Annotated in this window: 149 protein-coding genes and 4 tRNA genes; 102 read left to right on the top strand and 51 right to left on the bottom strand. The window is 71.5% G+C overall.

Going from position 1 to position 171,361, the window contains the following annotated elements; all coding sequences use genetic code 11:
- Positions 1-304: 304 nt before the first annotated feature.
- A complete protein-coding gene (gene pepN / locus IF00_RS0113180) occupies positions 305-2,866 on the bottom strand; it encodes an aminopeptidase N (RefSeq protein ID WP_030317631.1) in 2,562 nt (853 codons plus the stop codon).
- Positions 2,867-3,029: 163 nt separating this feature from the next.
- On the opposite strand from pepN, the gene IF00_RS0113175 reads away from it, so the two are divergent.
- The gene (locus IF00_RS0113175) at positions 3,030-3,665 is read left to right on the top strand and encodes a mycothiol-dependent nitroreductase Rv2466c family protein (RefSeq protein ID WP_030317630.1); all 636 of its coding nucleotides are present in this window, start codon (positions 3,030-3,032) and stop codon (positions 3,663-3,665) included.
- Positions 3,666-3,804: 139 nt separating this feature from the next.
- On the opposite strand, the gene IF00_RS0113170 is transcribed toward IF00_RS0113175, so the two are convergent.
- The 3 genes from IF00_RS0113170 to IF00_RS0113160 form a co-directional block, all read right to left on the bottom strand.
- Positions 3,805-4,449 carry a superoxide dismutase gene (locus IF00_RS0113170; protein WP_030317629.1) on the bottom strand — a complete coding sequence of 215 codons (645 nt, stop codon included), beginning with the start codon at positions 4,447-4,449 and terminating at the stop codon, positions 3,805-3,807.
- Between the two features lie 225 nt (positions 4,450-4,674).
- Positions 4,675-6,093 carry an amino acid permease gene (locus IF00_RS0113165; protein WP_030317627.1) on the bottom strand — a complete coding sequence of 473 codons (1,419 nt, stop codon included), beginning with the start codon at positions 6,091-6,093 and terminating at the stop codon, positions 4,675-4,677.
- Between the two features lie 116 nt (positions 6,094-6,209).
- Positions 6,210-7,583 carry an amino acid permease gene (locus tag IF00_RS0113160; protein ID WP_030317625.1) on the bottom strand — a complete coding sequence of 458 codons (1,374 nt, stop codon included), beginning with the start codon at positions 7,581-7,583 and terminating at the stop codon, positions 6,210-6,212.
- A 254-nt stretch (positions 7,584-7,837) separates the two neighbouring features.
- Between IF00_RS0113160 and IF00_RS0113155 the strand changes: the two genes are divergently transcribed.
- Positions 7,838-8,449, top strand: coding sequence for a biotin transporter BioY (locus tag IF00_RS0113155; protein WP_030317622.1), 612 nt, complete (start codon positions 7,838-7,840; stop codon positions 8,447-8,449).
- A gap of 95 nt (positions 8,450-8,544) precedes the next feature.
- Here the strand turns inward: IF00_RS0113155 and IF00_RS0113150 are convergent, their stop codons facing one another.
- Positions 8,545-9,996, bottom strand: coding sequence for an amino acid permease (locus IF00_RS0113150; protein ID WP_030317620.1), 1,452 nt, complete (start codon positions 9,994-9,996; stop codon positions 8,545-8,547).
- Positions 9,997-10,193: 197 nt separating this feature from the next.
- On the opposite strand from IF00_RS0113150, the gene IF00_RS0113145 reads away from it, so the two are divergent.
- Positions 10,194-10,688, top strand: coding sequence for a ribose-5-phosphate isomerase (locus tag IF00_RS0113145; RefSeq protein WP_030317619.1), 495 nt, complete (start codon positions 10,194-10,196; stop codon positions 10,686-10,688).
- Positions 10,688-11,497: an Fpg/Nei family DNA glycosylase gene (locus IF00_RS0113140; protein WP_030317618.1), complete on the top strand. Its 810-nt coding sequence runs from the start codon at positions 10,688-10,690 to the stop codon at positions 11,495-11,497. Before IF00_RS0113145 ends, IF00_RS0113140 begins: the two co-directional genes overlap by 1 nt.
- A gap of 13 nt (positions 11,498-11,510) precedes the next feature.
- On the opposite strand, the gene IF00_RS0113135 is transcribed toward IF00_RS0113140, so the two are convergent.
- The gene (locus IF00_RS0113135; RefSeq protein WP_030317617.1) at positions 11,511-12,740 is read right to left on the bottom strand and encodes a GNAT family N-acetyltransferase; all 1,230 of its coding nucleotides are present in this window, start codon (positions 12,738-12,740) and stop codon (positions 11,511-11,513) included.
- 106 nt (positions 12,741-12,846) lie between these two features.
- Between IF00_RS0113135 and IF00_RS0113130 the strand changes: the two genes are divergently transcribed.
- Both IF00_RS0113130 and IF00_RS0113125 read left to right on the top strand, forming a co-directional pair.
- On the top strand, positions 12,847-13,992 hold the full coding sequence (locus tag IF00_RS0113130; RefSeq protein WP_030317615.1) for a PP2C family protein-serine/threonine phosphatase: 1,146 nt from the start codon (positions 12,847-12,849) through the stop codon (positions 13,990-13,992).
- 155 nt (positions 13,993-14,147) lie between these two features.
- Positions 14,148-14,342: a hypothetical protein gene (locus tag IF00_RS0113125; RefSeq protein ID WP_015033610.1), complete on the top strand. Its 195-nt coding sequence runs from the start codon at positions 14,148-14,150 to the stop codon at positions 14,340-14,342.
- A gap of 31 nt (positions 14,343-14,373) precedes the next feature.
- Here the strand turns inward: IF00_RS0113125 and IF00_RS0113120 are convergent, their stop codons facing one another.
- Both IF00_RS0113120 and IF00_RS0113115 read right to left on the bottom strand, forming a co-directional pair.
- A complete protein-coding gene (locus tag IF00_RS0113120; protein ID WP_030317614.1) occupies positions 14,374-14,838 on the bottom strand; it encodes an amphi-Trp domain-containing protein in 465 nt (154 codons plus the stop codon).
- A gap of 152 nt (positions 14,839-14,990) precedes the next feature.
- Positions 14,991-15,064 (bottom strand) — tRNA-Gly (locus IF00_RS0113115).
- A 132-nt stretch (positions 15,065-15,196) separates the two neighbouring features.
- Here IF00_RS0113115 and IF00_RS0113110 point away from each other — a divergent pair.
- The 5 genes from IF00_RS0113110 to clpX all read left to right on the top strand — a co-directional run bounded on the left by IF00_RS0113110 (position 15,197) and on the right by clpX (position 19,851).
- A tRNA-Pro gene (locus tag IF00_RS0113110) sits at positions 15,197-15,273 on the top strand.
- A 171-nt stretch (positions 15,274-15,444) separates the two neighbouring features.
- Positions 15,445-16,830 (top strand): trigger factor, encoded by a 1,386-nt coding sequence (gene tig, locus IF00_RS0113105; RefSeq protein WP_030317612.1) that lies wholly within the window; start codon positions 15,445-15,447, stop codon positions 16,828-16,830.
- 239 nt (positions 16,831-17,069) lie between these two features.
- Positions 17,070-17,687 carry an ATP-dependent Clp protease proteolytic subunit gene (locus IF00_RS0113095; RefSeq protein WP_030317611.1) on the top strand — a complete coding sequence of 206 codons (618 nt, stop codon included), beginning with the start codon at positions 17,070-17,072 and terminating at the stop codon, positions 17,685-17,687.
- Positions 17,688-17,748: 61 nt separating this feature from the next.
- Entirely contained in the window at positions 17,749-18,411 is a 663-nt protein-coding gene (locus IF00_RS0113090; protein WP_030317610.1) for an ATP-dependent Clp protease proteolytic subunit, read from the top strand.
- A gap of 156 nt (positions 18,412-18,567) precedes the next feature.
- Entirely contained in the window at positions 18,568-19,851 is a 1,284-nt protein-coding gene (clpX, locus tag IF00_RS0113085) for an ATP-dependent Clp protease ATP-binding subunit ClpX (protein ID WP_024755522.1), read from the top strand.
- Between the two features lie 62 nt (positions 19,852-19,913).
- On the opposite strand, the gene IF00_RS0113080 is transcribed toward clpX, so the two are convergent.
- Positions 19,914-20,873 carry a hypothetical protein gene (locus tag IF00_RS0113080; RefSeq protein WP_030317608.1) on the bottom strand — a complete coding sequence of 320 codons (960 nt, stop codon included), beginning with the start codon at positions 20,871-20,873 and terminating at the stop codon, positions 19,914-19,916.
- Positions 20,874-21,011: 138 nt separating this feature from the next.
- Between IF00_RS0113080 and IF00_RS0113075 the strand changes: the two genes are divergently transcribed.
- The 20 genes from IF00_RS0113075 (at position 21,012) to galE (ending at position 49,418) form a co-directional block, all read left to right on the top strand.
- Entirely contained in the window at positions 21,012-23,660 is a 2,649-nt protein-coding gene (locus tag IF00_RS0113075; RefSeq protein WP_030317606.1) for a valine--tRNA ligase, read from the top strand.
- A 179-nt stretch (positions 23,661-23,839) separates the two neighbouring features.
- Positions 23,840-24,979 (top strand): sensor histidine kinase, encoded by a 1,140-nt coding sequence (locus IF00_RS0113070; protein WP_037638135.1) that lies wholly within the window; start codon positions 23,840-23,842, stop codon positions 24,977-24,979.
- Positions 24,980-25,154: 175 nt separating this feature from the next.
- Positions 25,155-26,657 (top strand): bifunctional tetrahydrofolate synthase/dihydrofolate synthase, encoded by a 1,503-nt coding sequence (folC, locus tag IF00_RS0113065; RefSeq protein ID WP_030317603.1) that lies wholly within the window; start codon positions 25,155-25,157, stop codon positions 26,655-26,657.
- Between the two features lie 5 nt (positions 26,658-26,662).
- Positions 26,663-27,028: a DUF4233 domain-containing protein gene (locus tag IF00_RS0113060; protein WP_030317602.1), complete on the top strand. Its 366-nt coding sequence runs from the start codon at positions 26,663-26,665 to the stop codon at positions 27,026-27,028.
- 66 nt (positions 27,029-27,094) lie between these two features.
- A complete protein-coding gene (gene ndk / locus IF00_RS0113055) occupies positions 27,095-27,508 on the top strand; it encodes a nucleoside-diphosphate kinase (protein WP_015033594.1) in 414 nt (137 codons plus the stop codon).
- A 301-nt stretch (positions 27,509-27,809) separates the two neighbouring features.
- On the top strand, positions 27,810-28,829 hold the full coding sequence (locus IF00_RS0113050; RefSeq protein WP_030317599.1) for a rod shape-determining protein: 1,020 nt from the start codon (positions 27,810-27,812) through the stop codon (positions 28,827-28,829).
- 92 nt (positions 28,830-28,921) lie between these two features.
- A complete protein-coding gene (gene mreC / locus IF00_RS0113045) occupies positions 28,922-29,911 on the top strand; it encodes a rod shape-determining protein MreC (protein ID WP_030317597.1) in 990 nt (329 codons plus the stop codon).
- Complete coding sequence (gene mreD / locus IF00_RS0113040; protein WP_030317589.1) at positions 29,908-30,576, top strand: rod shape-determining protein MreD; 669 nt, start codon at positions 29,908-29,910, stop codon at positions 30,574-30,576. The genes mreC and mreD overlap by 4 nt, the downstream gene beginning before the upstream one ends.
- Before the next feature lie 19 nt (positions 30,577-30,595).
- Positions 30,596-32,848 (top strand): penicillin-binding protein 2, encoded by a 2,253-nt coding sequence (gene mrdA, locus IF00_RS0113035; protein WP_030317587.1) that lies wholly within the window; start codon positions 30,596-30,598, stop codon positions 32,846-32,848.
- Positions 32,849-32,852: 4 nt separating this feature from the next.
- Entirely contained in the window at positions 32,853-34,052 is a 1,200-nt protein-coding gene (gene rodA / locus IF00_RS0113030) for a rod shape-determining protein RodA (RefSeq protein ID WP_030317586.1), read from the top strand.
- 87 nt (positions 34,053-34,139) lie between these two features.
- Positions 34,140-35,666 carry a CYTH and CHAD domain-containing protein gene (locus tag IF00_RS0113025; RefSeq protein ID WP_030317584.1) on the top strand — a complete coding sequence of 509 codons (1,527 nt, stop codon included), beginning with the start codon at positions 34,140-34,142 and terminating at the stop codon, positions 35,664-35,666.
- A gap of 52 nt (positions 35,667-35,718) precedes the next feature.
- A complete protein-coding gene (locus tag IF00_RS0113020) occupies positions 35,719-37,647 on the top strand; it encodes a TIGR03960 family B12-binding radical SAM protein (RefSeq protein WP_030317582.1) in 1,929 nt (642 codons plus the stop codon).
- Positions 37,648-37,724: 77 nt separating this feature from the next.
- The gene (locus IF00_RS41170) at positions 37,725-39,179 is read left to right on the top strand and encodes a hypothetical protein (protein WP_037638116.1); all 1,455 of its coding nucleotides are present in this window, start codon (positions 37,725-37,727) and stop codon (positions 39,177-39,179) included.
- Positions 39,180-39,302: 123 nt separating this feature from the next.
- Positions 39,303-40,094 (top strand): TIGR03936 family radical SAM-associated protein, encoded by a 792-nt coding sequence (locus IF00_RS0113005; protein ID WP_030317580.1) that lies wholly within the window; start codon positions 39,303-39,305, stop codon positions 40,092-40,094.
- A gap of 233 nt (positions 40,095-40,327) precedes the next feature.
- The gene (locus tag IF00_RS0113000; RefSeq protein ID WP_030317579.1) at positions 40,328-44,218 is read left to right on the top strand and encodes an Rne/Rng family ribonuclease; all 3,891 of its coding nucleotides are present in this window, start codon (positions 40,328-40,330) and stop codon (positions 44,216-44,218) included.
- A 242-nt stretch (positions 44,219-44,460) separates the two neighbouring features.
- A complete protein-coding gene (gene rplU / locus IF00_RS0112995; protein ID WP_015033583.1) occupies positions 44,461-44,781 on the top strand; it encodes a 50S ribosomal protein L21 in 321 nt (106 codons plus the stop codon).
- Positions 44,782-44,794: 13 nt separating this feature from the next.
- Positions 44,795-45,049 (top strand): 50S ribosomal protein L27, encoded by a 255-nt coding sequence (gene rpmA / locus IF00_RS0112990; RefSeq protein ID WP_030317577.1) that lies wholly within the window; start codon positions 44,795-44,797, stop codon positions 45,047-45,049.
- A 107-nt stretch (positions 45,050-45,156) separates the two neighbouring features.
- Complete coding sequence (gene obgE / locus IF00_RS0112985) at positions 45,157-46,596, top strand: GTPase ObgE (protein WP_030317576.1); 1,440 nt, start codon at positions 45,157-45,159, stop codon at positions 46,594-46,596.
- 145 nt (positions 46,597-46,741) lie between these two features.
- A complete protein-coding gene (locus IF00_RS0112980; RefSeq protein ID WP_030317574.1) occupies positions 46,742-48,415 on the top strand; it encodes a glycosyltransferase family 2 protein in 1,674 nt (557 codons plus the stop codon).
- 16 nt (positions 48,416-48,431) lie between these two features.
- Positions 48,432-49,418, top strand: coding sequence for a UDP-glucose 4-epimerase GalE (galE, locus tag IF00_RS0112975; RefSeq protein ID WP_030317572.1), 987 nt, complete (start codon positions 48,432-48,434; stop codon positions 49,416-49,418).
- An 84-nt stretch (positions 49,419-49,502) separates the two neighbouring features.
- On the opposite strand, the gene IF00_RS0112970 is transcribed toward galE, so the two are convergent.
- From IF00_RS0112970 to IF00_RS0112960, 3 genes are all read right to left on the bottom strand, one after another.
- Positions 49,503-50,609 (bottom strand): glycosyltransferase, encoded by a 1,107-nt coding sequence (locus tag IF00_RS0112970; protein ID WP_078944660.1) that lies wholly within the window; start codon positions 50,607-50,609, stop codon positions 49,503-49,505.
- A gap of 59 nt (positions 50,610-50,668) precedes the next feature.
- Positions 50,669-53,539: a bifunctional glycosyltransferase/CDP-glycerol:glycerophosphate glycerophosphotransferase gene (locus tag IF00_RS0112965; protein ID WP_030317568.1), complete on the bottom strand. Its 2,871-nt coding sequence runs from the start codon at positions 53,537-53,539 to the stop codon at positions 50,669-50,671.
- 375 nt (positions 53,540-53,914) lie between these two features.
- The gene (locus IF00_RS0112960; protein WP_030317566.1) at positions 53,915-55,456 is read right to left on the bottom strand and encodes a DUF6056 family protein; all 1,542 of its coding nucleotides are present in this window, start codon (positions 55,454-55,456) and stop codon (positions 53,915-53,917) included.
- A gap of 238 nt (positions 55,457-55,694) precedes the next feature.
- Here IF00_RS0112960 and IF00_RS0112955 point away from each other — a divergent pair, with 238 nt between their 5' ends.
- From IF00_RS0112955 to IF00_RS0112925, 7 genes are all read left to right on the top strand, one after another.
- Positions 55,695-56,690 (top strand): glycosyltransferase family 2 protein, encoded by a 996-nt coding sequence (locus IF00_RS0112955; RefSeq protein WP_030317564.1) that lies wholly within the window; start codon positions 55,695-55,697, stop codon positions 56,688-56,690.
- Positions 56,690-57,157: a GtrA family protein gene (locus IF00_RS41165; RefSeq protein WP_030317562.1), complete on the top strand. Its 468-nt coding sequence runs from the start codon at positions 56,690-56,692 to the stop codon at positions 57,155-57,157. Before IF00_RS0112955 ends, IF00_RS41165 begins: the two co-directional genes overlap by 1 nt.
- 88 nt (positions 57,158-57,245) lie before the next feature.
- Complete coding sequence (proB, locus tag IF00_RS0112945; RefSeq protein WP_030317560.1) at positions 57,246-58,382, top strand: glutamate 5-kinase; 1,137 nt, start codon at positions 57,246-57,248, stop codon at positions 58,380-58,382.
- Positions 58,383-58,540: 158 nt separating this feature from the next.
- Positions 58,541-59,062 carry a hypothetical protein gene (locus tag IF00_RS0112940; protein ID WP_030317558.1) on the top strand — a complete coding sequence of 174 codons (522 nt, stop codon included), beginning with the start codon at positions 58,541-58,543 and terminating at the stop codon, positions 59,060-59,062.
- Positions 59,063-59,176: 114 nt separating this feature from the next.
- Positions 59,177-60,460 (top strand): glutamate-5-semialdehyde dehydrogenase, encoded by a 1,284-nt coding sequence (locus IF00_RS0112935; RefSeq protein WP_030317556.1) that lies wholly within the window; start codon positions 59,177-59,179, stop codon positions 60,458-60,460.
- 76 nt (positions 60,461-60,536) lie between these two features.
- Positions 60,537-61,097, top strand: a complete 561-nt coding sequence (locus IF00_RS0112930; RefSeq protein ID WP_030317554.1) for an SCO2584 family spore wall biosynthesis protein — start codon at positions 60,537-60,539, stop codon at positions 61,095-61,097.
- 177 nt (positions 61,098-61,274) lie between these two features.
- A complete protein-coding gene (locus IF00_RS0112925; RefSeq protein WP_030317553.1) occupies positions 61,275-62,360 on the top strand; it encodes an SCO2583 family membrane protein in 1,086 nt (361 codons plus the stop codon).
- 72 nt (positions 62,361-62,432) lie between these two features.
- Here the strand turns inward: IF00_RS0112925 and IF00_RS0112920 are convergent, their stop codons facing one another.
- A complete protein-coding gene (locus IF00_RS0112920; RefSeq protein WP_030317552.1) occupies positions 62,433-63,566 on the bottom strand; it encodes a M48 family metallopeptidase in 1,134 nt (377 codons plus the stop codon).
- A 128-nt stretch (positions 63,567-63,694) separates the two neighbouring features.
- Here IF00_RS0112920 and IF00_RS0112915 point away from each other — a divergent pair, with 128 nt between their 5' ends.
- From IF00_RS0112915 to IF00_RS0112885, 7 genes are all read left to right on the top strand, one after another.
- Positions 63,695-63,931, top strand: coding sequence for a hypothetical protein (locus tag IF00_RS0112915; protein WP_030317551.1), 237 nt, complete (start codon positions 63,695-63,697; stop codon positions 63,929-63,931).
- An 83-nt stretch (positions 63,932-64,014) separates the two neighbouring features.
- Complete coding sequence (locus IF00_RS46105) at positions 64,015-64,176, top strand: hypothetical protein (protein ID WP_015033566.1); 162 nt, start codon at positions 64,015-64,017, stop codon at positions 64,174-64,176.
- A 50-nt stretch (positions 64,177-64,226) separates the two neighbouring features.
- On the top strand, positions 64,227-64,847 hold the full coding sequence (gene nadD / locus IF00_RS0112905; RefSeq protein WP_030317550.1) for a nicotinate-nucleotide adenylyltransferase: 621 nt from the start codon (positions 64,227-64,229) through the stop codon (positions 64,845-64,847).
- A gap of 19 nt (positions 64,848-64,866) precedes the next feature.
- The gene (locus IF00_RS0112900; RefSeq protein WP_030317548.1) at positions 64,867-66,552 is read left to right on the top strand and encodes an LCP family protein; all 1,686 of its coding nucleotides are present in this window, start codon (positions 64,867-64,869) and stop codon (positions 66,550-66,552) included.
- 83 nt (positions 66,553-66,635) lie between these two features.
- Positions 66,636-67,103 (top strand): ribosome silencing factor, encoded by a 468-nt coding sequence (rsfS, locus tag IF00_RS0112895; RefSeq protein ID WP_037638129.1) that lies wholly within the window; start codon positions 66,636-66,638, stop codon positions 67,101-67,103.
- On the top strand, positions 67,100-67,753 hold the full coding sequence (locus IF00_RS0112890) for a histidine phosphatase family protein (protein ID WP_030317545.1): 654 nt from the start codon (positions 67,100-67,102) through the stop codon (positions 67,751-67,753). Before rsfS ends, IF00_RS0112890 begins: the two co-directional genes overlap by 4 nt.
- A gap of 95 nt (positions 67,754-67,848) precedes the next feature.
- Positions 67,849-67,921, top strand: a tRNA-Ala gene (locus tag IF00_RS0112885).
- 127 nt (positions 67,922-68,048) lie between these two features.
- Here IF00_RS0112885 and IF00_RS0112880 read toward each other — a convergent pair.
- Positions 68,049-68,933, bottom strand: a complete 885-nt coding sequence (locus tag IF00_RS0112880; RefSeq protein WP_030317543.1) for a helix-turn-helix transcriptional regulator — start codon at positions 68,931-68,933, stop codon at positions 68,049-68,051.
- A gap of 101 nt (positions 68,934-69,034) precedes the next feature.
- Between IF00_RS0112880 and IF00_RS0112875 the strand changes: the two genes are divergently transcribed.
- Both IF00_RS0112875 and IF00_RS0112870 read left to right on the top strand, forming a co-directional pair.
- On the top strand, positions 69,035-70,468 hold the full coding sequence (locus tag IF00_RS0112875) for an MFS transporter (RefSeq protein WP_209439753.1): 1,434 nt from the start codon (positions 69,035-69,037) through the stop codon (positions 70,466-70,468).
- Positions 70,469-70,605: 137 nt separating this feature from the next.
- Positions 70,606-70,839, top strand: coding sequence for a hypothetical protein (locus IF00_RS0112870; protein ID WP_015033559.1), 234 nt, complete (start codon positions 70,606-70,608; stop codon positions 70,837-70,839).
- Here the strand turns inward: IF00_RS0112870 and IF00_RS0112865 are convergent.
- Positions 70,818-72,038 (bottom strand): glycosyltransferase 87 family protein, encoded by a 1,221-nt coding sequence (locus IF00_RS0112865; RefSeq protein WP_030317535.1) that lies wholly within the window; start codon positions 72,036-72,038, stop codon positions 70,818-70,820. The genes IF00_RS0112870 and IF00_RS0112865 overlap by 22 nt on opposite strands.
- Before the next feature lie 121 nt (positions 72,039-72,159).
- Here IF00_RS0112865 and IF00_RS0112860 point away from each other — a divergent pair.
- The 10 genes from IF00_RS0112860 to IF00_RS0112815 all read left to right on the top strand — a co-directional run bounded on the left by IF00_RS0112860 (position 72,160) and on the right by IF00_RS0112815 (position 84,881).
- A tRNA-Ala gene (locus IF00_RS0112860) sits at positions 72,160-72,232 on the top strand.
- 290 nt (positions 72,233-72,522) lie between these two features.
- Positions 72,523-75,399 (top strand): leucine--tRNA ligase, encoded by a 2,877-nt coding sequence (leuS, locus tag IF00_RS0112855; protein WP_030317533.1) that lies wholly within the window; start codon positions 72,523-72,525, stop codon positions 75,397-75,399.
- A 122-nt stretch (positions 75,400-75,521) separates the two neighbouring features.
- Positions 75,522-76,274 (top strand): hypothetical protein, encoded by a 753-nt coding sequence (locus IF00_RS0112850; RefSeq protein WP_030317531.1) that lies wholly within the window; start codon positions 75,522-75,524, stop codon positions 76,272-76,274.
- A 120-nt stretch (positions 76,275-76,394) separates the two neighbouring features.
- On the top strand, positions 76,395-77,240 hold the full coding sequence (locus IF00_RS0112845; RefSeq protein WP_030317529.1) for a DegV family protein: 846 nt from the start codon (positions 76,395-76,397) through the stop codon (positions 77,238-77,240).
- Positions 77,241-77,356: 116 nt separating this feature from the next.
- A complete protein-coding gene (locus IF00_RS43630; RefSeq protein WP_078944659.1) occupies positions 77,357-78,442 on the top strand; it encodes a ComEA family DNA-binding protein in 1,086 nt (361 codons plus the stop codon).
- Positions 78,439-81,024, top strand: coding sequence for a ComEC/Rec2 family competence protein (locus IF00_RS0112835; RefSeq protein WP_425338308.1), 2,586 nt, complete (start codon positions 78,439-78,441; stop codon positions 81,022-81,024). Before IF00_RS43630 ends, IF00_RS0112835 begins: the two co-directional genes overlap by 4 nt.
- Before the next feature lie 55 nt (positions 81,025-81,079).
- The gene (locus IF00_RS0112830; protein WP_030317524.1) at positions 81,080-81,703 is read left to right on the top strand and encodes a winged helix-turn-helix domain-containing protein; all 624 of its coding nucleotides are present in this window, start codon (positions 81,080-81,082) and stop codon (positions 81,701-81,703) included.
- A gap of 5 nt (positions 81,704-81,708) precedes the next feature.
- Entirely contained in the window at positions 81,709-82,992 is a 1,284-nt protein-coding gene (locus tag IF00_RS0112825; RefSeq protein ID WP_030317522.1) for an MFS transporter, read from the top strand.
- Positions 82,993-83,009: 17 nt separating this feature from the next.
- The gene (locus IF00_RS0112820) at positions 83,010-83,879 is read left to right on the top strand and encodes an arylamine N-acetyltransferase family protein (protein WP_078944656.1); all 870 of its coding nucleotides are present in this window, start codon (positions 83,010-83,012) and stop codon (positions 83,877-83,879) included.
- Between the two features lie 111 nt (positions 83,880-83,990).
- On the top strand, positions 83,991-84,881 hold the full coding sequence (locus IF00_RS0112815) for a YceI family protein (RefSeq protein ID WP_030317518.1): 891 nt from the start codon (positions 83,991-83,993) through the stop codon (positions 84,879-84,881).
- Positions 84,882-84,910: 29 nt separating this feature from the next.
- On the opposite strand, the gene IF00_RS0112810 is transcribed toward IF00_RS0112815, so the two are convergent.
- The gene (locus tag IF00_RS0112810; protein ID WP_194481545.1) at positions 84,911-85,171 is read right to left on the bottom strand and encodes a hypothetical protein; all 261 of its coding nucleotides are present in this window, start codon (positions 85,169-85,171) and stop codon (positions 84,911-84,913) included.
- 38 nt (positions 85,172-85,209) lie between these two features.
- Between IF00_RS0112810 and holA the strand changes: the two genes are divergently transcribed.
- On the top strand, positions 85,210-86,202 hold the full coding sequence (holA, locus tag IF00_RS0112805) for a DNA polymerase III subunit delta (RefSeq protein ID WP_030317514.1): 993 nt from the start codon (positions 85,210-85,212) through the stop codon (positions 86,200-86,202).
- A gap of 636 nt (positions 86,203-86,838) precedes the next feature.
- Here holA and rpsT read toward each other — a convergent pair.
- Complete coding sequence (rpsT, locus tag IF00_RS0112800) at positions 86,839-87,105, bottom strand: 30S ribosomal protein S20 (RefSeq protein ID WP_030317512.1); 267 nt, start codon at positions 87,103-87,105, stop codon at positions 86,839-86,841.
- 184 nt (positions 87,106-87,289) lie between these two features.
- On the opposite strand from rpsT, the gene lepA reads away from it, so the two are divergent.
- The 3 genes from lepA to hemW all read left to right on the top strand — a co-directional run bounded on the left by lepA (position 87,290) and on the right by hemW (position 92,554).
- Positions 87,290-89,155, top strand: a complete 1,866-nt coding sequence (gene lepA / locus IF00_RS0112795) for a translation elongation factor 4 (protein WP_030317510.1) — start codon at positions 87,290-87,292, stop codon at positions 89,153-89,155.
- A 197-nt stretch (positions 89,156-89,352) separates the two neighbouring features.
- Positions 89,353-91,230, top strand: a complete 1,878-nt coding sequence (locus tag IF00_RS0112790) for an AMP-dependent synthetase/ligase (RefSeq protein WP_030317507.1) — start codon at positions 89,353-89,355, stop codon at positions 91,228-91,230.
- A gap of 82 nt (positions 91,231-91,312) precedes the next feature.
- Positions 91,313-92,554: a radical SAM family heme chaperone HemW gene (hemW, locus tag IF00_RS0112785; protein WP_030317506.1), complete on the top strand. Its 1,242-nt coding sequence runs from the start codon at positions 91,313-91,315 to the stop codon at positions 92,552-92,554.
- 48 nt (positions 92,555-92,602) lie between these two features.
- Here the strand turns inward: hemW and fxsT are convergent, their stop codons facing one another.
- The 3 genes from fxsT to IF00_RS0112765 form a co-directional block, all read right to left on the bottom strand.
- Complete coding sequence (gene fxsT, locus IF00_RS41160) at positions 92,603-96,628, bottom strand: FxSxx-COOH system tetratricopeptide repeat protein (protein ID WP_245234507.1); 4,026 nt, start codon at positions 96,626-96,628, stop codon at positions 92,603-92,605.
- 321 nt (positions 96,629-96,949) lie between these two features.
- Complete coding sequence (locus IF00_RS0112770) at positions 96,950-97,750, bottom strand: DUF3097 domain-containing protein (protein WP_030317502.1); 801 nt, start codon at positions 97,748-97,750, stop codon at positions 96,950-96,952.
- 10 nt (positions 97,751-97,760) lie between these two features.
- Complete coding sequence (locus IF00_RS0112765) at positions 97,761-98,489, bottom strand: MBL fold metallo-hydrolase (RefSeq protein WP_030317500.1); 729 nt, start codon at positions 98,487-98,489, stop codon at positions 97,761-97,763.
- A gap of 148 nt (positions 98,490-98,637) precedes the next feature.
- Between IF00_RS0112765 and hrcA the strand changes: the two genes are divergently transcribed.
- The 4 genes from hrcA to IF00_RS0112745 all read left to right on the top strand — a co-directional run bounded on the left by hrcA (position 98,638) and on the right by IF00_RS0112745 (position 102,855).
- Positions 98,638-99,657 (top strand): heat-inducible transcriptional repressor HrcA, encoded by a 1,020-nt coding sequence (hrcA, locus tag IF00_RS0112760; RefSeq protein WP_030317498.1) that lies wholly within the window; start codon positions 98,638-98,640, stop codon positions 99,655-99,657.
- Entirely contained in the window at positions 99,658-100,794 is a 1,137-nt protein-coding gene (gene dnaJ / locus IF00_RS0112755; RefSeq protein ID WP_030317496.1) for a molecular chaperone DnaJ, read from the top strand.
- A 241-nt stretch (positions 100,795-101,035) separates the two neighbouring features.
- Positions 101,036-102,115, top strand: coding sequence for a nitronate monooxygenase (locus IF00_RS0112750; protein ID WP_030317494.1), 1,080 nt, complete (start codon positions 101,036-101,038; stop codon positions 102,113-102,115).
- A complete protein-coding gene (locus IF00_RS0112745; protein WP_030317492.1) occupies positions 102,112-102,855 on the top strand; it encodes a 16S rRNA (uracil(1498)-N(3))-methyltransferase in 744 nt (247 codons plus the stop codon). The genes IF00_RS0112750 and IF00_RS0112745 overlap by 4 nt, the downstream gene beginning before the upstream one ends.
- On the opposite strand, the gene IF00_RS0112740 is transcribed toward IF00_RS0112745, so the two are convergent.
- Complete coding sequence (locus IF00_RS0112740) at positions 102,852-103,241, bottom strand: hypothetical protein (RefSeq protein WP_030317490.1); 390 nt, start codon at positions 103,239-103,241, stop codon at positions 102,852-102,854. The two genes, IF00_RS0112745 and IF00_RS0112740, sit on opposite strands and share 4 nt — an antisense overlap.
- A gap of 76 nt (positions 103,242-103,317) precedes the next feature.
- Here IF00_RS0112740 and IF00_RS0112735 point away from each other — a divergent pair, with 76 nt between their 5' ends.
- The 5 genes from IF00_RS0112735 to IF00_RS0112715 all read left to right on the top strand — a co-directional run bounded on the left by IF00_RS0112735 (position 103,318) and on the right by IF00_RS0112715 (position 108,090).
- A complete protein-coding gene (locus tag IF00_RS0112735; protein ID WP_030317488.1) occupies positions 103,318-104,628 on the top strand; it encodes a tetratricopeptide repeat protein in 1,311 nt (436 codons plus the stop codon).
- Positions 104,625-105,719: a tetratricopeptide repeat protein gene (locus tag IF00_RS0112730; protein ID WP_030317486.1), complete on the top strand. Its 1,095-nt coding sequence runs from the start codon at positions 104,625-104,627 to the stop codon at positions 105,717-105,719. The genes IF00_RS0112735 and IF00_RS0112730 overlap by 4 nt, the downstream gene beginning before the upstream one ends.
- Positions 105,720-105,794: 75 nt before the next feature.
- Complete coding sequence (locus IF00_RS0112725) at positions 105,795-106,154, top strand: histidine triad nucleotide-binding protein (RefSeq protein WP_030317484.1); 360 nt, start codon at positions 105,795-105,797, stop codon at positions 106,152-106,154.
- Positions 106,155-106,167: 13 nt separating this feature from the next.
- On the top strand, positions 106,168-107,070 hold the full coding sequence (locus IF00_RS0112720) for a ribonuclease Z (RefSeq protein WP_030317482.1): 903 nt from the start codon (positions 106,168-106,170) through the stop codon (positions 107,068-107,070).
- A 9-nt stretch (positions 107,071-107,079) separates the two neighbouring features.
- Positions 107,080-108,090: an adenosine deaminase gene (locus tag IF00_RS0112715; RefSeq protein WP_030317481.1), complete on the top strand. Its 1,011-nt coding sequence runs from the start codon at positions 107,080-107,082 to the stop codon at positions 108,088-108,090.
- Between the two features lie 42 nt (positions 108,091-108,132).
- Here IF00_RS0112715 and IF00_RS0112710 read toward each other — a convergent pair whose 3' ends face one another.
- On the bottom strand, positions 108,133-109,461 hold the full coding sequence (locus tag IF00_RS0112710) for an MFS transporter (protein WP_030317479.1): 1,329 nt from the start codon (positions 109,459-109,461) through the stop codon (positions 108,133-108,135).
- A gap of 268 nt (positions 109,462-109,729) precedes the next feature.
- Between IF00_RS0112710 and IF00_RS0112705 the strand changes: the two genes are divergently transcribed.
- From IF00_RS0112705 to IF00_RS0112685, 5 genes are all read left to right on the top strand, one after another.
- Positions 109,730-110,848: a carbohydrate kinase family protein gene (locus IF00_RS0112705; RefSeq protein WP_030317478.1), complete on the top strand. Its 1,119-nt coding sequence runs from the start codon at positions 109,730-109,732 to the stop codon at positions 110,846-110,848.
- A gap of 106 nt (positions 110,849-110,954) precedes the next feature.
- Positions 110,955-112,019 carry a PhoH family protein gene (locus tag IF00_RS0112700; RefSeq protein ID WP_030317477.1) on the top strand — a complete coding sequence of 355 codons (1,065 nt, stop codon included), beginning with the start codon at positions 110,955-110,957 and terminating at the stop codon, positions 112,017-112,019.
- Positions 112,020-112,031: 12 nt separating this feature from the next.
- Entirely contained in the window at positions 112,032-112,529 is a 498-nt protein-coding gene (ybeY, locus tag IF00_RS0112695; RefSeq protein ID WP_030317475.1) for an rRNA maturation RNase YbeY, read from the top strand.
- A 5-nt stretch (positions 112,530-112,534) separates the two neighbouring features.
- On the top strand, positions 112,535-113,830 hold the full coding sequence (locus IF00_RS0112690; RefSeq protein ID WP_030317473.1) for a hemolysin family protein: 1,296 nt from the start codon (positions 112,535-112,537) through the stop codon (positions 113,828-113,830).
- Positions 113,827-114,180 (top strand): MmcQ/YjbR family DNA-binding protein, encoded by a 354-nt coding sequence (locus IF00_RS0112685; RefSeq protein WP_030317471.1) that lies wholly within the window; start codon positions 113,827-113,829, stop codon positions 114,178-114,180. Before IF00_RS0112690 ends, IF00_RS0112685 begins: the two co-directional genes overlap by 4 nt.
- A gap of 85 nt (positions 114,181-114,265) precedes the next feature.
- Here the strand turns inward: IF00_RS0112685 and IF00_RS0112680 are convergent, their stop codons facing one another.
- Positions 114,266-115,681 carry an MFS transporter gene (locus IF00_RS0112680; protein ID WP_030317469.1) on the bottom strand — a complete coding sequence of 472 codons (1,416 nt, stop codon included), beginning with the start codon at positions 115,679-115,681 and terminating at the stop codon, positions 114,266-114,268.
- A 157-nt stretch (positions 115,682-115,838) separates the two neighbouring features.
- On the opposite strand from IF00_RS0112680, the gene IF00_RS0112675 reads away from it, so the two are divergent.
- The 7 genes from IF00_RS0112675 to IF00_RS0112645 all read left to right on the top strand — a co-directional run bounded on the left by IF00_RS0112675 (position 115,839) and on the right by IF00_RS0112645 (position 122,791).
- On the top strand, positions 115,839-116,660 hold the full coding sequence (locus tag IF00_RS0112675) for a helix-turn-helix transcriptional regulator (RefSeq protein WP_388305377.1): 822 nt from the start codon (positions 115,839-115,841) through the stop codon (positions 116,658-116,660).
- A gap of 98 nt (positions 116,661-116,758) precedes the next feature.
- Positions 116,759-117,121 (top strand): cytidine/deoxycytidylate deaminase family protein, encoded by a 363-nt coding sequence (locus tag IF00_RS0112670; RefSeq protein ID WP_030317464.1) that lies wholly within the window; start codon positions 116,759-116,761, stop codon positions 117,119-117,121.
- A gap of 243 nt (positions 117,122-117,364) precedes the next feature.
- Complete coding sequence (locus tag IF00_RS0112665; protein WP_030317461.1) at positions 117,365-117,841, top strand: hypothetical protein; 477 nt, start codon at positions 117,365-117,367, stop codon at positions 117,839-117,841.
- 217 nt (positions 117,842-118,058) lie between these two features.
- Complete coding sequence (locus IF00_RS0112660) at positions 118,059-119,390, top strand: hypothetical protein (RefSeq protein ID WP_030317460.1); 1,332 nt, start codon at positions 118,059-118,061, stop codon at positions 119,388-119,390.
- Between the two features lie 62 nt (positions 119,391-119,452).
- Positions 119,453-120,421, top strand: a complete 969-nt coding sequence (locus IF00_RS0112655) for a WxL protein peptidoglycan domain-containing protein (RefSeq protein ID WP_037638109.1) — start codon at positions 119,453-119,455, stop codon at positions 120,419-120,421.
- Between the two features lie 21 nt (positions 120,422-120,442).
- Positions 120,443-121,393, top strand: coding sequence for a GTPase Era (gene era / locus IF00_RS0112650; protein ID WP_374115426.1), 951 nt, complete (start codon positions 120,443-120,445; stop codon positions 121,391-121,393).
- A gap of 42 nt (positions 121,394-121,435) precedes the next feature.
- Positions 121,436-122,791, top strand: a complete 1,356-nt coding sequence (locus IF00_RS0112645; protein WP_078944653.1) for a TerD family protein — start codon at positions 121,436-121,438, stop codon at positions 122,789-122,791.
- A gap of 11 nt (positions 122,792-122,802) precedes the next feature.
- On the opposite strand, the gene IF00_RS0112640 is transcribed toward IF00_RS0112645, so the two are convergent.
- The gene (locus IF00_RS0112640; protein WP_030317456.1) at positions 122,803-123,054 is read right to left on the bottom strand and encodes a protealysin inhibitor emfourin; all 252 of its coding nucleotides are present in this window, start codon (positions 123,052-123,054) and stop codon (positions 122,803-122,805) included.
- A 21-nt stretch (positions 123,055-123,075) separates the two neighbouring features.
- Positions 123,076-124,128, bottom strand: coding sequence for a M4 family metallopeptidase (locus tag IF00_RS0112635; protein ID WP_030317454.1), 1,053 nt, complete (start codon positions 124,126-124,128; stop codon positions 123,076-123,078).
- 294 nt (positions 124,129-124,422) lie between these two features.
- On the opposite strand from IF00_RS0112635, the gene leuA reads away from it, so the two are divergent.
- Positions 124,423-126,195 carry a 2-isopropylmalate synthase gene (leuA, locus tag IF00_RS0112630; protein ID WP_030317452.1) on the top strand — a complete coding sequence of 591 codons (1,773 nt, stop codon included), beginning with the start codon at positions 124,423-124,425 and terminating at the stop codon, positions 126,193-126,195.
- A gap of 338 nt (positions 126,196-126,533) precedes the next feature.
- The gene (locus tag IF00_RS0112625; protein ID WP_030317451.1) at positions 126,534-127,226 is read left to right on the top strand and encodes a TerB family tellurite resistance protein; all 693 of its coding nucleotides are present in this window, start codon (positions 126,534-126,536) and stop codon (positions 127,224-127,226) included.
- 6 nt (positions 127,227-127,232) lie between these two features.
- On the opposite strand, the gene IF00_RS0112620 is transcribed toward IF00_RS0112625, so the two are convergent.
- The 4 genes from IF00_RS0112620 to IF00_RS0112605 form a co-directional block, all read right to left on the bottom strand.
- On the bottom strand, positions 127,233-128,603 hold the full coding sequence (locus tag IF00_RS0112620) for an FAD-binding oxidoreductase (protein WP_030317449.1): 1,371 nt from the start codon (positions 128,601-128,603) through the stop codon (positions 127,233-127,235).
- Positions 128,604-128,682: 79 nt separating this feature from the next.
- Positions 128,683-130,440 carry a LuxR family transcriptional regulator gene (locus IF00_RS0112615; RefSeq protein ID WP_030317448.1) on the bottom strand — a complete coding sequence of 586 codons (1,758 nt, stop codon included), beginning with the start codon at positions 130,438-130,440 and terminating at the stop codon, positions 128,683-128,685.
- A gap of 63 nt (positions 130,441-130,503) precedes the next feature.
- Positions 130,504-131,874 carry an FAD-dependent oxidoreductase gene (locus tag IF00_RS0112610; RefSeq protein WP_030317446.1) on the bottom strand — a complete coding sequence of 457 codons (1,371 nt, stop codon included), beginning with the start codon at positions 131,872-131,874 and terminating at the stop codon, positions 130,504-130,506.
- Between the two features lie 183 nt (positions 131,875-132,057).
- Positions 132,058-132,870 carry a hypothetical protein gene (locus tag IF00_RS0112605; RefSeq protein WP_030317444.1) on the bottom strand — a complete coding sequence of 271 codons (813 nt, stop codon included), beginning with the start codon at positions 132,868-132,870 and terminating at the stop codon, positions 132,058-132,060.
- A gap of 425 nt (positions 132,871-133,295) precedes the next feature.
- Between IF00_RS0112605 and IF00_RS0112600 the strand changes: the two genes are divergently transcribed.
- Together IF00_RS0112600 and IF00_RS0112595 are read left to right on the top strand one after the other, a co-directional pair.
- The gene (locus IF00_RS0112600; RefSeq protein ID WP_030317442.1) at positions 133,296-133,517 is read left to right on the top strand and encodes a hypothetical protein; all 222 of its coding nucleotides are present in this window, start codon (positions 133,296-133,298) and stop codon (positions 133,515-133,517) included.
- Positions 133,514-133,729: a hypothetical protein gene (locus IF00_RS0112595; RefSeq protein ID WP_030317441.1), complete on the top strand. Its 216-nt coding sequence runs from the start codon at positions 133,514-133,516 to the stop codon at positions 133,727-133,729. The genes IF00_RS0112600 and IF00_RS0112595 overlap by 4 nt, the downstream gene beginning before the upstream one ends.
- Before the next feature lie 71 nt (positions 133,730-133,800).
- Here IF00_RS0112595 and IF00_RS41155 read toward each other — a convergent pair whose 3' ends face one another.
- Positions 133,801-134,073, bottom strand: coding sequence for a hypothetical protein (locus IF00_RS41155; protein ID WP_037638107.1), 273 nt, complete (start codon positions 134,071-134,073; stop codon positions 133,801-133,803).
- 118 nt (positions 134,074-134,191) lie between these two features.
- Here IF00_RS41155 and recO point away from each other — a divergent pair, with 118 nt between their 5' ends.
- Both recO and IF00_RS0112580 read left to right on the top strand, forming a co-directional pair.
- Positions 134,192-134,941 carry a DNA repair protein RecO gene (gene recO / locus IF00_RS0112585; RefSeq protein WP_030317440.1) on the top strand — a complete coding sequence of 250 codons (750 nt, stop codon included), beginning with the start codon at positions 134,192-134,194 and terminating at the stop codon, positions 134,939-134,941.
- Positions 134,942-134,958: 17 nt separating this feature from the next.
- On the top strand, positions 134,959-135,783 hold the full coding sequence (locus tag IF00_RS0112580; protein ID WP_030317439.1) for an isoprenyl transferase: 825 nt from the start codon (positions 134,959-134,961) through the stop codon (positions 135,781-135,783).
- A gap of 58 nt (positions 135,784-135,841) precedes the next feature.
- On the opposite strand, the gene IF00_RS0112575 is transcribed toward IF00_RS0112580, so the two are convergent.
- Positions 135,842-136,045 (bottom strand): hypothetical protein, encoded by a 204-nt coding sequence (locus IF00_RS0112575; RefSeq protein ID WP_030317436.1) that lies wholly within the window; start codon positions 136,043-136,045, stop codon positions 135,842-135,844.
- A gap of 29 nt (positions 136,046-136,074) precedes the next feature.
- Entirely contained in the window at positions 136,075-136,293 is a 219-nt protein-coding gene (locus IF00_RS0112570; RefSeq protein ID WP_030317435.1) for a hypothetical protein, read from the bottom strand.
- A 98-nt stretch (positions 136,294-136,391) separates the two neighbouring features.
- Between IF00_RS0112570 and IF00_RS42620 the strand changes: the two genes are divergently transcribed.
- Positions 136,392-136,937, top strand: a complete 546-nt coding sequence (locus tag IF00_RS42620) for a YcxB family protein (RefSeq protein WP_051820186.1) — start codon at positions 136,392-136,394, stop codon at positions 136,935-136,937.
- A gap of 82 nt (positions 136,938-137,019) precedes the next feature.
- On the opposite strand, the gene IF00_RS0112560 is transcribed toward IF00_RS42620, so the two are convergent.
- The 4 genes from IF00_RS0112560 to IF00_RS0112545 form a co-directional block, all read right to left on the bottom strand.
- On the bottom strand, positions 137,020-137,430 hold the full coding sequence (locus tag IF00_RS0112560) for a Fur family transcriptional regulator (protein WP_030317431.1): 411 nt from the start codon (positions 137,428-137,430) through the stop codon (positions 137,020-137,022).
- Between the two features lie 71 nt (positions 137,431-137,501).
- Positions 137,502-138,395, bottom strand: a complete 894-nt coding sequence (locus tag IF00_RS0112555) for a metal ABC transporter permease (protein ID WP_030317430.1) — start codon at positions 138,393-138,395, stop codon at positions 137,502-137,504.
- Positions 138,396-138,411: 16 nt separating this feature from the next.
- Positions 138,412-139,191, bottom strand: coding sequence for a metal ABC transporter ATP-binding protein (locus tag IF00_RS0112550; RefSeq protein ID WP_030317428.1), 780 nt, complete (start codon positions 139,189-139,191; stop codon positions 138,412-138,414).
- Between the two features lie 26 nt (positions 139,192-139,217).
- Positions 139,218-140,210, bottom strand: a complete 993-nt coding sequence (locus tag IF00_RS0112545; RefSeq protein ID WP_030317427.1) for a zinc ABC transporter substrate-binding protein — start codon at positions 140,208-140,210, stop codon at positions 139,218-139,220.
- Between the two features lie 166 nt (positions 140,211-140,376).
- Between IF00_RS0112545 and IF00_RS0112540 the strand changes: the two genes are divergently transcribed.
- Positions 140,377-141,759 carry a glycine--tRNA ligase gene (locus IF00_RS0112540; RefSeq protein ID WP_030317425.1) on the top strand — a complete coding sequence of 461 codons (1,383 nt, stop codon included), beginning with the start codon at positions 140,377-140,379 and terminating at the stop codon, positions 141,757-141,759.
- 94 nt (positions 141,760-141,853) lie between these two features.
- Here the strand turns inward: IF00_RS0112540 and IF00_RS0112535 are convergent, their stop codons facing one another.
- From IF00_RS0112535 to IF00_RS0112525, 3 genes are all read right to left on the bottom strand, one after another.
- Positions 141,854-142,546 carry a VC0807 family protein gene (locus IF00_RS0112535; protein ID WP_030317423.1) on the bottom strand — a complete coding sequence of 231 codons (693 nt, stop codon included), beginning with the start codon at positions 142,544-142,546 and terminating at the stop codon, positions 141,854-141,856.
- Between the two features lie 197 nt (positions 142,547-142,743).
- Entirely contained in the window at positions 142,744-143,334 is a 591-nt protein-coding gene (locus IF00_RS0112530) for a TetR/AcrR family transcriptional regulator (protein WP_030317421.1), read from the bottom strand.
- Between the two features lie 43 nt (positions 143,335-143,377).
- Complete coding sequence (locus IF00_RS0112525) at positions 143,378-144,415, bottom strand: aldo/keto reductase (protein WP_030317420.1); 1,038 nt, start codon at positions 144,413-144,415, stop codon at positions 143,378-143,380.
- 236 nt (positions 144,416-144,651) lie between these two features.
- On the opposite strand from IF00_RS0112525, the gene IF00_RS0112520 reads away from it, so the two are divergent.
- Positions 144,652-144,879 (top strand): DUF6243 family protein, encoded by a 228-nt coding sequence (locus IF00_RS0112520; RefSeq protein WP_030317418.1) that lies wholly within the window; start codon positions 144,652-144,654, stop codon positions 144,877-144,879.
- Between the two features lie 62 nt (positions 144,880-144,941).
- Here the strand turns inward: IF00_RS0112520 and IF00_RS0112515 are convergent, their stop codons facing one another.
- A complete protein-coding gene (locus IF00_RS0112515; RefSeq protein ID WP_030317416.1) occupies positions 144,942-146,411 on the bottom strand; it encodes an MFS transporter in 1,470 nt (489 codons plus the stop codon).
- A 110-nt stretch (positions 146,412-146,521) separates the two neighbouring features.
- Here IF00_RS0112515 and IF00_RS0112510 point away from each other — a divergent pair, with 110 nt between their 5' ends.
- A complete protein-coding gene (locus tag IF00_RS0112510) occupies positions 146,522-147,400 on the top strand; it encodes an MmyB family transcriptional regulator (protein WP_030317414.1) in 879 nt (292 codons plus the stop codon).
- On the opposite strand, the gene IF00_RS0112505 is transcribed toward IF00_RS0112510, so the two are convergent.
- Complete coding sequence (locus tag IF00_RS0112505) at positions 147,387-148,838, bottom strand: MFS transporter (RefSeq protein WP_030317412.1); 1,452 nt, start codon at positions 148,836-148,838, stop codon at positions 147,387-147,389. The two genes, IF00_RS0112510 and IF00_RS0112505, sit on opposite strands and share 14 nt — an antisense overlap.
- Before the next feature lie 52 nt (positions 148,839-148,890).
- Between IF00_RS0112505 and dusB the strand changes: the two genes are divergently transcribed.
- The 3 genes from dusB (at position 148,891) to IF00_RS0112490 (ending at position 154,706) form a co-directional block, all read left to right on the top strand.
- A complete protein-coding gene (gene dusB, locus IF00_RS0112500; RefSeq protein ID WP_030317410.1) occupies positions 148,891-150,027 on the top strand; it encodes a tRNA dihydrouridine synthase DusB in 1,137 nt (378 codons plus the stop codon).
- A 366-nt stretch (positions 150,028-150,393) separates the two neighbouring features.
- The gene (ppdK, locus tag IF00_RS0112495; protein ID WP_030317408.1) at positions 150,394-153,105 is read left to right on the top strand and encodes a pyruvate, phosphate dikinase; all 2,712 of its coding nucleotides are present in this window, start codon (positions 150,394-150,396) and stop codon (positions 153,103-153,105) included.
- A gap of 578 nt (positions 153,106-153,683) precedes the next feature.
- On the top strand, positions 153,684-154,706 hold the full coding sequence (locus IF00_RS0112490; RefSeq protein ID WP_030317407.1) for an ArsR/SmtB family transcription factor: 1,023 nt from the start codon (positions 153,684-153,686) through the stop codon (positions 154,704-154,706).
- A gap of 104 nt (positions 154,707-154,810) precedes the next feature.
- On the opposite strand, the gene IF00_RS0112485 is transcribed toward IF00_RS0112490, so the two are convergent.
- The gene (locus tag IF00_RS0112485) at positions 154,811-155,971 is read right to left on the bottom strand and encodes an alkaline phosphatase PhoX (RefSeq protein ID WP_030317405.1); all 1,161 of its coding nucleotides are present in this window, start codon (positions 155,969-155,971) and stop codon (positions 154,811-154,813) included.
- 236 nt (positions 155,972-156,207) lie between these two features.
- Here IF00_RS0112485 and IF00_RS0112480 point away from each other — a divergent pair, with 236 nt between their 5' ends.
- Together IF00_RS0112480 and IF00_RS0112475 are read left to right on the top strand one after the other, a co-directional pair.
- Positions 156,208-156,657: a group III truncated hemoglobin gene (locus IF00_RS0112480; RefSeq protein ID WP_030317403.1), complete on the top strand. Its 450-nt coding sequence runs from the start codon at positions 156,208-156,210 to the stop codon at positions 156,655-156,657.
- A gap of 107 nt (positions 156,658-156,764) precedes the next feature.
- Positions 156,765-157,178, top strand: a complete 414-nt coding sequence (locus tag IF00_RS0112475) for a VOC family protein (RefSeq protein WP_030317401.1) — start codon at positions 156,765-156,767, stop codon at positions 157,176-157,178.
- A 12-nt stretch (positions 157,179-157,190) separates the two neighbouring features.
- Here the strand turns inward: IF00_RS0112475 and IF00_RS0112470 are convergent, their stop codons facing one another.
- The 6 genes from IF00_RS0112470 to IF00_RS0112445 all read right to left on the bottom strand — a co-directional run bounded on the left by IF00_RS0112470 (position 157,191) and on the right by IF00_RS0112445 (position 164,424).
- On the bottom strand, positions 157,191-157,952 hold the full coding sequence (locus IF00_RS0112470; RefSeq protein WP_030317400.1) for an SDR family NAD(P)-dependent oxidoreductase: 762 nt from the start codon (positions 157,950-157,952) through the stop codon (positions 157,191-157,193).
- A complete protein-coding gene (locus tag IF00_RS0112465) occupies positions 157,949-159,277 on the bottom strand; it encodes an MFS transporter (RefSeq protein WP_388305372.1) in 1,329 nt (442 codons plus the stop codon). The genes IF00_RS0112470 and IF00_RS0112465 overlap by 4 nt, the downstream gene beginning before the upstream one ends.
- 280 nt (positions 159,278-159,557) lie before the next feature.
- Positions 159,558-160,142, bottom strand: a complete 585-nt coding sequence (locus tag IF00_RS0112460) for a TetR/AcrR family transcriptional regulator (RefSeq protein WP_030317394.1) — start codon at positions 160,140-160,142, stop codon at positions 159,558-159,560.
- An 84-nt stretch (positions 160,143-160,226) separates the two neighbouring features.
- Positions 160,227-160,589, bottom strand: a complete 363-nt coding sequence (gene nirD, locus IF00_RS0112455; protein WP_030317393.1) for a nitrite reductase small subunit NirD — start codon at positions 160,587-160,589, stop codon at positions 160,227-160,229.
- Positions 160,586-163,120, bottom strand: coding sequence for a nitrite reductase large subunit NirB (gene nirB / locus IF00_RS0112450; RefSeq protein ID WP_030317391.1), 2,535 nt, complete (start codon positions 163,118-163,120; stop codon positions 160,586-160,588). Before nirB ends, nirD begins: the two co-directional genes overlap by 4 nt.
- A complete protein-coding gene (locus IF00_RS0112445; RefSeq protein WP_030317389.1) occupies positions 163,117-164,424 on the bottom strand; it encodes an NAD(P)/FAD-dependent oxidoreductase in 1,308 nt (435 codons plus the stop codon). Before IF00_RS0112445 ends, nirB begins: the two co-directional genes overlap by 4 nt.
- Before the next feature lie 208 nt (positions 164,425-164,632).
- Here IF00_RS0112445 and IF00_RS0112440 point away from each other — a divergent pair, with 208 nt between their 5' ends.
- Genes IF00_RS0112440 through IF00_RS0112435 form a run of 3 tightly spaced genes read left to right on the top strand, consistent with a single transcriptional unit; the run spans position 164,633 to position 167,064 of the window.
- Complete coding sequence (locus tag IF00_RS0112440) at positions 164,633-166,048, top strand: ferredoxin reductase family protein (protein WP_425338305.1); 1,416 nt, start codon at positions 164,633-164,635, stop codon at positions 166,046-166,048.
- Positions 166,041-166,241, top strand: coding sequence for a hypothetical protein (locus tag IF00_RS45600; RefSeq protein WP_158710452.1), 201 nt, complete (start codon positions 166,041-166,043; stop codon positions 166,239-166,241). The genes IF00_RS0112440 and IF00_RS45600 overlap by 8 nt, the downstream gene beginning before the upstream one ends.
- A gap of 37 nt (positions 166,242-166,278) precedes the next feature.
- Entirely contained in the window at positions 166,279-167,064 is a 786-nt protein-coding gene (locus IF00_RS0112435; protein ID WP_030317387.1) for a sulfite exporter TauE/SafE family protein, read from the top strand.
- 42 nt (positions 167,065-167,106) lie between these two features.
- Here IF00_RS0112435 and IF00_RS0112430 read toward each other — a convergent pair whose 3' ends face one another.
- The 3 genes from IF00_RS0112430 to IF00_RS0112420 form a co-directional block, all read right to left on the bottom strand.
- Positions 167,107-167,736: a class F sortase gene (locus IF00_RS0112430; protein WP_030317386.1), complete on the bottom strand. Its 630-nt coding sequence runs from the start codon at positions 167,734-167,736 to the stop codon at positions 167,107-167,109.
- 80 nt (positions 167,737-167,816) lie between these two features.
- Positions 167,817-168,323 carry a hypothetical protein gene (locus tag IF00_RS0112425; RefSeq protein WP_030317385.1) on the bottom strand — a complete coding sequence of 169 codons (507 nt, stop codon included), beginning with the start codon at positions 168,321-168,323 and terminating at the stop codon, positions 167,817-167,819.
- A 429-nt stretch (positions 168,324-168,752) separates the two neighbouring features.
- Positions 168,753-169,514 (bottom strand): aminotransferase class IV, encoded by a 762-nt coding sequence (locus IF00_RS0112420; RefSeq protein ID WP_030317384.1) that lies wholly within the window; start codon positions 169,512-169,514, stop codon positions 168,753-168,755.
- A gap of 92 nt (positions 169,515-169,606) precedes the next feature.
- Between IF00_RS0112420 and IF00_RS0112415 the strand changes: the two genes are divergently transcribed.
- Both IF00_RS0112415 and IF00_RS0112410 read left to right on the top strand, forming a co-directional pair.
- The gene (locus IF00_RS0112415) at positions 169,607-170,260 is read left to right on the top strand and encodes an NADPH-dependent FMN reductase (RefSeq protein WP_030317383.1); all 654 of its coding nucleotides are present in this window, start codon (positions 169,607-169,609) and stop codon (positions 170,258-170,260) included.
- 12 nt (positions 170,261-170,272) lie between these two features.
- On the top strand, positions 170,273-171,361 hold a 1,089-nt coding region (locus IF00_RS0112410; protein WP_030317382.1), incomplete at its 3' end, for an ABC transporter permease.

The following is a 171,361-nucleotide window of genomic DNA, read 5'->3' as shown; positions in this document are numbered from 1 at the left end:
GCGGAAGCCAGGCGTTGTGCTCGGCCGGTGTGGCGGGAGAGGGGGAGGGGGCGGGGGGTGATGGGGGTGTTGTGGTTCATGCCGGGGGTCTTCCGCTCCCGAAGGGCGCCCTAACCCCTGTTACACGCTCGTCGACAAACAGGGACAACCCCGTCCTAAAGTACGCGCGTTCGAGTGCCGATGAGGGACGCGCCCCCGGCCCGCCCCCGGCCGGCTCCCGGCCCGTCCCGGTGCGGGCCCGGAAAGCCCGGTGGGGGCCGTGGACCGAAGTCCGCGACCCCCACCCGTCATCGACCGGGGTTCGTCAGCCCGCGAGCCGGTCGCAGTCCTGAGCCCGCAGGGCCCGCGCCAGGTCGTCCCGCGATTCGAGGACCAGCCGGCGAAGGGCCGGGGCGGCCGCCTCGTGCGCCGACAGCCAGGCGTCCGTCGAGGCCAGCGTGGCCTCGTCGTCCTGGAGCCCCGGGAACAGGCCCCGGACGACGTCCATGCCGATCTGGATCGACCGCTCGGCCCACAGCCCCTCGATCACCGCGAAGTACTTCTCCGCGTAGGGGGCGATCAGTTCGCGCTGCGAGGGCTGGACGAAGCCCGCGATCGTCGCCTCGACGAGCGCGTTCGACAGGGAGTCCGACTCGACGACCTGCGCCCAGGCCTGCGCCTTGACGGCCGCCGAGGGCCGCGAGGCCAGCAGGCGGACCTGGTGGCGCTTGCCCGTCGCCGTGTCGTCCCGGGTCAGCTCCTCGCCGATCCGCGTCTCGTCCGCGCGGCCGTGCACGGCGAGCGGCGAGAGCAGCGACCAGCGCAGCTCCTGGTCGACATCGAGCCCGTCGATCTTCGCCGTACCGTCGAGCAGCCCTTCGAGGAGCTGGAAGTCGGCGTCGGACGCGGCCGTGGCGGCGAAGAAACGCGCCCAGGTCAGCTGGTGCTCGCTGCCCGGCTCGGCCACCCGCAGCTCGCGCAGGGCGCCCTCGGCGAGCAGCCGCCCGCCCTCCTCGCGCCACGCGGGGGCCGCGTAGTGGGTGACCGCCGACTTGCCCCAGGCGTGCACCATCTGGAGGACGCCGATGTCGGTCTCACGGCCCGCGAAGGCGAGGACGACGGAGACGAAGTCCCGGGCGGGCATCAGGGCGTCGCGGGTCAGGTTCCACAGCGCCGACCAGCACAGGGCGCGGGCCAGGGGGTCGGTGATGTCGCCGAGGTGTGCGCGCAGGGTGGCGAGCGAGCCCTCGTCGAAGCGGACCTTGCAGTACGTGAGGTCGTCGTCGTTGACGAGGACCAGGTCGGGCTTCTCCTCGCCCGCCAGGTCGGCGACGACGGTCCGGGTGCCGGTGATGTCGGCCTCGGCGCGCGCGTACCGGACGAGTTCCCCGCCGGAGAGCCGGTAGAGGCCGACGGCGGCGCGGTGGGGGCGAAGCTCGCCGCCCTCCTGGAGGACGGCGAGTTCGGTGATCCGGCCCTCGGCGTCGTAGGTGACGGCGGGCGTCAGGGTGTTCACGCCGGAGGTCTGGAGCCAGGACTTCGCCCAGGCCTTCATGTCACGGCCCGAGGTCTCCTCCAGGATCGTGAGGAGGTCGGCGAGCCGCGTGTTCCCGTACGCGTGGCGCTTGAAGTAGCGGCGCGCGCCCTCCAGGAACGCGTCACGGCCGGCGTACGCGACGAGCTGCTTGAGTACCGACGCGCCCTTGGCGTACGTGATGCCGTCGAAGTTGAGCTTGGCGTCCTCCAGGTCACGGATGTCGGCCGTGATCGGGTGCGTGGAGGGCAGCTGGTCGGCGCGGTACGCCCAGGCCTTGCGGTTGTTGGCGAAGGTCACCCAGCTGTTGGTGAAGCGGGTCGCCTCGGCGAGGGAGAAGGAACCCATGAAGTCGGCGAAGGACTCCTTCAGCCACAGGTCGTCCCACCACACCATGGTCACGAGGTCGCCGAACCACATGTGCGCCATCTCGTGCAGGATGACGTTCGCCCGGCGCTCGTACGCCGCCTGCGTCACCTTGCCCCGGTAGATGTACTCCTCGCGGAAGGTCACCATGCCCGGGTTCTCCATCGCGCCGAGGTTGTACTCGGGGACGAAGGCCTGGTCGTACTTCCCGAAGGGGTACGGGTAGTCGAAGTTGTCGTGGAAGAAGTCGAAGCCCTGCTTGGTGATCAGGAAGACGTCGTCCGCGTCGAAGTGCTTCGCGAGCCCCTTGCGGCACATCGCGCCGAGCGGGATCTCCAGCTCGGTCCCGTCGGCGAGCGTCCGCGTGTAGCTGTCCGTGATGTAGTGGTACGGCCCGGCCACGACACAGGTGATGTACGTGGAGATCGGCGCCGTCTCGGCGAACCGCCACACGCCCTCGGCGTCCCGCTCGCCCGCGCCGTTCGACCAGACCGTCCAGCCCTCGGGCGCGGTGACCGCGAAGCGGTACGGGGCCTTGAGGTCGGGCTGCTCGAAGGTGGCGTACACCCGGCGGGCGTCGGCCGGCTCGTACTGCGTGTAGAGGTAGACCTCGCCGTCCTCCGGGTCGACGAAGCGGTGCATGCCCTCGCCGGTCCGGCTGTAGGCGCACTGCGCGTCCACCACGAGGGTGTTCTCGTCGGCGAGCCCGTCGAGCGCGATCCGGGAGCCGTCGAAGACGACCGCCGGGTCGAGGGCGCGCCCGTTGAGGGTGACCGCCGTCACGGACGGCGCGATCAGATCCACGAACGTGCTCGTGCCCTCGCCGGTGCGACGGAAGCGGATCGTCGTCTCGGAGCGGAAGGTGCGCACGGCCTCGGCCGAGTCGCCGACCGCCGAGCGCAGGTCGAGGACGACCTCGTACCCGTCGACGGACAGCAGCGCCGCCCGCTCGTGGGCCTCGTCGCGGGACAGATTCTCACCGGGCACGGTCACTCCTTCGTGGCACGTTCGAAACAGCACCGATCTTCCCATGTGCAGCTGTCACCCGGGACACGGGAATGCCGTCGGGCGTCCGGGGGTTCCCTCCTTTCGGCGCACCACCGTCGTCTTTCCGCCTTTCTTTTTCGCCACGGCCGTACCGAGGAGTGACATGTCCGAGAGCAGGACCACCGCCGACTTCTACTTCGACCCGCTGTGCCCCTGGGCCTGGATGACCTCCCGCTGGATGCTGGAGGTGGAGCAGGTCCGCCCGGTCGACGTGCGGTGGAAGGTCATGAGCCTGGCCGTGCTCAACGAGAACCGCCTCGACGAGGTCCCCGCCGAGTACCGGGAGATGCTGGAGACCAAGGCCTGGGGCCCCGTCCGGGTCGTCGTCGCCGCCCAGCAGCTGCACGGCGACGAGGTCGTCGGCAAGCTCTACACCGCGCTCGGCACCCGCTTCCACAACAACGGCGAGGGCCCGACCCGCGAGGCGATCGTCGGCGCCCTGACCGACGTCGGCCTGCCCGAGGACCTGGTCGAGTACGCCGACAAGGACACCTACGACGCCGAGCTGCGCGCCTCCCACACCGAGGGCATAACGAAGGTCGGCCAGGACGTCGGCACCCCGGTCATCGCGGTGCCGGGCGCGGACGGCGACGAGGTCGCCTTCTTCGGCCCCGTCGTCACCCCGACCCCGCGCGGCGAGGCGGCGGCCCGGCTGTGGGACGGCACCCTGCTCGTGGCGTCGACGCCGGGCTTCTACGAGATCAAGCGCACGCGGACGGCCGAGCCCAGCTTCAAGTAGCCCCCGCGGCCTCTCCCGAGGCGTGGAAGAACCCCCGTGATTCACGTCATCACGGGGGTTCTTCTTTCATCCGCCTGCGAGTGAAGGTTGAGAAGACGATCACGAGCAGGGCGACGGGGGAGCCCTTCCGGGCACCGGTCTAGAAGGAGATCAGTGGTACGGAGGCCTTGGCGGCGTGGTAGCGCTTGCCGACGTCCTGCCAGTTGACGACCTGCCACATGGCCTCGATGAAGTCCACCTTCTGGTTCTTGTACTGCAGGTAGAAGGCGTGCTCCCAGGCGTCGAAGACCAGGATCGGGACCGAGCCCTGGCCGACGTTGCCCTGGTGGTCGTAGACCTGCTCGACGATGAGCCGGCCGCTGATCGGCTCGTACGCGAGGACGCCCCAGCCGGAGCCCTGGGTGGTCGCGGAGGCCTTGGTCAGCTGGGCCTTGAACTTGGCGAAGGAGCCGAAGGACTCGGTGATCGCGTCCGCGAGGTCACCGACGCCGTCGGCGGCCAGCGGCTCGCCGCCGCCCCCGTCCTTCGGGCTGTTCATGTTGTTCCAGTAGATGGAGTGGAGGATGTGGCCGGAGAGGTGGAAGGCCAGGTTCTTCTCCAGGCCGTTGATCGCGCCCCACTGGTCCTTGTCGCGCGCCTCCTCCAGCTGCTCCAGGGTGTCGTTCGCGCCCTTGACGTACGCGGCGTGGTGCTTGTCGTGGTGCAGCTCGATGATCTGCGGATTGATCACCGGCTCCAGCGCCGCGTAGTCGTACGGCAGCTCCGGAAGTGTGTAGATCGCCATGTGCCCGGCCCCTTCAATGGCTCCTGCTTATTGCAACCTATATGCAAGTGCAGGCTAACAGTAGGTGCGACAGAAGTTGATCAGCCCTTGGTCCTAGGCCCGTCGCCACGGACGGCCCCGACTGCGGAGCCCGACCCCGCTCCGGCCCCCTCTCTCCGGACACAGCACCGCGCCCCGTCGAGCACGAGCTGCTCGACGGGGCGCGGTCGCGGGGGAGGGGGAGGCTCAGGACTCCTCGGTCACCGGCCGCCGCATCTTCTGTCGGGCGAAGCCGACGGCGGCGAGCAGCAGCGTCAGACCACCCGTCCAGTACAGCTGCACCCGCGTTCCCTCCTCGCGGGCCATCAGGACGAAGATCGCCGCCATGCCGGCGAGCGCCACCCAGGTCAGCACCGGGAAGGCCCACATCCGCACGACCAGCTTCTCGGGCGCCTCGCGCTCGGTGCGGCGGCGCAGCACCAGCTGGGAGGCGGCGATGAAGAACCAGACGACCAGGATGATCGCGCCGATGGTGTTGAGCAGCCAGACGAAGATGTCGTCCGGACGCCAGTAGCTGAGCAGCACGCAGGCGAAGCCGAAGACGGAGGAGACGAGCACCGCCGGGCGGGGGACCCCGCCGAAGGTGCGGCCGAGCGCCTTCGGGCCCTGGCCGCGCGAGACGAGCGAGCCGGCCATGCGGGAGGCACCGTAGATGTTGGCGTTCATCGCCGACAGCAGGGCGACGAGCACGACGACGTTCATGATCTGGCCGGCCGCCGGGATGCCCAGGTGGTCGAGGGTCGCGACGTACGGGCCCTTCTCGACGACCGCCTCGTCGCCCCACGGGACGAGGGTGACGATGACCGCCATCGAGCCGATGTAGAAGAGCGCGATCCGCCACATCGCCGTACGGACCGCCTTGGCGACGCCCTGCACCGGGTGCTCCGACTCGGCCGCCGCGATGGTGACCGTCTCCAGACCGCCGTACGCGAAGACGGAGGCGAGCAGACCCACGATCAGGCCCTCGGAGCCGTGCGGGAAGAAGCCGCCCTCACCGGTGAGGTTCGTGGTGCCGGGGGCGTCCGTGCCGGGCAGGACGCCGACGATCGCGAGGACGCCGATGCCGAGGAAGAGGACGATCGCGCCCACCTTGAGCGCGGCGAACCAGAACTCGAACTCGCCGAAGTTCTTCACGGCCGCGAGGTTGGTGACGCAGAAGACCAGCATGAAGAGCGCGACCCAGGCCCACTCGGGGCTCTCCGGGAACCAGCCGGTCATGATCTTCGCGGCGCCGATGCCCTCGAGACCCACGGCGACGCAGAGCAGGAACCAGAAGGCCCAGCCGGCGGTGAAGCCGGCCCAGGGGCCGAGGGCCCGCTCGGCGTGGACGGAGAACGAACCGGAGGCCGGGTTCGCCGCGGACATCTCGCCGAGCATGCGCATCACCAGCATCACGAGGATGCCGGAGATCGCGTAGGCGATCACGATCGAGGGCCCGGCGGCTGCGATACCGGCGCCGGAGCCGACGAAGAGCCCGGCGCCGATGACGCCGCCGAGGGCGATCATCGAGAGATGGCGCTGCTTGAGGCCGTGAGTGAGGCCTTCGGCAGGTGCGGTCGCGCCGTCCTTGCGGTCGGCCGGCGCGGGCGCGGTGGTCCGAGACATGGGCGAGCCCTGTTCACTAGCTGAGACGGGGAGGGAGCCCACAGTCTGTGGGCCACCACCGCTCACAGGGAACGGATGTCCGCTATACGGGCACGACCTTCACACAAGGTGAAGATCTAACCTCGCTTCGTACGCAGTTCCCGGGCCCAGGCCACCAGCAGTACCGCCCCGGTCGCCGCCCCCGACCACAGCACCTGCGGCCGGGCCGCGTCGTCCGTCAGCATCAGGACCAGCACCGCGCCCATCGCGGCGAGCGCCACCCAGGTGAGCCACGGGAAGCCCCACATCCTCAGGGTCAGCGTCTCCGGGGCCTCGCGCTCGATCCGGCGGCGCAGCCGCAGCTGCGAGACCGCGATCAGCGCCCAGACGAAGAGCAGCACCGCGCCGACGGCGTTCAGCATGTAGAGGAAGACGGAATCCGGCCACTTCAGATTCAGCAGCACGGAGACGAAGCCGAAGGCCACCGAGGCGAGCACCGCCCGGCGCGGCACCCCTCCGCCGGAGACCCGGAGCAGCCCCTCGGGGGCCTCGCCGCGCTCGGCCAGCGAGAACACCATCCGCGAGGAGCCGTACAGGTTCGCGTTGAGCGCCGAGAGCAGCGCCACGAACACCACCACGTTCATGATCTGGCCCGCCGCCGGCACCCCGATCGAGTCCAGGACGGCGACGTACGGCGACTCGCCCGGCTTCATCGAGGTCCAGGGCAGCAGCGTCACGATGACCAGCATCGAGCCCACGTAGAAGAGGAGGATCCGCCAGACCGCGCTGCGCACCGCCCGGGCCACGTTCCGCGCCGGGTCGTCGGACTCGGCCGCCGCGATCGTGACGACCTCCAGACCGCCGAAGGCGAAGACGACGGCGAGGACTCCGGAGATCACGCCCGACCAGCCGTTGGGCAGGAAACCGCCCTGCCCGGTCAGGTTCGCCGACCCCACCGGGTCGGTGTCGGGCAGCCAGCCGACGATCGCGAGCACCCCGAGCACCAGGAAGAGGACGATCGCGCCGACCTTGAGCGCGGCGAACCAGAACTCGAACTCGCCGAAGTTCTTCACCGCGGCGAGGTTGGCGACCGTGAACACGATCATGAAGATCAGCACCCAGCCCCACTGCGGGACGTCGGGCACCCAGCCGTTCGCGATCCGCGCCGCCCCCGTCGCCTCCACGGCGAGGACGACGACGAGCAGGAACCAGTACAGCCAGCCCACCGAGAAGCCGGCCCACCGGCCGAGCGCGCGCTCGGCGTGCACCGAGAAGGCCCCCGAGGCGGGCATCGCCGCCGACATCTCACCCAGCATCCGCATGACCAGCATCGCGAGGGCGCCGGCGATCAGATACGAGACCACGATGCCGGGCCCGGCGACGGCGATGCCCGCGCCGGAGCCCACGAAGAGACCGGCACCGATCACCCCGCCGAGCCCCAGCATCGTGAGATGACGCTGCTTCAGGCCGTGGGAGAGGGGCTCCGGTTCGGGGGTGAGGGAGGCGTGCATGTGGGGGCTCGTGCTCTCTGACGTTTTATGGAGACTCCACAGTCTCTCCAGTGAACGACCCCTGGCGCAAAAGGGACCTCCACGCATGAGTTCCTAGTGACAAGCGTCACGTGGCGAGAGGTGTGATCGGCAGGGTTTGTTCGTTCTCCACGAAGCACTCGACCGTCGCTTTGTCGGCGGCTGACGGTGATCGAGCGTTCACTCCTGGCATACCGTCAAGGCGTCCCACCCACCCTCACCCCCGCGGAGTACCGATGAGCACCGCCGCCGCCCCCGTCCGTTCCCTCCGTGCGGGAACCGTCCTCGCCGACCTGCTGCCCACGAGCGGGAGCGTGAGCGCGAGCCGCGCCCGCGACATCGCCCTGGTCGTCGGCGGCGCCGCCCTCACCGGTCTCGCCGCGCAGCTCTCCGTCCCGGTCCCCGGCTCGCCGGTCCCGGTCTCCGGCCAGACCTTCGCCGCCCTGCTCGTCGGCACGGCGCTCGGCGCCCGCCGCGGCTTCCTCGCCCTGGCCCTGTACGCGGTGGCCGGCATGGCGGGCGTGCCGTGGTTCGCGCAGGCCTCCTCGGGCTACGGCATGCCGTCCTTCGGCTACGTCCTCGGCATGCTCCTCGCCTCGACCGTCGTCGGCGCCCTCGCCCGCCGCGGCGCGGACCGCTCGGCGCTCCGCACGGCCGGTGCGATGGTCCTGGGCTCCGCGATCATCTACGCGGTCGGCGTGCCGTACCTGGCGCTCGCCACCGGCATGAACCTCGGCCAGGCCGTCGCGGCGGGCCTCACCCCGTTCCTCATCGGCGACGCCCTCAAGGCGGCCCTCGCGATGGGCGTCCTGCCGGCCGCGTGGAAGCTGCTCGACCGCAAGGGCTGATCCGTCACCCCGTACCCACGGGACCTCGGCGCATACGAGGAGGGCCCGTCGTTCCCCGAGGAACGGCGGGCCCTCTCGCGTGGGTGCCCCCGGCGCTAGACGCGCTCGGGGATCTCCGTCGAGGCCTTCGTGATGAACCGCTCCTTGACCAGCGCGATCACGATCACGAGCGCGGCCACGAGCAGCGAGAGGACGACCTGCTCACGGGCGCTGCCGCCGTCGTAGATCATGTAGCCCAGGACGAAGACGATCATGCCGATCGTCGCCCAGGTCAGGTACGGGAAGAGCCACATCTTCACGACGAGCTTCTCCGGCGACTCGCGCAGGATGATGCCGCGCATCCGCAGCTGGGTCACACAGATGACCAGCCAGACGAAGAGCGCCACCGCGCCGGAGGAGTTCAGCAGGAACGCGAAGACGGTGTCCGGCCACTTGTAGTTGAAGAAGACCGCGACGAAGCCGAAGACGACCGAGCCGAGGATCGCCGCCACCGGCACGCCCCGCTTGTTGACCTTGGCGAAGGCCTTGGGCGCGTCACCGCGCCGGCCGAGCGAGAAGGCCATGCGGGAGGCGGTGTAGAGGCCCGAGTTCAGGCAGGAGAGCACGGCCGTGAGGACGATCACGTTCATGATCTGACCGGCGTGCGCGATGCCGATGGAGTCGAGGGCGGCGACGTACGAGCCCTTCTCGACGATCGACTTGTCGTTCCACGGCAGCAGGGTCAGGACGATGAAGATCGAGCCCAGGTAGAAGACGCCGATGCGCCAGATGACGCTGTTGGTCGCCTTGGTGACGGCCTTCTGCGGGTTCTCGGACTCGCCGGCGGCCAGGGTGACGATCTCGCTGCCCATGAAGGAGAAGACGACCATCAGCACACCGGTGAGGATCGCCCCCGCGCCCATCGGGAAGAAGCCCCCGCTGTCGGTGAGATGCGCGAATCCGGCGCCCGGGTTGTCCGAGCCGGGCAGCACGCCGAAGACGGCGAGCATGCCGATGACGACGAACGCGCCGATCGCGACGACCTTGATGCCGGCGAACCAGAACTCGAACTCGCCGTACGAGGCGACGGAACCGAGGTTGGTGGCGGTGAGCACCACCATCACGATGAGCGCCCAGCCCCACTGCGGCACGGCGGGGATCCAGCTCTCCAGGATCTTGGCGCCCGCGGTCGCCTCGACGGCGAGCACGACGACCCAGAAGAACCAGTAGAGCCAGCCGATGCTGAAGCCGGCCCACCGGCCGAGCGCGCGGTCGGCGTAGGCGGAGAAGGAGCCGGAGGACGGCCGGGCGGCGGCCATCTCGCCGAGCATCCGCATCACGAAGACGACCATGGCGCCGACGAGAGCGTACGAGAGCAGGATCGCGGGACCGGCGGCGGCGATGCCGGAGCCGGAACCGACGAAGAGACCGGCACCGATGACGCCACCGATGGCGATCATCGACAGGTGGCGGTTCTTGAGACCGGCCTTGAGGCCGTCGGAGGAGTGCGGTGCCCCGGGGGTACCGGTCTCCTCGCCGTCCTTCGTCAGGGTCGGTTGCGTGTTCATGAACGCTTCCTTGCGTGTGGGGGGCGCTCGGATCGCGAGCCCGAGCATTGAACCCTGTGAACAGGGATGATCGGAAGACTTCATTCCGGATTGTTGTGCGGGCCACGGTGCCAGAGGCGAAGGTCCATACCAGGTCGGGTGAAGGTCCCCGACCCCGATGCCGCCTACCCGGCCCCCGACATGCCACACTCGCCTCCATGCGCGTCTACATCGGTTCCGACCACGCCGGCTTTGAACTCAAGAACCACCTCGTCGAGTGGCTCACGGCACACGGCCACGAGCCCGTCGACTGCGGTCCCCACATCTACGACGCCCTCGACGACTACCCGCCGTTCTGCCTGCGCGCCGCCGAGAAGACGGCCGCGGACCCGGACAGCCTGGGCATCGTCATCGGCGGTTCGGGCAACGGCGAGCAGATCGCCGCGAACAAGGTGAAGGGGGTGCGCGCCGCCCTCGCCTGGAGCGAGCAGACCGCCGCCCTCGGCCGCGAGCACAACAACGCCAACGTGATCTCCGTCGGCGGCCGGATGCACACCCGGGAAGAGGCGACCAAGTTCGTCGAGATCTTCCTCAGCACCCCGTACTCCGGTGACGAGCGTCACACCCGCCGGATCGACATGCTCACCACGTACGAGAACACCGGCGAGCTCCCCCCGATCCCGGCCCACCACCCGCAGGAGCCGACCGCCTGATGCCCGAGGGGCACACGATCCACCGGCTGGCCGCCGACCACCGGGAACGGTTCGGCGGCCGGTCCGTGCGGGTGACCAGCCCGCAGGGCAAGTTCACGGACTCGGCGGCGCTGCTCGACGGCACCGTGCTCGACACCACCGAGGCCCACGGCAAGCACCTCTTCCTCGGCTTCGCCGGCATGGGCTGGATCCACATCCACCTGGGCCTCTTCGGCAAGGTGAACTTCGGTGACGCGCCGGCCCCGCCGCCCACCGACACGGTCCGGCTGCGCCTCGCGAACCCCGAGTCGTACGTCGACCTCCGCGGCCCCACCACGTGCGCGCTGATCACGGACGCCGAGAAGCGGGCGATACACGACCGCCTCGGCCCGGACCCGCTCCGCGACGGCGACGACCCCGACCGGGCCTGGCGCCGCGTCTCGAAGTCCCGCACCACGATCGCCGCGCTGCTCATGGACCAGAAGGTCATCGCCGGCGTCGGCAACGTCTACCGCGCCGAGGTCCTCTTCCGGCACGGCATCGACCCCTACCGCGCGGGCAGGGACCTGACGCGCCGGGAATGGGACGCGATCTGGGCCGACCTGGTGGAGCTCATGCGCGAGGGCGTCCGCCTGAACCGCATCGACACGGTCCGCCCCGAGCACACCCCCGAGGCCATGGGCCGCCCGCCGCGCGTGGACGACCACGGCGGCGAGGTCTACGTCTACCGGCGCGCCCACATGCCGTGCCACCTCTGCACCACGGAGATCCGCACCGCGGACCTGGCGGCCCGAAACCTCTTCTGGTGCCCGGGCTGCCAGCAGCGCTAGGGCGCGCGCCCCGCTAGAACCCGTGCGGCAGCCACGGCGCGACCGGCGACCCGAACGCGACGGACGCCTCGACCAGGGCCCCCTCGCGAAGCTCACGCACCCGCCCCGCGGCGGCCAGTGACACCAGCGAGGTCCCGCCCAGGTACGCCGCACCCAGCTCCCGCACGGACAGTTCGAGGTCCGCCGGATCCGAGGTCCGGACACAGGTCGCGCCCTTGGCGTCACCCGTCAACCGCCAACGTCCCTCGTTCCAGGGACAGAACGCGTCCTCGACCTCGAACACCACGTCCACCGGCGCCTGGTACGTCCGTGCCTCCAGGGCCGCGCTCACCTCCACCAGACGCAGGTGCAGCACGTCCCGCAGCGTCGGGGCGCAGCGCCGCACATCGCTCACCAGGTGCTGCCAGGCGTCGTCCACCGGACGACTGTGGATCTGCACCTCCCTGGTCAGGTCCACCGAGCAGAGGAACCGCCACAGCGCCGCCTCCGCCACCGCGTCGAGCCCCATCAGCTGATGGACCACGACGGCCCCGTCGGCCCCCGTCGACGCCCACTCCGGCTTGATCGCGTAGTGCGTGAACCCCACCACCTCCCCGGCCCGTTCGGCGAGCACGCACAGCCGCGGCGAGGAACCCGCCCGGTCGCCCGGCGGGTCGATCAGCGGCAGCCGCTCCCACTCCGGTTGCCGGGCGAGCATCCCCGGCCGCGTCGGCACCACGCGCGCGTACACCGCCTCGCACGCGGCGGAGGACTCCGTGAGGCCGGCCTGGCGCAGGGCCACCCCGTCCGTACCCTCCGGCACCGAGAGCCGCACCCGGGTCGTGTCGATCGTCGCCCGCGCCGCGTACGTGGCCACGCCGTACCCGAACCGCCCGTAGATCTCCGGCTCCGAGGCCGTGAGCACCGCGATCGACTCACCGGCGGCCCGCAGGTCGTCCAGCTGCCGCCGCATCATCGACGTCAGGATCCCGCGCCGCCGGTGCGTGCCGGCCACGCTCACCATCGTCACGCCGCCGGCCGGGACCGACGCCCCGCCCGGCACCGTGAGCCGGAACGTGAACGCCCCCGCCGTACCGACACACAGGTCACCGTCCCAGACCCCCAGAGAACGGTCGAACTCGGTCAGGTCGCGCCACAGCTGGCGTTCCTCCGGCGCCTCGGGCACACCCCCGAAGGCGAGTTCGAGGACTCCGTACCAGCGGTCCCACTCGGTCGGGTCGAGAACCCGCAGTTCAGTAGTCATATGCCATCGATATCAGCGGCGCCCGCCCGGGGCGACCCGATTTCACGCACATTGTCACAGGGGTACCCCTGCGCGATGTCGGACGGGATGGATAGGGTCCAGGCCAATGGGACACCGCGCCGGAGTGAAGACGTACGCGGCCCGGATGCGCCGACGCGCCCGCCGGGCCCGCATCGCGCTGCGCAGATCCGGCGTCGACTACTTCCGCGGGGACGGCTCCGACTGGCTCGCCTTCGCCGGACTCCTGCTGATGATTCCGGCCATCGCCTTCGGAACGCTCCTCGACCCGGTCTGGTGCGCACCCGCCGCCCTCGTGCTCCCGATCGTGGCCGGCGGACTCCTGCTGCGCCCCGCGAGCCTGCTCGGTCTGTACGCGGCCGCCGCCGGCGCCCTCATCGTCGAGTCCATCGTCCTCGGCCCGTACACCCAGGGCCCCGCGCGCGTGACCCCCGGCACCGTCCTCGTCGTCGCCGCCTGCGGACTCTTCGGGCTGCTCATCGCCCAGTTCCGGGCCCGGGTGGGGGTGCCCTGGCGGCGCGGCGGCACCATGCTCTTCGACCTGCGCGAGCGCATCCGCGTCCAGAGCGCCCTGCCGCGGCTCCCACAGGGATGGCACCGCGAGATGGCCCTGCGCCCGGCCGGCGGCCAGTCGTTCTCCGGCGACTTCGTCGTCGCCGCCCGCACCCACGGCGGCCGGACCCTGGAGGTCGTCCTCACCGACGTCTCCGGCAAGGGCATGGACGCGGCCTCCCGCTCCCTGCTGCTCTCCGGCGCCTTCGGCGGACTCCTCGGCTCGCTCCCGCCGCACGGCTTCCTGCCCGCGGCCAACGGCTATCTGCTCCGCCAGAACTGGGACGAGGGCTTCGCCACCTCCATCCACCTCGTCCTGGACCTGGAGTCCGGCGACTACGAGCTCTTCTCCGCCGGCCACCTGCCCGCCCTGCAGCTGCACGCGGGCAGCGGGCGCTGGGAGGAGAAGGCCGCAGACGGGCCGCTGCTCGGCGTCTACGACGGCGCCGAGTTCCACCCGGACAAGGGATCCCTCCGCCCCGGCGACGTCCTGATGCTCTTCACCGACGGCCTCGTCGAGGCCGCGGACCGGGACATCGCCGAGGGCATCGACCGCCTCACCGGCGAGGCCGACCGCTGCGTCGTCGAGGGCTTCGACGGCGTCGCCTGGGACCTGATCGAGGCCGTCGCCAAGGACGTCAACGACGACCGGGCCCTGCTGCTGATCTCCCGCCGCGCCTGACCCGCGGCCCCGCGGCGACGTGATCTTGTCCACGACGATTCGTCACCAGGCAGCGGGGGCAGGGGGGTTGGTGGCACGATGGAGGCAGCGGGGGGTGTTCCGGGACACGGGCTCCCTGGTGGGCAAGGCGGGACCGACCGAGGGTGTGATCAGTTGTGGCCATTTCACTGTCTGTGGTGTTGCTGTTGGCAATCATCCTGGTGGTGCTGATCCGCGGGGGGAACCTCAAGGGCGGCCCTGCCGTGGTCGCGGTCCTCTTCGGCTTCTTCCTCGCCTCCACCGGCATGGCCGACGACATCCAGCGCTTCCTGGACTCGATAACGCAGACGGTCGCGTCGATAAAGTTCTGAGACGGACCACGGGAAGGCGCTGAGGCGGCTCTCAGGTCGCGGGGGCCGCCGGGGTCCCGGCGGTCTCGGAGGGCTTCGCCGCCGCCCGCTTCGTCCGCCGGCCGCCACCGGAGGCCGACGCGGGCCCGGACGCCGCCTTGCGCGACGCCCGCTTCGCCGGTGCGGCCGACTTGGGCTCCGTGGTCTTCTTCGCGGCCCTCGCCGGCGTGCTCTTCGACGCCGTGGTCTTCGACGGTTCGGCAGACTTCTCGGGCCCGCTCTTCCGGGCCCGGCCCGTCGGCCATGTGAACTCGATCTCCAGCTCGACCTCCCCGCCCGACACCTCGAATTCCAGCTCGCAGCGGAGCTCGTCGGGGATGCGCAGGCTCAGGGTTCCCGCCCCCAGCTCCAGCTCGGCCTCCCCACCCTGACGCAGGGCGGCGGCGAGCGCGGTCAGCTGATCCGCCGCCTCGGCGCGGGACAGCGAGCGCTTCTGCTCGAACTTCAGGTCCTTCATGGACGGCCTCCGGTGAGGAGAAGGACGGGGCGTGACCTCAGCCCAGTCTGCGGCCGTCCGCCCGACCCGGCATCTCGCACGGTCCGGGGGCGCCTCGCGAAACGCCTCGGGGCCGGTCAGGAGAAGACAACTCCTGACCGGCCCCGAGCACATGGAGCGGGTGACGGGAATCGAACCCGCGTAGCTAGTTTGGAAGACTAGTGCTCTACCATTGAGCTACACCCGCACAGCATCGCGCCGCAGGTCACGAGGACCGCGGCACGAAGAGCATGGTAGCGGTTCGGAGGCCCTTCGCGCACACCCCGAAAACAGGGGGCGCCGCACAGTCTCCGTCCATGTACCCTACGTGTCGCACCGACGGGGTGTGGCGCAGCTTGGTAGCGCGTCCGCTTTGGGAGCGGAAGGCCGTGGGTTCAAATCCCGCCACCCCGACCATGACGATCACGCGCACAGCCCGCGCGCTCTTGATCACGTTGTGGGCGTCATCCCGCTTGCGGTTACTATGCAAGCTGCGTGCCCGTGTGTCTTTCTGACCGGGCCGACCCGCCGGAACCGCCACACGCGGAACCGGTGGATTCCAGGAATCAGCCACAAGGAGACCGAACCGTGAAGAGCGCCGTGGAGACCCTGAACCCGACTCGGGTTCGGCTCACTGTCGAGGTGCCCTTCGAGGAGCTCAAGGACAGCCTCGACGCGGCGTACAAGAAGATCAACCAGCAGGTCACGGTCAAGGGCTTCCGTAAGGGCAAGATCCCGGCTCGCGTGATCGACCAGCGGTTCGGCCGCGGCGCCGTGCTGGAAGAGGCCGTCAACGACGCGCTCCCGAAGTTCTACACCGAGGCCGTCAACGAGGCCGAGGTCAACCCGCTCGGCCAGCCCGAGGTCGACATCACCGAGCTGAAGGACGGCGAGCTGCTGGCCTTCACCGCCGAGGTCGACATCCGCCCGACGCTCGAGATCCCGGACTACTCCGGCATCGAGGTCACCGTCGACGCGGTCGAGGTCACCGACGAGGACGTCGAGAAGTCCGTGGAGCAGCTCCGCGAGCGCTTCGCCTCGACCTCCGCGGTCGAGCGCGCCGCCCAGGACGGCGACGTCGTCACCATCGACCTCGAGGCCAAGGTCGACGGCGAGGTCCTGCCCGACGGTGTCGCGAGCGACGTCTCGTACACCATCGGTTCGGGCGAGCTGCTCGACGGCATCGACGAGGCCGTCAAGGGCCTGGAGGCCGGTGGCGAGGCCACCTTCACCTCGCAGCTGAAGGGCGGCTCCGCCGAGGGCAAGGACGCGGAGGTCACCGTCAAGGTCACCACCGTCTCCGCCCGTGAGCTCCCCGAGCTCGACGACGAGTTCGCGCAGATGGCGTCGGAGTTCGACACCCTCGACGAGCTCAAGGCCGACAGCCGCAAGCGCCTCGAGAACATGAAGCAGTTCGACCAGGCCACCCAGGCCCAGGAGCGCGTCCTCGACGAGCTCCTCAAGCTGGTCGAGGTCCCGATGCCCGAGAAGCTTCTCGAGGACGAGATCAACACCCGCAAGCACAACCTGGAGCACCACCAGCTCGGCCAGATGGGCCTCGACCTCGCGAAGTACCTGGAGATCCAGGGCAAGACCGAGGAGGAGTTCCTGGCCGAGACCAAGGAGCAGGCCGAGAAGGGCATCAAGACGCAGTTCATCCTCGATGAGCTCGTCAACAAGGAGAAGCTCGACGTCTCCCGCGAGGAGCTCACCGAGCACCTGTTCCGCCGTGCCGCCTCCTCCGGCATGAGCCCCGACCAGTTCGCCCAGGCCGTGGCCGAGGGTGGCCAGGTTCCGATGCTCGTCGGCGAGGTCGCCCGCGGCAAGGCCCTCGCGGTCGTCGTGGAGGCCGCCAAGGTCCTCGACACCAACGGTGAGGTCGTCGACCTCTCCGACGACGAGGACGAGGTCGAGGCCGCCGCCGAGGCCGTCGAGGCCGTCACCGGCGAGGCCGAGGTCTCCGAGGACAAGTAAGGGGCCCTCCGCCCCGCGCGGACCCCGCTCCACGGGCCCGTACGCACTCCGGTGCGTACGGGCCCGTGGACGTACGAGGACCCCCTCACGCGCCCCAACTACCTTGCGCTCCCAGCGAACAGTTCGGGAACCGGGATGGCGTTGTCCTACCTGCGCGTTAGGGTCCATGAAGAGAGGGCAGTGCCCTCGGTACGAGACGCTGAGACGGCCCTGGCCGTCGGAGACGAGCAGGTGGATACGTGACGAATCTGAAGCCTTACGCCGCGGGTGAGCCGTCCATCGGTGGCGGCCTCGGCGACCATGTCTACAACCGGCTGCTCGGCGAGCGCATCATCTTCCTCGGCCAGCAGGTCGACGACGAGATCGCCAACAAGATCACCGCCCAGATGCTCCTCCTGGCCGCCGAGCCGGACAAGGACATCTACCTGTACATCAACAGCCCCGGCGGCTCGGTGACGGCCGGCATGGCGGTCTACGACACCATGCAGTTCATCCCGAACGACGTCGTCACCATCGGTATGGGCATGGCGGCCTCCATGGGCCAGTTCCTGCTCACCGCCGGCGCCCCCGGCAAGCGCTTCGCGCTGCCGAACACCGACATCCTGATGCACCAGGGCTCCGCCGGCATCGGCGGCACCGCCTCCGACATCAAGATCCAGGCCGAGTACCTGCTCCGCACGAAGAAGCGGATGGCCGAGATCACCGCGCAGCACTCCGGCCAGACCGTCGAGGCGATCATCCGCGACGGCGACCGTGACCGCTGGTTCACCGCGGACGAGGCCAAGCAGTACGGCCTCATCGACGACATCATCACGCACGCCGCAGGTGTTCCGGGCGGCGGCGGCACGGGCGCCTGAGCCCGTCCGCCCGCCCAAGAGCCCCAGCCCACCGAACGCCACCAGGACGGTGAACACCCAGATGCAGAACAACCTCTCCGCGAGCGGCCTCTACACCGGCGCGCCGATCGACAACCGCTACGTCGTGCCGCGCTTCGTCGAGCGCACCTCGCAGGGCATCCGCGAGTACGACCCGTACGCCAAGCTCTTCGAAGAGCGCGTGATCTTCCTCGGCGTGCAGATCGACGACGCCTCCGCCAACGACGTCATGGCGCAGCTCCTGTGCCTGGAGTCGATGGACCCGGACCGCGACATCTCCATCTACATCAACAGCCCCGGTGGCTCCTTCACCGCGCTGACGGCGATCTACGACACGATGCAGTTCGTGAAGCCGGACATCCAGACGGTCTGCATGGGCCAGGCGGCCTCCGCCGCGGCCGTGCTGCTCGCCGCCGGCACCCCCGGCAAGCGGATGGCCCTGCCGAACGCCCGCGTGCTGATCCACCAGCCGTCCGGCGGCACCGGCCGTGAGCAGCTCTCCGACCTGGAGATCGCGGCCAACGAGATCCTGCGCATGCGCAGCCAGCTCGAGGAGATGCTGGCCAAGCACTCCTCGACGCCGATCGAGAAGATCCGCGACGACATCGAGCGTGACAAGATCCTCACGGCCGAGGACGCCCTGGCGTACGGCCTCGTGGACCAGATCGTCTCGACCCGTAAGAGCACGGCCGCCGCGGCACACTGACGCCCGACCTTCCCGTGGCACGGCGCGCGTGGCCGAATCGCGACCATGTGAACCGTGCCAAGGGGGGCCCGAACGGGGGGCCCGGCAAGGTACCGTCGAATATGAGGCACCAGGAGTCGCTGAACCAAGCGCTCCCAGGCGAAGGGGAAGCACCTCGTGGCACGCATCGGTGATGGCGGCGACCTGCTCAAGTGCTCGTTCTGCGGAAAGAGCCAGAAGCAGGTGAAGAAGCTCATCGCGGGACCCGGTGTGTACATCTGCGACGAGTGCATCGACCTCTGCAACGAGATCATCGAGGAAGAACTCGCGGAGACGAGCGAGGTGCGCTGGGAGGAACTCCCCAAGCCCCGCGAGATCTACGAGTTCCTCGAGGGGTACGTCGTCGGGCAGGAGCCCGCGAAGAAGGCCCTCTCGGTCGCGGTGTACAACCACTACAAGCGCGTCCAGGCCGGCGAGAACGGCGGCGGGGCGGGGCGGGACGACGCCATCGAGCTGGCGAAGTCCAACATTCTGCTGCTGGGCCCCACGGGCTCCGGCAAGACGCTCCTGGCCCAGACGCTGGCGCGCATGCTCAACGTTCCGTTCGCCATCGCCGACGCGACGGCGCTGACGGAGGCCGGCTATGTCGGCGAGGACGTCGAGAACATCCTGCTCAAGCTGATCCAGGCGGCCGACTACGACGTCAAGAAGGCCGAGACCGGGATCATCTACATCGACGAGATCGACAAGGTCGCCCGTAAGAGCGAAAACCCGTCGATCACCCGCGATGTCTCCGGCGAGGGCGTGCAGCAGGCCCTCCTGAAGATCCTGGAGGGGACGACGGCCTCGGTGCCCCCGCAGGGCGGCCGAAAGCACCCCCACCAGGAGTTCATCCAGATCGACACGACGAACGTGCTCTTCATCGTGGGCGGCGCCTTCGCCGGCCTGGAGAAGATCATCGAGTCGCGGGCGGGCGCCAAGGGCATCGGCTTCGGGGCGACCATCCGCTCCAAGCGCGAGATCGAGGCGAGCGACCAGTTCCAGGAGGTCATGCCGGAGGACCTGGTGAAGTTCGGGATGATCCCCGAGTTCATCGGCCGCCTCCCCGTCCTGACCTCCGTCCACAACCTGGACCGCGAGGCGCTCCTCCAGATCCTGGTCGAGCCGCGGAACGCCCTGGTGAAGCAGTACCAGCGCCTCTTCGAACTCGACGGCGTGGAGCTGGACTTCGACCGCCCGGCCCTGGAGGCCATCGCCGACCAGGCGATCCTGCGCGGCACCGGCGCGCGAGGCCTGCGGGCCATCATGGAGGAGGTCCTCCAGTCGGTGATGTACGAGGTCCCGTCCCGCAAGGACGTGGCCCGCGTGGTCATCACGGCGGACGTCGTCCGCAACAACGTCAACCCGACGCTGGTCCCGCGGATCGTGAAGAACGACGGCAGGCACGAGAAGTCGGCCTGACGCCGAGAACGACGCAGTGAGGGGGTCCCACCGGACGGTGGGACCCCCTCACTCGTGTCCGGTCAGAGCTTGACGCGGATCTCCTTGCGGAGCTTCGCCGAGGTGGCGGCGACGTCCTCCATCGAGGAGCTCTTGCCGGCCATCAGGTCGGCGAGGTTCATGGGCATGACGTAGCCGAGCGTGCTGTGGTCGCTCCAGACGCAGACCGCGATGACGATCTCCTTGGGGCCGAGCCCGCCGGTTTCGGCTCCGGTGTCCGTCTTCTGCTTGATCTCCTGGCACTTCAGGAGCGCACCGTCCAGCCCCTCGGGCGTGAACTCCTTCGGGTCGCCGACCAGTTGGGTCTTGCCGTCCTTCTCCTTCGCGGCCTCGGCGCGCATGTTCTCGAAGATGCCGTCGAGGGTCTTCTCCGGGTCGTCGATCTGGCCGTACGCGCCGCCGAACTGCAGGAGCTTGGCGCCCAGCGGGTTGGCGTCGTTCTTGACCTCCCACTGCGCGTTGACGCGCTGCGGGTTCTTCATGCCGAACTTCTCGGCGTCCTTGACGAAGTCGTCGTCGTCGCTCTGGGAGCCCTTGTCGGCGGTCTTCTTGTACTCGCCGAGCACCGTCTCCGGGGTCGTCAGCTTGTGCGGGCCGTCGTTCGCGACCGAGGCGCCGCCGCCGCCCAGCATGAAGTACGCGCCCACGCCGATCGCCGCCACCACCGCGACCGCGCCGATGATCCAGCCCGCCTTGGACTTCTTCGGGGCCGGCGGGTGGGGGACGTAGCCGCCGGGGCCCTGGGGGGCGCCGTACTGGGGCTGCTGGCCGTACGGGCCGGGCTGCTGGGGCTGCTGCGGGTAGCCGTAGGGCGGCTGCTGCGGCGGGACGCCCTGCGGGGCCTGCTGGGGGTAGCCGTAACCGGGCTGCGCGCCGTACGGTCCCGGCTGCTGCGGCTGCTGCCCGTACGGTCCCGGCTGCTGGCCGTAGGGCCCGGGCTGCTGCGGCTGCTGGCCGTACGGGCCCGGCTGGTTGTAGCTCATCGACAGGTTCCCCTCACAGGATGTTTATGCCTACCGAACATCCTGGCGGAACCGCCGGGGTGTCAGTGCGGCGGGGGCCACACCGTTACCGAACCAAAGCGTTTCAGGACAGCACCGCGACACCCCTAAACTGGCCCCGTGACCGAGAACACTCAGCAGCAGACAGCGCCCACCACCGAACTGCCGACGACGTACGCGCCGGCCGAGGTAGAGGGGCCGCTGTACGAGCGCTGGGTAGAGCGCGGCTACTTCGAGGCGGACGCGAAGAGCGAGAAGCCCGCGTACACGATCGTCATCCCGCCGCCCAACGTCACCGGCTCGCTCCACCTGGGCCACGCCTTCGAGCACACGCTGATCGACGCCCTCACCCGCCGCAAGCGCATGCAGGGCTTCGAGACGCTGTGGCAGCCCGGCATGGACCACGCCGGCATCGCCACCCAGAACGTCGTCGAGCGCGAGCTCGCCAAGGAGGGCAAGTCCCGCCACGACCTGGGCCGCGAGGCCTTCGTCGAGCGCGTCTGGGAATGGAAGGCCGAGTCCGGCGGGCAGATCGCCGGCCAGATGCGGCGCCTCGGCGAGGGCCTCGCGTGGAGCCGCGACCGCTTCACCATGGACGAGGGTCTCTCCCGCGCCGTCCAGACGGTCTTCAAGAAGATGTTCGACGACGGTCTGATCTACCGCGCCGAGCGCATCATCAACTGGTGCCCGCGGTGCCTGACGGCCATCTCCGACATCGAGGTCGACTACCAGGACGACGACGGCGAGCTCGTCTCCATGAAGTACGGCGAGGGCGAGGACACCATCGTCGTCGCCACCACGCGTGCCGAGACGATGCTCGGTGACACCGCCGTCGCCGTCCACCCCGACGACGAGCGCTACGCCCACCTGATCGGCAAGCAGATCAAGCTGCCGCTGACGGACCGGACCATCCCCGTCGTCGCCGACACGCACGTCGACCCGGAGTTCGGCACCGGCGCCGTCAAGGTGACCCCGGCGCACGACCCGAACGACTTCGCCATCGGCCAGCGCCACGACCTCGAGTCCATCGAGGTCCTCGACGAGCGCGGTGTGATCACCGTGCACGGCCCCTTCCAGGGCCTGGACCGTTTCGAGGCGCGCTCCGCGATCGTCGCCGCGCTGCGGGCCGAGGGCCGGATCGTCGCCGAGAAGCGCCCGTACGTCCACTCCGTCGGCCACTGCTCGCGCTGCAAGACGACGCTGGAGCCGCGTCTGTCGCTGCAGTGGTGGGTCAAGGTCGAGACCCTCGCCAAGGCCGCGGGTGACGCGGTCCGCGACGGTCGGGTCGACATCCACCCGGCGGACATGTCGCAGCGGTACTTCGACTGGGTCGACAACCTGAACGACTGGTGCATCTCGCGTCAGCTGTGGTGGGGCCACCGCATTCCCGTCTGGCACGGCCCGAACGGCGAGCTGGTCTGTGTCGGTCCCGACGACGAGGCACCCACGGGTGAGGGCTGGACGCAGGACACCGACGTCCTCGACACGTGGTTCTCGTCCGGCCTGTGGCCGTTCTCGACGATGGGCTGGCCCGAGAAGACGCCGGACCTGGAGAAGTTCTACCCGAACTCCGTCCTGGTCACCGGCTACGACCTGATGTTCTTCTGGGTCGCCCGGATGATGATGTTCGGTCTGTACGCGATGGACGGGCAGCCGCCGTTCCGCACGATCGCCTTCCACGGCATGGTTCGTGACGAGTTCGGCAAGAAGATGTCGAAGTCGTTCGGGAACACGGTCAACCCGCTGGACTGGATGGACAAGTACGGCTCCGACGCCCTGCGCTTCACCCTGGCCAAGGGCGCCAACCCGGGCGTCGACGTCCCGATCGGCGAGGACTGGGTCCAGGCGTCCCGGAACTTCGCCAACAAGATCTGGAACGCGACCCGTTTCGCGATGATGAACGGCGCCACGATCGAGGGCCCGCTGCCGGACGCCTCCGAGATGTCGGCGACCGACCGCTGGATCCTGTCCCGGCTCAACGAGACGGTCGCGCAGGCCGACGCGTACTACGAGGACTTCCAGTTCGCCAAGCTGGCCGACACCCTCTACCACTTCGCGTGGGACGAGGTCTTCGCCTGGTACGTCGAGCTGTCGAAGACCACGTTCTTCGCGGGCGGCGAGGGCGCCAAGGTCTCCGGCCGGGTCCTCGGCGAGGTCCTGGACGTCATGCTGCGGCTGCTGCACCCGATCGTCCCGTTCGTCACCGACACCCTGTGGACCACCCTCACCGGCGGTGAGTCCCTGGTGGTCGCCGACTGGCCGAAGGCTGTGTTCGTTCCTGGGGCTGACGCCCCGGGCGGCTTCCACGACAAGGGCGCCGAGCGTGAGATCGAGCTGGTCCAGCGGGTCGTCACCGAGGTCCGCCGCTTCCGCAAGGAGCAGGGTCTCCAGGACGCCCAGAAGGTGCCGGCCCGCCTCACCGTCGACGGCACCCCGCTCGTCGCCCACGAGGCCGCCATCCGCCAGATCCTGCGCCTCCAGCCGGAGGGCGAGGGCTTCGCCGCCACCGCCTCCCTGCCGGTCGCCGGCGCCACGGTCGCGCTCGACCTGTCGGGCACGATCGACGTGGCCGCGGAGCGCAAGCGTCTCGCGAAGGACCTCGCGGCGGCGGAGAAGGAGAAGGCCCAGGCCGAGGCCAAGCTCGGGAACGAGGCCTTCCTGGCCAAGGCCCCCGACAACGTCGTGGACAAGATCAAGGGCCGCCTCGCCAAGGCGGACGAGGACATCGCCCGCATCCAGGCCCAGCTGGCGACCCTGCCGCAGGCCTAGTGCGGCACGAGGAGGGGCCCGGAACCGGTACTCGGTTCCGGGCCTCTTCCCGTATGCCCCGGGCTCCGTCGCGACCGGGGCCGACGCGAAACAGGAAATGGGACGAAGTGCCCGATGTCACATCAGACGGGACTTCAGGTCCACGTCGTCGGGACGAAAGACCTTGGATGATGGAAGGCATGCTCCGCCTCCCCACCGTCCCCGCGCTGCGCCGTTGCGTGGACCGGTGGGCGGTCTCGCCCCGTGCCCTCGACGTCGTCGCCGCGCTCAGCGCCTTCGGCCTCATGTGCCTGGACGTGCCGGGGCTCGCCCGCGCCGACAACTCGCTGACCGGCGTCACCGCCACCCTGGTCCTCGCGGCCGGCGCCGCCACCCTGGTGCTCCGGCGCCGGCTGCCCTGGGTGCCGTACCTGGTGGCGCTCGGCCTGATGGGCTGGCTGCACGAGCTGACCATGATCCAGTTCGCGCTGTACTCGATCGGCCGGTACCGGGGGCGCCGCGCCGCCGTCGTCGCCACCCTGCTGTACGTCGGCGTCGCCTACGGCCTCTTCCTGACACCCGGCTGGCCCGCTCGCCACGGCGCCACCCTGAGCGACTTCCTGAGCCTGGTCGTCCCGATCGGCGTCCTCGCGGCGGGCGTCGGCATCGCCGCGTACCGGCAGGACCTCGTCCGCGCCCTGGAGGTCCAGCGGCGCGAGGCGGCCGCCCGGCAGGCCGTCCAGGAGGAGCGGATCTCCGTCGGCCGGGACGTCCACGACCTGGTCGGCCGCGAGCTGACCGTGCTCGCGGTGCGGGCCGAGGTCCTCGCCGTACGGGCCAGGGGCGAGGGTCACCAGAGGGACTTCGAGGAGCTCGCGGACACCGCACGGCGCGCCCATCTCATGCTCAACGAGACGATCGTGCGCCGCGCCGACCGGGACGTGGCCACCCCCGGCCTCGAAGGGCTCGCCGAGCTCGCCGGGGAGAGCGAGCGGATGGGAGGCCCCGTCGAACTGACGGTCGCCGAGGAGGCGAAGGCCCTCTCGCCGCTGCGGCAGGCCGCCGTCCACCGGGTCGTGCGGGAGTGCCTGACGAACGCCGCGAAACACGCCCCCGGGCTGCCCGTCACGGTCGCGATCACGGTGGAGGGACCCGATCTGCGCATCGAGGTCCGCAACCCGCTGCCGAAGACCCCGCCGGATCCGGCCCCCGTCTCCACCGGCACCGGGCTGTTCTCGATGGAGGAGCGGGTCAGCAGCATGGGCGGCACTCTGAAGGCCCGCCGGGAGGGCGACGGCTACCAGGTGACGGCGCTGCTGCCGACGGGCCTGTCGCGCTGAGACGGGCGGCGCCCTCGTCCGTGCGGAGCGTGCCGGCCGTGTCGAGGCCGATCCCTCTGTCCAAGATCACCGACTTCGCCCGCCGACAGGGCGGACGGTGGACCGGAACGCCCGAAAGGGCCGGGTCCATGGTCCTGTCGGTCGTGGTGTCGGAACCCGTCCGTAGACTGGGCCCGTGAGTGAGCCGAGCGACCAGAGCGACGACCAGTTCGACGACATCGTCGACACCGAGACCCAGCGCGACCCCGACCTGGCGGTGATCGAGGCCGGCAGCCGTACCCTGCGCACCCAGGGCGGCCGGCCCCAGGGCGATCCGGTGCCGAGCCGCCCGGAGGACCCGGAGCTCGACAAGGCGCTGCGCGAGGTCGAGACCGAGCTGTCCACCCGCTGGGGCGAGACCAAGCTGGAGCCCTCGGTCACCCGGATCGCGGCCCTGATGGACGTCCTGGGCGAGCCGCAGCGCGCGTACCCCTCGATCCACATCACCGGCACCAACGGCAAGACGTCGACGGCCCGCATGATCGAGGCCCTGCTCGGCGCCTTCGAGCTGCGCACCGGGCGGTACACGTCGCCGCACGTGCAGAGCATCACCGAGCGCATCAGCCTGGACGGCGCCCCGATCTCCGCCGAGCGGTTCGTCGAGACGTACCGGGACATCAAGCCGTACGTGGAGCTGGTCGACGCCCGCGAGGAGTACCGGCTCTCCTTCTTCGAGGTCCTCACCGGAATGGCGTACGCGGCCTTCGCCGACGCCCCGGTCGACGTGGCCGTCGTCGAGGTCGGCATGGGCGGCACCTGGGACGCGACGAACGTCATCGACGGCTCCGTCGCCGTCGTCACCCCGATCGACCTGGACCACACGGACCGGCTCGGCGCGACGACCGCCGAGATCGCCGGCGAGAAGTCCGGGATCGTCAAGCAGGGTGCGACCGTGATCCTGGCCCAGCAGCCGGTGGACGCGGCGCAGGTCCTGCTGAAGAAGGCCGTCGAGGCGGACGCCACCGTGGCCCGCGAGGGCATGGAGTTCGGCATCGTCGCCCGCGAGGTCGCGGTCGGCGGCCAGCTCCTGACCCTGCGCGGTCTGGGCGGCGAGTACGACAACATCTTCCTGCCGCTGCACGGCGCCTACCAGGCGCACAACGCGGCGGTGGCGCTGGCGGCGGTCGAGGCCTTCTTCGGGATCGGCTCGGAGCACGCCCGGACTCTGGACCTCGACACGGTCCGGCAGGCCTTCGCCCAGGTGGCCTCGCCCGGCCGTCTGGAGATCGTCCGCTCGTCCCCGACGGTGATCCTGGACGCCGCGCACAACCCGCACGGCGCGCGGGCGACGGCGGAGGGCGTCAGCGAGGCCTTCGGTTTCTCGCGGCTGGTCGGCGTGGTCTCCACGAGCGGCGACAAGGACGCCAAGGGCCTTCTGGAGGCCTTCGAGCCCCTCTTCGCGGAGGTCGTCGTCACGGCGAACTCCAACCCCCGTGCCACGGACGTGGACGAGCTCGCCGCCATCGCGGTCGAGGTCTTCGGCGAGGACCGGGTGGTCGTGGAGCCGCGACTGCCCGACGCCCTGGAGGCGGCCATCACCCTCGCGGAGGAAGAGGCCGAGTACGGCGGCGCGGGTGTCCTCGTGACCGGTTCGATCTTCACGGTCGGCGACGCCCGGCTGCTGCTGCGAAGGGGCTGAACCCGATGCGTACGCTCTGTTCCTCGACGCTCATCGGCGAGTTCTTCGTGATCGGCTTCGCCGGTCTCGTCGCGATGAAGGACGACAGCCTCGCGATGTCCACCGTCTGGTGGGTCTGCGGTGTCGCGATGGTCATCTCGGTGCTGCTCTGTGGGATGGTCACCCGCCCCGGCGGAGTGCAGCTCGGCTGGGCCCTGCAGATCGGCCTGATCCTCAGCGGATTCGTCGTGCCGACGATGTTCTTCCTCGGGGCGGTTTTCGCCGGTCTGTGGTGGGCGTCCGTTCACTATGGGCGACGGATTGACGACATCAAGGCACGGTGGGCCGAGGCCCAGGCCGCGGGGGCCTCGGCAGGGCCTGACGCTGCGTAATCGAGGGGCGTGCGGGGCCTGTAGCCTCGGAGGTCCCGCACACCGCTTTTCCGAAGGAGTTCCCCCGTGAGCCAGCGCACGCTCGTCCTGCTCAAGCCCGACGCCGTCCGCCGTGGCCTGATCGGCGAGATCATCGGCCGTATCGAGCGCAAGGCCGGCTGGACCCTGGCGGCCCTGGAGCTGCGCGAGCTGGACCAGGAGACCCTGGAGCAGCACTACGGCGAGCACAAGGGCAAGCCGTTCTACGAGCCGCTGATGGGCTTCATGTCCTCCGGCCCCGTCGTCGCGCTCGTCGTCGAGGGCGAGCGGGTCATCGAGGGTGTTCGCCAGCTGGCCGGTCCGACCGACCCGATCGCCGCCGCGCCCGGTTCGATCCGCGGCGACTTCGGCACCATCGTCCGGGAGAACCTCATCCACGCCTCCGACTCGGAGGAGTCGGCCCTGCGCGAGCTGAAGATCTTCTTCCCCGGTCTCGTCTGAGGCGGACCCGACTTCGCTGACTCGGCGTCAGCCGAAAGCAGCAGCCTGTGGGGCGACCGAAGGAATTCGGTCGCCCCCAGGCATATGAACGCCGATCCCGGGAACGGATCGCCGCGTCCTACCGTCACCTGTACAGAGGTGGACCACCGCGCGGTATCCGGGCGGGCGGCACTACGATGGAAAACTCCACGCCGCACCACCTTCAGCCACCCATTTCAGCCACCGTTTCGCCTGCCTGAGAAGCCGTCAACGCTCGCTGGGGAAGGCCCGAAGCATCCTCATGGGAAACAAGGGGAACTCAATGTCGTTCATCGGCCGTGACATGGCTATCGACCTCGGGACTGCCAACACGCTGGTGTACGTCAGGGGGCGTGGCATCGTCCTCAACGAGCCGTCCGTCGTGGCGATCAACACCAACACCGGCGGCATCCTCGCCGTGGGAGCCGAGGCGAAGAAGATGATCGGCCGGACCCCCGGCAACATCGTCGCCGTCCGGCCACTGAAGGACGGCGTGATCGCCGACTTCGAGATCACCGAGCGGATGCTCCGCTACTTCATCCTCAAGATCCACAAGCGCCGCTACCTGGCCCGCCCCCGGGTCGTCGTCTGCGTGCCCTCCGGCATCACCGGAGTGGAGCGCCGCGCCGTCATCGAGGCCTCGACGCAGGCCGGCGCCCGCCAGGTGCACATCATCGAGGAGCCCATGGCGGCGGCCATCGGCTCGGGCCTCCCGGTCCACGAGGCCACCGGCAACATGGTCGTGGACATCGGCGGCGGCACCACCGAGGTCGCCGTCATCTCCCTCGGCGGAATCGTCACGGCACAGTCGATCCGGGTGGCCGGCGACGAACTGGACAACGCGATCATCCAGCACATCAAGAAGGAGTACTCGCTCCTCCTCGGTGAGCGCACCGCCGAGCAGATCAAGATCACCATCGGCTCCGCGTACGACCTCGACAAGGACGAGCACACCGAGATCCGCGGCCGCGACCTCGTCTCCGGTCTGCCCAAGACCGTGGTCATCTCGGCCGCCGAGGTCCGCAAGGCCATCGAGGAGCCGGTCAACGCCATCGTCGACGCGGTGAAGACCACCCTCGACAAGTGCCCGCCGGAGCTCTCCGGTGACGTCATGGACCGTGGCATCGTTCTCACGGGTGGCGGCGCCCTGCTCCGCGGCCTCGACGAGCGCCTCCGCCGCGAGACCGGCATGCCGATCCACATCGCCGAGGACCCGCTGGACTCGGTGGCGCTCGGCTCCGGCAAGTGCGTGGAGGAGTTCGAGGCCCTCCAGCAGGTCCTGGACGCCCAGCCGCGCCGCTAGCACCACCCGTACGGCCCATGTGGGCACCACCGCACAGCCGTACACCGCACAGTCGAACAACCGAACCACGAGGAAAGGCACGGCCGCCGCACGTGAGGGACACACGAGAGAGCCGGCTGCTCCTGGTGCTGCTGATCGCCATCGCGTTCGCACTGATCACGGTGGACATCCGCGGCGGTCAGGAGTCACCCGTCGACGGTGCCCGGCAGGCCGCAGCGGCGGTCTTCGGGCCGGTCGAGAACGGTGTGGCGGCCGCCGTCGATCCCATCGGCAACGCCATAGGCGCGGTCAGGGACTCCGGCGAGCGGCACACCCGGATCGCCGCCCTGGAGAAGGAGAACGCCGAACTCAAGGCGGAGCTCGGCAGCGACGACCGCAACCGCAGCCGGCTGCGCGAGCTCGACTCCATCCTCAAGACCGCCGGCGCCGGGCAGTACGGCATCAAGGGCGCGCAGGTCATCGCCATAGGAGCGGCACAGGGCTTCTCCTGGACCGTCACCGTCGACGTGGGCGCGCGCGACGGCATCAAGCGGGACATGACCGTGCTGAACGGCTCGGGGCTCGTCGGCCGCGTCACCACCGTCGGCCCGTCGACCTCCACGGTCCTGCTCGCCAACGACCCCGACTTCACCGTCGGTACGCGCATGGAGAAGTCCGACGAGCTCGGCTTCGCCACCGGCCAGGGCGACCGCCCGCTGCTCGTGCAGCTCCTCAACGGCAAGGCCAAGGTGAAGCCGGGCGACCGGCTCGTGACCTTCGGCTCGCGCGCCGACAAGCCCTTCGTGCCGGGCGTCCCGGTCGGCGAGGTCGTCCGTGTCGACCCCGCGGGCGGCGGCCTGACCCGCAACATCTACGTCCGCCCGTACGTCGGCTTCACCAAGCTCGACATCGTCGGCGTCGTCGTCCAGGCCCCCCGCGCCGACCCGCGCGACATGGTCCTTCCGCAGAAGCCCAAGCCCGCGCCGACCGTCACGGTCACGGTGACGCCACCGCCACCGGACGGGCAGCGGGCCGCCGACGGACAGCGCAACCAGCAGGGCCAGAACCAGCAGGGCCAGGACCAGGGGGACGCGACACCGTGAAGTTCAACCGGATCCTCCTCTCCGCCACCCTGATCGTGGTGGCCCTGGTCGTGCAGGTCTCCGTGCTCGCCCGGTTGCAGCTCCCCGGGGCCGTACCCGACCTGGTCCTGCTCACCGTGGTCGGCCTGGCCCTGGTGTACGGACCGGTCAGCGGCTCGCTCATCGGCTTCAGCGCCGGCCTTCTCGCCGACCTGGCCCCGCCCGCCGACCACGCCGCCGGCCGCTACGCCCTCGTGCTCTGCGTCATCGGCTACCTCGTCGGCCTGGCCCGCCCGGAGAACGGCCGGCTGACCTCGGCGACCGGCCCGATGGCCGTCGTCGTCGCGGCCGCCGTCGGCTCCACCCTGCTGTACGCGGGGGTGGGCGCCCTCGTCGGCGACACCGCCGCCCGCCATGTCGGCCTGGGGTTCCTGCTGTTCACCGCGGCCGTGTACGACCTGCTCCTCGCGCCCTTCACGGTGCCGCTCATCATGGCGCTGGCCCGCCGAGCGGAGAACGACCCGCTCGCCGACGCGGGCGGGGGCAACGGAACCGACGTCGCCTCCGGCTGGCTCTCCTCCGGCACCGGCCTGAGGATCGGGAACCAGAGAGGCGGCCTGCGGGTGAAGACCGCCCGGAGCCGCGCCTCACGGGCCGGACGCATCAAGGGAGTCAAGCGACTGTGACCGAGGGGGCCCCGGCCGTATGAGCAACATCCCCGAGACAGGGCGGACCCCTCGGGTCCAGATCCGGCTCGTCGTCATCCAGATCCTCGTCTTCTCGCTGCTGCTGACCCTGGGGGGCCGGCTCTGGTACCTCCAGATCCGCAACGGCAAGGAGTACACGGACGAGGCGAAGAACAACCACGTCCAGCAGGTCGTGCAGCCCGCCGTGCGCGGCTCCGTCCTCGACGCCCGCGGCGTCCCGCTGGCCGACAACGAGACCCGGCTCGTGGTCTCCGCGTCCCGCACCGAGATGATGAAGATGAAGGACCGCGGCAAGGCGGTCCTGACCCGGCTCGCCGACGTCCTCGACATGAAGCCCGACGACGTCATCAACAAGATCCGGCTCTGCGACTCCAAGACCCCGAAGCCCTGCTGGAACGGTTCGCCCTACCAGCCGATCCCGGTCACGGACGAGGCCACCACCCAGCAGGCCCTCCAGATCCGCGAGCGCGCCGAGGACTTCCCCGGCATCACCGCCGAACCCACCGCCGTCCGCCGCTACCCGGCACCCGGCAAGGCCCGTACCTCGCAGGTCCTCGGCTACCTCTCGCCCGTCACCGACGGCGAGATCGAGAAGGCCAAGGACTCCGACTCGCCGTTCCTCCGCTCCGACCAGATCGGCCGATCCGGCCTGGAGCGCACGTACGACAAGGAACTGCGCGGCAAGGCCGGCGTCACCCGCTACGAGGTCGACAACCTCGGCCGGGTCATCGGCCAGGCCCAGAACGACCCCGCGGTCCCCGGCTCCAACGTCGTCACCTCCATCGACGCCCGCGTGCAGGCGGTCGCCGAGTGGGAGTTGCACAACGCGATGGTCGAGGCCCGCAAGGTGCACGACAAGAACACCAGCGAGAACTACAAGGCCGACTCCGGCGCCGTCGTGGTCATGGAGAACAAGACCGGCCGGATCGTCGCCATGGCCTCCCAGCCCGACTACGACCCCAACGCCTGGGTCGGCGGCATCTCCGCCAAGGACTACGCGGCCCTCACCGGCAAGGACTCCAACTTCCCGCTCCTCAACCGGGCCATCCAGGGCCAGGCCGCCCCCGGCTCGATCTTCAAGGTCATCCCGACGACCGCCGCCGTCAACGCCGGATACGACTTCAACGGGCGCTACCCGTGCCCCTCCTCGTACTCCATCGGCAACCAGGTCTTCAAGAACTTCGAGTCCCAGGGCCACGGCTCCATCACCCTCGGCCAGGCCCTCGAAGTCTCCTGCGACACCGTCTACTACGCCCTCTCCCACCAGCAGTGGCAGAAGGACGGCGGGATGAAGCCGAAGAAGGACGCCAAGGACTGGTTCTACAAGACGGCCCACCAGTTCGGCCTCGGCGCCGAGACCGGCATCGACCTCCCCAACGAGGTCACCGGCCGTGTCCCCGACCGGAAGTGGAAGCAGGACTTCTGGGCGGACAACAAGGACTACTGGTGCCGCATCGGCAAGAGGGGCGGCACGTACGTCCAGCAGCTCTCGTACGAGAACTGCCTCGAAGGCAACCTGATGCGCGCCGGTGACTCCGTCAACTACTCCATCGGGCAGGGCGACACCCTCGTCACCCCCATCCAGATGGCCACCATCTACGCCGCCATCGCCAACGGCGGCACCCTCTGGAACCCCACCGTCGGCAAGGCGATCGTCAGCCCCGACGGCAAGAAGGTCACCGAGATCAAGCCCAAGGCGCACGGCAGGCTCCCCATGGACACCAAGACGCAGGCCTTGATAGAGGAGGCCCTCGCGGGAGTCGCCACCCGCGGTACGGCCGCCTGGCGATTCGGCGGCTGGCCGCAGGACAAGATCCCGATGCACGCCAAGACGGGTACCGCCGAGGTCTACGGCAAGCAGACGACCTCCTGGTTCGCCACGTACACCAAGGACTACGCGATCGTCATGACGATCGCCCAGGGTGGTACCGGCTCCGGCGCCTCCGGCCCCGCCGTGCGCAACATCTACGACGCGCTCTACGGACTCGACGACGCCGGCAACCAGGACCTCAAGCGCGCCCTGCTGCCGCAGCCGCAGAAGAGCCTCCCGAAGATCGAGGCCGACGGCTCCATCGATGCCCCGAAGATCAAGCCGTACGACCCGGAGGTCGGGAAGGTCGACCCCGACGCGCCCCTGAACACGCCGGACGGCACCCGGCAGCCCGACCCGGCCGACCCGGACCAGGCCGACCCCGACAAGCCCGACCAGCAGGAACTCGCGGGCCCGCCCGCCACCTGGCGGAGGGACTGAACCGATGACCGCACCCCACGGCTTCTCCATCTCCCGGTACGCCCCCGAACGCGGCACGCTCGCCAAGCTGGCCGCCCGCGACTCGGTGGTCCGCCGGCTCGACTGGCCGATACTGCTCTCCGCGCTCGCGCTCTCCTTCATCGGGGCGCTGCTCGTCTGGTCCGCCACCCGCGGCCGCACCGAGCTCAACAACGGCGACCCGTACTACTTCCTCTTCCGGCACGTGCTCAACACCGGCATCGGGGTCGCCCTGATGATCGGCACGATCTGGCTCGGCCACCGCACCCTGCGCGGCGCGGTACCGGTCCTCTACGGCCTCTCGATCGTGCTGATCCTCGCCGTCCTCACCCCGCTCGGCGCCACCATCAACGGCGCCCACGCGTGGATCGTCGTCGGCGGCGGCTTCTCGCTCCAGCCCAGCGAGTTCGTGAAGATCACGATCATCCTGGTGATGGCGATGCTGCTGGCCGCGAAGGTCGACGCCGGAGACCAGATCCACCCCGACCACCGCACCGTCGCCAAGGCCCTCACCCTGGCCGCGCTCCCCATGGGCATCGTCATGCTGATGCCGGACCTCGGCTCGGTCATGGTCATGGCGGTCATCGTGCTCGGCGTGCTGCTCGCCTCCGGCGCCTCCAACCGCTGGGTCCTCGGACTGATCGGCGCCGGCGTCGGAGGCGCGGTCCTCGTCACCGCGCTCGGCATGCTCGACGAGTACCAGATCAACCGCTTCGCGGCCTTCGCCAACCCCGACCTCGACCCGGCCGGCGTCGGCTACAACACCAACCAGGCCCGGATCGCGATCGGCTCCGGCGGCCTCCTCGGCTCCGGACTCTTCAAGGGCTCCCAGACGACCGGCCAGTTCGTGCCCGAGCAGCAGACCGACTTCGTCTTCACGGTGGCGGGGGAGGAGCTGGGCTTCGTCGGTGCCGGCCTGATCCTGCTGCTCCTCGGCGTCGTCCTCTGGCGGGCCTGCCGGATCGCCCGCGAGACCACCGAGCTCTACGGCACGGTCGTCGCGGCCGGGATCATCGCCTGGTTCGCCTTCCAGTCCTTCGAGAACATCGGCATGACGCTCGGCATCATGCCGGTCGCCGGCCTTCCGCTGCCGTTCGTCTCGTACGGCGGCTCGTCGATGTTCGCGGTGTGGGTGGCGATCGGACTGCTCCAGTCGATCAGGGTCCAGCGGCCCATGACGGCCTGAAGGACGTCCGGCGGTTCCCTCCCGGGATTTCCGGACAGGCTGAGGGGCGTACTCCCGCGGAGTTCACTTCCCGTCTAGATTCGATTCATGGCGGACACGAAGCGAGAGATCGAGCGGAAGTACGAAGCCACCTCCCGAACCGGCCTTCCGGACCTGACCCGGGCGGCCGGGGTGGCCTCGGTCACCGACGAGGGCGTCACCGAACTCGACGCCGTCTACTACGACACGGCCGACCTGCGACTCGCCGCCGACGCGCTCACCCTGCGCCGCCGCACCGGAGGCGCGGACGCCGGCTGGCACCTGAAGTTCCCCGTCGCCTCCGGCATCCGCGACGAGATCAGAGCCCCGCTCTCGGACACGCTCCCGCGGTCCCTGGCGGGGCTCCTGCGGTCCCGCGTCCGGGACGCCGAGGTCGTCCCCGTCGTCCGCCTCCGCTCCTCCCGTGACGTCCGCCACCTCCGCGACGGCGACGGCACCCTCCTCGCCGAACTCTCCGTGGACACCGTCCACGCCGAGGGCCTCACGAGCGGGGGAGAGGCCGCCTGGACCGAGATCGAGGTCGAACTCGCCGACGACACCGACCCCGCCGTCCTCGACGCCGTCGAGAAACGCCTCAGGAAGGCCGGCATCCGGCCCTCGGACTCCCCGTCGAAACTGTCGCGCGCGCTCGCCGAGACGGGCGTGGAGCCCGCGGCGCCCGCGGCCACGCCGGAGCCGCCCGGCGCGCCCGGCACCGCAGGAGCCGCCGTCCTCGCCTACGTACGGGAACAGGTCGAGGCGATCGTCGCGTACGACCCCGCCGTTCGGCGCGATCTGCCCGACGCCGTCCACCAGCTGCGCGTCGCCTGCCGCCGGCTGCGCAGCGCCTTCAAGACGTACAGGAAGGTCCTCGACCGGGAGGTCACCGACCCGATCGGCGAGGAGCTGAAATGGCTCGCCGGAGAGCTCGGCGTCGCCCGCGACCAGGAGGTCCTCGACGAACGGCTGCGCGCCCGCCTCGACGAGCTGCCGCGCACCCTGGTCCTCGGCCCGGTCAAGGCCCGGCTGCGCCGCCGCGACGCCGCCCACGCCAGGGCCGCCCGCCGCCAGGCCCTCGCCGCCCTCGACTCCGCCCGCCACCTCGCCCTCCTCGGAGCCCTCGACGCGCTCCTCGCCCACCCGCCGCTGCGCAAGGACGCCGCCGGCGACGCCCGGACGGTCCTCGCCCGCGCCGTCCGGAAGGACCACCAACGCCTCGCCGGCCGGATCGGGCACGCCCTCTCCCTCGAACCCCAGCACGAACGTGACCTCGCTCTCCACGAGGCCCGCAAGGCCGCCAAACGCGCCCGCTACGCGGCCGAGGCCGCCCGTCCCACCCTCGGCAAGCCCGCGAAGCGGCTGGCGAAACGAGTGAAGGCGGTCCAGAGCCTGCTCGGCGAGCACCAGGACGCCGTCGTCGCCCGGGGCGCCCTGCGCGAGCTCGCGATCATGGCCCACGGGGCGGGTGAAACGGCCTTCACCTGGGGACTTCTGTACGGACGCGAGGAAGCCGCCGCCGCGGCCGCCGAGCGGAAGCTGCCCGAGGTCTGGGCCAGGGCCGCGGCCCCCGAACTCACGGCGTCCCTGACCCACTGAGCACCGGGGTACGCTTGAGAGTCGCCCCCCTGCCAGCTCACGAAGGTTCGAGATGTCTGCTGCCGAGTCTGTCTTCCCGCAGCTCGAAGCTCTGCTCCCGCACGTGCAGAAGCCGATTCAGTACGTCGGTGGAGAGCTGAACTCCACGGTCAAGCCGTGGGAGTCCGCCGACGTCCGCTGGGCGCTGATGTACCCGGACGCGTACGAGGTCGGTCTGCCCAACCAGGGCGTCATGATCCTTTACGAGGTGCTCAACGAGCGCGAGGGCGTCCTCGCCGAGCGCACCTACAGCGTCTGGCCGGACCTCGAAGAGCTGATGCGGGAGCACAAGGTCCCCCAGTTCACGGTCGACAGCCACCGCCCCGTCGGCGCGTTCGACGTCTTCGGCCTGAGCTTCTCCACCGAGCTCGGCTACACGAACATGCTCACCGCCCTCGACCTGGCCGGCATCCCGCTGGAGTCGAAGGACCGGACCGTCGACCACCCGATCGTGCTCGCGGGCGGCCACGCGGCCTTCAACCCCGAGCCGATCGCGGACTTCATCGACGCGGCGATCATCGGCGACGGCGAGCAGGCCGTCCTCGACATGACCGAGATCATCCGCGCCTGGAAGGCCGAGGGCCGGCCGGGCGGCCGCGAGGAGGTCCTCTTCCGCCTCGCGAAGACCGGCTCGGTGTACATCCCGCGGTTCTACGACGTGGAGTACCTGCCGGACGGCCGCATCGGCCGTGTCGTGCCCAACAAGTCCGGTGTGCCGTGGCGCGTCTCCAAGCACACCGTCATGGACCTCGACGAGTGGCCGTACCCCAAGCAGCCCCTCGTGCCGCTCGCGGAGACCGTCCACGAGCGCATGTCCGTCGAGATCTTCCGCGGCTGCACCCGCGGCTGCCGCTTCTGCCAGGCCGGCATGATCACGCGCCCCGTGCGGGAGCGAAGCATCACCGGCATCGGCGAGATGGTCGAGAAGGGTCTCAAGGCGACGGGCTTCGAGGAGGTCGGCCTCCTCTCGCTGTCCTCCGCGGACCACTCCGAGATCGGTGAGATCGCCAAGGGCCTCGCCGACCGGTACACGGAGGACAAGGTGGGCCTGTCCCTCCCGTCCACCCGTGTCGACGCCTTCAACGTGGACCTGGCCAACGAACTGACCAGGAACGGGCGCCGCTCCGGCCTCACCTTCGCCCCCGAGGGCGGCTCCGAGCGCATGCGCAAGGTCATCAACAAGATGGTCTCGGAGGAGGACCTCATCCGGACCGTCTCCACCGCTTACGGCAACGGCTGGCGCCAGGTGAAGCTGTACTTCATGTGCGGCCTGCCGACGGAGACCGACGAGGACGTCCTCCAGATCGCCGACATGGCGATGAACGTGATCGCCGAGGGCCGCAAGGTCTCCGGCCAGAACGACATCCGCTGCACCGTCTCCATCGGCGGGTTCGTCCCCAAGCCGCACACCCCGTTCCAGTGGGCCCCGCAGCTGTCGGCCGAGGAGACGGACGAGCGGCTGCGCAAGCTCCGCGACAAGATCCGCGGCGACAAGAAGTACGGCCGCTCGATCGGCTTCCGCTACCACGACGGCAAGCCGGGCATCGTCGAGGGCCTCCTCTCCCGCGGCGACCGTCGCATCGGCGCGGTCATCCGCGCGGTGTACGAGGACGGCGGCCGCTTCGACGGCTGGCGCGAGCACTTCTCGTACGACCGCTGGATGGCCTGCGCCGAGAAGACGCTGCCGGAGATGGGCGTCGACGTCGCCTGGTACACGACCCGCGAGCGCACCTACGAGGAGGTCCTGCCCTGGGACCACCTGGACTCCGGTCTCGACAAGGACTGGCTCTGGGAGGACTGGCAGGACTCGCTCGACGAGACCGAGGTCGAGGACTGCCGCTGGACCCCGTGCTTCGACTGCGGCGTCTGCCCGCAGATGGACACACACATCCAGATCGGCCCCACCGGCAAGAAGCTTCTGCCGCTGTCGGTCGTGAAGTAGCTCCGACCGGAGAGGAATCCGGCAGACGGCCCGGCGTGAGGGAGAACCCTCCGCCGGGCCGTTGCGTCCTGTCGGGCATGAGCATGGAAAGCCCGCCGCCGCCCGCCCTGATCCGCATCCCGGTCCGGATCGTCGTGCTGGTCGCCGTCCTGCCGGTCCGCATGGTCTGGGACGTCCTCGTGGCCACGGCCCACTTCCTCGACCGCGCGGTGCTCCGCCCGGCGGGCCGGGGACTCGCGTATGTGCTCACCGGGCTGAACCAGGCCCTCACCCGGGTGCTCACCGGCGTGGGGAGGGGCCTCGGACGGCTCTTCCACCATCTGGTGGCCCGTCCGGTGCGGTGGCTGCACCGGACGGTGCTCACCCCGGTGGGCCGGGGCCTCGCGGTCGGCGGCCGGGTCCTGGGGAAGCTGCTCTTCGTGTGGCCGTGGGTGGGGCTCTGGCGGTACCTCCTCGTGCCCGTCGCCCGGTACGGGATCGCCGCGCCGGCACGATGGCTCCACCACACGGTGCTGCGCCCGACCGGCCGCGGCCTGGCCCGGGCCCTCGCGGCGGTCGGGGCGGGACTCGGGTGGTTCCTCCCCCGGCTCGGGCGGGGCCTGGGGACCGGGGCCGGGTGGCTGGCCAGGGCCGTGTTCGTCTGGCCGTGGGTCGGCCTCTGGCGGTACGTGGTCGTGCCCGTCTGCCGGTACGGGATCGCCGCACCCGCCGTCTGGCTGTACCGCCGGGGCCTCGTCCCGCTCGGCGGCGGGCTCTTCTTCCTCCTGGAGAAGGGCGTGTTCGTACCGGTCTCCGCGCTCTTCCGGTACGTCCTGGTGCCGCTGCTGCGGTACGGCGTCGTCGTGCCCGTCCTCTGGTTCGACCGGTACGTGCTGACCCCGGCCGGCAAGGGCCTCGGCCGGCTCCTCCCCCGGCTCGGGCGGGGCATCGCCGTCGCCACCGTACTGCTGGCCAAGGCCGTGTTCGTGTGGCCGTGGGTGGGGCTCTGGCGGTACGTCCTCGTCCCGCTCGTCCGGTACGGGATCGTCGTCCCCCTCGGGTGGCTCTGGAACCGGGTCCTCGTACCCGTCGCACGCGAGGTCCGGGACGCGCTGGCCGTGTGCTGGCGCGTCGCCGGGTACGTGTCGCGGGCCGTCGGACGGGCGCTGAAGTGGACGGTGAGGACCCTGGTGGGTCTGCCCCTGGTCTGGTTCTGGCGGAGCGTCTGCACACCCGTCGGACACTGGATCCGCGACCACGTCTGGGCGCCGGCCCGCCGCGCCGCCGCAGCGGCCCGTCGCCTCGCCGCCACGGCCGGGCGCGTCGCGAAGGAGACGCTCGCCGGAGCCGGACGCGCGGCCCGCGAAGCGCTCGGCTCGGCCCGCGCCGCCGTGCGGGAGGCCCGCCGGGACACCTGGCGTGCCCTGGTCGGCTCAGTCCGGTCGTCCGGGTCCGGGGAACCGGAGGTGGCCCGGGCGCGTACTCTGGGTAGTACAACGAACGTCCCCGGCGCGGCGCCCGCCCCCGAGATCTCCCTGCGAAAGCGGGGGTGAACCGGGCGGACCCCCCAGGGCCACCCGCACATCTCGTGGTCGGCGCCCCCCGCGCCCGCCCCGCACCGAGGAGAAGAACCACTGGGCAAGCGACAGCCCGAAGGCCCGCCGCCCGCACCGGCGGTGCAGCGCATCCGACTGCGCTACACCAAGCGCGGCCGCCTCCGGTTCACCAGCCACCGTGACTTCCAGCGCGCTTTCGAGCGTGCGCTGCGCCGTGCCGAGGTGCCCATGGCGTACTCGGCCGGCTTCACCCCGCACCCCAAGGTGTCGTACGCCAACGCCGCCCCCACGGGTACGGGCTCCGAGGCCGAATACCTGGAGATCGCCCTCACCGAGACGCGCGACCCGGAGACCCTGCGGGTCCTGCTCGACGAGTCCCTCCCGGCCGGCCTCGACATCACCGACGCCGTCGAGGCCCGGACCTCGGGCCTCGCCGACCGGCTCACCGCGTCCATCTGGGAGCTGCGCCTCGAAGGCGTCGCCGTCGAGGACGTCGAGAAGGCCGTCCAGGCGTTTCTCGCGGCCGAGACCGTGGAAGTACAGCGCAAGACCAAGAACGGCGTCCGCACCTTCGACGCACGCTCCGCGGTCACCGAGCTGACGGCGACGGCTCCCCAGGGCGATCCCCAGGGTGATAGGCCGCTGGACAGCGCCTGTGCGATACTGCGGCTGGTTGTTCGGCACGTGACACCTGCCGTACGACCCGACGACGTCCTGTCCGGTCTCCGAGCTGTGGCCGACCTGGCGCCGCCGGTCCCCGCTGCGGTGACCAGGCTGGCGCAGGGGCTCTTCGACGAGGAGTCCGGCACGGTGACCGACCCGCTCGCGCCCGACCGCGAGGCAGTCAAGGCCGCAACTACCACGGCCGCCGCGACCGCCTCTGCGACGGCGCCGGGTGCCGGCATCGCGTAGGGAGCGGTCGTTGTAGCGCCGCCCTGGTACTCGGGAGCCACCTGGGTCGGGCAGCGCACTGACCAGGAGACTTTCGCCAGGCCGTCCGCACAGTGCGGACGGAACCGGCGAGCCAGACATAGAGCTCCCGTGCGGCGCCCGCGCCCCGGACGGCGGCACCGCGCCACAGGCGTGACCGTGCCGCCGGACCGGACCAAGACGCGGCGCCCGGGAGCGTGACGGGAGAACCCCGCATGCTCGAGTCCAACGAAGACACCAACGCCCCCGGTGACAAGCTGCCGCCGCGCCGCAGGCGCCGCGCCGCTTCCCGCCCCGCCGGTCCGCCGGTGACGGGCGGGACCGCCGAGGCCACCGAGGCCCCGACGGCCACCGAGACCGCCGCCGTGGAGGCCGCCCCGGCCGAGACCGAGGCCGCACCCGCGCCGCGTGCCCGCCGCCGGGCCACCCGCAAGGCCACCGCACCGGCCGCCGAGACCGCGGCACCCGCCGTGGAGACCCCGGAGCCGGCCGTGGAGGCACCCGCCGCCGAGGCCGTCGCCCCCGAGGCCGTCGAGGAGGCCCCCGAGGCCGCCCCGGCCCGCCCGCGCCGCCGTGCCACCCGTAAGGCCACCTCGCCGGTGACCTCCCCGGTCGCCGCCGAGACCCCCGAAGAGACCACCGCGGTCACGCCGGCCGAGCCGGTCGCCGAGGAGGCCCCCGAGGCCGCCCCGGCCCGCCCGCGCCGCCGTGCCACCCGTAAGGCCACCGCCCCGGCCGGCGCGCCTGCCGCCGCCGAGGAGACCGCGGCCGTGGAGACCGCGGCCGTGGCGCCCGCCGAGCCGGTCGTCGAGACCGCCCCGGCCGCCGAGGTCGCGGAGGAGGCCGCCGCGCCCGCGCCGCGTACCCGCCGCCGTGCCACCCGTAAGGTCACCTCGCCCGAGGTGACCACCGAGGCGGCCGCCACCACCGAGGCCGCCGTCACCGGCGAGTCGCTGCCGACGGCCGCCGTTGCGCAGATCACCGCCGACGAGGCCGAGGTCACCGCCGCCGAGACCGCCGCGACCCGTGGCCGCGGCCGCCGCCGCGCGACCTCCCCGCAGTTCACCTCCGAGCCCGCCCCGGCCCGCGAGTCGCGCCGTGCCGCGCGCCCCTCCGTCGCCGTCTTCCAGGCGCCGGTCTTCACCGAGCCGATGTTCCAGACCCCGGAGACCGCCGCCGCGGCCGCCGCCGCCGCCCCGGTGGAGCCGGAGGACGACGAGACGGTCGAGGAGATCGAGCTCGTCGAGGCCGAGGCCGAGGTCGAGGTCGAGGAGGCCCCCGAGCCCGCCGAGCGCCCCGAGGGCTCCCGCCGTCGCCGTCGCCGCCGTGGCGAGCCCGTCGCCGTCGAGCCCGTCCCGGCCACCGTCGCCGACGAGCCCGAGGTCGAGGCCGTCGCCGACGAGGTCGAGGAGGCCGAGGCCGAGGAGACCGACGAGTACGAGGACCGCCCGTCCCGTCGTCGCCGCCGTGGCGGCCGCCGCCGTCGTCGCGGTGAGCTCACCGAGGTCGAGGAGTCCGAGGAGGGCGAGGAGCCGCGCTCCGACGACTCCGACGAGACCGAGGAGTCCGAGGACGGCGAGGAGGAGCACGACGAGGCCGAGGCCTTCGCCGGCGGCTCCAGCAGCTCCCGTCGCCGTCGTCGCCGCCGCCGTCGCAGCGGGGACGCCTCCGCCGACGTCGAGGGCACCGACGAGGAGGGCGTCCGTACGGTCGTCAAGGTCCGCGAGCCCCGCCCGGCCCGTGAGAAGGCCGAGCCCGGCACCGGCGCCGACGAGGTCCAGTCCATCAAGGGCTCGACCCGCCTCGAGGCCAAGAAGCAGCGCCGCCGCGAGGGCCGCGAGCAGGGCCGCCGCCGCGTCCCGATCATCACGGAGGCCGAGTTCCTGGCCCGCCGCGAGGCCGTCGAGCGCGTCATGGTCGTGCGCCAGAGCGGCGAGCGCACCCAGATCGGCGTCCTCGAGGACAACGTGCTCGTCGAGCACTACGTCAACAAGGAGCAGGCCACCTCGTACGTCGGCAACGTCTACCTGGGCAAGGTCCAGAACGTCCTGCCGTCCATGGAGGCCGCCTTCGTCGACATCGGCAAGGGCCGCAACGCCGTCCTGTACGCCGGTGAGGTCAACTTCGAGGCCCTCGGCATGGGCAACGGCCCGCGCCGCATCGAGACCGCCCTCAAGTCCGGCCAGTCGGTCCTCGTCCAGGTGACGAAGGACCCGATCGGCCACAAGGGCGCCCGACTGACCAGCCAGGTCTCGCTGCCCGGCCGCTACCTCGTGTACGTGCCCGAGGGCTCGATGACCGGCATCAGCCGCAAGCTCCCGGACACCGAGCGCGCCCGCCTCAAGACCATCCTCAAGAAGATCGTCCCCGAGGACGCGGGCGTCATCGTGCGCACCGCCGCGGAGGGCGCGAGCGAGGACGAGCTGCGCCGCGACGTCGAGCGACTGCAGGCGCAGTGGGAGGACATCCAGAAGAAGGCGAAGAGCGGCAACGCCCCGACGCTGCTCTACGGCGAGCCGGACATGACCGTCCGGGTCGTCCGCGACATCTTCAACGAGGACTTCTCAAAGGTCATCGTCAGCGGTGACGAGGCGTGGGAGACCATCCACGGCTACGTGCACCACGTCGCCCCGGACCTGACCGACCGCCTGTCCAAGTGGACGAGCGAGGTCGACGTCTTCGCGACGTACCGGATCGACGAGCAGCTCATGAAGGCGCTCGACCGCAAGGTCTGGCTGCCCAGCGGCGGCTCGCTGGTGATCGACAAGACCGAGGCGATGATCGTCGTCGACGTCAACACCGGCAAGTTCACCGGCCAGGGCGGCAACCTCGAAGAGACCGTGACGAGGAACAACCTCGAAGCGGCCGAGGAGATCGTGCGTCAGCTCCGGCTGCGCGACCTCGGCGGCATCGTCGTCATCGACTTCATCGACATGGTCCTGGAGTCCAACCGCGATCTGGTGCTGCGCCGCCTGCTGGAGTGCCTGGGCCGGGACCGGACCAAGCACCAGGTGGCCGAGGTCACCTCGCTCGGCCTGGTGCAGATGACCCGCAAGCGGGTCGGCCAGGGCCTCCTGGAGTCCTTCTCCGAGACCTGCGTCCACTGCAACGGCCGCGGTGTCATCGTGCACATGGAGCAGCCGAGCACCGCCGGTGGCGGCGGCGGCGGCAAGCGCTCGAAGAAGCGCGGCCGCGGCGGCGCCGAGCACGTCCACGAGCACGAGCACGAGCACGCCGAGGTCACCGAGCCCACCGAGACGGACGCCGAGACCGAGACCGAGGCCGAGGTCGCCGCCGAGCTGGCCGCACCGGTGGCCCTGCCCGAGCCGATCGCCGCGGACGAGGAGCTGTACGGCTCCATCGCCGAGGCGGAGGCGGCCGCGACGCGCGGTCGTGGCCGTCGTCGGGCGACCCGCCGGGTGTCCGCGCCGGCCGCCGCGCGGCAGGTCGTGGAGACCGAGGCCGTCGAGTTCGAGTCGAAGCCGAAGGCCGAGCCGAAGCCTGAGCCCGTGGCGGCGCCGGAGCCGGTCGCCGAGCCGGAGCCCGTCGTGGCCCCGGTCGCCGAGCCGGTCGCCGAGGAGACCGTCGCCCCGGCCCCGCGCGGCCGTCGCCGTGCCACCCGCCGGGTGACCTCCCCGGTCGTCTCGACCACGGAGCCGGCCGCCGCGCCGACCGTCGTCGAGCCGGTCGTCGAGACCGCCCCGGAGCCGGAGCCCGTCGTGGCGCCGGTCGCCGAGCCGGTCGCCGAGCCCGTCGCCGAGGAGGCCCCCGTGGCCGCCCCGCCGCGGGCCCGCCGCCGGGTGGTCCGTAAGGCCACCGCTCCCGCCGGCTCGCCCTCGGGCGCCGAGGAGGCGGCCGTCCTCGTGGTGACCACGGCTCCGGCCGAGGCCACCGAGACGGCTCCGGAGGCCGCCGAGGCCGAGACCGAGCCCGCCCCCGTCAAGAAGACGGCGGCGCGCAAGACCGCGGCGAAGAAGACCACGGCCAAGAAGGCCGCCACCAAGAAGACGGCGGCGACCAAGAAGACCGCGGCGAAGAAGACCACCACCAAGAAGGCCCCGGCCAAGAAGGCGGCGGAGAAGACCGCCGCCCCGGCCCAGGACTGACCGGTGGGTACGGGCCGCCCCCTCACCGGGGCGGCCCGTACCGAACGGGCGAATTTGACCCTCCGAGGCAGCCGCCCGTAACCTAGACCGTCGGCGTGTCTATCGACGCGTCGCGCCTCTGAGCACCTCCCTCCCGCTCGTCGGGAGAGGCCGCTCGTCCGATTCCGGAACGCCGCGGGCCCTCGGGTCCGTGTGAGTGGCTGGCTTCAGAGGTTTCGATCCCGAGTGAGAGAGAGATCCGCGTGTACGCCATCGTGCGCAGCGGTGGTCGCCAGCACAAGGTTGCTGTCGGCGACATCGTTGAGGTTGACAAGATTTCCACTGCCAAGGTTGGCGACACGGTCGAGCTCTCGACCCTGCTCGTTGTCGACGGCGACGCCGTGACCAGCGACCCGTGGGTCCTGGCCGGCATCAAGGTCACGGCCGAGGTCGTGGACCACCACAAGGGCGCCAAGATCGACATCCTGCGCTACAAGAACAAGACCGGCTACCGCCGTCGCCAGGGTCACCGCCAGCAGTACACGGCGATCAAGGTCACCGGTATCCCCGCGGCTGCGAAGTAAGAGGGACTGAGACATGGCACACAAGAAGGGCGCATCGTCCACCCGGAACGGGCGCGACTCCAATGCCCAGCGGCTCGGCGTGAAGCGCTTCGGCGGTCAGGTCGTCAACGCGGGTGAGATCCTGATCCGCCAGCGTGGCACCCACTTCCACCCGGGCTCCGGCGTCGGCCGTGGCGGCGACGACACGCTGTTCGCCCTGCAGGCCGGTTCGGTGCAGTTCGGCACCCACCGTGGCCGCAAGGTCGTGAACATCGTTCCGGTCGCCTGATCGGTTCATTCTGCGGAGGCGGACCTCACTTCCCGGTCGGGAAGCGGGTCCGCCTTTCGCGTGTTACTAGATAGACATTCCGCACGTATTCAGATGGAGGCACAACCATGACCACCTTCGTGGACCGCGTCGAGCTGCATGTCGCCGCGGGTAACGGAGGCCACGGCTGCGCCTCCGTTCACCGGGAGAAGTTCAAGCCGCTCGGCGGACCCGACGGCGGCAACGGCGGCCGTGGCGGCGACGTGATCCTGGTCGTCGACCAGGCGATCACCACGCTCCTCGACTACCACCACTCGCCGCACCGCAAGGCGACCAACGGTCAGCCCGGCGCCGGCGACAACCGCTCCGGCAAGGACGGCCAGGACCTCGTCCTGAACGTGCCCGACGGCACCGTCGTCCTCGACAAGGAGGGCAACGTGCTCGCCGACCTCGTCGGTCAGGGCACCACCTTCGTCGCGGGCCAGGGCGGCCGCGGCGGCCTCGGCAACGCGGCGCTGTCCTCCGCGCGCCGCAAGGCCCCCGGCTTCGCGCTCCTCGGCGAGCCCGGCGAGGCCCGGGACATCGTCCTGGAGCTGAAGACCGTCGCCGACGTGGCGCTCGTCGGCTACCCGAGCGCCGGCAAGTCCTCGCTCATCTCGGTCCTCTCGGCCGCCAAGCCGAAGATCGCGGACTACCCCTTCACCACGCTCGTCCCCAACCTGGGCGTCGTCACGGCCGGCTCGACGGTCTACACGATCGCCGACGTGCCGGGTCTGATCCCGGGCGCCAGCCAGGGCCGTGGCCTGGGCCTGGAGTTCCTGCGCCACGTCGAGCGCTGCTCGGTCCTGGTGCACGTGCTGGACACCGCGACCCTCGAATCGGACCGTGACCCGGTCACCGACCTCGACATCATCGAGGAGGAGCTGCGGCAGTACGGCGGCCTCGAGGACCGGCCCCGCATCGTCGTCCTCAACAAGGTCGACATCCCCGACGGCCAGGACCTCGCGGACATGATCCGCCCGGACCTGGAGGCCCGCGGCTACCAGGTGTTCGAGGCCTCCGCCGTGGCCCGGCTCGGCCTCAAGGAGCTCTCCTTCGCCCTCGCCGGCATCGTCGCCGAGGCACGCGCGTCGAAGCCGAAGGAGGAGGCGACCCGTATCGTCATCCGCCCGAAGGCCGTCGACGACGCGGGCTTCACGGTCACGTACGACGAGGCCGAGGACGTGTACCGGGTGCGCGGCGAGAAGCCGGAGCGCTGGGTCCGCCAGACCGACTTCAACAACGACGAGGCCGTCGGCTACCTGGCCGACCGCCTCAACCGCCTCGGTGTCGAGGACCAGCTGATGAAGGCGGGCGCCCGCGCGGGCGACGGCGTCGCGATCGGCTCCCTGGAGAACGCGGTCGTCTTCGACTGGGAGCCCACGATGATGGCCGGCGCCGAAATGCTCGGCCGCCGAGGCGAGGACCACCGCCTCGAAGCCCCGCGCCCGGCGGCCCAGCGCCGCCGTGACCGCGAGGCGGAGCGGGACGACGCGCAGCGCGCGTTCGACGAGTTCGACCCGTTCTAGCGGGACCCGGCGGGAAGACCGCCGCAGCGGGCCCTCGTACCCCCGAGCCGGGGAGTGCGGGGGCTCTCGTGCGTCCGGGCCGGAGGGCGCGGGGGCCCTCGTACGTCCACGCCGGGGGCACGTGGGGCTCCCGTAGGATCCTGATGTGAGTACAGCGCCCCCGCCCGAGACCGCAGGTCGGCTCAGTGTCGTCGTCATCGCCTACAACGACGAGGAGCTGGTGGGGGAGGCGATCAGGTCCGCGCTCGACCAGGGTCCCGTCGTGGCGGAGGTCGTGGCGGTCGACGACTGCTCCCAGGACAGCACGGCCCGGGTGCTCGACGAACTCGCCGCCCGGCACCCCCGGCTGCGCGTGGTGCACCGCACGGAGAACAGCGGCGGCTGCGGCTCCCCCCGCAACGACGGCATCCGGGCCGCCACGGCCCCGTACGTCATGTTCCTGGACAGCGACGACATCCTGCCGGCCGGCGCCGCCGAGGCCCTGGTCGCCGCCGCGGACCGGCACGGCACCGAGGTGGCCGTGGGTGTCTGCGTACGACGTGAGCTTCCCGAGGGCCGGGACGTCCGCTGGCAGCCCGCGCTCTACCGGGAGCCCGCCGTCCTGGAGACGCCCGACGAGCTCCGCCCCCTGGTCCACGACACCCTCTGCGTCAACAAGATCTACGACCGGGCCTTCCTCACCGAGCACGGCATCCTCTTCCCCGAGGGGCGCTTCGTCTACGAGGACTTCCTCTTCACCGCCCGGGTGTACGCGGCCGCTCCCCGCGTCGCCGTGATCCCCGAGACCGTGTACGTCTGGCACGTCCGCCGCGCCGCCGCCCAGCTGTCGATCTCGCTCGACCGGGAAGGCGTCTCCAACTGGCAGGCCCGGATCGCCGCCCACCGGGCGGCCGTCGAGACCTTCGCCCGGGCCGGTCGCGCGGAGCTCGCGGCGGCCTGCCGCACCAAGTTCCTCGAACACGACCTGCGCATGTACGCCCGGGACCTGCGGCTGCGCGACGCAGCCCACCGGGCCGAGTGGTGGGAACTCACCCGGCAGCACCTGGCCGGCTTCGCGGAGCCGGAGGTCGCCGCAGCGGTCGCCCCCGCCCGCTGGATCGCCCGCTTCCTGCTGGCGGCGAAGGAGCCGCGCGATCTGCTCCGGCTCTCCCGGCTGGCCGCCAACCCGGCCCGCCTGCTCCCTCCGTACGCGGGCGGCCGCTCCGCCGCCTTCTGGGCCGACGACCTGCCGGAGGCCCGGCTGGACGGCGTCGAGGGGCTGCCGCTGGACGAGCTGCCGCTCGTCGTGGACGCGCGGCTGCGCACCGGTGGCGGCGGCGAACTGCTGTTCACCGTCCGCGACCTGTACGGACGGCTGGCCGAGGCCGGCCCCCGGACAGCCGAACTCGCCTTCGTGCCGCGTGGCGACACCGAGCCCGCGCGGACGGAACGCGCCGAGCTGCGCCCCGTCCCCGCGACGGACCGCGCGGACGGTCGGGACGGCGCCGTCGGGGCGGAGAACGGTTGGTCCGCCCGCGTCCCCGTCCGGTTCACCGGGCTCGCCGGCAGCGGCCGGACGCGCGGCCGTGAGGGCGTCCAGCTGTGGGACATCGGCGTCACCGTGACGTGTGCGAACGGAGAGACGTTCACCACCTCACTGCGCCCGCCGGACGGATCCCAGCGGCGCTCGGTGCTTCCGAGCAGCCGGTACGGTGTACTTCTGGTGCAGCAGTACGCCACGGCGAACGGATCCCTGGCGGTACGCATCGCACCCGGAGCCCGGGACGGTTTCCGGGCGGTCAGGGCCCGGCTCCGTCGGCTTGCCCGCAGTTCACAGTGAAAGGGTTTGGGGCACTATGACTTATCTGATCACCGGTGGCGCCGGATACATCGGCTCTCACGTGGTCCGCGCCATGACGCTGGCGGGCGAGCGGGTCGTCGTCCTGGACGACCTGTCCACGGGGTACGAGGAGCGGGTGCCGGAGGGTGTCCCCCTGGTGGTCGGCTCCACGCTCGACCGCGAGGTCCTGGACCGCACGATCGCCGAGCACGGCGTGACCGGCGTCGTCCACCTCGCCGCGAAGAAGCAGGTCGGCGAGTCCGTCGAGCTGCCGCTGCACTACTACCGCGAGAACGTCATCGGTCTCACGGTCCTCCTGGAGGCCGTCGCCGCCGCCGGCGTGCGCAACTTCCTCTTCTCCTCCTCCGCCGCCGTCTACGGCATGCCGGACGTCGACCTCGTCACCGAGGAGACCCCCTGCCTGCCGCTGAGCCCGTACGGCGAGACCAAGCTGGCCGGTGAGTGGCTGGTGCGCGCCGCCGGCGCGGCGTACGGCATCTCCACGGCCTGCCTGCGTTACTTCAACGTGGCCGGCGCCGCGACCCCCGAGCTGGCCGACACCGGGGTCTTCAACCTGGTCCCGATGGTCTTCGAGCGCCTGGACGCGGGGGAGGCCCCGCGCATCTTCGGCGACGACTACGACACGCCCGACGGCACCTGCATCCGTGACTACATCCACGTCGAGGACCTGGCCGACGCGCACCTGGTCGCCGCGCGCAAGCTCGCGGAGTGGGCCGAGGCGGGCGAGCCGCGCGACCTGACGGTCAACATCGGCCGGGGCGAGGGCGTCTCCGTCACCGAGATGGTCGAGCTGATCAACGAGATCACCGGTCACACCAGCGAGCCGCTCGTCACCCCGCGCCGCGCCGGTGACCCCGCCCGGGTCGTCGCCGCCGCCGACCGCATCGAGTCGGAGCTGGGCTGGAAGGCCCGTCACGACGTGCGCGACATGATCTCCTCGGCCTGGGCCGGCTGGGTCGCGCGCCGCGGCGCGGCGGTCTGACCTCTCGGTCGGGCGAAAGCAGAGGAAGGGCCGGGGAGTTCGACTCCCCGGCCCTTCCGCTTCGCTACCGCTCTCGGTGGACCGTCAGCGCTCCAGGAAGGCGAAGAGCGCCTCCCAGCGGTCGGTGATCTCGTCGGCGGCGTACCGCTTCACGTTCTCGAAGGCCGCGTCGCCCATCCGGTCCCGCAGTTCCTTGTCGGTGATCAGCGCGCTGATGTGACCGCCGAGCTCCATCGTGTTGCCGAGACGGGCGAGCAGACCGTCCTCGCCGTCACGGATGATCTCCTGGACACCCGGTGCGCAGTCGAAAGCGGCACACGGTACGCCCGCCGCCATCGCCTCCAGCAGGGTGATCGGGAAGCCCTCGGCCCGGGAGGCCTGGGCGAACACCGAGGCCTGGGAGAGGGCCCCGAGGACATCGTTGGTGCGCCCCATCCACTCCACGGACTCGTCGAGCCCGAGGAGGGTGGTCCGCTGCCGCAGCGCGTCCTCCTCGTCACCGGCGCCGTAGATCCGCAGCTTCCAGTCGGGGTGGTGGGACGCGATCTCGGCCCAGCTGTCGAGCAGCATGTCCACCCCCTTCTCGTGCGAGAGGCGACCGATGCAGGCGACGACCTTCTCGGTGCGCGGCGCCGGAGCGTCGGGCATGAAGGGCAACGCGTTGGGCATGTGCCCGATGTTGTCCATGCCCGCTCGGATCCACTGGTCCGCGTCGCCCGGGGTGAGAACGAGGAGCCGGTCGACGTCCTTGTAGTACCGCTTCACCCGGCCGAGCCGGGAGGAGCCTGCGCTGGCGGCGTACGACTCGTGGCTCATACCGATGACGACGAGGTTCTTCGTGTCGGCGAGGGACACCCACTCCATCGCCCAGACCTGGGTCACGATCACGACGGCCCCGGGCCGGGCGGCGGCGAAGAGAGCCGTCATCCGGTCGGCGCGCTCGCGCATGCCGGCGGCGCGCGCCGCGTGGCGCCGGCGCTCGGCCGCGTTGAGCTTGCCCTTGAGTCCGCGCAGCGGGCGGACCTGCGGCGGGTGCCCGTCGTACAGCGTGGTGGTGTCGTACGGCAGCGCGTCGGGGAACTCGTGCCGGCGTCCCTCGGGGGCCGGGGTGATGCCGATGACGTGGACCCGGTGGCCCCGGGCGGTGAACTCCCTGGCCATCTGGTGGGTCCAGGTCGTGACACCGCCCATCTCGTCCACGCTGTTGGAGACGATGAAGATGTCGCGGCCTGACACGGTGGTCTGGTGGGTCACTTCCCGCTCCTGGTGAAGAACTTGGCGACGATCCGACGCGCCGCGTCGCCCCGGTCGTACTCGCTGAACTCCGTGTTGAACCGCTGGCGGGCCGCCGCGTACTTGGTGTCGGCCTCGTCCTTGAAGTTGGCGATCACTCCGAAGAGTTCCTCCTCCGTGGCCACGACAGGGCCGGGAGCGCGCTCCTTCAGGTCGAAGTAGGTGCCGCGGTTCTCCTTGGCGTACTCGTCGTAGTCGTACGTGAAGAAGATCATCGGGCGGTCGAGCAGCCCGTAGTCGAACATCACGGACGAGTAGTCGGTGATCAGCCCGTCCGCGAGGGCGAGCAGCGGAGTGATGTCGTGGTGGCGGGAGACGTCGATGACCCGTCCCCGGACCGACGGCGGCAGCGTCACACTGTTCAGGTAGTGCGTCCTGATCAGCAGCTGGTGGGTGTCGCCGAAGCGCTCCGCGAACTCCTCGACGTCGAAGGGAGCCTGGAAGGCGCGCACCTTGCCACCGGGGGCGGCGCGGAAGGTCGGCGCGTAGAGCAGGACCTTCTTCTCCGGGTCGATGCCCAGCTCGGCCGCGAGCGGACCACGGTCCCGGTGACCCGTCTCGGTCTCCTTGCGGCGCGCCTCGGCGAGGTCGTCGTTGCGCGGGTAGCCGACGGGCAGCAGCACCTCGTCGCGGAGGCGGAAGCCCCGGGCGAGGGTGCGCCGGTCGTGCTCACCACGGATCAGGAAGTGGTCGAAGCGGTCCAGGGCCTGCTGGAAGGAGGCCGCCGAGGCCAGGCCGCGCGCCTTCGTGGTGGGCTCGTCGAAGCCCATCCGCTTGAGGGCGGTGCCGTGCCACGTCTGGATGTACGTGGTCCCCGGGCGCTTGGTGAGGCGCAGCGGGAAGCCCTGGTTGTCGATCCAGAACTCGGCCTGGGCGAGCGCGCGCAGGTACTGCCAGCTCCAGCGCTCCACCAGGGTGGCGTCCTCGGGGAAGCCCGTCGGCTTGGCGCCGGCGTACGACCAGACGGCCTCGAACGGGATGCCCTGACGGCGCATCTCCTCGTAGATCGCCTTGGGGCTGTCGCTGTACTGCTTGCCGAGGTGGCTCTCGAAGACGACCAGGCCCTTGCGGATCGGCAGCTTGCTGTAGAACTCGTGGTAGACGCGCAGCTTGGTCTCGCCCGAACGCAGGTCCTTCTTCGCCTTGAGCAGGCGCTTCAGACTGGTCTTCGCGAGTCCGGCGGCGCGCCCGTGCATGGCGCCCTCGATCATCGCCGAGGTGTGCACGGCCGCCTTGCCCTCGGCACCGAGGACGTACGACAGGTTGCCCTTCTTGGTGACCTCGGGCACGAAGCGGTCGGAGACCAGCTGGGTGAGACGCGGTCGGATCCGCAGGGTGCCGGCCTCGTCGATGGGTGTCCCGCCGACGGACACCCGGGTCCTGAGCCGCTGGCCGTCGACCATGAGGATCAGACGGACGTCCCAGACGGCGTCGATGATGCCGAGGGGGCGGACGGTGCGGGCGATGTCGGCCCGGCCCTCCCACTCGATGTGCTCGCCGGCGTGGCGGATCGTGGTGACGGGGATGCGGGCGGTCTTGCCGCCGACGCTGCGGCGGGCCGAGATCTCGAGCACCGCGCTGATCTCCGCGTCGGGGCTGATCCGGCCCAGCGGGTTGACCACACGGCCCGAGAGGCTGACGACGCCGTCGGCGCTGGAGTACGAGGTCAGCCGGTTGCCCAGGACGATCGAGGTCAGCGGCCGGCTGTGGAAGTTGGACGCGGTGACGTCCAGGATCTGACGGCCCTGCTCGGTGTCCAGGTGCTCGGCGCACCAGTAGACCTGCCCGTCCTTCTCCGCGAGCGGGGAGGTGAGGCGACCGGAGTTGGTGAGCGCGTCGGTGGCCGGGAGGAGGTTGGTCCAGTCCTCCTTGCTCAGCAGGTAGGCGCAGATGGCGTGCATGCGCTGCACCTCGTCGTACGCCTGCGGGTCGATCTCGGCGAGGTAGCCGTTGGCGACCGCGGCGAACTCACGCCGGTAGTCCTCGTCGAGCAGCGCCAGGTCACGGAAGTGGAGGACCAGGTCGTGCTTGAGGAACTTGATGTCCTTGCGGTACTTGAGCTCGTCGTAGCCCTTGCTCTCCAGCAGGGCGTCCACGCGCCGGTGGATCTCCATGCGGTGCACGAAGTTGGCGATCTCGTGGCGCCTGTTGCTGATCGACTTGGCGGCGGCGCTCTCCTGCACGTTCCAGTAGTAGACCGTGTTGGGGATGAGCGTGATCCGGCTCGCGGCGACGTAGGCCTGGGCCGAGAAGAGCAGGTCCTCGTAGTGGATCCCGACCGGGAACTCCAGCCCGGACTCCAGGAGGAACTCGCGGCGGTAGCACTTGTTCGTCGACAGGGTGTCGAAGGTCAGCAGGTCCGGCAGCTCGGTGATCGACTCGATGGTCCGGGTCGCCGAGTAGAGCCAGGGGTACCAGGAGGTCCGCTTCTGGTTGCGGCTGTCGAGGTGCACGCGGACGCAGAGGCCGGAGACGATGTCGGAGCCGGTGCCCTCGGCGGCCTCCAGCATGTTGCGGCAGGCGTTGCGCTCGAGCACGTCGTCGCTGTCGAGGAACATGACGTAGGCGCCGGCGCACTGCTGGATGCCGAAGTTGCGGGGCGCACCGCAGCCGCCACTGTTCTCTGGCAGCTGGAACGCTCTGACCCGGTCAGGGTTCCCGGCGGCGAGCGCCTGGGCCACGGCGAAGGTGTCGTCCTTGCTGCAGTCGTCGACGATCACGACTTCGACGCTGTGCAGGGTCTGATCCAGCACCGACTGTACGGCCGTCGGCAGACGCTCTGCGTCGTTGTATGCGATGACGACCACGGAGACGTCAGGCACTTGCACCTCGATCCACTTGTCTTTCCTCCAGACACACCCAAGCTACCTGGTGTTCCCCACCCGGTTTGTCGCGCCTTCCGGCGGTTACGGCATGTGCCGTGTCCTGATCGTGACGGGCGGGCCGCGTTCGCGGGGGCAACCATTCTCACGCGTCAGGAGTCGCCCGTACGGGCGTTGACTGATCAGCGGCGCCCACACGGGGCCGTGAGTCCCGGGACGGTACCTCACACCCTCTTGCGGACGCCTCCCCGGAGTGACGGGGAACACACCTCTCCCCCGGGTTCCGGAGGCCGGAATCGGGGGAGAGGGGTTCGGCGTGGCGGCCGGATGTGTCCGACGCGACACGCCGGACGAGGCCGTCGAGCGGGTGTCCGCCGGGCGTCAGGGACGGTTGAGCCGGTCCACCTCGTAGTAGCGGGCCGCGCACTGGGCCGCCCAGTCGCGCTCGTACACCTTGGTGAAGAAGGGTTCCGCGAGCCAGCCGATGTGCATGGGGCGGTACGTCACCTCCGTGGCGCCGTTCGCGATGTCCGCGCGGATCTGAGCGTTCTGCCGGTCCCAGGCGATGCCCCGCGCCACCGTGCCCGTGGTCGTCGAGTACACCGGCTGCACCAGGGCGATCGCACTCGCCACGGCGAGTCCTCCCGCCGCGAGCAGCGTGACCGCACGGGCGGCGCGGACGGCGGGCCGGGGGGCCTGGAGCCGCTGACCGAGCCGGTAGCCGGCCCACGTGCCGTACGCGAAGAGGATGAGCAGCATCGGGACGAGGAAGTTCGTCCAGGTGCGGGCGTACGTCCAGCCGGTCACGCCGTACCCGCTGCGCAGGCCGTAGGCGACGCCCAGGCTCGCGAGGGCGAGCAGCGGCAGCGGCAGGAGCGCCGCCACGACCGTCACGCCCCGCGGGCGGCGCCGCCCGGCGGGGGCGGCGGCGCGGTCACGGGACGGGCCGGCGAAGACGAGGCCCAGACCCAGCAGGACGCCGACGGCCAGGGCCCCCGCGTACGCCCACTGGTCGGTGATCGTCTGCCACATGCGCCACCAGTCGTGGACGATCTCGCCCGCCTCCGAGAGCGTCAGCGGCTTCTTCGGCACCTGGGCGCGCCGCCACTGCGCACCGGGAGAGGTGTAGAGGAGGGCGAGGCCGCCCGCGAGACCGACGCAGGCGGCGGCGCACCAGGTGGAGACGTACCAGTCCTTCGCCCAGCCCAGGCGGGGCAGGCAGAGGACTCCGACGGCGGCCGCGGAGATGCCGGCCACCATGGTGAACGGCTCGCTGAGCGTTCCTATCGCCATGCCGATGAGGACCGCCGTCGCCACGGCGGCGACGCGGCCGCGCGGGCTCCGGGCCGCGAGCACGGCGACGACCACGGCCCAGAGGCCGATCACGCTCGGCAGCGTGTGGGAAATGGTCGCCGGGGCCCACAGCAGCACCTGGTAGGCGCGCGTACCGGCGAAGAACAGCAGCGCCTCGATGAGGCCCACGGCGGCCACGAGCAGCACCGCGGGGGGCTGCGGACGGCCGAGGGCGCGCAGCGCGGCGCGGGCGAGCAGGAAGAGCGCGACGCCGAGCGCCACCACCAGGAAGGCGGGCAGCAGCTTCGGGCCCAGCATGTCGTCCGCGTAGATCACGCCGCTGAGGAAGGCGTTGGTGACGCGGCCGTTCTGGGTGTTGTAGAAGTCCGAGACCAGCCCGAACGGGCCCATGTCGCGGGCCTTCCAGAGGGCGCACCAGTCGTCGGACGTGGGGCGCACATAGAGGCCCAGGAAGGCGCCGACCGCGAGGAGCGCGCCCGAACCGACGGCGACGAGGAGCCCGACGCTGCTCAGGGCCCGTCGGAACCCGTTCCCACCAGGGGTGCCGGTCTCCGCTTCGTCTTCCGGAAGCGGTATGTCACCGCGCTCTGAGGTGGTGATTCTGCTCACCGGTGGTAGCTCCCCTGGCCATCGGCCGTTATCAAGGTGGCAATTGTGTGGAAATGCCACGTATGTTCAAGGTCTTCCGCGATGCTTTATTGTATGGACGGCATGCCGACCGGGGCGGCCACGCGGGGCATGCCCGTCGGCCTTCACCCGCCTTGTACCGCACCGTGCTGTCCAAGGAAGAGTCTGCTGGTCGCCGCTCAGGGCGCGCCCTCGCTCATCCCGATGGAGTGAACGTTCCATGACCAAACTTTCCGTCGTCGTTCCCTGCTTCAACGAGGAGGACGTCGTCGAGCTGTTCGACGTGCGGATGCGTCAGGTGCTCGACGCCCTCCCGGTCGACTACGAGATCTGTTACGTGGACGACGGCAGCTCCGACGGAACGCTGGGCAAGCTGCGGGAAATAGCGGCTCTGCACCCGAGCCGGACCCAGTATGCCTCCTTCAGCCGAAACTTCGGCAAGGAGGCCGCCATGCTGGCGGGTCTGCGCAAGTCCACCGGCGACGCCGTCGTGATCATGGACGCCGACCTCCAGCACCCGCCGGAGCTCCTCGCGCGCATGCTGGACCTGCACCACCAGGGCCACGACCAGGTCATCGCGCGCCGGACCCGCGAGGGCGACAAGAAGCTCCGCTCCGCGCTCAGCCGTATGTACTACCGGGCCGTCAACCGCTGGGTCGACGTGGAGCTCACCGACGGCGTCGGCGACTTCCGTCTCCTCTCCCGCCCTGCCGTCGACGCACTGCTCTCGCTCCCCGAGTACAACCGCTTCTCCAAGGGTCTGTTCTCCTGGATCGGCTTCGACACCGTCACCTTCGACTACCAGAACGCCGCACGCGAGGGCGGTGAGACGAAGTGGAAGTTCAGCTCCCTGGTCAACTACGGCATGGACGGGCTGATCTCCTTCAACAACCGTCCGCTGCGCATCGCCCTCTGGCTCGGGATGATGCTGAGCGGCTTCGCGGCCCTCTACGTGGTCTGGGTGGCCGTCGCCGCCATCGCCCACGGCGTCACCGCTCCCGGATACGTCACCCTCGTCGCGATCATCGTCGGCCTCGGCGGTGTGCAGATGGTGATGCTGGGCCTGATCGGCGAGTACATCGGCCGCATCTACTACGAGACCAAGCGCCGCCCGCACTTCCTCGTGAAGGAGACCCACCGCTCCTTCGGTCGCGGTACCGCGGCGCACACCGCCGCCGAGCGGGTCCGCGTCGCGGCCACCGACGGAGAACACTGATGGGGGACGGCTCTCCCACGGCGAAGCGGGCACGACTCGCCGAGATCTTCCGCTTCGGACTCGTCGGCGGCGTCAACACCGGTACCTTCTTCGGCTGTTACCTGCTGCTCCACCCGTGGATGCCGTACTTCGCCGCGTACTCCCTCGCCTTCGTCCTCAGCATGATCGGCTCCTTCTTCCTCAACACGTACTTCACCTACCGCACCCGGCCGACCTGGAAGAAGTTCGCCCTCTTCCCGCTCACCAACGTCACCAACTACCTGGTGCAGAGCGTCGGTCTGTACGCGCTCGTCACCTGGGCCGGAATGGACGACCGGATCGCGCCGCTCGTCGCGGCCGTCGTCGCCATCCCCTTCACCTACCTCATCTCCCAGCGCATCCTCGTCCCCCGGAACAACGGAAAGGACTCCGACGACACCGGTCCAGGGAGCGAAACGGACGAGCGGCAGCCCTCCCGGCTCGCGTAGATTGCCTGGCAGTCGCGGCGGGGAGACACGCGGCACGTGGGACAGCCGAGTGAGGACGACGCAGGTGGCGGCACAGGTGACGACGCAGATGACCGGAGCGACGGACGACGCGAGGCGATATGTGACGGAGGCCCGCAGGATCGTCGTCAAGGTCGGATCCTCCTCCCTCACCACCGCCTCCGGGGGCCTCGACGCCGATCGCGTCGACGCCCTCGTCGACGTGCTCGCCAAGGTCCGCAGCGGCGGCGAGAAGGAGATCGTCCTCGTCTCCTCCGGCGCCATCGCCGCGGGCCTCGCGCCGCTCGGCCTCACCCGCCGCCCCAAGGACCTCGCCCGGCAGCAGGCCGCCGCCAGCGTCGGCCAGGGCCTCCTCGTCGCCCGGTACACCGCCTCCTTCGCCCGCTACGGCGTCCGCGTCGGCCAGGTCCTCCTCACCACCGACGACACCAGCCGGCGCGCGCACTACCGCAACGCCTACCGGACCCTCGACCAGCTCCTCGCGATGGGCGCGCTGCCGGTCGTCAACGAGAACGACACCGTCGCCACCGACGAGATCCGCTTCGGCGACAACGACCGGCTCGCCGCCCTCGTCGCCCATCTCGTCCGCGCCGACCTGCTCGTCCTGCTCTCCGACGTCGACGGCCTCTACGACGGCGACCCGTCCAAGCCCGGCACGTCGAGGATCGCCCAGGTCGCGGGACCCGACGACATCGCCCATGTGGAGATCGGCTCCGCCGGCAAGGCCGGCGTCGGCACCGGCGGCATGGTCACCAAGGTCGAGGCCGCCCGGATCGCCGCCGCCGCCGGCATCCCCGTGGTCCTCACCTCCGCGAGCCGCGCCGCCGACGCCCTCGCCGGGCGCGACACCGGTACGTACTTCCACCGCACCGGCCGCCGCTCCGCCGACCGGCTTCTGTGGCTGGCGCACGCTTCCACCCCGCAGGGCTCCCTCACCCTGGACGACGGAGCCGTACGAGCCGTCGTCGAGGGCAAGAAGTCCCTGCTCGCGGCCGGCGTCGCGGGCATCGAGGGCGACTTCGTGGCGGGAGACCCGGTCGAACTGCGCGACACCGCCGGCCGGGCCGTCGCCCGCGGCCTCGTCAACTTCGACGCCAAGGAGATGCCCCGGATGCTCGGGCGCTCCACCCCCGAGCTCGCCAGGGAGCTCGGCCCCGAATACGAGCGCGAGGTCGTCCACCGCGACGACCTGGTCGTCATCGGCTGACCCTCGCGCCCCTCCCGAAACGGCTGAAAGTGCGGCCATCCGGAAGGGACGTTTACCAAAACCGCCCCAAGTGCCGCCTCGGGCTGGTCAACTTTGTCTCGGGGGTAAGAGAGCAGGGGCGGGGTACAGCACCACACGCATCACACAGGAGGCCGCCGGTGAGACGAGCGCGCCCAGGGGCGCCGCCCCGAGGGACTGCCGAACGCGCCCTGACCAGTGTCGAGGCCGGAGCCGACTTCGACGAGGCACGGGACAGGTCCACGGACACCAAGACCGAGACCACCACCGAGACACGCGAGGTTCGCGAAACACGTGAGGCACGCGCCAAGGAACAGCCCGTGTCCAAACTCTGGCACATCACGCTCAGCGTGTCGGGTGTGGAGTCACCGCTGAAGGAGGTGCGGCGCGGGCTCGAACAATTGGCCCACGACCACCCCTTCCTGCTGACCAGCAGGTATGCCAACGACCACGCCGAGATCCGGTACTGGGAGGAGGCCCGCGACCTGCACGACGCCGCGGCCGTCGCCCTGCGCCTGTGGGGCGAGCACCGGCAGACCGCCAAGCTGCCGCCGTGGGAGATCGTCGGCCTCGAGGTCATCGACCGCGAGACCTACCACCAGCGGATCGCGGAGGGCTACGGCCCGCCGCCGGCCGCCCCGGTCGGCGTCCACCCGTACTGAACGGGGGCGTGTTCGAGACGCCTCCCCGCGCGGGGCGTCTCGGAACGACCTGGGCACGTCTCGGAGTGCGGGATACGTGAGGGATGTCCGCAGGGGTGCCAGTACCCTGCGGACATGACCTCGCTCACGCCCCTCGACAACCTGTCCCCGGTCACCCGGGCCGCCTACCGGGCCCGTGGCGCCGCCGCCGAAATCGCGCCACTCCCGCGTGCGGCCAAGGACGACGCCCTGCTGGCGATCGCGGACGCCCTCGAAGTGCGCACCGCCGAGATCGTCGAGGCCAACGCCGAGGACATCGCCAAGGCCCGCGAAGCCGGGACCAGCGAGGCGATCATCGACCGGCTCACCCTCACCCCCGAGCGCATCCGGGCCATCGCCGCCGACGTCCGCGACGTGGCCGCGCTGCCCGATCCCGTCGGCGAGGTCGTCCGCGGCTCGACCCTGCCCAACGGCATCGACCTGCGCCAGGTCCGCGTCCCGCTCGGCGTCGTCGGCATCATCTACGAGGCCCGCCCCAACGTCACCGTCGACGCCGCCGCCCTCTGCCTCAAGTCCGGCAACGCCGTCCTGCTCCGCGGCTCGTCCTCCGCCTACGCCTCCAACAGCGCCCTGGTGAAGGTCCTGCGCGACGCCGTCGGAGGCGCCGGACTGCCCGCGGACGCCATCCAGCTCGTCCCCGGCGAGTCCCGCGACTCGGTCCGCGAGCTGATGCGCGCCCGCGGCCTCGTCGACGTGCTCATCCCGCGCGGCGGAGCCTCCCTGATCCGGACGGTCGTCGAGGAGTCCACCGTCCCCGTCATCGAGACCGGTACCGGCAACTGCCACGTCTACGTCGACGCCCAGACCGACCTCGACATGGCCGTCGACATCCTGATCAACTCCAAGGCCCACCGGGTCAGCGTCTGCAACGCGGCCGAGACCCTCCTCGTCCACCAGGACATCGCCGCGGCCTTCCTGCCCAGGGCCCTCGACGCGCTCGCCGAGGCCGGCGTCACCGTCCACGCCGACGAGCGGGTCATCGCCCTCGCCGAGGGCTCCAAGGCCACCGTCGTGCCGGCCACGCCGGAGGACTGGGAGACCGAGTACCTCTCGTACGACATCGCCGCCGCCGTCGTCGACTCCCTCGACAAGGCCGTCGAGCACATCCGGACCTGGTCGTCCGGTCACACCGAGGCGATCGTCACCACCTCGCAGGCCGCGGCGCGCCGCTTCACCCAGCTGGTCGACTCCACCACGGTCGCCGTGAACGCCTCCACCCGGTTCACGGACGGCGGACAGTTCGGCTTCGGCGCGGAGATCGGCATCTCCACCCAGAAGCTGCACGCCCGGGGCCCCATGGGCCTGCCGGAGCTCACCTCGACCAAGTACATCGTCACCGGCGACGGTCACGTGCGGTAATCACTCCTTTCGGTACGGGCGGGGAGGGTTCGCGCTCTCCCTGCCCAAATCCACCTCGCGGGTCTACTCTGAATCCGTGCCGGACGACGTGGGGGGCACGCCGTTCCAGGACGGTGGGGACCCCGAGGACTCTGTCGACCGCGGAGGCGCCGACGAGGTCTACGCCGACGTGGTGTTCGACGAGGACTTCGTGCGGGCCGCGACCGTCCACGAACCCACCGCCGTCGAGCGGCTCCTCGCCGCCGCCCAGGCCCGCGCGGAGGCCGAGTCGGCCCGTGCCCGCGCCGGTGGCGGATCGGGCGACGACGACCTCTACGAGGACTTCCACGACTCCTCCGGCCTCACCTACGAGCCGGACGACATCGGCGACGACGCCAGCCCCTACGGCCGCCACGGCGGCGCTCTGCGCCCCTATCGGGGCAGCGCCCGCTGGCACCGACCCGTCGCCTGGGTCCTCGCCCTCCTCATGGGGATCGGCATGGTCGCCCTGGCGTTCAGCGCCGTCTACCGCGGCGCGGCCGCCAACCGCCAGGACCAGGTCCCGCAGCCGGCCACGACGGGAGTCGACACGCCCAACCCGAACCCCGCCCCGCCGGCCGCCCACGCGCCCGCGGCACGCTCGGCGGCCCCCAAGTAGGCACGCCCCGCGTCCCCCGCATCGCGGTCCGCAGCCGTCTCGGCGCGGTCCACATCCCCCATCCGGCCGCGCCGCACGGCTCCACGCCGGCGCGCACACACCCTGACGGCGGAATTCTTCCGAACTTGTCGTATACCTGGGCGTTTACCGAAGCCCCCGCGGACCTACCCTGAAGGTATGGCAGGGCGTGGCGACCCGCCTGAGGGGACACCCGAGGGTCTCCCCGGTGGTGAGGACGAGTACAGGTCCGTCGTCTTCGACGAGGCGTTCGTCCGCGCTGCCCACCTCCAGGAGTTCTCGGCCCGGGAGCGGATGGGCGAGCACACCGAGGCCGTCCGCAGCCGCCCCTCCTCCTGGGAGGGCCGGAGCGGCTCCCGTCAGGCCCTCATGCTGGTCCTGCTGATCCTCCTCGCCTTCGGTACGGCCATCTATCTGGGCGTCCGGAACCCCTACCAGCCGCCCGCAGACCAGCGGGCCGAGCCGCTGCGGACCACCGTGGTCCCGCTGGCCCCGCAGGGCCCCGTCGTCGGCGGTGTGCCCGACCGGCTCTTCGACCACAGCCCGGCCGCCGAGTACCGCACGGGCGCCGCCGGCATCAATCTCCCCGTCGCGGGGCGCACCACCCACTTCGCCGAGAGCCAGGTCGTCACCGCCCTGAGCATCGCCAAGGACTATCTGGTGGCCTCGTCCCTGGACCCCGACGTCCTGTCCGGGGTCACCGCGCGGCCCCCGCGCCTGCTGCTCGACCCCGACCAGCTGAACCAGTTCGACCGGAGCGTGGAGGCACCGGCCGACGACGGCCGGCACGCCCTCGCCGCCTGGCTGGTCCGCTTCGACCCACGCCAGGCCGTCCTCGCGGACCCCTCGGTCCGTGTCCAGGGCACCCTCCGCTTCGAGGAGACCGGACCCGACACCCTGGACGTCACCGCGGACCACACGTACACCTACGCCCTCCGCCCGGCCGCCCAGGGCGCGGGACCGGTCGGTCAGGCCTCGCTCTTCACCGTCCACCGCGAGGTGCACTTCCGCTTCGACCGCGAGGACCTGCGCATGCACCGGGCCGAGCTGGTGACCAGCGGCGTCGAGGCGGGCCCGCAGGCGTGCGGCGCGGACACCACAGGCTCCCTGAAGCCGCTCCTGGCCGGAGCGCGGGCCACCGAGGCGGGCGGCGGACCGCCGGTCACCGACCCGTACGCCACGGGCCGGCCCGCCGCCCCCTCACTGTGCGGAGCGCTGGCGCCGGGCGCTCAGCCCGCGCTCTGAGACCCGGACTGCTCGGTACTCGCCGCGGGTCACCGAGCTCGGTTCCGGCTGCGGCTCCCGCGCTCGGTCTCGCTACGAGGCGTCCCCGGTGGCGCCGGCCGGGCCGCCCTTGCCGTCCTCGGCGTTCCCGGTGGTTCCGTCGGTCCCCGCGGCGTCCGGCTTCCTCGGGCCCTGGCCGCCGCCGAAGGCGTTGCGCAGCTTCCCGCCCAGGTCGCCCGCCAGGTCACCGGCGCCACCGGCTATGTCGCCGACCAGCTTCATCAGCGGATCCTTGCTGGTCCGCACGGTGTCGGCGTAGTGCCCCGCAGACTCGCGGAAGGAGTCCGTGACCGAGGCGTCCTTGTCCTCCGAGCGCTTGGGGTAGTGGCCGTCCATGATCCGCTGGAAGTCACGGCTCTCCGACCACTTCCGCAGCTCCGCCGCCCGGACGGTGGTGAAGGGATGCGTGCGCGGCAGCACGTTGAGGATCTTGAGAACCGAGTCCCGCAGGTCCCCGGCCTTCTCGTACTCGTCGGCCTGGGCGAGGAACGCGTCGACGTTCATCTCGTGGAGGTGGTTGCCGCCGGCGATCTTCATCAGACCGCGCATCGAGGCCTGCACGTCCTGCCCGACGAGGAGCCCGGCCCGGTCGGCGGAGAGCTCCGACTTGCGGAACCACTCGCGCAGCGCCGTGACGATGGCCATGATCGCGACGTTCCCCAGCGGTATCCAGGCGATCTTGAGCGCCAGGCTGGTGAGGAAGAGCAGCACCGTGCGGTACACGGAGTGCCCGGACAGCGCGTGGCCGACCTCGTGGCCGACGACCGCACGCATCTCCTCCTCGTCGAGGAGCTCCACCAGGCCGGTCGTGACGACGATGATCGGCTCGTCCAGGCCGATGCACATCGCGTTGGGCTTCGGGTCCTGCGTCACGTACATCGGCGGGACCTTCTCCAGGTCCAGGATGTAACAGGCGTCCCGCAGCATGTCGTTGAGATGGCTGAACTGCGCGTCGCTCACCCGGACGGAGTCCGAGAGGAAGAGCAGTCGCAGACTCCGCTCCGGCAGCAGTCCGCTGAGCGCCTTGAAGACCGTGTCGAAGCCGCTGAGCTTGCGCAGCGCCACCAGCGCCGAGCGGTCGGCCGGATGCTCGTAGGCCCGCGAGGAGATACCGGGGAACCGCTTCCGCTGCCTGCTCGGCACGTTCCCCTGGTCGTTCTCGGTCATGGATGCCCCCTGTTCGTACGAGTCGGTGCTCGTCCCCCTGACGAACCCCAGCCTAGGCGCTGGCGCTACCGTGTGCCGGAGCCTGTGGATAACTCGGGCACCAAGGACGACCGAGGAGCACGACCGACATGCCGGACACCGTCGACACCGCCGCAGCCCTGCTCGCGGCCACCGCGCAGCAGGGGCCGGGTGACACGCTCCGTATCGTGCTGCTGGTCTCGATCGTGGGCGGCGCGCTGCTCGCCTGGTTCCTGCTGCGCGGCTACCGCACCGACGACTCGGGCGACGCCGGCACCGGCGACGGTGCTGCCGGCGGCACCGACGGCGGCCCGGGCGGCAACACGGACCGTGACGCGAGTGCCTGAGTCGGCGTGAGCCCTTCCGGACCGCCCGCATACGATGTGCGCGAAGTCTCCGCTCCCATCCCCGATCGATAGGTCTGCCGAAGATGAGCCTCCACAGCACCGCCGCCAACCTGGTCACTCTCGCCGAGGGCGCCGAGCACGGCGGCAACCACGACAGCCTCAGCCCCTACCTCACCGGCTTCGGCGCCTTCGGTGCCCTGCTTCTGCTGCTGTGGATCACCACGCGCTTCAACCGCGACCGCTGAACCGCGACCCTGATCAGGCGTCCGCTGCCGTGCCAGTAGGCTCTGCACGCATGGGAGAGCAGGAAATGCCTACTGGCGGGCGCGGGAAGCGCCGACTCGGCGTGATGGGCGGAACCTTCGACCCGATCCACCACGGACACCTGGTGGCGGCCAGCGAGGTCGCCGCCCTGTTCCACCTGGACGAGGTCGTGTTCGTGCCGACCGGGCAGCCGTGGCAGAAGAGCGACCGGGCCGTGTCGGCGGCCGAGGACCGTTATCTGATGACGGTCATCGCGACGGCCTCCAACCCGCAGTTCTCGGTCAGCCGGATCGACATCGACCGCGGCGGCGCGACCTACACCATCGACACCCTGCGGGATCTGAGCTCCCTCAACAGCGACTCGGACCTCTTCTTCATCACCGGGGCCGACGCGCTGTCGCAGATCCTCACCTGGCGCGACGCCGAGGAACTCTTCTCGCTCGCGCACTTCATCGGCGTCACCCGGCCGGGCCACGACCTCACCGACGACGGACTGCCCAAGGGCGGCGTCTCGCTGGTCGAGGTTCCCGCGCTCGCCATCTCCTCCACCGACTGCCGGGCGAGGGTCGCACAGGGCGATCCCGTCTGGTACCTGGTCCCGGACGGCGTGGTGCGCTACATCGACAAGCGCCAGTTGTACCGCGGCGAGTGAGCTTCGGGGAGGGCCACCGGTGAACGATCAGCAGCATCCGTACGACCCGTACTATCCGCAGCCGCAGATCATCGGCTACGACGAGTACGGGCAGCCGGTGTACCAGCAGCCGCAGCAGGGATACGGATACGACCCGTACGCCCAGCAGCAGTATCCGGAGCAGCAGCAGTACCAGGAGCAGCCCTCGCAGTACCAGGGGCAGCCCCAGCAGCCCCAGCCGTCCAACGAGCCGCAGTACGACCCGTACGGACAGCAGGGCTACGGCTACTCCTCCTACGACACCGGGCAGCAGTGGGCCGCACAGCCCGAAGCCGCCGCGCCCGTCGCCCCGGCCGCGCCCCCCGCTGCCCCGGCCGCGCCCGTCGCGGCGCCCGCCGGGGTCCCCGGGCAGCGCCCCGCCTCCGAGCGCTCCGCGCCGGCCAGGCCCGCCCCCGACGACGACCGTGAGTACCGCACCGAGCAGTTCTCGTTCATCGAGGAGCCGGACGAGGACTCCGAGGACGTCATCGACTGGCTGAAGTTCACCGAGAGCCGTTCCGAGCGGCGCGAGGAGGCCAGGCGCCGCGGCCGCAACCGGATCATCGCCCTCGTGGTCGTGCTCGTCCTCGCGGTCGTGGGCGGCGTCGGCTACCTCTGGTCCGCGGGGATGCTCCCCGGGGCGTCCGAGGAGGAGCGGAAGGGGAACACCGCGACCGGTCCGCAGAAGCGCGACACGATCGTCGTCCACCTCCACAACACCACGGGAGGCGGGACCTCCACCGTCCTGCTCGTCAACAACACCACCACCCGCCAGGGCACCTCGGTCCTGATCCCCAACTCCGTCGTCGTCGCCGACGGCGAGGGCGCCGCGACCACCCTCGGCAAGTCGGTCGAGGACGACGGGTCCAGCGGCACCCGCGAGGCGATCGGCAACCTCCTCGGCGCCCCGATCACCGGCACCTGGCGCCTGGACACGCCGTACCTGGACACCCTCGTCGACCTCGTCAGCGGTATCGAGACGGACACCGACACCGACGTGCCCGACACGAAGAAGGGCGCGGACCCGCTGGTCAGGAAGGGCGAGAAGCAGTCCCTGAACGGCCGGGCGGCCGTCGCCTACGCCACCTACCGGGGCCCGGGCGAGGCCGAGACCAAGCAGCTCCAGCGCTTCGGGCAGGTCATGTTCGCGGTGCTGCGCAAGATCTCGGACAATCCCGAGTCCGCCACGATGACCGTCGAGAGCCTCACCCAGATCTTCGACCCCTCGCTCTCCGAGAAGGACCTGGGCGCCGCCCTGGCCAAGCTCGCCGAGCACGCCAAGGTCGGCGACTACAAGACGGCGCTGCTCCCGGTGGGCCAGGACGGCGCGCTGTCCGACGGCGCGAGCGACAGTGTGGTGAAGGACATCCTGGGCGGAAAGGTCACCGCCCCCGAGGCGGGCGACGTGCCCCGGGTCTCGCTGCGGGACGGTTCCGGCAAGAAGGCGACCGAGGCGGCCCGGATCGTCCTGATCAACGGCGGCTACACCTTCGTGGGCGGCGGTGACGCCGACGTCCAGGAGAAGTCGCAGGTCGTCTACGGTGACGACCTCCAGAAGGCGACGGCGGCCGAGGTGGCCAAGACGCTGGGCCTGCCGGCCGGCTCGGTCACCAAGGGCAAGCCCTCGGGAGCGGCCGCGGTGACCGTGATTCTGGGCCAGGACTACAAGGTGCCGGGGGCCCGGTAAGGGCGCTCCGGAAAACGTTGGCGGGGCCGTCGGCGGTCCGTGAGACCCTGGAGGGGTACTGGACCGCCGACGAAAGCCTGCTTGTGACCGCCACGGATCGTTCCATCGAGCTCGTCAACGCCGCCGCTCAGGCGGCCGCCGACCGGCTCGCGCACGACATCATCGCGTACGACGTCAGCGATGTGCTGTCGATCACCGACGCCTTCCTGCTCGCCTCCGCGCCCAACGACCGCCAGGTCAAGTCGATCGTCGACGAGATCGAGGAGCGCCTCAACAAGGACCTCGGCGCCAAGCCGGTCCGCCGTGAGGGCGACCGCGACGCGCGCTGGATCCTCCTGGACTACGTCGACATCGTCGTCCACGTCCAGCACAGCGAGGAGCGCGTCTTCTACGCGCTCGAGCGCCTGTGGAAGGACTGCCCCGAGCTCGAGCTCCCCGAGGACGCGGCGAAGACCCGCGGCAAGGGTGCCGAGCACGCCGCCCTGACCGGAGTCGACCTCTCCGAGCACGCCGCCGGGCTGCCCGACGGACCGGACGGTGAGCTGAGCTGAGCACGACCAAGGGCGGCACTGGCCGCCGCATCGTTCTCTGGCGTCATGGCCAGACCTCCTGGAACCTGGAGCGCCGCTTCCAGGGCTCGACCGACATCGAGCTGACGGAGACCGGCGTCGCCCAGGCGCGCCGGTCCGCCCGGCTGCTCGCCGCGCTGAAGCCGGACGCCATCGTGGCCTCCGACCTGAAGCGGGCGGCGGCCACCGCCGCCGAGCTGGCCGTGCTCACCGGCCACGCCGTCGCCCACGACTCCGCGCTGCGCGAGACGTACGCGGGGGAGTGGCAGGGACTGACCCACGACGAGATCGTGGCGCGGTACGGCGAGCAGTACGCCGCGTGGAAGCGCGGCGAGCCCGTGCGCCGGGGCGGCGGCGAACTGGAGACCGAGGTGGCCGACCGGGCCGCCCCGGTGGTTCTGGAGCACGCCGACAAGCTGCCCGAGGACGGCACGCTCGTCGTGGTCAGCCACGGCGGCACGATCCGCACCACCATCGGCCGGCTCCTCGGTCTGGAGTCCCAGCACTGGGAGAGCCTGGGCGGCCTCTCGAACTGCTGCTGGTCGGTCCTCGGCGAGGGCGCGCGCGGCTGGCGTCTGATGGAGCACAACGCGGGCACACTGCCCGAGCCGGTCCTCGGCGACGACGACTGAGCCCCACGACCGGCCTGCCGGACCCGGATTTCACTTTCCGGCAGGTCACAGGCTAAAGTTCTTCTTGTTCGCAGCGCAGAGCGCGAAGAACACGAGGGGCTATAGCTCAGTTGGTAGAGCGCCTGCATGGCATGCAGGAGGTCAGGAGTTCAATTCTCCTTAGCTCCACAATCACCGGATCCCGTCCCCAGCAGGGGGCGGGATTCGTCCTTCCCGGGGTCCGACGGTCGGTGGGTCGGCCGTTCCACGGGGGGCCACTGCTCCACTGGCCCGCCGGTCCGTGGGGTCGGCCGATCTACGGGGTTCGTCGTTCCGTCAGCTTCCCCAGGGACCCGAGCCCCTGGCGGCTCTCCTCGTCGTTCGGCGTGTAGGCCACGATCCGGCACTCCGGCATCCCGTTCACCGAGAGGGAGACCGAGGTCAGCCGGACCTCGCCGGTCAGCGCGTGACGGAAGGTCTTCACCCGGGTCCCCGGCGGGACCACGTCGCCGCTGCGCCACAGCCGGGCGAACTCCGGGCTGGCCTCCGCCAGTGCCCGTACGAACTCCTCCCAGGCCGGCTCGCCGACATGGCGGCCGTACGCTCCCCGCAGCTGGGCCACCATCAGCGGCAGCTCCCGCTTCCGGTCGACCACCGGGCAGGTGGGGCCGGGCACGCTGAACAGCGCCCACAGCACGTTGCGTATGCCGAACGGGCCGGTGTCCAGGTCCTCGCGGCCCTCCTGGAAGAAGAGCAGCTCGTACATGGCGTTGGTCGCGAGCACGTCGTACCGCGCGTTGTAGAGCACCGCCGGGTGCGGGTCCAGGGCGTCGAGGATGCCCTGGATCTCCGGGCTGACCACCGCCACGTCCGAGGCCGACCGCTCCGGCGCGTACGGCACCTCGGCCAGGTGGTAGAGGTGCTCGCGCTCGGGCCGGTCGAGCCGGAGCGTCCTGGCCACCGCGTCGAGAACCTGCGCCGAGGCGTTGATCGGGCGCCCCTGCTCCAGCCAGGTGTACCAGGTGACGCCGACACCGGAGAGCTGGGCGACCTCCTCGCGGCGCAGCCCCGGCGTGCGGCGGCGGAGTCCCGGGGGCATCCCCACGTCCTCCGGTGTCACCCTGGCCCGGCGGCTGCGCAGGAACGCGGCCAGTTCCGGTCGTCGGCGTCGCTGTGTCGGTACCGCTGCCACGATCGTCACACCCCCATGGTCGAGTCCCCGTGCCGCCGCTGCCAGGTGGTGTCAGTACCAGCATCAGCGGGCTCTCGTTACCCGTATCCGATCGAGGTCACGCTCGGCGTATGACCTCGACCACAACACGTCCCGTACTCAGTAAAGACGGTGGGACCGACAACCGCTCCGGACTGTTGCTCGGCGTGGTTCTCGCCGCCCAGTTCATGGCGCTCCTCGACGTCTTCATCGTCAACGTCGCCGCGCCCACGATCCGTGTCGAACTGTCCGCGTCCGGAGCCGCGCTCCAGCTCGTCGTCGCCGGATACACCATCGCCTACGCGGTGTTGCTGATCACCGGTGCACGCCTGGGCGCCCTCCTCGGGCACCGCCGGATGTACCTCGGCGGGCTCGCCCTCTTCACCGCGGCCTCCCTCGCCTGCGGACTCGCCGCAGGCACCGGCCAGTTGATCGCCTTCCGGCTCGCGCAGGGAGCGGGCGCGGCCTTGATGATCCCTCAGGTCCTGAGTCTCATCCAGCGCGAGTTCGCCGGCGAGCGCCGCGCGAAGGCGCTCAGCGCCTACTCCGCGGTCCTGGCCACCGGCGCCGCCGCCGGGCAGGTCGTCGGCGGGATCCTCGTGAGCGCCGACCTCTTCGGCACCGGCTGGCGGCCCGTCTTCCTCGTCAACGTCCCCATCGGCATCGTCCTGCTCGTCCTCGGCGCCCGTGTCCTGCCGCGTGACGTCCGGACCGAGGCCACGCGTGCGCGTGCCCTCGATCTGCCGGGCCTCGTCCTGCTCGCCGGCGCCGTGTCCCTGCTGACCGTCCCCCTGGTCCTCGGCCAGGAACAGGACTGGCCCCTGTGGTCCTGGCTCTCGTTCGGCGGCTCCCTGGTGCTTCTCGCCCTTTTCGGCGCGTACGAGTCGCGGCTGGCCCGGCGCGGCGGCGCCCCGCTCATCGCCCCGCGCGTGCTGAGGCTCCCGGGCATGGGACGGGCTGTCCTCTGGATCGCGGTGTCGATGGGAGTCAACGCCGGTTTCCTGTTCACCCTCACCCTGCATCTGCAGGGCGGACTCGGCCACAGCGCGCTGCGCGCCGGGCTCACCTTCGGTCCCGCCGCGGTCGTCTTCGGCACCGTCGGACTGACCTGGCGGCGCTGGCCGGCCCGGCTCCACCGCGCGCTGATCCCGGGCGGATTCCTGCTCGCCGCCGCGGGAGCCCTCGGCGTCGGCGGGCTGCTCGCGGACGGCGGTGCGGGCGGCTGGGGGCTCTATCCGGCCCTGGGCACGCTCGGCGCCGGGATCTCGCTGGCCTTCAGCCCCGCCCTGACCGGCGCGCTGGCCACCGTACGGCCGGAGGACGCGGCCGACGCGAGCGGGCTGCTCGCCACCGTCACCCAGCTCGGCCAGCTCATCGGGGTCGCCGCGTTCGGAACCCTGTTCCTGGCCGCGGCGGACGGATCCGGAGCACAGAACTCCGCCGACGCGCTGTGGACGACCATGATCGCCCTGGCCGTCGCCGCCCTCGCCGGCGCGGCGGCCGGACCGTGGCGCCGAGCACGCTGACCCCCTTGCGGGGCCATGGCAGAATCGGACGGCCGGAGGGGGACGAGGATCCGGACGGGAGGGTGGCCCAAGTGCTCGGCGACAACGGCGGGGTGTCCTATGGGTGCACGGCCTGCGGCCACAGCTGGAGCTGACTGATGGGTGCACACAGGCGGAAGTGCGACTGGTGCGGCAGCGGCACGCCCATCGTGCGCGACATGGACCCCGTCAACCCGGGGTTCCAGTACTGGTGCGAGGAGTGCGCGCGGGCGCTGATCATAAAAGGCGACCCCATCGAGACGTACCGCGAGCTGGAGGGAGAGCCGATCTACGGCCGGCTCCTCGACGAGCACTGCACCCTCAAGCGGTTCTATTCCTTCGCCACGGCCTGACGCCGCAGCATCAGCACGTACCCCACGAGCAGGGCCGTGGTCGTCAGCGGATAGATCGCGGACAGCACCATCTGACCCGCGTTCTGGTCCAGTTCCGGCCGGCCCGGGTCGTGCGGAACCCACCACAGCGCGAACGAGGCGAAGGCCAGGGCGACCGCCCCCGTCACCGGCCACGCGCGCGTGGCGCGGTCCGCGAGCAGGATCAGCAGGGGCACGCACCAGACCCAGTGGTGGGACCAGGAGATCGGGCTGATCATCAGCGCCGTGAACGCGCAGACGATCACCGCCACCGCCTTGTCCCCGCGCACCGCGGCCCGCACCGCGAGGACCATCGCCAGGCCGCCCAGAAGGGCCGCGGTCACCGCCCACCACATGCCCGGGTCGTCGGTGTGCATCAGACGGGCCAGGACTCCGCGGATCGACTGGTTGGCGGTCTCCTCGGCGAAGCCCACCCGGCCGGTCTCGAACAGCGTCTCCGTCCAGAACCGCTTCGAGTCCGCCGGCAGCACGAGCGCCACGGCCAGCGTCGTCCCCAGGAACACCCCGGTCGCCGTCACCGCCGTGCGCAGCCAGGTGTTCCAGTTCCGGTCCCGGCGCCACAGCAGTACGCCCGCGACGAGCAGCAGGACCACGAAGAGCCCCGGTGTGAGCTTCACCGCGGTGGCCAGGCCGATACCCAGGCCGGCCCAGCGGCTGTCCCGGCGCCGGGTGAGGTCCCAGAGCACCGCCACCGCTATGAGCAGGTTGATCTGGCCGTACCGCAGAGTCGTCCACACCGGCTCGCACCAGACCACCACCGCGGCGACCCACAGTGTCGTACGCCACAGGTCCGTGCGCGACAGCGACGGGCGGACCAGCTGGAGCGACAGCTGCACCAGCGCGACCACCAGAAGCAGGTTCCCCGCGGTGGCCAGCGTGCGCATCACGGGCACGCTCACCAGGGTCAGCGGGACGAACAGCAGGGCCGCGAAGGGCGGGTAGGTCATGCCGAGGTTCGCCGAGGTCGCGCGCATCGCGTACAGATCACCGCCGGCCCGGACCGTCTCGCCCTCGGCCCGGTAGACCATCACGTCGAGCATGTTCACGTGGGCGAGGCGTTGCGCCACCCAGAAGGCCACGAACGAGAGCAGGCAGGTCGCCGCGGCGGTGGCCAGGGGCCAGGGCCGGGCGCGGGTCTTGGAGAGCACGGAGACGGACACAGTCGGCGACCCTACCCGGCAGGTCAGGAGGGCCCGGAGAATCGATTTGGAGATCTGCCGGGAAGCCGGTTAATGTTCTGTCTGTCGCCGCGAGGGAAACCGAAACGGAGACGGAAAGCAAGGGGCTATAGCTCAGTTGGTAGAGCGCCTGCATGGCATGCAGGAGGTCAGGAGTTCAATTCTCCTTAGCTCCACAGAAAAGAAGCGGGTCACCCGGATCGGGTGGCCCGCTTCTTCGTTGTTGTCCGGCTTCACTCGCTGCGGCTCCGCTCCGTGGAACGTCGGTGCGGCCCGCTCGGGCCCTGCGGTACCCTGGCGCCATGCGTGCCGTACGCCTTCTGCTTACCGAGCCGCGCTGATCAGTCCCGGCGGATGACAGACATCCGCCGGAGTCGGCGCGGCGTCCCCTCCTGTGCGAGGGGTTTTTTCATTTCACGGCAGTCCGTGGCAGTGGGCAGAGACGATCGATGGAGCTTCAAGGACCATGACCGAGATCAATACGGCCGCCGAGACGGCGGCCCCGCATCGCTACACGGCGGCCATGGCCGCCGACATCGAGGCACGCTGGCAGGACTTCTGGGACGCCGAGGGCACGTACGAGGCCCCGAACCCCACCGGTGACCTGGCGGGCGACCCCGCGATCGCCGCCCGGCCCAAGAAGTTCATCATGGACATGTTCCCGTATCCCTCGGGTGCGGGCCTGCACGTCGGCCACCCGCTCGGCTACATCGCCACGGACGTCTTCGCCCGCCACGCGCGCATGACCGGCCACAACGTGCTGCACACCCTGGGCTTCGACGCCTTCGGCCTGCCGGCCGAGCAGTACGCCGTGCAGACGGGCACGCACCCGCGTGTGTCCACCGAGGCCAACATGGAGAACATGAAGGTCCAGCTGCGCCGGCTGGGCCTGGGCCACGACAAGCGCCGGTCGTTCGCCACGATCGACCCCGAGTACTACAAGTGGACCCAGTGGATCTTCCTGCAGATCTTCAACTCCTGGTACGACGACGAGGCCGGCAAGGCCCGTCCGATCGCCGAGCTGATCGCGCAGTTCGAGAACGGCACGCGTGAGGTTCCCGGCGGCACGCGCGCGTGGAGCGAGCTGACCGCCGCCGAGCGCTCCGACGTCCTGGGCGAGTACCGCCTGGCCTACGCCTCCGACGCGCCGGTCAACTGGTGCCCCGGCCTGGGCACGGTGCTGGCCAACGAGGAGGTCACCGCCGACGGTCGCTCCGAGCGCGGCAACTTCCCCGTCTTCAAGTCCAAGCTGCGCCAGTGGAACATGCGGATCACCGCCTACGCGGACCGCCTGCTCGACGACCTGGACGCGCTGGACTGGCCCGAGGCCATCAAGCTGCAGCAGCGGAACTGGATCGGCCGCTCCGAGGGCGCCCGCGTCGACTTCCAGGTCGGCGACACCGGTGCCATCACCGTCTTCACCACCCGCCAGGACACCCTGTTCGGCGCCACCTACATGGTCCTGGCGCCCGAGCACGACCTGGTCGAGAAGATCGTCCCGGCCACCTGGCCCGAGGGCACCCACGACGTGTGGACCGGCGGACACGCCACCCCGTCCGAGGCCGTCGACGCCTACCGCAAGCAGGCCGCCTCCAAGTCCGACGTGGAGCGGCAGGCCGACGCCAAGGAGAAGACCGGTGTCTTCACCGGCGCGTACGCGACCAACCCGGTCAGCGGCGAGCAGGTCCCGGTCTTCATCGCCGACTACGTCCTGATGGGCTACGGCACCGGCGCCATCATGGCCGTCCCCGCCCACGACAGCCGCGACTTCGCCTTCGCGCGCGCCTTCGAACTGCCGATGCGCTGTGTCGTCGAGCCCAGCGACGAGCGCGGCACGGACCCGTCGACCTGGGACGACGCCTTCGCCTCGTACGAGGCCAAGCTGGTCAACTCCTCCAACGAGGACGTGGCGCTCGACGGCCTGGGCGTCGTCGACGCCAAGGCGAGGATCACCGCCTGGCTGGCCGACCGCGGCATCGGCGAGGGCACCGTCAACTTCCGGCTGCGCGACTGGCTGTTCAGCCGCCAGCGCTACTGGGGCGAGCCCTTCCCGATCGTCTACGACGAGGACGGCGTCGCCCACTCGCTGCCCGAGTCGATGCTGCCGCTGGAGCTGCCGGAGGTCGAGGACTACTCGCCGCGCACCTTCGACCCGAACGACGCGGACACCCAGCCGGAGACCCCGCTGTCCCGCAACGAGGACTGGGTCAACGTCACCCTGGACCTCGGTGACGGCGCCGGTCCGCGCCAGTACCGCCGCGAGACCAACACCATGCCCAACTGGGCCGGTTCCTGCTGGTACGAGCTGCGCTACCTGGACCCGCACAACTCCGAGCAGCTGGTCGACCCCGCCGTCGAGCAGTACTGGATGGGCCCGCGCGAGGGCATGCCCACCGGCGGCGTCGACCTGTACGTCGGCGGCGCCGAGCACGCCGTGCTGCACCTGCTGTACGCGCGCTTCTGGTCCAAGATGCTGTTCGACCTGGGCCACATCTCCTCGGCCGAGCCGTTCCACAAGCTCTACAACCAGGGCATGATCCAGGCGTTCGTCTACCGCGACGCGCGCGGGATCGCCGTTCCGGCGGCCGAGGTCGAGGAGCGCGACGGCGGCTTCTGGTACGAGGGCGAGAAGGTCAGCCGCGTCCTGGGCAAGATGGGCAAGTCCCTGAAGAACGCCGTGACGCCGGACGAGATCTGCTCCGAGTACGGCGCCGACACCCTGCGCCTGTACGAGATGGCGATGGGCCCGCTGGACGTGTCGCGTCCCTGGGACACGCGCGCGGTGATCGGCCAGTACCGGCTGCTGCAGCGGCTGTGGCGCAACATCGTCGACGAGTCGACCGGTGAGGTCACGGTCGTCGACACCGAGGCCGACGAGGACACGCTGCGCGCCCTGCACAAGGCGATCGACGGCGTCGCCCAGGACATGGTCGCGATGCGCTTCAACACCGCCATCGCCAAGATCACCGAGCTGAACAACCACCTGACGAAGTCCGGTGGCGCGCTCTCCCGGCCGGTCGCCGAGCAGCTTGTCCTGCTGGTCGCCCCGCTGGCCCCGCACATCGCGGAGGAGCTGTGGCGCAGGCTGGGCCACAGCGACTCGGTGGTCCACCAGGGCTTCCCGGTCGCCGACCCGGCGTACGTCGTCGACGAGACCGTGACCTGCGTCGTGCAGATCAAGGGCAAGGTCAAGGCCCGCCTGGAGGTCTCCCCGTCGATCACCGACGCGGAGCTCGAGACGCTGGCGCTGGCCGACCCGCACGTGGTCGCCGCGCTGGGCGGCGCCGAGATCCGCAAGGTGATCGCGCGGGCGCCGAAGCTGGTCAACATCGTCGCCGGCTGACGCACATAGGGATGTCCCCTACGGGCAGGTTGGGGGTTCCGATGGAACCCCCGGCCTGCCCGTTCCGTTTACGGTGGAGGAACCACATCCGTGGGGACCGGACGGACGCCGGAGGGGCGCACATGGAAGCCGCGATTATCACGATCATGGCGCTGCTCTTCTTGTCCTTCGTGGCGCTGGGTGTCTATGCCACGGTGAAGGCGGTCAAGGCCGCCAAGCGCGGCGTGGACCGCACGATCGACCAGGCCCGGCGCACCGTCGAGGACACCACGCTGCGGGCCAAGAGCTTCGGACAGGCCGGGACGGCGGGTGAGCTGGCCCGGCTGCGGCTCTCGCTGCGCACCTCGATGCGGGCCACCCAGGAGGCCCTGCAGGCCGGGGTCGGCGAGGACGCGTCGCTGAGGGAGTCGCTCGAGCTGTTCCACCGGCTGAGCGCGCACGGGCTCGAGCTGGACGAGGACCTCAAGCGGCTCGAGCGGGAGCCCGACCGGGCCTGGGTGGCCGGGCAGCTCGCCGACCTCACCGCACGGACCGAGCGGATCACCAGCTCGGCCGACGCACTGCGGCGCGCCGCCCGGGAGCGGGCCCTCAGGTTCGCCGAGGACGATCTGTCGTCGCTCAGCGCGCAGATCGACGTCGAGGCGGGTGCGCTGCGGCACTGGACGACGACGGGGCCGGAGACCAGCGCCGGGACGCCGGGGACCACCGACACGTCGGGGACGGCCTCAGGGAGCTCGGTGCCGGGTCGCCAGAGTGGAACCTCCGGGAGCTCGCGGCCGGCGGCCGGCGGCGAGCCGTCCGCGATCACGGCGCCCGACCCCCGTCTGACCTCCTACCCATGGGAGAAGTCGGCCCGCCCGGAGACGACCACCTGACGAACCGCGGACGCGGAAGCCCGGCCGGGCGCCGGGCGGGACGGGCGCTCGGTGGTGTCGGAGCGTTCACGGTGGGGGCCGGGCTGCCGCGCGCCGGTCTCGGCGGGTAACCTCCCGCTCATGTCCCGGCATGTCGCGATCGTCACCGATTCCACGGCCTACCTGCCACGCCAGACCAGGGAGCGGCACGCCATCACCACGGTCCCGTTGACCGTCGTCATCGGCGACCGCGCCCTCGAGGAGGGCACCGAGGTCTCGGCCAAGGCGCTCGTCGAGGCCCTGCAGAAGAGGCGGGCCGTCACCACCTCGCGGCCCAGCCCCGAGATCTTCGCCGAGGCCTACCGCGTGGCCGCGGAGGCCGGCGCGAAGGGCGTCGTCTCCCTCCATCTCTCCGCCGAGGTCTCCGGGACCTACGACGCGGCCGTGCTCGCCGCGAAGGACGCTCCCGTGCCCGTACGGGTCGTGGACACCCGCATGATGGGCATGGCCCTGGGCTTCTGCGCCCTCGCGGCGGCCCAGGTCGCCGAGGCGGGCGGATCGCTCGACGAGGCCGTCGCGGCCGCCGAGAAGCGCGCCGCGGGCACCTCCGCCTACTTCTACGTCGACACCCTGGACTATCTGCGCCGCGGCGGGCGCATCGGGGCGGCGCAGGCGCTGCTCGGCTCCGCGCTCGCGGTGAAGCCGCTCCTCGAACTCGACGGCGGACGGATCGAGCTGCGGGAGAAGGTGCGGACGGCCTCGAAGGCCATCGCCCGGCTCGAGGAGATCGCCGTGGAGCGCGCCGGTTCCGGCCCCGTCGACATCGCCGTCCACCATCTCTCCGCGCCCGAGCGGGCCACCGCGCTCGCCGAACGGCTCAAGGAGCGGGTGCCGGGCGTGGCGGAGCTGCACGTCAGCGAGGTGGGGGCGGTCATCGGCGCGCACACGGGGCCCGGGCTCCTCGCGGTCGTCGTCTCGCCGCGCTGAGTCCGCACCGGGGCCCGTCCCCCGGGGGAGTGACGGAGTTTTCCACAGCGCGGGCTCCGTCCACGGAACGTGTGTGAGTCCCGCACGGCACGGCCGTGATTCCTACCGTCATCTGCATGACTCTTCGTACACGCATCTCATCGACGACCTCCGGCGTTCTGGGCACGACGGGCGCTCCGACCAGCGGTCCCGGCAGGACGCCGGGCTCCGACGGGAGGAGCCGCCCCGGAGCGCGTGGCGCGCCTCCCGGGCGGGCCAGGAGGCGGACCCGGGTGAGGAGGGTCGGCGCGGCTTCCGAGGCTGTCGTACGGCGGCGAGGGGATGAGCTGTTCCCGGCCGCGTCCGCGGGGGAAGCGGCGGAGGGGGCTGCGGCGGCGGAGGACGCGGTTGCGGATCCGGGGGCGGACGCTTTTGCGGAGGCGGAGGAGCGGGGATCTCCGTCGGGGGTACGCGATCGGGGTTCGCCGCCAGGAGTGAGGGCGCGGTTCGCGGCGGTGCTGCGTGACCGGACCCCGGTGTGGGTGCAGACGCGGATCGGGCTCGAACCGAGGGCGTTGGCCGCGCTGACGGTGGTGCTGGTCGTGGCCGCGGGCCTCGCGGGCGGCTACTTCTGGACGGGCCGGCCGGAACCGGTGCGGGCTCCGGAGCTCGTGCGTGCCGCACCGGTCGCCGCCGCACCCGCCGCACGTGCGACGCCCGCCTCCAGGACCGGGCCGGGGGTGGTGCCGGGGCCCGGCCTGGGCGGAACGCGGGTGATCGTCGACGTCGGGGGCAAGGTGTACAGGCCCGGGGTGCTGACGCTGCCGGCCGGCTCGCGGGTGGCGGACGCCCTGCGGGCCGCGGGTGGGGCGAAGCCCGACGCCGATCTCACCGGACTCAACCGGGCCCGTGTGCTGTTCGACGGCGAGCAGGTTCTCGTCGGGCTGCCGGGGACGCCGGTCGGGGGCTCAGGTCTCGGTCCTGGCGGTGGATCGGCATCCGGCGGTGGCGCCGGTGGGGGCAGGCCAGGGGTGCCGTTGAGCCTCAACACGGCCACGGTCGAGCAACTCGACACGCTGCCGGGCGTCGGCCCGGTTCTTGCCCGGCACATCGTCGACCATCGTGCGGAGCACGGCGGCTTCCGGTCGGTCGGGGAGCTGCGGGAGGTCAACGGCATCGGTGAGCGACGGTTCGCCGAACTCGAACGGCTCGTGCGGCCGTGAAGCCGGACGAGGTGACGGCGGACGCGGTGGCGGTGGACGAGGCGACGGCGGACGGGCGGGGAGCCCGGGCGCCGTCCTGGGAGGAGGGGCCGGCCGATCTTCGGCTCGTCCCGCTCGCGGTGGCCGCGTGGGTGGCGGCGGCGATCGCGGTGGGGGTCGCCGGGTGGTGGACAGTGGCGGGAGTCCTGGTCTGTCTGGTGGGAGGCGGTCTCCTCCTGACCCCTGGGGCGGCACGCTGGTTCGGCCGGACCGCGTGGCCCGGCGAGGGGACCCTGGCGGCGGACGTGCCGCCCCGGCGGGGCACGCCCGGGTGGCGGTTACGGGCGACGGCGTTCGCCGGGGTCCTGCTCTGTGCCGCCGCAGGGGCCGCGTCGGCCGGGCTGCATACGGCGGATCTGCGGCGCGGACCCGTACCGGCCCTGGCGCGGGAGTACGCGAGGGCGCAGCTGGACGTGACGGTGACCTCGGATCCCCGGCTCACCCGGCCCCGGGTGCGGGGCAGCGAGACGGTGCCGGTCTCCGTCGTCCTGGACGGCGAGGTGACCCGCGCCGAGCGGCCGGACGGGACGGTCCACCGGACCAGGGCGCCGGTACTGCTGATCGTGCCGCCCGGGGAGGGGCGGGCGGAGTGGCTGCGTCTGCTGCCGTCCACGCGGCTGAGGGTCGGTGCCAGGCTCGCGCCGCCCTCGCGTCCCGGAGAACCTTTCGCGGCAGTGCTCAAGGTCAGCGGTGGGAGCGCGCCTCGGATCATCGGCCCGCCGAGCGCGCTGCAGCGGACGGCGGGGGAGCTGCGTGCCGGCCTGCGGCGGGCTACGGACGGCCTCGACCCGGACGCGCGGGCCCTGTTGCCCGGTCTGGTCGTCGGGGACACCTCGCGGATCGGGTCCGAGCTGCGGGACGCCTTCGTCGCCACCGACCTCACGCACCTGCTCGCCGTTTCGGGCAGCAATCTGTCCGTCGTCCTGCTTCTTCTGGTCGGACGTCCCGGGCGGGCACATCAGGTGGAGCGCGGTGGGCTCGCGCCCAGGTTGGGGATGTCGCTGCGGGGCACCGCGGTGGCCGGGGGAGCGCTGACGCTTGCCTTCGTGGTGGTCTGCAGGCCCGAACCGAGTGTGCTGCGCGCCGCGGCCTGCGGGCTTGTCGTGCTGCTCGCGATCGGTACCGGCCGACGGAGATCGCTGATCCCCGCGCTGGCCGCCGCCGTGCTGCTCCTGGTGCTCTACGACCCGTGGCTCGCGCGGAGCTACGGATTTCTGCTCTCGGTCCTCGCCACCGGGGCCCTTCTGACGGTGGCGCCACGCTGGAGCGAGGCGCTGCAGCGGCGTGGCGTGCCCGGCCGTCTGGCGGAGGCGTTGGCGGCGTCCTTGGCGGCGCAGGCGGTGTGCTCTCCCGTCGTGGTGGTCTTCGCCGGGCGGGTGAGTCTGGTGGCGATCCCGGCGAACCTGTTCGCCGAGCTCGCGGTGGCGCCGGCGACGGTGTTCGGCTTCGCCGCGCTCGCCGTGGCGGCGGTCTGGATGCCGGCCGCGGAAGGGCTGGCGTGGGTGGCGGGGTGGCCGGCCGGGTGGATCGCGCGGGTGGCCCGTACGGGCGCCGCGCTGCCGGGGGCGGAGCTGAGCTGGCCCGGCGGGTGGTGGGGCGGGTTCGCGCTCGCCCTGGTGACCATGGTGGTGGTTCTCGCGGCGCGCAGACTGCCGTACCGGGGGCCGGTCGCCGGGCTCGTCGTCGTACTGCTGCTGCTCGCGGTGGTGCGGCCGGTGCCGGTGACGCGGTGGGTCACCGGATGGCCGCCCCAGGGCTGGGTGTTCGCGATGTGTCAGGTGGGGCAGGGGGATGCGACGGTCCTCGCGGCGGGTGGGGACGCGGCCGTTGTGGTGGACGCGGGCCCCGACCCCGTACCGGTGGACCGATGTCTGCGAGAACTCGGGGTGCGCAGGGTGCCGTTGCTGGTGCTGACCCACTTCCACGCCGACCATGTGGCCGGGTTGCCGGGGGTGTTGCGGGGGCGGTCTGTGGGGGCGATCCAGACGACGTGTCTTGAGGAGCCGCCGGCGCAGGCGGCGTTCGTACGGCGGACGGCGGCGGCCGCGCGGGTGCCGCTGATCCGTGCGGATCCTGGCGAGCGGCGCAGGATCGGCGGGCTGGAGTGGACCGTGCTCTGGCCGACGGCCGAGGGCGGGGCGGCGGGGGGAGGGCGAGCGGCGGCGGGCTCCGGTGGGGCGAACGATGCCAGCGTCGCGCTGTTCGTCAGGGCCGCCGGTGGGCTGACGCTGCTGCTGCTCGGTGATCTGGAACCGCCGGGCCAGCGGGGGCTGTTGCGGGCTCATCCGGGGCTCGCGCCGGTGGACGTGCTCAAGGTCGCCCACCATGGCTCCGCGCATCAGGACCCGGGGCTGATGCGGGCGGTACGGCCGAGGCTCGCGCTGGTGTCGACGGGGCGCGACAACCTGTACGGGCATCCCTCGCCGCGGACGGTGGAGTCCTTGCGGGCCGGTGGGGCGCGGGTGCTGCGGACGGACCGCGACGGGGCGATCGCGGTCGTCGGGGCGGGGCCGGGGCTGGTGGCCGTACCGGGGGGAGGGTGACCCGCTGACGGAGAGGACCCTTGTAAAGAAGTCTTTCTAAAGATATCTTTTCATCATGCCGAAGGAGATCATCGATCCGGAGCCCGAGGGTGAGCGGCCCCGCAGTATCCGACTCACCGACCCGCGAGCGCTGCGCGCGTACGCCCACCCCCTGCGGATGTCGCTGGTGGGGCTGCTGCGCAGCAGCGGCCCCTTCACCGCCACCCGGGCCGCCGAACTGACCGGCGAGTCCGTGGCCAGCTGCTCCTACCACCTGCGGATACTCGCCAAGTACGGGCTCGTGGAGGAGGCACCGGGCGGCCGGGGGCGGGAGAAGCCCTGGCAGGCCACGGCCCAGTACACGGAGTGGCCGGAGTACAGCGAGGACGCGTCGATCGCCCAGGCGGCCGACGCGCTGAGCGCCGCCGTCGCCGAGCAGTACTTCGAGCGGGTCACCCGGGCCATGGCGAACCGGCAGCGCCTGCCGAGGGAGTGGCAGGAGGCCGAGCAGTTCGGCGACTCACTGCTCCACCTCACCCACGAGGAGCTGGCCGACCTCGGAGCGCGCATCGACGCGCTGCTCCGGCCGTACGAGGCGCGGGCCTCCGACCCGTCCCTCCGCCCGGAGGGCGCCAGGCCCGTCAGTGTCCTGCGGATCGCCTACCTGGATCTGGACGTCCCCGACAGCGAGAAGGAGTGAGCGGGATGGCTCTCGTCGAACGCGTACCGGCGCTGCTGCGCGAGCGGACCTTCCGCCGCTACTGGACCGGGCAGACCATCTCCCTCGCCGGGGACCAGATATCCCTCATGGCGATCCCGCTCGCCGCCGTGCTCGTCCTCGGCGCCGACGCCGCGGCGATGGGCTGGCTCAAGGCCGCCGAACTCCTGCCCGCGCTCCTGCTCAACCTGCCCTTCGGCGCCTGGGCCGACCGGCAGACCAGTCGCAGACGGGCGATGATCGCGGCCGACTTCGGGCGGGCGGCGCTGGTCCTGACTCTTCCCGTGGCCCATGTGCTGGACGTGCTGACACTCACCCAGCTGTACGTCGTGGCCTTCGGGATCGGCGCGCTCACCGTGCTCTTCGAGGTCTGCAACGCCACGCTCTTCGTGGCGCTCGTACCCACCGAGCGCTATGTGCAGGCGAACTCGCTGGTGAACGGCAGCCGTTCGACGGCCTGGCTCGCGGGGCCCGGGATCGGCGGACTGCTCGTGCAGTTCCTCACCGCACCCTTCGCCCTGGTGGCGGACGCCCTGACCTATCTCGTGTCGGCCGGGTACCTGGCCCGGATCAAGCCGGTCGAACCCCCGCCGGCCCCCGTGGCCAAGGGGCACTTCACCGAGGGACTGCGCTGGGTGGTCCGGGAGCACTCGATGCGGGCGCTGTTCGCCGCCTCCGGCACGGTCCAGTTCTTCAACTACATGTTCCACACCCTCTTCGTGCTCTATGCGACCACCGAACTCGGACTCGGCGCCGGGCTGCTCGGCCTGATCCTCGGAGCGGGAGCCGTGGGCGGTCTCCTCGGGGCGGTCGTCAGCGGCGCGGTCGTCCGGCGGATCGGCATCGGGGGCTCGCTCGTCGCCGGCTTCCTCGGATTCACCCTGCCGCTGGTCCTGATACCCCTGGCCGACGGTCCGCTGCCGCTGGTGGTGCTCGTGCTGTTCGTCGCCGAGTTCCTCTCCTGTGTCGGCGTGATGATCGTCGACATCGCCGCGGGATCGTTCCAGATGGCGCTGATACCCGACGCCGTGCGGGCCCGGGTCATGGGCGCCTTCCGGACGCTCAACCACGGCTTCCGCCCGCTCGGCGCACTCGTCGGCGGCTTCCTCGGTACCGCGATCGGGCTGCGCCCGACGCTGTGGATCGCCACCGTCGGGGCCGTCTTCGCCGTGCTGTGGGTGCTGCCCTCGCCGCTGCCGCGGATGCGGGAACTGCCCTCTCCGAAGGAGGAGTCGGAGCCGGTCGGACAGCCGGGTGGAGCGAAGGGCTGACCGGGCAGACTGGCGACATGACGACGCGACCGACGGCATCCGTTCCCGCCGAGACCCCCGCCCCTTACGGGTCCCTCGTTCCCTCCGATTCCTTCGTCCCCACGCCGGAGGACGTGCGGGCCTATCTACGGCGCATCGGCGCGGAGCGGCCGGACCGGGCGGACCCCGAGGCGCTGCGCGATCTCCATCTGCGTCATCTGCGCACCGTGCCGTTCGAGAACCTCTCGATCCACCTCGGCGAGGACATCGTCCTGGAGGAGAAGGCGCTGCTCGACAAGGTGATCGGCGCGCACCGGGGAGGGTTCTGCTACGAGGTCAACACGGCGTTCGCCGTTCTGCTGAAGGGACTCGGCTACCGGGTGTCGCTGCTTCAGGCGAGGGTCTTCGGGCCGGAGGGGAAGCCGGGCATCCCGTACGACCACATGGCACTGCTCGTGGAGACGGTGGACGGGGAGCGGTGGCTCGCCGATGTCGGCTTCGGTGACCACAGCCACTTCCCGCTCCGCTACGAGGACCGCGCTGACCAGGCGGATCCGGGGGGTGTCTTCCGGCTCGTGGACACCGCCGAGGGTGACGTGGACGTGTTGCGGGACGGGAAGCCGCAGTACCGGATGGAGCTCCGTCCGCGCCGGCTCGCCGACTTCACGGCCGGCGCCTGGTACCACCGGACCTCGCCCGACTCGCACTTCCCGCGCAGTCTTGTCTGCTCGCTGCTCACCGAGGAGGGCCGGATCACTCTCAGCGACCGGAAGCTGATCACACGGGCCGGGGACGAGCGCGACGAGCGGGTCCTCGACGGCGAGGACGAGGTGCGGGGCGCGTACCGGGATCTGTTCGGGATCGAGCTCGACGCGCTGCCGGTCGTTCGCGGCGGAATTTCCGAATAGAACCCTCGGTAACGCTTGTTCACCTCGTGACCGGTTTGCGTCGAACGCCCCGTCGGTGATCGAATGCGACTTCGTTGCATAGTGAACGAGTCGCACGGGGGTGCGTGAAGAATGTTCGATCGTCTCTTCGGGAAGCGTGCGGCGGGCGCCGTGCGAGGCGGCCCGCTCGCCGGCCTCAGTGTCCCCGCCTCGGCGGGGATGCTGAGCTGCCGGGTGCTCGACCCCGTGCACGAACCGGTCCGACAGGCCGAGTTCGTCCTCAGTGACGCCGCCGGGCGCAAGGTGATCGCCGGCGAGACCGACCCGTACGGCACGGCGCTCGCGACCGTGCCGGCGGGCGAGTACCGGCTCGCGGTCACCGCCGAGGGCTACACGCCGCACCACGGCAGGGCCGTGGTCACCGAGGGCGGCCACACCGGCCTCGACGACGTGCTGCTCCAGATCGCCCCGCAGCCCCAGCTCCCCGAGCCCGGCGACTGGGAGATCGACCCGACGCACTCCCAGATCGGCTTCACCGCACGCCACATCGGGCTCGCGCGGATCCACGGCCGGTTCAACGGATTCGCCGGCGCGGTCCGGATCGGTGACCGCATGGAGCGCTCCGCGATGCACGTCGTCATCGACGCGGCCTCCATCGACACCGGGGTCCAGATGCGCGACGACCATCTGCGGTCCGGTGACTTCCTCGACGTCGGCGCGTACCCGACGCTGGAGTTCTTCAGCGAGCGCTTCACGCACAAGGGCGGCAGCCGTTGGGCCGTCACCGGGGCCCTCACCCTCCACGGGGTGAGCCGCACGGTCACCCTCGACACCCAGTACCTGGGCCTCGGGAGCGGTCTGGAGGGCGAGACCCGGTGCGCCTGCCGGGCCACCACCGAACTGCACCGGGAGGACTTCACGCTCACCTGGCAGACGCTGCTGGCGCGGGGGATCGCGGCGGTGGGGTCGAGCATCAGCATCGATCTGGACGTTCAGATCGTGCCCAAGTCGGGGCGGGGCTGAGGGTTCCCCCGGCGCCGGACGCAGGGGGGTTACGGGGCTTCCAGCCAGCCCTCGTACTCCGCCGCCAGGGAGTCCAGTGCCGTCGGGTCGAGCCGGCCGTCCGGGTCCTCGACGACCACCAGCCACTGGGCGTCCTCTGCGTCGTCCTCCCCGGCCAGGGAGTCCCGTACGAGCTGCGGTTCCTCGGCGACGCCGAAGCGGTCGGGGAGCTCCCCTGCGACCTCCTCGGCGGCGTCGCGGTCGGGGAGTACCAGTACGTGTCGTTCACTCACCCCGTCATTCTCGGGCATCGCCGTCCTGTCAGTGGTCCGTGGGATGCTGGACCGCGATGGCCACCAGAAAGACTTCCCCCGACGACCTCCTCGGCCCCGTGACGCTCGCCGTGGGGCAGGAGGACCTGCTCCTCGACCGTGTCGTCCAGGCGGTGGTGGCGGCCGCGCGTGCCGCCGACGCCGACACGGACGTGCGCGACCTCACGCCCGACCAGCTTCAGCCCGGCTCGCTGGTGGAGCTCACCAGCCCCTCGCTGTTCGCCGAGCGCAAGGTGCTGATCGTGCGGAACGCCCACGATCTGTCCGCCGACACGATCAAGGACGTCAAGGCGTATCTCGACGACCCGATCGAGGACATCTCGCTCGTCCTGCTCCACGCCGGAGGCGCCAAAGGCAAGGGGCTGCTCGACGCGGCGCGCAAGGCGGGGGCGCGGGAGGTGGCCTGCCCGAAGACGACGAAGCCGGCGGAACGGCTGACGTTCGTGCGGCAGGAGTTCCGGACGCTGGGGCGTTCGGCCACGCCCGAGGCCTGCCAGGCGCTCGTCGACTCCATCGGCAGTGATCTGCGGGAACTCGCGTCCGCGGTCGCGCAGCTCACGTCCGACGTGGACGGGACGATCGACGAGGCCGTCGTCGGGCGCTACTACACGGGCCGCGCCGAGGCCTCCTCCTTCAACATCGCGGACCGCGCGGTGGAGGGGCGCGCCGCGGAGGCCCTCGAGGCCCTGCGGTGGTCGCTCTCGACCGGCGTCGCGCCGGTGCTCGTCACCAGCGCGTTGGCGCAGGGCGTACGGGCGATCGGCAAGCTGTCCTCGGCACGGGGTGGGCGGCCCGCCGATCTGGCACGGGAGCTGGGTATGCCGCCGTGGAAGATCGACCGCGTACGGCAGCAGATGAGGGGCTGGACCCCCGACGGGGTGTCGCTCGCGCTGCGGGCGATCGCGGAGGCGGACGCGGGGGTGAAGGGCGGCGGGGACGACCCGGAGTACGCCCTGGAGAAGGCGGTGGTCGCGGTGGCTCGGGCGGCGAGGATGCGGCGGGGCGGGTAGCGGTTGGGGGCGGCTTGTCCTTGGCCTGTGACGTGCGGTGACGTGCCCGTGCCTGCGTTGCGGTGACGTGCCTGTGCCTGTGCCCGTGCCCCGTGGCCGGGGTGGGCCTTGGGCGGGCCGTGCTGGGGCCCGGGATGCGGGTCGCGCGCGTGGCGGGTGGTGTGGGTGCGGGGCGGTCGGTGGCTGGTGCCGGGCGGATTCCCCCACCCCGCCCCTTCCCGAAACCCTGCCGGGGGCTGGTGGTGGGTGGGGAAGAGAGTTCCGGGGGCTGTGCCCCCGGGCCCTCCTCGGGGCTGTGCCCCGGCCCCCCCTCGGGGCTGTGCCCCGGACCCTTGTCCGTGCTGCGCCCCTGGGCCCCCGTTCGGGGGTCCGGCCAGGGCCCTGCCTGGGCGGTGGCCCTGGGTCCGCTCAGGGGCTGGGCCACGGATTCCCCCGTGGCCCGCAGCCGCCCCCGTCCCCGTCCGTGTGTACGCCAAAGGCCCCGCCCCTCCTGGGGAAGGAGGGGCGGGGCCTTTGGTGTTTGAGCTGGTGGGCTCGCACCCGCGTGGCGAACGCGTCCGCGTGCGAGTCCTGGGTGGCCGGGTGGGAGCGGGAGAGAGGGCCCGCTGGGTCCCGTGCGGCCGGTTACATCAGAGCTCAGCCCTGGAGAGCGGCAACCTTGGTGGCCAGCGCCGACTTCTTGTTGGCGGCGGCGTTCTTGTGGATGACGCCCTTCGAGACAGCCTTGTCGAGCGCGCGGGAGGCGGCGCGGGAAGCCACGGTGGCCTTCTCGACGTCACCCGCGGCGACGGCCTCGCGGGCCTTGCGGATCGCGGTCTTGAGCGAGGACTTGACGGCCTTGTTGCGCAGGCGCGCCTTCTCGTTCGTCTTGTTCCGCTTGATCTGGGACTTGATGTTCGCCACGAAAAGAGCCTTTACAGGTTCGATGTTCCTTCTGGATGCGTCTCGCAGGCTGAGAGGGCACACGAGACACAGCTGTCCACAGTATCAGCCACTCTCGTGCCCGCCCAAACCGGGCGCAGGGCGACGGGCATGGGACCATGGAGCCTACGTATCGATCCGACATCGCCCCGAGACGAGACCCTGCGTGCCCGCGACTCCTACCAACGTGCCCGAGCCGAGCCGTACCGACCCGGCTCTGATCCGCAACTTCTGCATCATCGCGCACATCGACCACGGCAAGTCCACGCTCGCCGACCGGATGCTCCAGCTGACCGGTGTGGTCGACCAGCGGCAGATGCGTGCCCAGTACCTCGACCGCATGGACATCGAGCGGGAGCGCGGCATCACGATCAAGTCCCAGGCGGTCCGGCTGCCGTGGGCGCCGACCGAGGGGCCGGGTCAGGGCGACACGCACATCCTGAACATGATCGACACCCCTGGGCACGTCGACTTCACCTATGAGGTGTCCCGGTCGCTGGCCGCCTGTGAGGGCACGGTCCTGCTGGTCGACGCGGCCCAGGGCATCGAGGCGCAGACGCTGGCCAACCTCTACCTGGCCATGGAGAACGACCTCACGATCGTTCCGGTGCTGAACAAGATCGACCTGCCGGCCGCCCAGCCGGAGAAGTTCTCCGAGGAGCTGGCCAACCTCATCGGCTGCCAGCCGGAGGACGTCCTCAAGGTCTCCGCGAAGACCGGTGTCGGTGTCGACGCGCTGCTCGACCGGGTCGTCCGGGACGTTCCCGCCCCGGTCGGTGTCGCCGACGCGCCCGCCCGCGCGATGATCTTCGACTCCGTGTACGACTCGTACCGGGGTGTCGTGACCTACGTACGAGTGGTCGACGGGCAGCTCAACAAGCGCGAGCGCATCAAGATGATGTCGACCGGCGCCACCCACGAGCTGCTCGAGATCGGCGTCTCGTCTCCGGAGATGACCCCTTCCGACGGTCTCGGCGTCGGCGAGGTGGGCTACCTCATCACCGGTGTGAAGGACGTCCGCCAGTCCAAGGTCGGTGACACGATCACCTCCCTGAACAAGGGCGCCACCGAGGCCCTCGGCGGTTACAAGGACCCGAAGCCGATGGTCTTCTCGGGCCTCTACCCGCTGGACGGCTCGGAGTACCCGGACCTCCGCGAGGCCCTCGACAAGCTGCAGCTCAACGACGCCGCGCTGGTCTACGAGCCGGAGACCTCCGCCGCGCTGGGCTTCGGCTTCCGCGTCGGCTTCCTGGGCCTCCTCCACCTCGACGTCATCCGTGAGCGGCTGGAGCGCGAGTTCGGTCTCGACCTCATCGCCACCGCCCCCAACGTGGTCTACCGCGTGGTCATGGAGGACGGCAGCGAGCACACGGTCACCAACCCGAGCGAGTTCCCCGAGGGCAAGATCGACGATGTGTACGAGCCCGTCGTACGCGCCACGATCCTCGCCCCCAGTGAGTTCATCGGCGCGATCATGGAGCTGTGCCAGACGCGTCGCGGCACCCTGATCGGCATGGACTACCTCTCCGAGGACCGGGTCGAGATCCGCTACACCCTGCCCCTCGCCGAGATCGTCTTCGACTTCTTCGACCAGCTGAAGTCCAAGACGCGCGGTTACGCCTCCCTCGACTACGAGCCCACCGGCGAGCAGGCCTCCAGCCTGGTCAAGGTCGACATCCTGCTGCACGGCGACAAGGTCGACGCCTTCTCCGCCGTCACCCACAAGGACGCCGCGTACGCCTACGGTGTGCGGCTCGTCGCCAAGCTGCGCGAGCTCATCCCGCGGCAGGCCTTCGAGGTGCCGATCCAGGCCGCGATCGGCTCCCGGGTGATCGCCCGGGAGACCATTCGCGCCATCCGCAAGGACGTCCTCGCCAAGTGCTACGGCGGTGACATCTCCCGTAAGCGGAAGCTGCTGGAGAAGCAGAAGGAAGGCAAGAAGCGCATGAAGATGGTCGGCTCGGTGGAGGTGCCTCAGGAGGCCTTCATCGCCGTTCTGTCGAGCGACGAGTCCTCCGGGAAGAAGAAGTAGACCAGGGCCCCCACACGGCTGTCCTGTGCGGACGACGGGTCCACGCGCCATGTGCGCGTGGGCCCGTTCGTTATGAAGCGGCGCCCTGTAGGCCCTTACGCGCCGGACCTCGGGCCTTTACTCTGATCCCGGCTCGAAGGTTACTCGCCAGTTAGTTACGAACCACCAGAAGGCACCGCCGCCGCCCGGAGGACGTCGTGAGCGACACACAGACCCAGATCGAGAACCGGCCGCCCTCCGTGGCGACCCTCTTCCTTGAGCGCGTCGAGCGGACTCCGGATGCGGAGGCGTACCGCTACCCGGTGCCCGCCGCCTCCGGTGCCGGCCCGGACGACTGGAAGTCGCTCAGCTGGGGGCAGGCCGCCGAGCGGGTCTACGCGATCGCCGCGGGCCTCGTCGACCTCGGTGTCGCCTCCGAGGAGCGGGTCGCCCTCGCCTCCTCCACCCGGGTCGAGTGGATCCTCGCCGACCTCGGTGTCATGTGCGCGGGCGCCGCGACCACCACGGTCTACCCGCAGACCAACGCCGAGGAGTCGGCGTTCATCCTCTCCGACTCCGAGTCGCGGGTCCTCATCGCCGAGGACGCGGCCCAGCTCGCGAAGGCCGTCGAGCGCCGGGCCGACCTGCCGAACCTCCGCCATGTCGTCGTCATCGACGCCACCGGTGTGGAGAGCGACGGCGAGTTCGTCCTCACGCTCGCCGAGCTGGAGGCGCGCGGCAAGGGCTACCTGGAGAAGCACCCCGAGGCCGTCAAGGAGCGGGTCGCGGCGATCACCGCCACGCAGCTCGCCACCCTCATCTACACCTCGGGCACCACGGGCCGCCCCAAGGGCGTCCGCCTCCCGCACGACAACTGGTCGTACATGGCCAAGGCCATCGCCGCCACCGGTCTCGTCACCCAGGCCGACGTCCAGTACCTGTGGCTGCCGCTCGCCCACGTCTTCGGCAAGGTCCTCACCTCGGGCCAGATCGAGGTCGGGCACGTCACCGCCGTCGACGGCCGCGTCGACAAGATCATCGAGAACCTCCCGGTCGTCCAGCCGACCTACATGGCGGCCGTGCCCCGCATCTTCGAGAAGGTCTACAACGGCGTCGCCGCCAAGGCCCGCGCCGCCGGCGGAGCCAAGTACAAGATCTTCCAGTGGGCGGCCGGCGTCTCCCGCGAGTACGCCAAGGCCAGCCAGGACAACTTCCGCCGCACCGGGACCGCCTCCGCGCCGTTCGGCCTCACCGCCAAGCACAAGGTCGCCGACGCCCTCGTCTACGCCAAGATCCGTGAGGCCTTCGGCGGCAACCTGCGTGCGTGCATCTCCGGATCCGCCGCGCTCGCCCCCGAGATCGGCTACTTCTTCGCCGGCGCCGGCATCCACATCCTGGAGGGCTACGGACTCACCGAGACGTCCGCCGCCTCCTTCGTCAACCCGGGCGAGGCCTACCGCACCGGCACCGTCGGCAAGCCGCTCCCCGGCACCGAGGTCCGGATCGCCGACGACGGCGAGATCCTGCTCCGCGGCCCCGGCGTCATGGAGGGCTACCACGGCCTGCCGGAGAAGACGAACGAGGTCCTGGAGTCCGACGGCTGGTTCCACACCGGGGACATCGGCGAGCTGTCCGCCGACGGCTACCTGCGGATCACCGACCGCAAGAAGGACCTGATCAAGACGTCCGGCGGCAAGTACATCGCGCCCGCCGAGGTCGAGGGCCAGTTCAAGGCCGTCTGCCCGTTCGTCTCGAACATCCTCGTCCACGGCGCCGACCGGAACTTCTGCACCGCGCTGATCGCCCTCGACGAGCCCACCCTCCTCGGCTGGGCCGCCGACCACGACCTCGCGGGCAAGTCGTACGCCGAGGTCGTCGCCGCCCCGCAGACCGTCGCGATGGTCCAGGGCTACGTCGACCGCCTCAACGAGGGCCTCCAGCGCTGGCAGACGATCAAGAAGTTCCGCCTGCTTCCGCGCGACCTCGACATCGAGCACGGCGAGCTGACCCCGTCCCTGAAGCTGAAGCGTCCGGTGGTGGAGCGCGAGTACAAGGGGCTCATCGACGAGATGTACGCGGGGTCGCGGGAGTCCTGACCCCTCTCGCCGCGGACGCGGCCCCCGCCCCTGTGGAGAGGTTGTCCACAGGCCGGGCGTTCACCTCGGGCAGTACGGGACAATGGGGCTCATGCCTTCCGTACTGCCCGATGGTGAGTCCGTTCCCGACGACGGGGCGCTGCCCCCGCACGCCCTCGAAGGGGCGGGGGAGCGACCGCTCGGGTTCTATCTGCATGTGCCGTACTGCGCGACGCGCTGCGGGTACTGCGACTTCAACACCTACACGGCCAGCGAGCTGCGGGGGACCGGGGGCGTGCTCGCCTCCCGGGACAACTACGCCGAGCAGGTCGTCGAGGAGATCCGGCTCGCCCGGAAGGTGCTCGGGGACGACCCGCGGCCGGTGCGGACCGTCTTCGTGGGCGGCGGTACGCCCACACTGCTCGCCGCCGGCGATCTCGTACGGATGCTGGGAGCCGTCCGCGAGGAGTTCGGGCTCGCCGACGACGCCGAGGTGACGACCGAGGCCAACCCCGACTCCGTGAACCCGGCCTATCTGGCGGAGCTGCGGGCCGGTGGGTTCAACCGGATCTCCTTCGGCATGCAGAGCGCCAAGCAGCACGTCCTGAAGATCCTCGACCGCACACACACCCCGGGCCGCCCCGAGGCCTGCGTCGGGGAGGCCCGGGCCGCCGGATTCGAGCACGTCAACCTCGACCTGATCTACGGCACCCCCGGCGAGACCGACGACGACTGGCGGGCCTCCCTCGACGCGGCCATCGGCGCCGGGCCCGACCACATCAGCGCCTACGCGCTGATCGTCGAGGAGGGTACGCAGCTGGCGCGGCGCATTCGGCGCGGCGAGGTCCCCATGACCGACGACGACGTCCACGCCGACCGGTACCTCATCGCCGAGGACGTCCTCTCCGGGGCCGGCTTCGACTGGTACGAGGTGTCCAACTGGGCCACCTCCGAGGCCGGGCGCTGCCTCCACAACGAGCTGTACTGGCGCGGCGCCGACTGGTGGGGCGCGGGCCCCGGCGCCCACAGCCACGTCGGCGGCGTCCGCTGGTGGAACGTGAAGCATCCCGGTGCGTACGCCGCCGCGCTGGCCGCGGGGAAGACGCCGGGGGCCGGACGGGAGCTGCTCTCCGAGGAGGACCGCCGGGTCGAGCGCGTGCTCCTGGAGCTACGGCTCAAGGAGGGCGTCGAGCTCTTCCTCCTCAAGCCGGCGGGCCTCGCCGCCTCCCGCAAGGCCCTCGCCGACGGGCTGCTCGACGCCGGGCCGTACGCCGCGGGACGGGCGGTTCTGACCCTGCGCGGACGGCTGCTCGCGGACGCGGTGGTGCGGGACCTCGTGGACTAGGCCCTGATCGGCAAGAGACCCCCCGGGGCTGCCGTGATGCGGGGGGCGTCAGTCGACGTACGGCTCGAACTCCCAGGCGGGGCGGATGCCGCTCCGGGCCGACAGGGTGAGCGGGTGCCGGGAGCCGAGGGCCCCGGTGAGGCGGTGTACGGCGTCTTCCTCCAGTTTCTCGGCCTCCTCGGACTCGCGCAGACCGAACAGGCCCGGCAGGGCGCGCAGGTCGGCGGCGAGAGCGAGCTGGCAGGAGAGGGCCAGCGGGTGCTCCGGGCCGAGGGTCTGCTGGGCGCGCCGGAGGGTGTCGCGGCTGAGTTCGGCGGCGGCGGCGACCTCTCCCTTGTCGTGACGGGCCGCGGCCGTGTTGAGGGCGCAGCCCAGGGTCCAGGGGTGGTCGGGCCCGACCGAGGATTCGAGTCCCGCGAGCGTGGACTCCAGCATGGTGAGGGCGGCCGCCTGCTCGCCGGCGGCCCGCATCACCAGCGCCGTGGTGGTGACGGCGCCCGCGGAGACGGGGTGAGCGGGGCCGAGGAGGGCCCGGTAGCCGGTTTCCGCTTCGGCGCTGAGTTTCCTGGCCTGCTCGAGATCACCGTGCTTGCGCAGGAAGTGCGCGTAGAGGGTGAGGCACTGGAGGGTGATGTGGTGCCCGGGCCCGTGGATCTCGCCGGAGCGGTCCAGCAGCTCGGCGAGTGAGGTGTCCATGCCCTGCGGGTCGCCGTGACGACGGCACAGGGCGAGCTCGACGTCGGCCTCCAGCGTCTGCGGGTGGCGCAGGCCGAAGGCCTCCGCGTGGCGGCGGACGACCGCCGTCTGGTGGGCGAGGGCCCCCGCGTGCATGCCGAGGAGCCGCTGATCGCGTGTGACGGCGTTGGCCGAGGCGAGGCCGGCCAGGTGGTCCCTGCCGAGGAGTTCCTCCCGCTGGGCCCGCGTCAACAGGTCGTTCTCGTACGCCTCCCGGTAGCGTCCGAGGGCCCGGAGGGTGGCCGCGAGGTCGTGACGAGCGGCCAGGCTGCGGGGGTCGTCCGTGCCGACGAGCCGGATGGACCGGTCGAGTATCTCCCGCTGGAAGCGGTGGGCGTCCTCGTACCGGCCCAGGTGCCGCATGCCGTTGGCCACGGCACTCTGGGTGGTCAGTTCGGCGAGTTCGCCGTGCGGGTCGAGGTCCTTCGGTTTCCGCAGCGCGCGCACGCTCTGCTCGTACGCCTCCCGGAAGCGGCCGGCGGCCCGCAGGAGGTCGGCCTCCACGGCGGTCAGGCTGTGCATCGGCACACCGGCCGGGTCCATGAAGTCGTCCCAGTGCTGCCGGATGCGCCGGGCGAGCCGAATCCCCTCTCCGTACACGCCGCTGCTGGCGCAGAACCGCAGGCAGTTGAGGACGGTGGACTGGATACGGGGCGCGGTGCTGCGGAGCGCTCCAGAGGCTTCCAGGTGGGGCAGGATCGTGGAGTAGCGGTGCCACTGGCCGCTGTCCGTGGGGTCACCGGGGTCGGCCTCGGCGAGGAGGTTGCGGACGGCCTTGCGGTGGGCGTCGTGGTGCTCGCGGTCGATGAGCCGGGTGACGATGTCGTGCACCAGGCGGTGCATGTGGACCGACTCCTGGTCAGGGCCGCTCTCCTTCCCGGCGATGGCGGGGCGGGGTATCCGGGTGAGGATCGAATAGCTGGTGAGGGTGTCGAGCGCGCGGTTCCAGGCCGCCTGGTCCGTGGCGATCCAGCGGACATCCACGGGCAGGTGCGCCGCGGGGCCGCTGCGGAGCAGACCGAGCGGCTTGGGGCCGGGGGCTAAGGCGGCGCACAGGCTGAGCACCTGCAGAGCCTGCGGGTGGGAGCGGCGGAGCCGGTTGATCAGCAGCGACCACGAGGCGAGGGAGTCGTGGGGCAGGGAGTCCCCCGAGAGGGAGTCCTCGATGGTGGAGACGCGTCCGTCGCGGAGCCTGCGAAGGTAAGCGGCGGCCTCCTCCCCGGTCTCGCCCAGCCATGCGGCGGCCTGGACGACCGGCAGGGGTACGTCTCCGACCTCGGCGGCGACCTCGTCGGCCTCGGCCGCACTGATCTGCGGGGCGCGGCGCATCAGATGGCCGGTGGACTCGCGCCGGTCGAAGCCGGGGACCTCCAGGATGTCGGTGTGCTCGCGCCAGCCGCGGTTGCGCGAGGTGATCAGCACATGGCCGGGTCCCTGGGGCAGCATGACGTCGATGTCGTCGGTGTCCTCCCAGCCGTCGAAGACGACGAGCCAGCGCCCGTGCGGGTCGCCCCGGCGCAGGGCCTCCCGGACGGCGCGGACGCGCTCACCGGGCTCCCTGCCGACGGGCAGGGAGAGCCCGACCGCGAGTTCGCCGAGAGCGTCGCGCCGGACGGTGCGGTCGGCGGAGTTCACCCACCAGACGACGTCGTAGTCCGGGCTGAAGCGGTGCGCGTACTCGGCCGCGATCTGCGTCTTCCCGATGCCCGACATACCCACGAGCGCGAAGGCCGCAGTGCCCCGTTCGGCGTCCGTCAGCCGTTCCCGAAGGGCGGTGAGGAGGTCGTCACGGCCGGTGAAACGGGGATTGCGGCGGGGGACCTCGCCCCAGACGGCGGGGGGATCGGCGGGGTAGCGGATCGGGGAACCCGGCGGAACGCGCCGGGCGGCGGGTCGGACGGTCCGCAGAGTGAGCCTGGCGAGCAGCCGGGCCCCGGCCTCCTCCTCGTCGACGCCCCACAGACTCACCGGTTCGAGCGCGGCGGCCGCCGGAAGCAGGGTGCGGTCGGTGAGGCTGACGGCGGCGAAGCGGTCGGTGTGCTCGACGGCGAAGCCGCGCAGGAGATCGTTCCATTCCCCGTCCGGCCGGGCTCCCAGTTCGAAGAACCACTCGTCGAGGACGAGGAGGACGTGGCCACGGGGGAGCAGCAGATCACGGAACGTCTGCTCCAGGGGGACGTCACGGGGCGGGTCCCAGCGCTGGAGCGTGGCGCGGTGGCCGTGCGACTCCAGCCGTCGCGCGATCCACGCGGCCCAGGGCCGGTGGTAGCCCGCGAAGACGACGGTGACGTGCGACGCGACGTCCGTGTAGGCAGACCGGGCCTGTGTCTCGGGAAGGGACGGGGGCCCGGTTGCAGATTCGGGTCGGGGCCGGGGTGCGTCGTGCTCTCCCGGGCGCGCCTCCGCCACGCGATCGACCCGGAGCGAGGCCACCTCCTCCCGCAGCCGGTCCAGTTCCTCCTGGCGCCGGGCCAGCTTCTCCTCCATCCGGAGCCGGTCCGCATCCTCCTCGGCGGCGGCGGAGGCATCGGCCGCGAGCAGGGTGTGTTCCAGGTCGGCACAGCGTTGCTCGGCGAGCGCAACACGGAGTTCGGCCGCTTCGAGCGCCGCTTCCAGCTCGGCGACGCGTCGGCGCAGGGCCTGGTGGTCGGTGAGCATGCGGTGTTGTTCCGCGCGCAACAGGTCCAGCTCGATGCCGGTGGTCCGCCGCGCGGCCACCTCCTCGGTGAGCGCCCGCCGTTCGGCCTCCAGCGTCGCGACGCGTTCCTGGTGCTCCAGCAGGGAGGTGGCCACCGCGTCTGCCATGGTCCTGGCGAGTGCCTTCTCCTGGAGGGCTCCTGCCAGCTGGTCCTCCAGCTGCTGGACCTGCCAGGCGCGGCTGTTGGTCGACTTGAGTGCCGCGCGCTGCATACGGGTCATGGCCTGCCGGGCCTGCGGGGACATCGGGCGTCCCAGCTTCTTGCCGACGTCGTCCATCAGCGCGTTGACGAAGTGGTCGGGTGCGGCGGTCTCACCGCTGAGGTAGCGGCTGAGGCTGCTCGCGCTGTAGCGGCGCAGGACGGCGTACCTGCGCATGGTGGTGTCGAGTTCGAAGAAGCACCGGCGCAGCGCCTCGGCCAGCTCGCGGCGCTCGCCCACGACCTGGTCGGGGATCGGCCGCAGGCCCATGAGCAGGGCCTTCGCCACGTCGTCCAGCGGTACGAGCTCCGCGGAGACCACGTCGTCCGCTTCGCCGTGGTCCGTCGTGGCCGGCTCGTCCGCTCCGGAGTGGTCCGCCGCCGGCCTGTCCGCTGTGGCCCGCTCGTTCCCCTCGGGGTGTTCCGCCGTGACCTCATCCACCCGTGCCGCTCCTCCGGGTCGTGCTCGGACCGTGTCCCACAGCATCCGCAACGCGTATCGCTTGGCGCAACACCGCGTGGTCATCGGAGAGTTGGAGCATCAACCGGTCACCTCCGAAAGGCGACGACGATGAAGCGGAAGATCTCCCTCAAGGTGGGGCTCGCGCTGGTGGGCGCGGCCGTCTCCGGCGCGGTCCGGGCCGTGGTGGCGTGGCTCCTGGCCGGCGGGTCGCAAGGGGCCTAGTCGTGGTGGGGGGTGTGGGTCGGTCGGGCGTACACCGCTCGCGGCCCCCCGCGGCCGACACGGCTCCCGGGAACGCCCCTACGGCGCCGTCACGAAGTCGATCAGTTCCTCCACCCGGCCCAGCAGCTCCGGTTCCAGATCCTTGTACGTCGTCACCCTCGACAGGATGTGCTGCCAGGCGGCGCCCGTGTTCGGCGGCCAGCCCAGCGCCTCGCACACGCCCGTCTTCCAGTCCTGGCCCCTGGGGACCCGCGGCCAGGCCCGGATGCCCACCGACGCCGGCTTCACCGCCTCCCAGATGTCGATGTACGGGTGGCCGACGACCAGCACGTCCGGCGAGGTCACCTGGGCGGCGATCCTCGACTCCTTAGAACCCGGGACCAGGTGGTCCACCAGGACGCCCAGGCGGGCGTCGGGCGCGGGGGCGAACTCCGCGACGATCGACGGGAGGTCGTCTACGCCCTCCAGGTACTCCACGACCACCCCCTCGATGCGGAGGTCGTCGCCCCAGACCCGCTCCACCAGCTCCGCGTCGTGGCGGCCCTCCACGTAGATCCGGCCCGCGCGCGCCACCCGGGCCCGCGCCCCCGGGACCGCCACCGAGCCCGACGCCGTACGGGTGGGGCGGGTGGGAGCGGCCGACGGGCGGATCAGGGTCACCACCCGGCCCTCCAGGAGGAAGCCGCGCGGATCCATCGGGAACACGCGGTGCTTGCCGAAGCGGTCCTCCAGGGTCACCGTGCCCGCCTCACAGCGGATCACCGCCCCGCAGAATCCCGTCGTGACCTCCTCGACGACCAGGTCACGGTCGGCCGGGACCTCGGGAACGGGCGCCGAGCGCTTCCAAGGGGGCGTCAGGTCCGGGTTGTAGCTGCGCATTCGGGCGACGTTATGCGACGGAGAAGCGCGTTGCCAGTTCCTCCCGCTGGAGTCGTACGAACGTGGCGTCCACCACCGCCCCGTGCCCCGGCACGTACACCGCGTCCTCGCCGCCGAGCCGCAGCAGCCGGTCGAGGGCGTCCGGCCAGCGGGAGGGGATCGCGTCCGGGCCCGCCTGCGGCTCGCCCGACTCCTCGACCAGGTCGCCGCAGAAGACCACCTCGCGCTCACCCGGCACCAGGAGCACCAGGTCGTGGCCCGTGTGGCCGGGGCCGACGTTCGCCAGGAGGACCTGCCGGCCGCCCAGGTCGAGCGTCCACTCGCCGGAGACCACGTGCCGCGGGGCCACCAGGACGTCCACCGCCTCCGTCGCCGCCGTCTCGTCGAGCCCGTGCCGTACCGCGTCCGCGCGCAGCGCCTCCCGGTCCCGCGCCCGGCAGAGGAGCTCGTCCGAGCCCACCGCGCCGAAGACCTCCGCGCCCGAGAACGCCGCCGTGCCGAAAACATGGTCGAAGTGGGGGTGACTCAATGCGATGTGCGTCACTCTGCGGCCGCCCGTGAGGTCCGAGATCCGCGTCCGCAGCTCGGCGCCCTCCGCGAGCGAGGAGCCCGTGTCGTACAGCAGCACCGCCCGTTCGCCCAGTACCAGTCCGACCGTGGCGTCCCACCCGGGCAGCCGTCGCCGGCCCACCCCGTCCGCGAGCCGCTCCCATCCGTACGCTTCCCAATCCACGTCCATGCGGCGACGCTAGCCGGTGGAGGCGTCGCCACCTTGCCAGGAGCGATGCCCGCCGCCGTACACTGGCCGGGGGATCGCTGGCACTCGAACAGGGCGAGTGCCAAAAGCGGAGCAACCGGAACGACGACGACAGCTGGAGGTGCGCACGATGCTCAGCGAACGCAGACTCGAGGTCCTGCGCGCCATCGTCCAGGACTACGTCGGGACGGAGGAGCCCGTCGGCTCCAAGGCGCTCACCGAGCGCCACAAGCTCGGGGTCTCCCCGGCCACGGTGCGTAACGACATGGCCGTCCTGGAGGAGGAGGGCTTCATCGCCCAGCCTCACACCAGCGCCGGCCGCATCCCGACCGACAAGGGCTACCGCCTCTTCGTCGACCGGCTCGCCGGCGTCAAGCCGCTGTCGACGCCCGAGCGCCGGGCCATCCACAACTTCCTCGACGGCGCGGTCGACCTGGACGACGTCGTCGGCCGTACAGTCCGGCTGCTCGCCCAGCTGACCCGTCAGGTCGCCGTCGTCCAGTACCCCTCGCTGACCCGCTCGACCGTCCGGCACGTGGAGCTGCTCTCGCTGGCCCCCGCCCGCCTGATGCTGGTGCTCATCACGGACACCGGCCGCGTGGAGCAGCGGGTCGTCGACTGCCCCGCGCCGTTCGGCGAGACCTCGCTCGCCGACCTGCGGGCCCGGCTCAACAGCCGGGTCGTCGGCCGCCGGTTCGCCGACGTGCCGCAGTTGGTGCAGGATCTCCCCGAGTCCTTCGAGGAGCTCGAGGACCGCGCCACGGTCTCGACCGTGCTCGCGACCCTCCTCGAAAGCCTCGTCGAGGAGCACGAGGAGCGGCTGATGATCGGCGGCACCGCCAATCTCACCCGCTTCGGACCCGACTTCCCCCTGATGATCAGGCCCGTCCTTGAGGCTCTGGAGGAGCAGGTCGTGCTCCTCAAGCTGCTCGGCGAGGCCAAGGAATCGGGCATGACCGTACGCATCGGGCACGAGAACGCCCACGAGGGGCTGAGCTCCACGTCCGTCGTCTCGGTCGGCTACGGTTCGGGCGGCGAGGCAGTCGCCAAACTCGGCGTGGTCGGACCGACCCGCATGGACTACCCCGGAACGATGGGAGCGGTACGCGCAGTGGCACGTTACGTCGGACAGATCCTGGCGGAGTCGTAAGTGGCCACGGACTACTACGCCGTACTCGGCGTGCGCCGCGACGCGTCCCAGGACGAGATCAAGAAGGCCTTCCGGAGGCTCGCGCGCGAGCTGCACCCGGATGTGAATCCCGATCCGAAGACGCAGGAACGCTTCAAGGAGATCAACGCCGCCTACGAGGTCCTCTCGGACCCGCAGAAGAAGCAGGTCTACGACCTGGGCGGCGACCCGCTCTCGGCCTCCGGCGGAGGCGGCGCGGGCGGCTTCGGGGCCGGTGGCTTCGGCAACTTCTCCGACATCATGGACGCCTTCTTCGGCACGTCCCAGCAGCGCGGCCCGCGCTCGCGGACCCGCCGCGGCCAGGACGCCATGATCCGTCTGGAGATCGACCTCAACGAGGCGGCCTTCGGCACCACCAAGGACATCCAGGTCGACACGGCGGTCGTCTGTACGACCTGCTCGGGCGAGGGCGCCGCACCCGGCACCTCCGCGCAGACCTGTGACATGTGCCGCGGCCGCGGCGAGGTCTCGCAGGTCACCCGGTCCTTCCTGGGCCAGGTCATGACCTCGCGGCCCTGCCCGCAGTGCCAGGGCTTCGGCACCGTGGTCCCGACCCCGTGCCCCGAGTGCGCGGGCGACGGCCGGGTCCGGTCCCGCCGCACCCTCACGGTCAAGATCCCGGCAGGTGTCGACAACGGCACCAGGATCCAGCTCGCGGGCGAGGGCGAGGTCGGCCCCGGCGGCGGCCCCGCCGGCGACCTGTACGTCGAGATCCACGAGACCCCGCACGAGACCTTCCAGCGGCGCGGCGACGACCTGCACTGCACGGTCACCCTCCCGATGACGGCGGCCGCGCTCGGCACCAAGGTGCAGCTGCAGACCCTCGACGGTCTCGAGGAGATCGACGTCCGTCCGGGCACGCAGTCCGGCCAGTCGATCCCGCTGCACGGCCGCGGCGTCACGCACCTGCGAGGCAACGGCCGGGGCGACCTGATCGTGCACGTCGAGGTGCAGACCCCGGGCAAGCTCGACGCTGAGCAGGAGCGCCTCCTGCGGGAACTCGCCAAGCTGCGCGGCGAGGAACGGCCCACCGGACAGTTCCAGCCCGGTCAGCAGGGTCTGTTCTCACGGTTGAAGGACGCGTTCAACGGGCGTTAGGCGCGCGGCCGGGGGTCCGGGGGTCGTCCCCCGGGTCACAGCCCGGTCGGCAGGGTCTGTTCTCGGGGTTGACGGGCGCCTTCAACGGGCGTCGTGCGCTCGGCCGGGAGGCTCGTGTTCGACGGGCGTCAGGCAGGATCCGTGTACGGAAGGGGCGGCGACCGCGGACCGCGGTCGCCGCCCCTTCCGTGACCTGACGTACGGATTCGGCCCGGAAGCAGGGGCATGACACGATGCCCATATGTCCACCACCGCACTGAACGATCTCTCTCGGTTTCCGATCGTGCAGGCCCCCATGGCGGGTGGCGCCTCCTCTCCCGAGCTGGTCGGAGCCGTGTGCGCGGCCGGGGCGCTCGGCTTCCTGGCCGGCGGTTACAAGACGGCCGGAGGCCTCTACCAGGAGATCAAGCAGGTGCGGGGGCTCACCGCACGCCCCTTCGGCGTCAACCTCTTCCTGCCGGAGTCCGGGCGGCCCGCCGACCCCGCGTCCGTCGAGGTCTACCGGCACCAGCTCGCAGGCGAGGCCACCTGGTACGAGACCCCGCTCGGTGAGACCGACGACTGCCGTGACGACGCGTACGACGCCAAACTGGCGATCCTCCTGGAGGATCCGGTCCGTGTCGTCTCCTTCACCTTCGGCTGCCCCACGCCCGAGGTCCTCGCGTCCTTCGCGCGTGTGGGAACGTTCACGATCGTGACCGTCACCTCCGCCGAGGAGGCCCTCGCCGCCCAGCAGGCCGGGGCGAGCGCCGTCTGTGTGCAGGGCGCCGAGGCGGGTGGACACCAGGGCACGTTCCGCGACGATCCCGCCGACGACACCCCGGGCACCGGACTGCTCACCCTGCTCAGCCTGGTCCGCGAGAGTGTCGCCCTGCCGATCGTCGCGGCCGGCGGCATCATGCGCGGCGCGCAGATCGCCGCCGCCCTGGCCGCCGGTGCGGACGCCGCCCAGCTCGGCACGGCCTTCCTCTGCTGCCCCGAGTCGGGCGCCCACCCGCTGCACAAGCGGGCCCTGACCGACCCGCTGTACACCCGGACCGCCTTCACCCGGGCCTTCACCGGGCGTCCGGCGCGCGGCCTCGTCAACCGCTTCATACGCGAGCACGGGCCGTACGCCCCCTCCGCCTACCCCGAGATCCACCACCTCACCGCCCCGATCCGCAAGGCCGCCGCCACCGCCGGCGACGCCCAGGGCATGGCCCTGTGGGCCGGTCAGGGCCATCGCCTCGCCCGCGAGCTTCCCGCCGGGCAGCTGGTCGAGGTGCTGGCCGCCGAACTCGACACCGCTCTCCCCGAGCTGCCCCACAGGAGCGCCTCATGACCGCACCCGTCTTCGTCGTCGACGCCGTTCCCGGCCCCGGGAGCTTTCTCCTGGACGGCCCCGAGGGCCGGCACGCCGTCTCCGTGAAGCGGCTGCGGGAGGGCGAGGAGCTCGTCCTCGCCGACGGCCGGGGCCGCTGGGCCGCGTGCGTGGTGCTGGCCGCCGAGGGCAAGGACCAGCTCACCGTGCGGGTCGACGAGGTCCACGAGGACCCCGAGGAGGAGCCCCGTATCACCGTCGTCCAGGCGCTGCCCAAGGGCGACCGGGGCGAACTCGCCGTCGAGACCATGACGGAGACCGGGGTGGACGCGATCGTGCCGTGGGCCGCCTCACGCTGCATCACGCAGTGGAAGGGCGACCGGGGCCTCAAGGCGCTCGCCAAGTGGCGGTCCACCGCGCGCGAGGCCGGGAAGCAGTCGCGCCGCTCCCGGTTCCCCGAGGTCGCGGACCTGATGACGACCAAGCAGGTCGCCGCGCTGCTCGCCGACGCCGACTTCGCGGCCGTGCTGCACGAGGACCGCGATCACCCGAGCGGGGCGCTCGCCACCGCCGAACTCCCGGAGAAGGGCTCGATCGTGCTGGTCGTCGGCCCCGAGGGCGGGGTCTCCCCGGAGGAGCTCGCCGCGTTCGAGGCGGCCGGGGCGGAGCCGTACCGGCTCGGCCGGAGCGTGCTGCGGACGTCGACGGCGGGCACGGCGGCGACGGCGCTCGTCCTGGGGCGTACGGGGCGCTGGAGTTAGCCGCTCCCGGCCTCGGGCGCGCCGGGTCCGTCCCCGGCCGTCAGGGTGTCGTAGAGAGGCCAGCCGTCCTCGTCGTGGATGCCGTGGGCGCTCGGGAGCAGCCCGCGGGCCGCGGCCTCGTCCAGGAAGCGGCGTACGACGCCCGGCTCGTTCAGGTTGAGGATGGCGCCGGCGCCGGTCGCGGCGATGTCGCCCGCGCCGAAGGGGTAGCCGGCCACGACGCGGCCGGGGCCCTCCCGGAAGACCAGACGGAGCTGGGTGTGGCGGTTCTCGGCGCGGCGCAGGGTGAGGAACGTCAGGCAGTCCGGGGTGTGGTGGTGCCCGACCGTCCACAGCCACACCGTGGACCTCACCGTCAGCCTGCGCGGTACGCGGTCCCGTCTCATCCGGCGAAGTGTACGGAGCGGGCAACGGACCGAACCCGGTGGACAGCCGCCCCCGCGCGCTCCTTAGGCTGGCCGCATGGCCGACGAGTCCCCCCTGATCCGCAGTCTGCGCGCCGCCGTGGCCGCCGCCCCCGGTGACGTACCCCTGCGTCTTCACTTCGCCGAACTCCTCCTCGCCGGGGGACGGAACGACGAGGCCGTCGCGGAGGCGGCCGTCGCGCTCCAGCACGCGCCGGGGGACGCGGACGCGCGTGCGCTGATGGTGCGGGCCATGGGGATGCCGCCGGCCCCGGCCGCCGCTCCCACGGAGCGCGCGCCCGGGCCGACCGGGCCCACCGCGAGCTCCGCCCCCACGGAGAGCTCCCCCGAGCCGCCCGTGGGCAAGGCACCCGCCTTCGACTGGGACGCCGCCGAGCAGCAGGTGCAGGACGTCGTCGGGCCCCGTTTCCTGGAGGAGCCGCAGACGGCCGACGGCGAGGGTGCCGCCGGGGACGCCGACGCCTGGGACGTCGACGCGCCCGGTGCCGTACGCCTCGCGGACGTCGGCGGCATGGACGAGGTCAAGGATCGACTGGAGGCCGCCTTCCTCGCCCCCATGCGCAACCCCGAACTGCGCAGGCTGTACGGCAAGTCGCTGCGCGGCGGTCTGCTCCTCTACGGTCCTCCCGGCTGCGGCAAGACCTTCATCGCCCGGGCCGTCGCCGGCGAGCTCGGCGCGAACTTCCTCACCGTCTCGCTCTCCGACGTCCTCGACATGTGGATCGGGGCCTCCGAGAAGAACATCCACGACATCTTCGAGACCGCCCGCCGCCAGGCCCCCTGTGTCGTCTTCCTCGACGAGCTGGACGCCCTCGGCGCCAAGCGCTCCCGCACCCACCACAGCGGACTGCGCAATGTCGTCAACCAGCTCCTCACCGAGCTCGACGGCATCGCCAGCGGCGCGGGCAACGAGGGCGTCTTCGTGCTCGCCGCCACCAACGTGCCCTGGGACGTGGACATCGCGCTGCGCCGACCCGGCCGCCTCGACCGCACGCTCCTCGTGCTGCCGCCGGACGCCACCGCGCGCGAGGCGATCCTCCGCTACCACCTGCGCGAGCGACCCATCGAGGCCGTCGACCTCGGCAAGCTCGTCAAGGCCACCGAGGACTTCTCCGGCGCCGACCTTGCCCATGTCTGCGAGTCGGCCGCCGAGGCCGCGCTGCTCGACTCCGCGCGCAGCGGCTCCGTGCGGCTGATCACCACCAAGGACCTGCTGGGCGCGGCCAAGCAGATCAAGCCGTCCACCGAGCCGTGGTTCGCTGCCGCCCGGAACGTCGCCATGTTCGCCAACGAGGGCGGCCTGTACGACGACCTCCTCGCCCACCTCAAGCGGAAGCGCAAGCTGTGACGACGCCGACCACGCTCCTGCGCGCCGAGGCCCTGTACGACACCGGGCGGTTCGCGCAGGCCGGGGAGCTGGTCGCCCAGCACCTGGCGAGCGAACCGGAGGACGCCGACGCGCTCGTCCTGCTGGCCCGCTGCCACCACCGTGCCCAGAAGCACCAGGCCGCCCTGGACGCCGTGGACGGCGCACTGCGCGCCGAACCCGAGCTGCTCATGGCCTGGTTGATGCGCGTCCAGATCCTGCTCGAACTGCGGCGGTTCCAGGAGGCGGAGACCGCCGCCCGGTACTCCGTCGGACTCGCCCCGCAGTACTGGGGCACCCACTACGCCCTCGGGACCGCCCTCGCGCAGTTCGCGGAGCACGCGCGTACGCCCGCGCGTACCGTCGAGGCGTACGAGGCGGCGCGGGCCGCCGTCAGCCTCGCTCCCGAGGAGGACGCGGCCCACTTCCTGGTGGGACTCACCGCCCAGCGCCGGGGCGACCACACCACCGCGCAGCGGGCGTACGAGGCAGCCCTGCGGCTCAACCCGCAGAGCAGCGAGGCCCACAACAACCTGTCGCTGCTCCGGCTGCGGCGCCGCTGGTTCCGGCGCGGGGCGTGGACCCAGGCCGCCGAGGGCTTCGTCGCCTCCGCCGCGCTCGACCTCCAGGACCGCAAGGCCCGCTACAACCTGGAGGCCATGGCCTGGAACACGGTGGCGGGGGCGCGCTGGGTGGCGCTGCTCGGCTTCGTCGCCTCGACGTTCGGCGCCGCTCCGGCCCGGAGCGGCGCCACCGGCGCCGACGCGATCGTGCCGTTCCTGATCGGCGTGGCCGTGATCGTCGGCGCCTGGGGCGGCTGGGTGCTGTGGATGAGCCGCCGGGTGCCGCCGCGGCTGCGCCGCCCGATGTTCCTGGTGGCGCGTTCCTGCCGGCCGGTGATCGCGATGGCCACGGCCGTGGGGCTGCTCGGGCTCTACTCGGTGGTGTCGACGGCCCTCTGGTCCTTCGACGCCGGGGTGGTCGGCGGGCTCGGGACGCCGCTGTTCTGGGCGGTGATCATCACGTACTGGGTGAGCCGCTCGGCCCTCAACCGGCGCGCGCCCAAGGACTGACCTGGGACACGGCGGCGGCCGCGGCGGCGGATAGCATGCGCGTGTAGCGACCGACGAGGCGAGGAGGCCCAGGCCATGGCCGGAGAGCCGCAGAGCGACTGCCTGTTCTGCAAGATCGTGGCGGGGGACGTGCCCGCGACGATCGTGCGCGAGACGGAGACCACCCTCGCGTTCCGCGACATCAACCCGCAGGCGCCCACCCACGTCCTCGTGATCCCGCGCCTCCACTACCCGGACGCCGCCTCCCTGGCCACCGCCGCCCCGACCGTCGCCGCCGACATACTGCGCGAGGCCGGAGAGGTCGCCGCCCAGGAGAAGGTCGACGGCAGCGGCTTCAGGGTCGTCTTCAACACCGGTGCCGGCGCGGGCCAGACCGTTTTCCACGCCCACGCGCACGTGCTCGGCGGCCGCGGCCTCAACTGGCCCCCCGGCTAGACCGGCGGCCCCCATGTCCGTACGGGAACTCGTCGTGCTCGGGACCGCCAGCCAGGTCCCGACCCGGCACCGCAACCACAACGGCTATCTGCTGCGCTGGGACGGACAGGGCATCCTCTTCGACCCCGGTGAGGGCACCCAGCGCCAGATGCTGCGGGCCGGGGTCGCCGCGCACGACATCGACCGGATCTGCGTCACGCACTTCCACGGCGACCACTCGCTCGGCCTCGCCGGGGTGATCCAGCGGATCAACCTCGACCAGGTCCCGCACCCCGTCACCGCGCACTACCCGGCGAGCGGGCAGCACTTCTTCGAGCGGCTGCGGTACGCCACGGCCTACCGCGAGACCGTGCGGCTGGCCGAGGCGCCGGTGGTCGCCGACGGGCCGCTCGCCGTCACCGACGCGTACACCCTCGACGCGTGCCGGCTGTCGCACCCGGTCGAGTCGTACGGCTACCGGCTCACCGAGCCCGACGGGCGCCGCATCCTGCCCGAACGGCTCGCCGCGCACGGCATCACGGGTCCCGACGTCGGCCGCCTCCAGCGCGAGGGCGTCCTCGACGGCGTGACCCTCGACGACGTCAGCGAGGTCCGGCGCGGTCAGCGGTTCGCCTTCGTCATGGACACCCGGCTCTGCGACGGCGTGCACGCGCTCGCCGATGGCGCCGACATGCTCGTCATCGAGTCGACCTTCCTCGACGAGGACGTCCGCCTCGCCACGGACCACGGCCATCTGACGGCCGGACAGGCGGCGACGGTGGCCCGGGACGCGGGCGTACGGCATCTCGTCCTGACCCACTTCTCGCAGCGCTACTCCGACCCGGCCGAGTTCGAGCGGCAGGCGCGGGCGGCCGGGTTCGACGGCGAACTGAGCATTGCCCAGGACCTCATGAGGGTCCCCGTACCGAAGAGATAGACACCCCCCATGCACCTCCCCACCGGTCTCCCCAAGGCCGAACTGCACCTCCACATCGAAGGCACCCTCGAACCCGAGCTGGCCTTCGCCCTCGCCGCGCGCAACGGCGTCACCCTGCCGTACGCGGACACCGACGCCCTGCGCGCGGCGTACCGCTTCAGCGACCTCCAGTCCTTCCTGGACCTCTACTACGGCCTGATGGCGGTCCTGCGCACCGCCGAGGACTTCACCGGGCTCACCGACGCCTATCTGGAGCGGGCCGCCGCCCAGGGCGTCCGGCACGCCGAGATCTTCTTCGACCCGCAGGCGCACACCGCCCGCGGCGTCCCCATCGGCACGGTGATCGAGGGGCTGAGCGCCTCCCTCGAACGCTCCGAGGAGCGGTACGGGATCTCCACCCGGCTCATCATGTGCTTCCTGCGCGACGAGTCGGCGGAGTCGGCGCTCGCGACCCTCGACGCCGCGAAGCCGTACCTGGACCGCATCACCGGTGTCGGCCTGGACTCGGCGGAGGTCGGCCACCCGCCGGCCAAGTTCCGCGAGGTGTACGAGGCCGCCGCCGCGCTCGGGCTGCGGCGCGTCGCCCACGCGGGCGAGGAGGGTCCGGCGGCCTACGTCCGCGAGGCCCTCGACGTCCTCGGAGTGGAGCGGATCGACCACGGGCTGCGGTGCATGGAGGACCCCGAACTCGTCGAGCGGCTCGTGCGGGAGCGGGTGCCGCTCACGCTCTGCCCGCTGTCCAACGTGCGGCTGCGGGCGATCGACGTGCTGGGCGACCACCCGCTGCCCGCGATGATGGAGGCGGGGCTGCTCGTCACCGTGAACTCCGACGACCCGGCGTACTTCGGGGGGTACGTGGGGGACAACTTCGACGCGGTGCGGGATGCGTGGGGGCTGACGCCGGAGCAGCTGCGCGAGTTGGCGCGGAACTCGTTCGAGGCGTCGTTCCTGGAGGACGACGAGGCGCGCCGGGGGCGGTACCTGGCCGAGGTGGAGGCGTACGAGTTCGGCGGCGAGTAGGCGGCGGGGGCGATGGCGGCGGGCCCGCCGCACGCGCCCTCCTCAGCCCCGGTCGCTCGGCCTCGCCAGCCGGAACGCCGACTTCGCCGGCCGACGGCGTCCCGCCGGGACCCGCACCGGGGCGATCTCCTGTTCCGGAGCGCCCATCTGCGGGACCGTCGGTGGTGTCGCCGCCGCCGTGCCCGCCAGGACCGCGCCCGCCGCGCCGCCCCTGCGCCGCACCGAGCCGGGGACCAGGGGGCGGCCCGAGACGTGGCGGGCCACCGCTGTCATCGGGACGGCGACCAGGCCGAGCAGGGCGCACAGGACCAGGCCCATGCCCGGGTACCCGGCGCCCTCCGACAGCAGGCTTCCCGTCACGGGGCCGCAGGCCACGCCCAGGGAGGACGCCGCGCCGACCAGGACCGCCCAGCGGCCCCGGGGGTCGAGGGAGGCGGCCAGGCCCAGGAGGTAGGAGAGGACCACCGGGTAGCAGGCGTTCCACAGGATCTCGCCCGTCGCGAAGGACGTGAGGTCCTCCGCCGCCGAGCTGAGCAGGACGCAGCCCGCGATGAGGACCGTGCCCACGCCGATCGGCACCGCACGGCCCAGGCGGGAGCCGAGCGCCCCGGCCGCCGTGACTCCCAGGAGTCCCGCGCCGAGCGCCGCCGCGAAGACCGCGCCGACGGTGACCTCGGAGAGACCGGCCTGGGTGAGGCCGATGCGGCCGCTCACGCCCCACAGGGCGTTCTGGGAGAGGGACCAGAGGAGGATGCCGCCCGCCAGGACGGCGCCCGCCGTGCGGTGGGGGAGGGGGCCCGTCGGGGCGGACTCGCGGGGCTCCCCGATCCCGCCCGGCAGCCTGCTCGTGAGCGGCCACACCAGGGCCGCCGCGCAGGCGATCGCGAGCAGCGGCGGCGCGTGGCCGCCGGAGAGGTGCGGGAGGGTGAGGTAGAGGGCGCCCGCCGTGGCCGAGACGGACAACAGGCCGAGTGTCGAGGCCCGGTGCGGGTCCCGCTGTCCGGCGATCCCGGCCGCCGCCACAGCCGTCGCCGTACCCGAACCGAGGCCGCCGAGGACCGCGCCCGCGACCACCAGGGGCACGATGCCGGTCGCGGCGGCGGAGCCGTAGCCCACCGCCATCGCGAGCAGGCCCGCGCGGGCCGCCCGGCGGGGGCCGATCCGGTCCCCGCGCGCGGCGAGCGTGAAGCCCGCGGTGGAGGAGCCGAGGAGCAGGACGGATCCCACGAGACCCGCCTGTGCCGGAGTGAGGCCGATCCCGGCGGAGAGCCGGCCGACGACGGTCGGCAGCAGGTACGGGGCGAGGTAACCGGCGGTGAAGAGGGCGACGAGGGCGACGAGGGCCCCCGGGACGCGCGGGCGCGACGACATGGGCGTTCCAGGAACTGAACAGGGAAGTGAGACGGCGCCCGGTGAGCCACGGGGTCGCGGCACCATGTGTATCAAGCATCCGAGTGAGCGGAGAAGGCGGAATCCCCCGATTCGGTCCGTGATACGGGTCACAATTGGTTTGGGGTCGAGTGGGATGGGTATCGCGCGACCGTCGTGTGGCGTCCCCCCGTCTCTCAAGCCCCATCGGGCACACTGTCCAGATCGGCACCACGGTGCCGATCCACGCACCACGACCGGGGAGTCCGCCGTGACCACAGCAAGGGGAGACCAGCCGCAACAGGACGCCGGGGTCGACCCGTTGGTGTGCCTGCGCGAGCCCACCGACCCCGCCTGCGACGTCTTCCTGACCGGCACGGTCTTCCTCGACATCATCTTCACCGGCCTCGACTCCGCCCCCGTCCGCGGCACCGAGTCCTGGGCCCGCGGCATGGGCTCCAGCCCCGGCGGCGTCGCCAACATGGCCACCGCGCTCGCCCGGCTGGGGCTCCGGACCTCCCTCGCCGCCGCCTTCGGCGACGACCACTACGGCGAGTACTGCTGGGACGCGCTCGAACAGGGCGAGGGCATCGATCTGTCGCTCTCCCGCACCGTCCCCGGCTGGCACTCCCCGGTCACGGTCTCCATGGCCTACGAGGGCGAGCGCACGATGGTCTCCCACGGCCACGAGGCCCCGCCGCTGGACGGTGCGCTGCCCGCCTACCCGCCGCACGCGCGCGCGGCCGTCGCCTCCCTCGTCCCCGGCCGCGCCGAGGACTGGGTCGTCCAGGCCGCCCGGGGCGGCGCCAAGGTCTTCGCCGACGTCGGCTGGGACGACACCGGCCGCTGGGACCTGGCCGGCCTCACCGACCTCACGCACTGCGAGGCCTTCCTGCCGAACGCCGCCGAGGCGATGCGCTACACCCGGACCGACTGCCCCCGGGCCGCCGCCCGCGCCCTCGCGGACAAGGTCCGCTACGCCGTCGTCACCCTCGGTTCCGAAGGCGCCTACGCCGTCGACGGCGGCACCGGAGAGACCGCCGAGGTCCCCGCCATCCAGGTCTCCGCCCTCGACCCGACCGGCGCCGGGGACGTCTTCGTCGCCGGGTTCGTCACCGGCACCCTCGCCGACTGGCCGCTCGCCGACCGACTCGCCTTCGCCGGGCTCACCGCCGCCCTCTCCGTCCAGGAGTTCGGCGGCTCCCTGTCCGCCCCCACCTGGGGAGAGATCGCCGCCTGGTGGCAGCACGTCCAGGGCCACGAGAGCCAGGATCCCGAAGCCCTGCGCGACCGCTACGCCTTCCTGGAGCGGCTCCTCCCCGCCCCCGCCCGCCCCTGGCCGCTGCGCAGGGCGGTGCCGACGATCGGGTTCAGAGCGGCGCACCCGTAAACCGCTACGGCCTTGTCGGGCCCGAGTCGTAGGCTTGGTAGCCCAGAGGCGGTCGAGCGGCGACAGCCCTGCATCGGGAGGTGTGTGCAGGCCACAGTGCCGGCCCATGACTCAGACGCCCGCATCCCACAACGGCGCGCTCGGCGAAGCCCGCGCCCACTTCACCGTCCCCGCCAAGCACCCGATGGTGACCATCCTCGGCTCGGGGGACTCACTGCTCCGTGTGATCGAGCGCTCGTTCCCCGAGACCGACATCCACGTCCGGGGCAACCAGGTCAGCGCGGTCGGCGACGCGGCGGAAGTCGCGCTGATCCAGCGCCTGTTCGACGAGATGATGCTGGTGCTCCGCACCGGTCAGCCGATGACGGAGGACGCAGTGGAACGCTCGATCGCCATGCTCAGGGCGAGCGAGAACGGTTCGGAGGGCGGCGAGGAGACCCCCGCCGAGGTGCTCACGCAGAACATCCTCTCCAACCGCGGTCGCACGATCCGTCCCAAGACCCTCAACCAGAAGCGGTACGTCGACGCGATCGACAAGCACACGATCGTCTTCGGCATCGGTCCCGCCGGTACGGGAAAGACCTACCTGGCCATGGCCAAGGCGGTCCAGGCCCTGCAGTCCAAGCAGGTCACCCGGATCATCCTGACCCGCCCGGCCGTCGAGGCCGGCGAGCGCCTCGGCTTCCTGCCCGGCACGCTCTACGAGAAGATCGACCCCTACCTGCGCCCGCTCTACGACGCGCTGCACGACATGCTCGACCCCGACTCCATCCCCAAGCTCATGGCGAGCGGGACGATCGAGGTCGCGCCGCTGGCATACATGCGTGGCAGGACGTTGAACGACGCGTTCATCATTCTGGACGAGGCGCAGAACACGAATCCCGAGCAGATGAAGATGTTCCTCACCCGCCTCGGCTTCGACTCGAAGATCGTCATCACCGGTGACGTCACCCAGGTCGACCTGCCGAACGGGACGAAGAGCGGTCTGCGACAGGTCCGCGACATCCTGGAAGGCGTCCAGGACGTCCACTTCTCGACGCTCACGTCGCAGGATGTCGTCCGGCACAAGCTCGTCGGCCGTATCGTCGACGCGTACGAGCAGTACGACCTCCGCAACGAGAGCCGCGACGACAGCCGCGGCGAGCACCGTCGCGGCCGTAACGGGAAGTAGAACGCAGAACACATGTCGATCGACGTCAACAACGAGTCCGGTACCGAGGTCGACGAGCAGGCGATCCTCGACATCGCCCGCTACGCGCTCGCGCGCATGCGCATCCACCCGCTCTCCGAGCTCTCGGTGATCGTCGTGGACGCGGAGGCGATGGAGCAGCTCCACATCCAGTGGATGGACCTGCCGGGTCCGACGGACGTCATGTCCTTCCCGATGGACGAGCTTCGCCCGCCGGCGAAGGACGACCAGGAGCCCCCGCAGGGGCTCCTCGGCGACATCGTGCTCTGCCCCGAGGTCGCCACCCAGCAGGGCAAGGACGCGCCGACGGAGCACTCCATGGACGAGGAGCTCCAGCTGCTCACCGTCCACGGCGTGCTCCACCTCCTCGGGTACGACCACGAGGAGCCCGACGAGAAGGCCGAGATGTTCGGCCTCCAGGCGGCGATCGTCGACGGCTGGCGCGAGGAGAAGGGCCTCACCGGCCCCTCCCCGGCGCCGACCGTCTCCTGACCCCGATGGACGTTTCGCTGATCCTCGGGGCGGTGGCCCTGGTCGTCGTGGCCTGGCTCGCCGCCTGCGCCGAGGCCGGTCTCGCACGCGTCTCCAGCTTCCGCGCCGCCGAGGCCGTACGGTCCGGCCGGCGCGGGGCCGAGAAGCTCGCCCAGGTCGCCTCCGACCCCACCCGCTATCTCAACGTGGCCCTGCTGGTGCGCGTCGCCTGCGAGATGGCGGCCGGCGTCCTCGTCACGTACGCCTGCCTCGAAGCCTTCCCGGAGACCTGGGAGGCGCTGCTCGTCGCCATCGCCGTGATGGTCCTCGTGTCGTACGTGGCCGTGGGCGTCTCCCCGCGCACCATCGGCCGCCAGCACCCGCTGAACACGGCGACGGCCGCCGCGTACGTCCTGCTGCCGCTGGCCCGGATCATGGGGCCGATCCCGCAGCTGCTGATCCTCATCGGCAACGCGCTGACCCCGGGCAAGGGCTTCCGCAAGGGCCCCTTCGCCTCCGAGGCCGAACTGCGGGCCATGGTGGACCTCGCCGAGCAGGAGTCGCTGATCGAGGACGAGGAGCGCCGCATGGTGCACTCCGTCTTCGAGCTGGGCGACACGCTCGTACGCGAGGTGATGGTGCCCCGCACCGATCTCATCTGCATCGAGCGGTACAAGACGATCCGTCAGGCCCTGACCCTCGCGCTGCGCTCGGGCTTCTCGCGCATCCCCGTCACCGGGGAGAACGAGGACGACATCGTCGGCATCGTGTATCTGAAGGATCTGGTCCGCAAGACGCACATCAACCGGGACTCCGAGGCGGACGTGGTGTCGACGGCGATGCGGCCCGCCGCCTTCGTGCCCGACACCAAGAACGCCGGTGACCTGCTGCGCGAGATGCAGCAGGAGCGCAATCACGTCGCCGTCGTCATCGACGAGTACGGCGGCACGGCGGGGATCGTCACCATCGAGGACATCCTGGAGGAGATCGTCGGCGAGATCACCGACGAGTACGACCGTGAGCTGCCGCCGGTCCAGGACCTCGGCGAGGGCAGCCACCGGGTCACCGCGCGCCTCGACATCGGCGACCTCGGCGAGCTGTACGGGCTGGGGCCCGACGAGTACGACGACGAGGACGTGGAGACCGTCGGCGGGCTGCTCGCGAAGGCGCTCGGCCGGGTCCCGATCGCGGGCGCCAAGGCGGTCGTGGAGCTGCCGGACGGGCGCTCGCTGCGGCTGACGGCCGAGTCCCCGGCCGGCCGCCGGAACAAGATCGTCACCGTTCTCGTGGAACCGCTGGAACCGGAGGAGAAGCAGGCATGACCCCCGACGAGCTGCGCGCCTTCTGCCTGGACTTCAACGACGCGACGGAGGAGTTCCCCTTCGGGCCCGACGTCTCCGTCTTCAAGGTCGCCGGGAAGCTGTTCGCGCTCTCGTGGCTCGAAGCCGAGCCGCTGCGGGTCAACCTCAAGTGCGATCCGGACGACGCCGTACGGCTTCGCGAGGAGCACCCGGCGATCGCCCCGGGCTATCACATGAACAAGCGGCACTGGAACACGGTGAGCGTCGGAGAGCTCCCGGACCGCATGGTCCGGGAGCTCGTCGAGGACTCGTACGACCTCGTGGTCGCGGGTCTGCCGAAGGCCGTACGGCTCCGTCTCGACCGGCCGTAGCCCCCGACCGGCCGCAGCTCTCGGCGGGCCGTGGCCCTCGGCGGGACGTCGCCCACGACAGGCCGTCGCTCTCCCGCCGGCGTGGTCAGGACCGGCGCCGCAGACCGAGGCCGACGAGGACCGCCGTGCCCAGGACGATCGCCGCGTCCAGGACGAGGACCGTGCGGACACCGCCGAACAGGTCACCGCCCGTGGTGGCGAGCACGCCGAGCAGCGGAATGCCGACCGTGAGGCCGACCTGCTGGGTGGTCGTCACCAGGCCGGTCGCCAGGCCCTGCTCCTCGTCCGGGACACCCGAGGTGACGGTCAGTCCGTACGCGATGATCGCGCCGAGGTGGCACATCGAGGCCAGCGAGACGGCGACGGTCGCCAGGACCACACCCGAATCCTCGCCCAGACCGAGCAGCGCGGCCGTCAGCACGCCCTGACCGACCAGCGAGCCGACCAGGGTGACGCGGGCGCCGATCCGCCCGATCACCTTCGGCGCGAGCATGCCGGCCACGACCGACATCACGCCCTGCACACCGAAGACGAGTCCCGTCGCGAAGGCCGACAGGTCCAGCGTCTCCTGCAGGTACAGGGTGAGGACGAAGACGACGGTCGACATCATGGAGAAGGTGATCAGACCGCCCAGGTTGCCGAAGGCGACCGTGCGGCGCCGCAGCATCGGCAGCGACACCAGCGGAGCCGCGTGCCGTGACTCGACCCGCACGAACACCGCGAGCAGGGCGATTCCCGCCACCAGGGTGACCCGCACGTCCGTGCCGCCGAAGCCGCGCTCGGCCGCCGTCGACAGGGCGTAGATCAGGGCGAGCAGACCACCGGTGACGGTCACCGCGCCGGGCACGTCCAGGCGGGGCCGCTCGGGGGTGCGGGACTCGGGGAGCAGGCCGGGGGCCAGCGGCAGCACGATCACGGCGAAGAGGGCGAGCAGGCCCATGGTGGAACGCCATCCGAGGGTGTCCGTCATGACACCGCCGAGGACCATGCCGACGGTGAAGCCGAGCGAGAGCAGCGTGCCGGAGATGCCGAGTGCCCTGTCGCGCAGTGGCCCCTCGGGGAAGGTCGTGGTCAGCAGGGACATGCCGGTCGGCACGATCGCGGCGGCCCCGAGGCCCTGGAGGGCGCGTCCGGCGAGGAAGGCGGCCGGGTTCCAGGCGAAGGTGGCGAGCAGCGAGGCGAGGCCGAAGAGGGCGAGTCCGGCGAGGAACAGCTTCTTGCGTCCGTAGAGGTCGCCGACGCGGCCGAAGAGGAGCAGGAAGCCGCCGGAGGGCAGTGCGAAGGCGGTGACCGCCCACTGGAGGGCGGACTGGCCGAGGCCGAGGTCGGCGCCGAGGACGGGCAGTGCCACGTTCAGCACGGAGAAGTCGAGCGCCACCATGAACTGGGCGGCGCACAGCACGAAGAGGATGAGCCGGGTGCGGCCGGTGAGGGCCGGGGGAGCGGCCGGAGGGGCGGCCTCGGTGTCGGTGCCCGTGGGAGGAGAGGTCAGCGTTGCCATGACCTCACCTTGGGCGTCCGGGAACAACGCTGGGGAGCGGGAACTTATCCTGTTGGTCGTACCACCAGGCATCCAGGGGGAGGAAGCACACGTGGCCACCGCTCTCGAGAGCACCACGGCGAAGCAGCACCGACTCGGGGAACTGCGTGAGTTCCTGATGAGCCGTCGGGCCCGGGTGAGCCCCGCGGAGGCGGGCCTTCCGGACGGTGGCGCGCGCCGCCGGACGCCGGGGCTGCGCCGGGAGGAGGTCGCGGTCCTCGCGGGCGTCGGGGTCTCCTGGTACCAGTGGCTGGAGCAGGGCCGGGACATCACGGTCTCGCCGCAGGTGCTCGACTCGGTGGCGCGGGTGCTGCGGCTGAGCCCGGCGGAGCGGCGCCATCTGTACGTCCTGGCGGCGCTGAACCCGCCGGCGCCGGAGACGGCCCCGGAGGACCGGGACATGTGCGACGGGCTGCGGCGTCTCATCGACGCGTGGATGCCGTTCCCCGCGCACATCATGGACGCGTACTGGAACACCGTCCTGTACAACGACGCTGCGGCGATCGTGCTCGGGATGGGTCCCGACACCGTGCAGAACTGCCTGGTCACCTTCTTCACCGACCCGCTGTACCGCACCCGCATGGGCCACTGGGAGGAGATCGCCCCCCGGGTCGTCGCCCAGTTCCGTTCGGCGTGCTCGGAGAGCCCCGAGGACGAGGGTTTCCGGCAGGTCGTCGAGGAGGTCAAGGGGCTGAGCCCGGAGTTCGCGGAGCTGTGGGAGCGGCGGGACATCCTGCCCGGCGGCCAGAACCGCAAGGAGCTGGAGCACCCGCTGGTCGGCACGCTGTACGTCGAGGCGACCCAGCTCAGGGTCCCGGCCCGGCCGGATCTGGTGATCGTGCTCCACACCCCGCTGCCGGAGGCCGGCACGGCGGAGAAGCTGGAGTGGCTGGTGTCGCCGGAGGGGCGCCGCGGGGCGATGTACCCGGTCGCGGGCTGAGCTCCGGGGGTGCGCGGGCCGAGCCTCGCGCGGCCCGGGCCGCTCAGGGCCTCGGGGCCGTCGCGGGCCGCGTTCCGGGGCGGACCTATGCTCGGGGCATGACACTCAGCAGCGAGCACGGCGACCTCGGCGCCGAGGACCTCAAGATCATCACGCTGGCGCGCAGCGCCCGCGCCCGTAACGGTGTGCCCGAGGGGGCCGCCGTACGGGACGAGACCGGTCGTACGTACGTGGCGGGGACCGTGGAGCTGGAGTCGCTCAAGCTGAGCGCACTGCGGACCGCGGTCGCGATGGCGGTGGCGAGCGGCGCCCAGTCCCTGGAGGCGGCGGCCGTCGTGTCGAGCGCCGAGTCCGCCTCGGACGAGGACCGCGCGGCGGTGCGGGACCTCGGCGGCCCGGAGACCCCGGTTCTGCTGGCCGGTCCGGACGGGCAGCTGCGCGTGGCGGTCACGGCGGGCTGAGCGACTCGCCGCCGCACGGGGACGAGCGACGAGAACGGGACAACGAGGGCCCGGCGTACACGCGCCGGGCCCTTGTGCGTCACCGCGTTTGTGTGTTTGTGAAGGATCACCGCATCTTCTCTTGCCTTCCCATGCGGTCTGCGTCTCAATGAACACCGGTTCGCCCGACGGACCGTCAGATCTCCACCATTCACGCAGTGTCCGCACCCCTGCGTTCGCCATCGGAAGGGGTTCGAACTCGCCATGAGAAGCAGAAGCACCTTAGGAACCTTCGCGGTCGTCGCCGGAGGGCTCGCCGCCGCCTCGCTCGCCTTCGCGCCGACGGCCGCCGCCGTCTCGCCGGGCTCGGCCACGGCGACCTACGACTGCGGTTCGTGGGGCGGCGGCAGTGCCACCCTCGTCGCGACGCAGAGCGGCACCGCCGCCACCATCACCCTCACCTCGTCCGTGACGACCCCGATCCCGGTCGGCGCCGACCAGATCAACGCCACGCTGACGCTCGCCAAGGCCGGTGGCGGTACACGGGTCTTCAGCGGCAAGAAGAACCCGGCGCTCCCCGTGGGTCCCGTGACCATCGGTCCCCTCAGCGGGACCGTGGCCTCCGGCGACAGCCTCAACTCGTACTTCGCGGGTGTCGCCCTCAAGATGGTGATCTTCGGGGTCACGGTGAACTGCGACGCGCTGACCTCGCAGTCGCCGGGCCCGTTCGTCTTCAGCTGATCCCCGTACCGAACCGGACCGGTGTCGCCCTGGGCGGCACCGGTCTCCGTCGTGTTCCGGTGTCCCGGGAGAGGCGGCTGACCTGGGTAAACGCCTTCGATCCGAGGATCTTGACATGATCTGATGGGTCATCAGTCGATGTCTTTCGCTTGCATTGACTTCTCTCCGCCCGCGGCCGTCAATGGCGCCCACTCATCCCTCAGGAGGGGGCATACACATGGCACTCACCCGATCCCGGGCGGCGGCCCGAAGACGGCGCTGGACCGCCGTCCTCGGCGCCACCGCCCTCGCGGTCGCAGGAGGCGCGCTCGCGGCCCCGGCCGGCGCGGCGACCACCTCCCAGCCGGTGGAATTCCAGACCCGCTGCGTCCCGCCGCCGATCGCCGGCATCCCGCCCATCACGGGCACCACCACCGCCGAGATCACCGTCGACAAGGCCAGCCCCAAGGTCGGCGAGACGGTCACGGTGACGTACACGATCACCAAGCCCGCCGCGTCCAACCCGGTCGACCTCGCGCTGCCGGCCGACATCATGACGCCCAGCGGCAAGGTCGTCCTCGGCGGCGCCCAGAGCGGCGCGGTCACCGTCAACGGCCCCAAGAAGAACCCGCCGGTCCCCGGCAAGGGCTCCTTCCCGGCCTTCTCGATGACCGGCACCTTCACCGTCACCCAGGCCGGGTCGATCACCCTCTCGCCCGGCGACTACAACATCCACACCAGCTACCTCATGGAGCTGGACACCCCCTGTACGGTGCTCACCCCGCCCGCCCCGGTCTCCGAGACGGTCGTCGCGAGCCCCGTGACCAGCCCCAACACCCGCGCGCTGGCCCTCGACACCGCGTCCGGCGACCCGGGCGTCCGGGTGACCGTCAACGGCTCCAGGTTCACCCCGCTCACCGAGGTCACCGTCGTCGGCCGGGCCGGGGCGGCGGAGACCGCGGACAAGATGACCGTTACGACCGACAGCGAGGGCTCCTTCGCCGCGCGCCTGAAGGTCAACGACGTGGCGACCACCGGGATCGTGGCCTACGAGGGCGCGGCCTGGGACCCCGACAAGGGCGCCGGACCCGCCGCGTACAAGGTCGTCGTACCGGCACCGCCGAACAGCCAGACCATCACCGCGGCCGTCACCGCGGGTGAGCTCTCCATGACCCAGGCCGGGGACACCGTCGAGCTGTCGTCCGTCGACTTCGGCCAGGGCGGTGCGGCGACCGGCGCCCTCAAGACGGTGACGGTGAAGGACTTCCGCGGCGGCCCCGCGGGCTGGTCCCTCACCGGCAAGGTCACCGACTTCACCGGCACCGGCGGCTCCATCGGCGCCGGCAACCTCAGCTGGACCCCGGCCTGCACCGCCAAGGCCGGCAGCCCCAGCGCCTGCGCGGCGGGATCGTCCGGTCCGGTCGGCAGCGGCGGCGCGACCCTCGCCTCCACGCCGAACGGCGCCCTCACGGGTGGCGAGTTCACGATCGACGCGGGGCTCTCCCTCGACGTCCCGGCCTTCACGGCGCCGGGCTCGTACGCGGGCGTGCTGACGCTCACCCTGTCCTGACCACCGTGCGGGCCGGGCGCGCACCCGGCCGGCCCGCTCCGCACCCCGGGGGTTTTCGGCTCGTGCGCACGCTGTACGTACTCCTCCTGAGCGTCCTGCTCCTCCTTCTGGGCCCCGCCCCGCACGCACAGGCCGCCGAGAACGGCGAGTGGGCCGTCTATCCGGCCGCCGCCCAGCCGGGCAGCCGTCCCTACTTCTTCCTCAGCGCCGATCCGGGTTCCACCCTCACCGACCGGGTCACCGTCGCCAACAAGACGGCCGCCCCGCTGACCTTCCGGCTCTACGGCGCCGACGCCTACAACACCGAGCGGGACGGCGGCTTCGCCGTCCGCACCCAGCGGGAGAAGCAGACCGGCGCCGGTGCCTGGATCACGCCCGAGCGGACCAGGATCACCGTCCCGCCCGGCTCCGCCGTCACCGTCCGGTACACACTGACCGTCCCCGCAGACGCCGACCCAGGCGACCACCCCGGGGCGCTCGTCGCCCTCGACGAGCGGATCAGCCCCGGCGGGAAGGGCGCCGTCGCCGTCGGCGTCCAGCGCGCCGTCGCCGCCCGCCTCTACCTGCGGGTCAACGGGCCGACCGTGCCCGCACTCGGCGTCGAGGACGTCACCGTCGACCAGGACCGGCCGCTGGTTCCCGGCGTCGGCACGAGCAGCGCGGTCGTCTCGTACACGCTGCACAACCGGGGCAACGTCACCCTCAACCCCAAGGTCGCCCTCAGGGCCGAGGGCCTCTTCGGACGCACCCTCCTCGACCGCGACCTCGCCCAGGTGCCGTCCGAGCTGCTGCCCCGGCAGAAGATTCGGCTCACCGAGCGGTGGACCGGCTCCCCGCAGCTCGACTGGGGTGACATCACCCTCACCGCCACCGCGAAGGACGTCAGGGAAACCGGCACGGTCTCCTTCCTCGCCCTGCCCTGGCTCGCCGCCGCGACCCTGCTCGTCGGGGGCGTCGCGGGCCTCTTCGGCCTGCGGATCCGACGGCACAGGGCGGCCCGCGCGGAGCCGAGTGCGCACGTGAGTACGTGAGGCGGGCGCTCATCGGGGACAATGGCCCCCATGAGCGCTCGCAACCAAGAAACCGAAGCCGTCCACCGGGCCGGCTTCGCCTGCTTCGTCGGCCGCCCCAACGCGGGCAAGTCCACCCTCACGAACGCTCTGGTCGGCCAGAAGGTGGCCATCACCTCGAACCGGCCGCAGACCACCCGGCACACCGTCCGCGGCATCGTGCACCGCCCGGAGGCGCAGCTGATCCTGGTGGACACCCCCGGTCTCCACAAGCCGCGCACCCTCCTCGGCGAGCGGCTCAACGACGTGGTGCGCACCACCTGGGCCGAGGTCGACGTGATCGGCTTCTGCCTGCCCGCCGACCAGAAGCTCGGCCCCGGCGACAAGTTCATCGCCAAGGAACTCGCCGGGATCAAGAAGACCCCCAAGGTCGCGATCATCACCAAGACCGACCTGGTCGACTCCAAGACCCTCGCCGAGCAGCTGATCGCCGTCGACCAGCTCGGCAAGGAGCTGGGCTTCGAGTGGGCGCAGATCGTGCCGGTCTCGGCCGTCGGCAACAAGCAGGTCCAGCTCGTCGCCGACCTGCTGATCCCGCTGCTCCCGGAGTCCCCGCCGCTCTACCCGGAGGGCGACCTCACGGACGAGCCGGAGCAGGTCATGGTCGCGGAGCTGATCCGCGAGGCCGCGCTCGAAGGCGTACGGGACGAGCTGCCGCACTCGATCGCGGTGGTCGTCGAGGAGATGATCCCGCGCGAGAACCGCCCGGCGGACCGGCCGCTGCTCGACATCCACGCCAACGTGTACATCGAGCGCCCCAGCCAGAAGGGCATCATCATCGGCCCGAAGGGCAGCCGTCTCAAGGAGGTCGGCATGAAGTCCCGCAAGCACATCGAGGCCCTCCTCGGCACCCCGGTCTTCCTCGACCTCCACGTGAAGGTCGCGAAGGACTGGCAGCGGGACCCCAAGCAGCTGCGCAAGCTGGGCTTCTAGTTCCACTAGGCACCCCCCGCCGGCGCGTGCCAGCATGGCACCGTGACAGAGATCGTCAAGGGGGGAAACCTGCCGGTCCCCGGGCAGGTGTGGCGGATCGCGGTCGTCCGGCGGGACGCCGATGACGGAGTGCCGGAGGTCGACGCCTCGGCGCTGCTGCTCGACGCCTCGGGCAGGGTCAGGGGCGACGGCGACCTGGTCTTCTACAACCAGCCGGTGCACGCGTCCGGCGCGGTGCGCCTGCTCGACCGGGTACGGGACGGGGAGCGGCGGGTCGCCGACTGGCTGGAGATCGACACCGAGCGCGTCGAGCCCGCCGTCCGGCGCATCGTGATCACCGCCTCCAGCGAGCACGGGACGTTCGGCCAGGTCCCGGGCCTGCACATCCGGACGGTCAGCGCCGCCACCGGCGAGCAGCTCGCGCTGTACGAGGTCGACGACGCGAGCACCGAGACCGCGTTCCTCCTCGGCGAGTTCTACCTGCGCGACGGTGCGTGGAAGTTCCGCGCGCTCGGCCAGGGGTACGACTCCGGCCTCGTCGGCCTCGCCGAGGACTTCGGCATCGTGGGCGGGGACCCGGAGCCCGCGCACGACGACGAGCCCGCCCCCGGCCACGAGCCCGCGCACGACGGGCCCGACCCGGTCGACGAGCCCGTCTCCGTCGGCGCCTCTCCGGAGGCCATCCCCGAGGAGCTCCTCGCCAAGGTCCGGGAGGCCGAGGCCGAGGCCGCCCTCGTACGGACATCGCCGCAGGTCCCCGCACAGCGCCTTTCGCGGACCGGCCCGCGGTCGGACGCCGAGCTGTTCGGCGGGGAGTTCCCGGAGTTCGTCCGCAGTGGCGAGGGCAAGGCCGACATCGTCGTCGACGTGCCCGTCCCGGCCGGTTGGGTCGTCGTCGAATCGACCCGGAGGGGCGACGGCTACTTCGCCGTGCACAGCATCGACGAGGAGGGCCAGAGGGACGCCCTGCTCGCGAACACGCTGCTGAAGGACCAGGGGGCCCGCCGGGTCCTGCGGTACGACGGCAAGGCCCCGCTGCGCCTGCGCGTGAGTTCCAGCGAGCCGTGGACGGTCGCCGTCCGCCCGGTGAGCACCGTGGAGGTCCTCGACGGCACGGCCGAGGGACGGGGCTCCGACGTGCTGCTGTACACGGGCCCGGCCGGCCAGCTCACCTCACGGCTCCGCACGAGGCTCGGATTCGAGTGGTTCAACGTGCACGGCTACGAGCCGGACGGCCGCGATCACCTCCTCGCCAACGAGGCGAGCAGGTTCCCCCGGGAGACGCGTCCGCTGCCCGAGGGGCCCCTGCTCGTGCAGCTCGTCAGCGCCGACGGGGACTGGTCCCTGAAGGTCCGGCCGCCGAAGGAGAACAGATTCTGGCGGCGTGCCTCCCGCTAGGCCGTGCAGGCCTACGCGCCCTCCTTGAGGACCCTCGTGACGAGGGCCCTCTGCGCCTCCGAGAGGCGGGGGTCGCAGCAGCGGACGGTGACGCCGTCGATCGTGATCTCGTACGAGAAGCCGTCCGGCACGCCCCGGACGTCACTCTCGCCCTCGTCGAGGACGGCGGTGGCCAGGGACTCCCACTCGCGGTCCGAGACCTCCACCTCCGCCGACCGCTCGATGCCCGCGAAACCGCCCGTGCGCCGCACTCGAATCCGCATGGGACCTGTGTACCAGCCGGATCAGTCGGTCGGTACGCCCACCGCCGACCAGGCCTTCAGGACGGCCTGGATCTCCTCCCCGTCGCCGTACCGCGCCCGCGCCGCCGCCACCGTGGCTGCCGCGAACTCGGAGAACCGGGCCTCGGGGGTGAGGGTCCCGCCGGTCATCACGTCGTACCAGATCTGCCCGGCCCGCTCCCAGGAGTTGCCGCCCAGTTCGGTCGCCGCCAGGTAGAAGGCGTGGTTGGGGATGCCGGAGTTGATGTGGACGCCGCCGTTGTCGCGGCCGGTGCGGACGTAGTCGTCCATGTGGCCGGGCTGCGGGTCCTTGCCGAGGATGTCGTCGTCGTACGCGGTGCCCGGGGCCTTCATGGAGCGCAGCGCCGTCCCCTCCACGTTCGGGTGGAAGAGACCCTCGCCGATGAGCCAGTCGGCGGCCTCAGCGGACTGGCCGAGCGCGTACTGCTTCACGAGGGAGCCGAAGACGTCGGAGACCGACTCGTTGAGGGCGCCGGACTGGCTGAAGTACTCCAGGTTCGCCGAGTGCTGGGTGAAGCCGTGGGCGAGCTCGTGGCCGATGACGTCCACGGGGAGGGTGAAGTCGAGGAAGATCTCGTCGTCGCCGTCGCCGAACACCATCTGCTCGCCGTTCCAGAAGGCGTTGCCGTACTTCTCGTCGTAGTGGACGGAGGCGAGCAGCGGCAGCCCGGCGCCGTCGATGGAGTTGTGCCCGAAGGCGTTGAGGAAGAGGTCGAAGGTGGCGCCCAGGCCGGCGTACGCCCGGTTGACCGTGGCGTCCCCGGTCGCCGCGTCGCCCTCGCCGCGGACCTTCGTCCCGGGCAGGTCGGTGCGGCGCTCGCAGTCGTAGATCGTGCGGTGCGGCTTGCCGGCCTCGGCGGGGGCGAGCGTGGGCGCGGTGCCGGGCAGCGGCAGGATCCGGAACGTACGGGCCGAGGCGTCCGCGATGAGCGTGCGGCGCGCGGCCTCGGCGACGGCGGGGTTCGAGGAGTGCGCCAGGTGCTCCAGGAGGTGCGGGGGGACGATCGAGCAGAAGACGGGCGTCTGGGGAGTCATGCTCGCAATGTGGCACTGCGTGAGCCCTCTGTCACGGGCTGAGACGAGGATTGGCGAAATGGAGTGATGCGTCACTGTTCGGCCTTGACGCGGGCGCCGTCCCGCATACTGATACAGGGCGTCCGTCTCCGGCGTCCCTGGGCTAGGCTGCGGCACATCATGCGTTTCGGGCTGCTTCTCCTTAGCTGCCGCGGCGAGGGCCTGTAGTCGTAGGCCGACCCCCTCCCCGCGGGACCTGGTGTTGCGTTCGACAGTCGGCCGTCCTTCTTGCCGGACCCGAGGAGCCCAACGCACATGTCCCAGTCTCCGTTCGTCAGCCGCCCCACGCCGATCACCAACGCGACGCAGCTGCAGAAGCCGTCCGGGATGCCGATCCACAAGTACGGCCGGTACGAGCAGGTACGGATCCCCGACCGCACCTGGCCCGAGCAGCGGATCACCAAGGCCCCGCGCTGGCTGTCCACCGACCTGCGCGACGGCAACCAGGCCCTGATCGACCCGATGTCCCCGGCCCGCAAGCGCGAGATGTTCGACCTGCTCGTGCGCATGGGCTACAAGGAGATCGAGGTCGGCTTCCCGTCCTCCGGCGAGACCGACTTCGCGTTCGTGCGCTCCATCATCGAAGAGGGCGCGATCCCGGACGACGTCACCATCTCCGTACTGACCCAGGCCCGCGAGGACCTGATCGAGCGGACCGTGGAGTCCCTGGTCGGCGCGAAGCGCGCCACCGTCCACCTGTACAACGCCACCGCGCCCACCTTCCGCCGCGTCGTCTTCCGCGGCTCGAAGGAGCAGATCAAGCAGATCGCCGTGGACGGCACCCGTCTGGTCATGGAGTACGCGGAGAAGCTGCTGGACGAGCGCACGGTCTTCGGCTACCAGTACAGCCCCGAGATCTTCACCGACACCGAGCTGGACTTCGCCCTGGAGGTCTGCGAGGCGGTCTGCGACGTCTGGCAGCCGGGCCCGGGCCGCGAGATCATCCTGAACCTGCCCGCCACCGTGGAGCGTTCGACGCCGTCCACGCACGCGGACCGCTTCGAGTGGATGTCCCGGAACCTGACCCGCCGCGAGCACATCTGCGTATCGGTCCACCCGCACAACGACCGCGGTACGGCCGTGGCGGCCGCCGAGCTGGCGATCATGGCCGGCGCCGACCGCATCGAGGGCTGCCTGTTCGGGCAGGGCGAGCGCACCGGCAACGTCGACCTGGTGACCCTGGGCATGAACCTGTTCAGCCAGGGCGTCGACCCGCAGATCGACTTCTCGCAGATCGACGAGATCCGTCGCACCTCCGAGTACTGCAACCAGATGGAGGTCCACCCGCGCCACCCCTACGCGGGCGACCTGGTCTACACCGCCTTCTCCGGCTCCCACCAGGACGCCATCAAGAAGGGCTTCGACGCCATGGAGGCCGACGCGGCCGCCCAGGGCAAGACCGTCGACGACATCGAATGGGCGGTGCCGTACCTGCCGATCGACCCCAAGGACGTCGGCCGCTCCTACGAGGCGGTCATCCGGGTCAACTCGCAGTCCGGCAAGGGCGGCATCGCGTACGTCCTGAAGAACGACCACAAGCTGGACCTGCCCCGCCGGATGCAGATCGAGTTCTCGAAGATCATCCAGCAGAAGACGGACACCGAGGGCGGCGAGGTCACGCCGGCCGCCATCTGGTCCGTCTTCCAGGACGAGTACCTGCCCAGCCCGGACGACACCGCGGCTCGTTGGGGTCGGATCCAGCTGCGTTCCGGCCAGACCACCTCCGACACGGACGGCACGGACACGCTGACCGTCGAGGCGGTCGTCGACGGCGCCGAGACCGTCCTGTCCGGCTCCGGCAACGGCCCGATCTCCGCCTTCTTCGCCGCCCTGCAGGCGATCGGCGTGGACGCCCGCCTGCTGGACTACCAGGAGCACACCATGAGCGAGGGCGCCTCCGCGCAGGCCGCCTCGTACATCGAGTGCGCCATCGACGGTCAGGTCCTGTGGGGCATCGGCATCGACGCCAACACGACCCGCGCCTCCCTGAAGGCGGTCATCTCGGCGGTCAACCGCTCCGCCCGCTGACCCGGCCCTCGGGAGACGGCCCCCGCACCCTTCCGAGGGGCGGGGGCCGTCCCGTTTCCGCCCCGGTCATGTTTCCGGGCTCGGCACCACCCCGGAGGGTGATCTCGCGACGACCGCTTCGGCCATCGAATCCGTTGCGATCGGCCCGGCGGAGGCGGCCGGCGGGGCCGGCGGAGCCTTCCTGGCCTTCGCAAAGCGCCGCCGCCGCGCTGCGCGGGCGGTGACGTGTCTCGGCCATCTCCGCAGTGAACTCCTGACGGGGTGCTGACGCCACATCAAGGATGTGGCTAACATCACGCCAACGCCGGCAGTGCAGCCGGGCCGTTGAGGAGGTGCGTGTGCGGTCTGCCCGGAATTCACGTGGTGGGAAAGTGGGCGTCTGCGGAATCCGCACCTCCTGGAACACGGTCGGTGACGGCGAGTTCTTCTGCGAGGAGTGCGGCGGCGACCGCAATTACCGGCGCCGCACCGGCCGCCGCAGGTTCGCCGTCCTGGGGGTCCCGGTCCTGCCCCGGGGCTGTACGGGGCCCGTCGTCGAATGCGCGGCCTGTCACACGCACTTCGGTACGGACGTGCTCGACCACCCCACGACCAGCCGTTTCTCCGCGATGCTGCGGGACGCCGTGCACACCGTCGCCCTCGCCGTGCTCGCGGCCGGCGGCACCGAATCACGGGCGGTCCTCGACCGGGCCGTGAGCGCCGTCAGGTCCGCCGGCTACGCCGAGTGCACCGCCGTCCAGCTCGTCGACCTCGTCGAGGCCCTGGAGGCCGACACAGGGCGCTTCATGCCCGAGGTGAACCCCGAGGGCGCGCTCCTCGCGATCGAGCTGCACGAGGCCCTGGAGCCCCTCACCCCGCACCTCGCGCCCTCCGGCCGGGAGTCGATCCTGCTCCAGGCGGCCGGGATCGCCCTCGCCGACGGGGTCTACAGCCCGGCCGAGCGGGAGGTCCTGGGGACGGTCGGCAACGCGCTCGCGCTCGCCCCGGACGACGTCGTGCGTCTGCTGGCCTCGGCCCGGACGGTCTCGTAGGACCGCTCAGGGCGCGATGTTCTGGTTCAGCCGGAACACGTTGTCGGGGTCGTACCGGCGTTTGACCGCCCTGAGCCGGTCGTAGTTCTGGCGGTAGTTGACCCGTACGCGGTCCTGGTCGTCGGTGTCCATGAAGTTGACGTAGCCGCCCTCCTGGGTGTGCGGGCGCAGGGCCGTGTCGTAGGCGCGGGTCCAGGCGATGTTGTGGTCCGAGTCCGCCGGGTCGGTCCAGGTGCCGCCGAAGGAGTGCGAGAAGGCGGCGTCCCGGTACGCGAACGCGGTCTCCTCCGGGCCCACCCGGTGGCAGGCGCCGTCGATCGGGAAGATCGCCGTGTCCGATTCGAGGGACGGCATCGTCGCGCCGTACTCCATGTGCGCCGCGATCGCACCGTCCGACAGCTCGCGGCTGAAGTTGCCCTTCCAGTAGTGGTAGAGCCCGGCGGGCAGCTGTTCGTCGAAGAGGGTGTTGATCACCGGGTACGGCATCCGCTCCATGAACCGGCCGATGACCGGGCCGAGTCCGTCCAGGCGGGCGAGGACCTTCTCGTCCTCCGCCTCCGGGCCGCTGAAGCAGGTGAACGCGGCGCAGATCGGACGGCCGTGCCAGCGCTCGGGGAGGAACGGTTCCTCCGGGCCGAGCGCGAGGACCAGGATCGAGTTCAGCTCCTCGGGGGAGTCCGCGATCAGCTCGCGCCAGGCGCGTGCCACGTCCCCGCCGAGGGGGTAGCAGCTCAGGCCGCCGAAGACGTCCGCGACCGGGTGCAGCCGGTACGCGAGGGAGACGGCGACGCCGAAGTTGCCGCCGCCGCCCCGCAGCGCCCAGAACAGGTCCGGGTTCCGCTCGGCGTCGCAGGAGACCAGGGTGCCCTCGGCGGTCACCACGTCCGCCGCGATCAGGTTGTCGCAGCTCAGGCCGTAGCGGCGGGACAGATGGCCCATGCCGCCGCCGAGCGTGAGACCGCCGATGCCGGTCGAGGAGATCACCCCGCCGGTGGTGGCGAGCCCGAAGGCGTGGGTGGCGTGGTTGAAGTCTCCCCAGGTGGCCCCGCCCTCGGCGCGTGCCGTACGGGCCGCCGGGTCGACCCGGACGCTCCGCATCCGGGACAGGTCGACGACGAGGCCGTCGTCCACGGTGCCGAAGCCGGCGACCGCGTGGGAGCCGCCGCGCACGGCCAGCGGGAGCTCGTGCTCCCGGGCGTGGAGCACCGCCGCGATCACGTCGCCGGCGTCCACGGCGTGGACGACGACGGCCGGACGGCGGTCGTGCAGGGCGTTGTAGACCCGGCGGGCCTCGTCGTACGACGGGTCGCCGCGGGTCACGACGGTGCCGCGCACGGCACCGCGAAGCGTGTTCAGGGGGTCGGTCGTGGTGGTCATGTCTCCGGTGTAGCCCGGTGGGCTCCCGGCGCGCATCGCCCGAACCGCCCATGCGCGGGCACCGGTCCGCATGGGCCGTTCAGACCAGGTCGTGCGCGTACGCGTAGGCCGTCGCGGAGGCGCGGGAGCCGACGCCCAGCTTGGCGAAGATGTTGTTCAGATGCCGGGCGACGGTGTGCTCGCTGATCACCAGGGCACGGGCGATGTCCTTGTTCGTGCCGCCCGAGGCGACCAGCCGCAGCACCTCCGCCTCCCGCGCGGTGAGCCCGCCCGGGAGCCGCCGCCGCGACCCGCCGCTGAGCAGGGCGGCCGCGCGCCGGGCGTCCGGTACGGCCCCGAGCCGCTCGAAGACCGCCCGCGCGGTGCCGAGCTCAAGGCGGGCCGCCTCCTCGTCGCCCGCCGCACGGCAGGCCGCCGCGAGCAGCATCCGTACCTGCGCGGCCTCGTACGGCACCCGCAGCTCCAGCCATCCGGCGAGCGCCCGGCGCAGCGGGAGCAGCGCGCCGGGGCGCTTCTCGGCGAGGGCCACCGAGCCGAGGGCCGTGTCGGCCAGGGCACGCAGCAGGGGTACGTCTCCGTCGGCGGCGCCCGAGAGGGCGTCGAGGTCCGCCGCCGCCGTCGCCGCCCCGGGTACGTCACGGACGGCGAGCGCCACCTCCGTACGGGCGGCCAGCAGACGGGCCCGGCCCAGGACGTCGTGGTCGGGGTCGCTCCGGCAGGCGAGGGCCAGGTCGACGCCCGCCACGGCCGCGTCGGCCCGGCCCTGCGCGAGGCGCAGCAGCGCGAGGCCCGGCTGCGGGATCCGGCCCAGCTCGTGGGCGTGCCCGTACGAGACGGCGGCCGCTTCGAGGCGGCCCTGGCGCCGCTGGACGTCCCCGGCGGCGTAGTACGCGGCGGCGGCCGACTCCAGACAGTCCACCGGCACCTCCCGGCAGGCCTGCCGGGCCTCGGCCTCGGCGAGCGCCCAGGCGCCGAGGAGGTCGAGGACCTCGACCCGGTGTGCCCGGCAGACGCCGCGGAAGGGGTTCTCACCGGAGGGGACGGTCATGGGGAGCGGGGCCGCAGCCGCCGGGAAGTCCTCCGTGGCCGGGCCGGCGGCCGTGTCCCTGTCCTGCGGGCGGCCCGTCCACGGCGGGGCGCACCACTCCATCGCCGCGTTCGTCCACTCGACCGCGCGCGCGAAGTCGGCGGCCTCCATGCACTGGGTCAGGGCCAGGCAGTACAGCCAGCCCGTGACCATGCCGCTGAGTTCGCCCGCCGACACCGCGCACATCGCGTCGTCGAGGAGGGCGAGGCCCTCGGTCCTGCGGCCGGCCGCGAGCAGCACACGGGACTCGGCCTGGCGGCTGAGGGCGAGGAGGTCGGGGCTGCCGCAGGCGAGGGCCAGGGCGGTCATGCGGCGGGTCGCGGCGAGGGCGGTCCCGTGGTCGCCGTGGGCCGAGGCCTCCTCGGCGGCCGTCATCTCCAGGAAGCACTGCTCCGGGCAGTCGGGCAGGTCCTCCAGGTGATGCCGGGCCCGGTGGAGCCAGCCGGCGGCCGCCGCGGGCCGCCCGAGGCCGGCGTACTCGTAGTACAGCCACCAGGAGGCCAGCCCGGCGCCGCGGTGGTCGTCGGCCGCGAGATAGGCGGCGTGCGCCCGGAGCCGGGCGGTCACGGACTCGTCGACGTGCCCGGACCACCAGGCGGCGTCGGCGAGCACGGAGAGGTCGTCGGCGGTCAGGCCGCGCGAGGGGTGCCGGTCGTGGGCGTGGAGCAGCTCGTACGCCTCGGCCCAGGACTCACGGGCGGCGGCGACCCTGGCGCGCTCGACCGGATCGGTCGTGGTGGGTACGGACATGGCTCTCGCCCCTTCCCGGTCCTTTCAGGGTAGGACGGGGAAGGGGCGAGGGCCTGCGAAGTGCTACTGGATCGCGCCGCTCGCGCGCAGCATGTCCTCGCGCTCGACGATCTTGACGCGCTCGCGGCCCTGCGGCTCGCCGAGCGCCTTCTCGGCGGCGTCCAGGGCGTACCAGCCCTCCCACGTGGTGTACGTGAGGCCCTTGCCCTCCAGGAAGGACACGACGGCGTCCTCCTCCGGGGTGTCCGGGGTGAGCAGCCGGCCGTTCGCGAAGTCGTCCAGGAGGTTCGCCACGGTCTCGTTGGCGTCGCCCTTCGTGTGGCCGATGAGGCCGACGGGGCCGCGGCGGATCCAGCCGGTGCAGTACGTGGAGGCCATGTGCTCGCCGGTCTCCTCGACGACCCGGCCGCCCTCGTCCGGGACGGTGCCGCTGACGGCGTCCCAGGGGAGCTTGGGCAGCTCGTCGGAGAGGTAGCCGACGGCGCGGTAGACGGCCTGGACGTCCCAGTCCGTGGTCGTGCCGGTGCCCTTCACGTTGCCCGTGCCGTCCAGCTCGGTGCGCTCGGTGCGCAGGCCGACGACCTGGCCGTCCTCGCCGAGGATCTCGACGGGCGACTCGAAGAAGTGCAGGAAGAGCTTGTGCGGGCGGTCGCCGACGTCGCGGATCGCCCAGTTCTCCAGGGTCTTGGCGACCATGTCGGTCTGCTTGTTCTTGCGCCGCTCGGCGATCGAGCCGTCGTCGTAGTCGATGTCCTCGGGGTTGACGATGACCTCGATGGTGGGGGAGTGGTCCAGCTCGCGCAGCTCCATGGGGCTGAACTTGGCCTGGGCCGGGCCGCGGCGTCCGAAGACGTGGATCTCGACGGCCTTGTTGGCCTTGAGACCGTCGTAGACGTTCGCCGGGATCTCGGTGGGCAGCAGCTCGTCGCCGGTCTTGGCGAGGATGCGGGCGATGTCGAGGGCCACGTTGCCGACGCCGAGGACGGCGACCTTCTCCGCTTCGAGCGGCCAGGTGCGCGGGACGTCCGGGTGGCCGTCGTACCAGGAGGCGAAGTCGGCGGCGCCGTACGAGCCGTCCAGGTCGACGCCCGGGATGCTGAGCGGGCGGTCGGCCATGGCGCCGGTCGAGAAGATCACGGCGTCGTAGAAGGCGCGCAGGTCGTCGAGGTGGATGTCGGTGCCGTAGTCGATGTTGCCGAAGAGGCGGACCTGCGGCTTGTCGAGGACCTGGTGGAGGGCGTTGACGATGCCCTTGATGCGCGGGTGGTCGGGGGCGACGCCGTAGCGGATGAGGCCGAACGGGGCGGGCATCCGCTCGAAGAGGTCGATGGACACACCCGGCTCGGTGGCGGCCTCGGACTTCAGCAGCGCATCGGCGGCGTAGATTCCGGCGGGGCCGGCGCCGACGATCGCGACCCGGAGGGGGCGGGGCATGACTGGGTTCCCTTCGCAAGCGACGTGGCGGCGAAGCCGCCGACACTTAGGTCACCCTAAATAATGCGGGACGCGGACCGGTACCCGCCCCCGGTCTATGGGCCCATAAGGCGAACTTATGACTTCCATAAGGAGGGGTGTAGGTGAGCGGGTGCGGTCTCGGAGGCCGCCTCGGAGAGTGCCTCAGAGACCGCCCTTGCCGAGCAGGGTGAGAACCGTGAACGTGAGCACTCCGGCGGCGGCGAGGAGGCCGATGGCGATCCCCGAGCCCACCAGCGCGACGTCCAGCAGCCGTCGGCCCCGCGACCGGAGGACGACCACGCGCCCCGGGTCCTCCGGGTCGTAGGCGACGTCGATGGTCCACGCGGCGGCGAAGCTCCGTACGGTGCGCTGCAGTCCGATGGGGTCCTCGTAGAGGAAGGTGCCCTGCTCGCCCGGGACCCGTTCGGCGGCGACCGTGACGCCGTGCCTGCGCAGGTGCCACTCCTCGTACGACGGGTACCCGGCCCCGCATCCGAGCACCAGGAAGAACAGTGCGAACGCGCCGCCCGGGATGATCGCGACGATCCCGGCCGCGTGGCCGGTGGCGATCACGAGCACGCACAGGGCGACGATCACGAGGGCGCCGTACAGCGCCGCCCGCTTGAGCCGGCGGAACAGCTTCACCGTGTTCAGGTCGCCCAGACGGTTGCCGGAGAGGTACCGGGTGCCGTCCACCATCTCCTTCTCCTCCGGCAGGGCGGCGTTCACGGCCTCGGCGAACGCCGCCGCGGCCGCCTCGTCCACGTCCTCGAACCGGTGGACCGCCGGTACGGCCCCGGCGGCGGCGGTCAGCTCGATGGCGACGGCCCGCCCCTCGGCGCGGACGCGCCCGATGGCCTTCAGCGGGATGTGCACCTCCTCCTGTACGCGGCGCAGGAGGAGGGCATCGCCCGTGGCGCGCAGACCGGTGCCCTGAGGGCCACCGAGGGTGGGTATGGGAGGCGTGATCGGCATGGCGTGATCGTAAGGGCGGGCCGGCCGCGGGCGGAATAGGGCGCATGGGGCGACGTGTCGACGAGTGTGCGCCGCGTTCGTTCGAAAATGCCGCCGGTTTGCAGGAGCCGGTCGATTCTCATCGCCGCATCCGGCTGCGGTTTACGGATTCCCTGCTCGAACAGGCGATGTATCCACCGGATACGAACACGCGTCTGCCCGGTTCGCCCCGAGTAAGGCCCGCCGCCTCCCGGTGCTTCTTGAGTACCCGCCCGAAAGGGCACCCGTGTCTCCGGCTGCTCGCCTTTGGCCATGGACTAACTCCCCAGGTCCACGCCCTAGTTGCGGGATCTACGCATCTGTCGATTCTACGGATCCGGCCCCGCCCTGGTGAGGCGAAGCAGGAAATGGATTCAGAAAGGCATACGTTGGTGAAGGAAGACACCATGAAGACGACCACGGGGGCCATCGACATCGCACAAGAGGAAGTGGCGGAATTGCGCGAGGCACTCGCGAGGGCCGGAATCCGGCTTCCCTCGCTCGGGCCCGACGTCGTCACCCTCGCCGCCGATCCTCCGAGGCCGCTCGTCGCATTGGGACGCTGCACGGTGGAAACGGCACGGCTCCACGCCGCCGCCGTCCTGCCGGGGGAGGAGAACCGGTCATGACACTGCCCATCGGGTCGTACGTCGTCGAGATCCGCACCGGGCGGGTCGGGAGGGTCATGGGGCACGAAGGGCCCTACGTCCAGGTCCGGCCGCTGGGTGGCGGACGGGAATGGGACGTGGAGCCCGACGGGGTACGGGAGGCCACCTCGGCCGAGCGGCTGAGCGCGGCCACGGCGCACGTGAACGCGCGGAGCCGCGGCGAGGTGCCCTGACTCCGCACGGCACCGAACGTGGAACGCCCGGCCGGGAGGCGACCTCCGGCCGGGCGTTCGTCGTGCGGGGGTCAGGCCTCCCGGCGCATCCGGAGCGTCCGGTATCCCTTCACGGCGATGACCACGCCCAGGGAGGCGCCGCCGACGAGCAGGAGCGGGTCGTTGCCCAGCGCGATGGCGGCCAGGAACGTCAGGGAGGCCGCGGCGTCGAGGAGGTCCATCCGGCCGTCGGTCCGGACCGAGGGATCGGGGCGGCGCATCCGGCGGACGGCGGGGACGAAGGCGAGGAGCTGGAGAAGGGCCAGGGCGACGAACACCCAGCGGAGCGCGACAGGTAGGTCCACATCCGAACCATAGGGCTCGGCGTGTCACCCCGAGGGGGAACGGGGAGTGAACGGCCGCCCAACTCATTCCCTCGCGACTTCGGGCCGTGGAGCCTCCGTCGTACGTGAGAATGGGCGCATGAGTCTGTTCCGCGACGACGGCATCGTGCTGCGCACCCAGAAGCTGGGTGAAGCGGACCGCATCATCACCCTCCTCACGCGCGGTCACGGACGGGTACGCGCCGTGGCGCGCGGCGTGCGGCGCACCAAGTCGAAGTTCGGCGCGCGGCTCGAACCGTTCTCGCACGTGGACGTGCAGTTCTTCGCCCGGGGGAGTGAGCTGGTCGGACGCGGCCTGCCGCTCTGTACCCAGAGCGAGACCATCGCCGCCTACGGCAGCGGCATCGTCACCGACTACGCCCGCTACACCGCCGGCACCGCCATGCTGGAGACGGCGGAACGGTTCACCGACCACGAGGGCGAGCCCGCCGTGCAGCAGTACCTGCTGCTCGTGGGCGGGTTGCGGACCCTCTCCCGGGGTGAGCACGCCCCCCACCTCATCCTCGACGCCTTCCTCCTCCGCTCGCTCGCCGTGAACGGCTACGCGCCGAGCTTCGAAGACTGCGCCAAATGCGGCATCCACGGGCCCAACCGGTTCTTTTCGGTCGCGGCGGGCGGTGTCATATGCGGCGACTGCCGGGTGCCCGGAAGCGTCGTACCCTCTCCGGAGGCCATCGGCCTGCTCAGCGCGCTGCTCACCGGCGACTGGGCGACGGCGGACGCGTGCGAGCCGCGTCACGTCAGGGAGGGCAGCGGACTCGTGTCCGCCTATCTGCACTGGCACCTTGAGCGCGGCCTGCGCTCCCTGCGATACGTAGAGAAAAGCTAGGTAGGAGAGACCACGTCATGGCCATCGCACGACTGCTCGGTCGCCAGCGCCGGGAGTACAGCGCCCCCGAGCCGCACCCGTCCGGCGCCCGCCCGCCGAAGCTCCAGTCCGAGCTGATCCCGGAGCACGTCGCGATCGTCATGGACGGCAACGGCCGATGGGCCAAGGAGCGCGGCCTGCCCCGCACCGAGGGCCACAAGGTCGGCGCCGAGCAGGTCCTCGACGTGCTCCAGGGCGCGATCGAGATGGGCGTGGGGGCGATCTCGCTCTACGCCTTCTCCACCGAGAACTGGAAGCGCTCCCCCGAGGAGGTGCGCTTCCTGATGAACTTCAACCGCGACTTCATCCGCAAGTCCCGCGACCAGCTCGACTCGCTCGGCGTCCGCGTGCGCTGGGTCGGCCGGATGCCCAAGCTCTGGAAGTCGGTCGCCAAGGAGCTCCAGGTCGCGCAGGAGCAGACCAAGGACAACACCAAGCTCACGCTGTACTTCTGCATGAACTACGGCGGCCGCGCGGAGCTCACGGACGCGGCGCAGGCGCTGGCCGAGGACGTGAAGGCCGGCCGGCTCGACCCGGCGAAGATCACCGAGAAGACCATCCAGAGGTACCTCTACTACCCGGACATGCCGGACGTGGACCTCTTCCTGCGGCCCAGCGGCGAGCAGCGCACCTCCAACTACCTGATCTGGCAGAGCGCGTACGCCGAGATGGTCTTCCAGGACGTGCTGTGGCCCGACTTCGACCGCCGCGACCTGTGGCGCGCCTGCGTCGAGTACGCCCAGCGCGACCGCCGCTTCGGCGGCGTCGACCCGGCCGACATGGCCGTCCTCGACAAGGCCTGAGCCGAAGCGCACGACGAGGCGCCCACCGTCCTCGGACGGTGGGCGCCTCGTCGTGCGATCAGGAGCAGGTGCCGGCGAAGGCCGCCCGGGTCACCACGTCCGTCGAGGCGGCCGTCGTGTCCAGCCAGGCCGCGCGTCTTGCGGGGGCGACCATCGCCTCCCGTGGGGCCGGCGGGGTGGGCTCGTTCACCTCCTCGGCCTGTGCCGGAGCGGTCGGCAGCGCCGAACCGGTCGCTGCCGCGACCACACCGGTCGCGAGCATCCGGCGTATCCGTCGGGTTCTTTGCGTCCTCACGAGGCCCTCCCCCGGTCGACCAGGCCCTGGAGTACACGGACGACCGCCCGGGGGTCCGCGCCGGGCGGCGTGACCGTGTCCGGGACGCTGTCGGGGCGGTCGACGAGCAGCCGGTAGACGGCGTCCTGCCCGGCGTCCTGCCCGGCGTCGAGCCCGAGGAGCGAGAGCAGCGAGGAGTCGGCCGCCGGAGGCGGGCCCTTCGGCGTGCTCTCCATGCGTTCCCCCTCCGGCGGCCGGCGACGGGGGCCAGGGTAGGCGGGAAGATCGAAAACCGGAATGGGTCCCGCCTGCTCGCACCGCTACGATCGCCGCCGTGAACGAAGCGACGGAACACACCACTCGGGACGGGCTCGAACTCGGCTACCCGCCGGTGTTCGCGGAGGTGAGCGAGGCCGTACGGGTCCGGCTGCGGGCCACCGGCTGGTGGCCCGCGCTGCGCTGGGCCGCCCGGGGCGCCTGCACGCTGGCCTTCGCTGCCGCGGCCCTCGCGCTGTTCCTCCCCCGGGAGCCCGAACCGGGGAAGGCCGTCGAGATGGTCCTGCTCGGCCTCGTGGCCCTGGCCGCCGCGGAGCTGGTGCCGTGGGGGACGGCCCGCAGCGTCTTCCTGATGGCCCGGTCCCAGGGCGAGGCGCGGGCCGTCGTCGACGAGGACGGCGGGCGGTGGATCACCCGGGACACCGACATCGTGGTCCGCTGGGCCATGCTTCCCCGGTACGTCGAGACGCCCCGGCTCTTCGTCCTCCTCACTGCCCGGAGGGCCGGCACCGGCTTCGCGTACCTGCCCAAGAGCGGGCTCGCCGACCCGGCCGGCATCGACCGGCTGCGAGCGGTCCTGGACCGGAACTCCGTCCGGCTGTGACCGCATGCGAGAAGGCCCGCACCTCTCGGTGCGGGCCTTCTCGCATGTCGGGTCACGACTGTGTCAGGTCACCGCGCGAAGATCACTTCCCGGCGCAGTCCGCGCAGGTGCCGAAGATCTCCACCGTGTGCGCCACGTTCACGAAGCCGTGCTCCGAGGCGATCGTCTCGGCCCACTGCTCCACCATCGGGCCCTCCACCTCCACGGCCTTGCCGCAGACGCGGCACACCAGATGGTGGTGGTGGTCGCCGGTCGAACAGCGGCGGTACACCGTCTCGCCCTCGCTGGTGCGCAGCGCGTCGACCTCGCCCGCGTCCGCCAGGGACTGGAGCGTGCGGTAGACGGTGGTGAGGCCGACCGAGTCGCCGCGGTGCTTGAGCATGTCGTGCAGCTCCTGGGCGCTGCGGAACTCGTCCACCTCGTTCAGCGCCGCGGAGACGGCGGCACGCTGCTTGGTCGAGCGGCCTCGTACGGGGGGTCCTGCCGTCACCACGGGGGCCTCCTTGAATGCTTGTCTGCCCCCGCCATTCTGCCAGCCCCCCACGGCCCTGAGTCCGGGCCGGATCACACCTTCACGTCGTCCGAGGGGCGACGGGTCGCCGGAACCGGTGCGTCACAGCTCTCCGCGCCCGCCTCGGCCGCCCGCGCCCGCCGTTTGGCGAGCGGCGTGGCGAGCAGGGTGAGCAGGACGAAGACGCCGATCGCGTAGAGGACGATCGTCGCGCCGGGCGGCACGTCCTGGTAGTACGAGGTGACCGTGCCCGCCAGGGTGACCGTGATGCCCGTCACCACCGCGAGGACGAAGGTCGCGCGGAAGGACTTCGACAGCTGCTGGGCCGCCGCGACCGGCACCACCATGAGCGCGCTGACCAGCAGCAGGCCCACGACCCGCATGGCGACCGTGACGGTCACCGCGGCGGTGACGGCGATCAGCAGGTTCAGGGCGCGCACCGGGAGACCGGTGACCCGGGCGAACTCCTCGTCCTGGCTGACCGCGAAGAGCTGCCGGCGCAGACCGACCGTGACGAGGACGACGAAGGCGGCCAGGATGCCGATCGCGGTGATGTCCGCCTCGGAGACGGTGGAGAGCGAGCCGAAGAGGTAGGAGCTGAGGTTGGCGTTGGAGCCGGTCGGCGAGAGGTTGATCAGCAGGACACCGCCGGCCATGCCGCCGTAGAAGAGCAGCGCGAGCGCGAGGTCGCCGCGGGTCTTGCCGTACGCGCGGATCAGCTCCATGCCGACCGAGCCGACGACGGCGACCAGGGTCGCCATCCAGACCGGGCTGGAGTTCAGGAGGAAGCCGAGGCCGACGCCGGTCATGGCGACATGGCCGATGCCGTCGCCCATCAGCGCCTGACGGCGCTGGACCAGGTAGATGCCCACGGCGGGCGCGGTGATGCCGACGAGCACGGCCGCGAGGAGCGCGCGCTGCATGAAGGCGAGATCGAGCATTTCCATGATCAGGTCAGCTTCCTCAGGTCAGCAGACCCGTACGGAGCGGCTCCCCGGCCGCGTGCGGATGGACGTGGTCGTGGCCCGGCAGCGCGTGCTGGCCGAGGGCCTCCGGCGGCGGGCCGTCGTGGACGACACACCCGTCGCGGAGCACGACCGCACGGTCGATCAGCGGTTCCAGGGGGCCCAGCTCGTGCAGGACGAGGAGGACGGAGGTGCCGCCGGCGACCTGCTCGCGCAGGGTCGAGGCGAGGATCTCCTGGCTGGCGAGGTCGACGCCCGCCATCGGCTCGTCCATGATCAGGAGCTCGGGCTCGGAGGCGAGGGCGCGGGCGATCAGGACCCGCTGGTGCTGGCCGCCGGAGAGGGCGGAGACGGAGTCCTTGGCGCGGTCGGCGAGCCCGACGAGGTCGATGGCCCGCTCGACGGCGGCCTTGTCGGCCTTGGTCAGCCAGCCGAACCTGCGGCGGGAGAGCCGGCCGGAGGACACGACCTCGCGGATGGTGGCGGGGACGCCGCTCGCGGCGGTGGTCCGCTGCGGTACGTAGCCGACGCGCGCCCAGTCGCGGAAACGCTTCCGGTCCGTGCCGAACAGCTCGATCGTGCCGCCGGTCAGCGGCACCTGGCCGATGACGGAGCGGACCGCGGTGGACTTGCCGGAGCCGTTGGCGCCGAGCAGCGCGACGACCTCACCGCGGCGGACGGTGAGGTCGACACCGCGGAGGACGGGCCGGGCGCCGAGAGCCGCGGTGGCTCCGCGGACGGAGATGACGGGTTCCCGTTCCGGTGTCGGGGCTGCCATGGCTCGTACCTCCTGCTGTGCGGTGATCACTTCGCGCCGAGGGCCTTCTGCAGCGCGGCGAGGTTGGAGCGCATGACCTCGATGTAGTCATCGCCCTTGGACGTGTCCGTGATTCCCTCCAGCGGGTCGAGCACGTCGGTCTTCAGACCGGTGTCGCCGGCGAGGGTCTTCGCGGTCTTGTCGCTCGCGAGGGTCTCGAAGAAGACGGTGGTGACCTTGTCCTTCCTCGCGACGTCCTGGAGTTCCTTGATCCGGGCGGGGCTCGGCTCGGACTCGGGGTCGATGCCGGAGATGCCCTCCTGGTCGAGCCCGTAGCGCTCGGCGAGGTAGCCGAAGGCGGCGTGGGTGGTGATGAAGGTCTTCGTCGTGGAGTTCTTCAGACCGTTCGCGAAGTCGGTGTTCAGGTCGCCGAGCTTCTTGACGAGCGCGTCGGTGTTCTTCTTGTAGTCGGCGGCGTTCGCCGGGTCGGCCTTCTCCAGGGCGGTGCCGACGCCCTTGGCGACCTCGGCGTACTTCACGGGGTCGAGCCAGATGTGCGGGTCGGCGCCGGCCTCGGAGCCGTGGTCGTGACCGGCTTCCTCCTCCGCGTGCTCGCCCTCGGCGTGGTCGTGGCCCTCGTGGCCGACCGCGGTGCCGTGGGCCTCGAGCTTCGTGAGGGTGGCGGCGTCGACGGTGTTCTTGACGCCGGCCTGGGCGATCGCGTCGTCGACGGCGGGCTGGATGCCCTTGAGGTAGAGGACGACGTCGGCCTCGCCGAGCTCGCCGATCTGCCTCGGCTTGAGCTCCAGGTCGTGGGGTTCGACGCCGGGCTTGGTGAGCGTGTTGACGGCGACGTGGCCGCCGCCTATCTGCTCGGCCAGGTACTGCATGGGGTAGAACGACGCCACCACGTCCAGCTTGCCGTCGCTGCCCTTGTCGGCCGCGTCGGAGGTCCCGCCGCAGGCGGAGAGGGTGACGATGCCGAGCGTGACGGCCGCGGCGGCGGCGGTGCTGGATATGAGGCGGCGACGTACGTTCATGACACTCATTTTCAACAAAACTGGAAACGATTGTCAATTGTCGTACGTGTGGCTCCGCCCACGCGGCCCCTCGCACGGTCCCCTCGCCGAACCGATTTGATACGGGGGGTGCGGGCGCCGGTAACCTGAGGCATTCGCACTTCGTCGTCGTAATGAAGAGAGCACCGTGGCCGCCGACAAGATCGACACCATCGTCAGCCTGAGCAAGCGCCGTGGCTTCGTCTACCCGTGCAGCGAGATCTACGGCGGCCAGCGCGCCGCCTGGGACTACGGACCGCTGGGCGTCGAACTCAAGGAGAACCTGAAGCGTCAGTGGTGGCGTTACATGGTCACCGCGCGCGAGGACGTCGTCGGCATCGACTCGTCGGTCATCCTGGCCACCGAGGTCTGGGAGGCCTCCGGCCATGTCGCCACCTTCACGGACCCGCTGACCGAGTGCACCTCCTGCCACAAGCGCTTCCGCGCGGACCACCTGGAGGAGGCGTACGAGGAGAAGCACGGCCGCCTCCCCGAGAACGGCTTCGCCGACCTCAACTGCCCCAACTGTGGCAACAAGGGCACCTTCACCGAGCCCAAGCAGTTCTCCGGCCTGCTCTCCACGCACCTCGGCCCGACCCAGGACACCGGCTCCGTCGCGTACCTGCGTCCCGAGACCGCGCAGGGCATCTTCACCAACTTCGGCCAGGTGCTGCAGACCTCGCGCAAGAAGCCGCCGTTCGGCATCGGCCAGATGGGCAAGTCCTTCCGGAACGAGATCACTCCGGGCAACTTCATCTTCCGCACCCGCGAGTTCGAGCAGATGGAGATGGAGTTCTTCGTCAAGCCGGGCGAGGACGAGCAGTGGCAGGAATACTGGATGGAGCAGCGCTGGAACTGGTACACGGGCCTGGGTCTCCGTGAGGAGAACATGCGCTGGTACGAGCACCCGAAGGAGAAGCTCTCCCACTACTCGAAGCGCACCGCCGACATCGAGTACCGCTTCCAGTTCGGCGGCAGCGAGTGGGGCGAGCTCGAGGGCGTCGCCAACCGCACCGACTACGACCTGAACGCGCACTCCAAGGCCTCCGGCGCCAACCTCACGTACCTGGACCAGGAGTCCGGCGAGCGTTACACGCCGTACGTCATCGAGCCCGCCGCCGGTGTCGGCCGCGCGATGCTGGCCTTCCTGCTCGACGCGTACAACGAGGACGAGGCCCCCAACGCCAAGGGCGTCATGGAGAAGCGCGTCGTGATGCGCCTCGACCCGCGCCTGGCCCCGGTCAAGGTCGCGGTCCTGCCGCTGTCCCGCAACCCGCAGCTCTCCCCGAAGGCCAAGGGCCTGGCGGCGGACCTGCGCCAGAACTGGAACATCGAGTTCGACGACGCCGGCGCCATCGGCCGCCGCTACCGTCGCCAGGACGAGATCGGCACCCCGTTCTGCGTGACCGTCGACTTCGACACCCTTGAGGACAACGCGGTGACCGTGCGCGAGCGCGACACCATGAAGCAGGAGCGCGTCTCCCTCGACCAGATCCAGGGCTACCTGGGCAGCCGCCTCCTCGGCTGCTGATCTCAGGTCGCCGGTCGCTCGTCGTGGGCCGCTGATCGTGTACGGGAAAAGCCCCCGGTTCCGAGAGGAACCGGGGGCTTTCCCGTGGCCGGGGTCAGGCCGCCCGGGCGACGGCGGCCGCCTCGGCCTGCCGTCGTTCACCCTCGGCCGCGCGGCGCCTACCGAACCAGGCCGTCCACACGGCCAGGACGCCGAGGGCCCCGTAGATCATGACCGGGCTCAGCGTGACCATGGTCTTCGTCGGCAGCGCGTACGCGAGGGCGATACGGAGCAGCGCCTCGGCGACGTACGCCACGCCCCACACCAGCGTCATCGTGCGCAGGGTGGAACGGAACCCCTCGTACTGCCACTTGTCGTTCCACCAGGCCGTGCTCGCCGGGGTGCCGTCGGTGGCGAACTTGCGGCCGAAGTAGAACATCAGCGGGCGGGGTGCGAGAAGGGTGGTGAGGCACAGCAGCCCGAACAGGCCCGTCACGGACGAGTCCTTGACCAGGAGCGCGCGGGCGGTGTGCGCGCCGACGAGCGACACCACGGCCGTGATCACCATGAACACCAGGGTGACCATGGCGAACTCGTCCACCTTGCGTCGCCAGGCGACCGTGATCGCGGTGTCGAGGACGGGCCAGGCGCTGCTCAGCAGCAGGGCGGAGAACTCGGACCAGTGGCGGTCCTCGGTCAGGGTGTTGTACGTCAGGATCGGTGCGACCACGTTGAGGCCGATGGTGAGGACCCAGCCGATCGCGGAGGCGGCGCCTGAGCGGGCCGGTGGCTTGGCGGATGCGGACATGGTTCCCCCTGGGAGCGTGTGTGGTCGCGGTGCGGGGGAACGCTAGTCATGTACCGGACAGGGAAGGGGAAAGTCCACGCCAAATGATCTTCAAGGGTGTGGTTCCCCGCCTTGCGATCCCGGCCCCGTGGGTGCCCGGCCCCGTGGGTGCTCGGCCCTGCGGACTCGCGGGTCCACGGACTCCCGGGCCGGCGGAATCAGGCCCGCAGCGCCCGCTGCACCAGGGAGACGATCGCCGTGAACGCGTCCTCGACGTCCGGCGCGGACCAGTCGGCGGCGTGCGCGGGGTTGTGGAAGCGGTCCGTCGCGTCGAAGACCGCACGGGCCGTGGTCCCGAAGTCCCGCTCCGGCGCGGCGAACAGGCCCTCGCCGTGACCGTCCTCCAGGATGCGGGCGATCTGCTCCACGAGGTGCTCCTCGTGCCGGTCGACCACCGCGCTGTTCTCGCCGATCAGGACCTGGAACGTGGCCATCAGCTCCGGATCGCCGCCGGCCTTGCGGCGCTTCAGGGTGAAGAGTGCGGTGAGCCAGCCGGTCAGGCGCTCGTCCGCGGGCTCCCCGGCCTCGACGTGCGGCCGCAGCGCGACGATCGTCCGCTCCAGCCACCGCTCGGTCACCGCCTCGCGCAGCGCCGCCTTCGTACGGAAGTGGCGGTAGACGCTGCCGTGGCTGACGCCGAGGACCCGGGCCACGTCCACGACGGTCGCCTTCGCCGGTCCGTAGCGGCGCAGCACCTCCTCGGTGGCTTCGAGGATGCGCTCGGCGGTCAGGGTCTCGGTCGCGGCCATGGAATGACAGTACCCGTCAGTCACCGGACTCCCGGAGCGCCGGTCAGTGCTCGCTGTCCAGGTGTGCCATCTGCGCCGCGGGGTAGCGGTCGCCGGCCGCCGCACCCGCCGGCACGGCCTCCTCGATCGCCGCGAGGTCGGCGGCGTCGAGCGTGACGTCCAGGGCGCCGAGCGCCTCCGCGAGCCGGTCCCGGCGCCGGGCGCCGACCAGCGGGACGATGTCCACGCCCTGCCGCTCGGCCTGTGCGAGGACCCATGCGACGGCGGTCTGCGCGACGGTCACGCCCTTGGCCTCGGAGAGTGCCCGCAGCCGGTCCACGAGGTCCAGGTTCCGCTGGAGGTTGTCGCCCTGGAAGCGCGGGCTCATGCCCCGGAAGTCGTTCGCCGCGAGCTCCCGGTCGCGGGTGAAGTGGCCGCTGATCAGGCCGCGCGACAGCACCCCGTACGCCGTGACGCCGATGCCCAGCTCCCGGGCGGTCGGCAGGATCTTCTCCTCGATCGACCGCGAGATCAGCGAGTACTCGATCTGGAGGTCCGCGATCGGGGCCACGGCCGCCGCCCGGCGCAGGGTGTCCGCGCCGACCTCGGAGAGCCCGATGTGCCGCACGTGCCCCGCCTCTACCAGCTCGGCGATGGCGCCGACGGTCTCCTCGATCGGCACGTCCGGGTCGACCCGGGCGATCCGGTAGATGTCGATGTGGTCGGTGCCGAGGCGTTGGAGCGAGTAGGCCGCGAAGTTCTTCACGGCGGCCGGCCGCCCGTCGTACCCGGTGAAGCCGCCCTCGACCGTGCGCAGGGCACCGAACTTCACGCTGGTCAGCGCCTGCTCGCGGGCGGCCGCCGGGGCCGTGCGCAGCGCCTCGTCGATCAACAGCTCGTTGTGCCCCATCCCGTAGAAGTCGCCGGTGTCGAGCAGGGTCACCCCCGCGTCCAGGGCGGCGTGGATCGTGGCGATCGACTCGGCGCGGTCGCTCTCGCCGTAGAGCGCGGACATGCCCATGCAGCCGAGGCCGAGGGCGGAGACCTCGGGCCCGGTGGTGCCGAGCCGGCGGGTGGGGACGGGGCGCCCGGTGGTGGTCATGGCTGTCTCCTCGGAGTCGGGGAAGCGGTTCGGTCGGACACGCCAACCATGACATGACCGATGACAGATTTCAATATCTGTCATTCATTCAAGCGGTGCGGGGAAAACCGGATGCCCTCGCCCAGGGGCCGGGGGTAGCGTCACCGGCATGTCTTCGTTCTTCCAGATCTACGAGTGAGCGCCGTCTCCGGCAGCCCGAATCAGACCACCGCCCACCTCACTGACGGGAGAACACCGTGGCGAAGAGCCGCAACAACCTCCTCGGCGTCGGAGGACAGCGCAAGAAGCTGTCCCGCGCCGACCAGCACGGCAACAGCCAGAGCCGCACGGCCGCCCAGCGCTCCGCCGACGACCGCAAGCAGGACCTCCTGAAGAAGATGCGCGAACGCGCCCGGGGAGGCGACGCCGCCGAGACCGCGGCGGACACCGCCGGCACGGCCGACACCGGCACCGGCCAGGAGTAGTCACCACCGCATGACGAAGGGCCCGGGGCGTCTCCACGCCCCGGGCCCCTTCGCCGTCCCGGCTAGCCCACCTTCCTCGGCAGGCGCGCGGACAGTGCCACCGTCACGGCCACCATGGCCAGTTGGACCAGGAGCGTCGTCGTCAGGGCCGTACCCGCGCCCTGGGGCGAGGTCGCCAGGCCCAGGTAGAGGGAGCCCAGGGTGGCGACGCCCAGGGCGAGGGCCGACTGCTGGGTCGTCACCATCACGCCGCTGCCCACGCCCGCGCGTTCCCCCGGGACCTCCGAGAGGATCACCCGGAAGAGCACCGGGAGCTGGAGGCCCTGCCCCAGGCCCGCCATCGCCATGCCCGGGAGCAGGATCCCCACCGAGAGGTCCGGCCAGGCGCGCCAGACCGTCACCGCGAGCAGTCCGATGCCGACGCCCTGGATCAGGCCGCCCGCCGTCACCACGCGCGTGCCCCAGCGTCGTACCAGCCGGGGGCCCGCGAGCGAGGCCGCGAAGAAGGCCACCGCCATCGGGACCAGGGCCAGGCCGGAGGCGATCGCGCCCAGGCCGAGACCCTGCTGGAGGGCGACCGCGATCACGAACATGAAGCCGCCGAAACCCATGCAGAGCGGAAGCAGCAGGACGAGCCCGCGCCGCAGCGACACCAGGCCGAGCAGGCTCGGCGGGACCAGCGGCGTGCCGTCACGGCGGTCCATCCGCCGCTCCACCCGCCAGAACGCCACCGCCGCGAACGGGAACACGGCCAGCGACACCCACGTCCACAGCGGCCAGCCCGCCGCCCGGCCCTCCGTCAGCGGCGCGAGCAGCGTGGTCAGCGCGAGGGCGAGCAGCAGCGTGCCCGGCACGTCCACCGGCGCCGGGCGGTCCGAGCGGGTCTCCGGGACCGTACGGAAGGCCAGGACCAGGCCGACCACCGCCACCGGCACGTTCACCAGGAACACCGCACGCCAGCCCGAGCCCGCGAGGTCGGCGGCCACGAGGACCCCGCCGAGGATCTGTCCGGCCACCATGGAGAGCCCCGCGGTCGCCCCGTACAGGCTCAGCGCCTTGGCGCGCCGCGCGCCCCGCGTCGAGGAGTGGATCGTCGCGAGGACCTGCGGCAGCATCAGCGCCGCCGCCGCGCCCTGCGCCACCCGCGCCCCGACCAGCGTCCAGGCGTCCGGGGCGAGACCGCAGGCGAGCGAGGTCAGCCCGAAGGCCGCCATGCCCGCGAGGAAGAGCCGGCGGCGCCCGAAGAGGTCGCCGAGCCGTCCGCCGAGGACGAGCAGGACGGCGTACGACAGCCCGTACCCGGCGACGACCAGTTCCAGGAGCGCCGGTCCCGCCGCCAGGTCGTGGTCGATCGACGGCAGGGCGACGTTGACGATGAAGAAGTCGATCAGGGGCAGGGCCGCGCCGAGCAGCACGGTGAACAGACCGAGTGAACCGAGCGCCGGTCGGTCGTGGAGGACGGGAGCGGACCCGGGCGGGGTGCCGCCCGGGGGAGAGGCCGGAGAACGGGGAGAAGCGGAGGTCGTAGTCACGGCATCGACGATCCGCCGCTCCTCAGCCTGGTACCAGAGTGTCTTTATCCTGGTAGAAGCAGTACCTGGCACGGGTCTCCCGGGCCCGGCACCCTGGGAGCGTGACGACCATGACGACGGCCGAACCCGGTACGCGGCGACACGAGCTCGCCGCCTTCCTGCGCAGCCGGCGCGAGCGCATCACCCCCGAGCAGGTCGGCCTGCCCCGGGGGCGCCGCCGCCGCACCCCCGGTCTGCGCCGCGAGGAGGTCGCCCACCTCTCCGCCGTCGGCGTCACCTGGTACACCTGGCTGGAGCAGGCCCGTGACATCCAGGTCTCCCCGCAGGTCCTGGACGCCCTCGCCAGAGCCCTGCTGCTCGACCCGACCGAACGCAGCCACCTCTTCGCCCTCGCCGCCCAGAGCGATCCGCACCCCGAGACGGCCTGCCCGGCCGTCACCCCCGCGCTGCGCGAGCTGCTCCACCAGCTGGAGCCCGTGCCCGCCTGCGTGCAGAACAGCCGGTACGACTTCCTCGCCTACAACCGCACCTTCGGGCGGCTCTACTGCGACCTGGACGCGCTGCCCCGCGAGGACCGCAACACCCTCTGGCTGGCCTTCACCCACGAGGACTTCCGCGCGGCCTTCGGCGACCTCCCGGAGGTCCTGCGCGCGATGGTCGGCAAGCTCCGCGCCTCCATGGCCGAGCACCTGGCCGAACCCGCCTGGAAGGCGCTGGTCCAGCGGCTCCAGGACGCGTCCCCGGAGTTCCGCGAGCTCTGGGAACGGCGCGACGTCGCCGACCTCGCCGGCCGCGCCAAGGTCATCCGGAACGCCCAGGTGGGCGTGCTGCACCTGGAACACACCAATCTCTGGCTCGGGCCCGCCGCCGGACCGCGCCTCGGCACGTACGTACCCCTCGACGAGGAGTCCCGGGCGCGGCTCGAACGGCTCCTGGAACTGGCCGTACGAGAGGAGGCGCGGCAGTCATGGGCCCTCAGCGCCGTCTGAGCGGCAGGTCCCCCGCCGCCCGCGTCCCGTCGTCCGTCTCCAGGCACCGTGCCGTCCGCTCCGCCGTGCGGCGGGCCCACTGTCCGCTGGTCAGCGCGCCGACCGCGAGGACGGCGAGGCCGCAGGCCGTCACCACCCAGTAGCCCGGCCGTGCCGCCGTCACGAAGTCGTCCGGGGACATTCCGGCGCCCACCCCCGTCGCGAGCACCGTCCCGACGACCGCCACCCCGAGCGTCTGCCCCACCTGGCGGCTCGTCGAGGCCACCGCCGCCGCCACCCCGGCCTGCGCGCGGGGCATCCCCGAGACGGCCGTGTTGGTGATCGGCGCGTTCACCAGGCCGAAGCCGATGCCGAAGGCCACGTACCCGATGAAGAGCAGCGGATCGTGGGTCTCCGCCTCGAAGGCCGCGAAGAGCAGCGCTCCCGTCGCCATCGCCGTGCCCGCGAGCAGCAGCGGGAGACGGGGGCCGCGCGCGCCCGTGAGCCGCCCCGACAGCGGCGCGAAGCCGAAGGTCATGCCCGCCATCGGCAGCACGTACAGGCCGGCGTCCAGCGGGGAGAGCCCGCGTACCTCCTGGAGGTACAGGGTGTTCAGGAACAGGAAGCCGGCGAAGCCCGAGAAGGCGCAGATCGCGACGACGGTGGCGCCGCTGAACGGCGCGCTGCGGAAGAACCGCAGGTCGATCAGGGGTTCGCGGCGCCTCGGCTCGTACACGAGGACCCCGCCGAGCGCCACGGCGGCGATGCCGGCGAAGAGCGGGTCGGTCTCGATGATCGCGTACGTGAGGGAGCCCAGGAGCGTCGCCACCAGGAGCTGGCCGACCGGGTCCGGGCGCCGGGGCCGGGGCGCGCGGGACTCGGGGACGTACCGCAGGGTGAGGAGCCAGGCGACGAGGGCGACCGGCAGGTTGACCCAGAAGATCGCCCGCCAGCCGACCGACTCGACGAGCGCACCGCCCACCAGCGGCCCCAGGGCCAGCGAGATGCCGACGACCGCGCCCCAGACGCCGATGGCACGCGCGCGTGCGGCGGGTTCGGTGAAGGTGTTGGTGATGATCGACATGGCGACCGGGTTGAGCATCGAGCCGCCCACCGCCTGCACCGCCCGGAAGGCGATCAGCGCCTCCAGGTTCGGGGCGAGGGAGCAGAGCAGCGAGCCGAGCGCGAAGACGACGAGGCCGGTCACGAAGACCCTGCGGCGACCGATCCGGTCGGCGGTGGAGCCGGCCAGCATCAGCAGCGAGGCCAGGACCAGGGTGTAGGCGTCGATGACCCACTGCAGGCCGGAGACGGAGGCGTCGAGGTCGCGCCGCAGGGAGGGCAGGGCGACGTTGAGCGCGGTGTTGTCCAGGCTGACGATCAGCAGGCTCGTGCAGCAGATCGACAGGACGACGAGCTGCCGGCGCCGGGGGAGCGGCGAGCGTGTGAGCTCTGGCATGTTCGGATAGTACGGCTAACTAATGACTGGCGCAGTGCGCGACAATGGGCCAATGACCGCGTTCTCCCCCCTTGCCATCGGGCCGCACATCGTGCAGCCGCCGGTGGTGCTCGCCCCCATGGCCGGCATCACCAACGCCCCCTTCCGTACCCTCTGCCGCGAGTTCAGCGGCGGCAAGGGGCTGTTCGTGAGCGAGATGATCACGACGCGCGCCCTGGTCGAGCGCAACGAGAAGACGATGCAGCTCATCCGCTTCGACGCGACCGAGCAGCCGCGCTCGATCCAGCTGTACGGGGTGGACCCCGTGACGGTCGGCAAGGCCGTGCGGATGATCGTCGACGAGGACCTCGCCGACCACATCGACCTGAACTTCGGCTGTCCGGTCCCCAAGGTGACCCGGAAGGGCGGCGGCTCGGCCCTGCCCTACAAGCGGCCGCTGCTGCGCGCGATCCTCAACGAGGCCGTGACCAACGCGGGCGACCTGCCGGTCACGATGAAGATGCGCAAGGGCATCGACGACGACCACATCACGTATCTGGACGCGGGCCGGATCGCGGTGGAGGAGGGCGTCACGGCGATCGCCCTGCACGGGCGGACGGCGGCGCAGCACTACGGCGGCACGGCTGACTGGGACGCGATCGCGCGCCTCAAGGAGCACGTGCCGGAGATCCCGGTCCTCGGCAACGGCGACATCTGGTCCGCCGACGACGCCCTGCGGATGATGCGGGAGACGGGCTGCGACGGCGTGGTCGTCGGCCGTGGCTGCCTGGGGCGGCCGTGGCTCTTCGCGGACCTGGTGGCCGGCTTCGAGGGCACGGGGGCCTACGCGGCGCCGGGGCTGCGGGTGGTCGCGGACGCGATGGTGCGGCACGCGCGGCTGCTCGGGGAGTGGATCGGCGACGAGGCACGCGGTGTCATCGACTTCCGCAAGCATGTGGCCTGGTACCTGAAGGGCTTCTCGGTGGGTTCCGAGATGCGCAAGAAGCTGGCGATCACCTCGTCCCTCGACGAACTGAGCGCTCAGTTGAGCGAGCTGGACCTTGATCAGTCGTGGCCGGTGGGTGCCGACGGCCCTCGGGGTCGTACGTCCGGAAACAACCGAGTTGTCCTGCCGGACGGCTGGTTGAAGGACCCGTACGACTGCTCCGGCGTGAGCGAGGATGCCGAGCTGGACACGTCCGGCGGCTGAGATTCGGCCTTGATTCGGCCTTTCCGGGGGAGTGATCCTCGCCACCCTTGAGGGGGGTGGTGCTCAGATGAGCAGGTTGGGAACGGCTGCATCGCCTGAAGGGTGGCACGGGGTGCCACCCTTTTTGCGTTCAAGGCTTGAACGCAAGTGCTCGGATGCGCGCTCATGTGAGCGAGTTGTCCCTGGTTTGGGTCATGGCGTCTTCGGGGCCTGAAAGCGGAGGCTACTTCGCGGTTACTTTCGAAGTGCTGGCGGACGGGTGGTTAAGGCCACGTGACCGCTAGGCGTACCTCCCCAGAAGCCTTCGATCTGGGTATGTTCCTCGCCGTCAGGGCAGCCAACCGAGTCATCGAGGAGTCGGGACCCGTGTCGGAAATTAATGATCAGAAGTTCGTCTACGACTTCACCGAGGGCAACAGGGACCTGAAGGACCTGCTCGGTGGCAAGGGCGCGAACCTCGCCGAGATGACCAACCTCGGCCTGCCGGTTCCCCCCGGCTTCACGATCACCACCGAGGCGTGCAAGGTCTACCTCGAGAGCGGCTCGGAGCCGGTCGAGCTCCGTGACGAGGTGAGTGCCCACCTCGACGCCCTTGAGCAGCAGATGGGCAAGAAGCTCGGCCAGGCCGACGACCCGCTGCTCGTCTCCGTGCGCTCCGGGGCGAAGTTCTCCATGCCGGGCATGATGGACACCGTCCTCAACATCGGCCTCTCCGACGCGTCCGTCGTCGGTCTCGCCGGCCAGGCCGACAACGAGCGCTTCGCGTGGGACTCGTACCGCCGGCTCATCCAGATGTTCGGCAAGACCGTCCTCGGTGTCGAGGGCGAGCTCTTCGAGGACGCGCTGGACGAGGCGAAGGCCGCGAAGAAGGTCGCCAGCGACACCGACCTCGACGCCGCCGACCTGAAGAAGGTCGTCGAGCACTTCAAGAAGATCGTGAAGGCCGAGACCGGCCGCGACTTCCCCCAGGACCCGCGTGAGCAGATGGACCTCGCGATCGAGGCCGTCTTCAACTCCTGGAACACCGACCGCGCGAAGCTGTACCGCCGCCAGGAGCGCATCCCGGGCGACCTCGGCACCGCCGTCAACGTCTGCTCGATGGTCTTCGGCAACCTCGGCCCGGACTCCGGCACCGGCGTCGCCTTCACCCGCGACCCCGCCTCCGGCCACGCCGGCGTCTACGGCGACTACCTGCAGAACGCGCAGGGCGAGGACGTCGTCGCCGGTATCCGCAACACCGTGCCGCTGGCCGACCTCGAGTCGATCGACAAGACGTCGTACGACCAGCTCATGCACATCATGAACACGCTGGAGACCCACTACAAGGATCTCTGCGACATCGAGTTCACCATCGAGCGCGGCCAGCTCTGGATGCTCCAGACCCGGGTCGGCAAGCGCACCGCCGGTGCCGCCTTCCGCATCGCCACGCAGCTCGTGGACCAGGGCCTGATCGACGAGGCCGAGGCGCTCCAGCGCGTCACCGGCGCGCAGCTCGCCCAGCTGATGTTCCCCAAGTTCGACGAGGACGCGAAGGTCGAGCAGATCGGGCGCGGCATCGCCGCCTCCCCGGGCGCGGCCGTCGGCAAGGCCGTCTTCGACTCGTACACCGCCGTCAAGTGGTCCCGCTCGGGCGAGAAGGTCATCCTGATCCGCCGCGAGACCAACCCGGACGACCTGGACGGCATGATCGCCGCCGAGGGCATCCTCACCTCGCGCGGCGGCAAGACCTCGCACGCCGCCGTCGTCGCCCGCGGCATGGGCAAGACCTGTGTCTGCGGCGCCGAGGAGCTCGAGGTCGACACCAAGCGCCGCCGGATGACCACGGCCGACGGCCAGGTCGTCGAGGAGGGCGACGTCGTCTCCATCGACGGCTCCACCGGCAAGGTCTACCTCGGTGAGGTACCCGTCGTACCGTCCCCGGTCGTCGAGTACTTCGAGGGCCGCATGCACGCCGGCGCCGACGACGCCGACGAGCTCGTCGCCGCCGTGCACCGGATCATGGCCTACGCCGACCGCGTCCGCCGGCTGCGCGTCCGCGCCAACGCCGACAACGCCGAGGACGCCAACCGCGCCCGCCGCTTCGGCGCCCAGGGCATCGGCCTCTGCCGCACCGAGCACATGTTCCTCGGCGAGCGCCGCCAGTTCGTCGAGCGGCTGATCCTGGCCGACACCGACGTCGAACGCGACGACGCCCTGGAAGCCCTCCTGCCGCTGCAGAAGACCGACTTCGTCGAGCTCTTCGAGGCCATGGACGGGCTGCCCGTCACGGTCCGGCTGCTCGACCCGCCGCTGCACGAGTTCCTGCCCGACATCACCGAGCTCTCGGTGCGCGTCGCCCTCGCCGAGTCCCGCAAGGAGCCGCACGAGAACGACCTGCGTCTCCTCCAGGCCGTCCACCGGCTGCACGAGCAGAACCCGATGCTGGGTCTGCGCGGTGTCCGCCTCGGTCTGGTCATCCCCGGCCTGTTCACCATGCAGGTCCGCGCGATCGCCGAGGCCGCGGCCCAGCGCATCGACGCCAAGGGCGACCCGCGCGTCGAGATCATGATCCCGCTCGTCGGCACCGTCCAGGAGCTGGAGATCGTCCGCGAGGAGGCCGAGCAGGTCATCGCCGAGGTCCAGGCCCGCACCGGTGTCGAGCTCAAGCTCGCGCTGGGCACCATGATCGAGCTGCCGCGCGCCGCCGTGACCGCCGGTCAGATCGCCGAGGCCGCGGAGTTCTTCTCCTTCGGCACCAACGACCTGACGCAGACGGTCTGGGGCTTCTCCCGTGACGACGTGGAGGCCTCGTTCTTCACCGCGTACCTGGAGAAGGGCATCTTCGGCGTCAGCCCCTTCGAGACCATCGACAAGGACGGTGTCGGCGCGCTGGTGCGCAGCGCCGTCCAGGCCGGCCGCGCCACCCGCCCCGACATCAAGCTCGGTGTCTGCGGCGAGCACGGCGGCGACCCGGAGTCGGTGCACTTCTTCCACGAGGTCGGTCTGGACTACGTCTCCTGCTCGCCCTTCCGGATCCCGGTGGCGCGTCTGGAGGCCGGCCGCGCTGCGGCCGAGTCGAAGGGCAGCGACAGCCGCTGAGTCCTGCTGAACGGGGGTTCAGGAGCGGCGGTCGGGCCCTCCTGAACCCCCGTTCAGCAGCGGGAATCACCGAACCACTCCGGTACCACCGGGGGCGCCGCCGGTCATCACACCACCCTCACCGGCGGGCGGCGTCCCCGGAATCACGGCGACGGGACGGACACCTTTGTGCGGAGGTGTCCGTCCCGTCGTTTGTTTGTTGAGCGGATGTGAGTAGTTGTTCAATTGCGCCTGATTGAATTATTGGCCATTGAACTTCCTCGTTCCTCCGCAAAGGATCCACCGCAAAGAATGGAGCGGGCGCGACCCCCGGATCCCCACCCGGAGGCCGCGCCCTTTACCGATGCCGGGCAGGTGAGCCGCAACCTCGCCGACCGCCGCCGGACGAGCAAAGCCCCCCACGGTCTTCGCCACGTCACCTCGGTCCTGAAGGTTTCCTGCCCGACCCGTACAGCTTTTCGGTTCCGCCCCCATTGCCGCGATGCTTTTCAACTGTGGCTGAAACACCCTGGTAACGTGCAGTGATGCTGTGCATACTCGTCGTCGGGGGTGGTTGCGAGTGCACAGGTGGGGACGTCATGCTGCGGATTCATTTCACCGGAAACGACCTGGCGGGGGTGCGGACCGCCGCCCGGCCCGATGTTCTGTGGGAAACGATTCTCAGTTTTCACCGTTTAAGGGACCGGCGCGGCCCCGTCGTCTTCGGAGATTGGCGCTCCGAAACCCGGATGCGGCTCGGTGGTGAGACCCGGCTCCTCGCCGCGCTCGTTCCCAGCCGCGGCTATTTTCCCGACTTCCTGACGCCCGCCGAGGGCGTGCACGGGCTCGACGAGGGCCTGGAGGCGATCCGCGCGACCGACTCCGGCCGGCTCCGCGGCGAACTCTCGCTGCTCGCCGCGCACCGCTCCGGCGGACGGACCGTACCCCATTCGCTGCGGGCCCTCGCCGACGGCGGCGCGGAGCCCTTCGACCGGCTCGTGGGGGCGCTGCGGAGCTACCACCGGGCCGCCGTGGAGCCGTACTGGCCGCACATCAGGGCCCGTGTCGAAGCCGACCGGGCCCGGCGCGGCCGCGCGCTCCTGGACGGCGGTGCCGAGGAACTCCTCGCCTCGCTGCCGCCGATGCTGCGCTGGCGCGCGCCCGTCCTGGAGGCCGACTACCCGGTCGACCGGGACGTCCACCTCGACGGGCGGGGGCTGCTGCTCCAGCCCTCGTACTTCTGCCGGGGGACGCCCGTGGTGCTGCGCGATCCCGCGCTGCCGCCGGTCCTCGTCTACCCCGTCACCCACGGCGAGGCGCCGACGGTGCGCGCGCCGGGCGGCTCCTCGCTCGCCAAGCTGGTCGGCCAGACCCGCTCGGCGGTCCTGCACGCCATCGGCGACGGCGGTACGACGAGCGAACTCGCCCGGCGGGCCGGGGTGTCACTGGCCTCGGCGAGCCAGCACGCGGGCGTGCTGCGCGAGGCGGGGCTCATCGCGACCCTGCGGCACGGGAACGCGGTCCTGCACACACTGACGCCGCTGGGCGCCGCCCTTCTCGGCGGCGCGCAGCGGACGGTGGACCTGCGGTGCTACGCCCGGAACGGGACGGTCACCTCGTAGGGATCGCGGGGCGGGAGGGACCCGCCGCCGCGCGGTAGCCGGACGCGGAACGGGCCCGTCACCGCGCGGGCGTCACGCGGGGGACGGGCCCGTCACCTCGTACGTCAGGCGCGGAACGGACCCGTCACCTCGTACGTGATGCCGGCGGAGGAGCTGCCGCTCGTCCCGCGCTGGCTGGAGAAGTACAGGCGCCTGCCGTCGGGGGAGAAGGCGGGGCCGGTGATCTCCGAGGAGGACTGGCCGCTGATCCGGAGGAACGGGGCGACGACGTCGTCCGGGGTGATGACGCAGATCTCCATGTTGCCGCCGTCCTCGGCGATGAACAGGTCGCCGGAGGAGGAGCCCGTGACGTTGTCGACACCGGTGAGCGGGGCGGCGCCGCTCGGCACCAGCGAGTCGTCGTACGCCAGCTCGTAGGTGCTGGTCGCGAGGTTGAGCTGCCAGAGGCGGTTGTCGCCCTTGGTGGTGAACCAGACGGTGTCGTTGGCGTAGTGGCAGCCCTCGCCGCCGTTGAACTTCTTCGAGCCCGAGACCTGGCTGCGGGTCACGGTCGGGGAGCCGTCCGGGTCCGGCACGTTCTGCCAGGTGAAGGAGCCGGAGGCGGCGGAGCCCGCGACCATCACCTGGAGGGTGCCCGCGGAGAGGTCGCCCCAGGTGGTGGGGACGAAGCGGTAGAAGCAGCCGCTCGTCTCGTCCTCGGTCAGGTAGACGACCTTGCGGACCGGGTCGGCCGCGGCGGCCTCGTGCTTGAACCGGCCCATGGCGGCGCGGCGGACGGCGGCGTTCACGCCGTACGGGTCGGTCTCGTAGACGTACCCGAGGCTGACCTCCTCGCAGGAGAGCCAGGTGTTCCACGGGGTCTTGCCGCCCGCGCAGTTCTGACGTGTGTCGGACAGGATGCGGTAGGCGCCGGTGACGGCGCCGGTGGAGCCGAAGCGCACCGCGCTCGCGCCGCCGCTCGGGTTGATCTCCGAGTTCGACACGTAGATCCAGCCGGTGCCGTCGGCGAAGCACGCGCCGCCGTCGGGGGCGCTGTGCCAGGTGTACGAGGTGCCGGGCACGGTCTGGCCCGACCGTGCGATGACCCGGCTGGTGAAACCGGCGGGCAGCAGGATGCCGTTGGCGTCCGCCGCGCCGAGGGCGCCGTAGGGGCCGGCGCCGGGCTGCGCGGGGGCCGCGTAGGCGGCGCCGTGCATCAGGGTGCCGCCGAAGGCGGCCGCCGACGTGCCGATGACCGCTCCGCGCAGAAAACTGCGTCGCTCCACGTCTCACTCCTGGGAAGGGTGGTGAACCGCCCCGTCAGTCCGGTCGGCGACGGGGTCGCGCGTTTCCGGAAACTAGGAGTACGGAATTGACTGTGCATCAACAAGCGGTGAAGGGGAAGCGGCGATGCCCTGTCGGGTGGGCGGGGCCCTGTCGGGTGGGGCCCCGCGGGGTGGGGCGGGCAGGGACGGGACGTTCGGCTCTACGGGCGGTGCGCCGCAGCGGGCACACTGGGGGTATGCGTGCCAGCCGGGATGTCCGTGGTCGGGACGACCTCGACGTGTTGTTGCGGCGGTTCTACACCGCCGCCTTCGCCGACCCGCTCATCGGGCCGTTCTTCACCGAGGTCGCCGGAACCGACCTGGAGGTCCATCTGCCGCGCATCACCGACTTCTGGGAGCGCGCCCTCTTCCGTACCGCCGACTACGGGCGGGACGCCTTCGCCCCGCACGCCGCACTCCACTCCGCCCGGCCCCTCACCGCCGCCCACTTCGGGCGCTGGGTGCAGCTCTGGCACGCCACCGTCGACGGCCTCCACACCGGGCCGCTGGCGGAACGGGCCAAGGCGCAGGGCGAGCGGATCGCCCTCGCGATGCTGCGGCGGCTCGCCGGACCCGGGGCCGGTACCGAGGGCACGGGCGGCGGATTCGTACCGTTGGCGGCCCTCCGGCTGCGTTCCGCCGCCTGAGCGCAAAAAATCTTCGGGAGAGCGATGAGTCACGGGCGGGACGCCCGTCCTACCTCTTGAAAGCGCCGGAGCGACCGGCGCGACCGCAAGGGAAGAGAGAGCGCACCATGGCCCCGCAGATGATCTTCGTGAACCTGCCCGTCAAGAGTGTCGACGCCAGCAGGGCCTTCTTCGAGAAGCTCGGCTTCTCCCACAACCCGCAGTTCAGCGACGAGACCACCGCCTGTGTGGTCTTCAGCGACACGATCTTCGCGATGCTCCTCGCAGAGGACAAGTTCAAGTCCTTCATGGCCCCCGGCAAGGAGATCTCCGACGCCACCAAGGCCACGGAGGTCCTGGTCACCCTGAGCGCCGAGAGCCGTGAGAAGTGCGACGAGCTCGCCGACGCCGCCCTCGCCGCCGGCGGCACCCCCGCGAAGGAGGCGATGGACATGGGCTTCATGTACGGCCGTTCCTTCACGGACCTGGACGGCCACCACTGGGAGGTCTTCTGGATGGACCCGGCGGCCGCCCAGGGCTGAGCCCCGCGCGCGTCAGGCGGAGACGCCGCCGTCGATCACCAGGTCCGTGCCGACGGCGGAGCCGGCCGCGTCCGACGCGAGGTACAGCACCGCCGCCGCCACCTCCGCGGCGGAGGAGATCCGGCCCAGCGGGGACTCCTGCTTCATCCGGACCTCCCGATCGGCCTCCGTCTCGCCGGGCCGCAGGGACATCGCGGACTCCGAGGCGCCGGGGCTGACCGCGTTGATCCGGACCCCGTCGGCGATGTGGTCCAGGGCCGCGGCCCTGGTCAGCGCCGACACGGCCGCCTTCGAGACCTGATAGCCGAAGACCCCCGGGATCCGGACGTGCGGGCCCAGGTTCGACGCGATGTTCACGATCGAGCCGCCGCCGTGCGCCCGCATGTGCGTCACCTCGGCCTGCAGGGCGTGCAGCACTCCGGTGACGTTGATGTCGAGCAGTGTCCGCCAGTCGTCGAGAGGGAAGTCGGCGGCGCTGTGGCCGCCGCGGAAGACCCCCGCGTTGTTCACGGCCACGTCGAGACCGCCGTAGACCTCGACCGTACGCCGGACCAGTTCCCGTACGGACCCGGCGTCGGCCACATCGGCCGTGACGGCGGTGGCGGTGCCCCCGGCGGCCTCGATCAGACCGACCGTCCCCTCCAGGGGCTCGGTGGTACGGCCGGCGACGACGACCTTCGCGCCCTCGGCGGCGAAGGCGAGCGCGATGGCCCGGCCGAGACCGGATCCGGCCCCGGTGACCAGGACGACGCGGTCGGTGAAGCGTGCGTTCATGTGAGTCGACTCCCGTGTGTGTGCCTGCTGCGTGCGCGGATCGTGGTGACGGTGACGGCGAGTGCGGAAAAGAGGGCGGCGGCGGCCGCCAGGGACACCGCGTCTCCGCCGAGGGTGAGCAGTGCGGCGAAGACCACGGTCGGGCCGAGTTCCATCGCCGTGTTCAGGACGCCGCCCGCGAGGCCCGCCCGGTGCGCCGGGACGCCCTCGGTGGCCAGGACGGCGGCGGCCGAGAAGGACAGGGCGCCGCCGGCCGGCAGCAGGAGCAGGCCGGGGAGCAGCCCGTACGCGTACGGCACCGAGGTGTCGAAACCGGTCGCGGCGAGCAGTCCGAGCCCCGCCGCCGCGGTGCCGAGCCCGGCCGCGGTCACGCGCCCCGGGCCGTACCGCCCGATCAGCGGGCCCGCGAGCCGTCCCGAGCCCAGCAGGGCGACCGCGAAGGGCACGAAGGCGGCCGAGGCCCGCAGTTCGTCCCAGCCGCGCTGCTGCTGGAAGGAGAGGGAGAGCAGGATGAAGACGGTGGCCGTGCCGGCCGCCGTGAGGCCGATCGCGGCCAGGCCCAGGGCCCGGCGGCCGTCGCGCAGGAAGTCCGGGGGCAGCAGCGGGTCGGCGGTGCGTCGCTCCACCGCCCCGAAGGCGGCCAGCAGGGCCAGCCCGGACAGGAGGGGGGCGAGGACCGGGACGGAGCCCCACGCGTGGGCGTCGGTGAGGACGAGCCCGAAGCTGGCGAGGGTGATCCCGGTGGTGGCGAGCAGGGCGCCGGGGAGGTCGAGGGAGCGGCCGTTCGGAGCATCGCCGGGTCCGGGTGCGGTCCCCGGCAGTACGCGCGGCGCCAGGAGCAGGGCGGTGACGGTCACCGCCACCGGGACCGCGAACGTGCCGCGCCAGGACGTGGCCCCCGCGATCACCCCCGAGAGCAGGTTCCCCGCGGTGGCGCCCAGCACGGAGAGGCCGCCCCAGGTGGCCATCGCCCTGCCGTACGTCGCGGGTTCGGGGAACAGGGACCGGAGCACCGCCATCGCCGCCGGGGCGACGAGCGCGGCGCCGGCGCCCTGGCCGAACCGGGCGGCGAGCAGTGCCTCGTACCCGGGGGTGAGCGGCGCGAGAGCGGAGGCGGCGCCGAAGACCAGCAGCCCGGCGGTGAGGATCCGGCGCCCGCCGTAGCGGTCGGCGAGCCGCCCGCCGAAGAGGAGCAGTCCGGCGAAGGTCAGGCCGTACGCGGCGCTCAGCAGGATCACCTGGGCGCGGTCCAGCCGGAATTCGACGCCGATGCGGGGGAGGGGCACGGCGAGGGAGGCGAGCGTGAAGATGAGGGTCATCTGCACGGCCGCGAGGAGGGCGAAGCCTCCGCGGGTGCGGGGCTCGCGGGCGCGGCCTCCCGGTGTGCGGCTCTCGGGTGTCCGGCCTACGCGTGTGCGGCGTCCGTCCGTACGGCCTCCGCGTGCGCCGCGTCGGTCCGTACGGCCTCCGCCGCCGGCGGGCCCGTCGGGTTCCCGCAGCTTTGTCGACGACACTTTCCATCCCCCTGTACTTGACCGTACGTTCCAGAATGAGCCCCGAAGAAAGGGCGCCCCCCGTGGGCGCCCTTTCCTCCGTCCGGCTGCCTCAGTCCAGCAGGCCCAACGCCTGTTCCGCCGCGTCCCGGACCCTGGCCGGGTCGCTCGACGCCTTGCCGACTACCCGGATCCCCTGGAGCAGGACCAGGAGCATGCGCGCCAGGGCGCGCGGATCCCGGTCGGCCGGGAGCTCGCCCCCGGCGCGGGCCCGGGTGAGCGCCCCGTACAGGAGCGTCTCGATCTGCTCCCAGCTGAGCTCGACCCGACGGGCCACCGCCGTGTCGTGCGGACCCAGTTCCGCCGCCGAGTTGGTGACGAAACAGCCGTTCAGCCGCTCGTCGTCGGCCGACGCCTCGGAGGCGAAACGGCGGACGAGCGCGCGGACGGCCGGCAGGGCGGGGCCCGGGGCGGACAGCTCCTCGACGATCCGCGGGTCGCGGGTCTCCAGGTAGCGGTCCATGGCCTTCAGGTACAGCGCGTGCTTGTTCCCGAAGGTCGCGTAGATGCTGGCCCGGCCGACACCCAGGTGCTCCACGAGGTCCGACATCGTCGTCGCCTCGTAGCCGCGCGCCCAGAACAGGTCGAGAGCGGCCTGGAGCGCGGCGTCGGGGTCGAATTCCTTGGTCCTGGCCACGAGAGGACCGTACGACTATCTGGAACGATCGGTCAAGTTACTTCCCTCGTGCGAGGTCACGCGAGCGACGCCACGCGAGGGACGTCACACGTGCGACGTCACACGCACCGGGAACACCGTCACCGTGACCTCGTCGTCGTCCAGGCATCGGCCGGTCTCCAGGTCGAAGCGCTGCTTCAGGAGCGGCGAGGCCACGAACGGCCGCCCCTCCGCCGAACCGAGGAGTCCCCGGGAGAGCACCTGCGCCCCCGTGAACGGGTCGCGGTTGTCGATCGCGTACGTCCGTCCCGAGCGGTCCCGGAAGACCGCCACCTGCCGGCCGTCCGGCAGCAGTGCGGCCACGCCCCGGCCCGGAGTCAGCCGGGCCTCCTCGCAGACCGTCACCCAGGAGCCGGGGTCGGGGGAGATCTCGAGCGTCGTCGTGGTGAGCGTCGTGAGGGTCGTCATCGGGAGGAAGCCCCTTCCAGCGTGCTGTTCGTCCTGCCGAGCGTCAGGATCGTGAGGTCCGGCTTGATCTGGTCGCGCTCCGGGACGAAGCGGACCGAGGGGTCCGGTGCCTCCGGTGCGTTCACGAAGGAGACGAAGCGCCGCAGCCGCTCCGGGTCGTCCAGGGTCTGCGCCCACTCGTCCTGGTAGTCGGCGACGTGGGCCGCCATCAGCGCCTCCAGCTCGTCGCAGAGCCCGAGCGAGTCGTGCACCACCACGTCCTTGAGGTGGTCGAGCCCGCCCTCCAGGCGCTCCAGCCAGGTCGACGTCCGCTCCAGGCGGTCCGCCGTCCGGATGTAGAACATCAGGAACCGGTCGATCAGGCGCACCAGTTCGGCGTCGGAGAGGTCCTGGGCGAGCAGATCCGCGTGGCGCGGGGTCGCGCCGCCGTTCCCGCCGACGTACAGGTTCCAGCCGCCGGCCGTCGCGATGATCCCGAAGTCCTTCGACTGCGCCTCGGCGCACTCGCGGGCGCAGCCGGAGACCGCCGACTTGAGCTTGTGCGGGGCGCGCAGGCCCCGGTAGCGCAGCTCCAGCTGGATCGCCATCTTCACCGAGTCCTGGACGCCGTACCGGCACCAGGTCTGCCCCACGCAGGACTTGATCGTGCGCAGCGCCTTGCCGTACGCGTGCCCCGACTCGAAGCCCGCGTCGACCAGCCGGGTCCAGATCGACGGGAGCTGGTCCACCCGGGCCCCGAAGAGGTCGATCCGCTGGCCGCCGGTGATCTTCGTGTAGAGGCCGAAGTCGCGGGCCACCTCGCCGATCACGATCAGCTTGTCCGGGGTGATCTCGCCGCCGGGGATGCGCGGAACGACCGAATACGAGCCGTTGCGCTGCATGTTGGCGAGGAAGTGGTCGTTGGTGTCCTGGAGGGAGGCCTGCTCGCCGTCCAGGATGTAGCCGTTGTTGAGCGAGGCGAGAATCGAGCCGACGGTCGGCTTGCAGACCTCGCAGCCCTCCCCGCCCCGCGCCTCCTCCCGCCCGTGCGAGTCGAGCAGTGCGGCGAAGGAGGTCACCCGCAGGGCGCGGGCGATCTCGTACAGCTCGCTCCGGGTGTACGAGAAGCAGCCGCACAGGCCCTTGTCGGCCGGCGCCGGCAGCAGCTTCTCGATGACCTTCACGCAACTGCCGCAGCCCGTACCGGCCTTGGTGCACTTCTTCACCTCGGCGAGCGAGGAGCACGCGCCGATCGCGTGCTTCGTCACGTTGTGGCAGGAGCAGATCACCGCGTCGTCCGGCAGCGCCGAGGGCCCCAGCGCGACCGGCGCGCCCGCGCCCGCCGGCAGGACCAGCTGCTCGGGGGAGACCGGCGGCACGGTGCCGGTGAGCGGGCGGAGCAGGCCGTACTGCTCGGCGTCGCCGACCAGGACACCGCCGAGGAGGACACCGTCGCCGCTCACGACCAGCTTCTTGTAGACCCCCGAACGGGAGTCGGAGTACACCACGTCGAGGCAGCCCTCGGCCGTGCCGTGCGCGTCGCCGAAGGACGCGACGTCCACGCCGAGCAGCTTCAGCTTCGTCGACAGGTCGGCGCCGGTGAAGCCGTCGCCCTCGCCCGCCTCCTCCGCCAGGGTCGCGGCCACCGTCTGCGCCATCTCGTAGCCCGGCGCGACCAGGCCGTACACCCGCCCGTCCGAGGCGAGGGCGCACTCGCCGATCGCGAAGACCGCCGGGTCGGAGGTGCGGCACTGCTCGTCGACCGCGATGCCGCCGCGCTCCCCGACGGTCAGGCCGCAGTCGCGGGCGAGCTGGTCCCGGGGCCGTACACCGGCCGAGAACACGACCATGTCCGTGGCCAGTTCGGAGCCGTCCGACAGCTTCATGCCCGTGACCGAGCCGTCCGCCGTCACGACCTCCTGGGTACCCGTCCCCGTGTGGACGGTCAGACCCATCCGCTCGATCGTGCGCAGCAGCGCGGCGCCGCCGCCCTCGTCGACCTGCACCGGCATCAGCCGGGGTGCGAACTCCACGACGTGGGTGTCGAGTCCGAGGCCCTTGAGCGCGCCGGCCGCCTCCAGGCCGAGCAGACCGCCGCCGACGACCGCGCCGGTCGTCGCCGTCTTCGCGTACTCCTCGATCGCGAGGAGGTCCTCGATCGTCCGGTAGACGAAGCAGCCGCGGGCGTCCTTGCCGGGGACGGGAGGCACGAAGGGGTAGGAGCCGGTGGCGAGGACGAGAGCGTCGTACGCGAAGACCCGCCCGGAGCGCGCGGTCACCGTGCGGGCCTCGCGGTCCACCGACTCCGCCGCGTCGCCCACGTACAGCTCGATGCCGTGCTTCTCCATGAAGCCCGCCTCGACCATCGACAGATCGTCCGGGGTCTTGCCGGAGAAGTACGAGGTCAGCTGGACGCGATCGTAGGCGGGGCGCGGCTCCTCGCAGAGGACGACGATCCTGGCCCGCTCGGTGACACCGCGGTCGGCGAGCGACTCCAGGAACCGCTGGCCGACCATTCCGTGGCCGACCAGGACGATGGTGGGGGTGGTCATGAGGAGCCTCCGTCGTGGGTGAGCAGGTGCAGCAGGGGGGCCTCGTCGGGCAGGGCTTCGTCGCCCTCCCAGGCCCGGGCGAGCGTGCCGACGGCGGCCAGATCGCCGAGGAGGACGCCACCGACGAGGCGGTCTCCGCGGACGACGACCTTGCGGTAGGCGCGGCGGGTGGCGTCGGTGAGCTGGACGACGTCGTCGCCCGGTCGCGGGGTGGCCTCGCCGAAGGCGGCGAGGTCGAAGGGTTCGGCTCCGCCGAGGGTGAGGCGGGTGAGGGCGCGGGTGCCGGTGTACCCGGTCACGAGCGCTTCGTCCGGGGGGACCCCCACCGCCCCGGCGGGACGATCGCCCACACGGGAGTGGGTGGAGGTGGCGGTCTCGGGCGTGCCTCCACGGGAGTGAACGGAGTTTTCCGACAGGAGGAGGTCCGCCAAGGCGTCCGCCTGGTCCAGGGCCGGGCCCGCCAGGCCGTAGACCCTGCCCCCGTGCTCCGCGCAGTCGCCGATCGCGTGGATGTACGGGTCCGACGTCCGGAGCTCGTCGTCGACCACGATCCCCGTCGCCACCGCGAGGCCCGCCTCCCTCGCCAGGGCCACCCTCGGGCGGACCCCGCACGCCAGGACCACGACCTGCGCGTCGAGGACGAAGCCGTCGGCCAGTTCGACCGCCGTCACCTCTCCGTCCCGCTGCCGCAGACCGCTCACCCGGCACTCGGTGTGCACCTCGACCCCGAGGGACTCGACATGCTCGCGAAGCAGGTCCGAAGCGGCCTCGTCCAGTTGGCGTTCCATCAGGCGCTCGCCCTGCTGGGTGAGCACCACCTCCGCGCCCAGCGCGGCCAGTGCCCGCGCCGCCGAGACTCCGAGGAGCCCGCCGCCGATGACCACCGCCCGCACCCCGGGCCGTACCCGGTCGCGCAGCGCCAGGCAGTCGTCGAGCGTGCGGAAGGCGTGGACGCCCTCCGGCAGCTCCGCTCCGCCCGGGCGGCGCAGTCCGCGCAGCGGAGGGAGTACCGGGTTGGATCCCGTGGCCAGGACCAGACGGTCGTAGCCGACGAGCGAACCGTCCGCGCACTCCACCGTCCGCGCCGCCCGGTCGATCCGCACCGCCCGCACCCCGAGCCGTACCGGCTCGCAGGTCCCGGGCAGGGCGATCACCTCGGGGGCGTACCGCCCGGCGAGGACGTCGGCGAGCAGCACCCTGTTGTACGGGGCGTGCGGCTCCTCGCCGAGGAGGGTGACGGGCAGGCGCTGGGCGAGCCGGGCGCCCGCCGTTCCGCCCCCGACCACCACGATCCGTGTACTCATACCGGGAAGCGTGCGCGGCCGGTGTTACCCGACGGGATCCCGACTGTTTCCCGTACGGAACGCTGATCTCCGTCCCCGGCCCCGTCCGCTGTGAGGCCGGGCGGGGCGGCCGTCCGGATTAACCCGCGGTCAGGCTCGGCTCAAGCCAGGCTTAAGGATCGGGGGGAGTGAGCTGAGCTGCGGATTCCCGTATACGGGCGGACCTACTGTGCCGGATGTGACCACCGAGGCCAGCCATCCTCTCTACGTACCCCTCCGACCCCTGCGCGCCGAACCGGCCCCCGCGCCGCCGGCACCCGCCCCGCCCCTGCCCGTGCTGCGGCTCGCCCCCGGGCGCCTGAGGAACGCGATCCTCGGCGGCGCCGGGGCCGTCGCCCTGCTCTGGGGTGTCCAGGCCCGGGCCTCCGCCCGCCTCGACGCCTTCTTCGCGTCCGGCGCGCACCTCACCGGTCTCCTCGCCGGGTACGGCGTCCTCGTCCTGCTGCTGCTCATGGCCCGCGTCCCGGCCGTCGAGCACGGCGTGGGCGCCGACCGGCTCGCCCGCTGGCACGCCCTCGGCGGCCGGTACGTCCTCGGCCTGATCGGCGCGCACGCGCTCCTCGCGCTCTGCGGTTACGCCGTGCACACCCGTACCGACCTCGTCACCGCCACCGGGGGCCTCCTGGGGTACGGGGCGATCGCCGCCGCCACCGCCGGCACCGCCCTCTTCGTCGCCGTCGGCGTCACCTCCGCCCGGGCCGTACGGAGCCGGGTCCGGCACGAGATCTGGCGGGCCGTCCACCTCGGCGGGCTGCTCGCCGCCGCCCTCGGCTTCGTCCACCAGCTCGCCGGCCCCGACATCGCCGGCAGCCTCCTCGTCCGCTGGCTCTGGTCGATGGCGCACGGCACCGTCGCCGTCCTCCTCCTCTGGTACCGGCTCGTCGTCCCCGTCCGTGCCGCCCTCCGCCACGAGCTGCGGGTCGTCGAGGTGCGCGACGAGGGCCCGGGCGTCGTCTCGGTTCTCGTCCGGGGCAGGGGAGTGGCCCGACTGTGCGCCGAGCCCGGCCAGTTCTTCCGCTGGCGCTTCCTGCGGCGCGGGCTCTGGGCGACCGCGCTGCCCTTCTCCCTCTCCGCGCCCGTCCGCGACGACACCCTGCGGATCACGGTCAAGGCGCTCGGCGACCACACCCGCCGCATCCGCCGGCTCCGCCCCGGCGTCCGGGTCCTCGCCTCCGGCCCCTTCGGGGCGCTCACCGCCCACCGCCGCACCCGCCGCAAGGTGCTGCTGCTCGCCGGAGGCGTCGGCATCACCCCGCTGCGCGCCCTGTTCGAGACGCTGCCCGGCGGCCCCGGCGACGTGACCCTCCTCTACCGGGCCTCCGACGCCGCCGGGCTCGTCCTGCGCGAGGAGCTGGAGGCCATCGCCCGCGAACGGCAGGCCGCCCTCCACTTCCTCCTCGGCCGCTCCGACGACTCCTTCGACCCCCTCGCGCCGCGCGCCCTGCGCCATCTGGTGCCGGACCTCGCCGCCCACGACGTCTACCTCTGCGGTCCGCCCGCCATGGCCCGCGCCGCCACCGCCAACCTGATCCGGGCCGGGGTACCGGCCTCCCGCATCCACAGCGAGGACTTCGACCATGCCTAGACACGGCGCTCCCCGCGTCCCCCGCGGCCACTCCGTCGAGCAGGCCCGGCGCCGGCTCGCCGCCGCCCTCCTCGGCGCCGGCGCGCTCGCCGCGACCCTCCTCACGGCCTCCGTCTCCCCGGCCGCGCCGCCGGCCCCCGACCGAGACCCCGGCGCCGCAAGCTCAGACGTAGCTCAACTCTCCAGAGATTGATGGACGGGGCAACGATCGCCTCCCTAGGCTCTCGGGCATGCCCGAGATCTCGCTGACCACCCTTGTCCTGCTGTGCCTCGCCGCGCTCGTGGCGGGCTGGATCGACGCGGTGGTCGGCGGCGGCGGGCTGCTCCTGCTGCCCGCCCTGCTGCTCGGTCTGCCGAACGTCCAGGCCGCGCACATCCTCGGCACCAACAAGGCCGTCGCGATCGTCGGCACCACCGGGGCCGCCATCACCTACGTCCGCAAGGCGCCCGTGCGGGTCTGGACGGCGGTACGCATCGGGCTCGCCGCCCTCGCGGGCTCCATGGCCGGCGCCTTCTTCGCGGCGGGCATCAGCAGCGACGTGCTGCGCCCGGTCATCATGGTCGTCCTGCTCGCGGTGGCGGCCTTCGTGATGCTGCGGCCGTCGTTCGGCGCGAAGGCCGAGGGGGAGGAGCGGGCGCCGCTGACCCGGGCCCGGATCGTGACCGCGATCGTCGTGGTCGGCGGCGGGATCGGCTTCTACGACGGCCTGTTCGGTCCCGGCACCGGCACCTTCCTGGTCCTCGCGCTGACCGCCGTCCTCCACCTCGACCTGGTGACCGCCTCGGCGACCGCGAAGATCGTCAACGTCTGCACCAACGCGGGCGCGCTCGCGATGTTCGCGTACCAGGGCAGCGTGTACTGGCAGCTCGCCGCCGTCATGGCGGTCTTCAACCTGATCGGCGGGACGGTCGGGGCGCGGATGGCGCTCAGCAAGGGCGCCGAGTTCGTGCGCGGGGTGCTGCTCGTCGTGGTGCTCTCGCTGGTCGCGAAGCTCGCCTTCGACCAGTGGGCCTGACGCTCACCCGACCGTTCACCGGGCGGTCGCGGTGGCCGACGCTCACCGGGCCGACGGTCGCACCCCGATGAGATGCCCGAAGGCGACCACGTTCCCCTGGTAGCCGTTCTTCTTCGAGAAGCCGCCGCCGCAGGTGATCACCCGGATCTCCGCGCGGTTCGCCTCGTCGTACACCTTCCGGTCCGGGAAGTCCTTGTTCTCGTAGACCTCGACCGCGTCCACCGTGAACACCGCGGTCCGCCCGTCCTGCCGGTCCACCTCGATCCGGTGGCCCTTCTTCAGGGCGCCGAGCGTGTAGAAGACGGCAGGCCCTTCGGCGTTGTCGACATGGCCCGCGACGATCGCCGTGCCCTTGGCGCCGGGCGCGGCGCCGCCCTCGTACCAGCCGGCCATGTTCCGGTTCCCGGCTGGCGGTACGGCGAGCGAACCGTCCGAGGCCAGGCCGAGCGGCATCATCGGGGTGTCGACGTCGGTCTCGGGGATGCGCAGCCGGACCGGCGCCGAGGGCGGCAGCGGGTCGGCCGCGGCGTCGGTGTGCACGCTCGGCCCTGCGGCGAAGGCCTGGGCTGCCGACGGCACGGGCGGGGTGACCTGCTCAGAGCCGTTCTGGACGAGCCAGAGCCCGACGCAGGCGGCCGCGGCTATGCCCCAGCCCTTGCTCCTGTTGCCCACCTGGGCTCCCTGGGGTGTGGCCCTGCCCCCGCCGGGGCCGCGATCGGGCGCTCCGGCGGGGGCAGGACAGGCGGATGGTCTCAGTGGCCCTGCGCGCCGCTCGCCCGGCGACGCAGGAGCCAGACCCCGCCCACGGCAGCTGCGGCCAGCACCGCCGCGCCTGCCGTGACCTGGGCGGTGTCGGGGCCGACGCTGCCCCCGACACCGGTCTGGACGTGGCCGCTGGGACGGCGGTGCTTGACGGTCAGGTCGCCCCGGGCCGTCTTGCCGTTGTCGCAGGCCACGCTGATGCCGTACGTGCCGGCCTTGGCGTGCTCCGGTACGTGGAACTGGCCGACCACGACCTCCTTGTGCGTGCTCGGGCTCAGCTGGAACTCGCCCGCGCCGAGCGAGTTCGCGTCCCCGACGCCGCGGCCGTGTTTGCCGCAGGCGAGCGTGTTCACGGTGACGGTCGTGCCGGGTTCGGCATCGGAGGGGAAGATTTCGAGCCACTCGGAGTCGCCGGCGAATGCCGAGGGGACGGCGAGGGCTCCGATCGCGGCGACCGTCAGCGCGGTACCGGTGAACAGGCGGACAATGGTGCGCATGGGGGGCCTCCGGGGCGCGCGAGCGGTCGAGCGGGGCGGTCGTTCCGGGAGGGACTTCCCGGAACGGCCTTCTGTGACCGAGATAAGAGCCGCCGCGCGCGCCGCGCCTCCTGATGAGGCATCAGGATTGGGCCGTCCGATACGGTGTGTCGCCTGGATTTTCTGTGTTTACGCAGGTCAGGGCGGGTTGCGTTGTGTCAGGTGACGCTTCGTGCCGAACGGGTGATCAGGTGCCGCCCGTCGGGCGGGTCCGCCGTGTCCTGCGCGCCCCTCGGACCCTTTCAGGCGCCCTCGGACCCGCCCGGACCCCTGTCGGGCGAGCGCTTTGCCCGCCGGCCTCGCGCGGCGAGACGGTGTGTCTCGGACCCTTCCGGTGTGTCCCCCGTGCGGCCCGCACGTCGTGCGCGGTCGCATGCGCCCTGTGTCGCTCTACAGTTCGTCCCACTCCACCGAGTCGTACGCCGAGTACACCCGTCCCATGAGCTCCTCGTCCACCGCGAACGTCACCTCGTCGATCGCCGTCACGGCCGCGATGGAGCGGGAGTTGGTGACGAACGCGGCCCGGTAGCCCGCCAGATCGGCCAGCGTGACCGGGCGCCGGACCGACTCCAGTCGCGGTTCCAGGAGGGTCATGGCGATCCCGCGGAGGCAGGGAGCCGACGGCCAGACCACCGAAGTGCCGTCCCAGAAGGCGATGTTGGTGATCGCGCCCTCGGCGATCTCGCCGTACGGGGAGGTCAGCACGGCCTCGTCGAAGCCGGCTCGCTGCGCCGCCGCGCGGTGATAGCTCTGGCCGAAGCCGCCCAGGTGCTTGATGTGCGGCGCGGGTCGCCAGTACTCGACCGTCGTCAGGCGCTGCGGGGCGCCGGGGCCGTCCGGGGCGGGGGCGGCGACGGTCACCGCGATACGGACGTCCGGGTACACGTACACGCGCACGGAGGCGTTCCGCTGCCCGGAGGTCGCGAGGGCCCCGGCGATCAGGGTGCGGACGTGCTTGCCGTCCAGTTCCCGGCCGAAGAGTTCGCGGGTCGCGCGGTCGAGGCGGTCGAGGTGCAGGTCGAGGCCCTTCACGCGTCCGTCTCGCACCTGCATCGCGGTGAAGTGTCCGAAGCCGGTCATGAGGGCGGCGAGCAGCCCGGGGTCGGTCGCGGGGGCGCCGTCGATCTCGATGTGCGGGGTCGGAGTCGTCATGCACTCACCGTACGTCCGGGGAAACGGCCTTGGGGAAGGGCTTCGGATCGCCGCTTGACCTCAACCAAACTTGAGGTACCACGATCATCGGCATGGACATCACGAACGCCTCCACGGCCACCGTTTCCCCCGCCTCCTCCGCGACTCCCGCCGCCGCGGACGGCGCCCCCGCCCCCCTGACCCTCGCCCTCGTCGTCGCCAGCGACCGCGAAGGACGCTTCGCCCCCGTCGTCACCGACTGGTTCCGCTCCCGCCTCGCCGAGCGCGAGGACTTCACCGTCACCGTCGTCGACCTCGCCGAGATCGACCTCCCCACCTCCCTCTCCTACGACCCGTCCCCGGCCGTCCGCGCCGAACTCGCCAAGGTCACCCCGGTGCTGGAGGCCGCCGACGCGTACGTCGTCGTCACCCCCGAGTACAACCACTCCTTCCCCGCCGCCCTCAAGAACCTGATCGACCGGCACTACACCGAATGGCAGGCCAAGCCCGTCGGCTTCGTCTCCTACGGCGGGATCTCCGGCGGCCTGCGGGCCGTCGAGCAGCTCCGGCAGGTGTACGCCGAGATGCACGCGGTCACCGTCCGCGACACCGTCTCCTTCCACAACGCCCATGGGCTGTTCGACGCGGACGGACGGCACAAGGACCCCGCCGGCGCGGAGGGCGCCGCCAAGGCGCTCCTCGACCAGCTCGGCTGGTGGGGACGCGCCCTCAAGGACGCCAAGTCCGTGCGCCCCTACGGCGCGTGAGGGACCGTCACCATGCTGCTGCGACTCCTCGCGCCCCGCCTCAGGCCGTACCGGCACCTCCTCGCCCTCCTCGTCGCCCTCCAGCTCGTCCAGTCCCTCGCCTCCCTCGCCCTGCCCGCCCTCAACGCCGGCGTCATCGACCGGGGCGTCCTGCGCGGCGACACGGACCGTGTCCTCAGCGGCGGCGCCGCGATGGTCGCCGTCACCCTCCTCCAGGCGGCGGCCGCGGCCGCCGCCACCTACACCGGCGCCCGGGTCGCCATGGGCGTCGCCCGCGACCTGCGCTCCGAAGTCTTCCGCCGCGTCCAGGAGTTCTCCGCGCGGGAGCGGGGCCGCTTCGGCGCCGCCTCCCTGATCACCCGTACGACCAACGACGTCCAGCAGATCCAGACCTTCACCGTCCTCGTCCTGACCATGCTGGTCGCCGCGCCGCTCCTCTGCTTCGGCGGCATCGCCATGGCCCTGCGCCAGGACGTGCCGCTCGCCCTGGTGCTGCTGCTCTTCGTGCCGGTGATGACCGGGGCCGTCGGCGCCGTCGTCCTGCGGATGCGGCCGCTCTTCAAGGGCATGCAGGAGCGCATCGACCGCGCCGGACGGGTGCTGCGTGAGCAGATCACCGGCGTCCGCGTGGTCCGCGCCTTCGTCCGTGACCGGCACGAGCGGGAACGGTTCGCCGCCGCCAACGACGAACTCCGCTCCGTCGGCCTCCGGGCCGGCCGGCTCCAGGCCCTGATGTTCCCGACGGTACTCGTCGTCTGGGAGCTGACGACCGTGGCCCTCGTGTACGTCGGCGCCCACCGCATCGACTCGGGCGCACTCCAGCCCGGCGGGCTCGTGGCCTTCCTCGGCTATCTGCTCCAGATCTCGATGTCCGTGATGATGGTCCTCTTCCTCCTCATGCACATGCCCCGGGCCGAGGCGGGCGCCGTCCGTGTCCGCGAGGTGCTCGACATCCGCTCGTCCGTCGTCCCGCCGGCCTTCCCGGTCCGTACATCCGGCGACCGGGGGCATCTGGAGGTCCGGAGTGCCGACTTCCGGTACCCCGGTGCGGAGGAGTCCGTCCTCAAGGACGTCGGCCTCGAAGCCCGCCCGGGTGAGACG

Origin of the sequence: Streptomyces flavochromogenes, from assembly GCF_000717595.1 — a bacterium.
In the GTDB taxonomy this organism is placed as follows: domain Bacteria; phylum Actinomycetota; class Actinomycetes; order Streptomycetales; family Streptomycetaceae; genus Streptomyces; species Streptomyces flavochromogenes.
The sequence above is the reverse complement of the archived record's forward strand: the minus strand, read 5'-3'. Positions and strand labels throughout refer to the sequence as shown.

Bases quoted from the DNA above. Each gene is read 5' to 3' on its own strand.
- IF00_RS0113175 (WP_030317630.1), top strand. From the start codon at position 3,030: ATGTCCGAGAGCAGGACCACCGCCGACTTCTACTTCGACCCGCTGTGC.
- IF00_RS0113170 (WP_030317629.1), bottom strand. From the start codon at position 4,449: ATGGCGATCTACACACTTCCGGAGCTGCCGTACGACTACGCGGCGCTG.
- IF00_RS0113165 (WP_030317627.1), bottom strand. From the start codon at position 6,093: ATGTCTCGGACCACCGCGCCCGCGCCGGCCGACCGCAAGGACGGCGCG.
- IF00_RS0113160 (WP_030317625.1), bottom strand. From the start codon at position 7,583: ATGCACGCCTCCCTCACCCCCGAACCGGAGCCCCTCTCCCACGGCCTG.
- IF00_RS0113155 (WP_030317622.1), top strand. From the start codon at position 7,838: ATGAGCACCGCCGCCGCCCCCGTCCGTTCCCTCCGTGCGGGAACCGTC.
- IF00_RS0113150 (WP_030317620.1), bottom strand. From the start codon at position 9,996: ATGAACACGCAACCGACCCTGACGAAGGACGGCGAGGAGACCGGTACC.
- IF00_RS0113145 (WP_030317619.1), top strand. From the start codon at position 10,194: ATGCGCGTCTACATCGGTTCCGACCACGCCGGCTTTGAACTCAAGAAC.
- IF00_RS0113140 (WP_030317618.1), top strand. From the start codon at position 10,688: ATGCCCGAGGGGCACACGATCCACCGGCTGGCCGCCGACCACCGGGAA.
- IF00_RS0113135 (WP_030317617.1), bottom strand. From the start codon at position 12,740: ATGACTACTGAACTGCGGGTTCTCGACCCGACCGAGTGGGACCGCTGG.
- IF00_RS0113130 (WP_030317615.1), top strand. From the start codon at position 12,847: ATGGGACACCGCGCCGGAGTGAAGACGTACGCGGCCCGGATGCGCCGA.
- IF00_RS0113120 (WP_030317614.1), bottom strand. From the start codon at position 14,838: ATGAAGGACCTGAAGTTCGAGCAGAAGCGCTCGCTGTCCCGCGCCGAG.
- IF00_RS0113090 (WP_030317610.1), top strand. From the start codon at position 17,749: ATGCAGAACAACCTCTCCGCGAGCGGCCTCTACACCGGCGCGCCGATC.
- IF00_RS0113080 (WP_030317608.1), bottom strand. From the start codon at position 20,873: ATGAGCTACAACCAGCCGGGCCCGTACGGCCAGCAGCCGCAGCAGCCC.
- IF00_RS0113070 (WP_037638135.1), top strand. From the start codon at position 23,840: ATGCTCCGCCTCCCCACCGTCCCCGCGCTGCGCCGTTGCGTGGACCGG.
- IF00_RS0113060 (WP_030317602.1), top strand. From the start codon at position 26,663: ATGCGTACGCTCTGTTCCTCGACGCTCATCGGCGAGTTCTTCGTGATC.
- IF00_RS0113050 (WP_030317599.1), top strand. From the start codon at position 27,810: ATGTCGTTCATCGGCCGTGACATGGCTATCGACCTCGGGACTGCCAAC.
- mrdA (WP_030317587.1), top strand. From the start codon at position 30,596: ATGAGCAACATCCCCGAGACAGGGCGGACCCCTCGGGTCCAGATCCGG.
- rodA (WP_030317586.1), top strand. From the start codon at position 32,853: ATGACCGCACCCCACGGCTTCTCCATCTCCCGGTACGCCCCCGAACGC.
- IF00_RS0113025 (WP_030317584.1), top strand. From the start codon at position 34,140: ATGGCGGACACGAAGCGAGAGATCGAGCGGAAGTACGAAGCCACCTCC.
- IF00_RS0113020 (WP_030317582.1), top strand. From the start codon at position 35,719: ATGTCTGCTGCCGAGTCTGTCTTCCCGCAGCTCGAAGCTCTGCTCCCG.
- IF00_RS41170 (WP_037638116.1), top strand. From the start codon at position 37,725: ATGAGCATGGAAAGCCCGCCGCCGCCCGCCCTGATCCGCATCCCGGTC.
- IF00_RS0113000 (WP_030317579.1), top strand. From the start codon at position 40,328: ATGCTCGAGTCCAACGAAGACACCAACGCCCCCGGTGACAAGCTGCCG.
- rpmA (WP_030317577.1), top strand. From the start codon at position 44,795: ATGGCACACAAGAAGGGCGCATCGTCCACCCGGAACGGGCGCGACTCC.
- obgE (WP_030317576.1), top strand. From the start codon at position 45,157: ATGACCACCTTCGTGGACCGCGTCGAGCTGCATGTCGCCGCGGGTAAC.
- galE (WP_030317572.1), top strand. From the start codon at position 48,432: ATGACTTATCTGATCACCGGTGGCGCCGGATACATCGGCTCTCACGTG.
- IF00_RS0112970 (WP_078944660.1), bottom strand. From the start codon at position 50,609: ATGGGCGGTGTCACGACCTGGACCCACCAGATGGCCAGGGAGTTCACC.
- IF00_RS0112955 (WP_030317564.1), top strand. From the start codon at position 55,695: ATGACCAAACTTTCCGTCGTCGTTCCCTGCTTCAACGAGGAGGACGTC.
- IF00_RS41165 (WP_030317562.1), top strand. From the start codon at position 56,690: ATGGGGGACGGCTCTCCCACGGCGAAGCGGGCACGACTCGCCGAGATC.
- proB (WP_030317560.1), top strand. From the start codon at position 57,246: ATGACCGGAGCGACGGACGACGCGAGGCGATATGTGACGGAGGCCCGC.
- IF00_RS0112935 (WP_030317556.1), top strand. From the start codon at position 59,177: ATGACCTCGCTCACGCCCCTCGACAACCTGTCCCCGGTCACCCGGGCC.
- IF00_RS0112925 (WP_030317553.1), top strand. From the start codon at position 61,275: ATGGCAGGGCGTGGCGACCCGCCTGAGGGGACACCCGAGGGTCTCCCC.
- IF00_RS0112920 (WP_030317552.1), bottom strand. From the start codon at position 63,566: ATGACCGAGAACGACCAGGGGAACGTGCCGAGCAGGCAGCGGAAGCGG.
- IF00_RS0112915 (WP_030317551.1), top strand. From the start codon at position 63,695: ATGCCGGACACCGTCGACACCGCCGCAGCCCTGCTCGCGGCCACCGCG.
- IF00_RS46105 (WP_015033566.1), top strand. From the start codon at position 64,015: ATGAGCCTCCACAGCACCGCCGCCAACCTGGTCACTCTCGCCGAGGGC.
- nadD (WP_030317550.1), top strand. From the start codon at position 64,227: ATGGGAGAGCAGGAAATGCCTACTGGCGGGCGCGGGAAGCGCCGACTC.
- IF00_RS0112875 (WP_209439753.1), top strand. From the start codon at position 69,035: ATGACCTCGACCACAACACGTCCCGTACTCAGTAAAGACGGTGGGACC.
- IF00_RS0112870 (WP_015033559.1), top strand. From the start codon at position 70,606: ATGGGTGCACACAGGCGGAAGTGCGACTGGTGCGGCAGCGGCACGCCC.
- leuS (WP_030317533.1), top strand. From the start codon at position 72,523: ATGACCGAGATCAATACGGCCGCCGAGACGGCGGCCCCGCATCGCTAC.
- IF00_RS0112850 (WP_030317531.1), top strand. From the start codon at position 75,522: ATGGAAGCCGCGATTATCACGATCATGGCGCTGCTCTTCTTGTCCTTC.
- IF00_RS0112845 (WP_030317529.1), top strand. From the start codon at position 76,395: ATGTCCCGGCATGTCGCGATCGTCACCGATTCCACGGCCTACCTGCCA.
- IF00_RS43630 (WP_078944659.1), top strand. From the start codon at position 77,357: ATGACTCTTCGTACACGCATCTCATCGACGACCTCCGGCGTTCTGGGC.
- IF00_RS0112830 (WP_030317524.1), top strand. From the start codon at position 81,080: ATGCCGAAGGAGATCATCGATCCGGAGCCCGAGGGTGAGCGGCCCCGC.
- IF00_RS0112825 (WP_030317522.1), top strand. From the start codon at position 81,709: ATGGCTCTCGTCGAACGCGTACCGGCGCTGCTGCGCGAGCGGACCTTC.
- IF00_RS0112820 (WP_078944656.1), top strand. From the start codon at position 83,010: ATGACGACGCGACCGACGGCATCCGTTCCCGCCGAGACCCCCGCCCCT.
- IF00_RS0112815 (WP_030317518.1), top strand. From the start codon at position 83,991: ATGTTCGATCGTCTCTTCGGGAAGCGTGCGGCGGGCGCCGTGCGAGGC.
- IF00_RS0112810 (WP_194481545.1), bottom strand. From the start codon at position 85,171: ATGCCCGAGAATGACGGGGTGAGTGAACGACACGTACTGGTACTCCCC.
- holA (WP_030317514.1), top strand. From the start codon at position 85,210: ATGGCCACCAGAAAGACTTCCCCCGACGACCTCCTCGGCCCCGTGACG.
- hemW (WP_030317506.1), top strand. From the start codon at position 91,313: ATGGGGCTCATGCCTTCCGTACTGCCCGATGGTGAGTCCGTTCCCGAC.
- IF00_RS0112770 (WP_030317502.1), bottom strand. From the start codon at position 97,750: ATGCGCAGCTACAACCCGGACCTGACGCCCCCTTGGAAGCGCTCGGCG.
- IF00_RS0112765 (WP_030317500.1), bottom strand. From the start codon at position 98,489: ATGGACGTGGATTGGGAAGCGTACGGATGGGAGCGGCTCGCGGACGGG.
- hrcA (WP_030317498.1), top strand. From the start codon at position 98,638: ATGCTCAGCGAACGCAGACTCGAGGTCCTGCGCGCCATCGTCCAGGAC.
- IF00_RS0112750 (WP_030317494.1), top strand. From the start codon at position 101,036: ATGTCCACCACCGCACTGAACGATCTCTCTCGGTTTCCGATCGTGCAG.
- IF00_RS0112745 (WP_030317492.1), top strand. From the start codon at position 102,112: ATGACCGCACCCGTCTTCGTCGTCGACGCCGTTCCCGGCCCCGGGAGC.
- IF00_RS0112740 (WP_030317490.1), bottom strand. From the start codon at position 103,241: ATGAGACGGGACCGCGTACCGCGCAGGCTGACGGTGAGGTCCACGGTG.
- IF00_RS0112735 (WP_030317488.1), top strand. From the start codon at position 103,318: ATGGCCGACGAGTCCCCCCTGATCCGCAGTCTGCGCGCCGCCGTGGCC.
- IF00_RS0112725 (WP_030317484.1), top strand. From the start codon at position 105,795: ATGGCCGGAGAGCCGCAGAGCGACTGCCTGTTCTGCAAGATCGTGGCG.
- IF00_RS0112720 (WP_030317482.1), top strand. From the start codon at position 106,168: ATGTCCGTACGGGAACTCGTCGTGCTCGGGACCGCCAGCCAGGTCCCG.
- IF00_RS0112715 (WP_030317481.1), top strand. From the start codon at position 107,080: ATGCACCTCCCCACCGGTCTCCCCAAGGCCGAACTGCACCTCCACATC.
- IF00_RS0112710 (WP_030317479.1), bottom strand. From the start codon at position 109,461: ATGTCGTCGCGCCCGCGCGTCCCGGGGGCCCTCGTCGCCCTCGTCGCC.
- IF00_RS0112700 (WP_030317477.1), top strand. From the start codon at position 110,955: ATGACTCAGACGCCCGCATCCCACAACGGCGCGCTCGGCGAAGCCCGC.
- ybeY (WP_030317475.1), top strand. From the start codon at position 112,032: ATGTCGATCGACGTCAACAACGAGTCCGGTACCGAGGTCGACGAGCAG.
- IF00_RS0112690 (WP_030317473.1), top strand. From the start codon at position 112,535: ATGGACGTTTCGCTGATCCTCGGGGCGGTGGCCCTGGTCGTCGTGGCC.
- IF00_RS0112685 (WP_030317471.1), top strand. From the start codon at position 113,827: ATGACCCCCGACGAGCTGCGCGCCTTCTGCCTGGACTTCAACGACGCG.
- IF00_RS0112680 (WP_030317469.1), bottom strand. From the start codon at position 115,681: ATGGCAACGCTGACCTCTCCTCCCACGGGCACCGACACCGAGGCCGCC.
- IF00_RS0112675 (WP_388305377.1), top strand. From the start codon at position 115,839: ATGAGCCGTCGGGCCCGGGTGAGCCCCGCGGAGGCGGGCCTTCCGGAC.
- IF00_RS0112670 (WP_030317464.1), top strand. From the start codon at position 116,759: ATGACACTCAGCAGCGAGCACGGCGACCTCGGCGCCGAGGACCTCAAG.
- IF00_RS0112665 (WP_030317461.1), top strand. From the start codon at position 117,365: ATGAGAAGCAGAAGCACCTTAGGAACCTTCGCGGTCGTCGCCGGAGGG.
- IF00_RS0112660 (WP_030317460.1), top strand. From the start codon at position 118,059: ATGGCACTCACCCGATCCCGGGCGGCGGCCCGAAGACGGCGCTGGACC.
- era (WP_374115426.1), top strand. From the start codon at position 120,443: ATGGCCCCCATGAGCGCTCGCAACCAAGAAACCGAAGCCGTCCACCGG.
- IF00_RS0112640 (WP_030317456.1), bottom strand. From the start codon at position 123,054: ATGCGGATTCGAGTGCGGCGCACGGGCGGTTTCGCGGGCATCGAGCGG.
- IF00_RS0112635 (WP_030317454.1), bottom strand. From the start codon at position 124,128: ATGACTCCCCAGACGCCCGTCTTCTGCTCGATCGTCCCCCCGCACCTC.
- leuA (WP_030317452.1), top strand. From the start codon at position 124,423: ATGTCCCAGTCTCCGTTCGTCAGCCGCCCCACGCCGATCACCAACGCG.
- IF00_RS0112620 (WP_030317449.1), bottom strand. From the start codon at position 128,603: ATGACCACCACGACCGACCCCCTGAACACGCTTCGCGGTGCCGTGCGC.
- IF00_RS0112615 (WP_030317448.1), bottom strand. From the start codon at position 130,440: ATGTCCGTACCCACCACGACCGATCCGGTCGAGCGCGCCAGGGTCGCC.
- IF00_RS0112610 (WP_030317446.1), bottom strand. From the start codon at position 131,874: ATGCCCCGCCCCCTCCGGGTCGCGATCGTCGGCGCCGGCCCCGCCGGA.
- IF00_RS0112605 (WP_030317444.1), bottom strand. From the start codon at position 132,870: ATGCCGATCACGCCTCCCATACCCACCCTCGGTGGCCCTCAGGGCACC.
- IF00_RS0112600 (WP_030317442.1), top strand. From the start codon at position 133,296: ATGAAGACGACCACGGGGGCCATCGACATCGCACAAGAGGAAGTGGCG.
- IF00_RS0112595 (WP_030317441.1), top strand. From the start codon at position 133,514: ATGACACTGCCCATCGGGTCGTACGTCGTCGAGATCCGCACCGGGCGG.
- recO (WP_030317440.1), top strand. From the start codon at position 134,192: ATGAGTCTGTTCCGCGACGACGGCATCGTGCTGCGCACCCAGAAGCTG.
- IF00_RS0112580 (WP_030317439.1), top strand. From the start codon at position 134,959: ATGGCCATCGCACGACTGCTCGGTCGCCAGCGCCGGGAGTACAGCGCC.
- IF00_RS0112575 (WP_030317436.1), bottom strand. From the start codon at position 136,045: ATGCTCGCGACCGGTGTGGTCGCGGCAGCGACCGGTTCGGCGCTGCCG.
- IF00_RS0112570 (WP_030317435.1), bottom strand. From the start codon at position 136,293: ATGGAGAGCACGCCGAAGGGCCCGCCTCCGGCGGCCGACTCCTCGCTG.
- IF00_RS0112555 (WP_030317430.1), bottom strand. From the start codon at position 138,395: ATGGAAATGCTCGATCTCGCCTTCATGCAGCGCGCGCTCCTCGCGGCC.
- IF00_RS0112550 (WP_030317428.1), bottom strand. From the start codon at position 139,191: ATGGCAGCCCCGACACCGGAACGGGAACCCGTCATCTCCGTCCGCGGA.
- IF00_RS0112545 (WP_030317427.1), bottom strand. From the start codon at position 140,210: ATGAACGTACGTCGCCGCCTCATATCCAGCACCGCCGCCGCCGCGGCC.
- IF00_RS0112535 (WP_030317423.1), bottom strand. From the start codon at position 142,546: ATGTCCGCATCCGCCAAGCCACCGGCCCGCTCAGGCGCCGCCTCCGCG.
- IF00_RS0112530 (WP_030317421.1), bottom strand. From the start codon at position 143,334: ATGGCCGCGACCGAGACCCTGACCGCCGAGCGCATCCTCGAAGCCACC.
- IF00_RS0112525 (WP_030317420.1), bottom strand. From the start codon at position 144,415: ATGACCACCACCGGGCGCCCCGTCCCCACCCGCCGGCTCGGCACCACC.
- IF00_RS0112510 (WP_030317414.1), top strand. From the start codon at position 146,522: ATGACGACGGCCGAACCCGGTACGCGGCGACACGAGCTCGCCGCCTTC.
- IF00_RS0112505 (WP_030317412.1), bottom strand. From the start codon at position 148,838: ATGCCAGAGCTCACACGCTCGCCGCTCCCCCGGCGCCGGCAGCTCGTC.
- dusB (WP_030317410.1), top strand. From the start codon at position 148,891: ATGACCGCGTTCTCCCCCCTTGCCATCGGGCCGCACATCGTGCAGCCG.
- IF00_RS0112490 (WP_030317407.1), top strand. From the start codon at position 153,684: ATGCTGCGGATTCATTTCACCGGAAACGACCTGGCGGGGGTGCGGACC.
- IF00_RS0112480 (WP_030317403.1), top strand. From the start codon at position 156,208: ATGCGTGCCAGCCGGGATGTCCGTGGTCGGGACGACCTCGACGTGTTG.
- IF00_RS0112475 (WP_030317401.1), top strand. From the start codon at position 156,765: ATGGCCCCGCAGATGATCTTCGTGAACCTGCCCGTCAAGAGTGTCGAC.
- IF00_RS0112470 (WP_030317400.1), bottom strand. From the start codon at position 157,952: ATGAACGCACGCTTCACCGACCGCGTCGTCCTGGTCACCGGGGCCGGA.
- nirD (WP_030317393.1), bottom strand. From the start codon at position 160,589: ATGACGACCCTCACGACGCTCACCACGACGACGCTCGAGATCTCCCCC.
- nirB (WP_030317391.1), bottom strand. From the start codon at position 163,120: ATGACCACCCCCACCATCGTCCTGGTCGGCCACGGAATGGTCGGCCAG.
- IF00_RS0112445 (WP_030317389.1), bottom strand. From the start codon at position 164,424: ATGAGTACACGGATCGTGGTGGTCGGGGGCGGAACGGCGGGCGCCCGG.
- IF00_RS45600 (WP_158710452.1), top strand. From the start codon at position 166,041: ATGCCTAGACACGGCGCTCCCCGCGTCCCCCGCGGCCACTCCGTCGAG.
- IF00_RS0112435 (WP_030317387.1), top strand. From the start codon at position 166,279: ATGCCCGAGATCTCGCTGACCACCCTTGTCCTGCTGTGCCTCGCCGCG.
- IF00_RS0112425 (WP_030317385.1), bottom strand. From the start codon at position 168,323: ATGCGCACCATTGTCCGCCTGTTCACCGGTACCGCGCTGACGGTCGCC.
- IF00_RS0112420 (WP_030317384.1), bottom strand. From the start codon at position 169,514: ATGACGACTCCGACCCCGCACATCGAGATCGACGGCGCCCCCGCGACC.
- IF00_RS0112415 (WP_030317383.1), top strand. From the start codon at position 169,607: ATGGACATCACGAACGCCTCCACGGCCACCGTTTCCCCCGCCTCCTCC.